The 170,964-nt window shown below is 67.0% G+C and carries 172 protein-coding genes, 1 tRNA gene and 1 riboswitch; of the genes, 74 read left to right on the top strand and 99 right to left on the bottom strand.

The genetic code is table 11. The features are described 5' to 3' along the window. Nucleotides 1-228 precede the first annotated feature (228 nt). Nucleotides 229-2,115, top strand: a complete 1,887-nt coding sequence (locus ABD866_RS00865) for an ATP-binding cassette domain-containing protein (protein ID WP_345060265.1) — start codon at nucleotides 229-231, stop codon at nucleotides 2,113-2,115. A gap of 237 nt (nucleotides 2,116-2,352) precedes the next feature. Here ABD866_RS00865 and ABD866_RS00860 read toward each other — a convergent pair whose 3' ends face one another. The 7 genes from ABD866_RS00860 to ABD866_RS00830 all read right to left on the bottom strand — a co-directional run bounded on the left by ABD866_RS00860 (nucleotide 2,353) and on the right by ABD866_RS00830 (nucleotide 8,777). Then, a complete protein-coding gene (locus ABD866_RS00860) occupies nucleotides 2,353-3,450 on the bottom strand; it encodes a protein-glutamate methylesterase/protein-glutamine glutaminase (protein ID WP_345060263.1) in 1,098 nt (365 codons plus the stop codon). An 18-nt stretch (nucleotides 3,451-3,468) separates the two neighbouring features. Further along, nucleotides 3,469-4,227: a chemoreceptor glutamine deamidase CheD gene (cheD, locus tag ABD866_RS00855; protein WP_345060260.1), complete on the bottom strand. Its 759-nt coding sequence runs from the start codon at nucleotides 4,225-4,227 to the stop codon at nucleotides 3,469-3,471. Nucleotides 4,228-4,251: 24 nt separating this feature from the next. After that, the gene (locus tag ABD866_RS00850; RefSeq protein WP_345060277.1) at nucleotides 4,252-5,109 is read right to left on the bottom strand and encodes a CheR family methyltransferase; all 858 of its coding nucleotides are present in this window, start codon (nucleotides 5,107-5,109) and stop codon (nucleotides 4,252-4,254) included. Between the two features lie 111 nt (nucleotides 5,110-5,220). Next, nucleotides 5,221-5,709 carry a chemotaxis protein CheW gene (locus tag ABD866_RS00845; RefSeq protein ID WP_345060258.1) on the bottom strand — a complete coding sequence of 163 codons (489 nt, stop codon included), beginning with the start codon at nucleotides 5,707-5,709 and terminating at the stop codon, nucleotides 5,221-5,223. A 68-nt stretch (nucleotides 5,710-5,777) separates the two neighbouring features. Further along, a complete protein-coding gene (locus ABD866_RS00840) occupies nucleotides 5,778-7,877 on the bottom strand; it encodes a chemotaxis protein CheW (protein WP_345060255.1) in 2,100 nt (699 codons plus the stop codon). Nucleotides 7,878-7,919: 42 nt separating this feature from the next. After that, nucleotides 7,920-8,282, bottom strand: a complete 363-nt coding sequence (locus tag ABD866_RS00835) for a response regulator (RefSeq protein WP_345060253.1) — start codon at nucleotides 8,280-8,282, stop codon at nucleotides 7,920-7,922. 48 nt (nucleotides 8,283-8,330) lie between these two features. Next, complete coding sequence (locus ABD866_RS00830) at nucleotides 8,331-8,777, bottom strand: hypothetical protein (protein ID WP_345060251.1); 447 nt, start codon at nucleotides 8,775-8,777, stop codon at nucleotides 8,331-8,333. A gap of 185 nt (nucleotides 8,778-8,962) precedes the next feature. Here ABD866_RS00830 and ABD866_RS00825 point away from each other — a divergent pair, with 185 nt between their 5' ends. Beyond that, on the top strand, nucleotides 8,963-10,069 hold the full coding sequence (locus ABD866_RS00825) for a hybrid sensor histidine kinase/response regulator (RefSeq protein ID WP_425549523.1): 1,107 nt from the start codon (nucleotides 8,963-8,965) through the stop codon (nucleotides 10,067-10,069). Continuing rightward, entirely contained in the window at nucleotides 10,069-10,698 is a 630-nt protein-coding gene (locus tag ABD866_RS00820) for a response regulator (protein WP_345060275.1), read from the top strand. Before ABD866_RS00825 ends, ABD866_RS00820 begins: the two co-directional genes overlap by 1 nt. Before the next feature lie 24 nt (nucleotides 10,699-10,722). Here ABD866_RS00820 and fliR read toward each other — a convergent pair whose 3' ends face one another. The 13 genes from fliR to fliF all read right to left on the bottom strand — a co-directional run bounded on the left by fliR (nucleotide 10,723) and on the right by fliF (nucleotide 22,053). Further along, nucleotides 10,723-11,493, bottom strand: a complete 771-nt coding sequence (gene fliR / locus ABD866_RS00815; protein ID WP_345060247.1) for a flagellar biosynthetic protein FliR — start codon at nucleotides 11,491-11,493, stop codon at nucleotides 10,723-10,725. Nucleotides 11,494-11,505: 12 nt separating this feature from the next. Next, nucleotides 11,506-11,775 (bottom strand): flagellar biosynthesis protein FliQ, encoded by a 270-nt coding sequence (gene fliQ / locus ABD866_RS00810; RefSeq protein ID WP_345060245.1) that lies wholly within the window; start codon nucleotides 11,773-11,775, stop codon nucleotides 11,506-11,508. A 10-nt stretch (nucleotides 11,776-11,785) separates the two neighbouring features. Further along, entirely contained in the window at nucleotides 11,786-12,505 is a 720-nt protein-coding gene (fliP, locus tag ABD866_RS00805; protein ID WP_345060273.1) for a flagellar type III secretion system pore protein FliP, read from the bottom strand. A gap of 58 nt (nucleotides 12,506-12,563) precedes the next feature. After that, nucleotides 12,564-12,947 carry a FliO/MopB family protein gene (locus ABD866_RS00800; RefSeq protein WP_345060243.1) on the bottom strand — a complete coding sequence of 128 codons (384 nt, stop codon included), beginning with the start codon at nucleotides 12,945-12,947 and terminating at the stop codon, nucleotides 12,564-12,566. Then, nucleotides 12,940-13,383 carry a flagellar motor switch protein FliN gene (gene fliN / locus ABD866_RS00795; protein WP_345060241.1) on the bottom strand — a complete coding sequence of 148 codons (444 nt, stop codon included), beginning with the start codon at nucleotides 13,381-13,383 and terminating at the stop codon, nucleotides 12,940-12,942. Before fliN ends, ABD866_RS00800 begins: the two co-directional genes overlap by 8 nt. Beyond that, nucleotides 13,373-14,377, bottom strand: a complete 1,005-nt coding sequence (gene fliM, locus ABD866_RS00790; RefSeq protein WP_345060239.1) for a flagellar motor switch protein FliM — start codon at nucleotides 14,375-14,377, stop codon at nucleotides 13,373-13,375. Before fliM ends, fliN begins: the two co-directional genes overlap by 11 nt. An 18-nt stretch (nucleotides 14,378-14,395) precedes the next feature. Beyond that, nucleotides 14,396-14,926, bottom strand: coding sequence for a flagellar basal body-associated FliL family protein (locus tag ABD866_RS00785; protein WP_345060237.1), 531 nt, complete (start codon nucleotides 14,924-14,926; stop codon nucleotides 14,396-14,398). 318 nt (nucleotides 14,927-15,244) lie between these two features. Continuing rightward, a complete protein-coding gene (locus ABD866_RS00780; protein ID WP_345060235.1) occupies nucleotides 15,245-16,606 on the bottom strand; it encodes a flagellar hook-length control protein FliK in 1,362 nt (453 codons plus the stop codon). A 2-nt stretch (nucleotides 16,607-16,608) separates the two neighbouring features. Further along, a complete protein-coding gene (locus tag ABD866_RS00775) occupies nucleotides 16,609-17,073 on the bottom strand; it encodes a flagellar export protein FliJ (RefSeq protein WP_345060233.1) in 465 nt (154 codons plus the stop codon). A gap of 19 nt (nucleotides 17,074-17,092) precedes the next feature. Next, the gene (gene fliI, locus ABD866_RS00770; RefSeq protein ID WP_345060231.1) at nucleotides 17,093-18,580 is read right to left on the bottom strand and encodes a flagellar protein export ATPase FliI; all 1,488 of its coding nucleotides are present in this window, start codon (nucleotides 18,578-18,580) and stop codon (nucleotides 17,093-17,095) included. Beyond that, nucleotides 18,570-19,298, bottom strand: a complete 729-nt coding sequence (locus ABD866_RS00765; RefSeq protein WP_345060229.1) for a FliH/SctL family protein — start codon at nucleotides 19,296-19,298, stop codon at nucleotides 18,570-18,572. Before ABD866_RS00765 ends, fliI begins: the two co-directional genes overlap by 11 nt. Further along, a complete protein-coding gene (fliG, locus tag ABD866_RS00760) occupies nucleotides 19,285-20,280 on the bottom strand; it encodes a flagellar motor switch protein FliG (protein WP_345060227.1) in 996 nt (331 codons plus the stop codon). Before fliG ends, ABD866_RS00765 begins: the two co-directional genes overlap by 14 nt. Before the next feature lie 36 nt (nucleotides 20,281-20,316). Further along, nucleotides 20,317-22,053: a flagellar basal-body MS-ring/collar protein FliF gene (gene fliF, locus ABD866_RS00755; protein WP_345060225.1), complete on the bottom strand. Its 1,737-nt coding sequence runs from the start codon at nucleotides 22,051-22,053 to the stop codon at nucleotides 20,317-20,319. Nucleotides 22,054-22,230: 177 nt separating this feature from the next. Between fliF and fliE the strand changes: the two genes are divergently transcribed. Further along, entirely contained in the window at nucleotides 22,231-22,548 is a 318-nt protein-coding gene (gene fliE / locus ABD866_RS00750; RefSeq protein ID WP_345060223.1) for a flagellar hook-basal body complex protein FliE, read from the top strand. Nucleotides 22,549-23,097: 549 nt separating this feature from the next. Here the strand turns inward: fliE and ABD866_RS00745 are convergent. From ABD866_RS00745 to ABD866_RS00730, 4 genes are all read right to left on the bottom strand, one after another. Continuing rightward, entirely contained in the window at nucleotides 23,098-23,397 is a 300-nt protein-coding gene (locus ABD866_RS00745; protein ID WP_345060221.1) for a flagellar protein FliT, read from the bottom strand. A 1-nt stretch (nucleotide 23,398) separates the two neighbouring features. Then, on the bottom strand, nucleotides 23,399-23,848 hold the full coding sequence (gene fliS, locus ABD866_RS00740) for a flagellar export chaperone FliS (protein WP_345060219.1): 450 nt from the start codon (nucleotides 23,846-23,848) through the stop codon (nucleotides 23,399-23,401). Nucleotides 23,849-23,933: 85 nt separating this feature from the next. Beyond that, a complete protein-coding gene (gene fliD / locus ABD866_RS00735; RefSeq protein ID WP_345060217.1) occupies nucleotides 23,934-25,358 on the bottom strand; it encodes a flagellar filament capping protein FliD in 1,425 nt (474 codons plus the stop codon). Nucleotides 25,359-25,561: 203 nt separating this feature from the next. Then, nucleotides 25,562-27,037: a flagellin N-terminal helical domain-containing protein gene (locus ABD866_RS00730; protein ID WP_345060215.1), complete on the bottom strand. Its 1,476-nt coding sequence runs from the start codon at nucleotides 27,035-27,037 to the stop codon at nucleotides 25,562-25,564. 332 nt (nucleotides 27,038-27,369) lie between these two features. Here ABD866_RS00730 and ABD866_RS00725 point away from each other — a divergent pair, with 332 nt between their 5' ends. Together ABD866_RS00725 and ABD866_RS00720 are read left to right on the top strand one after the other, a co-directional pair. Next, entirely contained in the window at nucleotides 27,370-28,848 is a 1,479-nt protein-coding gene (locus ABD866_RS00725; protein WP_345060213.1) for a flagellin N-terminal helical domain-containing protein, read from the top strand. A 93-nt stretch (nucleotides 28,849-28,941) separates the two neighbouring features. Continuing rightward, nucleotides 28,942-31,143 carry an O-linked N-acetylglucosamine transferase, SPINDLY family protein gene (locus ABD866_RS00720; protein ID WP_345060211.1) on the top strand — a complete coding sequence of 734 codons (2,202 nt, stop codon included), beginning with the start codon at nucleotides 28,942-28,944 and terminating at the stop codon, nucleotides 31,141-31,143. Between the two features lie 92 nt (nucleotides 31,144-31,235). On the opposite strand, the gene ABD866_RS00715 is transcribed toward ABD866_RS00720, so the two are convergent. Genes ABD866_RS00715 through rfbF form a run of 8 tightly spaced genes read right to left on the bottom strand, consistent with a single transcriptional unit; the run spans nucleotide 31,236 to nucleotide 37,728 of the window. Next, nucleotides 31,236-32,018 (bottom strand): cephalosporin hydroxylase family protein, encoded by a 783-nt coding sequence (locus ABD866_RS00715; RefSeq protein WP_345060209.1) that lies wholly within the window; start codon nucleotides 32,016-32,018, stop codon nucleotides 31,236-31,238. A 10-nt stretch (nucleotides 32,019-32,028) separates the two neighbouring features. Further along, the gene (locus tag ABD866_RS00710; protein WP_345060207.1) at nucleotides 32,029-32,775 is read right to left on the bottom strand and encodes a class I SAM-dependent methyltransferase; all 747 of its coding nucleotides are present in this window, start codon (nucleotides 32,773-32,775) and stop codon (nucleotides 32,029-32,031) included. Between the two features lie 5 nt (nucleotides 32,776-32,780). Continuing rightward, on the bottom strand, nucleotides 32,781-33,599 hold the full coding sequence (locus ABD866_RS00705) for an NAD-dependent epimerase/dehydratase family protein (protein ID WP_345060205.1): 819 nt from the start codon (nucleotides 33,597-33,599) through the stop codon (nucleotides 32,781-32,783). Next, nucleotides 33,599-34,087 carry an acyltransferase gene (locus tag ABD866_RS00700; protein WP_345060203.1) on the bottom strand — a complete coding sequence of 163 codons (489 nt, stop codon included), beginning with the start codon at nucleotides 34,085-34,087 and terminating at the stop codon, nucleotides 33,599-33,601. Before ABD866_RS00700 ends, ABD866_RS00705 begins: the two co-directional genes overlap by 1 nt. After that, on the bottom strand, nucleotides 34,084-35,313 hold the full coding sequence (locus ABD866_RS00695; RefSeq protein WP_345060271.1) for a methyltransferase domain-containing protein: 1,230 nt from the start codon (nucleotides 35,311-35,313) through the stop codon (nucleotides 34,084-34,086). Before ABD866_RS00695 ends, ABD866_RS00700 begins: the two co-directional genes overlap by 4 nt. Next, complete coding sequence (locus tag ABD866_RS00690; protein ID WP_345060201.1) at nucleotides 35,313-35,882, bottom strand: dTDP-4-dehydrorhamnose 3,5-epimerase family protein; 570 nt, start codon at nucleotides 35,880-35,882, stop codon at nucleotides 35,313-35,315. The genes ABD866_RS00695 and ABD866_RS00690 overlap by 1 nt, the downstream gene beginning before the upstream one ends. Further along, on the bottom strand, nucleotides 35,870-36,955 hold the full coding sequence (gene rfbG / locus ABD866_RS00685) for a CDP-glucose 4,6-dehydratase (protein ID WP_345060199.1): 1,086 nt from the start codon (nucleotides 36,953-36,955) through the stop codon (nucleotides 35,870-35,872). Before rfbG ends, ABD866_RS00690 begins: the two co-directional genes overlap by 13 nt. Nucleotides 36,956-36,957: 2 nt before the next feature. Further along, entirely contained in the window at nucleotides 36,958-37,728 is a 771-nt protein-coding gene (rfbF, locus tag ABD866_RS00680; protein ID WP_345060197.1) for a glucose-1-phosphate cytidylyltransferase, read from the bottom strand. Between the two features lie 337 nt (nucleotides 37,729-38,065). Here rfbF and motA point away from each other — a divergent pair, with 337 nt between their 5' ends. The 9 genes from motA (at nucleotide 38,066) to ABD866_RS00635 (ending at nucleotide 47,312) form a co-directional block, all read left to right on the top strand. Further along, nucleotides 38,066-38,926, top strand: a complete 861-nt coding sequence (gene motA / locus ABD866_RS00675) for a flagellar motor stator protein MotA (RefSeq protein WP_345060195.1) — start codon at nucleotides 38,066-38,068, stop codon at nucleotides 38,924-38,926. A 39-nt stretch (nucleotides 38,927-38,965) separates the two neighbouring features. Further along, entirely contained in the window at nucleotides 38,966-39,904 is a 939-nt protein-coding gene (gene motB, locus ABD866_RS00670; protein WP_345060193.1) for a flagellar motor protein MotB, read from the top strand. Nucleotides 39,905-39,969: 65 nt separating this feature from the next. Beyond that, nucleotides 39,970-40,356, top strand: a complete 387-nt coding sequence (gene cheY / locus ABD866_RS00665) for a chemotaxis response regulator CheY (RefSeq protein ID WP_092956865.1) — start codon at nucleotides 39,970-39,972, stop codon at nucleotides 40,354-40,356. Between the two features lie 4 nt (nucleotides 40,357-40,360). Beyond that, complete coding sequence (locus ABD866_RS00660) at nucleotides 40,361-40,981, top strand: protein phosphatase CheZ (protein ID WP_345060189.1); 621 nt, start codon at nucleotides 40,361-40,363, stop codon at nucleotides 40,979-40,981. Between the two features lie 106 nt (nucleotides 40,982-41,087). Then, nucleotides 41,088-42,242, top strand: a complete 1,155-nt coding sequence (locus tag ABD866_RS00655) for an EscU/YscU/HrcU family type III secretion system export apparatus switch protein (protein WP_345060187.1) — start codon at nucleotides 41,088-41,090, stop codon at nucleotides 42,240-42,242. A gap of 11 nt (nucleotides 42,243-42,253) precedes the next feature. Continuing rightward, nucleotides 42,254-44,323: a flagellar biosynthesis protein FlhA gene (flhA, locus tag ABD866_RS00650; RefSeq protein ID WP_425549524.1), complete on the top strand. Its 2,070-nt coding sequence runs from the start codon at nucleotides 42,254-42,256 to the stop codon at nucleotides 44,321-44,323. Beyond that, on the top strand, nucleotides 44,320-45,819 hold the full coding sequence (flhF, locus tag ABD866_RS00645; RefSeq protein ID WP_345060183.1) for a flagellar biosynthesis GTPase FlhF: 1,500 nt from the start codon (nucleotides 44,320-44,322) through the stop codon (nucleotides 45,817-45,819). Before flhA ends, flhF begins: the two co-directional genes overlap by 4 nt. Beyond that, nucleotides 45,812-46,594, top strand: a complete 783-nt coding sequence (locus tag ABD866_RS00640; protein WP_345060181.1) for a MinD/ParA family ATP-binding protein — start codon at nucleotides 45,812-45,814, stop codon at nucleotides 46,592-46,594. Before flhF ends, ABD866_RS00640 begins: the two co-directional genes overlap by 8 nt. 4 nt (nucleotides 46,595-46,598) lie before the next feature. Beyond that, nucleotides 46,599-47,312 carry an RNA polymerase sigma factor FliA gene (locus tag ABD866_RS00635; protein WP_345060179.1) on the top strand — a complete coding sequence of 238 codons (714 nt, stop codon included), beginning with the start codon at nucleotides 46,599-46,601 and terminating at the stop codon, nucleotides 47,310-47,312. A gap of 195 nt (nucleotides 47,313-47,507) precedes the next feature. On the opposite strand, the gene ABD866_RS00630 is transcribed toward ABD866_RS00635, so the two are convergent. The 3 genes from ABD866_RS00630 to flgA form a co-directional block, all read right to left on the bottom strand. After that, a complete protein-coding gene (locus ABD866_RS00630; RefSeq protein WP_345060177.1) occupies nucleotides 47,508-47,876 on the bottom strand; it encodes a hypothetical protein in 369 nt (122 codons plus the stop codon). 34 nt (nucleotides 47,877-47,910) lie between these two features. Then, on the bottom strand, nucleotides 47,911-48,237 hold the full coding sequence (gene flgM, locus ABD866_RS00625; RefSeq protein ID WP_345060174.1) for a flagellar biosynthesis anti-sigma factor FlgM: 327 nt from the start codon (nucleotides 48,235-48,237) through the stop codon (nucleotides 47,911-47,913). A 90-nt stretch (nucleotides 48,238-48,327) separates the two neighbouring features. Further along, nucleotides 48,328-49,173 (bottom strand): flagellar basal body P-ring formation chaperone FlgA, encoded by an 846-nt coding sequence (gene flgA, locus ABD866_RS00620; RefSeq protein WP_345060171.1) that lies wholly within the window; start codon nucleotides 49,171-49,173, stop codon nucleotides 48,328-48,330. Between the two features lie 230 nt (nucleotides 49,174-49,403). Here flgA and ABD866_RS00615 point away from each other — a divergent pair, with 230 nt between their 5' ends. From ABD866_RS00615 to ABD866_RS00560, 12 genes are all read left to right on the top strand, one after another. Continuing rightward, a complete protein-coding gene (locus ABD866_RS00615; protein ID WP_345060169.1) occupies nucleotides 49,404-49,925 on the top strand; it encodes a flagellar basal body rod protein FlgB in 522 nt (173 codons plus the stop codon). A 37-nt stretch (nucleotides 49,926-49,962) separates the two neighbouring features. Beyond that, nucleotides 49,963-50,367 carry a flagellar basal body rod protein FlgC gene (gene flgC / locus ABD866_RS00610; protein ID WP_345060167.1) on the top strand — a complete coding sequence of 135 codons (405 nt, stop codon included), beginning with the start codon at nucleotides 49,963-49,965 and terminating at the stop codon, nucleotides 50,365-50,367. A gap of 18 nt (nucleotides 50,368-50,385) precedes the next feature. After that, nucleotides 50,386-51,039, top strand: coding sequence for a flagellar hook assembly protein FlgD (locus ABD866_RS00605; protein ID WP_345060165.1), 654 nt, complete (start codon nucleotides 50,386-50,388; stop codon nucleotides 51,037-51,039). Nucleotides 51,040-51,070: 31 nt separating this feature from the next. Continuing rightward, nucleotides 51,071-52,348: a flagellar hook protein FlgE gene (gene flgE / locus ABD866_RS00600; RefSeq protein ID WP_345060163.1), complete on the top strand. Its 1,278-nt coding sequence runs from the start codon at nucleotides 51,071-51,073 to the stop codon at nucleotides 52,346-52,348. A 70-nt stretch (nucleotides 52,349-52,418) separates the two neighbouring features. Next, the gene (gene flgF, locus ABD866_RS00595; protein ID WP_345060160.1) at nucleotides 52,419-53,159 is read left to right on the top strand and encodes a flagellar basal-body rod protein FlgF; all 741 of its coding nucleotides are present in this window, start codon (nucleotides 52,419-52,421) and stop codon (nucleotides 53,157-53,159) included. A 31-nt stretch (nucleotides 53,160-53,190) separates the two neighbouring features. Beyond that, nucleotides 53,191-53,973 carry a flagellar basal-body rod protein FlgG gene (gene flgG / locus ABD866_RS00590; protein ID WP_345060159.1) on the top strand — a complete coding sequence of 261 codons (783 nt, stop codon included), beginning with the start codon at nucleotides 53,191-53,193 and terminating at the stop codon, nucleotides 53,971-53,973. 43 nt (nucleotides 53,974-54,016) lie between these two features. Next, a complete protein-coding gene (locus ABD866_RS00585; protein ID WP_345060158.1) occupies nucleotides 54,017-54,733 on the top strand; it encodes a flagellar basal body L-ring protein FlgH in 717 nt (238 codons plus the stop codon). Nucleotides 54,734-55,199: 466 nt separating this feature from the next. After that, complete coding sequence (locus ABD866_RS00580; RefSeq protein WP_345060155.1) at nucleotides 55,200-56,348, top strand: flagellar basal body P-ring protein FlgI; 1,149 nt, start codon at nucleotides 55,200-55,202, stop codon at nucleotides 56,346-56,348. A gap of 1 nt (nucleotide 56,349) precedes the next feature. Beyond that, nucleotides 56,350-57,264: a flagellar assembly peptidoglycan hydrolase FlgJ gene (gene flgJ / locus ABD866_RS00575; protein ID WP_345060152.1), complete on the top strand. Its 915-nt coding sequence runs from the start codon at nucleotides 56,350-56,352 to the stop codon at nucleotides 57,262-57,264. 144 nt (nucleotides 57,265-57,408) lie between these two features. Next, entirely contained in the window at nucleotides 57,409-59,340 is a 1,932-nt protein-coding gene (gene flgK / locus ABD866_RS00570) for a flagellar hook-associated protein FlgK (RefSeq protein WP_345060150.1), read from the top strand. 30 nt (nucleotides 59,341-59,370) lie between these two features. Beyond that, complete coding sequence (gene flgL / locus ABD866_RS00565) at nucleotides 59,371-60,621, top strand: flagellar hook-associated protein FlgL (protein ID WP_345060148.1); 1,251 nt, start codon at nucleotides 59,371-59,373, stop codon at nucleotides 60,619-60,621. Nucleotides 60,622-60,673: 52 nt separating this feature from the next. Further along, on the top strand, nucleotides 60,674-61,912 hold the full coding sequence (locus ABD866_RS00560) for an HDOD domain-containing protein (RefSeq protein ID WP_345060146.1): 1,239 nt from the start codon (nucleotides 60,674-60,676) through the stop codon (nucleotides 61,910-61,912). Nucleotides 61,913-61,930: 18 nt separating this feature from the next. Here ABD866_RS00560 and ABD866_RS00555 read toward each other — a convergent pair whose 3' ends face one another. Next, nucleotides 61,931-63,388, bottom strand: a complete 1,458-nt coding sequence (locus ABD866_RS00555) for an aminotransferase-like domain-containing protein (protein WP_345060144.1) — start codon at nucleotides 63,386-63,388, stop codon at nucleotides 61,931-61,933. 188 nt (nucleotides 63,389-63,576) lie between these two features. On the opposite strand from ABD866_RS00555, the gene ABD866_RS00550 reads away from it, so the two are divergent. The 9 genes from ABD866_RS00550 to ABD866_RS00510 all read left to right on the top strand — a co-directional run bounded on the left by ABD866_RS00550 (nucleotide 63,577) and on the right by ABD866_RS00510 (nucleotide 71,394). Beyond that, a complete protein-coding gene (locus ABD866_RS00550; protein WP_345060142.1) occupies nucleotides 63,577-64,191 on the top strand; it encodes a LysE family translocator in 615 nt (204 codons plus the stop codon). Next, a complete protein-coding gene (locus ABD866_RS00545) occupies nucleotides 64,188-65,102 on the top strand; it encodes a DMT family transporter (protein ID WP_345060140.1) in 915 nt (304 codons plus the stop codon). Before ABD866_RS00550 ends, ABD866_RS00545 begins: the two co-directional genes overlap by 4 nt. Before the next feature lie 43 nt (nucleotides 65,103-65,145). Further along, the gene (locus tag ABD866_RS00540; protein ID WP_345060138.1) at nucleotides 65,146-66,354 is read left to right on the top strand and encodes an aminotransferase-like domain-containing protein; all 1,209 of its coding nucleotides are present in this window, start codon (nucleotides 65,146-65,148) and stop codon (nucleotides 66,352-66,354) included. A gap of 3 nt (nucleotides 66,355-66,357) precedes the next feature. After that, on the top strand, nucleotides 66,358-66,978 hold the full coding sequence (locus ABD866_RS00535) for a glutathione S-transferase (protein WP_345060136.1): 621 nt from the start codon (nucleotides 66,358-66,360) through the stop codon (nucleotides 66,976-66,978). 32 nt (nucleotides 66,979-67,010) lie between these two features. Beyond that, on the top strand, nucleotides 67,011-67,874 hold the full coding sequence (locus ABD866_RS00530) for a PhzF family phenazine biosynthesis protein (protein ID WP_345060134.1): 864 nt from the start codon (nucleotides 67,011-67,013) through the stop codon (nucleotides 67,872-67,874). 159 nt (nucleotides 67,875-68,033) lie between these two features. Continuing rightward, on the top strand, nucleotides 68,034-68,909 hold the full coding sequence (locus tag ABD866_RS00525; RefSeq protein WP_345060132.1) for a PhzF family phenazine biosynthesis protein: 876 nt from the start codon (nucleotides 68,034-68,036) through the stop codon (nucleotides 68,907-68,909). After that, a complete protein-coding gene (locus ABD866_RS00520; RefSeq protein ID WP_345060130.1) occupies nucleotides 68,906-69,607 on the top strand; it encodes a VOC family protein in 702 nt (233 codons plus the stop codon). Before ABD866_RS00525 ends, ABD866_RS00520 begins: the two co-directional genes overlap by 4 nt. A 25-nt stretch (nucleotides 69,608-69,632) precedes the next feature. Then, nucleotides 69,633-70,619, top strand: a complete 987-nt coding sequence (locus ABD866_RS00515; RefSeq protein ID WP_345060128.1) for a threonine dehydratase — start codon at nucleotides 69,633-69,635, stop codon at nucleotides 70,617-70,619. A gap of 103 nt (nucleotides 70,620-70,722) precedes the next feature. Next, nucleotides 70,723-71,394, top strand: coding sequence for a histidine phosphatase family protein (locus ABD866_RS00510; RefSeq protein WP_345060126.1), 672 nt, complete (start codon nucleotides 70,723-70,725; stop codon nucleotides 71,392-71,394). Between the two features lie 27 nt (nucleotides 71,395-71,421). Here the strand turns inward: ABD866_RS00510 and ABD866_RS00505 are convergent, their stop codons facing one another. Further along, complete coding sequence (locus ABD866_RS00505; protein WP_345060124.1) at nucleotides 71,422-71,940, bottom strand: MarR family winged helix-turn-helix transcriptional regulator; 519 nt, start codon at nucleotides 71,938-71,940, stop codon at nucleotides 71,422-71,424. A 109-nt stretch (nucleotides 71,941-72,049) separates the two neighbouring features. Between ABD866_RS00505 and ABD866_RS00500 the strand changes: the two genes are divergently transcribed. Then, a complete protein-coding gene (locus ABD866_RS00500; RefSeq protein WP_345060122.1) occupies nucleotides 72,050-73,042 on the top strand; it encodes a tripartite tricarboxylate transporter substrate-binding protein in 993 nt (330 codons plus the stop codon). Between the two features lie 11 nt (nucleotides 73,043-73,053). Beyond that, a complete protein-coding gene (locus ABD866_RS00495; protein ID WP_345060120.1) occupies nucleotides 73,054-74,382 on the top strand; it encodes a sulfatase family protein in 1,329 nt (442 codons plus the stop codon). A 271-nt stretch (nucleotides 74,383-74,653) separates the two neighbouring features. Here ABD866_RS00495 and ABD866_RS00490 read toward each other — a convergent pair whose 3' ends face one another. The 3 genes from ABD866_RS00490 to ABD866_RS00480 are packed head-to-tail and all read right to left on the bottom strand — an operon-like array spanning nucleotide 74,654 to nucleotide 76,470. After that, entirely contained in the window at nucleotides 74,654-75,499 is an 846-nt protein-coding gene (locus ABD866_RS00490; RefSeq protein WP_345060118.1) for a creatininase family protein, read from the bottom strand. Between the two features lie 17 nt (nucleotides 75,500-75,516). Further along, entirely contained in the window at nucleotides 75,517-76,029 is a 513-nt protein-coding gene (locus ABD866_RS00485; RefSeq protein WP_345060116.1) for a DUF1569 domain-containing protein, read from the bottom strand. A 27-nt stretch (nucleotides 76,030-76,056) separates the two neighbouring features. After that, nucleotides 76,057-76,470: a hypothetical protein gene (locus tag ABD866_RS00480; protein ID WP_345060114.1), complete on the bottom strand. Its 414-nt coding sequence runs from the start codon at nucleotides 76,468-76,470 to the stop codon at nucleotides 76,057-76,059. 87 nt (nucleotides 76,471-76,557) lie between these two features. Here ABD866_RS00480 and ABD866_RS00475 point away from each other — a divergent pair, with 87 nt between their 5' ends. From ABD866_RS00475 to ABD866_RS00460, 4 genes are all read left to right on the top strand, one after another. After that, nucleotides 76,558-77,310: an alanyl-tRNA editing protein gene (locus tag ABD866_RS00475; protein ID WP_345060111.1), complete on the top strand. Its 753-nt coding sequence runs from the start codon at nucleotides 76,558-76,560 to the stop codon at nucleotides 77,308-77,310. Nucleotides 77,311-77,389: 79 nt separating this feature from the next. Then, a complete protein-coding gene (locus ABD866_RS00470; protein ID WP_345060109.1) occupies nucleotides 77,390-81,214 on the top strand; it encodes a DUF748 domain-containing protein in 3,825 nt (1,274 codons plus the stop codon). A gap of 60 nt (nucleotides 81,215-81,274) precedes the next feature. Next, the gene (locus ABD866_RS00465) at nucleotides 81,275-83,479 is read left to right on the top strand and encodes a protein-disulfide reductase DsbD family protein (protein WP_345060107.1); all 2,205 of its coding nucleotides are present in this window, start codon (nucleotides 81,275-81,277) and stop codon (nucleotides 83,477-83,479) included. 18 nt (nucleotides 83,480-83,497) lie between these two features. Beyond that, nucleotides 83,498-84,109 carry a thioredoxin family protein gene (locus ABD866_RS00460; protein ID WP_345060105.1) on the top strand — a complete coding sequence of 204 codons (612 nt, stop codon included), beginning with the start codon at nucleotides 83,498-83,500 and terminating at the stop codon, nucleotides 84,107-84,109. A 21-nt stretch (nucleotides 84,110-84,130) separates the two neighbouring features. On the opposite strand, the gene ABD866_RS00455 is transcribed toward ABD866_RS00460, so the two are convergent. Next, a complete protein-coding gene (locus ABD866_RS00455; protein WP_345060103.1) occupies nucleotides 84,131-84,952 on the bottom strand; it encodes an IclR family transcriptional regulator in 822 nt (273 codons plus the stop codon). 143 nt (nucleotides 84,953-85,095) lie between these two features. Between ABD866_RS00455 and ABD866_RS00450 the strand changes: the two genes are divergently transcribed. The 4 genes from ABD866_RS00450 to ABD866_RS00435 all read left to right on the top strand — a co-directional run bounded on the left by ABD866_RS00450 (nucleotide 85,096) and on the right by ABD866_RS00435 (nucleotide 89,106). Continuing rightward, complete coding sequence (locus ABD866_RS00450) at nucleotides 85,096-86,052, top strand: MBL fold metallo-hydrolase (RefSeq protein ID WP_345060101.1); 957 nt, start codon at nucleotides 85,096-85,098, stop codon at nucleotides 86,050-86,052. Between the two features lie 111 nt (nucleotides 86,053-86,163). Further along, entirely contained in the window at nucleotides 86,164-87,819 is a 1,656-nt protein-coding gene (locus tag ABD866_RS00445; RefSeq protein ID WP_345060099.1) for an FAD-dependent oxidoreductase, read from the top strand. Between the two features lie 19 nt (nucleotides 87,820-87,838). Next, nucleotides 87,839-88,105: a DUF2783 domain-containing protein gene (locus ABD866_RS00440; RefSeq protein WP_345060097.1), complete on the top strand. Its 267-nt coding sequence runs from the start codon at nucleotides 87,839-87,841 to the stop codon at nucleotides 88,103-88,105. Nucleotides 88,106-88,137: 32 nt separating this feature from the next. Beyond that, nucleotides 88,138-89,106, top strand: coding sequence for a Bug family tripartite tricarboxylate transporter substrate binding protein (locus tag ABD866_RS00435; RefSeq protein ID WP_345060095.1), 969 nt, complete (start codon nucleotides 88,138-88,140; stop codon nucleotides 89,104-89,106). Nucleotides 89,107-89,158: 52 nt separating this feature from the next. On the opposite strand, the gene ABD866_RS00430 is transcribed toward ABD866_RS00435, so the two are convergent. Genes ABD866_RS00430 through ABD866_RS00420 form a run of 3 tightly spaced genes read right to left on the bottom strand, consistent with a single transcriptional unit; the run spans nucleotide 89,159 to nucleotide 90,857 of the window. Next, nucleotides 89,159-89,704 carry a DUF2062 domain-containing protein gene (locus ABD866_RS00430; RefSeq protein WP_345060093.1) on the bottom strand — a complete coding sequence of 182 codons (546 nt, stop codon included), beginning with the start codon at nucleotides 89,702-89,704 and terminating at the stop codon, nucleotides 89,159-89,161. Nucleotides 89,705-89,720: 16 nt separating this feature from the next. Further along, entirely contained in the window at nucleotides 89,721-89,879 is a 159-nt protein-coding gene (locus tag ABD866_RS00425; RefSeq protein ID WP_345060091.1) for a hypothetical protein, read from the bottom strand. A 12-nt stretch (nucleotides 89,880-89,891) separates the two neighbouring features. Beyond that, nucleotides 89,892-90,857, bottom strand: coding sequence for a TerC family protein (locus tag ABD866_RS00420; protein WP_345060089.1), 966 nt, complete (start codon nucleotides 90,855-90,857; stop codon nucleotides 89,892-89,894). 262 nt (nucleotides 90,858-91,119) lie between these two features. Here ABD866_RS00420 and ABD866_RS00415 point away from each other — a divergent pair, with 262 nt between their 5' ends. Further along, a complete protein-coding gene (locus ABD866_RS00415) occupies nucleotides 91,120-92,034 on the top strand; it encodes a LysR substrate-binding domain-containing protein (RefSeq protein WP_345060087.1) in 915 nt (304 codons plus the stop codon). 104 nt (nucleotides 92,035-92,138) lie between these two features. On the opposite strand, the gene ABD866_RS00410 is transcribed toward ABD866_RS00415, so the two are convergent. Next, complete coding sequence (locus tag ABD866_RS00410) at nucleotides 92,139-92,429, bottom strand: DUF6916 family protein (protein WP_345060085.1); 291 nt, start codon at nucleotides 92,427-92,429, stop codon at nucleotides 92,139-92,141. A 114-nt stretch (nucleotides 92,430-92,543) separates the two neighbouring features. On the opposite strand from ABD866_RS00410, the gene hemE reads away from it, so the two are divergent. The 5 genes from hemE (at nucleotide 92,544) to ABD866_RS00385 (ending at nucleotide 99,112) form a co-directional block, all read left to right on the top strand. Then, nucleotides 92,544-93,665 (top strand): uroporphyrinogen decarboxylase, encoded by a 1,122-nt coding sequence (hemE, locus tag ABD866_RS00405; RefSeq protein WP_345060083.1) that lies wholly within the window; start codon nucleotides 92,544-92,546, stop codon nucleotides 93,663-93,665. Nucleotides 93,666-94,594: 929 nt separating this feature from the next. Then, nucleotides 94,595-96,220: a methyl-accepting chemotaxis protein gene (locus ABD866_RS00400; protein ID WP_345060081.1), complete on the top strand. Its 1,626-nt coding sequence runs from the start codon at nucleotides 94,595-94,597 to the stop codon at nucleotides 96,218-96,220. Nucleotides 96,221-96,314: 94 nt separating this feature from the next. Beyond that, nucleotides 96,315-98,435, top strand: coding sequence for a replication restart helicase PriA (gene priA, locus ABD866_RS00395; protein ID WP_345060079.1), 2,121 nt, complete (start codon nucleotides 96,315-96,317; stop codon nucleotides 98,433-98,435). A gap of 17 nt (nucleotides 98,436-98,452) precedes the next feature. After that, nucleotides 98,453-98,737: a VF530 family protein gene (locus ABD866_RS00390; RefSeq protein WP_345060076.1), complete on the top strand. Its 285-nt coding sequence runs from the start codon at nucleotides 98,453-98,455 to the stop codon at nucleotides 98,735-98,737. A gap of 81 nt (nucleotides 98,738-98,818) precedes the next feature. Continuing rightward, nucleotides 98,819-99,112, top strand: coding sequence for a cupin domain-containing protein (locus ABD866_RS00385; RefSeq protein WP_345060073.1), 294 nt, complete (start codon nucleotides 98,819-98,821; stop codon nucleotides 99,110-99,112). Between the two features lie 130 nt (nucleotides 99,113-99,242). Here ABD866_RS00385 and ABD866_RS00380 read toward each other — a convergent pair whose 3' ends face one another. Together ABD866_RS00380 and ABD866_RS00375 are read right to left on the bottom strand one after the other, a co-directional pair. After that, nucleotides 99,243-100,196, bottom strand: coding sequence for an AEC family transporter (locus tag ABD866_RS00380; RefSeq protein ID WP_345060070.1), 954 nt, complete (start codon nucleotides 100,194-100,196; stop codon nucleotides 99,243-99,245). Nucleotides 100,197-100,320: 124 nt separating this feature from the next. Continuing rightward, nucleotides 100,321-101,592 (bottom strand): ABC transporter substrate-binding protein, encoded by a 1,272-nt coding sequence (locus ABD866_RS00375; protein ID WP_345060067.1) that lies wholly within the window; start codon nucleotides 101,590-101,592, stop codon nucleotides 100,321-100,323. A gap of 292 nt (nucleotides 101,593-101,884) precedes the next feature. Here ABD866_RS00375 and ABD866_RS00370 point away from each other — a divergent pair, with 292 nt between their 5' ends. From ABD866_RS00370 to ABD866_RS00355, 4 genes are all read left to right on the top strand, one after another. Further along, a complete protein-coding gene (locus ABD866_RS00370; protein ID WP_345060062.1) occupies nucleotides 101,885-103,963 on the top strand; it encodes an ATP-dependent helicase in 2,079 nt (692 codons plus the stop codon). A gap of 85 nt (nucleotides 103,964-104,048) precedes the next feature. After that, nucleotides 104,049-104,642 (top strand): hypothetical protein, encoded by a 594-nt coding sequence (locus ABD866_RS00365; RefSeq protein ID WP_345060059.1) that lies wholly within the window; start codon nucleotides 104,049-104,051, stop codon nucleotides 104,640-104,642. Next, nucleotides 104,567-105,811, top strand: coding sequence for a phospholipase A (locus ABD866_RS00360; RefSeq protein ID WP_345060056.1), 1,245 nt, complete (start codon nucleotides 104,567-104,569; stop codon nucleotides 105,809-105,811). The genes ABD866_RS00365 and ABD866_RS00360 overlap by 76 nt, the downstream gene beginning before the upstream one ends. A gap of 228 nt (nucleotides 105,812-106,039) precedes the next feature. Further along, the gene (locus tag ABD866_RS00355) at nucleotides 106,040-106,426 is read left to right on the top strand and encodes a hypothetical protein (RefSeq protein ID WP_345060053.1); all 387 of its coding nucleotides are present in this window, start codon (nucleotides 106,040-106,042) and stop codon (nucleotides 106,424-106,426) included. 165 nt (nucleotides 106,427-106,591) lie between these two features. Here ABD866_RS00355 and ABD866_RS00350 read toward each other — a convergent pair whose 3' ends face one another. From ABD866_RS00350 to ABD866_RS00320, 7 genes are all read right to left on the bottom strand, one after another. Next, entirely contained in the window at nucleotides 106,592-107,068 is a 477-nt protein-coding gene (locus ABD866_RS00350) for a DM13 domain-containing protein (protein ID WP_345060051.1), read from the bottom strand. A gap of 130 nt (nucleotides 107,069-107,198) precedes the next feature. Further along, nucleotides 107,199-107,582: a hypothetical protein gene (locus ABD866_RS00345; protein WP_345060048.1), complete on the bottom strand. Its 384-nt coding sequence runs from the start codon at nucleotides 107,580-107,582 to the stop codon at nucleotides 107,199-107,201. Between the two features lie 313 nt (nucleotides 107,583-107,895). Further along, nucleotides 107,896-108,804, bottom strand: coding sequence for a hypothetical protein (locus ABD866_RS00340; protein ID WP_345060045.1), 909 nt, complete (start codon nucleotides 108,802-108,804; stop codon nucleotides 107,896-107,898). A 78-nt stretch (nucleotides 108,805-108,882) separates the two neighbouring features. After that, on the bottom strand, nucleotides 108,883-109,437 hold the full coding sequence (locus ABD866_RS00335) for a hypothetical protein (protein ID WP_345060042.1): 555 nt from the start codon (nucleotides 109,435-109,437) through the stop codon (nucleotides 108,883-108,885). A gap of 82 nt (nucleotides 109,438-109,519) precedes the next feature. Continuing rightward, nucleotides 109,520-110,044 (bottom strand): DUF6680 family protein, encoded by a 525-nt coding sequence (locus tag ABD866_RS00330; protein ID WP_345060039.1) that lies wholly within the window; start codon nucleotides 110,042-110,044, stop codon nucleotides 109,520-109,522. A gap of 461 nt (nucleotides 110,045-110,505) precedes the next feature. Next, nucleotides 110,506-112,860 carry a cytochrome P450/oxidoreductase gene (locus ABD866_RS00325; protein ID WP_345060036.1) on the bottom strand — a complete coding sequence of 785 codons (2,355 nt, stop codon included), beginning with the start codon at nucleotides 112,858-112,860 and terminating at the stop codon, nucleotides 110,506-110,508. A 203-nt stretch (nucleotides 112,861-113,063) separates the two neighbouring features. Further along, a complete protein-coding gene (locus ABD866_RS00320; RefSeq protein WP_345060033.1) occupies nucleotides 113,064-113,879 on the bottom strand; it encodes an IclR family transcriptional regulator in 816 nt (271 codons plus the stop codon). A 107-nt stretch (nucleotides 113,880-113,986) separates the two neighbouring features. Here ABD866_RS00320 and ABD866_RS00315 point away from each other — a divergent pair, with 107 nt between their 5' ends. Next, on the top strand, nucleotides 113,987-114,964 hold the full coding sequence (locus ABD866_RS00315; RefSeq protein ID WP_345060030.1) for a Bug family tripartite tricarboxylate transporter substrate binding protein: 978 nt from the start codon (nucleotides 113,987-113,989) through the stop codon (nucleotides 114,962-114,964). Nucleotides 114,965-115,067: 103 nt separating this feature from the next. Here ABD866_RS00315 and ABD866_RS00310 read toward each other — a convergent pair whose 3' ends face one another. Then, nucleotides 115,068-115,550 carry a universal stress protein gene (locus ABD866_RS00310; RefSeq protein ID WP_345060027.1) on the bottom strand — a complete coding sequence of 161 codons (483 nt, stop codon included), beginning with the start codon at nucleotides 115,548-115,550 and terminating at the stop codon, nucleotides 115,068-115,070. 155 nt (nucleotides 115,551-115,705) lie between these two features. Between ABD866_RS00310 and tgt the strand changes: the two genes are divergently transcribed. Together tgt and ABD866_RS00300 are read left to right on the top strand one after the other, a co-directional pair. Next, nucleotides 115,706-116,878 carry a tRNA guanosine(34) transglycosylase Tgt gene (gene tgt / locus ABD866_RS00305; protein WP_345060025.1) on the top strand — a complete coding sequence of 391 codons (1,173 nt, stop codon included), beginning with the start codon at nucleotides 115,706-115,708 and terminating at the stop codon, nucleotides 116,876-116,878. Next, nucleotides 116,871-117,419 (top strand): hypothetical protein, encoded by a 549-nt coding sequence (locus ABD866_RS00300; RefSeq protein WP_345060023.1) that lies wholly within the window; start codon nucleotides 116,871-116,873, stop codon nucleotides 117,417-117,419. Before tgt ends, ABD866_RS00300 begins: the two co-directional genes overlap by 8 nt. A gap of 61 nt (nucleotides 117,420-117,480) precedes the next feature. Here the strand turns inward: ABD866_RS00300 and ABD866_RS00295 are convergent, their stop codons facing one another. The 4 genes from ABD866_RS00295 to ABD866_RS00280 all read right to left on the bottom strand — a co-directional run bounded on the left by ABD866_RS00295 (nucleotide 117,481) and on the right by ABD866_RS00280 (nucleotide 120,973). Continuing rightward, entirely contained in the window at nucleotides 117,481-118,605 is a 1,125-nt protein-coding gene (locus tag ABD866_RS00295) for a serine endopeptidase (RefSeq protein WP_345060021.1), read from the bottom strand. 180 nt (nucleotides 118,606-118,785) lie between these two features. Beyond that, the gene (locus ABD866_RS00290; protein ID WP_345060269.1) at nucleotides 118,786-119,550 is read right to left on the bottom strand and encodes a DUF2145 domain-containing protein; all 765 of its coding nucleotides are present in this window, start codon (nucleotides 119,548-119,550) and stop codon (nucleotides 118,786-118,788) included. Between the two features lie 350 nt (nucleotides 119,551-119,900). Further along, nucleotides 119,901-120,377 (bottom strand): hypothetical protein, encoded by a 477-nt coding sequence (locus ABD866_RS00285; protein ID WP_345060017.1) that lies wholly within the window; start codon nucleotides 120,375-120,377, stop codon nucleotides 119,901-119,903. A 92-nt stretch (nucleotides 120,378-120,469) separates the two neighbouring features. Further along, nucleotides 120,470-120,973: a YiaA/YiaB family inner membrane protein gene (locus tag ABD866_RS00280; RefSeq protein WP_345060014.1), complete on the bottom strand. Its 504-nt coding sequence runs from the start codon at nucleotides 120,971-120,973 to the stop codon at nucleotides 120,470-120,472. A gap of 277 nt (nucleotides 120,974-121,250) precedes the next feature. Between ABD866_RS00280 and ABD866_RS00275 the strand changes: the two genes are divergently transcribed. Then, nucleotides 121,251-122,444: a saccharopine dehydrogenase family protein gene (locus ABD866_RS00275; RefSeq protein ID WP_345060011.1), complete on the top strand. Its 1,194-nt coding sequence runs from the start codon at nucleotides 121,251-121,253 to the stop codon at nucleotides 122,442-122,444. Between the two features lie 76 nt (nucleotides 122,445-122,520). Here ABD866_RS00275 and ABD866_RS00270 read toward each other — a convergent pair whose 3' ends face one another. Together ABD866_RS00270 and ABD866_RS00265 are read right to left on the bottom strand one after the other, a co-directional pair. After that, on the bottom strand, nucleotides 122,521-124,158 hold the full coding sequence (locus tag ABD866_RS00270; RefSeq protein WP_345060007.1) for a methyl-accepting chemotaxis protein: 1,638 nt from the start codon (nucleotides 124,156-124,158) through the stop codon (nucleotides 122,521-122,523). A 406-nt stretch (nucleotides 124,159-124,564) separates the two neighbouring features. Then, the gene (locus tag ABD866_RS00265; protein ID WP_345060004.1) at nucleotides 124,565-125,086 is read right to left on the bottom strand and encodes an Lrp/AsnC family transcriptional regulator; all 522 of its coding nucleotides are present in this window, start codon (nucleotides 125,084-125,086) and stop codon (nucleotides 124,565-124,567) included. A gap of 148 nt (nucleotides 125,087-125,234) precedes the next feature. On the opposite strand from ABD866_RS00265, the gene ABD866_RS00260 reads away from it, so the two are divergent. After that, nucleotides 125,235-126,251: a 1-aminocyclopropane-1-carboxylate deaminase gene (locus tag ABD866_RS00260; RefSeq protein WP_345060001.1), complete on the top strand. Its 1,017-nt coding sequence runs from the start codon at nucleotides 125,235-125,237 to the stop codon at nucleotides 126,249-126,251. 103 nt (nucleotides 126,252-126,354) lie between these two features. Here the strand turns inward: ABD866_RS00260 and ABD866_RS00255 are convergent, their stop codons facing one another. After that, entirely contained in the window at nucleotides 126,355-128,280 is a 1,926-nt protein-coding gene (locus ABD866_RS00255) for an MFS transporter (protein ID WP_345059998.1), read from the bottom strand. Nucleotides 128,281-128,306: 26 nt separating this feature from the next. After that, complete coding sequence (locus ABD866_RS00250; RefSeq protein WP_345059995.1) at nucleotides 128,307-129,272, bottom strand: hypothetical protein; 966 nt, start codon at nucleotides 129,270-129,272, stop codon at nucleotides 128,307-128,309. A 118-nt stretch (nucleotides 129,273-129,390) separates the two neighbouring features. Here ABD866_RS00250 and ABD866_RS00245 point away from each other — a divergent pair, with 118 nt between their 5' ends. From ABD866_RS00245 to ABD866_RS00215, 7 genes are all read left to right on the top strand, one after another. Next, nucleotides 129,391-130,122 carry a helix-turn-helix domain-containing protein gene (locus ABD866_RS00245; RefSeq protein WP_345059992.1) on the top strand — a complete coding sequence of 244 codons (732 nt, stop codon included), beginning with the start codon at nucleotides 129,391-129,393 and terminating at the stop codon, nucleotides 130,120-130,122. A gap of 333 nt (nucleotides 130,123-130,455) precedes the next feature. Then, on the top strand, nucleotides 130,456-131,382 hold the full coding sequence (locus tag ABD866_RS00240; protein WP_345059990.1) for a TetR/AcrR family transcriptional regulator: 927 nt from the start codon (nucleotides 130,456-130,458) through the stop codon (nucleotides 131,380-131,382). Further along, entirely contained in the window at nucleotides 131,379-131,951 is a 573-nt protein-coding gene (locus tag ABD866_RS00235) for a DUF2867 domain-containing protein (protein WP_345059988.1), read from the top strand. Before ABD866_RS00240 ends, ABD866_RS00235 begins: the two co-directional genes overlap by 4 nt. Continuing rightward, on the top strand, nucleotides 131,938-133,293 hold the full coding sequence (locus tag ABD866_RS00230; protein WP_345059986.1) for an ABC1 kinase family protein: 1,356 nt from the start codon (nucleotides 131,938-131,940) through the stop codon (nucleotides 133,291-133,293). Before ABD866_RS00235 ends, ABD866_RS00230 begins: the two co-directional genes overlap by 14 nt. Beyond that, complete coding sequence (locus tag ABD866_RS00225) at nucleotides 133,290-133,709, top strand: DUF6463 family protein (RefSeq protein ID WP_345059984.1); 420 nt, start codon at nucleotides 133,290-133,292, stop codon at nucleotides 133,707-133,709. The genes ABD866_RS00230 and ABD866_RS00225 overlap by 4 nt, the downstream gene beginning before the upstream one ends. Beyond that, nucleotides 133,706-134,086, top strand: a complete 381-nt coding sequence (locus ABD866_RS00220; RefSeq protein ID WP_345059982.1) for a hypothetical protein — start codon at nucleotides 133,706-133,708, stop codon at nucleotides 134,084-134,086. Before ABD866_RS00225 ends, ABD866_RS00220 begins: the two co-directional genes overlap by 4 nt. A gap of 180 nt (nucleotides 134,087-134,266) precedes the next feature. Then, a riboswitch (glycine riboswitch) is annotated at nucleotides 134,267-134,376 on the top strand. Between the two features lie 88 nt (nucleotides 134,377-134,464). Then, entirely contained in the window at nucleotides 134,465-135,796 is a 1,332-nt protein-coding gene (locus ABD866_RS00215; RefSeq protein ID WP_345059980.1) for a D-amino acid dehydrogenase, read from the top strand. Between the two features lie 649 nt (nucleotides 135,797-136,445). Here ABD866_RS00215 and ABD866_RS00210 read toward each other — a convergent pair. The 6 genes from ABD866_RS00210 to ABD866_RS00185 form a co-directional block, all read right to left on the bottom strand. Continuing rightward, nucleotides 136,446-137,738, bottom strand: coding sequence for an FIST signal transduction protein (locus tag ABD866_RS00210; protein ID WP_345059978.1), 1,293 nt, complete (start codon nucleotides 137,736-137,738; stop codon nucleotides 136,446-136,448). A gap of 31 nt (nucleotides 137,739-137,769) precedes the next feature. Next, a complete protein-coding gene (locus ABD866_RS00205) occupies nucleotides 137,770-138,591 on the bottom strand; it encodes a PhaM family polyhydroxyalkanoate granule multifunctional regulatory protein (protein ID WP_345059976.1) in 822 nt (273 codons plus the stop codon). A 158-nt stretch (nucleotides 138,592-138,749) separates the two neighbouring features. Further along, nucleotides 138,750-139,313, bottom strand: coding sequence for a copper chaperone PCu(A)C (locus ABD866_RS00200; protein WP_345059974.1), 564 nt, complete (start codon nucleotides 139,311-139,313; stop codon nucleotides 138,750-138,752). Nucleotides 139,314-139,448: 135 nt separating this feature from the next. Beyond that, nucleotides 139,449-140,009, bottom strand: coding sequence for a YcnI family copper-binding membrane protein (locus ABD866_RS00195; protein WP_345059971.1), 561 nt, complete (start codon nucleotides 140,007-140,009; stop codon nucleotides 139,449-139,451). Nucleotides 140,010-140,038: 29 nt separating this feature from the next. Further along, nucleotides 140,039-142,438 carry a TonB-dependent receptor gene (locus ABD866_RS00190; protein ID WP_345059969.1) on the bottom strand — a complete coding sequence of 800 codons (2,400 nt, stop codon included), beginning with the start codon at nucleotides 142,436-142,438 and terminating at the stop codon, nucleotides 140,039-140,041. A gap of 176 nt (nucleotides 142,439-142,614) precedes the next feature. Further along, the gene (locus ABD866_RS00185) at nucleotides 142,615-142,971 is read right to left on the bottom strand and encodes a DUF2946 family protein (protein WP_345059967.1); all 357 of its coding nucleotides are present in this window, start codon (nucleotides 142,969-142,971) and stop codon (nucleotides 142,615-142,617) included. Between the two features lie 145 nt (nucleotides 142,972-143,116). Between ABD866_RS00185 and ABD866_RS00180 the strand changes: the two genes are divergently transcribed. Next, a complete protein-coding gene (locus ABD866_RS00180) occupies nucleotides 143,117-143,773 on the top strand; it encodes a glutathione S-transferase family protein (protein ID WP_345059965.1) in 657 nt (218 codons plus the stop codon). A 34-nt stretch (nucleotides 143,774-143,807) separates the two neighbouring features. Here the strand turns inward: ABD866_RS00180 and ABD866_RS00175 are convergent, their stop codons facing one another. Further along, nucleotides 143,808-144,686 carry an enoyl-CoA hydratase/isomerase family protein gene (locus ABD866_RS00175; protein ID WP_345059962.1) on the bottom strand — a complete coding sequence of 293 codons (879 nt, stop codon included), beginning with the start codon at nucleotides 144,684-144,686 and terminating at the stop codon, nucleotides 143,808-143,810. 189 nt (nucleotides 144,687-144,875) lie between these two features. Here ABD866_RS00175 and ABD866_RS00170 point away from each other — a divergent pair, with 189 nt between their 5' ends. From ABD866_RS00170 to ABD866_RS00160, 3 genes are all read left to right on the top strand, one after another. After that, nucleotides 144,876-145,250: a TraR/DksA family transcriptional regulator gene (locus ABD866_RS00170; protein ID WP_345059960.1), complete on the top strand. Its 375-nt coding sequence runs from the start codon at nucleotides 144,876-144,878 to the stop codon at nucleotides 145,248-145,250. A 49-nt stretch (nucleotides 145,251-145,299) separates the two neighbouring features. Then, nucleotides 145,300-145,674: a hypothetical protein gene (locus ABD866_RS00165; RefSeq protein ID WP_345059957.1), complete on the top strand. Its 375-nt coding sequence runs from the start codon at nucleotides 145,300-145,302 to the stop codon at nucleotides 145,672-145,674. 80 nt (nucleotides 145,675-145,754) lie between these two features. Further along, a complete protein-coding gene (locus tag ABD866_RS00160) occupies nucleotides 145,755-146,168 on the top strand; it encodes a VOC family protein (RefSeq protein ID WP_345060267.1) in 414 nt (137 codons plus the stop codon). Nucleotides 146,169-146,211: 43 nt separating this feature from the next. On the opposite strand, the gene ABD866_RS00155 is transcribed toward ABD866_RS00160, so the two are convergent. The 29 genes from ABD866_RS00155 to ABD866_RS00015 form a co-directional block, all read right to left on the bottom strand. After that, nucleotides 146,212-146,724, bottom strand: a complete 513-nt coding sequence (locus tag ABD866_RS00155) for an Rrf2 family transcriptional regulator (protein WP_345059954.1) — start codon at nucleotides 146,722-146,724, stop codon at nucleotides 146,212-146,214. Nucleotides 146,725-146,977: 253 nt separating this feature from the next. Further along, a complete protein-coding gene (gene fahA, locus ABD866_RS00150) occupies nucleotides 146,978-148,309 on the bottom strand; it encodes a fumarylacetoacetase (RefSeq protein ID WP_345059951.1) in 1,332 nt (443 codons plus the stop codon). 9 nt (nucleotides 148,310-148,318) lie between these two features. Beyond that, nucleotides 148,319-148,855 carry a VOC family protein gene (locus ABD866_RS00145; RefSeq protein ID WP_345059947.1) on the bottom strand — a complete coding sequence of 179 codons (537 nt, stop codon included), beginning with the start codon at nucleotides 148,853-148,855 and terminating at the stop codon, nucleotides 148,319-148,321. Nucleotides 148,856-148,911: 56 nt separating this feature from the next. Beyond that, nucleotides 148,912-149,385 (bottom strand): MarR family winged helix-turn-helix transcriptional regulator, encoded by a 474-nt coding sequence (locus tag ABD866_RS00140; RefSeq protein ID WP_345059944.1) that lies wholly within the window; start codon nucleotides 149,383-149,385, stop codon nucleotides 148,912-148,914. Nucleotides 149,386-150,490: 1,105 nt separating this feature from the next. After that, a tRNA-Met gene (locus ABD866_RS00135) sits at nucleotides 150,491-150,567 on the bottom strand. An 18-nt stretch (nucleotides 150,568-150,585) separates the two neighbouring features. Further along, a complete protein-coding gene (rplQ, locus tag ABD866_RS00130) occupies nucleotides 150,586-150,987 on the bottom strand; it encodes a 50S ribosomal protein L17 (RefSeq protein ID WP_345059941.1) in 402 nt (133 codons plus the stop codon). An 86-nt stretch (nucleotides 150,988-151,073) separates the two neighbouring features. Next, nucleotides 151,074-152,066, bottom strand: coding sequence for a DNA-directed RNA polymerase subunit alpha (locus ABD866_RS00125; protein WP_345059938.1), 993 nt, complete (start codon nucleotides 152,064-152,066; stop codon nucleotides 151,074-151,076). Nucleotides 152,067-152,184: 118 nt separating this feature from the next. Beyond that, nucleotides 152,185-152,808 carry a 30S ribosomal protein S4 gene (rpsD, locus tag ABD866_RS00120; protein ID WP_345059935.1) on the bottom strand — a complete coding sequence of 208 codons (624 nt, stop codon included), beginning with the start codon at nucleotides 152,806-152,808 and terminating at the stop codon, nucleotides 152,185-152,187. Between the two features lie 91 nt (nucleotides 152,809-152,899). After that, a complete protein-coding gene (gene rpsK, locus ABD866_RS00115; RefSeq protein ID WP_011793799.1) occupies nucleotides 152,900-153,304 on the bottom strand; it encodes a 30S ribosomal protein S11 in 405 nt (134 codons plus the stop codon). Nucleotides 153,305-153,322: 18 nt separating this feature from the next. Further along, complete coding sequence (rpsM, locus tag ABD866_RS00110) at nucleotides 153,323-153,688, bottom strand: 30S ribosomal protein S13 (protein WP_187734971.1); 366 nt, start codon at nucleotides 153,686-153,688, stop codon at nucleotides 153,323-153,325. Between the two features lie 23 nt (nucleotides 153,689-153,711). Next, nucleotides 153,712-153,825, bottom strand: coding sequence for a 50S ribosomal protein L36 (gene rpmJ, locus ABD866_RS00105; RefSeq protein ID WP_005793651.1), 114 nt, complete (start codon nucleotides 153,823-153,825; stop codon nucleotides 153,712-153,714). 137 nt (nucleotides 153,826-153,962) lie between these two features. Next, nucleotides 153,963-155,282 carry a preprotein translocase subunit SecY gene (gene secY / locus ABD866_RS00100; RefSeq protein ID WP_345059925.1) on the bottom strand — a complete coding sequence of 440 codons (1,320 nt, stop codon included), beginning with the start codon at nucleotides 155,280-155,282 and terminating at the stop codon, nucleotides 153,963-153,965. A 23-nt stretch (nucleotides 155,283-155,305) separates the two neighbouring features. After that, on the bottom strand, nucleotides 155,306-155,737 hold the full coding sequence (gene rplO / locus ABD866_RS00095; RefSeq protein ID WP_345059922.1) for a 50S ribosomal protein L15: 432 nt from the start codon (nucleotides 155,735-155,737) through the stop codon (nucleotides 155,306-155,308). A gap of 10 nt (nucleotides 155,738-155,747) precedes the next feature. Beyond that, nucleotides 155,748-155,930, bottom strand: coding sequence for a 50S ribosomal protein L30 (rpmD, locus tag ABD866_RS00090; RefSeq protein ID WP_345059919.1), 183 nt, complete (start codon nucleotides 155,928-155,930; stop codon nucleotides 155,748-155,750). Between the two features lie 13 nt (nucleotides 155,931-155,943). After that, nucleotides 155,944-156,462, bottom strand: a complete 519-nt coding sequence (gene rpsE / locus ABD866_RS00085; protein WP_345059916.1) for a 30S ribosomal protein S5 — start codon at nucleotides 156,460-156,462, stop codon at nucleotides 155,944-155,946. A 16-nt stretch (nucleotides 156,463-156,478) separates the two neighbouring features. Further along, nucleotides 156,479-156,844: a 50S ribosomal protein L18 gene (rplR, locus tag ABD866_RS00080; protein ID WP_345059913.1), complete on the bottom strand. Its 366-nt coding sequence runs from the start codon at nucleotides 156,842-156,844 to the stop codon at nucleotides 156,479-156,481. Between the two features lie 11 nt (nucleotides 156,845-156,855). Further along, a complete protein-coding gene (rplF, locus tag ABD866_RS00075; RefSeq protein WP_345059910.1) occupies nucleotides 156,856-157,389 on the bottom strand; it encodes a 50S ribosomal protein L6 in 534 nt (177 codons plus the stop codon). A gap of 25 nt (nucleotides 157,390-157,414) precedes the next feature. Next, nucleotides 157,415-157,810, bottom strand: coding sequence for a 30S ribosomal protein S8 (rpsH, locus tag ABD866_RS00070; RefSeq protein ID WP_345059907.1), 396 nt, complete (start codon nucleotides 157,808-157,810; stop codon nucleotides 157,415-157,417). 20 nt (nucleotides 157,811-157,830) lie between these two features. Continuing rightward, on the bottom strand, nucleotides 157,831-158,136 hold the full coding sequence (rpsN, locus tag ABD866_RS00065; RefSeq protein ID WP_345059904.1) for a 30S ribosomal protein S14: 306 nt from the start codon (nucleotides 158,134-158,136) through the stop codon (nucleotides 157,831-157,833). A gap of 8 nt (nucleotides 158,137-158,144) precedes the next feature. Next, nucleotides 158,145-158,684, bottom strand: coding sequence for a 50S ribosomal protein L5 (rplE, locus tag ABD866_RS00060; protein ID WP_345059901.1), 540 nt, complete (start codon nucleotides 158,682-158,684; stop codon nucleotides 158,145-158,147). 9 nt (nucleotides 158,685-158,693) lie between these two features. Next, a complete protein-coding gene (gene rplX, locus ABD866_RS00055) occupies nucleotides 158,694-159,014 on the bottom strand; it encodes a 50S ribosomal protein L24 (protein WP_345059898.1) in 321 nt (106 codons plus the stop codon). Between the two features lie 9 nt (nucleotides 159,015-159,023). Then, nucleotides 159,024-159,392: a 50S ribosomal protein L14 gene (gene rplN / locus ABD866_RS00050; protein ID WP_345059894.1), complete on the bottom strand. Its 369-nt coding sequence runs from the start codon at nucleotides 159,390-159,392 to the stop codon at nucleotides 159,024-159,026. Nucleotides 159,393-159,718: 326 nt separating this feature from the next. Then, nucleotides 159,719-161,311, bottom strand: a complete 1,593-nt coding sequence (locus tag ABD866_RS00045; RefSeq protein WP_345059891.1) for a glycerol-3-phosphate dehydrogenase/oxidase — start codon at nucleotides 161,309-161,311, stop codon at nucleotides 159,719-159,721. 132 nt (nucleotides 161,312-161,443) lie between these two features. Further along, nucleotides 161,444-163,177, bottom strand: a complete 1,734-nt coding sequence (locus ABD866_RS00040; protein ID WP_345059888.1) for an ABC transporter substrate-binding protein — start codon at nucleotides 163,175-163,177, stop codon at nucleotides 161,444-161,446. Between the two features lie 186 nt (nucleotides 163,178-163,363). Beyond that, on the bottom strand, nucleotides 163,364-163,672 hold the full coding sequence (locus ABD866_RS00035) for a DUF2160 domain-containing protein (RefSeq protein WP_345059885.1): 309 nt from the start codon (nucleotides 163,670-163,672) through the stop codon (nucleotides 163,364-163,366). A 156-nt stretch (nucleotides 163,673-163,828) separates the two neighbouring features. Further along, nucleotides 163,829-164,641: a carbohydrate ABC transporter permease gene (locus ABD866_RS00030; protein WP_345059882.1), complete on the bottom strand. Its 813-nt coding sequence runs from the start codon at nucleotides 164,639-164,641 to the stop codon at nucleotides 163,829-163,831. Continuing rightward, entirely contained in the window at nucleotides 164,634-165,530 is an 897-nt protein-coding gene (locus ABD866_RS00025) for a carbohydrate ABC transporter permease (RefSeq protein ID WP_345059879.1), read from the bottom strand. Before ABD866_RS00025 ends, ABD866_RS00030 begins: the two co-directional genes overlap by 8 nt. Beyond that, nucleotides 165,527-166,618 carry an ABC transporter ATP-binding protein gene (locus tag ABD866_RS00020; RefSeq protein ID WP_345059876.1) on the bottom strand — a complete coding sequence of 364 codons (1,092 nt, stop codon included), beginning with the start codon at nucleotides 166,616-166,618 and terminating at the stop codon, nucleotides 165,527-165,529. Before ABD866_RS00020 ends, ABD866_RS00025 begins: the two co-directional genes overlap by 4 nt. A gap of 2 nt (nucleotides 166,619-166,620) precedes the next feature. After that, complete coding sequence (locus ABD866_RS00015; protein WP_345059873.1) at nucleotides 166,621-167,694, bottom strand: ABC transporter ATP-binding protein; 1,074 nt, start codon at nucleotides 167,692-167,694, stop codon at nucleotides 166,621-166,623. A gap of 271 nt (nucleotides 167,695-167,965) precedes the next feature. Here ABD866_RS00015 and ABD866_RS00010 point away from each other — a divergent pair, with 271 nt between their 5' ends. Both ABD866_RS00010 and glpK read left to right on the top strand, forming a co-directional pair. Next, on the top strand, nucleotides 167,966-168,730 hold the full coding sequence (locus ABD866_RS00010; RefSeq protein WP_345059870.1) for a DeoR/GlpR family DNA-binding transcription regulator: 765 nt from the start codon (nucleotides 167,966-167,968) through the stop codon (nucleotides 168,728-168,730). Nucleotides 168,731-168,892: 162 nt separating this feature from the next. Continuing rightward, a complete protein-coding gene (gene glpK, locus ABD866_RS00005) occupies nucleotides 168,893-170,386 on the top strand; it encodes a glycerol kinase GlpK (protein ID WP_345059867.1) in 1,494 nt (497 codons plus the stop codon). Nucleotides 170,387-170,964: the final 578 nt, after the last annotated feature.

Below are 170,964 nucleotides of genomic sequence, written 5' to 3'. Positions count from 1 at the left end.
CTCAACCCCACCCAAACCAACCTCCCCACCACCTCAACAGCCCAGCACCCCTTCGAACACCAGACCCCTGCAGCAGCGGGAGGCGAACTATAACACCGTTCGCGGAGGGAATACGAAAGATTTCTGTGTTCAGTGCGATCTCGAGAGCCCCCTCCACCAAGAGCCGCCGCCGTGAGCGGAGCACAGGATCAAGCGCACCCACCTAGGGAGGCCGCTTGATAATGGCGCATGTCGTTGATCAATTTGCAGCAAGGCTGCCTCGCTTTTGGACACTTGGCCTTGCTGGACAGGGCGAACTTCACATTGGAGGCCGGAGAGCGCGTCGGCCTGATCGGGCGTAACGGCACCGGCAAGTCGTCCCTGCTTCAAATACTGTACGGACGCATTCAGCCGGACGACGGATCTGTGCAGCGTACACGCGGACTGCGCGTGGGATGGGTGGCCCAGGAGCCTGTGCTCCCCTCTGATCAGAATATCTTCGACGCCGTCTCAGAGGGACTCGCTCCGGTCATCGCGTTGCGTCGTGAGTATGAGCAGACGCAGGAGACCGGGGCTCTGGATCGGCTGCAGACCGAGATCGAGGCACTGGGCGGTTGGAACTGGGAAGCCCGCGTACAAGAAGTGGTGTCCCGTCTTGAGCTGCCCAGGGACGCTATCACGCGTGATCTCTCTGGCGGCATGCGCAAGCGCCTAGCACTGGCGCAGGGGCTAGTGGCTCAGCCTGACGTACTCCTGCTGGACGAGCCCACAAACCACCTGGATATTGATTCGATCCAGTGGCTAGAACAGCTTTTGCTCGACTATCCAGGCAGCGTGGTCACGATCACCCATGACCGATCGTTCCTGAACCGGATCGCAACGCGCATCGTGGAGCTGGACCGGGGGCAGCTGCGCTCATATCCCGGCAACTATGAACGCTATCGCGAGTTGAAGGACGAGCAGCTTGCCCAAGAAAGCGTGCTTAACGCCAAGGCGGACAAGCTGTTGGCACAGGAGGAGCAGTGGATTCGTCGGGGCGTTGAAGCCCGAAGGACCAGGAGTCAGAGCCGGATCAATCGTCTAGAAGTGCTGCGCACACAGCGCGAGCAGCGCCGCAACGCGCTCGGGAATGTGAAGCTGGCCATCTCTGCCGGTGATCGCTCTGCATACCAGGGCAAGATCGTGGCGGAGTTGTCTGGCGTGTCCAAGCGATTCGGGGGAAAGGTCATCGCACAGGACGTCGGATTCACCATCCTGAAAGGCGACAAGGTCGGCATCGTTGGCTCCAACGGAGTGGGGAAAAGCACCCTCCTGAAGATGATTCTGGGAGAGGTGTCGCCGGACTCCGGGACGATTCAGACGGGCCAAAACCTTCAGGTCGCGTACTTTGACCAGTTGCGAGATGCGCTAGACCTCGATGCGACGCTGGAGGACTTCATCAGTCCGGGAAGCGAATGGATCGAGATCGGCAAGGAACGCAAGCACGTGCGCAGTTACCTGGGAGATTTCCTGTTCGATCCAGCCCGCGCGCGGTCCCCGGTGCGATCCCTCTCTGGCGGTGAGCGCAACCGGCTGTTGCTGGCGAGGCTGTTCGCACGCCCCGCCAACGTCCTGGTGCTGGATGAACCCACGAACGACCTGGACATCGAGACGCTGGAGCTGCTGGAGGAACTGCTGGCCCAGTATCAGGGGACACTGTTCCTGGTGAGCCACGACCGCGCATTCGTCGACCAGGTGGTGACGAGCGTGATCGCGCACGAGGGCCCAGGCCAGTGGACCGAATACGAGGGCGGCCTGACGGACTGGCTGACCCAGTCGGCACGGCGCACAGTGGCTGCATCGGCAGCACCGCGCAACCTGCCGGTTGCGCCGCCCACCAAGGAAATGGAGTCTGCACCCGCACCGCGGCGTAAACCCAGCTACAAGGAACAGCGAGAGTTGGAGGAACTGCCGGCGCGCATCGAAGCATTGGAGAACGAGCAGCGGAATATCCACGAGGCGTTGGCCGACGGCTCGCTTTTTGCCACGGACCACCTGCGCGCCAGCCAGTTGACCGAACGGCTACAGGCCATCGAGGAGGAGCTGCTCACCGCACTGGAGCGCTGGACTGCGCTGGAAGAGCTGACGCAGCGCTGAACGGCCCCACGTTTTTACGCCGCAGGCTGGGCTTGGCGGCGTTACCGTGCCTCAACGGTCAGAAGCGTGGAGGCACAGCCGACAATTGCTATTAAGTTCATAGCAACCCATTCAGCACACACAAGCACAAGCCGCCAAAATCATCCAAAGCCGTGCATCGCATCAAACCGTCGCCTGACTCGGGCGCCCGGGTTGTCTCGAACAAGGACCGCACCCCCTACCGCACGCAGGCACGCATCAAATACGGTGATGGAGACGGTCGGTGGCCCCGCGCAGCTTCGTCAGCAAGGCCGAGGCAATCTGGTGCAGGGGCAGCACCTCATCCGCCGCACCGTGTGCGATGGCTTCCCGGGGCATGCCAAAGACGATGCACGAGGCCTCGTCCTGCACGTAGTTGTAGCTGCCGGCGTCCTTCATCTCGCGCATGGCCGCAGCGCCATCGTTTCCCATGCCGGTCAGCATGATGCCGTACGCATTACGGCCCACCACGGCCGCGATCGATTTGAACAGCACTTCCACGGAAGGCTTGTGACGATTGACCGGCGGGCCATCATCGACCACTGCCACATAGTTGGCACCGCTGCGCGCCAGTGCGAACTGCTTACCCCCGGGGGCGATGTACGCATGGCCAGGCAGGATGCGCTCACCTTGCGTGGCCTCCTTGACCGTGATCTGGCACAGGCCATTCAGGCGCGCTGCAAAACTGGTCGTGAAGCCAGGTGGCATGTGCTGTGTGATGACGATCGCAGGCGAATCAGCAGGCATGTGCACCAGCACTTCCTTGATCGCCTCCGTACCCCCAGTCGAAGCACCGATGGCAATGATTTTCTCGGTCGACAGCCTACCGAGCAAGGCACTTGAACTGACGGGCGGCGCACTGGACACAGTGGCCGTGGCGGTCTCCTTGCCTGTGGTGTGCGCGCGATGCACCTTGGCCACCGCAGCTACGCGGATCTTGTCGACGATCTGGGAGGCGAGCTCGTTCAAACCGCTCGCCAGACCTACGCGTGGCTTGGCCACAAAATCGACCGCCCCCAGTTCCAGCGCGCGCATCGTCACTTCCGCACCGCGCTCGGTCAGGGTGGAGATCATCACCACGGGTGTCGGGCGCAGGCGCATCAGGCGCCCCAGGAAGTCGATACCGTCCATGCGCGGCATCTCGACGTCGAGTGTGATCACATCAGGATCCAGTTCCCGGATCATTTCACGCGCTACCAGGGGATCGTTGGCCGTACCCACACACTCCATATCGCGCTGACGATTGATGATTTCGGCCAACAGGCTTCGAACCAAGGCAGAGTCATCAACCACCACGACGCGAATTTTCTTGCTCATCAGAACCGCCAAACCTCTTCAAAACAGATCCACGGAACCACCTGCGTTGCTCTTGGCAACCGTGGCCGCATTGCCGCGCACTTCCTGATCCACCAGCGCCTCGGGATGGGCATGGGCCAGTCGCTTGACCATGGCTTTGCCTGTCACCGGAAAGAACACCACCTTGCGCGGGTAAATGTCCAGCACGTCTTCCGAGACGATGGGAATCCGCTCTGTGTGGAGGTAGTTCAACACGAAGTTGGTGTTGCGCTCGCCCACGTTCATCGTGGTGAAATTGTGCATGACTTGGGCCCCGCCAAAAATCTTGGCCTGCATGGTCTCGCGCCGCGCACCCAACTTCAGCATCTCGTTGATCAACAGTTCCATGGCGTAGGAGCCATAGCGACCTGACGCGTCGGCCAGGTCGCCATCTGGAAGCATGAAATGGTTCATGCCGCCCACGTGCGCACGACTGTCCCACAGGCACGCAGCAATGCACGAGCCCAGTACGGTCATGATGACCAGACTCTCATTGGCGACGAAATACTCGCCGGGCAGAACCTTGACGGAATTGTGCTGAAAGTGATGGTCGAAGTAGAAGAACGAGGCCTCACCCGGTTTGCGTGATTGGGCCTTGAGTTCTTCCAGGGACGACTGCCTCGTCACCACATTGCCGGTGTTGTAGATGTCGGCACTCAGAGGTGCGATGCGCGGCGCCCGCCTGCGCTCCGGCATTCCGCCGGGGGGCGCCGAGGACGGATTCGTGGCCGTGATGGAGCCAGGTCTGGAGATGGTCATGGGCGCAGAGGTAAATAAAAGGTATCAGCGACGCTCGTAGACGGTCTTGCCGCGCAACGTGAACAGATCGCGGGACTCGCTGAAATTCTCGGCGTGCCCCACAAACAACATGCCGCCCGGTTTGAGTACGCGGTGAATGCGCTCCAGCACCTTACGCTGGGTGGGGCCGTCGAAATAGATCATCACATTGCGGCAGAAAACCACGTCGAAGGGTTCCCGGAACGGCCAGTCATCGCGGATCAGGTTGACACTCATGAACTCGATCAAGCGACGCAATTCAGGTTTTGCTCGCACCATGCCGTCGTTGGCGCCTTTGCCGCGCAGAAAGAAGCGATGGAGCCGCTCCTGACTCAAGCCCTTAAGACTGTCGACGCGGTACACCCCGTTGGCAGCTGTCGCCAACACCTTCGAGTCGATATCACTGGCCACAAGCTTGAAGGAGGCCGAGGCGCCGAGCGCCTCCAGGGCTGTGATCACGATGGAGTACGGCTCTTCGCCGGTTGACGCAGCGTTGCACCAGACGCGCCATGGCGAGCCACTGGGCCGCGAACGCAGATGGGACGCGAAAATCTCGAAGTGGTGCTGCTCACGAAAAAAGGCCGTGAGATTGGTTGTCAGCGCGTTGACGAACTCCTGCCACTCTGGGCCGTCGTGCGTTTCCAGCCACCCCAGGTAATCCTTGAAGCTGCCGTGACCGGTTTCCCGAAGCCGCCGGGAAAGACGGCTGTACACCATGGCATGCTTTCCATCATGCAGGCTGATACCGGCACGCTGGTAGATGAGCGCCTGAACGCGCGCGAAGTCGGCGTTGGTCCAGACGAATTCGCGCCCTTGCGCCAATGGCCCCGAAGCACCCAGCCCACCGGCGGTCCCTGTTTCCATGCGTGCGGTGGTCATACGTCTTGCCTCAATGTCAATGCGCTTCAGCGCCCCAGGCCCTCGGTCGCAGAAGATGCAGACTCCCGCAATGCATGCGGACGAGCAGCGCCGCCACTATTCATGAACCGATACCAGCCCCATGTCGGCACTGGACATCAGCTTCTCGATATCCAGCAAGATCAGCATGCGGTCACCCACAGAACCCAAACCGAGAATGCACGAGTTATCGATCGCACTTTCAATGTCTGGCGCGATGCGGATGTTGTCCTGGGTCAGTTCCATCACATCGCTGACCGAGTCCACAACGATACCGACCACGCGGCTGCGGAGATTCAGGATGATGACGACAGTAAAGCTGTTGTAGTCGGCCTGCGCACAATTGAACTTCAGGCGCATGTCGACGATAGGGATGATGGTCCCGCGCAAATTGACCACGCCTTTGATGAACTCGGGGGCGTTCGCAATCCGCGTCGGGGGCTCGTAACCCCGAATCTCCTGCACCTTGAGAATGTCGATGCCGTACTCTTCCTGATCCAGGCGGAAGGTCAGGTACTCACGCGCGCCATTGGGCGCTCCATCGGTTGATTTAGACGTCACACTCATGGTGTGTTCTCCTTGTCATCTCATCACTAAGCGATACGCGACAGGCTGACCTGCAGACTATTCCCGGATCAATGGCGAGCACGGCGCACCAAGCCGCCGATGTCAAGAATCAAGGCCACTGTACCGTCGCCCAGAATCGTCGCTCCAGAGACGTTGGGCACCTTGCGGTAATTGGTTTCGAGGTTCTTGACCACCACCTGGTGCTGCCCGAGCAATTCGTCCACCAGAAGCGCCACACGGCTGCCTTCGGCCTCGACCACGACCATGATGTTGCTGGACTTGTTGAGATCGAAACGTGGTACCTGGAAGATCTTTTCGAGTGCGATGACGGGCATGTACTCGTCCCGCACCTTCACCAGTTGAGACCCCTGCGCCACGGTGCTCACGTCGTTGGGGTTGACCTGGAAGGATTCAACCACCGACGAAAGCGGCAGGATGTAAACCTCGTCACCCACGCCCACCGACATGCCATCCATGATGGCCAGTGTCAGCGGCAGACGCACAGACACTTTCATGCCGTAGCCTTCGGCCGAATCGATCTCCACGGTACCGTTGAGCGCCGCAATATTGCGCTTGACCACGTCCATGCCGACTCCGCGACCGGACACATCTGTCACCTCGTCCGCCGTCGAAAACCCCGGAGCAAAGATCAACTGCCACACATCGGCATCGCTCATCTGCTCGGACACCTCAAGGCCGCGCTCCTGTGCCTTGCGCAGAATCTTCTCGCGCGACAGGCCCCGGCCGTCATCCCTCACCTCAATCACGATGGACCCCCCCTGATGTGAGGCCGACAACGTGATGGTTCCGTGCTCAGGCTTGCCTTTGGCCAGACGCTCAGCGGGCAGCTCGATACCATGGTCACAGCTGTTGCGCACAAGGTGGGTGAGTGGGTCGGTGATCTTTTCGACCAGCCCTTTGTCGAGTTCGGTCGCCTCTCCAAGCGTGACAAGCTCCACCTTCTTACCCAGCTTGTTGGCCAGATCACGCAGCATCCGCGGGAAACGACTGAACACAATCGACATGGGGATCATGCGAATCGACATGACCGATTCCTGCAGATCCCGCGTGTTGCGATCCAGATCGGCCAAGCCAGCCAGCAATTGCTGATACGCCCCGGCGTCCAGTCCACGGCTGTTTTGGGCCAACATGGCCTGCGTAATCACCAGCTCGCCCACCAAGTTGATCAACTGATCGACCTTGTTGACCGCCACACGAATGGTGGTGGACTCCATCTGCGACTGCGCAGCGGCCTTGGACTCCGAAGTCGATGCTTTGACGGCTGCTCCGGATTTCGAGGCCGCGGCAGAAGCAGCGACAGGCGCAGGCGACGTAGAACTCCCTGGTGCGCCGGGGGCGTCGCTGAAGAATCCGTACGCAGCTTCGCTCGCATCGGCGCTGGAGGAGTTCGCGCCCACCTCTTGGAACACGACCTGCTCTTTCGCCACATGGAAGGCAAAGAGATCCAGCAAGTCCTCTTCGGTCGAAGCGGTTTCTACGGAGAAAACACGCACGCCAGGTGCAGTGGAGGGCAGATCCTGAATCGTGCCCAGACCGGCGATGTCTCGGAACAGGTCCTTGATCGGCTCGGCCAATTCTGGCTTATCGAGCGGGCCGATACGGATTTCAAGCCTGCGTGCCACACCTGCACTGCCACCGCTCGGTGCGCTCGCGGGAGCAGCTGGAGCCGGCTCAGGAGCCGCCACAGGCGCAGGCGCGGGTGCCGGACTGTCCGCAGGTACGACCCCAGCAGCCAGTTCGCTGATGCGCTTGACCAGACTTGCTGTCGATACCGCCTCGCCCTGACCACCAGCCTGGTGCCGCGCAAGGAGACTGCGCGAAGCATCTGCCGATTCGAGCAGAACGTCCACCATGGCAGGGATAGGCTGCAATTCATGGCGACGCAGGCGGTCGAGCAGCGATTCCATCTGATGCGTCAGCTCCGCGACGTCAGAGAAGCCGAAAGTCGCTGCCCCCCCTTTGATCGAGTGAGCGCAGCGGAAAATACCGTTCAGCTCCTCGTCGTTGGCCTGGCTCAGATCCAACTCCAGAAGCATCTGCTCCATCAGATCCAAGTTTTCGCCAGCTTCCTCAAAAAAGATTTGGTAGAACTGACTGAGGTCAAAGTCGCCGCCTGCGCCTGAACCTTCCTGATAACTTTCCGCCATGGTGAGCTCCTGTCTAACGGCCTGCCGCCGGGTCAGTCCGGGTCAGCGGATCACTTTCTGAATCACTTCAATCAGCCGATTGGGATCGAAGGGCTTCACCAGCCACCCAGTGGCACCGGCAGCACGACCCGCTTGCTTCATCTGATCGCTCGACTCGGTGGTGAGAATCAGTATGGGAATGGTCTTGAACTTCGGATGGTCACGCAGCTTGCGCGTCAGCCCGATACCGTCCAAGCGGGGCATGTTTTGGTCGGCCAGAACCAGATGGATGTCGTGCGCCTCAGCCTTTTCCAAGGCATCCTGCCCATCCACCGCCTCGACCACGTGGTAACCGGCACCTGTCAGGGTGAAGGCCACCATCTTCCGCATGGACGGCGAATCATCAACGGCAAGAATCGATTGCATGTACAGCTCCAACTGGCTTGAATATAGAGAGGATTCGAGAGATAGGGGTCAGAACAGATCAACGGAACCCGCGTCCATCTCGCTCTGCGTGACAGGATTGGGCCGATCAGGCGCCATTTCGGCAAACGGGGCGGCCTCCTCCCCTTCTTCGTGACCCATGGCTTCCGATGCGAGACGGAACGCACAGGACTGCAAAACCTTGGTGGTGTGCCAAATCAGCTGCGAGGCCATATCCTGAAACTGCAGCTCCGTCACAGCCCCTCGCAATGCGCTGCGGGCGGCTTCCAACTCGGCGGACGACCCAAGAACGGGGTTGGCAAGCGCAGCGTTGGCCTCGCCGAAGCGTTCCATCAGATTGTCCGCGGCATGATTCAGCAACCCCTCCAGGCGGTGCAGGTCGTGCATCACCACCAGCAAGGAGTCCTGGAGTTCCGCTGCCACCATGACAGGGACATGCACTGCCGGTCCATCCGTCGTAGTCAAGTTAGATTGCATCGTTTCTCCATCGCAGCAGATGCAGCGGCTAGGCAAGTCAGAACACCCGTCCACTGCGTTGGCTTGTGTGCCCACCCACTCATCTTGCCAGCAGTGTCCCAAAGATTTGACGCCAGCCCTACGATCTGTTGGCCCGGGACAAACACCCTTGTTTGTTCCAATTTGTATCCTATGATAGCGCTCCTATGCATGTTATGGCGCCACCTCGCGCTCTTCGCATACTCCATCTGGAAGATTCTCTGACGGATTACGAACTGGCAGCCCTGACACTCAGGCGCGCAGGCATCGTGCAAGCCCTGGTGCGGGTTGATACGCTGGAAGACTTTCGCGATCTGACATCGCAAGGAACGTTCGATCTCATCCTGGCAGACTATTGGCTGCGATCCTTTACGGCGCTCGACGCATGGGCAACGCTCCAGGAGTTGCCCCACCGCCCGCCTTTTGTATTGCTATCGGGTGCAATTGGCGAGACTGCCGCTGTGGACGCCGTCCGGCTCGGGATTGCAGACTACCTGCTGAAAGACGATCTCGTTCGACTCCCGATCGTGATCGCGCGGACTTTGGAGATGGAGGACGCCCGAAAGGCCAAAGAAAAGGCAGCGAGCGAACTTGCGCTGTCCCAACAACGACTCGCCGAGCTTACCGAACACCTGCAGACATCCATTGAAAAGGAAAGGGCGGCCATTGCACGCGAAATCCACGACGACATCGGTGGATCCCTGGCCGCCATTCGTTTCGATGTTTCGTGGATAGCGCGCAACACTCAAGACACCGAAACCGCAGCACATGCACGATCTGCGCTGGACATGCTGCAGCATGCGATAGGCGCAAGCCAGCGGATCCAGATGGACTTGCGCCCCCCCATCCTCGAACAAGGCCTTGTGGCCGCCGTCGAGTGGCTTGCACGCTCCTTTGAGCGCCGCACGGGTATTTCCACCCAGCTTCGAGGTGGCATGCAGCACCCGATGCTGGACGGAGACATCCGACTAGTCGCCTATCGAACGGCTCAGGAGGCTCTCACCAACGTCTCCAAATACGCACAGGCACAGCACGTCTATATCGATTTTTCAGACAGCGGAGGCCTGCTTACACTGGAGGTAACGGACGATGGGGTTGGCATGGATGCCGCGCAGCGCCACAAGCCCGGATCCTTCGGACTTCGGGGTTTGCAGGAGCGTGCACGCACTGTCGGGGGCTGGCTGGATGTCAGCAGCCGCCTGGGTGAGGGCACCAGCCTGACCCTGTGCGTCCCGCTGGATCTCCATCCGTCACTACCCAGCAAGGAAGAATGATGATTCGCGTGGTGCTGTGCGACGATCATGCCGTTCTGCGCCGCGGCATCCGGGATACGTTGAGTGAAGTCTCCGACATCATGGTCGTTGGCGAGGCGGGCGGGTACTCGGAGTTGCGGGATGTACTTCGGACGGCACTATGCGATGTCCTCCTACTGGACATCAACATGCCGGGACGCAACGGTCTGGAAGTGTTGGCCAGCCTGAAGGAAACCGGCTCGGCGGTCAAAGTGCTGATGGTATCGATGTACCCTGAAGACCAGTACGCCTTACGCTGTCTACGTGCCGGTGCATTTGGCTACGCCAACAAGGCCGGAGACCCGCTTGAACTTGTATCGGCCGTGCGCACCGTTGCTCAAGGACGCAAGTACCTGACTCCAGACGTGGCGCAGATGCTGGCAGACAGCATTGCAGAGCCCACTCCTGAACTGCCTCATTCGGCCCTGTCGGAGCGGGAATTGCAGACCTTGGTCAAAATTGCATCAGGCAAAAGGCTTTCAGACATCGCCGAGGAACTGATGCTCAGCCCTAAAACGGTAAGCGTCTACCGGTCGCGTGTTCTGGAAAAGCTCAAACTCACCAACAACGCCGAACTCACGGTGTATGCCATCCGAAACCAGCTGGTCTGATATCCACCCGGCGACTGGCAAGCATCAACGACTGGCCTGAAAGATATCGATGGCCTGCTGCATCAAAGCCACCACAGGTTGCTCCAGCATAGGCAATGTTGCGGCGATTCCGAGCAGTCCCACCGCAAGGGTCACAGGGAATCCCACGGCATAGATGTTCATCTGTGGTGCCACCCTGGAAATGATGCCCAGCACAAGATTGACGAACGTCAGCAAGGCAATCATGGGTAGCGCGATCCACAACGCGCTCGAAAACAGCGAGGCACCGAGTTCATGCAGACGCATCTGCCCGATCGCCTGTAGAAAGTTGCCAGATACCGGGAATCGATCAAAGCTGTGCACCACTGCCATAAGGACCATCAGGTGCCCGTTGATGACCACAAAAAGCAGCATTGCCATGTGCCCGAAGAATCGGGCTACCGCGCTAACCTGGGCATTACTGGCGGGATCGAAGAAACTTGCAAAGTTGAGCCCCATTTGCAGCCCCACAACCTCGCCGGCAAACTCGACTGCGGCGAATACCAGTCGAACGGCAAAGCCGATCGACAGTCCGATGACAACTTGCTGAGCGACAGCCCCCAGCGCCTCTCGGCTGTTGAGCCCGACCATCGGCTGCCCTGCCAGAGTCGCCTGTGCTGACACAGCCACCAGAAAGGCCAGGGCAATTTTTACGCGCATGGGAACTGCGCGCATGGAAAACAAGGGCGCCACCGAGAACACCGCAAGGACCCGCAGAAAGGGCCACAGGATCGGAGATATCCAAGCCATCAACTGCGCTTCCGAGATCGTGATCACGGTTGCAGCGCCTCAGCCGATGACCGACGGAATCGATTCCAGCGTACGGCGGATGAAATCCACCAAGGTTTCCAGCATCCAGGGCCCCGCAATCGCGAATACCACCACAGCGGCGACCAGTTTGGGCACGAACGCCAGTGTGGCTTCGTGGATTTGCGTAACAGCTTGAAAGATGCTGACCAGCAAACCAACGGCGAGCACCACCCCCAGCACGGGCATGGAGATCGTCAGCAGCAACGACAACGCGTCGCGCCCGATGGTGAGTACCAGTTGGGGAGTCACAACTGCACCCTCATGTGACAAAGCTGGCCGCCAGCGAGCCGATCAGAAGATTCCATCCATCGGCCAATACGAAGAGCATGAGCTTGAATGGCAATGCGACGAGCACCGGCGACAACATCATCATGCCAAGTGACATCAAAACGCTGGACACCACCATGTCAATGACCAGAAATGGGATGAATATCAGAAACCCGATCTGAAATGCCGACTTGAGCTCACTGGTTACAAACGCCGGCACCAACACCCGCAGCGGAGCAGATTCTGCCGTCACCGAACTGTCGAGCTTGGCGAGACGGGCAAACAATGCAAAGTCGGATTGCCGAGTCTGCTTGAGCATGAACTCTCGCATGGGCGCCTCAGCCCGGCTGACCGCCTGCTCAAACGTAATCGCATTGGTTGTGTAGGGAACGTAGGCCTCTGCATGCACGCGGTCAAGGGTCGGGCCCATGACAAACAGCGTGAGAAACAGCGATAAACCGATGATGACTTGGTTGGGCGGCGCGGACTGCGTCCCCAAGGCCTGGCGCAGCAATGACAATACGATGACGATGCGAGTAAAGCTCGTCATCATCAGCAACACGGCCGGCAAAAAGGACAGCGCCGTGAAAAACAGCAGGGTCTGGATCGGAACCGAGTAACTGGTTCCCGATGGTCCTGAACCCACCACCAACGGCAGCCCTCCGCCAGGGGATTGCGCCCACGCGGCGGCACCAACCGTCGCAAGTCCCACCCATCCGCAGCAGCGCAACGTACGCCGCAGCCAGGCACGGGTTCGAACACCACGGACTTCAATCACCGCTACGCCTTTCCGCATCGCCGGGCGAGGATGCCGCAGCCAAAGCCTGCGCGAACGCGGCCGGACCTTCCACACCGTCGTGGCGATACGCCCCCTGCCCGGGTTGCAGCGCCAGAACGTGCAAACAGGTGATCTGCTGGGCCGAGACCCCAAGGACGAGTTGCGTACGGGCGTTGGCGGGGCCCACTTCGACAGTGACCACCCGCTGTTGCGGGCCCACGGCCACAGCAGCCACCACGCGAGAAGCGTTTCCGCCGCCCTGCATCAACGGATTACGCTGTTGAAGCCTGCGAATAAGCCATGGCAGAGCTGCCATCGCTGCCACGAACAGGACAACCAGAAGCAGCGTCTGGGTGATGCTGCCCGTACTATCCACGGCTCACCCGGCGCAGACGCTCCGACGGTGTGACCACGTCGGTGAGGCGAATACCGAACTTGTCGTTGACCACCACGACCTCGCCTTGGGCGATCAGGTAACCGTTCACCAGCACGTCCATGGGTTCTCCGGCCAGCGCATCGAGTTCCACCACCGACCCCTGCGCCAGTTGCAGGATGTACTTGATGGGCACCTTGGTGCGTCCCAGTTCCACCGAAAGCTGGACCGGAATGTCCAGCACCATGTTGATATCGTTGAGCGTACCGTCGGCGCCAGGCCCTGCAGAGAATGGCCGAACTGGGTCGCCTGATAAAGGACCACCTTGCTCGGAGGCTCCTGCAGGCGCATCAGTACGCTTTTGTTCTTCGAGCGCCTCCGCCCAGCCGGCAAACGGGTCATCCGCTGCGCCGTCTTTCTTCTCTTCTTCAGTTGACATCTTTTTCCCCCAGCCAGCTCAAATCGGCTGTGCGCAGGCACTCCTCGATCCGGATGGCATATTTCGAATTGTGGGTGCCGTACTGGCATTCGAAGATCGGCACACCACCGATCGAAGCCCGAATGCGCGGCTCGCGGTCGAGTTCGATGAAATCCCCGGGTTTCATCGCCAGCAATTGCTCCACGGTCGCGTCGGCTTTGGCCAATTCGGCCACCAGCGTCACCTCGGCGGCCTGAATCTCGCGGGTCAACACACGCACCCAGCGGCGGTCCACCTCAATCGAGTCGCCCTGCGTCGACGAATACAGCACGTCACGGATCGGCTCCAGCGTCGCGTAGGGCATGCACATATGAATAGCGCCGGAGAGATCGCCGATCTCCAGCTGAAACGCCGTGGACACCACGATCTCGCTGGGCGTCGCAATATTGGCAAACTGCGGCTGCATCTCCGAGCGCTGGTATTCGAGCTCCAGTGGATAGATGCCATGCCACGCCTTCTTGTACTCAGCACAGATCACGTCCACCAGGCGGTTGATCACGCGCTGCTCGGTGGGCGAAAAATCGCGCCCCTCGATCCGGGTTTGGAACTTGCCCACCCCGCCATACAGGGTGTCGATAATGCCGAACACCAGTGAGGGCTCGCACACGATCAGCCCGCTGCCCCGCAGCGGGCGGATGGCCACGATGTTGAAATTGGTCGGCACCGCCAGTTCGCGAAGGAACGCGCTGTACCGCTGTACCGATACCGTACCCACCGAAATCTCGGGGCTGCGGCGGATGAAGTTGAACAGACCGATGCGGAAGTTCCGAGCAAAGCGTTCGTTGACGATCTCCATGGTCGGCATGCGACCCCGGACGATGCGCTCCTGGCTGGAAATGTCGTAATTACGGACCGCACCCGCCTCCGCCACCTCCTCGACGGATTTCTGGCTCTCCCCCGTCACGCCCTCCAAAAGGGCATCGACTTCTTCCTGCGAAAGAAACGAATCACTCATGGAATGACCCCATCGGTTTCACTGAATGATGAAGCTGGAGAACAGAATGCGATGCACAGGGTTCTGCGCAGCCTTGCGACGGGCAGCCCGGTCATCCTCCTCCGACTCTTCGTCATCGGCAGCCGGCTCCTTGCGCGTCTTCTTGGCGGGTACGGTGTAGCCCAGAGGCTTGGACACCTCCCGCAGGATGTCGTGCGCGAGCTTCTCCTTGCCCTCGCGTTGCAGCAGCTCGGCCGACGTCCGCTGAGACACCAACAACAACACCCCACTGCGAATGGATGGCATGTACTGCTTGACCTGGTCCGCCGTCTTGGCGTCGGCCACCTCCACGGTGATGCCGATCTGGGCAAATCGATCGCCCCCAGGGTCGGCCAGATTGACCACCATGTTTTCCATGGGCAGGAAGGTCGGCGCGACCTTGGGCGCCTCCTTGCGCGCCGGCGCGGCGCCTTCCTCGTCCTCCGCATTCTTCTTGCCCATGAGAAGGAACGCCGCCGCACCACCGCCCGCCAGCACCAGAACCAGCACTGCAATGATGATGATGAGCATCTTTTTGCTCTTGGCGGGAGCGGCAGCTGCAGCAGGCTGGTTGGCGGACACGGCGTGTTTCCTTCAAGGGTCGCGGGCCCGGCCAGATGGCGAACGCCATGTACGGGACGAGCCCATTATTGGGGCGTAGCGCGTCCAATAATAGCCAGAATAAAAGCCCAAAACCACGGCATACCTTGGGCTTGCGGGGATGCCTGCCCGCTCTGCTCCGCCGCATCAGTGAAACAGGGGTACCGGCAACGCCGACGGCGTTGGCTGGGGGTTGAGCGCAGGCGCGGCCCTGCCCGCAATCAGGGGGTGCGCCCCCGCCATCAACCCTCAGGCAAACACGTCCAGTGCTCGGGGGCTTTGAGTGCCTATGCCGCGTGCCATAGGCACCTGCTCCGCGGCGGCAGCCGGCGCCTGGATGCGGGCCAGCTGGCGGCGTCCATTCGATTCTTCAGACGAGCCACGCCGCCCGGAGCCCCCCTCAGACAGCGTCGAGCCCACCGTCACGCCTGCCAGTTGCAGGCCTTCTTGCTGCAGCAGCTCGCGCAACTGCGCCACCCGCTCATCCAGGGCTTGGCGGGTCTGCTCCTGGTCGGAGCGGAAACTCACATGGGCCTCATTGCCTTGCAGGGTGACGCGCACCTCCACCGGTAAACCGCTCTGATCCACCGTCATCTCGGCCGACTGCGAATGCTGGTTGACCCAGAAGGCCACCTGCTCCGACAGTTGCTCCTCCATCTGGGCCATGCGGGCCGCCAATCCGTCGGCCTGCGCGGCCGCCGCGGCATCGGCCTGCTGCGCTTGGGGTGACGACAGGGAAGCGGCATCGGCCACGCCACCGGTCTGGGCGGCAGATGCGCCGCGGTCGTACGCGGGAGCCTCGGCCCGCACGGGCAACGCAGCCGATGCCGAGGCGTTGGCGGCAGGGGCTCCGGCAGCATCGCTTGATGCTGCACTCTGCAGCGCCTCGGCCACCGCGCGCAAGGCCTCCGCACTCGCCGCCGCCACCGACTGTGCAGAGCGCTCGCCCGTGACGACTCCCGCCACAGCCGACAGCGTGTGGGGCAAACCCATGCCGGGCGGGTTAGGCGACTCACTGCCCGGGCGTGGCGCGCCGGTCACACTACTCGGCTGGCCTGCAGTCGCAGCGGAGCTGTCCGCCGTCGCCCCCAGCATCCGCGATGCGGCTGCCGCCACGGCAGACTTCAAGCCACCCGCGCCCCCGCGGCGGGCGCCCCCCGCAGAAGCCGAGGCATCGAACCGCTCCGCTGCGCGATCCATCTGCGCCGTCTGAGCCACCAGACCGTTCACCAGCCCGCCCGCGATGCCTGCCGTCAGCCCCGCCAGCAAAGCGCCCCCGGCGCCTGCAGAGGATGCGCCGGGCGGCAACCCGCTGGCATCGAGCGCCCCTTGCGCGAGCCACAGCGGCACTATCGAAGCATCCCCCGAGGCCCCCAGTGAAGCATCTCCCACACTGTCCGCGACGGACACAGCAGCGTCCACCGACGGCAATGCGAGTGCGTCTGCCTGCTGGTCGATGGCGGTCAGCAGTGCCATGAAGGCGTCGGCGGGCTGTGCATTGGCATCGCCCGCACCAGCGGCCACACCGGCAGCGCCGGACCGCCGTGGCCCCTGGGCTGCTGCGGTGGCAGTGGTCTGGGTTGGTGTCGCAGAGGGACGAAGGTTTTCCATGGTCAGCTCTCCTGGGCCGCGAGGCCCGGCGGGGACGATCGGTACTGGAGCGACGCGCGCTCATCGGTCTGTTTCTGGTCGCGCCGCATCTGGGCCAGCGCCAGTTCGTGCTGGCGGCGCTCCACCACCTTGCGCAGGCTGGTCAAACGCAGTTCGGCCTGCAGCAGGCGCTGCGCCAGTTGCGCAAGCCGCGTGTCCTGGTCGTGCACCACACCGGTCTGCAACCCGATGGCGTGGTCCAGCCGCCCCATGAAATGCCGGTGGTGGTACAGCACTTCGGGGCCGCGCAGGCTGTCTTCCGCCATGCCCCAGCGCTGATCCGTCTCGACCGCATAGCTTTGCAACTGGTGCAGCTGATCGGCGGCGGCATGTCGCGCGTTCTGGGCATCCTGCAGTGCCCGGCGTGCGTCGTCGCGCTGGCGGGTGGCCATCTCAACAGCGACATGAAGGGCAGACAAGGACGACATGGTGCCTACGCTTCAACGGCTACGACGAAAGCGCCAGTGCCATGGCATGCAGACTCTGGTCCATGGATGCGGCTTCGTGCATGTCCTGCTGCAGAAACTGTGCGAGCTGCGGCTGCAGGCGGATCGCCTCGTCCAGCGCCGGATCGGAGCCACTGAGGTAGGCGCCCACCTGCACCAGATCACGGCTCTTTTGGTAGCGGGACCAGGTTCCACGGAAGCGCCGGGCCATTTCGAGATGCTCGCGGCTGGCCACGTTGTGCATCACGCGCGAGGCCGACTGTTCGATGTCAATGGCCGGGAAGTGCCCGGTTTCGGCCAGCGCTCGCGACAGCACGATGTGCCCGTCCAGGATGGCGCGGGCCGCATCGGCGATGGGGTCCTGCTGGTCGTCGCCTTCGGACAGCACAGTGTAGAACGCCGTGATCGATCCGACGCCATGCAGGCCGTTGCCGCTGCGCTCGACCAGCTGAGGCAGTTTGGCGAAGCACGACGGGGGGTAGCCCTTGGTGGCCGGCGGCTCGCCGATGGCCAGTGCAATCTCACGCTGTGCCATGGCATAGCGGGTGAGCGAATCCATGAGCAGCAGCACATGGTGCCCCTTGTCGCGGAAATGCTCAGCGATGGCGGTGGCATAGGCCGCACCCTGCATGCGCAGCAGTGGAGGCGCATCGGCCGGAGCGGCCACCACCACCGAGCGCGCACGCCCCTCTTCGCCCAGGATGTCCTCGATGAACTCCTTGACCTCGCGGCCGCGCTCGCCAATCAAGCCGACCACGATCACGTCCGCCTGCGTGTAGCGGGCCATCATGCCCAGCAGCACGCTTTTGCCCACGCCCGAGCCCGCGAACAGGCCCAGACGCTGGCCGCGCCCCACCGTGAGCAACGCGTTGATGGCGCGCACGCCCGTGTCCATGGACTCGCGCACCGGATCGCGGTCCATCGCGTTGATCGGGCCGCGGCCCATGGGCTCGGCATCCACCCCCACCAGAGGGCCGCCGTGATCGAGCGGCAGCCCCTGGGAATCGACGACACGGCCCAGCAGGCCATCGCCCATGGGCAGGCGCAAAGCGCCCGCGCGCTGCGGAGGACGGGGAGGTTCCCCCAGGCGCGGAACCGGCACATACGCCGCCGCGGGCGTGACCCGCGCGCCACTTGACAAACCCTGCGTATCCCCCGCGGGCATGAGAAACGCCTTGTCGCCCGCAAAACCGACCACCTCGGCCAGCACCGGGGCCTGGCCGGGCATCTGCACCGTGCACTGAGAACCCACCGGCACCCGCAAACCTGCGGCCTCCAGCACCAGGCCCGCCAGGCGGGTGAGCGTGCCTCGGCTCTCCAGCGTCACGCCCTCCTCCACCCGCTCACGCGCTTGGGTGAGCAGTGCGCGCCAGTCGGCTGCCGTCAGCAAGGGTTGGGGCAGGCGGGCGGGCGCAGCAGGCGGCGCGGAGCCCTCGGGCACCACGTCGGCCAGCTCGGCCTGCGGCAAGAGTGCCTGCTCAGCGGACATCCGCCGACTCCTCTGCGTCCCAGGCGGACTGCAGTCCCAGTGCCGCCACAGCACGCTCCCAGCGCTTGGCCACGGTACCGTCGATCACGGTGCCAGCCGACTCGACCCAGCAGCCACCGGGCGGCACCTGCGGGTCGGCCACCCATTGCACCCCCGCGTCGCCGTAGCGCTCGCGCAGGGGGCCTTGCAGTCGCTCGGCATCTTCCGGATGCAGGCGCACGAGCGCGGGGCGCGCCTGGGCGAGCAGTCCGCCCACCGCTTCGCTCACCACGACCTCCAGCGCCTCGGGGCGCACCGTCAGTTCTTGCCGTACGACCTGGCGGGCGACTTCGCAGGCCAGCTCCAGCACCTGGCGCGCAAGCGTCTGCTGCAGCTCATTGAAGGTGGTATGCAACTCCTGCACCACGGCGGCCGCACGCTGCGCGGCCTCTTGCCCCTGGCCGGCAATGTAGTCGTCCATGCGCTGCTGCCATTCAAGCGAGGCCTCGGCACGTCCATGCTCATACCCCTGGGCAAATCCGTCCTGCCGCGCCTGCTCGCACAGGGCCGTGATCTCATCGGCCGTAGGCGGCGGGGGCAGTTCGGGCAGTGCGTCGGTTTCGGGCTCCGGCTCGGGTTCGGAGCCGTCGACGGAGCCGAACTTCCACTGCGTGACCGAGTTGACCTCTTCACTGGGAATGAAACGCGCGTAAAAGCGCGGGCTGTTAGACGAAGGCATCGTCGCCTCCACCGCCTAGCACGATCTGGCCCTCGTCCGAGAGGCGCCGCACCGTTTTGAGGATTTCCTTTTGCTGCGCCTCGACCTCGGACAGGCGCATGGGGCCGCGCGACTCCAGGTCTTCGCGCAGCGCATCCGCCGCACGCGAGGACATGTTCGACAGGAACTTGTCGCGCAGCTCGGGCACCGCGCCCTTGAGGGCCACGATGAGCGTCTCGGACGCCACTTCCTTGAGCACCGTCTGGATGGACTTGTCGTCGAGCTTGAGGATGTCCTCGAACACGAACATCTTGTCCATGATCTTCTGCGCAAGGTCCGGGTCGTGGCCGCGGATGGATTCGAGCACCACGGCGTCCATGTTGCCGCCCAGCAGGTTGATGATCTCGGCCGCAGCCTTGACGCCGCCGAGCGAGCTCTTGCGGATCTTGTCCCCCCCAGCCAGCACCTTGAACAGCACTTCGTTCAGATCCTTGAGCGCGGTGGGCTGGATACCTTCGAGCGTGGCCACGCGCAGCAGAATTTCGCTGCGCTGGCGGTCGGTCAGGTGCTGCAGGATGCCGGAGGCCTGGTCCGGGTCCAGGTGGACCAGGATGGCGGCCACGATCTGCGGGTGCTCATTGCGCAGGAGTTCGGCCACCGACAGCGGGTCCATCCACTTGAGCGACTCGATCCCCGAGACATCACCGCCCTGCAGAATGCGGTCGATCAGCAGCGCGGCCTTGTCGTCGCCCAGCGCGCGCTTGAGCACCGACCGCACGTAGTTGCCGGTGTCCGACACCAGCAGGCTCTGCGCGGCGGCCGCGCCGCTGAAGCGGTTGATGACCTCGTCCACCTTTTCCTTGGACACCGCGCGCATGCGGGCGATGGTTTCGCCGAGCTTCTGCACCTCCTTGGGCGAGAGATGCTTGAAGACCTCGGCCGCCTCCTCCTCGCCCAGGGACATCAGCAGGATGGCGGCGTCGTTGAGACCTTGTTCATCCATGGCGTGTGCTTCCGTACATCAGAGGTGTACAGCGTATCAGGGCGTCTCGCCATTGACCCATTGCTTGACGATATTGGCCACAGCGATGGGATTGTCCTTGGCCAGCTTGCGTGCTTCTTCCAGGCGCAGCTGCTCCGGCGTGACCACGTTGGCCTCGTCCTGCTTGGTCGGCGCAGGCAGCGCCGGGCGCTCGGGCGTGTCGGCTTCCAGGGCGTTGAGCTGCGTGCCAGCCAGGGCGGGCTGGCCCGGGGCGCGGCCAGCAGCGCTGGCCGCTGCTGGCGGCGCGGCCATGCCCTTGAGGGCGGGCCGCACCAGGCCAAACAGCACCAGCGCACCGAACAGCACCGCACCCAGCGGCCAGGCCAGGCTGCGGGCAATGTCGAGGACCTCCGGCTGACGCCACAGCGGCACCCCGGTGTCGGCTTCGGCCTGCATCTGGAACGGGGTGTTCATCAGGTTCACCGAATCGCCGCGGTCCCTGTTGAAGCCGATGGTCTCACGCACCAGGGCGGTCATCTGCTCGATCTGCTCGGGCGTCAGGGCCTTGGGCACGGGTTTGCCCTTTTCCTCGGCCATCTGGTAGTTGACGACCACCGCCGCGTTCACGCGCTTGATGGCGCCGGTGCCGCCGCGCGTCACGCGCACGGTGCGGTCCACCTCGTAGTTGGTGATCGATTCGCGCTTGCTCTGGGTGGCGGCCGACGCCTGCTGGCCGCCGGCGGCATTGGGAGCTGGATTGGCCCCGTTGATGGGTGCCTGGGCCTGGCCTGGCGGCTGATTGGCAACGGCCCCCGGAACACCCGTGGCGGTGTTGGTGCTGTCGGTGGTGCCGCTGCTTTCCACCACCTGCTGGCTGCGCACGGCGGCGGCCTCAGAACCCTGGTTGGGGCGGTGCTGCTCCGAAGTCTGTTCGGTCTGGGTGAAGTCCACCTCGGCCGTCACCTGGGCCTTGACGTTGTTGCGGCCGACCACAGGCTCCAGAATGTCGAGAATGCGGCGGGTGTACTGCTGCTCGATCTGCTGCACATAGGCCAGTTGCTGAGCGTCGATGGCCGCACCGGCGGCCGAGTCGGGCGACTGCGACAGCAGCTTGCCCGTGTCGTCGAGCACGCTCACGGCCGAAGGCGACAGCTCCGGCACGCTGGACGCCACCAGGTGCACGATGCCGGCGAGCTGGGCACGGTCGAGGATGCGGCCCGGGTGCAGGCTCACCAGCACCGAAGCCGAGGGCTTTTGTTGCTCGCGGAAAAACCCGTTCTGGTTGGGCAACGCCAGGTGCACCCGGGCGCTTTGCACCGACGACAGTGCCTGGATCGAGCGGGTCAGCTCGCCCTCCAGTCCGCGCTGGAAGTTCAGCCGCTCCTGGAACTGCGTGATGCCGAAGCGGTTGGTCTCCATCAGCTCAAAGCCCGTGACCGAACCCTTGGGCAGGCCCTGCGTGGCCAGGCGCAGGCGCACGTCGTGCACACGCTCGGCCGGAATCAGGATGGCCCCGCCGCCTTCGGCGTACTTGTAGGGCACGTTCATCTGCGAAAGCTGGGCCACGATGGCCCCGCCGTCCTTGTCGCTCAGGTTGGCAAACAGCACGCGGTAGTCGGGCTGGCGGCCGAACACGATGGCGGCGATGGCCACCGCGATCAGCAGCGCCACGCCCACGCCCAGGCGCAGGCGTTGTGCGCGGTCCAGCGTGTTCAACCGCTGCAGCCAGTTCGGCGCAGCCGCAGGCGCGGCCACGGCGGCGGGGGGGACAGGGATTTCAGCAACGGCAGACATCGGGCGCTTCCAGCAAGGGAGGGTCGGAGGGGTTTTCCAGCGATGGAGCCGATTATTCGGGCAGGCCGCAGCGGCGTTCGGCCAATAAGCCGCGCGTTTGTTCCGCTATTTGGCCGGATGGCCACCCTCGGCACCGATAGGATTCCCAGCATCCCTTCCTGCCCCTGAGACACTGCCATGGACCTCCGCATCAACAGCACGATCACCCCCCCAACGGGCGGCGTGGGCCTGCAGCGCCGAGCCGCCGCAGCGACCGCGGGCACCGAACCCGAAGTCGGCTTCTCCTCGGCCCTCAAGGGCGCACTGCAGTCGGTGAGCGCGGCGCAGAACCGCTCGGCCGACCTGCAGCGCGAAGTGCAGATGGAGAACCCGTCGGTCAGCCTGGAAGAGACCATGGTGGCCATCCAGAAGGCGCAGATCGGCTTTCAGGCCACGCTGCACGTGCGCAACCGCATGGTGCAGGCCTACACCGACATCATGAACATGCAGGTCTGAGCCGCCGGCCCGCCAGCCCTGCGGCGGTGCTTGCCCCCCGCGCGGCGCCCTATGGGCCGCTGTCGCCACCAATTGCTATTGATTTGATAGCTACTCGTGCTTGAATTAGCAGCACGAGAACCCGTTTTGACCATCCACCATACGCTGCGGCGGTGGCAGGCTGCCGGGTGGGCATGCTGGGTGGCCCCGCACGACCGCGGTGCCCGGCCACTGTACCGGACGCCCGCGGTGCGGTGCGGTGCTGCGTGGCGCGGTGAGGTGTGGTGGCACCCCGTGCGGAGCACCGTCCGGAACACTATGAATTTGATAGCTTCTCGTGCTTATCTGGCAAGCACAAGCTGCCATTTTCGTAAAGACTCCATCGGCAGGCACGGCACTGCCCCACTTCCGGATCGTGACGGCCCGCCCCCTACAGCCCGCCCCCTTGCCCCACGGCGACCGCCGCCCCCCCCCCGAAACCGGCGCACCATAAAAAAGAGCGCCCCACCAGAGGCGCTCTTGCAGCCCAGCGATTCGCCGCGCTGCCTCGCGGCGGGTGCACCGACCGGGTCAGTGCATCATCATCGGCTGGCCGTCGAACAGGTGTTCGAACTGGGAAATCCACGGCTCTGCGAGGCAACGGATCTGCGCGTCGTTGCGCAAGATGCGCTGCATGATGCGCGTCTTCTCGCGGCGGTGCTCGGGCAGCAGCTCGTGGTGCTGGGCCTTGTGGCGCAACTGCTCGATCAGCACCGCGCACGCCCCCTCGTAGCGCACCACGCCGTCCCAGTCCTTGAGCTTGGCCGCCTCCAGCATCTTGGCGCTGCTGTCTTCGATGGCTTTGTAGTAATCAATCAGCATGAGGGACATATCAGGCCTCCATCAGCACCGGCTGCCCGGAGGACGGGACCGGAGCGGTCGAGGCACCGTTCTTCTTGATTTCGTTCCAGCCCTGGGCCACGGGCTCGATCAGGCGCATGACTTCCTGCAGGATCGCGTCGTCGTTGCGGGCATTGGCCTCGATCAGGCGACGCACACAGTAGTCGTACAACGCGCCCAGGTTTTCCGCGATCTCGCCACCGTCCACGCGGTCCAGCGCAGTGGCCAGACCTTCTTCAAGGATGCGGATGGCTTTGGTGATGCTCTGGCATTTGCCCGGCACATCGCCACGGGCCAGCGCGCCACGGGCGAATGCGATGGAGCTCAACACTCCCTCGTACAGCAGCGACACCAGCTGGTGCTGGTCCATGGTGTGCATGCTGGTTTCAACGTTGATCCGCTGATAAGCGTTTGCGGCACGGGGGCTGTAGGCGCTGAACATGCTGGAAATCCTTGGGTGTGATGTCTTATTTATCGGTCACACGAGGCAAAACTGAAGGCCCGTTACCCGGTCTCGATGCTCCGACTCAGCCCGACGACTTGTTCCAAGCCGTCACCTGCTGCGAGATGTACGCGTTCAGGCCGTTGAGCTTGGTCAGCTGGCTGTCCAGTGCGTTGTAGCGGCGCAGCAGCTGCGCCTCGACATCGCCGGCGCGTTCGTTCACGCGGGTCTGCTCCTTGCTGTTGCGCTGCAGGGCCAGCTTGAGCGAGTCTTCCTTGGTCTTGAAGAAGCCCGCATTGCCCAGCAATTCGGTGGCGCGCGCCTTGACCTGCTCGGCCACGCCCTTCACGCCCCCTTCGGTGCGGAACAGTGCGCGTACCGCGTCCGGATTCTCCAGCGCCTTGGACAGCTTGCTGCTGTCGATCGCCAGATCGCCGCCCCGCTGGATCGAGATGCCGACATCGGCCAGGCGCTTGAAGGCCCCGCCGTCCTCGTTGACGGACTGCACGGCAGCGCGCAGCGAGTTCTGCAGCGCAATGGCGGTCGAATCGCCCTGCAGCAGCCCGGCAGACTTGGTCGCGCCGTCGTACTTGGTGGCTTCGTTGAGGATCTGGTTGATCTCGTTGTAGGCCTTGACGAACGCCTCGATATTCTTCTGCACCGTGGCCGTGTCGCGGGTCACCGTCACGGCCACCGGGGCCGTGGTGACCTGCTCGGCCTTGAAGGTCACGCCCGAGACCGTATTGGCAAAGGTGTTGGTGGCCGAACGTACCGCAATGCCGTTGACGGTGGCGCGCGCGTCGGCTGCGTCCTGGGTGCGCGTGGCCCCCGACACCAGTCGCGACAGGCCTGTGGCATCGGTGTTGCCGGCACTCGCCGGATCGGTATCGCCGGGCTCCAGCACGCTCAGCCGGAACCCCGACTCCTCGCCCGTGTTGCGGCCGTTGAGCAGCAGCCGCTCACCCGACGCGTCGGTCAGCACCGAGGCGGTGACACCCGCATTGGCCCCGTTGATCTTGCTGGCGATGTCGGCCAGCTTGTCGCCGGCCGCAATGGTGATCTCGACCGGCGTTCCCGACGACGGCGTGAACGATGCCGGCGCAACGCTCCACTTGCCCAGCTCCAATCGCAGCGTACCCGCACCCAGCGTGCCGCCCACCGGCAGCAGGGCCGCAGAGGCCTGCGCCTGCGCCTTGGCCAGGCTCTGCACTTCCACATTGAACGAGGTAGGCAAAGTACCGCCGATCGCGGTGGCCGTGACCGACTTGGTGTCGGAACTGGAGGCCGAGACGGCGTTCCAGCCGGTGACGCTGGCAAGCCTGCCAGCCGCATCAGACAAGGTGGACACGAGCGACTTGATCTGCCCGAAGGTCGAGATCTTGGTCTGGACCGTGGCCGCCTGGAGCTTGAGCGTGTCCAGCGGCTTCTTTTCGAGCGCCACCAGCTGCGAGACGATTTCCTTGACGTTGAGGCCGCTGGCGCCGATACCGGGCGAAGAAAGGGTAGCCATATCAACCTCCTGAACTGGTGCAGCGAAAATTATGTCGCTGTAGGGTTTTCGAGAACGTCCGTAAACCCACCAGGAAACCCCTCTATTCTGCGCGCCTGGTGCCGCACATAGCAAAGGCAAAAAGCGACGACAGGTAAACCTGCCGTCGCCGGGCCTTGCCTGGGGGCATGGGCGGCTCAGCGCCGCACCACGCCGTCTGCCGCTTACCGCAGCAGGGCCAGCACACCCTGGGGCAGCTGGTTGGCCTGGGCCACCATCGCCGTACCAGCCTGCTGCAGGATCTGCGAGCGCGACAGGTTGGCGGTTTCGGCTGCGAAGTCCGCGTCCAGAATGCGGCTGCGGGAGGCCGACAGGTTTTCCGACGTGACCTGCAGGTTCGAGATGGCGGTCTCGAAGCGCGACTGCAAGGCACCGAGCTTGGCGCGTTCACCGCTCACGAAGGCGAGCGCAGAGTCCACGATCTTGAGCGCGTCCGTCGCCTTGGCAAACGTGGTCACGTCCAGGTCCGACACCTTGCGCAGCTCGGAACCGCCGCTACCAACCGCCGTACTGGTCGAGGTCACAGCAAAGGACTTTTCAGAGTCCAGCACCAGGTAGCCGCTGGTCGTGCTGTTATCGGCCGTGGTGTTGGCCGTCAAGGTCACGGCACCGCCCACGGCAGCACCGTCGGCGTTGCGCTTGGTCACCGTCACATCGGCGGCGTTGGCAATCGCGGTGTCGCTCACCGTGATGTCATTGCCGGTGGCGTTCGTCAGCACCACGCCGCTGCCGTCGCTGTTCAGCGAGGCCGTCACGCCGGTCTTAGCAGACTGCTCGTTGATCGCCGACACGGCGGCAGACAGGCGGTCCGAACCGGTGGTGGAGGTAAGCGTGAACGACACCGACACGGCTGTCGTGTTGTCCGACGTCAGGTTCAGCGTGTACGAGCCGGTTGCAGAAAAACCACCCAGCTGTACATCCGTACGTGCGGTCGCGGTGACACCGGTGTCGGCCTTGATGGTGTTGATGTTGGCCGCAATTGCCTTGGCCGTGTCGTTGGCAGCCACTGCCACGCTCTTGGAACCCAGGTAGCCATTGACCGTCACGGCACCCGAACCCACACCGTTGGTGCCGGCGCCCGAAGAGGCTGTGGACACACCCGCGCCGTTGGCCACGGCGATCTGGTTGTTGCCATACACGCTGGTGCGCAGGTTGGCGGTGGCGGCCACGATGGTCTGGTTGGCGTTGGCGCCCACCTGGAACTGCTGCGTACCAAAGGTGCCGTCCAGCAGCTTCGAGCCGTTGAATTCCGTGGTTTGCGAGATACGGTCGAGTTCGCTGACCAGCTGACCCACTTCGCGCTGCAGGGCCTGACGGTCACCAGCGCTGTTCGAGGCGTTGGCCGACTGCACGGCCAGTTCGCGCACCCGCTGCAGGATGTCGCCCGACGCCTTGAGCGCGCCTTCAGCCGTTTGAGCGAGCGAAATACCGTCGTTGGCATTGCGCACCGCCTGGTTCAGGCCGCGGATCTGGCTCGTGAAGCGCTCCGAAATCGCCAGACCGGCAGCGTCGTCCTTGGCGCTGTTGATGCGCAGACCCGACGACAGGCGCTGGATGGAGGTGTTCAACGAGCTCTGGCTCGTGCCGAGGTTGCGCTGCGCGGTGAGCGAGGCGACGTTGGTATTGATGGTGGAAGCCATAGCAAATCTCCTGAAAGAACTGACTCAACGATGGCGTTGCCGCCAACCAGGTGCCAGGCTTTCCTGGCGCTTCGGTTCACAGCTCCGGCGTGGCCTTCTGTCGAACGGCGGGGGCTGGTCGTCCCCCGTTGCACCAGTTTTCGGTTACGTCCGGCAAAACTTTAGGCCCCGATGTGCAAAACCCCGGATTGCCCAGGTTTTGGACCTCTTATCGGCCCAATGACCAGGCGGAGCGGCTCCCACAATCCAGCCATCGTTCCCATCCTGTCTGCCGGACGCAAGGAACCCTGACCGGCACAGTCGTGTGATTTCCGCCTTGAAGGAGTACGTCCATGGCATCCACAATCAACACCAACGTCGCCTCGCTCACCGCGCAGCGCAACCTCAGCACGAGCCAGAGCTCGCTGAACACCTCCATCCAGCGTCTGTCGTCGGGCCTGCGCATCAACAGCGCCAAGGACGACGCCGCCGGTCTGGCGATTTCGGAGCGTTTCACGAGCCAGATCCGTGGCCTGAACCAGGCGGCGCGCAATGCCAACGACGGCATTTCGCTGGCGCAGGTGGCAGAAGGCGCGATGAAGTCCGCGGGCGACATCCTGCAGCGGGTGCGCGAACTGGCCGTGCAGTCGGCCAACGCCTCCAACAGCGCATCCGACCGTCAGGCGCTGCAGCGCGAAGTGGGTCAGTTGGTCAGTGAGCTGGACCGGATTGCCCAGACGACCGAATTCAACGGCTCCAAGCTGCTGGACGGCACCTTTGGTACGGCACAGTTCCAGGTCGGTGCCAACGCCAACCAGACCATCGTGGCCGCCACCGCCAACCTGCGCACCAGCGTGTACGGCAACAACCAGGTCGCGGTGACCAACGGCCAGGGCGTATCGACAGCGTCCTCGGGCGTGGGCACCAACGGCGTGGGTTCCGGAGCCGTGACCCTCAGCGGCTTCCTGGGCTCCAAGAGCGTGGCGGTGGCCGCCAACGACACGGCCAAGGAAATCGCAGACACCATCAACACCATCAAGGCCGACACCGGTGTGACTGCCAGTGCGCGCACCCAGGTGCAGCTCGGGGGCTTTTCTTCTACCGGCTCCTACACGCTGAATCTGACCTCCGACAACACGACCCCCGTGGCCGTGTCGTTCACCCTCACCTCCACCACGGGTTCAGACCGCCTGTCGGCGGCGGTGTCGGCGATCAATGAACAGGCGGCCAAGACGGGCGTGACGGCCTCGCTCACGGAAGACGGCAGCGGCGTCATCCTGACCAACGCCATCGGGAATGACATCACGGTGAGCGACACCACCATCGCCAACGCCGCCGATGTGACCGCAACCAAGCTGAATGCCGACGGTGCTGCCGTGGGCGGTGCCGTGACCCTGACGGCCAACACCACGGCCGACAACAGCACGACCAGCGGCTACCTGGTGCTGGACTCCGAAAAGTCGTTTGCCGTGACCTCCACCAGCACCGCCATCGCCAGCGGCGGCTCGGAATTGCGCCGCGTGGCCGATCTGGACGTGAGCACGTTCGAGAAATCGACCGAAGCGCTCAAGACGGTGGACTCCGCCCTGGCTTTCGTGAGTGGCGAGCGCTCCAAGCTCGGTGCGCTGCAGGCCCGCTTTGAGACCGCCATCGCCAGCCTGAACATCACGTCCGAAAACCTGTCGGCCTCGCGCAGCCGCATCCAGGACGCCGACTTCGCGGCCGAAACCGCCAACCTGTCGCGCGCCCAGATCCTGCAGCAGGCCGGAACCGCCATGGTGGCCCAGGCAAATCAGATTCCGCAGGGCGTGCTGTCGCTGCTGCGGCAGTAACATCGCCAGCGCACAGCGGCCGCCAGCGCCTCGGCGCTTGGCGGCTTTTGTCCGCATATGCGGCGGCTTCCCTCACAGCCCATTGCTTTTGCCATGCCTGCGCCCCAGCCCCACAAAGCCGCCGACCCATCCAACACCCGCATCCAGCAGGCCCTGCAGGCCCAGGACTGGCCGGCGCTCGTGCGCCACTGTCGCCAAGCCTTGCGGCGCGACCGACGCCATCTGCTCGCCCACCGCACGCTGGGGTTTGCACTCAACCAGCAGCGCCAGACCGAAGCGGCATTTCAGGCCTACCGACTGGCCCGTGCGCTGTGGCCCCGCGACGCAGAACTGCTGATCAACTACGCCAACACCCTGATCGAGCATGCGCGGCCACACGAGGCTCTGCCCATGCTGGAAACCGTGTGCGAACTGTCCCCCAACGAGGCCCTGAGCTGGATCAAGCTGGCGCAGTGCTGCTATGCGCTGCAGCTCAACGACCGGGGATTCGAGGCAGCCCGCCGCGCCGAGGCCCTGGCCGAAGACGTCAATGAGAAAGTCGCGGCGCTCACCCAGAAGGCCATTCACCGCCGAGAACTGGGTCAGGTGCGCGAGGCAGTACAGGATTGCGAAGCGGCCATTGCGCTCAATCCGTACGACACGGCCAACCACACCAACCGGCTGCTGTTCATGCTGGCCGATCCACTGGCGACCAGCGCGCAACTGACCAAAGCCGCCCGGGAGTACGGTGCCATCATGCACCCCACCCTGCCCGCGCCGGACTTTGCCCCCCTGCGCGCCGGCGGCCCCTGGAAGCGGCTCAGAGTGGGTTTTTTGTCGCCCGACTTCCGCGCGCATTCGGTCATGTATTTCACCGAAGGTCTGTTGGCACAGCTCGATCGGCGGCAATTTGAGGTGTTCGCCTACTACCTGTACCCGCGGGACGACTCCGTGACCGCACGGGTGGCCTGTCATGCCGACCATTTCGTGCGCCTGTCAGGCCTGAAGGCCGAGCAACAGGCGCAGCGCATCCGGGACGACGGTATCGACATCCTGATCGAGCTGGCGGGACACACCGGCCACAACGGACTGCCAGTGCTGGCCCAGCGCGCAGCACCCGTGCAGGTGTCATGGCTGGGATTCCCGGCCACCACGGGCTTGGCCCATGCCGACTACCGGATCACCGACGAAGTCACCGATCCGCCAGACGCCGACGCGCAGTACACCGAACGCCTGGTGCGCCTGCCCACCCTGTTCTGCTGCTACCGCCCCATGAGCCGCAACCCGCTGTGGCGCTACCAGCCGCGCTACCGGGTGAGCCCCCTACCTGCGCTGGAAAACGGCTACGTCACCTTCGGCTCATGCAACAACCTGGGCAAGCTCACGGACGAGGTGTTGGCGCTGTGGGGCCGCATCCTGCACGAAGTGCCCACCGCACGCCTGCTGATCGAGGGCAAGAACTTCGAGAAAACGGAGTTTGCCGACGACTACCGCGCCCGCTGCAGCCGGCTCGGTCTGCCCGTGGACCGGCTGGAGCTGGTGCCGCTGGACGCCGGCCAGCAATACCTGACCTACCACCGTATCGACATCGCGCTGGACCCGTTTCCACTGACCGGCGGCACCACCTCGTTCGACGTGCTCTGGATGGGGGTGCCGCTGGTGTCGATGCAGGGCGACAGTTTCAAGAGCCGCATGGGCGCGGGCATCCTGGCTTACCTGGGGCGTACCGAGTGGCTCGCGACGGCCGCTGACGAGTACGTGCGCATCGCGGCCAGCCTGGCAGCCGATGTTCCGAGCTTGAGCGGCTTGCGCCAGAGCCTTCGCACTGAAGTGGAGCAATCGCCCCTGATGCGTGAGGGCCAGTTCAACCAGTTGTTCGGGCTCGGCCTGCGCAGCATGTGGTGGGAGCACTTGGCCGTCAGACAAGCGCGTGGCGATGCGGAGGTCCAGGCACGGCTGACCGATGAGTGGGCACGGCAGGCACCACCTGAATGGGATCAGCCCGCCCCCCAGGGCGTGGGACTGCGGCCTGGTCTGCGTGTACCTTTGAGCGAAGCCCACCAGCGGCTGCAAGATCTGACAGAAAAAGCCAAATCGGACCTCTCTGCTTTGCACCGAACGCAAGAGCAGATCACACGCCGCCATTGGATTGCTGTGACCGAATTGGCGGAGGCCGTGCTGTGTGCATCACCTCACGACCCGGTGGCACTTGCATGTCTGGCCGAGGTCGAGCACGCGCACGGACATACCGACTTCGCGGTCACTTATCTCAAGTACGCCATGCAAGCCATGGGCGTCGACCCGGCAGATACCTGAGCAGCGGGCCAGTTTCCTCGCACCCACCCTGCACTGCTCCGCACACCCGCCGGGTGTGCGTCACGTGACAGCTTGCGGTAGCTCGGTGTGCTTCAGGCCTTGCGCCGCAAAAACCCGCTGGGGGCGACCGTCACCTGGAGCCGATGCTCCATCTCGGTGTCCACCTCAAACTCCGGGTGCGCTGCCAACCACTGGCGCACCGCCGTCTTGGGGTTGTTGCCCACGTCCCAGGGCCGGTCGGCAAAGAAATTCGGCGGCATATCCTCGACGAAGGTATCGAACACCACGCAGTAGCTACCTGGGGTGACAAGGGGCGCGTAGGCATTGAGTTCGCCAAGCACATGGTCGTGCGTGTGCATGGAATCCAGGCACACCAGCACGCGTTGGTAGCCCTGCGCAAAGTCCTGCACCTGCTGCACCACCTCAGGGGCTACGGCAGAGCCCTGGATCATGGCAATGCGGCTGGCCATGGGATGCGCCTCGATGGCGGCGCGGTTGTGTGCCCGGATGTCAATGTCCACGCCAAGCACCTTGCGGCGCGACATACGCGGATCCAGCGTAACGCCCGCCTCGATGGCATCGGCCATGTCCAGGAGCGCCAGCAACGAAGCGCTCAGCACCAGCGAGCCGCCATGCGCGATGCCGGTTTCGATGATCAGATCCGGCCGTACACGCCACACCAGTTCCTGCATGGCCACCATGTCCTGCGGGTACTGGATGATCGGCCGCCCCATCCAGTCGAAGTTGTAGACGTACTTGCGTTGCATGGACTGCTGCAGCCAGGCACGCGACAGCGCCTGGAAAGCCTCGTCCTGCGCGTACTCCGAGATGCGCAGTCGCCGCTCGTGCGCGAATTGCTCTTGCGTTTGGGACATAAGGCCTCCGTTACTTGATCACCAGCCCTTGACCTGTGGGCATCTCTAGTACGTGGTAACCGCGCTTGGCAAACCAGGGATCCTCGGCCAGCTTCTGTGCGCGATATCCGAGCCAGCCGTAGTCGTCCAGCACCAGAATCGCGCCAGGGACCATGCGATCAAACAACACCTCCAACGCGCCGATTTCAGCCTCTGCGTTGTTCATGTCCAGATGCATGAAAGCGATTTTTTGCGGGGCCACCTGCTCAAGCACGTCAGGCACGCGCCCCTGGGTGACCGTCACGTTCGGAAATCCGCTGAAACGCGCTTTCACCTGACCATAAAGCTCTTTGCTGTGCTCCGGCATGGCATGGTGGGGTTGGCTGGGATCGTGATCGAACAGGTCATACAGGTAGTAATGGCGGTCGCTGTGTGCCCCGAAGTCCACAGCGTCGCACACGACTCGCACCGTCGTGCCTTTGTAGCAAGCGCACTCGACGAAGTCTCCTTCCAGACGCAACCCGTTGCGAACCCCCCAGAGGATGGTGGACATGCGCCAGATGACGGCTTGCTCGATCGGGGTCTGTGCGTGCTCTCGGAATGCCGCCATGAAGGCCTCGTCCTCCAGGAATCCGAGATTGCGGTTGTAGGTAAACAGGTTGTCACCCGTGTAGATTCCCTGCTGCAAACCGATGCAATTGACGGCCTTCTGGATACCTTCAACGAAACCATTGGAATCGTTGAGGCCAAAGAACGCGGTGGTGAGATGGTTGGCCAAGTTTGCTACTCCTGAGGTTGAAAGGCACTGACCAGCAGCGGATCCCAGAGGGAATGCTGGATGGCTCCAGGCCATTCGTGCAGAAGCCTGGAAACGTTGATCGGGGGAAAGCTCTGGAGCGGTGCGTCCGGCGCCACGTGCACCGTGCACCCGGTTTGCCGGCCGAGCCAGCCGAGCCAGTCCGCATGCGACGTTTGGACACCGCTCGCCAGGTTGTAGACCGCGTGGCGTCCCTGCAGGGCAATCCGGACGAGTCCGTTCACGACGTCTTCAAGGTGGATGTAGTCCTTGGCTGATGCGGGGTCAGACCGCAATTCCACACGACCCGTCGAACGCGCCTGCTGGATCAAATCTGCCACCAGGTTGCCCGAGTCCACGTCCATGCCCGGCCCCACCACATTCGACAGGCGCGCCACACGCACGCCCGGGCGTCCACTGGCATGGCACAGCGACTCACCCGTGAGCTTGGAGAGGTTGTACAGATACGACGGGTCCCCCGGTACCACCGACAGCGCTGCGTCTTCGTGGGTGCTGGCAGCGCCCATGTAGACGCGGGTGGACGACAGGTACAGCAGCGAGTCGAACTGCGCACACTGCAACACCCGGGCCAGAAGCCCGACATGGGCCTCCACCGTATCGAAGGGGCGCGTGCGAAAGTCGCCCGTCAGACCAGCGCAATACAGCACATGGGCCAGCGGCTGCTCCAGCAGTGCCGCGTCACCGCGCGAGGGGGCCCATACCGTGTGGCCCAGCGCCTGCAAATGGCGCACCAGACGGCTGCCGATGTAGCCCGTAGCGCCGATCACGGTAAACCGCTCGGCCATCAGCGCCGCTCTCCGACTGCCTTGAGCGGCTGCCCGGCATACACCGTGTAGGGGTGCAGTTCACCACGCACGATGGAGCCCGCGCCCACCACGCAGCCCTGGCGCAGCACGGCACCATCGAGCAGCACGCAGTTGGCACCGATCCACACGTCGTCCTCGATGACGATGCCGCCCTTGCTGGGCAGAAATCCCTGCTCGCGGATCAGGCGACCGCGCTCGGCGTAGGCGTGGTTCACCGGGGCAAAGGTGCAGTTGGCGGCAATGGCTACATGGTTGCCGATGCGGATGCCGTTACCGGTGTAGAGCACGCAACCCGCGTTGATGACCACGTGCTCGCCCACCACCAGGTCGCCATGGCCGCCGGCGGGCTTGACCTTCACAAAGCTGTCGATGACCGAATGCGCCCCCACCGCAATGCGCGTGCCGCGCACCGAATCCTCGATGTCGGCCATGGCCGACACGCGGGCGCTGGGGTGGATCTCGATCATGCCCACACCTCCAGCCGGGGCACGGCCGTGGCAAACCGCCCTCCCCATGCCCGCACGTAGTCGAGCTGCGCAGTGACCTCGTCGCGCAGGTTCCACGGCAGGATCAAGACCACATCGGGGCGGTGCGCCCGCAGGTGGGACTCGTCGACGACCGGAATCCTGCTGCCCGGCAGGTGCTTGCCCTGCTTGGCCGGGTTGCGGTCCACCACATACGGCAGCAGGTCGGCGCGCACCCCGGCAAAGTTGAGCAGCGTATTGCCCTTGGCCGCAGCGCCGTAAGCGGCCACGCGCAGGCCCTGTTCCTGGGCCTGCAGCAAAAAGCGCAGCAACTCGCGCTTGATGCGCAGGCATTCGGGCTGCAGGCGCTGGTAGAACGCGTCACTTTCCATGCCCGCCGCCCGCTCACGCGCCAGCAGTGCGGCCACGGCAGGCTGTACCGCGTGCGCGGCCGCATCGCTGCGGCAGGCGTACACGCGCAGGCTGCCCCCATGGGTGGCAAGTTCTTCCACATCGAACACGGTGAGCCCCTGCGCAGCCAGAATGCGCTGCACCGCCAGCAGCGACAGGTACGAGAAATGCTCGTGATACAGCGTGTCGAACTGGCACTGCTGCACCAGTTGCAGCAAGTGTGGAAACTCGAACGTGGCCACACCATCGGGCTTGAGCAGCAGCGCAAAACCCGCCACGAAATCGTTGATATCGGGCACATGGGCCAGCACGTTGTTGGCGGCCATCAGGTCGGCGGCATGTCCGTCCGCGTGCAACTGCCTCGCCAGCGCGGTGCCGAAAAATGCCTCCACCACGGCAAGGCCCCGCGCACGCGCCGCGGCGGCCGTGCTGGCCGTGGGCTCCACGCCCAGGCAGGGAATGCCGCGCGCCGCCACGTACTGCAGCAGGTAGCCGTCGTTGGCGGCCACTTCCACCACCTGGCTGTGCGGTCCAAGGCCGAAGCGCCGGGCCATGTCGTCCACATAGCGCTCGGCGTGGCGCAGCCAGCTGCTCGAGTACGAACTGAAGTAGGCGTACTCGGCATCGAACAGCTCGTGCGCCTGGGCAAAGTCTTCGGTCTGGGCCAGCCAGCAGTGGGTGCACACCAGCACGCGCAGCGGATACCAGCGCTCGGGCGCCTGCAGGGCGGCGGTGCCCAGGTAGGCGTTGGACGGCGGCGCAGTGCCCAGGTCGGCCAGCGGCAGGTGCAGGGCAGCCCCGCAATGGCGGCAGTGCATCACGAAAAGTCTCCGAGAAGGGCCGGGCCGGTGGCTGGCAGCGGTGGGTGCGTCTGGTCGCGCGGCGACAGGTGCTGCACGGGCAGCGGCCAGGCGATGGCCAGGCGCGCATCCAGCGGGTGCAGCCCGCCCTCGTGGGCGGGCGCATGCGCAGCCGAATGCACATAGAGCATGTGCACATCGTCCTCCTGGGTCTGAAAGCCGTGGGCGCAGCCCGGCGGGATGAGCAAGGCGCAGCCGTTGTCGGCGCTCAGCAGCTCCGCATGCCATTGCAAGTGGGTCGGGGAGCCCGGCCGCAGGTCCACCACCACGTCCCACACGGCCCCTTGCAGGCAGTGCACGAGCTTGGCCTCGGCTGCGGGACTGCGCTGGAAGTGCAGGCCGCGCACGGTGCCGCGCGCACGCGTGACGGTGTGGTTGACCTGCGCCACCGGCCAGTGCCAGCCAGCGGCGGCCAAGGTGTCACGGCAGAACAGCCGGGCCAGCGCGCCGCGCGCATCGCCCACCGGGTGGCGCTGCACACGCAGCACGCCCGGCAGCGGGGTGGGGTCGGCGCTCAGGCGCTGCATACGTCCTCCGGGCACGCGGCTTCGAAGGCGTCCAGGTCGGCTACACACAGGGCGCGCGGGTCAGCCCCTGCGGCCCAGCCGCGGTACCAGGCCATGGTGCGCTGCACGGCAGTGGCCACAGGCCAGCGGGGCAGGAGGCCCAGGGCCGAACGCGCCTGTGCGGTCTCCAGGGCCAAAAAGCGGGCTTCGTGCGGTCCATCACTATTATTTTGATAGCAAACTTCTGATCCTGGATAAGCACGAGCTGCCATTTCAACCACATGCCGCACCGTGGCCGCCTCGTGGGACTGCGGGCCGAAGTTGTAGGCGGCTGCCACGCGGTCCGGGCGTTCGTGCAGCGCCTGGGCCAGCACCAGGTAGGCCTGCAGCGGCTCCAGCACATGCTGCCAGGGCCGGGTGGAGCCGGGCTGGCGGATTTGCAGCGCCGCGCCCGCCTGCCAAGCGCGCACGGCGTCGGGCAGCAGGCGGTCGCGCGCCCAGTCGCCCCCGCCGATCACGTTGCCCGCCCGCGCCGTGGCCAGCGCCACGCCGCGCGGGGCCAGGAACGCGTCGCGGTAGCTGGCGGCCACGATTTCGGTGGCGGCCTTGCTCGCGCTGTACGGATCATGCCCGCCCAGGGCGTCGTCTTCGCGGTAGGGGTAAGCCCATTCGCGGTTGCGGTACACCTTGTCGGTGGTGACCACCAGCACCGCACGCACGCCGGGCGCGGTGCGCAGCGCATCCAGCAGGTGCACCGTGCCCATCACGTTGGTGGCAAACGTGTCCACCGGAGCCTCGTAGCTTGGGCGCACCAGCGCCTGGGCAGCGAGGTGCAGGACTACCTCGGGCTTGGCGCGGTGCACGGCATCGCGCACGGCATCGGCGTGGCGCAGGTCCACCCGCAGATCGGCGGCCAAGCCGTCGGCCACCCGGGCCAGGGTGTAGAGCGCGGGTTCGGTGGGCGGATCGAGCGCAAGCCCGGTCACCTCGGCCCCCAGGCGCTGCAGCCACAGGGCCAGCCATGCGCCCTTGAAGCCGGTGTGCCCGGTCAGCAGCACGCGCCGGCCACGCCAGAAGGCGGCGTCCACCGACATGCTCACCACACCTTCCAGGGCGCGCGGCCCGACTGCCACAGCTCTTCGAGCAGGTTTTTCTCGCGCAGCGTGTCCATGGGCTGCCAGAAGCCTGCGTGTTCAAAGGCGCGCAGCTGCCCGTCGCGGGCCAGGCCCTGCATGGGCTCGATCTCCCAGCTGGTGGCGTCGCCGTTGATACGGTCGATGACCTCAGGCTGCAACACGAAAAAACCACCATTGATCCAGCCGCCATCGCCGCGCGGCTTTTCCTCGAAGCCGCCCACGGCATCGCCCTCGCGCACCAACGCGCCGTAGCGGCCAGGAGGTTGCACCGCCGCCACGGTAGCCAGCCGGCCGTGGGCGCGGTGGAAGGCAAATTCGGCGCTCAGGTCGATGTCGGCCACGCCATCGCCGTAAGTGAAGGCAAAGGGCTCGCCGGGCGTCAAATATTCGCGCACGCGGCGCAGACGGCCACCGGTCATGGTGCTTTCGCCCGTGTCCACCAGCGTCACGCGCCAGGGCTCGGCATGGCGGTGGTGCACCTCCATGCGGTTGGCCGCCATGTCGAAGGTCACGTCCGACATGTGCAGGAAGTAATTGGCGAAATATTCCTTGATCACGTAGCCGCGGTAGCCCAGGCAAATGATGAACTCGCTCACGCCGTGGGCGGCGTACATCTTCATGATGTGCCACAAGATCGGTCGCCCCCCGACCTCGATCATCGGTTTGGGCTTGAGGTGTGACTCCTCGGAGATGCGGGTGCCCAGGCCGCCGGCCAGCAGTACGGCTTTCATGCTGGCGAGCATAGGCCAGGCGGCCAGCGCCCAAGCGATGAAACAGACGCCCAAAAACCCGCATTTGTCGCGTTAAGGCCACGCCCGGGGACGGCGATCGAACGGAAGCGCACGGGTCGCGAAAGGGTTTGTCCGCAGCGAAAGCCACTCAAGCTGGGCCACCGTTGTGCCGAATGCATGTTCAGGGCTGGGCGTATGCGCAAGCACAAAACGCAAAAGCCCTGACACAGCAGGTTTGTCGCGTCTGCAATCCGATACATTTAGAGTAACCTTCCAGTCACCTCATTGCCAGCGCCCAGCGCCTCCGGCGTGACCGGGCACCAACCTCGCCACACGCATGTTTGTCGTCATCGGTTACATCATCTGCTTTGGATGCATCTTCGGGGTGTACATCATCCACGGCGGGAACATTCAGATCATTCTCAAAGCCCTGCCGTTTGAGACCATCACCATCCTGGGCGGTGCGCTGGGAGCCTTTGTGGTGAACAACCAGCCCAAGGTGCTCAAGGCCACGGCCGCAGCCCTCCCGATGGCGCTGAAGGGCTCCAAGTACACCAAGGCACGGTACATGGAGCTGATGGCCATGCTCTATGACATCCTGCAAAAGGCGCGCAAGGATGGCCTGATGGCGATCGAAAAGGATGTGGAAGCCCCGCACGAGTCGGAAATCTTCAAGAAGTACCCGACGGTCGGCAGCGACCACCATGTGATCGAGTTCACCACCGATTACCTGCGCATGATGGTCTCGGGCAACCTCAATTCGCACGAGATCGAGGCCCTGATGGACAGCGAAATCGACACCCACCACCAGGAAGCCCATGCCCCCATCGCGGCGCTGCAACGCCTGGCCGGGGCGCTGCCGGCGTTCGGCATCATCGCCGCCGTGCTGGGCGTGGTGAACACCATGGGGTCTGTGGGCCAACCGCCTGCGGTGCTGGGCGGTCTGATTGGTGCGGCCCTGGTGGGCACGTTCCTGGGCATTCTGCTGGCATACGGCGTGGTAGAGCCGCTGGGCGGCCTGGTCGAACAAAAAACCGAGGACGCTTCCAAAGAGCTGCTGTGCATCAAATCCACCTTGCTGGCCAGCATGCAGGGCTACAACCCGGCCACCGCCATCGAGTTTGGCCGCAAGGTGCTGTTCTCGGGCGACCGGCCGAGCTTTGCCGAGCTCGAAGCCCACGTGAAGGGTAAGAAGTAAGCGCAGCCACCTGGGGCAGGCCCTCCGCGCACGAACACCATGGCAGAAAAGAAGCTCCAGCCCATCATCATCAAGCGCATCAAGAAGGGGGGTCATGCCGCCCATGGCGGCGCCTGGAAGATTGCCTATGCCGACTTCGTGACGGCGATGATGGCGTTCTTCCTGCTGATGTGGCTGCTGGGCTCGACAGCCAAAGGCGAACTGCAAGGCATTGCCGCGTATTTCTCGTCGCCGCTGAAGGTGGCCATGGCCGGCGGTGATGGCGCGGGCAACAGCTCCAGCATCATCCCCGGTGGCGGCAACGACCTGAGCAAAGTCCACGGGCAAGTGCGCCGTTCTGACAACGAAGAGGACAAAGAGCGGCGCATGAGTGAAGACACCTCACGGGTCGAGCGCACTCGCCAGGACGCACGGCGCATCCAGGCCCTGCAGGCCAAAATCGACGCACTGATCACCGAGAACCCCCGGCTCAACGAGTTCCGCTCCCAAATCCGCCTGGATGTGACGCCCGACGGGCTGCAGATCCAGATTGTTGACGACCAGAACCGCCCCATGTTTGACAGCGGGAGCGCGCTGGTAAAGCCTTACATGCGCGAGATCCTCAAAGAGATCGGCGCTGCGCTCAACGGCGTCGAAAACCGTATCAGCCTCGCTGGGCATACCGATTCGGTGCCTTACGGCAACAGCGACCGCGGTTACAGCAACTGGGAACTATCGGCCGACCGAGCCAACGCCACGCGACGCGAACTGGTGGCGGCCGGCATGCCCGATGCCCAATTGGGTCGGGTGGTCGGTCTTGCGGCCAGCGATCCGCTGGACCCGGCCAACCCGCGGTCACCCAGCAACCGGCGCATCACGATCACGATCCTTACCCGGGAAGCCGAGGAACGGCTGATGGGCAAAACCATGCCCATGGTGACTTCGGCAGAATTGATGAATGAAAAGCGGGAGAATCCCTCATCCCCCGCCAAACCGTAACGACTTGTCACCGCACCTGCGAGCCGTGACAATACCCTCAGATATTTCGACCGAAAGGGTCCCAAGTGACCACTGCCCTGCGCTTTTTGATCGTTGACGACTTCTCCACCATGCGGCGCATCGTCCGCAATCTGCTCAAGGAAAGCGGCTTCACGGACGCCGACGAGGCAGAAGACGGCGTGGCAGCATTGAACAAGCTGCGCAACAGCAAGTTCGACTTTGTTGTGACCGACATCAACATGCCGAACATGAACGGTTTCCAGCTGTTGGCGGAAATCAAGAAAGACGACAAGCTCAAGCATCTTCCTGTGCTGATGGTCACGGCCGAAGCGCGCAAGGAAGACATCGTGGCGGCCGCCCAAGGCGGTGCCGCCGGCTACATCGTCAAACCCTTCACCAAGGCGACACTGGAAGAAAAGGTCACCTTGATCCTCAAGAAGATGGGGCTATGACGTCATGGACACGCCTGAGCACAACCAACCGGAAGCCGCCGAGGTTCACCAGAAAATCGGCGTGCTGACCCGCCAGCTGCACGATGCGCTGAACGAACTCGGTTTTGCGGACAAGCTCCGCGGCACCATGGGCGAACTGCCCGACGCCCAAAGCCGACTGTCCTACATCGCCCGACTGACGGGCGATGCGGCGGAGAAAGTGCTCTACCGCGTGGAGCAGGCGAAAGCCCAGCACGACTACATTGCCGCCGAAACGCGCCGAGTCGTGGCATCGCTGGTCAAAGACCCGGTGGCCGCCGTCGCCAAGGGCGAAATCATGAACTTCCTGTCGGACGTGGAGCGGGTGACGCAGGAAGCCGACACCCATCTGACCGAGATCATGATGGCCCAGGACTTCCACGACCTTACCGGCCAGGTGATCGCACGGGTAGTGGCACTCGCGGCCACCATTGAAGACCAATTGGTTCAGCTGCTGATCCAAACCGCGCCCCCCAACGCGCAGGTGCCCGCCGTGGAGCCGCCCAAGGTGCACTTGGCCGGGCCGGTGGTGAACCCCGAAAACAATCCGGACGTGGTAACCGACCAATCGCAGGTGGACGATCTGCTGGCCAGCCTCGGCTTTTGAGCGACCGCATCCAACCATCCGGGAAAAGGGGCCACTGGCCCCTTTTTTTCGCCCTTTAGAAATCGGCTCCCTCTCGACAATGGCATGACCTCCCCGTCATGCCGCCATGGAATCCAGTCAAGAGAAAAGCCTACCCGCATCCGAGCGCAAACTGCAAAAAGCGCGCGAGGACGGCCAGGGTGCCCGCTCGCGGGACTTGTCGCATCTGGCCATCCTGGGGGCTGGCGCTGCCTGTGTGCTGGCCTTCATGCCGACCTTGATGGACCACATGCAGCGCGCGATGAGCCAGCAGCTGGTGTTTGATGCGCGGACGGTCATGACACCCGCGGCCATGCTGGAGCGGCTGCAGGCCATGTTGGCTGTGGGTCTCATCGCCAGTGCCGCCTTTGCGGTGGTCACGGGCGCTGCGGCGCTGCTCAGCGGGATTGGCGCAGGCGGATGGATCATGAGCCTCAAGCCGATCAGCCCGCAATTCAATCGGCTCAATCCGATTTCCGGCTTTGCCAACCTGTTTTCCGGACAGCAGATGGCCAACGTGGCCAAGATGGTCCTGATGACGGTGCTGCTCAGCTACGTAGGCTGGAAGTACATGGGCACCAGCATCGAGAAAGTCGCCATGCTCGTGCTGCAGCCCTCGGCATCCGCCTTACGGGGGGCAGCGGAATGGCTGACGGGAGGGGTGACGCTGCTGCTGCTCATCGTGCTCCTGGCAGCGCTTGTCGATGTTCCGTTGCAGGCCTTCTTCTTCAAGTCGCGCCTGAAGATGACCCACGAGGAAGTCAAGCAGGAGCACAAGGAATCCGAAGGCAATCCGCACACCAAGAGCCGGATTCGCCAGCGCCAGCGTGAAGTGGCCGACCGTGCGAGCGTCGCTGCCGTGCCCAAGGCCGACTTTGTAGTGACCAACCCGACGCACTACTCCGTGGCACTGCGCTACGACGAGGCCACGATGAACGCTCCCCAGGTGATTGCTCGCGGAACCGACTTGGTGGCGCTCAAGATCCGTGAAGTGGCCGCTGCCCACGGCGTGCCAGTTTTGCAGTCTCCGATGCTGGCGCGCGCGTTGTACGCCCATGCCGAACTGGACCAGCCGATCCCCGCCACGCTCTACACCGCGGTGGCCCAGGTGCTGGCCTACGTCTACCGACTCAAGACCGCCCTGCGAGGCGAAGGCCGCATGCCAGAGGCCATGGCCGAACCCCAGGTGCCCCCTGAACTCGACCCGCATCACAAGATGCCCGCCGCACGAGGTGCCGCATGAACGCTCCTTCCATGAAATCGCTGCAGCAATGGGCTGGCAGCAACTCGGGGGCCCTGTCAGGGCTGGCCGCACCGATCCTGATCGTGGCCATCCTGGCGTTGATGGTGCTGCCCATTCCAGCGTGGCTGCTGGACACGTTCTTCACCTTGAACATCGCGGTCGCGCTGATGGTGATGATGGTGGCGGCCTACATGATCCGCCCGCTGGACTTCGCTGCGTTCCCGACGGTGCTGCTGCTCACCACGCTGATGCGGCTCTCGCTCAATGTGGCCTCGACACGCGTGGTGCTGCTCGAAGGCCATACCGGCCCCGGTGCAGCGGGCGCGGTCATCGAAGCGTTCGGCCACTTCCTGATCGGCGGCAACTTTGCAGTGGGTCTGATCGTGTTCGTGATCCTCGTGGTGATCAACTTCGTGGTGATCACCAAGGGTGCTGAGCGCATTGCAGAAGTTTCGGCCCGCTTCACCCTGGACGCCATGCCGGGCAAGCAGATGGCCGTGGATGCCGACCTCAACGCCGGGCTGATCGACGAGAAGGAAGCCAAGCGCCGACGCGCCGAAGTCGCGGAAGAAGCCAACTTCTTCGGCTCCATGGACGGTGCGTCAAAGTTTGTGCGCGGCGATGCGATCGCCGGCATCCTGATTCTGCTGATCAACATCGTCGGCGGCTTTGCCATCGGCATGTTGCAGCACAACCTCTCGGCCAGCCAGGCTGCCAACACCTACATCCTGCTGGCAGTGGGCGATGCGCTGGTGGCTCAGGTACCCGGTTTGCTGATCTCGGTGGCAGCGGCCATGGTGATCTCGCGTGTCGGCAAAGACCAGGACAGCGGCCGGCAGATCGTGGACCAGTTGCTCATGTCGCCCCGCGTACTGGGTGTGACGGCCGGCATCCTCGTGCTGCTGGGCCTGATTCCGGGCATGCCGCATCTGGTGTTCTTGACGATCGGCGGCGCCATCGGCTACGCAGCCAGGGTGCTGCATCAGCGCGCCCAGCAACCGCCGCCGGTGGAGGCGCCCCCCGCCCCCACACAAGATGGCGAGGCCTCGTGGGACGACCTGCAGCCCGTGGACCTGCTCGGCCTGGAGCTTGGGTACCGCCTGATCTCGCTGGTGGACAAGAACCGGCAGGGGGACCTGCTGACCCGCATCAAGGGTGTTCGGCGCAAATTTGCGCAGGAGGTTGGATTTCTGCCACCGGCCGTGCATGTGCGCGACAACCTGGAGCTCAAGCCCAGCGGCTACCGCATCACGCTGCGCGGCGTCGTGGTGGGCGAGGGCGAGGCATTCCCGGGCAACTACCTGGCCATCAACCCGGGCGGCATCAGCACCCCCCTGATCGGAACCCCTACCACCGACCCTGCCTTCGGACTGCCTGCGCACTGGATCGACGAGCGCCAGAAGGAAGCGGCACAAATGGCCGGTTTTACGGTCGTTGATTCCGAAACCGTGATGGCGACCCATTTGTCACACTTGATGCAAGTGCATGCAGCCAAGCTGCTCAGCCGCACCGAGACCCAGCAACTGGTCGAACACGTGGCAAAGCTGGCTCCGAAGCTCATCGAAGAAGTGGTTCCCAAAATGGTGTCCATCGCAACGTTCCAGAAAGTCTTGCAGCTGCTGCTGGAAGAGTCTGTGCACATCCGCGACATCCGCACCATCATCGAAACGCTGGCCGAGCACGCCGGCAGCATCCCGGACCCGGCAGAGCTGGCGCGGCGCGTGCGCATTGCCCTGTCGCCCGCCATCGTGCAGCAGATCTACTGCCCGACCCGCGAACTCAACGTGATTGCCATTGAACCGGGCCTGGAACGTCTTCTGGTCCAGGCCCTGGGCAACGCTTCGGCTCCCGCCCTGGACCCCGGCGTCGCCGACGTGCTCACCCAACGGGCGGCCGAGGTCGCGCTCAAGCAGGAGGAGATGGGGCTTCCCGCCTGCCTGCTGGTGCCAGACCCCATCCGCAGCGCCATCTCGCGTCTGGTGCGCCGTGTGGCGCCCCGACTACAGGTTCTGGCCCACAGTGAAATTCCCGAAACGCACACCATCCGCATCGGGCCCATCCTCAAAGGTGCATCAGCATGAACATCAAACGCTTTCACGCTCCCACATCTCGGGAAGCTCTGGCCAAAGCGCGCATGGCCTTTGGTGACGGTGCCCTGATCCTGTCCAACCGTGCCACGGCCAACGGGGTCGAGGTGATTGCAACGGCCGAGGAGAGCCTGTCCTCGCTCGAACAGCCGGGGCTGCAGGCGGCTGCTGCAAGCGAACCGGTGAGCCGTCCTGCATCGCGGGGGCTGTCCAGCTCGACGACAGCGTCGCACGCATCGCGCAACCCTGTCGAGGAAGACACCGAGCAGTTGGCCATGAGCACCTTGTCCTTCCAGGACTATGTGCGCGAACGCATGCTGCGCCGCCGGCACGAGGCCCTTCACGGCGCCGATGCGCCCGAAGCTGCGCCGCTGTCGCAGCGTGCACAGGAGCGTGCCGTGGAGGCCGAGCTGGAGCGCGAACCCGTACGCAAGGCGCCTGCCCCTGTGGTGCGCCACAACCCGCTGCGCAGCATCCCGGCCGACCGTCCGGCAGAACCGGCACCCCGGCGCCGCGCAGAGCCCCAGGTGGCCATGGCACAGCAGGCATCGCTCATGAGCGAGCTCCATGCGGTCAAGGAACTGATTGAGGAGCGCTTCAACACCCTGGCCTGGCTGGGTCAGGCCAAGCAGAACCCGATCCAGTCCAACCTCATGCTCAAAATGATCCGAGCGGGCTACTCCCCTGCCCTGGCCCGGGCCGTGCTGGAACGCATGCCCGAGGATCTGGGTGCCGCAGAGTCGGTGCGCTGGCTCATGGATGTGCTGGAGCGCAATCTCCGCACGGACGCCGATGCTCCGCCGCTGTACGAAGAAGGCGGCATCTACGCACTCGTCGGTTCCACCGGCGTGGGCAAAACCACCACCACGGCCAAGCTTGCAGCGCACTGCGCGCGCATTCATGGCCCGGGCAGTGTGGGCCTGATCACACTCGACACCTACCGTGTGGGCGCACACGAACAGTTGCGCACCTACGGCCGCATGCTGGGCATCGTGGCCCACCAGGCCCACGACCGTGCGGCACTGCAGGATCTTCTGGGGCTGCTGTCGGGCAAGAAAATGGTGCTGATCGACACCACGGGTGTCGCTCCGCGCGATCCGCGCAAGCGCGACATGCTCGACGTGCTCGACCTTCCGCATGTCCATCGCCTGCTGGTGCTCAACGCCGGCTGCCATGGCGACACGCTGGACGACGTGCTCACCGCGTTCAAGACATCGGGATCGCAGCAAGCCATCCTGTCCAAGGTGGACGAGGCGGTGAAGCTGGGACCCGCCCTGGATGCACTGATTCGCCACCAGATGGTGCTGCGCGGCGTGACCAATGGCCAGCGCGTGCCCGAAGACTGGGAGCAAGCCGACGCCCACCAGCTCATTGCGACGTCGATGCGGGCCCCGGCCAAGTCGGCCTACGACCCCAAGGCCAGCGACCTGAATTTCTTCTTCTCGAACGCCGTCGACTCGGTGGGCGAACGGGGGCTGGTGGATGCTTGACGCAAGCCTGCACCAGGGCGCCAGCCTCCTGAGCTTCATGCCGCAGGCGCAGCTGCGCCTGCTGGCAGTCGCCAGCCAGGACGACCGGCCGCGCAACCTCGAGGCGTTGTGGCAACTGTGTGCCCAGTGGCAACGCCAGGGCTATCCGGTGGTGGTGCTGGACGGCACCACCCTGGAATCAGACCGCTCCCCGGGTCTTGAGCACCTGCTGCGCCAGGCGCCCTGGAAGGAAGGGGTGAGCCTAGACCTCGGCGAGATTGCTTCCTCCCTGGCCGTGATCCCTGCCGCGCGGGGCCTGCACCGGCTTGGGCGCAAGGCGCGGCATGTGGTGCGCCCCCCCTTGGCCGACCTGTGTGAATACTTCCGCGCCTACGGCATGCTGGTGCTGCTGGCGCCGGCGTCGGTGCTGGCCCCGCTGCTGGCCGCCACGGCGGCCCAGCCCCTGGTGCTCACCACACCCGACAAAGCGGGCGTGATCGATGCCTACCGCAATCTGAAGCAGCTGGCGCTCGAAGCGGGCACCGTGGGCTCTGTGGTCGCCGTCGTACCCGACGACAGCGCACGGTCTCGCCACGCCGCCCACGCGACCCTCCAAAACTTGCAGCAGTGCACACAACGCCATCTGGGCGTGCCCGTGCGGACGGCCACCCTGAATCCGGACGCTATGCCGGATGTTCAGCGCCTGGCCTTGCAACTGCTGGAAAACGCAGGCACCATCGGCACGTCTGTGCAAGCCCCGCCCATTGCGGAGGTGCCGTTTGCCCGGAGTCATTGATCTGATGTACACCGCCAAAGGCCAGCTTGATCGGGACGCGATGATCCGCCAGCACGTGCCGCTGGTGCGTCGGATCGCGCACCACATAATCGCGAAGCTGCCGCCCAACGTCGAACTGGATGACCTGATCCAGGTGGGCATGATGGGTCTGGCCGATGCCCTGTCGCGCTATGAAGCCACGCAGGGTGTGCAGTTTGAGACGTTTGCCACCCAGCGCATCCGCGGTGCCATGCTCGACGAGTTGCGAGAGGGCGACTGGATGTCGCGCAGCTCCCGCAAGAGTCAAAAAGACATCGAGCAGGCCGTCCACCGGCTGGAGCAGCGTCTGGGCCGCAGTCCGCTGGAATCCGAGATCGCCGCCGAAATGGGCATGAGCCTGGCGGACTACCAGAGCCTCCTGGGCAAGGTGCGGGGCACGCAGCTGGTCTATCTGGAAGACATGACCCATGGCGATGAGGACGATGGCTTCCTCGACCGGCATGTGGCAGACAACGCCGCCGACCCTCTGGAGATGCTGCGCGACCAAAGGCTGCGCGACTCGCTGGTGGCGGCCATCAAGAGCCTGCCAGAGCGCGAGCAGCACATCATGGGCATGTACTACGAGCACGACATGAATCTCAAGGAGATCGCAGCGGTGCTCGGCGTCACCGAATCAAGGGTGTGCCAGCTGCACAGCCAGTCGATTGCGCGGCTGCGCGCCAAGATGCGCTCACACTAAGCGCACAGACCCGGTACGCCAGTTTCTCAACAGGCCTTACAGCGGGCCCACCCCGCGCTGCGCACGGATTCAGGTGCGCACCCAGGTGTATGCGCAACCGCCGCTACACGGCGAAGTACGCCGTCTGTTCAACGGGATATCCACCCCAGCGTATGCCGAGCAGGCCGTGGAACACCGCAGGATGTGCGGCCGCCCTCACCCGGCAGCACGGTAGAGACGGGCTGCTGCCGAAGGTGCTCGGCTGCCGATCGACTGGCCGTACGTCGGGTCGCGCCGGGCCTCTGGCACGAGCGCCGTCACTTGCCGGTCGGCCAGCACAGAGAGGCGGGCCAGGCCGTCGCGAACCGCTGCGAGGCGCAGACTCAAGGCCTGCCAGCGCTGGCGCAGCAACGCATCGGTTGCCAGCGCATCGTGCAAGGCGGCCAGATGGGGGGCGAGGTGTTGTGCAACGTCGCGCAGCGCGGTCGAGGCCGTTTCCAGCGCATGGACGTCCCCGGCTACCAGAGAATCGCCTGCTTTGGCCACATGCTGCTCGACGGTGGAGAGGATGTCGTGCAGTGTCATGGCAGCAGCCGGCCTTGGTCAGCCGGGACCGTGTTCAGCCGCGCGAGCGGGAGAAGATTTCTTGGGCGTTCGCCAGCAGTTTGTCGGCAATGGCTTCGGCGTCCACCGAAAATTCGCCCTTGTCGATCGCGTCCTTGACCGCTTTGACGCGGCCCGCGTCGAAGTCGCCCGAAGCACGGGACGAGGTGTCCAGCGCTTTCAGGGAACTGGACATGGTGACGGGCACACCGGCGGCCGCCACCTTGGCGGGTGCCGCCTTGGCCGCCTCGTCGGCAGCCGCCGCAGCGGGCTTGGCCGGTTGCTTGGCCTGGGCCGCTGGGCCTAGTGCGCCCGGGAGATCCGGGGTTTGACCTATCTTCATCGCTCTCTCCACCACCCCGGGAAGTCCGGAGCACCGTAGCAATGGTTTCGACCCATTCCGAGAAGACTTTAGCCATTTCTGCTGCCCCTGTCATGGAACACGGACGTCTACTGTCCCAGAATCACTCACAATACCAGAGACAACGCGACCATTGTCCATTCTGACGCGCACTGTCTGCCCGACACCGCCGTCGGACAGCGCCTGCCCTGCCCCTGCCACGACAAAGCCAGGCCCCTGGGCCATCACCCGAACCTGAGCCCCTGTGCGGAACACGCTGGGCGCGCGTACCATCGACTGGCGCAAGGGCTGCCCGGCCGCCAATGCGCGGGAGGCCACCTGCCCCACCCACTGCTCCGGTTGCGCCACCACCGGCGAGTTGTCGGCCGCCCAGTCGATTTCCATTTCCTGCGCGTCAGCGGCCGTCAGCACGGTGCCCGGCGGCACGTTGCGCGTGAGCACCCACGCCGGTCCGAAGGCCTTGACCGTCACGGGCAAAAAGACATTCCAAGGCGTGCCGCCCTCGGCACAGCGCAGACCCAGCCGGGTGCGTCCCCACAAGCGGGTGCCAGCGGGCAGGTAGGGCTCGACGCGGTTGCAAGGCGCCAGACGCAGCCGAGGATCCAGGTGGCCCACGCTCACCTCCATGCGCAACGGCAGCGCAGCGCCGCCGTCGCGCTGCTGGAGCGCGGCATCCAGCCAGCGCTGGGTCACCGCAGCCCAGTCGGCTCCGGCCTGGGAGGTTGCCGCAGGGGGTGAGACCGAGGTGGCCGGCGCAGCCGCCAGCAGTACGGGCGCGCCCGCAGACAGAGGCGTGGTCGCCGGGGCCGCGCCCGACTGAAACGCCTGCGCCTGTGCGGCAGTGGACAGCACGGCCAGTGCGGCCGCCGCCACTGCCGCAGGCCGGCTCCAGAGCGCGCAGAAGGTTGCAAGGGTCATGGTGAGGCTCCTCTCGGCAATCCCGCCAGGCCAGGCTGCGATGGCAGGCCGCCTGCGGGATTGGGGGACGCTTGCACTGTAGGCGCGCGGTGCGCACCGAAACCGCCGAAGTGCGGACCGAAACCCATGTTCTTCGCGCTTTAGGAAAACAGCCCCACTTTGACAATCAGCACACGCCGCAAAGCCTGCCCCGACAGGCGCCACGGCCCACGAGACCCGATGAGGTTCCTATGCTGGACAAGCTGACACAACGACTGGATTTCCACGGCAACGCGCTGGTGCTGCGTGCCGAGCGCCAGCGCGCGCTCGCCAGCAACATCGCCAATGCCGACACCCCGGGTTATGTGGCGCGGGACTTCAAATTTGCCGATGCATTGCGGGAAGCAACAGGCCAACAACCACTCATGCCGGAGAGTGCCAGCGCCCTCAAACCCGAGGCGCTCACCGCTCCCCGCAGCACGGCATCCGGCCTGGGCCTTAGCGGCGTGACGCGCGAGGCCCGCAACGGCCAGTACGGCAGCAGTCGGCACCTGTCGCTGTCGGCCACGCACCCGGACGCCATCACGCCACCCGAAGACGGTTTGCCCCGCCCCAAGTATTCGCTGCAGACGCAGCCAGCGCTCGACAACAACTCCGTCGATCTGGACCGCGAACGCGCTGCGTTCACCGACAACTCCGTGCGCTACGAGGCCACGCTGCGCTTCATCAACGGCAACGTGCGCACGATGCTCAGCGCCATTCAGGGCCAGTGACCGGCCCGGCTGACACCCACCGCACAGCGAGGTTCCCATGTCGATGTTTTCCATCTTCAATGTCTCCGGCAGCGCGATCAGCGCACAGTCTCAGCGCCTGAACGTAGTGGCCAGCAACCTGGCCAACGTGGACGCTGTGGCCGGGCCCGACGGTCAGCCGTACAAGGCCCGCCAGCTCGTATTCCGTGCACAGGCCATGGGCCCCGAGGGCGTGGCCGGCGTCAAGGTCACCGACATCAAAGAGAGCGATGCCCCCGGGCGGCGCGTGCACGACCCCAATCACCCGCTGGCCGATGCGCAGGGCTACATCACCCATTCGAACGTGAACGCCGTGGAGGAGATGGTCAACATGATCTCCGCCTCGCGCTCGTACCAGAACAACGTCGAGGTCATGAACACGGCCAAGACGCTGCTGCTCAAGACCCTGCAGATGGGCCAGTAAGCGCCACAAGGAGCTCCCATGTTTCTCAGCCCAATCAACAGTTCGTCGGTGACGGAATCGACCAGCAGCAAGGCCGACGCCGCCACCGATCCCGCAGCCGCGCAAGACCGCTTTCTGAAGCTGCTGGTCGCACAGCTCAACAACCAGGACCCGATGAACCCGCTGGACAACGCGCAGATGACCTCGCAGATGGCGCAGATCAACACGGTCACGGGCATCCAGCAGCTCAACCAGACCATGCAGGGCATGGCCGCGCAGTTCGGCGCCATGCAGGTGCTGCAAGGCGCGTCGATGGTGGGCCGTTCGGTGGTCACCGAAGGCAACCGTGTGCAGGTCACCGACAAGGTAGGCAAGGGCATGTTCGAACTGGCCGGATCGGCTGGCGATGTGAAGGTGGAAGTGCTTTCGCCCACCGGCCAGGTCGTGGGCACGGTGGACATGGGCAGCCGCAACGGTGGACGTCACGCATTCGAATGGGACGCCAGCCAGTACAAGGGCGACGCCTCGCAGCTGCGCTTCCGCGTCACAGCGCAGAACGGCTCGACGGCTGTGGCGTCCACCCCTCTGCAGGCCTCCCGCGTGGTGGCCGCGGGCGCCGACAACGGCAACCTGAGCCTGACCCTCGACACCGGCGCGACCGTGGGCTACGCCCAGGTCAAGGCCATTCTCTGATTCCAACCCCTGCCATTGCAAGGAGCGCACCATGGGCTTCCAACAAGGACTCTCGGGCCTGAACGCCGCCAGCAAGAACCTGGACGTGATCGGCCACAACATTGCCAACTCGAACACCGTGGGCTTCAAGTCCTCGCGGGCCGAGTTTGCCGAAATGGTGGCATCGGCCATCGGACAGTCCGGCGGCAGCAACGCGGGCATCGGGGTCGAGGTGTCCAACATCGCCCAGCAGTTCACGCAGGGCAACCTGACCATCACCGGCAACAGCCTGGACGTGGCCATCAACGGCAACGGCTTCTTCACGCTCACACTGCCCGACGGCACGCCCGCCTACACGCGCGCCGGTAACTTCAAGCTCGACAAGGTGGGCAACATGGTCACCAACGATGGCGCGAAGGTGATGGGCTACAGCGTCGACCCTGTGACGGGCCAGCGCACCAGCACCGAGCCCGTGCCCATGGTGTTCCCGACCGCTGAGCCCATTCCGGCCAAGCAGACGTCAAAAATCTTTGCCGCCTTCAACCTGGACGCCCGCGCACCCGACGCTGCGGGCGACCCGGCGGCCACGCCGCCCATTCCCGCCACGCCGCGCACCACCTACGGCACCTCGATCAACGTGTACGACAGCCAAGGCGTGGCCAAGCCGGTCAGCCTGTATTTCGAGAAGAACGGCAACAACACCTGGGACGTGTACGACCAGCTGGACGACCCGACGGCCACACCGCCTGTGGTGGCCACGCCGGTCGGGCAGATCACCTTCGACAACAGCGGCGCCATCGTCAACCCGGCCCCCACGCCGCCGGGCACCGAACACCTGCTCACGCTGTCGGTCACGCCCAGCCCCCCCAACCCCAACGGTCTGCCGGCCTTCAATGTCGATATCAACCTGGACAAGGTGACCCAGTTCGGCACCAAGTTTGCCGTGTCCAACCTCACGCAGGACGGCTACACCGCCGGCCAGCTCACCGGCATCAACATCGAGAACAACGGGATGATCATGACGCGCTACTCCAACGGCGTCACCCGTTCGGAAGGCCAGCTCGCGCTGTCGAGCTTCCGCAACACGCAGGGCCTGGCCGCCGTGGGCGGCAACAACTGGGTCGAAACCTTCGAATCGGGCCAGCCGGTGCGCGGCACGGCCACCGACGGCAACTTCGGCTCGCTGCGCTCCGGGGCGCTGGAAGACTCGAACGTGGACCTCACGGCCGAGCTGGTGAACATGATGACCGCGCAGCGCACCTACCAGGCCAATGCGCAGACCATCAAGACCCAGGACCAGGTCATGTCCACCCTCGTGAACCTGCGCTGAAACCCCGGCCCAGCGAGCATCTGCGCCACAGGCGCAGGCGCTTTAGGGCCCCTCACCGAAAGACCTTGCCATGGACCGCCTGATCTACACCGCGATGACCGGGGCCAACGCCGCCGCCCACCGGCAGGCGGTGCTGGCCAACAACCTGGCCAACGCTTCCACCAACGGCTTTCGCGCCGAGATGGCCTCGTTCCGCTCGGTGCCGATCCAGGGCGATGGCTCCAAGACGCGCGTGTTCGCGCTCGAAGCCACCTCTGGCTATCTCGACACACCCGGCCCTGTGCAGCGCACCGGCCGCAACCTGGATGCCATGGCCGCGGGCAATGCCTGGTTTGCCGTGCAGGGGCTTGACGGCGTGGAGGCCTACACGCGCATGGGCTCGTTCCAGGTCTCGCCTGCGGGGCAGCTGGTCACGAGCACCGGGCTCACGGTGCTATCAGACGGCGGTGCGCCCATCGACGTGCCGCCCAATGCCGAGATCACCATGGGCTCGGACGGCACGCTCACCGCCAAACAGCCGGGCCAGCCCCCGGCCGCGGTGGGCCGCCTGAAGCTGGCCACGCCCACACCGGAAGACCCGCTGCGGCGCGGCGACGACGGGCTGTTCCGCACCACCACCGGCGCCCCCATGCCGAACGACGCCAACGCCCGCATGCTGGCCGGGGCGCTGGAAGGCTCGAACGTGAACCCCGTGGCCAGCATGGTCGGAATGATCGCGGCATCGCGCCAGTTCGAGCAGCAGATGCGCCTGCTGCAGACGACCGAAACCAACGACAAGACGGCCTCGCGGCTGTTGAACATCAACGGCTGACGGCGCTGCCCGCTGCCCGAAAGGAACCGCCATGATCAACTCGCTCTGGATCGCCAAGACCGGCATGTCCGCCCAGCAGACGCAACTGGACGTGATCTCGCACAACCTGGCCAACGTCTCGACCACCGGCTACAAGCGCAACAACGCGGTGTTCGAAGACCTGATCTACCAGAACCTGCGCCAGGTGGGCGCCAACGCGACCGAGCAGAACCAGCTGCCCACCGGCCTGCACCTCGGCCTGGGCGTGCGCACCGTGGCCACCAGCCGCAACTTCGTGCAGGGCTCGCTGCAAGAGTCGAAGAACAGCCTGGACGTGGCCATCAACGGCAACGGCTTCTTCGAAGTGACCATGCCCGACGGCACCATCGGCTACACGCGCGACGGCTCGTTCCAGCTCGACGCCCAGGGGCGCATGGTCACCTCCAACGGCATGCCGGTGAACAACGGCATCACCGTGCCCAATGGCGCCACCAAGGTCATGATCGGCCCTGATGGCGCGGTCACCGCCATCGTGCCCCCGGCCACCGCGCCGCAGCCGCTGGGCAACCTGGCCATGGCCACGTTCGTGAACCCGGCCGGACTGGAGCCCATCGGGCAGAACCTGTTCCGCGAGTCGGCCGCCTCGGGCCAGCCGCAGCAGGGCACGCCGGGCACCAACGGCCTGGGCTTCATCAAACAGGGCTTTCTGGAGACATCCAACGTGAACGTGGTGGAAGAGCTGGTCACCATGATCCAGGCGCAGCGCGCCTACGAGATGAATTCCAAGGCCATCCAGACCTCCGACCAGATGCTGGCCAAGCTCAGCCAGCTCTGACCCCGGCACGTTCCCGTTCTTGCACCGTTTCGCGGAGTTCGCCATGCGCTTCCTCGTCGCCCCCACCCTGTTCTGGCTGCAGCGCCCGGCCCGCGCCGCAGCCGCACTGGCTGCTGCCGTGCTGGCTTCGGGCTGCGCCACCATGTCGCCCCCACCGCCGGTGGACATGCCCGCCACCACGCCCCCGCAGCTCACGGTGGTGCCACGCCCGGTGCCCACCAACAATGGCAGCCTGTTCCAGGCGGCCAGCTACCGCCCGAGCTTCGAGGACCGGCGCGCCCGCCTGATCGGCGACACCGTCACCGTGCAGATCGTCGAAAACATCACGGCCAGCCAGAAGTCTTCGTCGTCGGTGGACCGCACCTCGGAAGTGTCGGGCGGCATTTCGGCGCTGCCTTTCGTGGGGACGGCGTTCACCAACAAGACCAAGCTGGGCGCGAACTCCTCCAACACCTTCGAGGGCAAGGGCGGCACGGAGAGCGCCAACACCTTCCAGGGCACCATCACCACCACCGTGGTCGATGTGCTGCCCAACGGCCACCTGGTCATCACCGGCGAGAAGCAGATCGGCGTGAACCAGAACGTGGACGTGCTGCGCTTTGCGGGCACGGTGGACCCGCGCTCGCTGCAGCCGGGCAGCGTCGTCAACTCCACCCAGGTCGCCAACGTGCGCGTGATGTCCCGCGGCCGGGGGGCGCAGAACGAAGCCCAGGCCATGGGCTGGCTCGGACGGTTCTTCAACACCATCACGCCGTTCTAAAAAGCGCTGCACGCGCCTCTCAAGGATGCGCGTGTGCGCAACCGACGGGCCCACGAGGCGGTGGCTGCAGCCCACCAGCCTGCAGCGCGGCGATTGGCAAGAGAAGCAGCACGGTGAACCGCCCAAGGCCATGCCAGCGCAGACCGGGGGGCGTTGTGCAGCACCTTCCCACGGCTGCGCCCAGCCCGGGCGCGGCACGCGGGGCACGGCCCGCACGGCCCGCACTGCCAGCGGTGCGAGCGGCATCATTTCATTTGCTATTATTTTTATAGCTGCTTATGCTTGATTGATAAGCACGAGCAAGCATTTTGGCACTCGATTCTTGGGGCCCGATACGGCGGCCGAGCACCGCCGGTCATGCGGGGCACACGCCCCTCATGTCCACCCCGACGCCCCGCGCAAAAAGGGCCGGAAGCGCCGTCTTTTCGGGGTTTAGTTCCGGCCACGGGCTTTCACAATGCAAGGCATGGAAAACCCGCGCACCCCCTCTTGGGCGCCCGCCACCCGCCTGCTGTGGCGCACCTTCGCCCTGCTGATCGCCTCTCTTGCACTGGCGCTGCCTGCGCATGCACTGCGCATCAAGGAGGTGGCCGCCGTGCAGGGCGTGCGCAGCAACGCGCTCACCGGCTACGGGCTGGTCGTAGGCCTGGACGGCACGGGCGACCAAACCACGCAGATGCCCTACACCACGCAGGCCATGAACAACTACCTGCAGCAGATGGGCATCAGCCTGCCGCCCGGCGCGGCGGGGCAGTTGCAGCTCAAGAACGTGGCGGCCGTGCTGGTCACGGCGCAGTTGCCGGCCTTTGCACAGCCGGGGCAGCTCATCGACGTGAACGTGTCCTCGATTGGCAATGCCAAATCCCTCAAGGGCGGCACGCTGATCACCACGCCGCTGCGCGGGGCCGACGGCGAGATCTACGCGCTCGCCCAGGGCAACCTGGTGGTGGGAGGTGCGGGCGCGGCCGCAGGCGGCAGCAAGGTGCAGATCAACCACCTGAGCGCAGGCCGCGTGCCGCAGGGCGCGCAGGTGGAGCGCAGCGTGCCCACGCCGCTGCACGACGGCGACGTGATCACGCTGGGCCTCAACGCCTCGGACTTCCAGACGGCACGCCGCGTGGCCCAGGCCATCAACGGCAAGATGGGCAACGGCCTGGCCACGGCGCTGGACGGCCGCACCGTGCAGGTGCGCGCCCCCAGCGAGCCCGGCGCGCGCGTGGCCTTTCTGGCCGACATCGAGGAGTTGCCGCTCGAGTCGAGCGCGCCCGCCGCCAAGGTGGTCATCAACGCGCGCACCGGCTCCATCGTGCTCAACCAGGCGGTCACGCTCGGCCCCTGTGCGATTGCCCACGGCAACCTGTCAATCACCATCACCTCGCGCCCCGTCGTGAGCCAGCCCAACCCGCTGTCGCAGGGCCAGACGGTGGTGACCGAGCAGACCAGCATCCAGATCAACCAGGAACCTGGCAACGTGATCCAGATGCCGCCGTCGCCGCAGCTGTCGGACGTGGTGCGTGCGCTCAACACGCTGGGCGCCACACCGCAGGACCTGCTGGCCATCCTGCAGGCCATCAAGGCCGCCGGAGCCCTCAACGCCGAACTCGAGGTGATCTGACATGTCGCTCACCCTGCCTTCTTCTTCCAGCCTGCGTGCGCCCCAGGCGCTGGCCGCCGACGGCCGCTCGCTCAATGCGCTGAAGTTAGAGGCGGGCAGCAACAGCCCCGAGGCGGTGCGCGAGGCGGCCAAGCAGTTCGAGTCGCTGTTCATGCGCGAGCTGATCAAAAGCATGCGCGAGGCGACCATGAAGTCCGGCCTCATGGACGGTGGCCAGGCCGACCTGGGCACCGACCTGCTTGACCAGCAGCTCGCCGTGCAGATGTCGGGCGTGCCCGGCGGGCTGTCCGAGGCCATCACGCGCCAGCTCTCGCGCCAGATGGGCGGCGCAGACACGTCGCTGTCGGTGCCCTCTACGCTGAGCCTGCCGCAGGCGCAGCCGCGCAGCACGCCCGCCGCCCGCAGCAGCGACAGCCCGACCAGCAGCGTAGCCCCCAGGGGCCGCGACGCCTTTGTCCAGCACCACAGTGCCGCGGCCGAGCGTGTGTCGCGCGACAGCGGCATTCCGGCCACCTTCATGCTCGGCCAGGCGGGCCACGAAACCGGCTGGGGCAAGAGCGAGATCCGCAATGCAGACGGCTCCAACTCCTTCAACCTGTTCGGCATCAAGGCCGGCAAGGGCTGGACGGGCAAGGTGGCCGAAGTCACCACCACCGAATACATCAACGGCGTGCCGCGCAAGGTCGTGGCCAAGTTCCGCGCCTACGACTCGTACGAAGACTCGTTCCGCGACTACGCACGCCTGATCACCGACAGCCCCCGCTACGACAAGGTGCAGGCCACGGCACGCACCGGTTCGGTGGTGGCGTTTGCGTCCGAGCTGCAAAAGGCAGGCTACGCCACCGACCCCGAATACGCGAACAAGCTGAGCCGAGCCATCAACAGCGCACTGCGTGCACAGCGGGCACAGGCCTGACACCATGAAGCCCGTCCAACACCGCTCGACCCCTTGCCCGACTGCCGCCACGGCGGGGCGGCCCGTGTGCGGGGGCCCAAAACTTGGCCACAAGCGTGGCCACCGCTTTGCGCACGGCGGGCGCACGGCCATCGGAGATCGCCCATGAGCCTGCTCAACGTCGGCGCACGCGCCCTCATGGCCAACCAGGTCGCCTTGCAGACGGCCGGCCACAACATTGCCAACGTCAATACACCGGGCTATTCGCGCCAGACGGTGTCGCTGCAAACGGTGCAGGGCCTGTTCACGGGCGGCGGCTACATCGGCCAGGGCGTCGATGTGCAGACCATCGTGCGCAACCACAGCGAGTTGCTCACGCGCCAGGCGGCCACGGCAGGTTCGGTACAGGCCGGCGATGCGGCGCGCGCGGCGCGCCTGCGCCAGTTGCAGGAAGTCTTCAGCGGCGGCCCTACGGGCCTGGGTGCGTCCATCAACGACATGATGAACGCGTTCGCCGACGTGGTGGGCTCGCCCACGGACATCACGGCGCGCACCGTGGCGCTGACCCGCATGGACGAGACGGCCACCCGCATGCGCGACTCGGCCGAGCGCATTGGCGAGATCCAGTACAACCTGCGCCAGGAACTGGAAACAAGCATCACCGCAATCAACAGCCTGGCCACGCGCATTGCGGACATCAACGACCAGATTGCGCGCGTCAAGGGCAACGGCCAAAGCCCCAACGACCTGCTGGATCAGCGCGACCAGTTGATCCGGGAGATGAACCAGTACGTGCAGGTCACGCAGATCCCGGCCGACGACGGCACGGTGGGCCTGTTCGTAGCGGGCAGTCAACCGCTGGTGCTGGGTTCCACCGCCACGCAGCTGTCCATCGGGGATGCCGAGGCGTTTCCGGGCAGCGGGCAGCTCAAGCTGTTCTTCAACCGCCCGGGCGTGACACCCAGCGAGATCGACGAGAACATGCTCGGCGGCGGATCGGTATCGGGCCTGCTGCGCTTTCACAACCAGGACCTGGCCGAAGGCCGCAACCTGCTGGGCCGCCTGGCACTGGGCATCGGCATGACGATGAACGCCCAGCACCGCATGGGCCTCACGCTCGACGGACAGGCTGGCACCAATCTGTTTGCGCTGCCGGCCAGCATGCCGGGCTACACCGGCGGCGCGGCTGTGGGCAATGTGAACTTCGCCAACCCCACGCAGTTCGTCGCGTCGGACTACGAGGTGCGCTTTGGCACCAGCCCGGCCGGCCAGGTGATCCGCTTGTCCGACGGCAAGGCCACGGCCTTCACCGACCTGACCAACCTTGCCAGCCTGAACATCGACGGGTTGACCTTCAACCTCACCACAGCCGGTGCCTCGGGCGAGCGGGTGCTGTTCAAGCCTTTCAGCACGGCCGCCAACAACATCCAGGCCCTGGTGGCTGCGCCGCGCGATCTGGCCGTGGCCAACCCCATCAACGCGGCCATGGGCACGACCAACGCGGGTACGCTGCAACTGGCCAACCTCAAGGCTACCAGCACCGGCTATGTGGCGCCGCCGATTCCCGGGGGCGTGACGCTGACCTTCACCGCAGGCCCGCCGGCCACCTACGGCGTCACGGGCTCCACCACGCCGCCATCGGGCACGACCGGGCTGGCCTACACCGCAGGCACTCCAATCGTCATCGATGGCTGGGAGATCACACTGCAGGGCACGCCACGCACCGGCGACACCGTGCGCGTAGGCAACGCGCTCGACCCGCAGTACGGCGATGCCTACAAGCGCAACGCTGGCAACGCCAGCGCGCTGCAGGCGCTGCGCGATGTGAAGATGTTCGACGAATCCAGCCTGAGCGACGGCTTCGCAGGCGCGATTGCCCAGATCGGCACCCGCACCCAGAGCGCGCTGTTCTCGGCCAAGCTGTCCGACACCATCGCTGCCAACCTTGAACGCGACCGCACCGCGGTCTCGGGCGTGAACCTGGACGAAGAGGCCGCCAAGCTGCTTCAATACCAGCAGGCGTACCAGGCCTCGGCCAAGATGCTGCAGATCGCGCAGAGCATCTTCGACACGCTGATCCAGGGCCTGGGCCGCTGAGCCCGCCGCATGCGCTGACAGGAGTTCCCCATGAGCAACATCTACCGGCTCGGCACGGCCAACATGTACGACAACACGCTGCGCAACCTGGGTGCGCGGCAGACCGATCTGTCGAACCTGCAAGAGAACCTGACCTCGGGCAAACGCGTGGTGCGCGCCAGCGACGACCCGGTGTCGGCGGCCCAGGCGGAGCGCGCGCTCAATCGCATTGCCCGCATCCAGAACGAACAGCGCGCGCTGGAGACGCAGCGCAATGCCATCGCCCAGGCCGAGTCTTCGCTGGGCGATGCGGTGTCGCTGGTGCAGAACATCCGGGAGCTCATCGTGAACGCTGGCAGCGGCACGCTGAGCACCAAGGACCGCGCCACGATCGCCAGCCAGATCGAGGGTCTGCGCGACCAACTGACCTCCGTGGCCAACCGCAAGGACACCAATGGCATTCCGCTGTTGGCGGCCCTGGGCAGTGCGCTGCAGCCCTTCGTCGGCCCGCTCAGCGGCAACCCGGACTACCTCTTTTCAGGTCTGCCCGGGCAAACCGCCGCACAGGGCGTGGGGCTGCCCAACACGCTCGATGGCGATTCGGCCTTCATGTTCCATCCGCAGCGCGACGGCGCCTACACCGCGAGCGTGAGCCCGCTGGCCAACGACCGCCAGCTCACCACCACGGCCGTCAAGCCCACCAACCTGGCGCTGGTCACGGGCGACAACTACAGCATCACCTTCAGCGCCGTAGGGCCTGGTGCCACGCTGGGCACGCTTACGGCGACGTACACCATCACCAACACCACTACCGGGGCGGTGTCGGCGCCGGTCACCGTCCCCGACTTCCCGGCGAACAAGCCCGTGACCATCGGCGTGACGGGCGTGCCGGGTCTGAGCTTCGACATCACCGGCATCCCGGCCAACGGGGACACGATCACGCTGCAACCCAGCGCCAGCATTTTCAGCACCATCGACGCCGCAGTGGCCGGCCTGCGGGGCGCGGCCAACAGCAACGCCGCCACCCAGGCGGTGGGCCAGGCCCTGGCCAACATCGACACGGGGCTGGACCGCATCCACAACATGCGTGGCTTTGCAGGCGAGCTGCTCAACCGCGCAGACCGCATCACCGGCGATCAGGAAAAGCGGTCCATCCAGCTGGAGGCCGACCGTTCGCGCGTGGAAGATCTCGATATGATCAAAGGCATATCGGACTTCCAGAACCAGCAGACCGGCTACGAGGCAGCCCTCAAGTCGTATGCGCAGGTTCAGCGGCTGTCCTTGTTCAATTTCCTGGGCTAGTGCCGTGCGCCGGGCGGGGCCCTGCAGGCACTGGTCCAACGCCTGAGTACCCATGGTCCAGTCCGTTCTTGGCAGTCTGCTGCTCGGTTACCGCCCACTGTGGAGCCGCGCCCGCAGTCTGGCTGGCATCCAGCTGTATGTGCAAAACGCCGGTGTGGCCGAGGTGGACATCGGCCACCTGCTGCGCACGGTGCACGAGCTCTGGACGGCCAGTTCGCCCCCCTTGCTGCTGTCGCCACTGTCGCGCCAACTGTTGTGCGACATGCTCGAACATGCGCCGCGCGGCACCCCCTGGATCGAGGTGCGCAGCGACTGGCTGGGCGATTCGGCGGTGCACAGCCGTGTCAAGGCGGCATGGCAGCGGGGTCTCAAGCTCGTGTGGCGGGGCCCGCTGTCGCGCCTGCCGGAGCCCGACACCGCACGCTGCTTTGACAACAGCCTGCTGTCGCTGACGCCCGAAGAAGCCGTGGCAGCGCTCAAGGCTGGCGTGCCGGGCAGCCGCGCTGGAGCGGTCAGCCCGATCATCGACGGCCAGATGTACGAAGGCATCCCCAGCCGTGCCTTGATGCAACACTGCCTGGACCAGCACCGCGCACTGGCGCTGGCCGGCTGGCCGACTGACGACCTGTTGCACCAGATGCGCCACCAGCCCATGCAGCCCTCGCACCACGCGATTGCGGCGCTCATGAAGGCCATCGACCAGGAGCAGTCCATCGACAGCTTCGAAGACCTGCTGGCCGAAGACCCATTGCTGGCCTACCGCTTCCTGCTGTACACCAACTCGGCTGCGGTGGGACTGCGCACCGGCATCGACACGCTGCGCCGCGGTCTGGTGATGATGGGCTATGGCCAGTTGCAGCGCTGGCTGTCCGATCAGCGCCCCTTCGCAAGCACCGAGCCCGACCTGGAGCCCGTGCGCCAGGCCCTGGTCATCCGTGCGCGCCTGACCTCGCACCTGCTCAATGCGGGCATCGAGCACGAACTGCGCCGCGAGGTGTACCTGTGCGGCCTGTTCTCGCAACTGTACTTGCTGATGCGCGAGCCCATGGGCACCTGCCTGCACCGCATTCCGCTGTCGCAGCGCATCTACGACGCCATCGTGCTGCACAGCGGCCCGTATTCGCCCGCACTGGAGATGGCCTGCGCGCTGGAAACCGACGACGCGAGCGCCATCCGTTCGCTGTGCGAAACGCATGAGCTCGACCGCGAGGAAGTCAACCGTGCGCTGCTGCGCGTGCTCTCCGACCTGGAAGTGCGCCGGCCTGCACCATCGGCCGTGGCGGCACGCTGACACGGCGCGCGCTCGGATTCACCGCACCTGTGACCGCACGCGCTGGTAGACGCGCCAGAATCCTGCGTCCTGCGTGGTCGCAAAGTTGATGCGCATGAGCGTGCTGGGGCGGCGTTCGGCATGGAACAGCGCCCCGGGCGCGAGCAGATAGCCCTCGTCCAGCATGCGCTGGGCCAGCGCATCGGTGTCCACGCCCGTGTCCACCCAGCCGAACAGGCCCGCAGGCTCGGCCGCAAACTGACAGCCAGCGGCCAGCGCCAGCTTGATGCTGCGCGCCCGCGCAGCATCGAGGCGTGTGCGAATGCGCTCGGCATGGCGGCGCAGCTGGCCTTGCTCGATGCACAGCGCAAGCGCCTTTTCGAGCAGCGCCGGGGTCGTGAGCGTGGCCAGCAACTTGGTGTCCAGCAACTGCTCCACCAGCGCGGGCGGCGCCGCAAGGAAGCCGATGCGCCAGTTGGGCGCGAGGATCTTGGCAAAGCCGCTCACATACAGCGTACGCTGCAGTCCGTCGAGCGCCGTCATGCGTGTGGCATGTTCAGGCGCGATGTGGCTGTAGGTATCGTCCTCGACCACATGGAAGTCGTGGCGGTGGGCCAACTGCAGCACCCGGTGTGCACTGCCCGGGGTGAGGCAGTGGCCCGTGGGGTTGTGGAACACGCTGACGCTCACATAGAGCTTGGGGCGGTGCTCTTCGCAGTAGCGGGCCATCACGTCCAGATCGGGCCCATCGGCACGGCGCGGCACCGGCAGAATCCGCATGCCCAGGGCGGCCAGGCGCGCAAACTCCACAGCCCAGCCCGGCTCCTCCACCATCACCGGATCGCCCGGTCGCAGCAGGGTGCGGCTGATGATGTCCAGCGCATGCGTGGCCCCCACAGTGGTGATGATCTGCGTGGGCGCAGCCTGTACGTTGAGGCTGGCCAGTTTTTGCGACAGCACGCGGCGCAGGTGGCTGTCGCCCAGCGGCTCACCGTACTGCAGCGAACAGTCCTGCAGCACGCGCGTGGAGGTCACCTTGCGCACGGCCGCGGGCATGAAGCTCGATTCGAGCCATTCGGCTGGAAAAACGCCCATGCCCGGCTGGGGTTTGTCGCTGATGCGGTGAAACATCCCGCGGATCAGCGCCGTCGCATTCACAGGCGGCGCGCCGCGCGCCACCGTGCGTGCCGCCCACCAGTGCGCGGTGCTCCAGCCCTCAACAACGCCGCTCTCATCACGCGCCGGTACGGGTGCATCGGGCCGCCCGCCGGCCTCGCGCACGAAGAACCCGCGGTTCTTGCGGGCTTCGACCAGGCCCTGGGCCAGCAGCTGGTCGTAGGCGGCCACCACGGTAGAGGGGCTCACGCCATGCTGGCTGGCGCATTGCCGTACCGAGGGCAGCCGTGCCCCCGGCGCGAGCAGACGGGTGCGAATGCGTTCGGCGAAACGCGTGGACAGCTGCTCGGTGAGCGACTGGGTGGGGCTGCGCATGAGCATGGGGGTCCTTGGCAATCAGAATGGACGGTGGAACGCGGCGTGCAGCGCAAGGGGGCTGCACCTGTATTGCCTTGTCGGGCAATACAGATGCCGCACTGCGCTAGCAAACTGTATGGGTTGTGTATTGCTTGCGAGGGTACAGTGGCCTGGTCTTTTCACGCAAGCCCCTGCCCACCCCGGACTGGTCGATGAGCATTTCCGAGCTGACTGCCCTGCTGCTGTTCTGCACCGCGATGAGTTTCTCGCCCGGGCCGAACACCACGCTCTCGACCGCACTGGCGGCCAACCTGGGGCTGCAGCGGGCGCTGCGTTTCTGTCTGGCCGTGCCTACGGGCTGGACCCTGCTCATGCTGGCCAGTGGCCTGGGCCTGGGTGCATTGGTCACCGGCGTACCCGCGCTGCGCTGGGCAGTGACGGCCACGGGCGTGGGCTACATGCTCTGGTTGGCCTGGAAGCTCGCGCGCGCCGGCCAGCTCACGGCGGTGGACACGGCGCGCCTGAACGTGGGGTTCTGGCAAGGCGTGGGCCTGCAGTTCGTGAACATCAAAGCCTGGATGCTGGCACTCACGCTGACTGCGGGCTGGGTGGTCAATGCCGCGGGGCAGCCTGCGCCCAACCCGGGCGAGCGGCTGGCCATCATCTGCGCGGTGATGGTGTTCTTCGCGTTCAGCAGCAACCTCACCTACGCGCTCGTGGGCTCGCTGCTGCGGGGCTGGCTGGCCCAAGGCCAGCGGCTGCTGTGGTTCAACCGCGTACTGGCCGGCGTGCTCGTGGCCACCGCCCTCTGGATGCTCACCCTATGACCGCTCAGGAAAAACGGGGCCTGTGGCTGGGTTTGCTCGGCGTGACGATTTTTGCCCTCACGCTGCCCATGACCCGGCTGGCCGTGGGCACGCCCGAGGCGCCGCAGATGTCCGGCCTGTTCATCGCCAGCGGCCGTGCGGTGCTGGCGGCGGCGCTGTCGGCCCTGTTCCTCTGGGCCACGCGCGCGCCCTGGCCCGCACGGCGCGACTGGGGGCCGCTGGCCCTCACAGCGGGTGGTGTGGTGGTGGGCTTTCCGCTGCTCACCTCGCTGGCCATGCGCCACGTCGAGGCCGTGCACGCCAGCGTGATCGTGGGGGTGCTGCCCCTGGCCACGGCGGCCGTGGGCGCGCTGCTGCACCGCCAGCGGCCATCGGTGGGCTTTTGGGCCTGTGCGGCGCTGGGCAGCGCGCTGGTGGTGGGCTTTGCGCTGCTGCGCTCGGGCCAAAGCGGCCTCGCGCTGCACCCGGCCGACCTGCTGCTGCTGGGCGCCATGGCCTGCGCCGCCGTGGGCTACGGCGTGGGCGCACGGCTGTCGCAACGCCTGCGGGCCGAGCACGTGATCTGCTGGGCGCTGGTGATCGCACTGCCCCTGTCGCTGCCCGCTGCGTGGTGGAGCCGCCCACTGGCACCGGTATCAACCGCCGCCTGGGGCGCGTTTGGCTATGTGGCGGTGTTTTCGATGTGGCTGGGCTTTTTTGCCTGGTACCGCGGCCTGGCGCTCGGCGGCACGGTGCGCGTGAGCCAGGTGCAATTGATCCAGCCCTTCCTGGGCATGCTGTTTGCCGTGCCGCTGCTGGGCGAGCAACTGGATGCCGTGACACTGGGCTTTGCGCTCGCCGTGATTACCACCGTGTTCGCAGGCCGGCGCATGCCCGTGCATGCACGGCCTGCCGGAGCCGCCACACGCTGAACCTGCGATCGATTCCAACCGAGTATTTCAAGGAGACCTCTGTATGAACCTGAACGACCTGCCCACCTCCACGCCCTGGCGCATGGCGCGCCGCGCAGCGCGCATGAACCCCTCGGTGATCCGCGAGATCCTCAAGGTCACCGAGAAGCCCGGCATCATCAGCCTGGCTGGTGGCCTGCCCTCGCCCAAGACCTTCCCGGTGGCCGAGTTCGCAGCCGCGTCGGCCACAGTGCTCGCACAGGACGGCCCGGCCGCGCTGCAATACGCCGCCAGCGAAGGCTACGCGCCGCTGCGCCAGGCGATTGCCGACTTCCTGCCCTGGGACGTCAACCCCGATCAGGTGCTGATCACCACCGGCTCGCAGCAGGCGCTGGACCTGATCGCCAAGGTGCTGCTCGACGACAGCAGCCGCGTGCTGGTGGAGACGCCCACCTACCTGGGCGCGCTGCAGGCCTTCACCCCCATGGAGCCCACGGTGGTGGCCGTGGACAGCGACCACGAGGGCGTGCTGGTCGATGATCTGCGCGCCAAGGTGGGCACGGGCGACGACAAGGCCCGCTTTCTGTATGTGCTGCCCAACTTCCAGAACCCCACGGGCCGCACCATGAGCGAAGCCCGCCGCGCAGCGCTCGTGCAAGCCGCAGCAGAGCTGGGCCTGCCACTGGTCGAAGACAACCCCTACGGAGACCTGTGGTTCGACACCCCCCCGCCCGCCCCGCTCACGGCCCGCAACCCCGAGGGCTGCATTTACATGGGCTCGTTCTCCAAGGTGCTGGCACCGGGCCTGCGCCTGGGGTTCATCGTGGCCCCCCAGGCCGTGTACCCCAAGCTGCTGCAGGCCAAGCAGGCGGCCGACCTGCACACGCCCGGCTACAACCAGCGCCTGGTGGCCGAGGTGATGAAAGGCGGCTTCCTGGACCGCCATGTGCCCACGATCCGGACGCTCTACAAGGCGCAGTGCGAGGCGATGCTGACCGCGCTCACCCGCGAAATGGCGGGGCTGGATGTGCAATGGAACCGCCCGGACGGCGGCATGTTCCTGTGGGTGCGTCTGCCCGCGGGCATGAGCGCGATCGACCTGCTGCCCAAGGCCGTGGAGCGCAATGTGGCCTTTGTGCCGGGCGCGGCCTTCTACGCCAGCGACGCCGATCCGCGCACACTGCGCCTGTCGTTCGTCACCTCCACCCAGGAGCAGATCGCCGCGGGCATTGCCGCGCTCGCAGCCGCGATCCGCGATCTGCAGGGGAGCTGAGCCATGCTGCACCTGTGGGGACGGCTGTCGTCCATCAATGTGCGCAAAGTGGTCTGGACCCTCCAGGAACTGGGCCTGCCTGCACAACGCACCGACGCAGGCGGAGCCTTCGGCCTTGTGCAGGAGCCCGACTACCTTGCGCGCAACCCCAACGGCCTCGTGCCCCTCATCGAAGACGAGGGGCTTGTGCTGTGGGAGTCCAACAGCATCGTGCGGTACCTGTGCGCGCGCCACGCAACCGGCACGCTCTACCCCGAGGCCCTGCACCAGCGCTTTGTGGCCGAGCAGTGGATGGACTGGCAGCAGACCACGCTGAACCCCGCCGGGCGCGACGCCTTCATGCAGTGGATTCGCACGCCCGCAGCCGAGCGCGATGCCGCCCGCATCGCAGCGTCGGTGGCGCGCACCGAGCCCCTGCTCTCGCTGCTGGATGCCCACCTGTCGCGCCAGGCCTGGATGGCGGGCGACTACTTCACCATGGCCGACATCCCGATCGGCTGCGAAATCCACCGCTGGTGGGGCCTGCCGCAGCCGCGCCCCACGCTGGTGCATCTTGAGCGTTGGTACGGGCAGCTCCTGCAACGCCCTGCTGCGCGCGGCGTGCTCGATATGGCACTATCCTGAAGACCTGTGCCCCACCCTGCCGATTGATCGCCATGCACGCGCGCCCGTTCAAACAGATTGACGTGTTCACCGACCGTCCCGGCTACGGCAACCCCGTGGCCGTCGTGCTCGACGCACAAGGCCTGAGCGATGCCGACATGCGCCGCTTTGCCGCCTGGATGAACCTGTCGGAGACCACCTTTTTGCTGCCGCCCACCGCCGAAGGGCTGGCGGCCGGGGCCGACTACCGCCTGCGCATCTTCAGTCCCCGGGGCGAGCTGCCCTTCGCGGGCCACCCCACGCTGGGCACCTGCCACGCCTGGCTGCAGGCAGGCCATGTCCCGCGCAACCCGGCGGTGGTGGTGCAGGAAACAGCGCTTGGGCTCGTGCGGATTGCCCGCGAGGGCGAACGCCTGGCTTTTGCAGCGCCGCCCCTCAAGCGCTACAGCCCGAGTCCGGCCCTGGTGCCTCTGGTGGCCAGCGCGCTGGGCCTGCGGCCGCACCAGATTCTGGGTGCGCAGATGCTGGACAACGGCCCGGTCTGGCTCGGTCTGCTGGTGGACAGCGCGCAGACCGTGCTGGGCCTGCAGCCCGACCATGCGCGGCTCAAAGACCTGGGCCAGGACGTGGGTGTGGTGCATGTCGGCCCCCAGGCCGACCAGACGGGCGCCTCGGGGGTGGTGGTCCGGGCGTTTGCCGCGCCCATGGGCAACCCCGAAGACCCGGTGACCGGCAGCCTCAACGCCAGCCTGGCCGAATGGCTGATCGCCGAGGGGCTGGCCCCGCGCGGCTACCAGGTGGCGCAGGGCGAATGCCTGGGCCGCGCGGGGCGTGTGCACATCCGCCACGACGACACCGGGCAGGTGTGGGTCGGCGGCCACTGCGTGACCTGTATCGAGGGCACGGCCCTGCTGTGAACCCGGGGGCAGCACCAGCGCCCTCACACCGCAACCCTGGATTCCGGTGCACCGCACCGGCGGGAAAGCCGCGCCCGAACGCAGCGGACGGCCCGCCGGACCCGCTTGCCCTCAAAAGCCTTCCAAACCTCCCGTTTCACACCCCAGGAGATCTTTGCCATGACCTTGCGCCCCTTCCAACAGGTGGACGTATTCACCGAAACGCCCTACCGCGGCAACCCACTGGCCGTGGTGCTGGACGGTACCGGGCTTTCGACCGAAGACATGCAACAGTTCACGCGCTGGACCAACCTCTCCGAGGCCACCTTTGTGCTGCCGCCCACCCCCGAAGGCCGCGCGGCCGGGGCCGACTACCGCGTGCGCATCTTCTACCCGGCGGGCGAGTTGCCCTTTGCCGGCCACCCCACGCTGGGCACCTGCCACGCCTGGCTGCGCGCAGGCGGCCAGCCCCAGCGGCCCGGCCAGGTGGTGCAGGAATGCGGCGTGGGCCTGGTCGCCATCCGCCAGCAGGATGCGCAACTGGCCTTTGCCGCGCCGCCCCTGCGCCGCAGCGGCCCGCTGCCCGAAGCCGATGTGGCGCTGATCGCGCGGGGCCTGGGTGTGGCGCGCGCCGACATCGTGCAGCACGCCTGGTGCGACAACGGCCCGGGCTGGCGGGCCGTGCTGCTGCGCTCGGCCGAGCAGGTGCGCGCACTGCGGCCCGACGCGGCCGTGCTCGCGGGCCTGGACATCGGCGTGGTGGGCCCGCGCGGCAAGGTGGGCGTGGTGGGCGCAGCCGACGCCGAGGGCATCGCCTTCGAGGTGCGGGCCTTCTTTCCGGGCAACAACGGTCTGGCCGAAGACCCGGTGACCGGCAGCCTCAATGCGGGGCTGGCGCAATGGCTCATCGGCGCAGGCCTGGCCCCGCGCCAGTACGTGGCCGCGCAGGGCACCTGCCTGGGCCGCGCCGGGCGCGTGCATGTGCAGCAAGAGGGCGACACGATCTGGGTGGGCGGCCAGTCGGTTACCTGCATGCAGGGCGAGGTGCGGCTGTGAGCACCGCCTGCGTAGACCACCTGGTGGTGCTGGCCGCCGACCTGGCCAGCGGCGTGGACTGGTGCGAACGCACCCTGGGCGTGCGCCCTACGGCGGGCGGCGAACACCCGCTCATGGGCACGCACAACCGCATCCTCAATGTCTCCAGCCCCGCCCACCCCAGGGCTTATCTGGAGGTGATTGCTATCAACAATGAAGCAATAAAACAAGCACCGGCAAGCACAAGCCGATGGTTTGACATGGACGATCCGGCGCTGCAGGCGCAGGTCGCGGCGCAGGGACCGCAGCCCATCCACTGGGTGGCCAGCCTGCCCGATGTGGCCGCAGGCTGCACCGCGCTGGCCGCCTTGGGGCTGGACCGCGGCCCGCTGATCACGGCCAGCCGCCCCACGCCGCAGGGCCTGCTGCAGTGGCAGATCAGCGTGCGCCCCGACGGCCAGCGCCTGCTGGACGGCTGCCTGCCCACGCTGATCCAGTGGGGGGCTGTACACCCCTGCGACAGCCTGCCCCCCTGCGGCGTGGCGCTGGAGCGGCTGGCGCTGCAGCACCCGCAGGCCCCGCTGCTGCAGGCTGCCGTGTCGGCGCTGGGTCTGCACACCGCCGTGCCGGTGCAGACCGCGGCCGTGCCGCGCATCGAGGCCACGCTGCACACGCCGCGCGGGCCGCTCACGCTCCATTCCCTGCCCATGCCGGGCTGACACCTTGCCCCCGAAAGCCCTTGCCATGACCGCACGCCTGGACCCCACCGCCCTGCTGCCCACGTTGGCCGACATCGAAGCCGCCGCCGCCGTGGTGTACCGCGACTTTCCGCCCACGCCCCAGTACCGCTGGGGACTGCTCAGCGAGCGCCTGGGCACCGACTGCTGGCTCAAGCACGAGAACCACACGCCAGTGGGCGCCTTCAAGATTCGAGGCGGCCTCACCTACTTCGACCAGCTCGCGCAGCGCGGCGCACTCCCGCGCGAGGTGGTCAGCGCCACGCGCGGCAACCACGGCCAGAGCATGGGCTGGGCCGCACGCCGCCACGGCGTGGCCTGCACCATCGTCGTGCCGCACGGCAACTCGGTCGAAAAGAACGCCGCCATGCGCGCCCTGGGCGTGACGCTCATCGAGCACGGCGAAGATTTCCAGGAAGCCCGCGAGCACGCGATGCGCCTGGCCGCCGAGCGCGGCGCGCACATGGTGCCCAGCTTCCACCCCGACCTGCTGCGCGGCGTGGCCACCTACTGGTGGGAGTTTTTGCGCGCCGTGCCGCAGCTCGATGTGGTGTACGTGCCCATCGGCCAGGGCTCGGGCGCGTGCTCGGCCATTGCCGCCAAGCACGCGCTGCAGCACCCGGTACGCGTGGTGGGCGTGGTCAGCCGCCATGCCACGACCTATGCCGACTCGATCGCCGCGGGGCGCGTGGTCGAATCCCCGGTGAGCACCCAACTGGCCGACGGCATGGCCTGCCGCGTGGCCGACGCCGACGCCCTGGCCGTGCTGGCCCCGCACCTCGACCATGTGGTGCAGGTCAGCGACGATGAGGTGGCCGCCGCCATGCACGCCCTGTTCACCGACACGCACAACGTGGCCGAAGGCGCGGGGGCTGCGCCCCTGGCCGCCGCGCTGCAAGAGCGGGCGGCGCTGCGCGGGCAGCAGGTGGGCCTGGCGCTCACCGGCGGCAATGTCGACGCCGCGGTGTTTGCGCACACCCTGCGCGCAGGCTGAACCACCGCCGGCCCCCGGCGACTGGCGCGCGGGCGCCACGGCCGTGCCAGGCTCGTCGCACGGGCGACAAGAGGCGTGCAGGCGCTTTCTGAGAATCGTGCCCATGGGAACCCTGCACCTCGTGCGCCACGGCCAGGCCTCGTTTGGCGCCGACGACTACGACCAGCTGAGTGCGCGCGGCATGGAACAGGCCGTGCGCCTGGGCCAGTTCTGGCGTGACCGCGGCCTGCGCTTTGACGCCGTGCTCACCGGCACGCTGCGCCGCCATGCGCAAACGCTGCAGGGCATTGCCGAAGGCCTGGGCGGCGTGCCCGAAGCGCTGGCCCTGCCGGGCCTGAACGAATACGACAGCCACGCGCTGATCGAGGCCATCCACCCCGACCCCCTGCCCAAGCCCGACACGCCCGAGCTGTACCGCCACCACTTCCGCCTGCTGTGCGACGCGCTGGCCCAGTGGATGGGTGGCACCATCTCGCCGCGCGGCATGCCGAGCTGGGATGGCTTTTCCGACGGCGTGCGCAGCGCGCTCGAACATGTGCGCCGCCACCATGCGGGCCAGCAGGTGCTGCTGGTGAGCAGCGGCGGGCCGATCTCGACCGCCGTGGGCCAGGTGCTGGGCACCGCGCCCGAGGTGACGATTGCGCTGAACATGCGCATCCGCAACAGCGCCGTCACCGAGTTCAGCATCAGCCCCAAGCGGCTCATGCTGCAGACCTTCAACACCCTGCCCCACCTCAACGAGCTGGCGCACCAGGACTGGATCACCCACGCCTGAGCGGCCACGCAGCAGCGGCAGGGCGCCTTAGCCCGGCGCGCGCCCGCCCCGCAGGCGATAGGTGCGCGGCAGTTGCGCGCCTTGCGTGGCGCGCAATGCATCGGCATTGGCCTGCAGGCGCGCCAGGGCCGTGTCGAGCGCCGCGACGTCGGCGGCCGGCAGCCCGTCCAGCAAGGCCAGATTCAACGCCCGTACCTGCGGAAACAGTGCCTCGTACACGGCCCGGCCCTCGGCCGTGGGCGCCAGGCGTGCCTTGCGTTGGTCGCCGGGCTGGGGCTCGCGCGTGATCAGGCGCTTGGCGCACAACGAGGTGATGGCACGCGAGGTGCGCGCGCGGTCCAGCCCCAGGCGCTCGGCCAGCGCCGCGGGCGGCAGGCCCGGCTGCTGCACCAGCCACATGAGCAGCCCCCACTCGCGCCGCGTGATGCCGTAGCCGCCCTCGCACAGCCGGATGACCAGGCTGCCCGACACCGCCATGACCCGGTTGAGCCGGTACATGAGCAACTGCTGCGCCACCTGCGGGTCGCACAAGCTGGAGTCGGGCATCAGGGTTCTCCCGGTCGATGGTTGATTTGAACAACCGATTGTCACGCGCCTAGAGTGACCTGCTGCAGCGCCGCCCATCGGGGGCGGCCGCGTCTGGAGACCCTGCACCATGTGGACCTCGCCCCTGCGCCCCCTGCTGGCCGCGCTCAGCACCCTCACCGCCGCCCTGGCGCTGGCCACGCCCGCCGCGCAAGCCCAGCCCGCGGCAGCTGCCGCCGATGCGCCGCTGCGCCTGGTGGTGGGCTACCCGGCCGGCGGCTCGAGCGACCGCGTGGCCCGCATCGTGGCCGACAAGCTGCAGGCCCGGCTGGGCAGCCCGGTGATCGTCGAGAACAAGATCGGCGCGGGTGGGCGCGTGTCGGCCCAGTACGTGAAGGCCGCCCCGGCGCAGCAGCCCATGCTGCTGCTGGCCAACCCGGCCGTAATGGTGGTGGCCCCGCTGGTGTACCCCGACGCCGGCTACGACGCCGAGCGCGACTTCCAGGCCGTGAGCCATGTGAACAGCTACGAATTCGGCGTGGCCGTGGGCAGCGCCGTGCCCGTGCGCGAGCTGCCCCACCTGCTGGCCTGGCTGCGCGCCAACCCCGACAAGGCCAACTTCGGCGTGCCCGCCACCGGCAGCCTGCCGCACTTTTTTGGCCTGATGGTCGGTGACGCCGCGCAGGTGCGCGCCGAGATCGTGGGCTACCGCGGCTCGGCCCCGCTGCTCACCGACCTGATCGGTGGCCAGGTGCCCGTGGCCTTCGACACCTTCGACAGCCTGCTGCCCCAGCACGAGGCCGGCAAGGTCCGCCTCCTGGCCGTCTCGAGCGCCCAGCGCAGCCCGCTGGCCCCGCAAGTGCCCACCTTCAAGGAGTCGGGCCTGAACCTGGCCGCCACCGGCTGGAACACGTTCTTTGCCCCTGCCAGCATGCCGGCCGGGCAGGTGAACCGGCTGGCCACGCTGATCCACGAGGTGATGCGCGACCCCGACACACGCCGCAAGTTCGAGGCCGCCAAGATGGAGCCCGTGGCCGCCAGCCGCGCGCAGACCGAGGCCATGCTCAAGGCCTACAAGGCGCAGTGGGCCCCCGTGGTGCAACGGGCGGGCATCAAGCCCTGAAAGCGCCTGCCATGCCTGTGCGCCCTTCCATCGTTTTCATCGTCGCCGACGACCTCGGCTACGCCGATCTGGGCTGCTACGGCGGCCGCGACGCCGCCTTTGGCCCGGTCTCGCCCACGCTCGACGCGCTGGCCGCGCGGGGCCTTCGCCTCACGCAGGGCTATGCCAACTCGCCCGTGTGCTCGCCCACGCGCTTTGCGCTGATGACGGGCCGCTACCAGTACCGGCTGCGCGGCGCGGCCGAAGAGCCCATCAACAGCAAAAGCCGCGGCAGCACCACCCTGGGCCTGCCGCCCGAGCACCCCACGCTGCCCTCGCTGCTGCGCGGCGCGGGCTACCGCACGGCGCTCATGGGCAAGTGGCACCTGGGCTATCCGCCCGCGTTCGGGCCGCTGCGCTCGGGCTACGACGAGTTCTTCGGCCCCATGTCGGGCGGGGTGGACTACTTCACGCACTGCAGCTCCACCGGCCAGCACGACCTGTACCTGGGCGATGCCGAGCAGCAGGCCGATGGCTACCTGACCGACCTGATCACCGAGCACGCGCTCGGCTTCGTGCGCCGCAGCGCCGGGGCTGCGCGCAGCGGCACGCCGTTTTTTCTGAGCCTGCACTACACCGCCCCGCACTGGCCCTGGGAAACGCGCGACGACGCGCACCTGGCGCCCGAGGTGCGGCGCAACCTGTTCCACCTGCACGGCGGCAACATCGAAACCTACCGCCGCATGATCCACCACATGGACGAAGGCATCGGCCGCCTGATGGCGCTGCTGCGCGCCGAGGGGCTGGAGCGCGACACGCTGGTGGTGTTCACCAGCGACAACGGCGGCGAGCGCTTTTCCGACAACTGGCCGCTGGTGGGCGGCAAGATGGACCTGACCGAAGGCGGCATCCGCGTGCCCTGGATCGCCCACTGGCCCGCGGTGATCGCCCCGGGCGGCGTGAGCGCCCAGACCTGCATGACCATGGACTGGACGGCCACGCTGCTCGACGCCGCAGGCGTGCCCGCCGCCGCCAGCCACCCGCTCGACGGCCGCTCGCTGCTGCCGCTGCTGCACGACGCCACCTGGCGCGACGAGCAACCGCTGTTCTGGCGCATGAACCACCGCGGCCAGCGCGCCCTGCGCGACGGCCGCTGGAAGTACCTGCGCGTGGCCGGGGTGGACTACCTGTTCGACCTGGCCAGCGACGAACGCGAACGCGCCAACCACGCATCCGTGGCCCCAGAGCGCCTGGCGGCCATGCGCGCCGCCTGGGAGGCCTGGAACGCCAGCATGCCGCCCATTCCAGAGGACGCGACGGTGAGCCTGGGCTATTCGGTGCAGGACATGCCGCCGCGCTGAGGGCGTGCACGGCGCACCCCGCACGGCCGCGGCACGCAGCTGGCGCACTGCGAGCGCCAGAAACGCGAGCAGTTGAAAGACCCTCGCAGGCGATCGCACGGCGCCGCTGCGCCGTGGTGTGGCTGCGATTGAACGGAAGCAGGCGAACCGAACTTCAAGCCAAATCGCTTTCTCGTGCTTATAAATCAAGCACGAGCAGCTACCAAAACAATAGCAAAATGAACAGCAGGCCCCGCCCGGTGGTGCCCGGGGTTCACAGGCCTGCCCCGCTTCAGGCCTGTTCGCGCAGCGCGCTCTCCAGCGGCAGGTCCACCAGCTCGGTCAGCAGCGCGGCCAGCGCGCTGCCCGCGGCTTCGACCAGTGCGCGCCCGTGCTCGGCGGTGGCGGCCTGGGCTTCGCCCACCGCACCGCTGGCGTGGTAGTCCTGGATGGCCCAGCCCAGCTTGGCGCTCTTGCCGTTGCCCAGGATGGCATAGCGCTCGGCGCGGTCTTGCGAACGCGAGCGGAAGTGGCCAGCCTGCGCCATGCGCACCTGCGCTGGGGCCAGGTGCAGCATCATCGAGGTCTCGATGGCCCCGGCATGGATGCCGAAGCGGTGCTCTTCGGCGCTGAACAGGCCCTGCACCGCGGCGGGCAGCGGCAGGTTGAACCAGCTCGTGCTCACCGTCAGCAAGCCGTGGCGCTGGCGCAGTTCGCGCGCCACGATGTCCATCACGGCCACGTTGCCGCCGTGGCTGTTCAAGAGCAGCAGCTTCTTCACGCCCGCGCGGGCCACGCAGGCCCCGATCTCCGACCACAGCGCGATCACCGTGGCGGGCGACAGCGTGAGCGTGCCCGCAAAGGCGGTGTGCTCGGTCGAAAGGCCCACGTTCTGCGGCGGCAACACCAGCACCGGCAGCGCGGGCGCGAGCTGCGGCAGCGCCGCGTCGATCACGCCCTGCAGCAGCGTCGCATCCACGGCCAGCGGCAGGTGTGGGCCATGCTGCTCGATGGCCGCCACGGGCAGCACGGCCACGGTGCGCCCGGCCAGGCCCGAGGCCTGCGCCTCGGCGAAGTCGGTGGTGGCCAGGTGGGCCCACTGGCGGCTGGGCCAGGCGGCAAGGGGGGCGGCGGGCATCGGCAGTGCGGGGCGCGTCAACCGAGGACGATTTCGTCCTGGTGGTTGGCGATGTGGAAGCTGTGGGCCAGGCGGTAGTCGTCTTTGCCGAGCGCTCCGTATGCAAAGTGCGGGCGCAGCGGGCCGCTGTGGTGCTCAAAGCGCAGCAGCGAAGCCCGCAGTCGCAAGGCGGCATGCCGCCAGTCGGTGGTCTGGCTCAGCGCGGGCGCGCCCGGGATCGGCTCGTCCAGCGGGTGGCTCATCTTGCCGCGCCAACGGAAGTAGGCAAACGCCGCAGCCCCCGCGGTGTGCTGGAACCACGCGGGCTTGGGCTCGGGAAAGCCATCGAGACTCATCTCCACGCTCTGGGCGAGGTGTTCCAGCACGGCCACCAGCGGCCAGGCACCAGTGGCGCGGGCCTGCGGGGCTTTGTAGAGCTGTTCGGTCCAGCGCAAGGATTCGGCCATGCGGGCCACAGGATCGGCCCCGGCCCACGCGGCCCAGGGAACGGCGGCGGCCAGCGGGGCCCCCAGCAAGGTTCGGCGTTTCATAGACAGTGATGGTAGCGCGCACAGCGCTCAGTGCAGCACCCACACCAGCAGATGCCCGGCCGCCGCCAGCAACAGGCCGGTGCTGGCCCAGCCGGGCACGCGCTGCCAGGCGCGAGGCCCGGCGTGCGCAGCCGACCACCCCAGCAGCAAGGACAGCAACAGCACACCCAGCCACAAGCCGCACCAACCCGCCCACACAATGCCCCGCCCCATGCACCCAAAGCCTTCGCAGCGCAGCGTGAAGCCCACGTACGACAGCCATGCGAGCGCAGCCAGCCCCGCCACCAGCAGCGCCAGCCCCAGCGACCACAGCGCCCGCACCCACGCTGCGGCGGGCGTGGCGGACGTGGCGGCCGACGGCGCAACCGGCGGTGCCATCAGGGCATCGGCGGGGACTTCGGTGGGGGCATCGGCAAACGGCGGCATGTCGGGAACGGGCATCGCAGGCTCCAGGGCGCGAAACAGCCGGGCCAGCGTAACAGTCTGCAGCCACCGCCGAGCTGCCAGCCGTCCCGCTACCATCGCCGCATGACCGATGCCTTGTTCCGCGACGACGCCTACCTGCGCGAATGCAGCGCCCATGTCACCGCCGTGCTGCCCGACGGCGGCATCGTGCTCGACCGCACCGTGTTTTACCCGCTGGGCGGCGGGCAGGCGGGCGACAGCGGCACGCTGCGCCTGGCCGACGGCCGCACCCTGACCGTGGCCGACACCCGCAAGGGCAAAGACGCCGACGGCCGCGCCACGGCCGACATCGTGCACCTGCCCGCGCCCGGGCAAGAGGCGCTGCTCGCCACCCTGGCACCCGGGCAGGCGGTCACCGCCTGCATCGACTGGGAGCGCCGCCACCGCCTGATGCGCCTGCACACCACCACGCACCTGCTGTGCCACCTGGTGCCGCAACTGGTCAACGGCTGCTCCATCACCGACAGCGGCGCACGCCTGGATTTCGCCATGACCGATCCGCTGGACAAAGAGCAGCTCACCGCAGGCATTGCCGCGCTAGTGGCGGCCGCGCACCCGGTGACAGTGGCGTCCATCACCGACGCCGAGCTGGATGCCAACCCCGCGCTGGTCAAGAGCATGAGCGTGCAGCCCCCGCGCGGCAGCGGCCATGTGCGCACCATCCGCATTGGCGGCGACGCCGGTGTGCCGCTGGTGGACTTGCAACCCTGCGGCGGCACGCATGTGGCCAACACGCGCGAGATCGGCGCGGTGCTGGTCACCAAGATCGAGAAGAAAAGCGCCACCACGCGCCGCGTGGTGCTGGCCTTCGCCTGAGCGGCGGCCGCTCCTGGTTGTATTGCGGGGTTCGGGGCCGGTTGTGCGCGCCGCACCCCACCTTGGGTGAAGATCGATGTTGAGTTTTGTCTCCCGGTGGGATCGCCTCTGGCCCGCGCGCTGGCGTACCCCGCGCGGCCTGGCGGCACGCCGCTGGCTGCTGCGCACGGCCGCGTCCGTGCTCGCGCTGTGGGCGCTGCTGTGGCTACTGGCCCCGTTGGCGCGTGCGCCGCTGGAGCGCGTGGCATCCGGCGCACTCGGGCGCACGGTGCACATTGGCAGCCTGTCGCTGCGCCCCTGGTCGCTCACGCTGGTGCTGCAAGACGTGCGCGTGGCCCACGCCCAGGGCCAGGCCGAGACCGGCACACCGCAACTGGCCATAGACCGCGTGGCCGTGAATGCCGCCGCGCGCTCCCTGCTGCTGTGGGCCCCGGTGATCGACAGCCTCGACATCGACCACCCCGCCCTGGTGCTGCGCCACCGGGGCGAGGGGCATTACGACGTGGACGACCTGCTGGACCGCTGGCTGGCGCCCGCCACCCCGCCAAGCAGCGGCCCGGCGCGCTTTGCGCTCTACAACCTCGCGCTGCGCGGCGGCAGTGTGCGCTTTGCCGACGCGGCCGTGCAGCAGACGCACACGGTGGAAGACCTGACCGTGCAACTGCCCTTTGTGAGCACCCTGGGTGCCGCACGCGAGGTGCGCATTGCGCCCCGCCTGGCCTTCACGCTCGATGGCAGCCGCTTCGACACAGCCGCACAGGCCCAACCCTTTGCGCCGCAGCAGCGCACCGAGGCCCGCATCCGCTGGGACGGGGTGGACCTGGCCCCCTACCTGGCCTACTGGCCAGCCACCTTGCCCGTTCGGCCCCAGGCCGCGCGGCTGGACGCCGACCTCACCCTCACTTTTGAAGACCGCACGCCCCCGCTGCTGCAGTTGCAGGGCACGCTGCAAGTGCACGGCCTCGACCTGCGCACGCGCGACGGTGCGCCGCTGCTCTCGCACGAACGTCTGACCTTGGCCTTTGAAGACCTGCGCCCCCTGGAAGCCCAGGCCCGCATCGGCAGCCTGGAATGGACAGCCCCGGTGCTGCATCTGCACCGCAACGCGCAGGGCCAGTGGGTCGGCCTACCAGCGCCCGGCGGCCCCACAGCCGCCAACCCGCCCGCCGCCGCCACCACCGCGCGCAGCGCCTGGCAGGTGGCGGTGCGCGATGCGCGCATGGCCGGAGGCACGGTGCACTGGCGCGACGAGTCGGTAGACCCTGCGGCCAGCCTGTTGCTGCGCGATGTGGCGCTGCACCTGCGCGATGCCGACAGCCAGGGCCGCAGCCGCGCCACCCTGGAGGCCAGCGCCACCCTGCCGCAAGGCCGTGTGCAGCTCCAGGGCCAGGGCCAGCCGCAAGCGCTGGAACTGCAGGCCAGCTTGCAGGACGTAGGCCTTGCCCAAGCCCAGCCCTATCTGGCCCACTGGTTCGACGGCCGCTGGAGCGGGCGGATTGGCGGCACCGTGGGCCTGCAATGGCGCGATGCGGCCGCCACCGGCAGCGCTACGCCAGCGCCACCGGCGCCCGGAGCCAGCGCGCCCACCACAGCCCCTTCTGCGTCGAACGAGCCGGCTTCAGTGGGCTGGGTGCTCACGGCAGCGCCGCTGGTGGTGCAAGACCTGGCGTTCGAACATGCGGGCCGCACCGCTGTCGGCCTGGGGCGGCTGGACATCGAAGGCCTGCGCGCCGACGGTGCCGCGCGCACGCTGTCGGTAGAGCGCATCGCCTTGCAGGCCCCGCAACTGCAGGCCGAGCGCGATGCCCAGGGCCGATGGATGGCCGAACGGTGGTGGCGCCACAGCGGCACCGGCGCAAACGCCGTGCCCCCCACAGCCGCCGCGCCCGACGCACAGGGCGCCCCTGGGGCGGCGTCGGCCGCTTCGGCCCCTGTGAGCAGCGCTCAGACCGCGGCCACCGCCACCTCCCCTGCCTGGCAGTGGCGCGTGGCGCGGCTTGAAATGGCCAAAGGCCGCTTCGCCCTGCGCGACGCTGCGGCGGTGCGCCCCGTCGCGCTGCAACTGACCGACCTGCAACTGGCCGCGGGCGCACTGGATTCGCACAACCCCACCCCCGCCGCAGTGCGCCTGGTCACGCGCGTGGCCTACGGCGACGCCGCTGCCGGGCGTCTGAGCTACGACGGCACGCTGGCCCTGGTGCCGCACTGGGCCCTGGCCGGGCGCGTGGAGGCACGCCAATGGCCCCTGCAGGCCCTGGACGGCTACCTGGCCCAGCACCTGGCGCTGCAACTGGAGCGCGCCGAGGGCGGCTTTGCAGGGGATGTGGCCATGGCCCTGCGCCCGCAGGGGCTGGACGCCACGGTCAGCGGAGACCTGCTGATCGACAAGCTGCGCGCCCGCACCACGCAGGTGTTTTCCACCCGGACGGCCGAGGAAGTGGGCGACGACCTGCTGGCCTGGAACAGCCTGAACCTGCAGGGCCTGCGCTGGCAGCAGACGCCGGGCGCGGTGCCCCAGCTGTCGGTGCGGGCCACCACGCTCAGCAACTTCTACGCGCGGGTGGCCATCAACGAGCAAGGGCAGCTCAACCTTGCGCAGCTGCGCCAGGCACCGCGCGACGGGCCGCCAGCGCCCACCGACAGCGCAGCCACCCCGGGTGCGCCTCTGGCGGCCAGCGCGGCCTCTGTCCCGGCATCGGGCCCGGTGCCCGGAGCGGCCGCACCGCCACCGGCCGTAGCCCTGTCGTTCGGCCCCGTGAGCCTGGTGCAGGGGCATGTGCGCTTTTCCGACGACTACATACGCCCGGCGTACGCGGCCGAACTCACGGGCCTGACGGGGCGGCTGGGGGCGTTCGACAACACGGGCACACTGCCCCCGGCCGAGCTGGAACTGCGGGGCCGCGCCGAGGGCACTGCCTCGCTGGAAGTCACCGGCCAGCTGATGCCGCTGGCCGACCCGATGGTGCTGGACATCCGCGGCCGCATGCGCGACCTGGAGCTGCCGCCCCTCAGCCCGTACAGCGTGAAGTACGCGGGCCATGGCATCGAACGCGGCAAGCTGAGCCTGGACGTGGCCTACGAGGTGCTGCCCAGCGGTGAACTGCGCGCGCGCAACAAGCTGGTACTGCGCCAGCTGACGTTCGGCGAGCCCGTGGCCGGCGCACCGGCGAGCCTGCCGGTGCGGCTGGCGGCGGCGCTATTGGCAGACCGCAACGGCGTCATCGACATCGAGCTGCCGGTGAGCGGGTCGCTCAAGGACCCGGAATTCAGCATTGGCCCGGTGGTCGCACGGCTGCTGGGGAGCGTGCTGCGCAAGGCACTGACGGCGCCGTTCAGCCTGCTGATGGGCGGCGCGTCGGGTGGCGACACCAGCTCGGGCGTGGTGGTGTTTGCCCCTGGCAGCGCCCAACCCACCGATGCGGCACGCGAGCAGGTCCGCGGCATGGCCGAGGCCCTGGCGCAGCGGCCCCAGGTGCAGCTCACCGTGACGGGCGTTGCCCTGGCACAGGCCGAACGCGATGCCCTGCAGCATGCGCGGCTGGAGCGCCGCCTGCTGCAGGAAAAACGCCGCCAGAACCCGCAAGACGACAGCCCGGTGCAGGCGGCCGAACGCAGTGCGCTGCTGCGGGCGCTGTACCTGCGCAGCGACGTGCCCAAACCGCGCACCCTGCTGGGCCTGCCCAAGGAACTGCCGGACGCCGACATGGAAACCCTGCTGCGCACGCAAGACCGCGTGGACGATGCCGCACTGCGCGAGCTGGCCTCCCAGCGCGCCCAGGCCGTGCGCCAGCTGCTGGTCGAGCGCGGCCTGGCCGACGAGCGCATCTTTGTTGCAGCACCCCGGGCGGTGGACGGGGCATCTGAAGGCAGCCCGCGCGCCGAACTGTCGGTGGCGACACAATGACGGGCCCGGGGCGCTTGGAGGCGGAACCATCTGCCCGCGCCACGGCTCCACCACCGCACCATGTTCAAGCGCCTGCTGCAGCCCTGGCTGCTGTCCCTCCTGTGTCTTGCCGCCCTGCTGACCGCCCCGGGCGCTGGCGCCCAGCTGCTGCCCCGCAGCGGCCAGGGCACGCCTTCGGCCGTGGTCAGCACCCCGTATGTGCGGGCCGAGCTGGTGGCCCTTGCGCCGCAGGGCGTGGGGCCGGGCCAGCCGCTGTGGCTGGGCCTGCAGATCACGCACCAGCCGGAATGGCACACCTACTGGAAGAACCCGGGCGACTCGGGCCTGCCCATCGTGCTCGAATGGGCACTGCCCGCCGGGCTGGACGCGGGCGACATCGCCTGGCCCGTGCCCAAGCGGTTCCCGATCGGCTCTCTCATGAACTACGGCTACGAGGGCACGGTGCTGCTGCCGGTGCCGGTCACGGTGGCCAGCGGCTTCTCGCCCGGGCCGCTCGCGCGGGAACTGCCCATCCGCCTGCGCGCCTCGTGGCTGGTGTGCCGCAAGGAGTGCATCCCCGAGGAGGGGGAGTTCGCCCTGTCCTTGCCGGTGCAGGGATCGACGGCGCTGCACGCGGCCGCCTTTGAAGCCGCCTGGGCGGCTGCGCCCAAGGCACACAGCGCCGACGGGCTGGAAGCCCGCGTGGACAACGGCAGTACCCTCGCCCTGACGGTGCCGGGCCTTCCGGCAGCCTGGCGCGGCCAGACGCTGGAGCTGTTTGCCGAAACCGCCGGGGTGATCGAAACCGCGGCAACACCCACGCAGGGCTGGAAAGACGGGGTCTGGACCGCCACGCTGCCGCTGTCGGCCCAGCGCAGCGCGGCACCGGAGCCCCTGCCCGTGGTGCTGGCGCTTCAGGGCCAAGGCCTGCGCGCCGAACTGCCCGTGCAGGGCGGCTGGCCGCCGATGGCCGCGGCGGCCACGATTTCACCGGCACTGGAAGAAGCGCTGCGGGCCAACGCGGCCCAGGCCGCCATGGCCCAGACGGCGGCCAGCAGCGCCAGCCTGTGGGTGGCGCTGGCCGGGGCATTGCTCGGCGGCCTGATCCTCAACCTCATGCCCTGCGTGTTTCCGGTGCTGGCCATCAAGCTGGTGGGTTTTGCGCAGCATGCCCATGCCCCCCGAGCGCGGCGGCTGGGTGGACTGGCGTACACCGCCGGGGTGGTGGTGTCGTTCCTGGCGCTGGGCGCGCTGCTGCTGGCCCTGCGCGCAGCGGGCGAGGCCGTGGGCTGGGGCTTCCAGCTGCAGTCGCCCGCCGTGGTGGCGGCACTGGCCGTGCTGTTCACCGTGATCGGACTCAACCTCGCTGGCGTGTTCGAATTCGGCCACGTGCTGCCGTCGTCGGTGGCCAGCCTGCAGGCCCGGCACCCGGTGGCCGATTCCTTCCTCACCGGCGTGCTGGCCGTGGCCGTGGCCTCGCCCTGTACGGCACCGTTCATGGGGGCATCGCTGGGCCTGGCGGCCACGCTGCCCGCGGTGCAGGCGCTGGCCGTGTTCGGTGCGCTCGGGCTGGGTCTGGCCCTGCCCTACCTGCTGGCCAGTTGGGTACCCGCCGTGGCCAACGCCCTGCCCCGCCCCGGCGCGTGGATGGACGTGCTGCGCCGGGCTATGGCCTTTCCGATGTTTGCCACCGTGGTCTGGCTGGTGTGGGTGCTGGGGCAGCAAAGCGGCATCGACGGCGCGGGCGCGCTGCTGGCCCTGCTGGTGGCCGTGGCCATGCTGGTGTGGGCGCTGACGCTGGCCGGGCGCACCCGCTGGCTGATCGGATCGCTGGCGCTGCTCGCGCTTCTGGGCGTGCTGGCCGGTGGTCTCGGTGCTCAGATCGTGCGGCCTGCCGAGGCCACTGCCCCCACCCCGGCGGTGGCGGCCGAGGGCACGCTGCCCGCCGCCACCTGGACGCCCTGGACCCCCGGTCGACCGGAAGCGCTGCTGGCGGCCGGGCAGCCCGTGTTCATCGACTTCACTGCGGCCTGGTGCGTGACCTGCCAATACAACAAGAAGACCACGCTGGCCGACGAGCGGGTGATGGCCACCTTCCGCGAGGCCAACGTCGCGCTGCTGCGCGCCGACTGGACGCGCCGCGACCCCGCCATCACCGCTGCGCTGGCCGCGCTGGGGCGCAACGGCGTGCCCGTGTATGTGTTCCAGCGCCCCGGGCAAGCGCCCGTGGTGTTGTCCGAGGTGCTGGGCGTGGACGAAGTCCGCGCTGCAGTCACCGCCCGCTGACCCACCGGAGACCCTGCCATGCTTCGTCGCACCCTGATCGCCAGCGCCCTGGTGCTGGGCCCTATCGCTGCCTTCGCCGCTCCCACCGTGGGGCAAGCGGCTCCAGACTTCACGCTCACCGACACGAGCGGCCGCAGCGTGCGGCTGTCGGACTTCCGGGGCAAGCATGTGGTGCTGGAGTGGACCAACCCTGGTTGCCCTTTCGTGCGCAAGCACTACGACGGCGGCAACCTTCCGGCCACCCAGAAAGACGCCACTGCCAAAGGCGTGGTCTGGCTGGCCATCAACTCCACCGAGAAGGCCAGCAGCGACTACCTGCCGCCCGCGCGGCTGCAAGCCTGGATGCAGGAGCGCAAGGCCGGTGCGACAGCCGTGCTCATGGACGAGGAAGGCACCGTGGGCCGTGCCTATGGTGCGCGCACCACACCGCACCTGTACATCGTCAACCCCCAGGGCGTGCTGGCCTATGCAGGCGCGATCGACAGCATTCCATCGGCACGGCCGGCCGACATCGAGCGCGCCACCAACTACGTACGCACCGGACTCGAGCAGGCGCTGGCGGGGCAGCCGATCAGCCCGGCCAGCACCGCGCCCTACGGCTGCAGCATCAAATACAAGAACGCAGGCTGAGTCCGGTCGCAGAGCAGGTACTCAGCGCGACACCGGTGCACCCAGGCGCTCGGACAGGGTACGGCCGGCATCCACCAGCATGTGCGCCAGCGCACTGCGCGGGCCGGTCTGCAACGTGGCGCTCGGGCCGATGGCCGCCAGGCACAGCACAAGGCGGCCAAAGCCGTCGAACACCGGAGTGGCCAGTGCACTCACACCGGGCACGAGTTCGTCGCGCACCTCGCTGAGCTGGTGCAGGCGCACCGAGGCCAGTTCGGCCGCAAAGGCCGGCAGGTCGAGCGCACCGCCATGCCCTTCGGCGGCCAACGCGGCCTCGATCTGGGCACGCGGCCCGAAGGCCGCAAACACCTTGCCCGTGGCCGTGTGGCGGACCGATGCGGTACTGCCGTGTCGCATGGCCACGTAAACCGGTTGCGGCCCCTCTTCGATGCGGATGATCACCGGCGCCCCGTCGCCCCAGACGGCGGCTGAGACCGTATGGCCCAGGCGCTGGGCCAGACCGGGCAATTCGGCAATTGCCAGACGAACCGGGTCCACCTGCTGCAAGCTGATCAGACCCAGCTGCATGGCCAAAGGCCCAAGGCCGTAGTGACCACTCACTGCATCCTGCTCAACCAAGCCGAGCTTGCCGAAGCTCACCAGGTAGGGGTGGGCCTTGGCGGCCGTCATGCCAGCAGCGCCGGCCAGGTCCTTGAGCGCCATGCGCCGCCCCGTGCGGCCGAGCACGCGCAGCAATTGCCCCCCGACCTCCACGCTCTGGATGCCGCGCGGGCCGCGCGTGGGCAGCTCGTCGGCAGAGGAGTCATCGGGCTCGGAATGCGGATCGGGAGGAACAGACGCCATGCGGCGATTGTCGCGGTTGTCGGACAGCCCCCTGGCCGTCACCTCGGGTTTTTACTTAGACGAATGCGTTAGACATTAACAAATGCATTGCGTACCATCAAAGCATTGCACATTCGTTAATGCATTCAGCCATTACAAATTTCATGAACCCCAAGACCTTTGCCTCGGCCGCCGACCTCGAAGAAAAGCGCGTGAGCTTTGACCGCCTGTCCGAACACGCCTACGCGTATACCGCCGAGGGCGACCCGAACACCGGCATCATCATTGGCGACGATGCCGTGATGGTCATCGACACGCAGGCCACGCCCGTGATGGCGCAGGACGTGATCCGCCGCATCCGCGAAGTCACCGACAAGCCCATTCGCTACGTGCTGCTGTCGCACTACCACGCGGTGCGTGTGCTGGGCGCCAGTGCGTACGGGGCCGAGCACGTGATCGCCAGCGAGGACACGCGCGACCTGATCGTGGAGCGCGGGGAACAGGACAAGGCCAGCGAGATCGGCCGCTTCCCACGGCTGTTCCGCAATGTCGAAAGCGTGCCGGCTGGGCTCACGTGGCCGACCATGACCTTCCGCGGCAAGATGACCCTGTGGCTCGGATCGCTGGAGGTGCAGCTGTTGCAACTGGGCCGTGGCCACACCAAGGGCGACACCGTGGCCTGGCTCCCCCAGGAAAAAATCCTGTTCTCTGGCGACCTGGTGGAGTTCGACGCCACCCCCTATGCCGGAGATGCCTACTTCCAGGACTGGCCACAGACGCTGGACGCTATCGCAGCGCTGCAGCCCGAAAAGCTTGTGCCCGGCCGCGGGGCCGCGCTGCAGACGCCCGCACAGGTGCAGGCGGGGCTGGCCGGCACGCGCGCCTTCGTGCAAGACCTCTACGAGAGCGTCAAGGCCGGCGCGGCCCGCGGAGAAGACCTCCGCACGGTGTACGAGGCCACCTTTGCCCGCCTGCAACCGCGCTACGGCCACTGGGTCATCTTCAATCACTGCATGCCCTTTGACGTGACACGGGCCTACGACGAGGCCACCACGTTCCCCGACCCGCGCATCTGGACGGCCGAACGCGACCGCCAGATGTGGGAAGCCCTCGAAGGCTGATCCCCCGGCGCCCAGCCCCCACGCACTGGTATGCCTGCGCTGTTTCGCCGCGCAGGCAGGGCTGTGCGCGTCTTCACCGTACCCAGACCCTTGATCCCAGGAAGTAGCCCGATGACCCCCCATGACATCCCCCCCGATGCCCTGCGCGGCTCCGGCGCCGAGGTGCAGGCGCTGCAGTTCCCGTACCGCCGCTCGCCCGACCAGGACACCAGCCCCCCCGCACGCCACCCCATCGTGGTCGTGGGCGCAGGCCCGGTGGGTCTGTCGCTGGCCATCGACCTGGCCCAGCGCGGCCAACCCGTGGTGGTGCTCGACAACGACTGCCGCCTGTCCATCGGCTCGCGCGCCATCTGCTTTGCCAAACGCACGCTAGAGATCTGGGACCGCCTGGGCGTGGGCCAGCCGATGGTGGACAAGGGCGTGTCATGGAACCTGGGCAAGGTGTTCTTCGGCAACGAGCAGGTCTACCAGTTCGACCTGCTGCCCGAAGCGGGCCACGAGCGCCCGGCCTTCATCAACCTGCAGCAGTACTACGCCGAGGCCTACCTGGTCGAGCGCGCGCTGCAGTTGCCGCTGATCGACCTGCGGTGGCAGCATCAGGTGACGGCGGTGGCCCTGCGCAGTGACGGGGCCGAGCTGACGGTGCAAACGCCCGAGGGCGCCTACCGCCTGGATGCCGCTTGGCTGCTGGCCTGCGACGGCGCCCGCTCGCCGCTGCGCGGCATGCTGGGACTTGAAAGCAAGGGCCGGATCTTCCGCGACCGCTTCCTGATCGCCGACGTGAAGATGCAGGCCGATTTTCCGGCCGAGCGCTGGTTCTGGTTCGACCCTCCCTTCCATCCGGGCCAGAGCGTGCTGCTGCACATGCAGCCTGACAACGTCTGGCGCATCGATTTCCAGCTCGGCTGGGACGCCGACCCCGAAGAGGAAAAGAAGCCCGAGAACATCCTGCCGCGCGTGCGCGCACTGCTCGGGCGCGACGCGCAATTCGAGCTCGAATGGGCGAGCGTCTACACCTTCGCCTGCCTGCGCATGGACCGCTTCGTGCAGGGCCGCGTGGTGTTTGCGGGCGACGCTGCGCATGGCGTGTCGCCCTTCGGGGCCCGGGGCGCCAACAGCGGCGTGCAGGACGCCGAGAACCTGGCCTGGAAGCTCGATTGGGTGCTGCGCGGCCACGCCGACGAACGTCTGTTGGCCAGCTACGGCCCTGAGCGCGAATACGCAGCCGACGAGAACATTCGCAACTCCACGCGCGCGACCGACTTCATCACGCCCAAGAGCCCGATCAGCCGGCTGTTCCGCGACGCCGCACTCGACCTGGCGCGCGAGCACGCGTTTGCGCGGCACATCGTCAACAGCGGTCGGCTGTCGGTGCCTGCCACGCTGCACAACTCGCCGCTCAACACGCCGGACCGCGATGCATTTGCTGGCACCCAGGTGCCAGGGGCGGTGCTCACCGACGCCCCCGTCACGGCACAGGGCCAGAACGGATGGTTGCTGCGCCAGCTTGGCCCTGCGTTCACGCTGCTGGTATTTGGCGACGCACCCGCCGGTTGTGAAACCTTGCCACACCTGCAGGTACTGCGGGTGGGAATCGACCTGCAGGACGCAAGCGGTCTGCTGGCCCAGCGCCTCGATGCGCGCCCGGGTACGGCGTATCTGATCCGCCCAGACCAGCACGTGTGTGCGCGCTGGCGCCAGCCCACCGCCAGCGACGTACGCGCCGCGCTGTCCAGTGCCACAGCGGGCTCGGCCCTCTATCGATGACCCCGCCCGGAGACATCCCATGCCCCTGATCACCGCCCCCCACCTCGAAGCCTGCGACGACTTCTACGAAGCCCTGATCGCCACGCACCACGGCCTGTCGGCAGAACAGAGCCATGCGCTCAACGCGCGGCTGATCCTGCTGCTGGCCAACCACATTGGCGCTCAGGACGTGCTGCTGCAGGCGCTGCGCACCGCGCGCGGCGACGTGGCCCCGGCCGCGCTGGCCGATACCCCGCCCGAACGACAGGCCATCACGCCTGTGATGCCTTCGCATACAGACGCGTAAGCGCGCTTTACAACCACCAGGAGACAGCCACCATGCAACGCAAGCACTTCCTCGCCACCCTTGCCGGCCTTGTGCTGGCCACTGCCACGCCTTGGGCCTCGGCCCAGGACCCGCGCCCGCTCGAATGGGTGGTCGGCTACGCCGCCGGGGGCGGCTCGGACATCGTGGCCCGCACCATCGCCGAGTCCATGTCGGCCACGCTGGGCCGGCCGATTGTGGTGAACAACAAGCCGGGGGCAGGCACCAACATTGCCGCCGAGTACACAGCGCGCTCGCGGGACCTGGGGAACATCATGTTCTCAGCCGACTTTGCTACGCTCGCAGCCAACCCGTTCCTGTTCAGCAAGCTCACTTACAACGCCGAACGCGACTTCCAGCCTGTGGGCCTGCTGGTGCGGTTTCCGATGTTCCTGGTCGTCTCGAACAAGGTGCCAGCCAAAAACCTCCAGGAGTTCATCGCCTGGGCCAAAAGCCAGCCCGAGGGGGTGAACTGGGCCTCGGCGGGCCCGGGAAGCCCGCACCATCTCGTGGGCGAGCTGTTCCGCGAGCACAGCGGGCTCAAGCTCACGCATGTGCCCTACCGCGGCGCGGCCCCGGCGGTGCAGGACGTGATCGGCGGGCAGGTCGCGGCCATGTGGATCGACAGCGCGACCGCCTATCCGTTCATCAACAGCCAGAAGGTGCGTGCGATCGCCGTGGCCAGCGCCCAGCGCGTGCCCACCATGGCAGAGGTACCCACCGTGGCAGAGCAAGGCCTGAAGGGCTTTGAAGGCTATGCCTGGCAGGGCTTGGTGGTGCCTGCGGCCAGTTCGGCCGAGACGGTGAGCAGCTTCAGCCGCGCGCTGCAGACTGCCTTGGGCGACACGCGCACCAAGGCCCGTCTGCAGGCGCTGGGCGTGGAGCCCATGCCAGGCACACCGGCCGACATGGCGCGCTTTGCGAAATCAGAGCGCGAGAAATGGGGCCGCGTGATCACGGCCGTGGGCGTGAAGCTCGACTGACCTGACCCTGGCCGCATGCCACCCCCACAGGGGCGGCATCTGGCCGAAGGCGTCACTGGCTGCAGCGCATGCGCTGCCAGCGGCGGCCGCGCTGCACGGCGGGCAACAGCCACAGGGCGTGCACGGCCACGAAACCCACCACCGCAAGCAACAGGCCGAGCGTGGGTAGGCCCACCAGCAGCGGCCAGCCCAGGGCCTGCACCCAATCGGTCATCGCGGCCACGCCCTCACCCGCACCGTCCCACGCGGGCAGCACCTGGGGCCCGGGAATCACCAGAGCGCCCAACTGAAATGCCAGCGCGTACAGCGGCAAGGTGGTGATGGGATTGGTGTAGAAAGTGGCCACGCCCCCGGCCACCAGGTTGGCGCGGATGCAGGCGCACACCATCAGCGTGCTGGGCAGCTGCAACGGGCCCGGAATCAGCCCGCAGAACAGACCCACCGCCACGCCCTTGGCCAGCGGCTGGCGCTGAAAGCGAAAGAGCTGGCGGCTCTCCAGCCAGGGCTTGGCCCCGGCCAGCCACGACCGCTCCAAGTGTTCGTGCACACGCGGTTCCAGGCGGCGCAGCCAGCGCCGCAGGGCAGCCAGTCCGGTCATGGCGATCCTTGCTCGCTTACCAACCGAGAGCCGCCGCCGTGCCCGCGCCCCACAGCGCGGTGAGCACGGCCAGCAGGTTGACGTCGCGGCGCTCGTTTCCGGAGCGCCAGGCCACTGCGGTGGTGACCGCCAAGGTCACCAGCAGGCACAGCATCACAGCATCCAGCAAGTCCATAGCGTGTCTCCGTCAAGCGTCCGAGCTGCGCGCACGGCCGCTGGTGCTCCACAGCGAGGCCACGATCGAGCCGGCAATCAGCGTGGCCGTCACGAGCAGCGCGTAGCCGATCGGGATCTTGTAGAAGTCGATCATCAGCATCTTCGCGCCAATGAACACCAGCACGAGCGCCAGGCCGTAAGCCAGCAGGTGGAAGCGGCTGGCCAGGTCGGCCAGCAGGAAGTACAGCGCGCGCAGGCCCAGGATGGCGAACACGTTGGCTGTGAGCACGATGAAGGGGTCGCTGGTGATCGCGAAGATCGCCGGAATGCTGTCCACCGCGAAGATGATGTCGGTCGTACCGATCAGGATCAGCACCACGAACAGCGGGGTGTAGTGCTTCACGCCGTTGATGGTGGTGGTGAGCTTCTCGCCGTCAAAGCGGTCTGCAATGCGGATGCGCTTTTTCAGGAACTTGAGCACCGGGTTGGTGGCGATATCCGCCTCCTGGCCTGCGGCAAACCACATCTTGGCGCCGGTGATCACCAGGAACGCGCCAAAGACATACAGCAGCCAGTGGAAGGTGGCGAGCAGCCAGGCACCGATCAGGATCAGCACCGTGCGCAGCACGATGGCCCCGATGATGCCGATGATCAGGGCACGCTTCTGGAACTCTGCCGGCACGGCAAAGTATGTGAAGAGCATCAGGAACACGAAGATGTTGTCCACCGACAGGCTCTTTTCGACCAGATAGCCGGTGATGAACTGCATGGACACCGTGTTGGCGACCTCACGCCCCTGGCTACCGTCCAGATACCACCAAAGCCAGCCCACAAACACAAACGCCAGCGAGAACCACAACAGGCTCCAGTTCAGGGCCTCCTTCATGGTGACCTTGTGCGCGCCCTGACGCTCCATCACCAGCAGATCGACGGCAATCGCCACGACCACAAAGACGGCAAAACCCGCCCACATCCACCAGGTACCAATGGTTTCCATGGCTCAGACCCCCCCTAGATACGAAAAAGAAAAGCCGGTCGCACCGGCCACGTTGTTCACGACAACCCGATAGTGTCGCGTCGGTAACAAAGGCAAAAACATGAAGATCACTCGGGAAATAGGGAATTGCGCGACTGTAGTGAGGTGAGTTCCCGCAAAAAACGCACCTTCTTCGTATGATGGTTTCGGTTTTTCCGAACCATCGCCACTTCAACCCTTGTTTCGACCCTGCACGGCGGGGCGCAACCCGAGCGCACACCCCATGAGCCAGACCTTCAACTACCGGCATCTCTATTACTTCTGGGTGGTGGCCAAGGAGGGCGGCGTGGCCCGTGCAGCCGAGCGGCTGGACATGGCGGTGCAAACCATCAGCGCCCAGGTGCGCGACCTGGAAAAAGCCCTGGGCGTCACCCTGCTGCGCAGCGAGGGGCGCAACCTGGTGCTCACCGAAGCGGGCGTGGCCGCCATGCACGAGGCCGACCACATCTTTGCGCTGGGCGAGCAGTTGCCCCACCGCGTGCGCGAGGCGGCCAGCGGCCCGACGCTGCGGCTCAATCTGGGCATTTCGGACGGGATCGCCAAGCTGGCCGTGCACCGGCTGCTCACGCCCGTGCTGAACGAACCCCACCTGCGTCTGCTGTGCCACGAGGGCGAGTTTCAGCCGCTGCTGGGCGAACTGGCGCTGCACAAGCTCGACGCCGTGCTGGCCGATCGCCAGGCGGCACCCAATCCGGCCCTGCGCACCACCAGCCAGTTGCTGGCCAGCAGCCCCGTGACCTGGTTCGCGCCGGCCAGCTGGGCTGCGCAGGCAGCCCCACGCTTTCCGCAGACCCTGACCGAAGTGCCTGTCCTACTGCCCACGGCCCATGCCGCGCTGCGTGAGCGCATCGACCATTGGCTGGAGCGCGAGCGCATCCGTCCACGCATTGCCGGGGAGTTTGAAGACAGCGCACTGCTCAGCACCTTTGCCGCAGCGGGCATGGGCGTCATGCCCGCACCCAGTGCGCTCGGCACGCATTTGCAGCGCACCTATGGCCTGGCGCCGATCGGCCAGAGCCCCGACGTGCACGAGGAATTCCACCTGATCTACAGCGCCCGCAAGGTCATGCATCCGCTGCTGCAGCGCCTGCTGGCGGCAGACGGCCCGGGGCTGCTGATGGCCAGCCAGGACGCGTGAACTGCCCAAGACCTCAATCGCTACACAATTGATAGCAACCTATTGAGCCTGGAAAAGCACAAGCCCGCAATTTACTCACAAACATCGCTGCGACCGACAGGCGCTCAATTGAAGACAGCTTGGTAGATGAAGCCCTGCGCGTCACGGGCCACGGGCACCACGAACATGTCGAAGTTCCCCAGACGGGGATGGCGGAACGGGTACGTCTGCTGCGGAATCACCAGCACGGCCTGGTGGTGGAAGAACAGCGAAAACGGCGCCCGGTCGCCGATGGGCGCGGCGTAAGGATAGGTTTCGACGCGCTGGAGCACGAAGTCCAGGTCGCCATCGTTGAGCCGCACCGTGAACGTTTCGTTCACGTGGGGCGCAAAGTCCTCAAGGGTCAGCAGTTTCACAAATCAGGTCCACCAAGGATGGGCACGCGCGCCGGTCGCACCTGCTGCCCGAAATCATGCCATGCGCGGGCAGGCGCCCCAGGCTCCGGGGCGCCCCCTGCGACAATGGCGGGCATGCACACGACCTTCGCCCCCCTGCAGAACGACACCTTCTTGCGCGCCTGCCGCCGCCAGGCCACCGACTACACGCCGCTGTGGCTCATGCGCCAGGCGGGCCGCTACCTGCCGGAGTACAAGGCCACACGCGCCAAGGCAGGCAGCTTCATGGGGCTGGCCACCCATGTGGAATACGCCACCGAGGTCACGCTGCAGCCGCTCGAGCGCTTTCCGCTCGACGCGGCCATTCTGTTTTCTGACATCCTGACCGTGCCCGACGCCATGGGCCTGGGCCTGTCGTTTGCCGAAGGCGAAGGCCCGCGTTTTGCCCAGGTGGTGCGCGACGAAGCCGCCGTGGCGCGCCTGGCCGTGCCCGACATGGACACGCTGCGCTACGTGTTCGACGCGGTCACCAGCATCCGCCGCGCGCTGAACGGCCGCGTGCCCCTGATCGGCTTCTCGGGCAGCCCCTGGACGCTGGCCTGCTACATGGTCGAAGGCAAGGGCAGCGACGACTACCGCCTCGTCAAGAGCCTGATGTACGCGCGCCCCGACCTGATGCACCGCATCCTGGCCGTGAACGCCGACGCCGTGGCCGCCTACCTGAACGCCCAGATCGACGCGGGCGCGCAGGCCGTGATGGTGTTCGACAGCTGGGGCGGCGTGCTGGCCGACGGTTGCTTTCAGGACTTCAGCCTCGCCTACACGAAGCGCGTGCTCGCGCAGCTCAAGCGCACCGGGGTGGACGGCCAGGACGTGCCGCGCATCGTGTTCACCAAGGGCGGCGGCATCTGGCTTCCCGACATGAAAGACCTCGACTGCGAGGTGCTGGGCCTGGACTGGACGGCCCACCTCGGCAAGGCCCGCGCACTGGTGGGCGGCAAGCCCGGTGGCCCGGGCAAGGCGCTGCAGGGCAACATCGACCCCAACGTGCTGTTTGCCCCACCCGAGCAGGTGGCCGCGCAGGCGCGGGCCGTGCTCGACAGCTTTGGCACGCCCCACACCGACCGCAGCACCACCGGCCCCACCCACATCTTCAACCTGGGCCACGGCATCAGCCAGTTCACGCCGCCCGAGCATGTGGCGGCGCTGGTCGAAACCGTGCACCAATACTCGCGCCAGCAGCGCGCGCGCGGCTGACTTGTGCACATTTCGGGTGCAGCGCGCACAGGTTGCAGCGCAGCATCCGCGGTGTGACACAGGCTGTCACAATCGCGCTAAGTGCTTGATTTCATTAGCGTCTGCACCATTGCCAATTTCCTGAGCAACGCAAGGGAAACACGCAGCGACAAGGGTTTAGCGGCCCTCACCCCGGGATATCAACAAAGTTATCCACAGTTTTTTGGGATTACCCTGAAATTCCAAGGCAAATCAAGCACTTGCCGCGGAAAGCACAGGAAAGACTCCAAAAACCCGACCGAAATCGGGGGGTGCGCTCTTCGCACACCGCACTTGACGGATGCCCCCGCCTTCACTTATGCACACCATGCACGCAGCGGGCATTGCGCCACCGCAGCACGGGCACTAGCACAGATTGGGGATCATTTTTCGCAAAGCGGCTTGATTCATAACGCTTTTTCGCCCCTGCCCATTTCATGGGCATTCCAAGGCGGGCCGCATGGCGCTTGGCTCCGCAGGCCGTTGCGACAGGATTTCAACAAAGTTATCCACAACCTGGGTGGACATCGGATCGTCGCGCCCCCTGCGCTGCGCAGGCCCCGGCACGCCATCGCCGCCACGGACGGTGTCCGGTGCCGCCAGACGAAGGGCCAGAGACCCCGCAGGCACGGGGCCCGGACCGTGAACACAGCGGCCTTCGCGGTCACGGTCACGCCAGGGACGCTCTGCATCACCCTGGCGAGGATGCGCGGGTGCGGGTCGGGATGGACCGCAAGGCGTTTTTGGCAGCCATCGCCGCACGATGGGCCAGCAAAGACATCGCAGCGGACCGCCCGCTGCCGTGCCTGCGCAGACCGCGGGGCGTTATGCAGGGCTTCCCTAGGGTAAGCCCCGGGTTCGGGTGCAGCGGCAGGCTTCGAAAATTAATTACAGAAATTAATTTAAGTGCCATGATCCGATCCCCCTCCATTGCCACACTGCTGAACACCGCCCTGGCGGTGCTGGCCCTGCTGTTTTGCGCCAGCATGGCCGGTGCCCTGGGCGCGCTGGTGCGCAGCAACGCCTCGTTGACCACCGTGGGGGCTGAAATCGCCGTCCAGCAAGACCTGGCCGACGCCGTGCACCACACCCGGGCCTCGCGTGTGTGGCTGGTGCAGGCCTCGGTGTATGGCTCCTACGGCATGTTCAAAGAGTCGGCAGACGCGCTGCAGACCGCCCGCCAGCGGCTCGAAGACTCGCGCCAGGCCTTTGGCCGTTACTGGGCCGCACCGCGCCCCGCTGAAGAAGACGCACTGGCCCAGGCCCTGCAAGGCCACTACGAGCGCTTTGTGGCCGAGGGGCTGGAGCCACTGCTCCTGGCCCTGCAAAACGGCAACCCGCAGGCCTATATCAACACCCTGCGCCACAAGACGCCCGCACTGGACGCCGCACTGGCCCAGCAGGTGCAGACCGTGCTCGAAGCCCGCCGCACCCGCACCGCCGCGCTGGAGCAAGGCATTGCCGCCGCCTTTGAGCGCAATGCCGCCCTGCTGGGCCTGGCCGCGCTGGGCTTTGCCGCCGTGGCCGCGCTGCTGGCCTGGGGCGCGCGCCGCAGCCTGGTGCGGCCGCTGCAGGCCATGGCCGATGCGGTGGACGCCGTGGCCGACAACGACCTCGCACGCCCCGCCCCCCGCGCGCCCCGCTTCGAGCCGCGCGAGATGGCGCACATGCGCGCAGGCCTGGCCCGCATGCGCGAGCGGCTGGCCGACACCGTCGGCGCCATCCGCCACGCAGCCGACACGGTGCAACAAACCAGCCACCACCTGGCCCAGGGCCATGCCGATCTGGCCGAACGCACGCAGGAGCAGACCGGCCAGCTCCAGCAGGCCCTGGCGGCCATCACCGACATGACCCGCGCCCTGGCCGACACCACACAGGCCGCCGAGCGCGTGGCCCAGGCCTCGGGCAGCGCCGCCCAGGCGGCCCAGGCCGGCGGCCAGCGCATGACCGACGCGGGCGAAGCCATGGACGCCATCGACACCTCCAGCCGCCGCATCGGCGACATCACGGCCGTCATCGACGGGCTGGCGTTCCAGACCAACATCCTGGCGCTCAACGCCGCGGTCGAGGCGGCCCGCGCGGGCGAGCAAGGCCGCGGCTTTGCCGTGGTGGCCAGCGAAGTGCGGCACCTGGCCCAGCGCAGCGCCGAGGCCGCGCGCGAGATCCGCAGCCTGATCGACAGCGCCCGCAGCTGCGTGCAACGCGGCGTGACCGAGGTGCGCGACGCCGGCGGGGCCATGGAACAGCTGCTGGCCCAGGTGCACGCCGCCGCCCAGCAGGCGGCCGACATCCAGGCCTCGGTGCGCAGCCAGGCGCACGAGATTCAGGCCGCGCAGGCCCTGCTGGCCGGGGTGGACCGCAGCACGCTCGACAACGCCCGCCTGGTACACGCCGGGGCCGAGGCCGCGCACAGCCTCGACGCCCAGGCCGAGACTTTGGCGCGCAGCGTGTATTCGTTCCGCCTGCCCGAAGCAGCAGGCCGGGCCGCGCCCCGTGCGGCCCTGCCGGCCGCGGCGCGGCCGCTCGCCCTGGCCTGAGCGCACCACGGCGCTGCCCGCGGCGGCAGGGTGCGCTGCGCATGGCGTACCATGCGACGCCCTGCCCGCCCCAGCCGTGTCCGTGCCGCCTGCCGTGTCCGATCCCCTTGTGCTCTCTGTGGCCGTGCAGACCCCGGCCCACAGCGGGCTCGACGGTCTGCTGAGCTACACCCACGCCAGCCCCCTGCCCCCCGGCACGCTGGTGCGCGTGCCGCTGGGCCGCCGCGAGGTGCTGGGGGTGGTGTGGGACACCGCCGAAGCTGCCGACACAGCGCCCGACACCACCGCGCTGCGGCCCGTGGCCGGTGTGCTCGAAGGCCTGGCCCCGCTGGACGAGGGCTGGCGGCGGCTCGTGGGTTTTGCTGCGCGCTACTACCAGCGCGCCCTGGGCGAAGTGGCCCTGGCCGCGCTGCCGCCGCAATTGCGCGACCTGCGCCCCGAACAACTCGCGCGCCGCCTGCGCCGCAAGGCCGCGGCCGACGCCCAGGCCGACGCCGCCCCGCCCCTGGTGGCGCTGACCGCCGAACAAGAAGCCGTGCGCGCCCGCGTGGCGGCGGGTGCGGGGCCCTTCCTGCTGTTTGGCACCACCGGCAGCGGCAAGACCGAGGTGTACTTGCGCGCCGTGCAGGCCGTGCTCGAAGCCGACCCCTCGGCCCAGGCGCTGGTCATGGTGCCCGAGATCAACCTCACCCCGCAGCTCGAAGCCCGCTTTACCGCGCGCTTTGCGCCGCAGTTCGGCGCGCAGGCCGTGGTGTCGCTGCACAGCGGCATGACGCCCGCGCAGCGCCTCAAAAGCTGGCTGGCCGCGCACCAGGGCACGGCGCGCATCGTGCTCGGCACGCGCATGGCCGTGTTTGCCAGCCTGCCTGCGCTGCGCATCCTGGTGGTGGACGAAGAGCACGACCCCAGCTACAAGCAGCAAGAGGGCGCGCGCTACTCGGCCCGCGACCTGGCCGTGTGGCGCGGACGCGACCAGGGCGCCAAGGTGTTGCTGGGCTCTGCCACGCCCTCGCTGGAGAGCTGGCACGCCAGCCGCCCCGCCGCCGAAGGCGACCCGGGCAGCGGCCGCTACGAGCGCCTGCACATGCCCAGCCGCATCGGTGCCGGTGCGCTGCCGCGCGTGCGCCGCGTGGACATGAACCAGCAGCCGCGCGGCACGGTGTTTTCGGCCCCGTTGCTGGCCGCCATCACCGAACGCGTGCAGCGCGGCGAGCAAAGCATGGTGCTGCTCAACCGGCGCGGCTACGCGCCCGTGCTGTACTGCGTGGACTGCGGCTGGAAGAGCGACTGCCCCCATTGCAGCGCGCACCAGGTGTTCCACAAAACCGACCGCAGCCTGCGCTGCCACCACTGCGGCACGGCCAGCCGCGTGCCGCGCGCCTGCCCGGGCTGCGGCAGCCCCGACATCGTGCCCCTGGGCCGCGGCACCGAACAGCTCGAAGAACAGCTCGCGCAGCTGCTGGCCGGTGTGCAGCGCCCGGGCGGCGGGCCGGTGCGCATTGCCCGCATCGACGCCGACACCACGCGCGCCCAGGGCGCGCTCGAGCAGCAACTCGCCCAGGTGCATGCGGGCGAGGTGGACGTGCTGGTGGGCACGCAGATGATTGCCAAGGGGCACGACTTCCGGCGCATCACGCTGGTGGCCGCCGTGCAGCCCGACGGGGCCCTGTTCAGCAGCGACTTCCGCGCGCCCGAGCGCCTGTTTGCCCTGCTCATGCAGGCCGCAGGCCGCGCCGGGCGCGACGCCGACTACGTGGCGCGCGAGGGTGCGGCCGTGGAGATGTGGGTGCAGTCGCTGCACCCCAAGCACGCGGTGTTCGAGGCCCTGCGCACGCACGACTATGAGGCCTTTGCCGCCCAGCAACTGGCCGAGCGCGCCGACGCTGCGCTGCCCCCGTTCAGCTACCAGGCACTGGTGCGGGCCGACGCGCGCACCCAGGCCGTGGCCCAGGGCTTTCTGGCCGCCGCCAGCGCCGCCGCACAGGCCGCCACGCTGCCCGGCGTGGAGCACGTCACGCTCTACCCGCCCGTGCCGCTGACCGTGCAGCGCGTGGCCAACGTCGAGCGCGCGCAAATGCTGGTCGAAAGCCCGCACCGCGCCGCCCTGCAGCGCTTTCTGGCCGCCTGGCACCCGGTGCTGCACACCACGCGCGCCGACCCCGCGCACCGCGGCCTGATCCGCTGGCTGGTGGACGTGGACCCGCTGGTGATCTGACCGAACGCCCCTTTTGGATGCCCCTCGCCGTGACCGCACCTTTGCCCCCCACCCCACCCGCGCAGCCGCGCAACCCCTTGCATGGCCTGACGCTGGAGGCCATCGTCACCGCGCTGGTGGCGCACTACGGCTGGGCAGGGCTGGGCCAGCGCATCCCGGTGCGCTGCTTCACCCACGACCCCAGCGTGTCGTCGAGCCTGAAGTTCCTGCGCAAAACCCCCTGGGCACGCGAGAAGGTCGAGGGGCTGTACCTGTTCATGCTGCGCGAGCAGCGGCGCGGGGGTACGCGCCCTCGGGCATAGCGATGGCCATGGGGGCTTGTGGGCGGGCTGCGGCACGCCCGCCCCCGCCACGCGACAATGCGCGCACACCTCGGAGCCACCATGGACACCACCGCCCTCGCCCACGCCTTCACGCAAGCCTGCACCCGCGAGGGCTTCACCGAACTTGTGGAAGTGGAGCGCGAAGCCCACGGCCTGTGGGACACGCACACCCACCCGTTTGAGGCCAAGGCGCTGATCCTGGCGGGCGAGATCCGCATCCGCACCGAGGACGGCACCGATCGCACCTACCGCGCGGGCGAGGTGTTCCACCTGCAGCACGAAGAGCCCCACGCCGAGTGGTACGGCCCCGAGGGCGTGCGCTACCTGGTGGCGCGGCGCAGCCGCGCGGGCTGAGCGCCATGGGCGCAGCTCAGAGCAGCCCGGGATGGTTTCAAGCCATTTCGGCCTGAGGCCCAGCAAAATCAAGCACAAGCAGCTATTGAATTCATAGCAACCGGACGCCACGCGGCGGCCTGCGGGCGGCTCAGGTGAGCAACGCCACCGCGCCCGAAAAGCTCAGGAACGCGAGCGCCGTGGACACCAGGATGATGCGCGCCACCCGCCCGTTGTGCGCGCCAAAGCGCTCGGCCAGCAGCGACACATTGCTGGCACTGGGCAGCGCTGCCACCAGCACCAGCACCATGTGCGCAAAGGGCGACAGCGGCAGCCCCGCGCGAATGGCCGCATGGCCCGCCGCCCACACCAGCAGCGGGTGCACGAACAGCTTGACCAGCGCCACGGGCACATAGTCGGCCACACGCACCTGCTCGTGCGCATTCATCTGCGAGCGCGCCAGTACCGCGCCGATGGTGAACAACGCCACGGGCGAGGCCGCATCGGCCAGCAGCGCGATGGTCTTGTCCAGCGGGCCGGGCAGGTGCCACTGCAGCGCCGACGCCATGCCGCCCAGCGCGATGGCCCAGGGCAGCGGGTTGGTGAGCACGCCGCGCAGCGCGCTGCGCAGCGCCGCACCCATGCCCTGCGTGCCCGCGCCGTCCAGGCGCGACAGCGCTATGCACAGCGAGCTGGTGATCACCATGTCCACCAGGATGGTGACGATGACCGGGCCCGCGGCCTGCGCGCCCAGCAATGCGACGAGCAGCGGCACGCCCATGAACCCCGTGTTGGGAAACGCCGCCACGAGCGCGCCAAAGGCGGCGTCGTTCCAGCCGATGCGGCCGCGCCGCGTGGCCAGCACCGTGCCGCCCACCACCACCAGCGCGCAGGCCAGGTACACGCCCAGCACCACCGGGTCGAGCAGCTGTGCAATCGGCGTGCTGGCCCCAAAGCGGTACAGCATGCAGGGCAGCGCAAAAAACAGCACAAAGCTGTTGAGCCCCGGGATGGCGGCCAGCGGCAGCAGCCCGCGCCGCGTGGCCAGGTAGCCGCATAGCACGAGCGCAAAGAACGGGAAGGTGACGGACAGGACGGACAGCACCTGCGCATTGTCGGCGCTGGGCGCGCCGGGGCGTGGGCCGCGCGGGCGCGGGGGTCAGCGCAAAGTCAGGCGGCCGCCATCGCCACCGGCGGCGGGTGGCGGGCGGCGGTCGCCATGGGCGGGCTTACTGCTTGCGCTGCACGATCAGGTTGCGGCGCGCGTCCTCGGGGTAGGCAAAGGTCACCGCGCCGTTGCGCACCATGCCGATGTAGAGCATGTTGGCGGTGATGGCGTCCTTGTCCTGCAGGCTGAAGGGCTTGTCGTAGGTGGCCACCACGCCGTAGTAGGTTTTCATCTTGCCTTCGAGCGCTTCCTTGATGGCCTTGCCGGTGAGGTTGCCGTCACGGATGCCCAGGAAGGCGTACATCAGCAGGTAGGTGGCGTCGTACGCGTTGGCTGCGGCCATGGGCACAGCGGGCTTGCGCTGGTACTTGCGCGCGTAGTTGGCCAAAAAGGCCGCGCGCCGCTCGTTGCTGGGCTCGGCAATGAAGGTCTGCACCATCAGCGCGCCCTCGGCCGCGTCCTTGGCCCCGTCGAGGAAGAACGGGAACGACAGCGGCCACGCGCCCACCTGTGGCACCTTCCAGCCCAGCGCCTTCTTGCCGTTGGCCACCACGGCGTTTTCGGGGCCCACGGTGTAGCTGAAGATCACGTTGGCCCCGGCGTTGCGCGCGGCCGTGAGTTCGGCCGTCAGGTCCTTCACGCCCAGCGGAAAACGCGCCACGTGCACGGGCTTGACGTTCTTGGCCGCCAGCGCCGCCACCACGTCGTTGAAGCCGCCTTCGCCGTAGCCCGTGGTGTCGGCAAAGATGGCGACCTTGTCCCAGCCGCGCTTGAGGATGTCGTCCACCATGAAGGGCGCCTGGATCGCATCGCGCGCCTGCACACGGAAGATGTAGCTCTCGGGCCCCGGGTACTTGGCGGTGAGCGCCGTGCCCGTGGAGCACGGCACGATCAGCGGCATCTGCGCCTGCTGGAAGACTTCGAGCGACTGCATGGCCACGCCGGTGTTGCAAAAGCCCAGGGTGGCGCTCACTTTCTCGTCGACCAGTTCGCGCGAGAGCGCACGGCCGCGCGCCGGGTCGGCCATGTCGTCCTTGACCACCAGCTCCAGCGGCCGGCCCAGGTAGCCGCCCACGGCGTTGATCTCGTCCACCGCCATGCGGATGCCATTGAGCATGGGCACGCCAAAGTCGGCCGACGCGCCGGTGAACGGGCCGATCACCCCAATGCGCACGGGCGCGGTGCTGCCGATCTGCGCCTGGGCGGGCGGTACGAGCGTGGCCAGCCCCAGCAAGGCGCTGGCGGCCAGGGCCAGCAAGCCGCGGCGCGCGGCAGGTGCGGCAGCGGCAGAACGGATACGGGGGCGAATCAAGGCGAGGAGCGTGGGAGTCATCTGCGCGACAGAAGGCTGTGTTTTGACTGGCGAGTATCAAAGCGCCCCCACAGCACTGGTAAGCGGGGTTTCCCGCAGGCGCAGGCCGCACAGCGGCCCAGCCACGCGGCCTGCGGCCCGTTGCGTCAGGCTTTCGTCAGCCCCCTGCCCGGCCGCGGCCCGGGGCCATGCAAATGGCCCCACAGGGCCCGCAGGGGCCGCCGGTATCATTGCGCCCTCTTGCCGCTCGCCCCGCGGGCACCGGGCGGCCCGCCCGCGCGCACCGCCTCCCTGTTCTGCATCGCCCCGCCCCATGTCTGCCGGTCTCAACCTTGCCCAGCTCCAGGCTGTTCATTACATCCAGGGCCCCTGCCTGGTGCTGGCCGGTGCGGGCTCGGGCAAAACGCGGGTGATCACGCACAAGATTGCGCACCTGATCGAACAGGGCCTGGCCCCCAAGCGCATTGCGGCCATCACCTTCACCAACAAGGCCGCGGCCGAAATGCGCGAGCGCGCCCAGGGCCTGATCGGCCGCAGTGCGCGCGACGTGCTGGTGTGCACCTTCCACGCGCTGGGCGTGCGCATGGTGCGTGAAGACGGGCAGGTGCTGGGCCTCAAGCCGCAGTTTTCCATTCTGGATGCCGACGATGTGGCCAGCATCCTGAAAGACGCGGCCGGTGGCACCACCGACCTGGCCACCGCCCGCCAGTGGCAGTGGACCATCAGCAAGTGGAAGAACATGGGCCTCAATGCGCAGCAGGCGCTGGCCCAGGCACAAGACGACCACGAGCGCAGCATTGCCGTGGTGATGGCGCGCTACGAAGAGCGCCTGACCGCCTACCAGAGCGTGGACTTCGACGACCTGATCGGCATGCCGCTGCGCCTGCTGCGTGACCACCCCCAGGTTCGCGAGAAATGGCAGCAGCTGCTGGGCCATGTGCTGGTGGACGAATACCAGGACACCAACGCCACGCAGTACGAACTGCTCAAGCTGCTGGTGGGCGAGCGCGGGCGCTTCACCGCCGTGGGCGACGACGACCAGTCCATCTACGGCTGGCGCGGGGCCACGCTCGACAACCTCAAGAAGCTGCCGCAGGACTACCCGTCGCTGCGCGTGATCAAGCTCGAACAGAACTACCGCTCGACCAGCGCCATCCTGCGCGCGGCCAACAACGTCATCGGGCCCAACCCCAAGCTGTTTCCGAAAACGCTGTTTTCCGAGCTGGGCGAGGGCGAACCCGTGCGCGTGGTGGACGCCGACACCGAAGAGCACGAGGCCGAGCGCGCGGTGGCGCGCATCCAGAGCCTGCGCGCGGGCAGCAACCCGCCGCCCGACTGGAAGAGCTTTGCCATCCTGTACCGCGCCAACCACCAGGCCAAGCCGTTTGAAAAAGCGCTGCGCCGCGCGAACATTCCGTACAAGGTGTCAGGCGGCACCAGCTTTTTTGACCGCGCCGAAATCCGCGACCTGTGCGCCTGGTTCCGGCTGTGGATCAACAACGACGACGACCCGGCGTTTCTGCGCGCCATCACCAACCCCAAGCGCGGCATCGGCCACACCACGCTGGGCGCGCTGGGCGAGTTTGCGTCGCAGCACAAGCAAAGCATGTTCGGCGCGCTGTTCAACGCCATGCTGCCCGCGGCCGTGCCGCGCCGTGCGCTGGAAGGCCTGCACGAGTTTGGCCGCTACATCAACGACCTGGAATACCGCGCCCGCCACACGCTCGGGGCCGAAGCCTCGCGCACCTTTCTGGCCGACTGGCTGCGCGAGATCGAATACGAAAAGCACCTGTACGAAGGCGAAGACAACGAAAAGGCCGCCGCTGCGCGCTGGAGCAACGTGCTGGAGTTTTGCGACTGGATGGCCCAGCGCGCCGGGGGCCAGGTGCAGGACGCCACGGGCGCCGACGTGGTGACCGAATCCAAAAGCCTGCTGGAGGTGTCGCAGACCATCGCGCTGCTGTCCACCATCAGCGAGCGCGAGCAGGAGCAGGACATGGTCACGCTCTCGACCCTGCACGCCAGCAAGGGGCTGGAATGGCCGCACGTGATCCTGGTGGGCGTGACCGAGGGCATGCTGCCCTTCAAGCTCGACGACGACGAAGGCCGGCAGGAAAAGGTGTCGGACGACACCGCCCAGCGCCTGCAGGAAGAGCGCCGCCTGATGTACGTGGGCATCACCCGCGCCCAGCGCACGCTGGCCGTGAGCTGGACCAAAAAGCGCAAGAAGGGCCGCGAGATGGTGGCCGCGCAACCCAGCCGCTTCATTGCCGAAATGGCCCTGGACCAGAAAACCGCCCGCGAAGACCCGCGCGAAAAGCTCAAGGCCCTGCGCGCCGAATTTGCCGCCAAGGCACAGGCCGCCGCTGCCAGCGGCACACCCCAGGCCTGAGCGGCCCGCCCACCGCCAGCCTGCCCGGCCTGCACCACTGCCCGCCCGTGATGCCCCCCGCGATGCCCCAGTGACACACCCCGCCATGCCCGCACCCCGCACCGCCCTGCCCCGCCCACAGGCCACCCGCACCCTGGCCCGGGGCGTACGAATTGCTACATTTTTGATAGCTGGTTGTGCTTGGTTTTCAAGCACAAGCGCCCAAAATCGCCCTGAAACCACCGAGCCGCCCAGCCGCGCCGGAAGCGCCCCGAGCGCGGCCAGTGCTGCCAGTGCATCAGGTGCCCCCACGGCGCCCGCCGCGCCGCTCAGCTGCCCGGCCACGCCCGCCGACACCACGCACCGCCACCTGATCGGCGAGTGGACGGCGCAACTGGGCAGCGGGGCCGACGCTGCGGCCACCACACTCACGCTGGTGCAGCACCCCGAGCTGGCCCACAGCGTGCGCGGGCACCTGCAGCGCGGGCCGCTGCGCGTGCTGCTCAGCGGCGACGTGGAAGACGGCGACCTGACTCTGGAAGAATCGGAGAACGGCACCAACATCAGCGCGACCTGGATCGGCCGGGTCGTGGACGGCCGTTGCGGCCAGGAGATCCGCGGAACATGGACACATCCCAGCTCATCCCGAACGCTCGCCTTCGTGCTGCGCAAACGCCTGCCGGCCGCCGGCCAGTGGTAGCCCCCGCCCGCCACGCAGCGCTGGCCCTGGCCGCCGCTGCCGCCGCACTGGCCGCGCCCGCCGCATGGGCCCAGGCCCCCGCCGCCGGGGCAGCGGCCCCCAGCGGTGACGCCGCCTGGCGGCGCTGCAGCGCCATCACGCAAGACGCCAACGCCCGCCTGGCCTGCTTTGACCAGTGGGCCGCGCAGCAGGCCACGGGCGCACCGCCCGCCCTGGCCAGCGCCACGCCCGAAGCGGCCGCCGTGACCCCGCCCGTGGACGCCACACTGCCCGCCACCCGCATGATCGAAGTGGCGCGCACCGAAGGCTGCCGCGACAGCCAATACAGCGACCTCTCGCGCTTCTGGGAGCTGGAAACCGGCACCGACTGCGGCACCTTCAGCTTTCGCAGCTACCGCCCCATCACCGTGGCCGTGGCCGCTGGCAGCAGCGTGAACCGCCAGCCCACCTCCGCCAGCCCCGGCCATTCGGCCACCGAATCCACGCCCTACCGCAAGGTGGAAAACCGCATCCAGCTCTCCGTGCGCACCAAGCTCGCCCAGGGCCTGCTCACGCAGGGCAACCCCACGCTCAAGGATTCGCTGTGGTTTGGCTACACGCAGCAGTCGTACTGGCAACTGTTCACGCCCGAGCTGTCGCGCCCCTTCCGCGCCACCGACCACGAACCCGAGTTCATGTACGTGTACCCCACCACGGCGCAACTGCCGCTGGGCTGGAAGTGGCGCTACAGCGGCATCGGGCTGGTGCACCAGTCCAACGGGCAGAGCCTGCCGCTGTCGCGCAGCTGGAACCGCGTGTACCTGATGACCGGCATGGAGCTGGACAACCGCTGGCAGGTGAACGCGCGGCTGTGGAAGCGCATCCCCGAAAGCGCCGACAGCGACGACAACCCGGGCATCAGCGACTATGTGGGCCGCGGCGAACTGAACGTGCGCTGGAACATGGACGCCGACAACACCCTGTCGGCCACGCTGCGCCATTCGCTGGCCACCAGCTCGCGCGGGTCGGTGCGGCTGGAATGGCTGCAAAGCCTGGGCACCGGACTGTGGGGCAGCAAAAGCAACCTGCGCCTGCACACCCAGCTCTTCAGCGGCTATGGCGACAGCATGATCGACTACAACCGCAAGCGCACCGTGTTCAGCGTGGGCCTGAGCCTGACGGACTTCTGACCCCCGCCGCGCCCGCGGCCCCAAGCGCCCGGCGACCCACCAGCCGGGCTACACAATTCGTTACCTCGACAACGCCCCGCACCGCGCGTGCCGGGGCCTGTGCGCACCACAATCCGCAGCGGGCGCGGCGCCGCGCAGCCCGGGCCTGAAAAGCAGGGCAATGGCGGCGCTTATCAACCGTCTGGCCCCCGCCCCCCGCCGGACAATGCGCCCCAAGAGGAACACCCCATGGACATGCAATACCAGCTCAAATCCGGCAGCTACTATCTGTATGACATGCGCGAAGCCCCGAGCGCGATCACCGGCGAGCGCCGCTTCAAGCTCAAGACCGACCTCGTGGCCATCGCCTTTGACCGCCACACCGGCGAGCTGCACCAGCACGGCAGCCCCGCCCGCATCCAGTCATGGGCCAACAACACCCGCCGCCGCCTGCGCGCCGCCGGTGCGCAAGACGTGGCCAACGACATCGTCGTCGTCTCGGGCCCGCTGCCCGTGGACGAACTCAACAAATGCCTGTGGGTGCGCGGCTACGTGCGCCGCATGTTCTCGCGCCTGGCCACGCTGCCGCATGGCAAGTTTGAGCGCCCTGCGGAGCCGTTTCGCAAAGCGGCCTGAGGGCAGGGCTGCGCAAGGCCCAGGCGGCTGAAGAGGCCGCCGCTGCGCCACATGGCGGCCTTCTAACATTGGCGCTGGCCTGCATAGGCTGCACTGCACACATCGGGGTCAGCGCCAGCACGGCCCTCACCGCACCGCCCGCACCGCCCGCACCGCCCGCAAGCATTACCGGTACTTTGCGGCGGTAATGAACTCGTTGAACGTCTCGCACCACACGATCACGGCCGCGTACTGGGCCGGGTCCACCCCGCTGGGCAGCGGAACCACAAAGTTCTCAAACGTCTTCACATCGCCTACCCGCAACATGCGGCCCTTGAGCCGCTGAAAGTCGGCCTCGGTCTCGACAAACTCTGGCGACAGGTAGAGCTTGTAATCAGGCCCCGGCGCCACCCGGCCCAGCAACGAAACCGCCGTTGCCGTCACGGTGACGGCCCCCTCGCCCCAGTGCAAGGCATCGCTGTCCTTCAGATCGCGCCGAAACTCCCCCCGAAACAAGGCCTGCGCCGAAGCCACCCGCACCTGCTCGGCCGTGGGCGCATCGGGCGCAATGAGGATGGGCAAGGCATAAATGCCCGCCGCAAAGCCTGCAAGGGCCACAGCGCTGTGGGAGAGGGTGAGCCCAAGGGCCTTGCGTGTGTTCATGGGAGAGGGGTGTTTAGGTAGTCAGCCACAGGCGACGTATCAAAGCCTCGCGTGCCGTCTTCACCAGCGCAGAAGCCCAGCGGCGAGCGGAGGCAGCCCGAGCCACTGGTGAGACCTGCCTGTGTGCAGGCTACGGCAATTGCACTGAGCCAGTGCCTACGAGTTTGCCACCCTCGACGACCGTGAACTCGGGTTTGGCCCGTTCCACGCGGACCTCGGTGTCGCAAGTCAGCGAAGCGCTGGAGGACTGGCCGGGCTCCAGCGAGGGCGCTGCCGCAGGCAGTTGCACCGTACAGGTTGCTTCGAGCGAGCCCAGTGGGAACCGCACTTGGGGGCGGTAGTTGCTGGTAATCGGGCTGACTCGGCCGGACTGCCCATCGGCCTTGAGCAAGGTCAGGTTGACCGGAATGACCGCCTGGGCCTTGAAGGCCACGGGCTCGGCCGTGGCTTGCGGCTCCGCAGGCTTTTTCGAGCAACCGGAGGACAGGGCCGAGACGGCCACGACGGCGGCCAAGGGAAGCAGAGTGCGTTTCGAACAGAGCATGCGAAGCAGAGGGGTTGTATGGGATGCCTAAGCGGCCCGCGGAATGCGGGCCCGCTTGAGCGAAGCGCTAGACACTGCGCTACAGAAAGAAGAGCTAATTGTGCCCAGTGGACTAGCACAAGCGCCCAAAAAGCCTTGAAAGCCTAACAGCCCCAACAGGCGAAGCCCGCCACGGCGACCGCGCACCTGCGCACAGGCGCTTGAAAGGGTGGCGGCGGTTTGGAAAGGCATGGGCTGTGATGGCCGGGATTTGAACAGGCTAACGGCCAAGTTAGGCCTCGGCCTAGTTGCCATAAACAGTCACCAGCTCGGCTATGCATCTTTGTAACAGCACATCCCGGATCCTATTTGCCTCCGCCTCCTGTCTTTGCCGAAGGTCTGAGCCAGGCTCCGAGTAGCCAACGGGTAGCGTGGTCGTTTCAATGAACCCGAAGAAACCGAACAGCTCAATGAGCTCAATCAGCACTTTTGGTGGATGCATGGACCAGCCAGCGCCTGCCGCTTGAATGATGGGGCTGAGCGCCGCGGATTGGACGGCTTTCTCGATAGTGCGGCCGAGCTCGTAGAGGTACATAAGCTCTGAACGAACGAAGTCTGGCGGTGGATTGATGACTCGACCAGGAAGGATGATGAAGTGAGCGAAGCGCGGGACATCGACAGCCCGAATTACTGCTGCATGGTGTGCAACGGTATGCCTCAGTAGGGCGAGATCGCGCAGGTGCCAATACTCACCCGCTGGCACTGGGGCAACCCCCATCGCTTTCATGAAGCGCCCGTTGATTTCTTCGGGGTCCAGAACTCCAGCAGGATCTGTATCCAAGCGCTTGAACGCTTGATCTGCGGGGCGATTCACCGCTTGAGCACGAAGTTTTGGCAACTCAGGGAAGAACTGCGTCAAGCCCGGCAGATCAGCGAGCCGCGCTGCCAAGTCACGGACAAGATCTTCAAGAGCAACAACACCAAGGAACAACGAAAGCGCAGCCAGTGGCTTATGAAGTGACACGGCACTTCGCAGGGCCTCACGGCGCTGCTCCGCATCAAGGTCCCCGCCACCGTAGTCAGGGAGTTCAAGCAATGCGACGGCTTGAGTTTGACGATATGCGAAAAGTCCTGGCGCTGTTGTGGTGTCGATGGCGGTCCACTCGCCAACTTGCGCTTCCGGGAACTGAACTGTTGGAGTGGGGAGCGACATCGACAATGAGGCCTAACGAATTAGCTCAGCGGGCGGCGACGCCGTCCGCGGGAGCGACTAGTTAGGCCTGACTCGTCACTAGCCGGCAGCGTGAACTCTGCGAGACGATACGAAGCGCGTTGGTACCGCTTCTAGGATCGCAGCGAGGCAGCGGCTTGCTGCCCATAAGTTCTGAGTTTGGTCATTCAACATGTCGAGTGTTTTGATGCCGTGGAAGAGGTTGTTTCTGAGGCGGTAGACGATGATCATCTGCGCGAGCAGCTTCTCATGGGGTTCCGTAGCCGTCCCTTGAAGCACTGCCTCAACATGGTCGCGCCGGTCTCTTGACCGAAAATTCAAGCCTTCAAATCGATGCCCGAAACCTTCAGGTGTCTTGTATCGGAACCGCCAAAAGGCGAGGCATGACTCTAGCGTCCGCCTTGTCGCTTCAGGAACTCTGGGTGCGTCAAGCCTTTCAGCTATTTGCTCAAAAGCGGCAATGGAAGCGCTGTTATTACAGAGCGTGCTTTCGAAAAAATTCCACATCGCCGTGAACGCCGCGACTGCCTGTTGGGAGTCACTCGTCAACTGGGTCCCTCCGACCGTGTTGTTTGCGATCCACGCACTAGCATCAAACGCGGCAGGAGATTGCATGGCGGTTTCCGGTGAGGTCTAACGTTTGACATGAGGGGTGACCAGACGGCGCAGCCGGTTGGACATCCCCTCGATGGAATGGTTAGGCATGTTCCCCAGTCTTTTCTGGGACGTTCGTGATCCACATTGGGAGCGCCCTGTTGCCGCTGAGAATTTCAGTGAGATAACGCCGAATCGCCCCATTCTCGGTTTCAAGGTCGCCGTAGCCGTCGGGGTAGTAACACTGGGTGGTGATATGAGTCTTATCGAAGTCGTAGCCCAGGAAGACGGCCATCGAGTGAAGAAGTTCGACGAGAAGTTCCACCCTTCTCGCGCCCCAACTGTCCTTCGGATAGTTCCTGTCGCTCAAATGGTGGAGGTACTGCTTCCAGAGCCGCCGAATCTCCACCTCCCGCTTCGAGCCGGAGTGGAACACGACGTCTATTAAGTTCAAGCATTCCACGTGCCGCGGATCGAGGTTTGACGCTCTGGTGGACATCAGCGTCTTGAAGACGCGGAACTGCTCGTCTCGAACTTGTCGCCTCCTAGTGATCCACTCCGAGACCTGAAGAGCGATCAGGGGCGAAAGCAGAGTCGCGATGACGACCAGCCAATCATTTACTTGCACGGGTTCTCCTTAATTCGCTTCGAAGTTTCAATAAGTGGTTCAACAGGCCTAACTAGAAATAGACGATAACCATCTTACCGACCGCAGTCAGCCAACACCAAGCGAAACATGACCGCGCCAAGCCACCGGATCGCCAGCCAGTCCTTATAGGCAAATGTAAATTTTTCGGATGAATGCCATCCGCAAAACGCTGGGACGCGGGCGGCAATACCGCATACACCCCCAAGCAGCCCATACCAACCAACACGACGCGTTGGTACAGCCGCAGGCAAAAGCACCGTGCTGCAGCGCTTCTCTCGCCTGGCGGCTGCCCAGCGGCGGTCTCGCAGGCAGTAAAACTCCGTGGGGGGGGTTGGCCCGGCAACCCGCGCAGTGCAGGCAAAAACCGATGCTCGTGCTTATGAATCAAGCACGAGCAGCTATCAAATCAGTAGCAAATAGCGATTCGTCAATTCGCCAGATCACAGCGCCAGCACGATCTTCTGCCCCGCCGCCCGCGAGCAGCAGGCCAGCATGCGGCGCTGAGTAGCCCGTTCGGCCTGGGTGAGCACTTTGTCGCGGTGGTCGATGGCGCCGTCCAGCACGGCCACTTCGCAGGTGCCGCACAGGCCTTCGTTGCAGTCGCAGGGCACGTCCACCCCCGCGGCCTGCAGGGCTTGCAGCAGGGTGCGGTCGGCGGGCACCTGCACTTGCAGGTTCGAATCGCGCAGTTCGGCCACAAAGGCGTGTTCCTTGGCCGGGTCCAGCGCAGCGCCTTCGCCGCTGAAGTGTTCGTAGTGCAGCACGCCTTCGGGCCAGGCGGTGCCCAGTGCTTCCAGCTCGTCGATGAGGCGGCCCGGGCCGCAGGCGTACACGCGGTCTTGCGCGCCAATGTTTGCCAGCAGCGCGGGCAGGGCCATGCGCTGGCCTTCGGCCTTGACGTACAGGTGCACGTGCCCGGCGTGGTCGCGCGTGATACGCGGCAGCAGCGCCATTTGCCCGCGGCTGCGGCCCGCGTAGTGCAGGGTGTAGGGCTTGCCCAGAGCCTTGAGCCGGTCGGCCATGGCCAGCATGGGCGTGATGCCGATGCCTGCGGCAATGAGCACGTAGCGCGCCGCGCTTTCATCAAGGCGGAACAGGTTTTTGGGCCCGGCCAGTTGCAGGCGCTGGCCCACTTGCAGTGCGTCGCAAAAGTGGCGTGATCCGCCGCGGCCCTCGGCCTCGCGCTGTACCACCACCTGCAGGTGCTGGCGGTCTTCGGGGTGGCCGCACAGCGAGTATTTGCGGCGATAGCCGCCGTCCACCAAGTCGACATGCGCCCCGGCCGACCAGGCGGGCAGCGGGCTGCCGTCTGCGCTGGCAAACACCAGGCGCCACAGGCCCTCGCCTTCGGGCGCTTTGGCCTGCAGCACCACGCTGCGGGTGATGCCGTCTTTGGGCGGCGGGCCGATGGTGAAGGCCGCCAGCTGCGGCGCAGGCGCGTGGGCCAGGCGCTCGGGGTTGCGGGCCGGGTCCCATTCCACCCACAGCGCGGCGGGGCCGCGAAACGAGGTGTTGGAGAGGTATTCCATCGTCTGGCCGGGCGCCAGGCGCATGTGCGGCAGGCGGCGCACAAACTCTTCGATGAACACGCGCATCTGCATGCGGCCGATGTTCTTGCCCATGCACTGGTGCGCGCCGTAGCCAAAGGTGAGGTGCTCCACCGCGCTTTCGCGGTACACATCGACTTCGTCCGGGTTCTCGAAGTGGCGCGGGTCGAAGTTGGCCGAGGCCTGCACCAGCAGCAGCTTGCCGCCTTGGGGGATGGGCACACCGCCCACCACGGCGTCGGCCGTGGCCACGCGCCGCCACGCGATGATGGAGCCGGCCACGCGCAGGCATTCTTCCACCGCGTTGGGGATGAGCGCGGGGTTGGCGCACAGGGCCTCCCACGCGCTGCGGTGCGACAGTAATGTGTGGAAGGCGTTGGCCGTGGCGTTGGAGGTGGTCTCGTGCGCGGCGGCCAGAATGGCCATCATCATCGAGCGCAGGTACGACTCGGGCACCACGTCGGGGTGGGCCAGGTGCTGGCGGATGGTGTCGTACATCCAGCCTTCGCCGTCGGGCTGGGCGCGCATGGCATCCAGAATGCGCTGCGCCGTTTGCCAGAAGCGGCCCACGTTGTGCGCGATCTCGATCTGCTCTTCGGGCGTGGGGCGGCCCCAGGTGTTGAGGGTGTGCGCCACCGCAAACTGGCGCAGCTGCTCGGCGCCTTCGTCGGGCACGCCCAGAAACTTGAGCGCGATCGTGAGCGGGATCTCGTAGAACATGTCGGCCACCAGGTCGGCACGGCCCCGGTCCACAAAGCGGTCCATGGTCTGGCGCGCAAGCTGGCGCACCATGGGCTCGAAGCCGATGAGCCGCTCGGGCAGAAACGCGTCCATCAGCAGGCGGCGGCGCGCCATGTGGTCGGGCTCGTCTTCGTTGACCATGGTGCGGTTCATGGCAAAGCCGTAGCCCTGCAGCACCTGCAGCACCTCGGGCGATGCGGGGGTGATTTTTTCGAGCGCCACCGAGGGCGAGAACAGGATGTTGTCGCGGAACACGGCCTTCACGTCCTCGTACCGCGTAACCACCCAGTAGCCCAGCTGAGGGCTGTAGAACACCGGCTCCTCTTCGCGCGCCCAGCGCAGGTAGTCGGCCGGGGCCTGCATGTAGGCGCCCTCAAACGGGTTGAAGGCCGCAGCGCGCGCACTGACGGGGCAGCCGTTGGGGGCCAGCGCTGCGTGGTCAACGGGGCAGCGGCCCGTGGGGGCGGCCGTGGCGGCGGCAGGTGCAGAAGCGGAGGCAGTCGTCATGGGGCTGTGCTGGGCGGACTTGGCAAGGGGGCAGGCACGGGTGCCAGGCCTGCGAAGGTTAATTTGCGCAATGCTATTACGCAATGCGTAAAAATACCACCAACCTGTGCGCTGCGCTGAAGGGCGCAGGCGCGCGCAGCCCCGGCCCACGCCCTGCGCGGGCGGGCCTGTACCCGCATGTCGAAGAAGTACTGCCGCGCGCGTCAGCCTGCGGCGGGCGGCACGTAGCCCATGGCGGCGCTGATGAGGCCGGCCTCGTGCATGAGCGCCGGGCACACCTTGCCGCCCGGGCGCGTGTCAAAGCCATTGCTCGCGCCCAGCGCGGTGAGCACGGCCACCACATGGCCGCGTGCGTCGCGCACCGGCGCGGCAATGGCGCTGATGCCCGCCAGCAGCGTGTCGCGCACGATGGCGCAGCCCTGGGTGCGCACCTGCTGGCACAGCGTGCCCACGGGGTCGGGCCCGCCCATCACAGAGCGCTGCTCGGCCGTGGCCCCGGCGTATTCGGCCTCGGCCTGGGCGCGCAGTTCGGCATCGTCGGCAAAGGCCACAAAGGCCTGGCCGCTGGCCGACCACAGCAGCGGCAGCACCGAGCCCGGGCGGATGTTCACCGTGACCGGCAGCGAGGGTTCTTCCATGCGCATCACCGTGGGGCCGCGGTTGCCCAGCACGGCGATGAAGCAGGTCACCTGCAGCGATTCGCGCAGGCGCAGCAGGGCCGATTCGCCCATGCGCACCGGGTCGCACTGGCGCAGGGCCGCCAGGCCGATGCGCACCGCCTCGGGCCCCAGGTGGTAGTGCTGCGTGGCCGGGTGCTGCGCCACCAGCCCTTCAGACGCCAGGCTGCTCAGGTAGCGGTGCACCTTGGCGGCGCTTTCGTCGGCCTCGGCCGCAATGGCCGTGAGGCTGGCCGCCCCGCCCAGCCGCGCCAGGGCCTTGAGGATGGTCATGCCGGTTTCGGCCGACTGCACGCGCTGGCGCCGCTTGGCAGACGTGTCGGGGCTGGGGGTACGGGGCATGGGGTTTGCGCTGGTCAGGGTCTCTACGGACAAAAATCAATTACGCATTGCGTAATATCATGGCGCTCTCATTCTCTCAGACCCCGTTCCAAACACAAGGAGACTCCATGCTCAACCGACGCTATGCCACCGGCCTGCTGGCGGCCATTGCCCTGCTGGGCGGCCCGCTGGCCGCGCACGCCCAGGCCTACCCGGCCAAGGCCATCCGCTGGGTGGTGCCCTATCCGGCGGGCGGTGGCTCGGACTTCCTGGCCCGCACCATCGGCCAGCAGCTGTCCGCGCAAATCAACCAGCCGGTGCTGGTCGAGAACAAGCCCGGCGGCAACACCGCGATTGCGGCGTCGGACGTGGGCCGCTCGCCCGCCGACGGCTACACCATCCTGTCGGCCGACAACGGCACCATGGTGTTCAACACAGCGCTGTATTCCAAGCTCTCGTACAACCCCGAGAAGGACCTGACGCCCGTCACGCTGATGGGCCGGTTTCCGATGATTTTGGTGGTGGGCCCGGGCTCTGACGCCAAGGACGCCAAGGACTTCGTGGCCAAGGCCAAGGCCGCGCCGGGCAAGCTGAGCTACGGCTCGGCCGGTGCGGGCAGCCCGCACCACCTGGCCATGGAGCTGCTCAAGGTGAACAGCGGCCTGCACATGGTGCACATTCCGTACCGCGGCGCAGCCCCCGCGCTGACCGACCTGGCCGGCGGTCAGGTGGCGGCCATGATGGTGGACCTGGCCGCAGGCGCAGGCTTTATCAAGGGCGGCAAGATCCGCCCGCTGGCGGTGGCGCACCCCACGCGCCTGCCGCAGCTGCCCGACGTGCCCACGTTTGCTGAACTGGGCTTCAAGGGCGTGGAAGCCGCCGCCCAGGTGGGCGTGGTGGCCCCGGCCGGCACGCCGCCCGAGGTCGTCAACGCGCTGCAAAAGCAGGTGGCCACGGCCATCCAGACCCCGGCCATCCGCCAGAAGCTGGTGGACTTTGGCATCGAGCCCGTGGGCAGCACGCCGCAGCAGTACGCCGAGCTGATCCGCACCGAAGTGCAGCGCTGGCACAAGCTGATCCGCGAACAGAAGATTTCGCTGGACTGAGCGGCCCGCCGCGCATCACCCACACAAAGGCCGCCCCGGGGCGGCCTTTGTGCTTTGTTGTTGGGGCGCTGGGTGCTGGGCGCTGGCTCGCTGGCCCGCGGGCTCAGTCGTCGGCCGCCTCGGCCGCGGCTTCGTCCAGCGCCTCGTCGGCGGGCTCAGGATGCTTGACCAGCGTGACCGGCACGCGGCTGGCCCGGGCCACGGCCTGCGAGACCGAGCCCACCAGCACGCCTTCGAGCGCGCCATGCCCCTGCGCGCCCAGCACCACGGCCTGCACCTCCAGCGCCTCGGCCATGTCGGGCAGCACGGTGGCGGCGTCGCCCACGGCCACCTCGGTGCTGCACGGTATGTGCGCGGCCTCCAGCAGCGCGCGCGCCGGGGCCAACAGGTGCTCGCCAGCCTCCAGGCTGGCCGCGGCAATGCGCTCGGGGTCGCGCACCGTCACCAGTTCATACAGCGTGGCAGGCTCCTGCACATGGGCCAGCACCACCTGCAGGCGCAGCCCGTGGCGCGCCCAGTCGATCACATGGCGCACCGCATCGAGCGAGCGCTCCGATCCATCCACCGCCACCAGCACTTTCCACATGGCACACCTCCCGCAGTTGCGTTGACGACAAGGCCAGCCCACAGGGCTGACGGGCAGCACGGCCTGCGCCGCGGCAAGCCCAGTGTAGAACCGCGGCCGCGTGCCCGGAAGCCCTGCCCCCACCGCTGGCACGGGCCTGCGAAAATCGGCGCACCATGCTTCAGTTCGAACTCCTCACCACCGACCCGGGCAGCCATGCGCGCCGCGGCCGACTCACCCTGAACCACGGCGTGGTGCAGACGCCCATCTTCATGCCCGTGGGCACTTACGGCACCGTCAAAGGCGTGATGCCGCAGAGCCTGCACGACATGGGCGCGCAGATCATCCTGGGCAACACCTTCCACCTGTGGATGCGGCCGGGGCTGGATGTGATGCAGAGCTTTGGCGGGCTGCACGGCTTTGAGCAGTGGCACAAGCCCATCCTCACCGACTCGGGCGGCTTCCAGGTCTGGAGCCTGGGCGCCATGCGCAAGATCACCGAAGAAGGCGTGCACTTTGCGAGCCCGGTGAACGGCGACAAGCTGTTCATGTCGCCCGAGGTGAGCATGCAGATCCAGACGGTGCTGAACTCCGACATCGTGATGCAGCTCGACGAGTGCACGCCCTACGAGACCAACGGCCACCTGACCACCGAGCTTGAAGCGCGCAAGAGCATGGAGATGAGCCGCCGCTGGGCGCTGCGCTCCAAGGCCGAATTCGAGCGCCTCGCCAACCCCAATGCGCTGTTCGGCATCGTGCAGGGTGGCATGTACGAGCACTTGCGGCAGGAGTCGCTCGAAGCGCTGGTGGAGATGGACTTCCCCGGCTACGCGATTGGCGGCGTGAGCGTGGGCGAGCCCAAGGACGAGATGCTGCGCATCATGGCGCACACGCCGCACCGCCTGCCCGCGCACAAACCCCGCTACCTGATGGGCGTGGGCACGCCCGAAGACTTGGTGGAAGGCGTGGCCCAGGGCGTGGACATGTTCGACTGCGTGATGCCCACGCGCAATGCCCGCAACGGCACCATCTTCACGCGCTACGGCGACCTGAAGATCCGCAACGCGCGCCACAAGACCGACCACCAGCCGCTGGACCCAAGCTGCACCTGCCACGCCTGTGCGGGCAAGGACGGCGTTGCGTGGGACCAGGGCGGCCGCGGCGGCTTCAGCCGCGCCTACCTGCACCACCTGGACCGCTGTGGCGAGATGCTGGGCCCCATGCTCACCACCATCCACAACCTGCACTACTACCTGAACCTGATGCGCGAGGTGCGCGAGGCGCTGGACGCCGGCACATTTGCGCAGTTCCGCGCGCAGTTCAAGGCCGACCGCGCCCGCGGTGTCTGACACACCCCCACGCCCACCCGGCACCGGCTGGACCGCCCGGCTGCTGCGCGCACCGGGCCGCGCGCTGGCCCTGCTGCTGGCGCTGCTGGTGGCGTTCGAGGAATGGGGCTGGGAGCCACTGGCGCGCTGGCTGGCGCGCATCGGGCGCTGGCCCGGCCTGCGCTGGGTGGAGCGGCGCATCCGCCACCTGCCACCCTGGGGAGCCCTTGCGCTGTTTGCGCTGCCCAGCCTGGCGCTGCTGCCCGTCAAGCTGCTGGCCCTGGCGGCCATGGCGCATGGCCACATGCTGCTGGGGCTGGCGGTGGTGCTGGCCGCCAAGGTGGTGGGCACGGCCGTGGTGGCGCGGCTGTACATGCTGACGCAGCCTGCGCTGCTGCAAATCGCCGCGTTTGCCTGGCTGCACGCGCACTGGATGCGCGCCAAGACCCGGCTGCTGGCCCTGCTGCACGCTACGCGCGCCTGGCGCGTGGCGCGGGTGCTGCGCCGCCAGGCGGTGCGCCGCCTGCGCCGGTGGGTGCGGCAGATGCGCACCGCGCGCTAAAGCCGCAACCCGCGCCACACGCCCAGCGCCCGCCCCGCGCGGGCATGCAGCGGGTCGCTGCTCAGCCCGCAGCAGGAGCCTGCGGAGTGGGCTGCGCAGTCGCCGGGGCCGCGCTTGCGGGGGCGTGGTCCGGGGCGGCGTCTGCGCCGTCTCCGCGCGCCGCCGTGCCGCACGCATGGCAGAAGCGGGCAAACGCGCTCTTGCGGGTGCCGCAGGCTCCGCAGCGGTCGAACAGGCCAATGCCGCAGTGCGGGCAGAAGTCGATTTTTTCGTTCTTCAGGTCCACCGGGCGCTCGCAGCCCGGGCACACGCTTTTGGCCAGCCGGGCCAGGGCCACGTCGTAGCCCAGCTCCTTGCGGCGTTCGGTGTCGGGCTTGGCTTCGGCCTGCTTCTGCCGCTCCAGGTAGCGGTTGAGCGCCAGAATGCCGTAGCGCCCCACGAGCACGGTGATGAGAATGCCCACCGCATAGCGCACATAGCCGCCGTAGCTGGGCAAGTAGGGCACCAGTTCAAAGAAGAAGGTGAACAGCGCAAAGATGATGAAGCCCCACACAAACGGCCACCAGGTGCCCTTGCGGTGGCGCACGAACAGCCAGCCGGCCAGGGCCAGCAGCGGCAGCGTGAGGGCCAGGCGGTAGAGGAACACGCGCAGCTCCTGCGCGCGCCGGGCCGACGACATGCTGTCGTAGCCGCTGCGTTCCAGATCGGCCAGCGCGCGCTGCGCGGCCTGGGCCGTCTGGCGGGCGTCCAGTGCGGCCTGCTGCTGCGCCTCGACGCCCTGCTGGGTGCGGCGCTCGTCGGCGCGCAACTGCTCCAGCCGCCGGGTGCGGGCCAGCACCTCGGGGTCGTGCTCGGCACGCTGCGTGACGCTGCGCGTGGCCATCCACTGGGCAAATGCGTCCTGCTCAGACTGCACCTCGCTGCGCACCTTGCTGCGCTGCAGCTGCGCCTGCTCCAGCGCGGCCTGGGCGTCTTGTTCGGCCTCGCGGGCGGTACGCGACTGCTCGCGCAGGCGGCGGGCCTCGCGGGCGTCGATGAACTGGTCGAGCGACAGCGCCTGCTCGACCTTGGGCAGGTCGCCCACCAGCGTACCGCCCAGCCCGATGAGGAATCCGGCAAACACCACCGCCACCAGCCACAGGCCGCGGCGGAACCATTTTTCAGACAGACGCAAGGACTTGCTCATGGAACATCCCTCCAAGGGTGTGGGCCAACACGGGCCCCAGACAACGGTGGCAGCAGACCGCCTTTTTGCTATTGTTTTAGTAGCTGCTCGTGCTTGAATATAAAGCACGAGCAGCCAATTTGGCACCAAGGTTTTGCACCGCCCGGCGGCCCAGGCGCTCCGCTGGGCGGGTGGCCCGCTTCAGGGCAGCGTGACCGTGCGCGGCGCGCTGCCCAGTTGGGCGCGGGGCATCCAGGCCAGCACCGAATCCACTGTGACGGTTTCGATGCGGTCGGCAAAGCGCTTGTCGCCCGGGTGGTCGTCGAACGCCACATTGGCCGAGCCCACGCGCCCACCCAGGCGCGTGAGCGGCCCCAGGCGCAGCGTGGTCGGCTCGTAGCCCTTGAACTGCAGCCACGCCTGGGCCTGCTCGCGCGTGCGCACCGTGGCAGGCTCCATGGCCGCAGCCAGGGTTTCAATGGCCCACTGGTTGGACTGCTGGTAGCGCCGCCCCCACACGTAGCTGACCATGCTGTAAGGGGCGTGCTGCAGCAGGCGGGCGCGGGCGTTGTCCTGCAGCACGGGCCACAGCGCCTGCTGCACCGCGGGCGTGGGCAGCAGCCACACGGCCTCGTGCCGCCACAGGTCGTCCAGAAAGAACTCGCCCAGCCCCTGCCGGTACAGGTGGCCCACGGCCGTGCCGCAGTCGTTGAGCTTGTGCACCACGCGCCAGGCCCCGTCGGGCGTGCGGTAGGCCCAGCCCAGGTGCGAATAGCGCAGGCCGTAGCGGGAGAGGTCTTGCCCGGCACGCGCCAGCAACACCACCTGCGCACCGCTGGCGGCGTGCTCGGCGTTCAGCGCCGCGGCCGTGCGCTCGGCCAACAGCATGCCGCGCTCGATGGTCTGGGGCGTGGGCTTGCGGGCCTCGCACGACCGCCCTGCGTGGGCGGGTGTGGCGGCGAGCATCACGGCGGCGATGGCGACCGCGCAGCCCAACCACAGGGCTCGGCCCCGGCCAGAGATGCCAAGCAAGGGCCGCCCCGCCGCGAAGGCATCGTCCCCCTTCCCGGAGCGCGCAGCGCGCAGAGAGAAGGGGGAAGCCGCGCAGCGGCTCAGGGGGATGTGCTTTACCTCGAGCAAGGGCCGCCCCGCAGTGAGGGCATCGTCCCCCTTCCCGAAGCGCGCAGCGTGCAGAGAGAAGGGGCTGAGGGCCGCGGCTCCAAGCCTGCCTGCGTAGGTTTGGACGTGCCCGAAGAGCCGCCCGCTCTGGGGGCGGTGCGGGGCCGCATCGAGGCTCACGGGGATATTCATCATGGTCACAGCCGCTCGTTGTGCAACAGGGCACGGCCCAGTGCGTTGGGAATGAAGGCAATCGCCTCGCCTGCGGCCGACAGGATCACGCCCGTACCGATGACGCTGCACGCCACCACCGTGCCCACGCCGTAGGCCGAGGCCGCCACGCCGCGGCCCGCGATCTCGACGCTCACACGGGCGCCGTCGGAGGCGCGCTCCAGCACCAGCACGGTGCCGGTGGCCGACGCTTCTACGGCCCGCACGGTGAGCACCGCACCGCCCACCGACAGCGCGGCGGGCAGGGCCACCACGGCACCGGCGGCGGTGGAACCCACGGCCGCCGCGCCCACCACCGAGGCCACGGGCAGCATGGACAGCATCAGCGAGGCCTCGCTCTGCGCCCGGGCCGGCAGGGCCACCAGGGCCGCGCCCAGGGCCAGCACCGCAGCGGTGGCGCGCAGGGCACGGGGCCCGGGCAGTTGGGACAAAGACAATTTCATGGTCGGTTTCTCCGTGGGCAGGATCAGAAAGTGACAGCAGGTCTCAGGTAGCAGGTAGCAGGTAGCAGGTGGGGGAACGTCCGCAGGCTGCATCAACGCTCGGCACCCACCGGCGCAGCCGGCTGGCTGGCGCTGGAAGCGGCATCGCGGCGGCCTTGCAGGCGGGCTTCGAGCAGGTCGGCCTCGTGGCGGTCGCGCAGCATCTTGGCCAGCGTGAAGGCGGTGGTGATCAGGTACAGCCAGCTCACGCCGAGGAAGGCCTTGTAGGTGACGTTGATGTCCATGCCCAGCAGGCCCCAGCCGGTCAGGCCCATGGCCACGGCAAAACCGCCCCAGACCACCAGCTTCCACATCGGGGTGTCGCCTGCCCCGCGGCGGGTGTGCTGGTTGTCGCGCACAAACTTGGCCAACACAAAGGCCGCCGACAGACAGAACACGTAGCCCATGACCATGAAGGCACGCTCCAGCTCGGCCCCCGGCAGCCAGGCCAGGCCCACGGCACACAAAAACACGGCGATGCCGAACGAGGCCCACACCTGGAACTGCCAGGCCCGGGTATCACGCTGAATCACGATGGGAGCAGGAGCAGAGGACATGATCGTCGCTTCGGGCCACCAGGGCCGCAGGGGTTGAACACGGAGCGAATGGTGCCCTCGCGCCCCCCGAAAGGCTGCATTGAAGCTGCAAAGTGGCGATCCAACGCACGAAAAGTATCACCATACGGTACTTTTTCACACCCAGCGCTCAGCAGGCGCGGGCGGCGTGGCACCGCCCCGTCCGCAAAAACCCTGCGGCGGCACCTGTGCGACAGCCGCGCTTCTCCGCCCTGCGCAGAATGCGCGGCACATCCACTTTCAGCCCGCGGGGCCCCTCATGACCAAAGCTTTTGACCTTGTTGTCCACGGTGCCACCGGCTTCACCGGCCGCCTGGTGGTCGAATACCTGCTGCAACGCTACCCGGCCGGCAGCGGTCTGCGCTGGGCCATGGGCGGGCGCAATGCCGAGAAGCTCGCAGCCGTGCGCGACGAACTCGGCGCACCGGCCGACACCCCCCTGGTGGTGACCGACACCACCGACCCAGCCAGCCTGCAGGCGCTGATGGATGCCACGCGCCTGGTGCTGACCACCGTGGGCCCGTACCAGCTGTATGGCAACGAACTCGTGGCCGCCTGCGCGAAGAGCGGCGTGGACTACGTGGACTTGTGCGGCGAGCCCGCCTGGATGCGCCAGATGATCGACGCGCACGAAGCCGCGGCCAAGGCCAGCGGTGCGCGCATCGTGTTCTCGTGCGGGTTTGACTCGATTCCGTTCGACATGGGCGTGTTCCTGCTGCAAAAGGAGTTCCGCCAGCGCTTTGGCCACGCCGCCAACCGCGTGCGCGGCCGGGTGCGCAAGATGAAGGGCACCTTCTCGGGCGGCACGGCCGCCAGCCTGAAGGCCACCATGGCCGCAGCCGCTACGCAGCCCGGCGTGCTCGATCTGCTCAAGAACCCGTTCTCGCTCACGCCCGGCTTTGAGGGGCCGCGCCAGCCGTCGGGCGCCAAGCCCATGGTGGACGACGCCCTGGGCACCGTGGGCGGTGAAGGCGTGTGGGTGGCCCCGTTCGTGATGGCCGCGATCAACACGCGCAACGTGCACCGCTCCAACCTGCTGCTGGGCCACGCCTACGGCAGCGACTTCGTGTACGACGAAATGCTCATCACCGGCCCCGGTGCCAAGGGCGAAGCCTTGGCCACGGCCGTGGCGGGCGACAAGTCGCTGGGCTCGGACAAAGGCCCCAAGCCGGGCGAAGGCCCCTCGCGCGAGGAGCGCGAGAACGGCTTTTACGACGTGCTCTTCCTGGGCAGCGACGACGCGGGCCACCAGCTGCGCGTGGGTGTGCAAGGCGACCGCGACCCAGGCTACGGCTCGACCTCCAAGATGATTGCCGAGGCCGCGGTGTGCCTGCTGCAAGACGCCCCGCAAACGCCCGGCGGCATCTGGACCCCGGCCCCAGCCCTGGGCGACGCGCTCATCGCACGCCTGCAGGCCCACGCTGGCCTGCGCTTTGGCGTGGAAGCTGCCTGACCTGGCCCCTGGGGCCTGCACGCGGCCGAACAGGGCGCACAAGGCCGCGTGCCCGGCCCCGAGCGGAGCGCTCGGGTCAGCCCGGGGCGGCTTCTGACAGCAAGGCGGGCGCAGACCGTCCGGAAACGCCCGCCCTGGCAGCCTCCACCCAAGCCCCTGCAGCGCCATCGGGCCGCCCCGCAAGCCGGAACACCGCCACGGCGGACACCAGCTGCTGCGCCTGGCTCTTCATGCTGTGTGCCGCAGCGGCCATCTGCTCGACCAGGGCCGCGTTCTGCTGGGTGGTTTGGTCCATGTGGCTGACCGCCTCACTGACCTGCGAAAGGCCCTCACTTTGCTCGGCGCTGGCAGCGCTGATTTCCCGCACGATGTCGGTCACACGCCGGATGGCCTGCACCACTTCCTCCATGGTGTGACCGGCCTGATCCACCTGGCTGGAGCCCTGCTCCACCCGGTGCACGCTGGCGGCAATGAGCTGCTTGATTTCCTTGGCCGCCTGGGCGGAGCGACCCGCGAGCGCCCGCACCTCGCTGGCCACCACGGCAAAACCGCGGCCCTGCTCGCCGGCGCGGGCCGCTTCGACGGCCGCGTTGAGGGCCAGAATGTTGGTCTGAAACGCAATGCCGTCGATCACGCCAATGATGTCGGCAATGCGCTGCGAACTGTCGTTGATCCCCTTCATGGTCTCCACCACCTGGGCCACCACCTGGCCACCCTGCAGCGCCACCGCATTGGCACGGTCTGCGAGCTGGCGGGCCGCCTGGGAGCTGTCTGCGTTCTGCCGCACCGTGGAGTCCAGCTCTTCCATGGACGCAGCCGTTTCCTCCAGCGCGCTGGCCTGCCGCTCGGTGCGGGCTGACAGATCCTGATTGCCCTGCGAAATCTCGGCCGTGGCGTCGGCCACCGTCTCCGAGCTGGCCCGCACCGTCGCCACGATGTCGGCAAGCCGGTGCCGCATGGTGTCCAGGGCCTCCAGCAGCTCCCCCATCTCATCCCGGCGCCCGGAATGCACCGGCGTCACCAGATCGCCTTGCGCAATCGCATGCGTGGCGCGCACAGCCTGCATCAGAGGCTGCGTGACCGAACGTGTGGCCAGGAAACCCAGCAGCAGGCCGGCCAGCAGGGCGCAGGCCCCGCTGACGCCCATCCAGACCAAGCCCGCGTTGGCACGGCTGGAGACGGCCTGCAGGTTGTCGTCCACCTGGTGCTCGATGGAGTCCACCAACTGGCCCAGCACGGCGCTGTAGCGCTGGATCATGGGGGCCAGCTCCGTGTCGACCGCTGCCCCCACGTCCTGACCGGCCTGCTTGGCCTTGACCAATTCGGCCCGCTTGGCGCGGTAGGCGTCGCGGATCTGGGTGGCCTCGGCAAACAGCTCGCGGTTGCGATCAGAGTCCAGCAGGCCTCGGATCTGCTCCAGCCGCTTGCTGGCGGCCTCCGAGACCGCCGCAATCTCCCGGCTTTGCTTCTCCACAAAGGCTAGATCGTTGCTCTTGAGGATGGCCTCCGTGCGCAGCCAGTTCATCTGGATGTCGTTTTCCCAGTTCTGCGCCAGCTCCATGCGGCGCATGTCCACCTTGGCCACCTGCTCGTTGCTGGAGCGCAAAGACAGAATGTTGACGGCGCCAATGGCCGCAATGACCGCGGTGAGCAACAGCACCACAACGAAAGATGCGCCCAGCCGGACGCCCAGCCTCAAGTCCACGATTCGCATACGCCCCCCTTGTGAAGAATGAACCATGCGGTCGCGTGCAGGGTGCGCAGCAAGGCGCCCCCGGCCCACGGCCACCCTCCGCCAACGCTCTGCCCGGGCCAGGCGGCTGCAGCCAGCCCTGACTTGCCCGCGCACGAGCACCTTCCACAATCGGCACATCTCCAGCGCAGCGGATGTTTGCGGCCCCATCGCGGCCACACCGTTACCGCACGTGGGCCAAGGGACACGCGAACCTGCTGCGTGGGATGCGTTTCGCTGGATTCATTTAACCGCTTCACCCCCTGATGTCCAAGCGGTTTCTGTGCAGCCGTCATCGTGTGGCCGCGGACACCGTCCGTGAGCCTGTGCACCACGGGCATGCAGCGCCACCGCCGTGGCGGGCCGCGCGGCCCGGCGTGCCCGCGCTTCAGGCCATGGACAGCGGCAGCTCGGTGGTCGACAGCACGTTGCGCAGCACCATGAACGAGCGGATCTGCCGCACGCCTGGCAGGTACAGCAACTGCTCGGCGTGCAGGCGGTTGAAGCTCTCGCTGTCGCGCGTGCGGATCAGCATGAAGTAGTCGAATTCGCCCGTGACCACGTGGCACTCCATGCAACCCGAGACTTTGGCAGCGGCCTTTTCAAACGCCGCGAACGACTCGGGCGTGGAGCGGTCGAGCACCACCCCGATCATCACCAGCATGCCCGCGCCCACGGCCTGCGGGTTGAGCAGTGCCACCACGCCCTGGATCAGCCCCAGGCGCTTGAGCCGCTCCACCCGCCGCAGGCAGGCGGGCGCACTCAGGTGCACCTTGGCCGCCAGGGCCACGTTCGACAGCGAGGCGTCGCGCTGCAACTGGCGCAGGATGGCGCGGTCGGTGCGGTCCAGCGCCTCGGCGGGCGCGGGGGGCTGTGCATCATTCGTGCGACGAACATTTGTTGCGGGCATGGAGTACTTCACGAAACATTGGTAATCAAAAAGATTATCCAGCTCGCTTCAGCACCGATCCATGCCGCTGCTTCGCAACCCTGTTGCGCACGGTTTTTCCTACGATCACTGCACCCTGTTGAGTGCAACCGACCCCGGAGAAACCGCCATGAACCTGCAGAAATTTGAACGCCATCCGCTGACCTTCGGCCCCTCGCCCATCACCCCGCTGCCGCGCCTGTCGGCCCACCTGGGCGGCAAGGTGCACCTGTATGCCAAGCGGGAGGACTGCAACTCGGGCCTGGCCTTTGGCGGCAACAAGACGCGCAAGCTCGAGTACCTGATTCCGGAGGCCCTCAAGGGCGGCTACGACACGCTGGTGTCGATTGGCGGCATCCAGTCGAACCAGACACGCCAGGTGGCGGCCGTGGCCGCGCACCTGGGCATGAAGTGCGTGCTGGTGCAGGAAAACTGGGTCAACTACTCCGACGCGGTGTACGACCGCGTGGGCAACATCGAGATGAGCCGCATCCTGGGCGCCGATGTGCGGCTGGACGCGGCGGGCTTTGACATCGGCATCCGCCCCAGCTGGGAGCAGGCCATGGAAGATGTGCGCAAAGCCGGCGGCAAGCCCTTCCCGATTCCGGCGGGCTGCTCCGAGCACCCGTACGGCGGCCTGGGCTTTGTGGGCTTTGCCGAGGAAGTGCGCGCGCAAGAAAAAGAACTGGGCTTCCAGTTCGACTACATCGTCGTGTGCTCCGTCACGGGCAGCACGCAGGCCGGCATGGTGGTGGGTTTTGCCGCCGATGGCCGGGCGCGCCGGGTGATCGGCATTGACGCCTCGGCCAAGCCCGAGAAAACGCACGCGCAGATCCTGCGCATCGCCCAGCACACCGCACAGCTCGTGGAACTGGGCCAGGCCATCACAGCCGAGGATGTGGTGCTGGACACGCGCTACGGCGGCCCCGAATACGGCCTGCCCAACGAGGGTACGCTCGAAGCCATCCGCCTGTGCGCGCGCCAGGAGGGCATGCTGACCGACCCGGTGTACGAGGGCAAGTCCATGCACGGCATGATCGACAAGGTGCGCAAGGGCGAATTCCCCGAGGGCTCTCGCGTGCTGTATGCGCACCTGGGAGGGGTGCCGGCGCTCAACGCCTACAGCTTTCTTTTTCGCAACGGCTGATGCCGCTGCGCCAGCCGCACGCCAGGCCCACCTGGAGTACCTGGCGCGGCTGTCGCTGATCTGAACCACCGCCGGGGCCCACGCCCCGGCAGCGCAGCCCCTCTCAGGCCTGCAGCAGCTGCGCCACCTGGGCGCGCAGGCGCTCGGGCTGCACTTCGCGCGGGGCCACGGGCGCGCCCACGTTCAGGCCCACACGGCTGAACATGCCGCGGCGGAAGGGGCGCACCATGGCCGTGCCCCGCTCCACGCGGCTGAAGAACGAGCCCCACAAGTTGGTCAGCGCCATCGGGATCACTGGAGCCTCGATGCCTTCGTCGCGTGCGCGGTCGAGGATCTTCATGATCCCGCCCTTGAACTCCTGCAACTGCCCGTCCTGGGTGATGCCGCCTTCGGGGAAGATGGCCAGCAGGTCGCCTTCGCGCAGCACCTGTGTGGCGCGCTCGAAAGCGGCCTCGTAGGTGGCGGCGTCTTCCTTGTAGGGCGCAATCGGAATGGCCTTGGCCAGGCGGAACAGCCAGCCCAGCACCGGCACTCGGAAGATGCGGTGGTCCATCACGAAGTAGATGGGCCGCGGGCTGGCGGCCATGAGCAGCACGGCATCGACAAAGCTCACATGGTTGCAGGCCAGGATGGCCGCGCCTTGGGCGGGCAGGTATTCGTCGCCCTGCACCTTGAAGCGGTACACGAAGCGCGACAGCACCCAGGCCACGAAGCGCAGCAGATATTCGGGCACCAGCAGGAAGATGTAGGCCGCCACCACAGCGTTGGCCAGGCCGGTGAACAGGAAGATCTGCGGCACCGAGAAGCCCGCCCCCAGCAGCGCCCCCGCGATCAGCGAGCTGGCGATCATGAACAGCGCGTTGAGGATGTTGTTGGCTGCAATGATGCGTGCGCGGTGCGTGGGCTGGGCGCGCATCTGGATCAGCGCGTACATGGGCACGCTGTACAGGCCGGCAAACAGCGCGAGCAGGCCCAGGTCCAGCATCACGCGCCAGTGCGCGCCCTCGGCCAGAAACGCGCCAATGCCCATGATTTCGGACGGCGGCAGCGCGCGCGAGGCGAAGTACAGGTCCACCGCGAACACGCTCATGCCAATCGCACCCAGCGGCACCAGGCCGATTTCGACATGGCGGCGCGAGAGCACCTCGCACAGCAGCGAGCCGATGCCGATGCCCACCGAGAACACCACGAGCAGCAGCGAGGCCACCTGCTCGTTGCCGTGCAGCACCTCTTTGGCAAAGCTCGGAAACTGGCTCAGGAACACCGCGCCGAAGAACCACATCCAGCTGATGCCCAGCAACGAGCGGAACACCACGATGTTCTCGTGCGCGAGCTTGAGGTTGCGCCAGGTTTCGGTGAAGGGGTTCCAGTTGATGGTCAGACCTGGATCGGTGGGCGGCAGCGAGGGGATGTAGCCCGACACCACGCGCCCCGCAATCGCCAGGCCCACGCAGGCAAAGCCCACATGGTGCGCGCCGATCTCGGGCACGGCAATGATCAGCCCGCCCGCCACGTTGCCCAGCAAAATGGCCACGAAGGTGCCCATCTCGACCATGCCGTTGCCGCCCGTGAGCTCGCGCTCGGTCAGCACCTGGGGCATGTAAGCAAACTTCACGGGGCCAAACAAGGTGGAGTGCAGGCCCATCAAAAAGGTGCAGGCCAGCAGCACCGGCACGTTCTGCGAGAAGAAGCCCCAGGCGGCAATCGCCATGATGGCCATCTCCAGCCGCTTCACGAACACGATCAGCCGGCGCTTGTCGTATTTGTCGGCCAGCTGACCGCTGGTGGCTGAGAACAGCAGGAACGGCAGGATGAACAGCGCCCCGATGACCAGCCCGGCCAGGGCGGGCGGCAGCCAGGCCACCTGGATCTGGTAGGTGACCATCACGGTGAACGCGAACTTGAACAGGTTGTCGTTGGCCGCGCCCGAAAACTGCGTCCAGAAGAACGGCGCAAAGCGGCGCTGGCCCAGCAGGGCGAACTGGTTCGGGTCTTCATGCCCGGCGGGCAGGGTCGAGTGTTGCGTCATGGATTTCCTCCTCGCGGGTCCGTTCGTCACAGGGGGGCTGTGCGGCGCAGGGGTGCGCGTTTCTCGGCCCAGGGCCGGGTCGGACGGTGCGCGCCATTGTCCACGCCCGCTGTGGCAGCGCCATGGCGGCGTGTCGCGCCTGCAACGCACACGGGCACCGCGGCCAGCGCGGCCACCGCATGCTTGAGGCTGTGGCCCGACACCCACTGGCCTGTGGCCTCGAACACCGCATGGTCGGCCATCTCCAGCAGCTTGGCCACGGCGTAGCAGGCGATCACGGCCGCCAGCGACAGCGCGGGCAGCCCCGCACGCGCCGGGCGCAGCGCCAGGCCCAGAAGCAAGGCCAGCCCGCCAAACTGCAGCAGCGCCCAGGGCAGCACGTTGCCCGCGGCGGCGTCCAGCCACGCGGCCAGCAGGCCTGCGGGCAGGGTGAGCGCGGCCAGGGCCACGCCGCTGCGCGCACTCACGCGGTGGGCGGCGGCCAGGCCCAGCAGGCCGGCAAAGGCCAGCGCCATGCCCGCACGGTCCCACAGCAGGCCGGCGGCGTCGGGCTGCAGGTGGTACCAGGCCGATCCAGCGGCCGTGGCCACGAGCCCTGTAAAGAACAGCCGCGCCAGCGCTGCGGGCACGGCCACGCCCCAGCCGCCCGGGCCGCGGCGCAGGCTCCACAGGCCCCACAGCCCGACCAGCGCAAACGGCAGGTTGGTGAGCACGTCCATCGCATGCGGCAGGCCGACCAGCGTGCGGGCGTCGGCGTACGGAGCCAGCAGCGCGCCGGGCGGCTGCCAGGCGGGCAGCAGGGCCGCGGCGGCCACCAGCAGCAGCACGGCCGCGGCCAGCAGGCGTTCGGGCAGCGTCCAGGCGGTGGTTGCCGGGGCTGCGGCTGGGCGCGGGGGCAGCACGGCACGGTGCAGGCTGGCGGGCTGCGGGATGCGCGGGCCGGGGCCAGACGACCGGTGGAGGCGGGAACAGGGGCGGGATTCGGGTGGCACAGCGGTCTCCTTGTGTGAAACGGGTTGCGCCGCAGTGTCGGCAGCCGCCGCCGCGCAAGTGCCGCCAAAGTGCAACAGGCGCTACCCAACGCACTGCGGGTATCGATAATCGATACCCATGAGCACCACCGCCGACCTCGTTGCCGCCCTCAAGAAGGAACTCAAGGCCGCCCAGATGACCTACGCCGACCTGGCCGAGGCCCTGGGCATGGCCGAGTCGAGCGTCAAGCGCATGCTGGCCAAGGGCGACATGCCGCTGTCGCGCATCGACGCCATCTGCCGCGCGCTGGCGCTGGACTTTGCCGACCTGGCGCGCCGCGTGGCCGACAGCCAGCCCCTGCTGCAGGAGCTGAGCCTGGAGCAGGAAAAGGCGGTGGTGGCCGACAAGAAGCTGATGCTCATGGCGATCTGCGTGCTCAGCCAGTGGACGCTGGAGCAGATCGTGGCCGCCTACCGGCTCAGCGAGGCCGAGGGCATCAAGTACCTGGCGCAGCTCGACCGCATCGGCATCATCGAACTCAAGCCGCTGAACCGCTACCGGCTCAAGCTCGCCAAAACCTTCCGCTGGCGGCCCCACGGGCCGATGATGACGTTCTTTCGCGAGCATGCGCTGCTCGACTACTTTGCCGGCGGCTTTGGCGGCCCGGGCGAAGGCGTGATGCTGGTGCACGGCTCGGTCAGCCGGGCGCTGGCGCCCTCGTTCCTTGAGCGCATGCAGCGCGTGGCGCAGGACTTTGCCCAGCAGCACCTGGCCGACCAGAAGGTGCCCGCCAGCGAGCGCGAGGGATACACCCTGCTGCTGGCCATGCGCAGCTGGGAGTTCGAAGTCTTCGAACACATGCGGCGCTGAGCGCGCAGGCGGCGCGCCCCGCACGCGGTGCCCACAGCCGGTGCCGACAGCCGCTGCGCCCCCCGGCGATGGCAGGCTCGGCCCGGACGTGCGCGTGTTCGTGTGCTCAGTCGTGCGCGGAGCTCGGGAGTTGCCGCACACCCACGGCCTTTGCTATTTATTTAATAGCTGCTCGTGCCTGATTTTGCTGGATCAGCGGCCAAAAACACCCTCAAAACATCCGCTCCAGGGCCCCAGCGCGCACCCTCAGGCCCCTGCAACGGTTGGGTTGACGCGAAAAAACGAAACCACTATTCTTTAAAACGCAATTCAGCGATTTTTAAAGATAGTCAATTGAAAACCACCCGCCAACAGCAAGACGCCACGCGCCGCCAGATTCTGGCCAGCGCGGTCGCGCTCATGACGCGCCAGGGCTACGACGGCACGACGATGAAAGACATCGCGCGCGCGGCGGGCATTGGCGACGCGACCATCTACAAGTACTTCCCGACCAAAGACCGGCTGGTGCTCGGCTACCTGGACGAGGTGGCCCACCAGGCAATTGCCGACACGCTGGCCACGCCCTGCTTTGCCGACTATCAGCTGCACGAACAGCTGCAGCGCCTGACCGATGCGGTGCTGGAGCGCCTCGAGCCTGACAAAGCCTTCGTGGCCGTGATCCGCGAGGTGACGCGCGCCGCGCCGCTGGCGCTGCTGGCAGGCCCGCTGCCGGGCCGCAGCGCGCTGCAGACGACCGTCACCGGCTTCATCCGCGAGGCGCAGGCGCGCGGCGAGCTGCCCTACCCGGGCTTCGAGGTGCTGGCCGGGGCGCTGTACGTGGACTTTCTGGCCGCCGTCATCGCGTACTGGATGGCCGACACCAGCCCCGAGACCAGCGACACCGCCCAACTGGTGGACCTGGCCTTGCAGGTGGGCGTGCTGGTGCTGCGCAGCGGCCTGCCGCACCGGCTGCTGGAGCTGGGCGGCTTCATGCTGCGCAGCCAGATGGTGCGGCTGCTGCAGCCCGGCGGCCACCTGCTGGGCCTGCTGCAGGGCGCACGCCAGCACTTCGGCGGCATGGCGGCGGGCTTTGCAACGCCGCAGGCCGGGGCACCGGCCCCTGCACCGGCCCGCAACGCCACCGACGCGCCCGCACCGCCCAAGCGCCGTCGGGCAGTCACCCCCCCTTCCGCACCCGCCGCCCGATCCGCGTCTGCACCCGACGGCGCCCCCACCCCGCCGCCCACCCGCCGCCCCCGCAGCCGAAAGACCGCCCCATGACCGCCACGCTCCACCCCAGCGCCCTGCCCCCGGTGCAGGCCGTGCCCGTGCCGCCGGGCACCGTGATTTACCAGGCCACGGCTGGTGCCCAGTTTGCGGACGCTTACCTGGTGGCCGACCAGCACCCGGCGCGCACGCCGCTGCAGGCCTGGCTGGATGTGGCGCAGCGCACGCCCGCCTGGGTGCGCGGGCTCATGTGGGTGCGCAACAAGGCGGTGCGGCTGGTGGGCCTCAAAGACCTGGGCCAGCTGCAGGACGGCCACCCGCCCGCCAGCGGCCGCGCGCTGCACGACGCGCGCAGCTACCGCGTGGGCGACCGCGTGGGGATCTTCCGCATCCGGCACCTGAGCGACACCGAGGTGGTGATGGGCCAGGACGACCGGCACCTCGATGTGCAGGTCTCCATCAGCAAACACCACGCGCCCGACAGCCCGCCCACGGTGGTGCTCAGCACCGTGGTGCACATCCACAACGCGCTGGGCCATGCGTACATGGCGGTGGTCACGCCTTTTCACCGCGTGATTGCACGGGGCACGGCGCAGCGCGTGGCCGCCTATGGACGGCGCTGACGCACCGCGCACCGGCAAGCTTGCGCGCGGAGCCATCACGGGGCTTGCGGCAGCGCGCATCGGCCTGGCCACGCTGGGCCACCGCACGCGCACCGCCACACCGGCCGAGCAGGCGGCGCACGAGGCGGCGCTCGGCCGCATCCTGTTTGGCGCGCTCGGGCAACTGCGCGGCTCGGCGCTCAAGGTGTCGCAGCTGCTGGCCATGCACCCGCAACTGCTGCCCGAAGGCGTGCGCAACGAACTTGCGCGCGCGCACTACCAGGCACCGGCGCTTAGCCGCGCAGTGGTGGGCCGCGTGTTCCGCCAGGCCTTCGGGCAGGAGCCCCAAGCGCTGTTCACGCACTTCGAGCCCACGGCCTTTGCCGCAGCCAGCCTGGGCCAGGTGCATCGCGCCGAGCTGGCCGGCCATGGCACCGTGGCCGTGAAAGTGCAGTACCCGGGCATGGCCGGCACCATTGCCAGCGACATGCAGCTGCTGCGCACCGCGCTGCGCGCACTGGCCCACACCGATCTGCCCCTGCCCTCTGGCACCGTGCTCGATGGCGTGGTAGCCGAGATCGAATCCACGCTGCGCCGCGAGCTGGACTACCGGCACGAGGCCGAGCAGCAGCAGTGGTTTGCCACGCACGCAGCGCAGCCCGGCGTGGTCATCGCGCAGCCCATCCTGTCGCACACCCGTGCGCAGGTCCTCACGCAGCCGTTCTTGCCGGGCCAGCCGCTGGCCCAGTGGCTGGCCACCCAACCGGCCCAGGCCTTGCGCGACCAGGCGGGCCAGCACCTGTGGGACTGGACGCTGCACTGCATGTTCGGCCTGGGCAGCATCCATGCCGACCCGCATCCTGGCAACTTTCTGTTCGCGGCCGACGGCACGGTGGGCGTGCTCGACTTTGGCTGCACGCGCGCGCTGTCGGGCCCGTTCCGCGCGCAGGTGCGCTCGGCCTGGTCGGCCCTGCTGCGGCCCGCGGCCGCCCCCGACCGCGACGCCCAGGTGCTGGCGGCCTACCAGGCCTTGGGCCTGGTCTCGGCCGACCTGCCGCTGCCCACCTACCGCAGCGCATGCGCGCCGGTGCTGGCGCCCATGCAGGCCTGGCAGCTCGAACCCTTCACGCAGCCCGTGTTCGACTTCGCCACCAAAACCCCGCCGCCACTGACCGAGCCAGCCCACCAGCGCGTACTGGGCCGCTATCTGCAGCAGGTGCCGGGCGAGATGCCGGCCTTTGAGCGCACCTGGATGGGGCTCATGCACCTGCTCACGCTGCTGGGTGCGCGGGTGCGCACGCGCCACGCGCACTGGCTGCACACCGACGCCTCGTCCGTTCCCACCGTGGAGTCCTCCCCATGAATCCTGTTGTCCACCGCGCCCCCCCTGCGCTTCGCTTTCGCTGGAAAGGCCCATGGCTGATCGCCGTGGCCGCGCTGCACAGCGTTTATGCCGCCATCGTGTTCATGCCGCAATGGCGCGACATGGCCGCGCAGGGCGTCATCGCAAGCGTGGGAGCCGATCCGATGCTGGGCGCCGTGGCGTGGTTCGCCCTGTTCGGCGCGTTGCTGGCCCTGCTGGGATGGGTCGTGCTGTGGGCCGAGCGCCACGCGCCCGAAGCCAGCCTGCAACGCCCGCTGGGTTGGGGCTTGTTGGCTCTGACGGGGATGGGCATCGCACTGATGCCGGATTCCGGTCTGTGGCTGCTGCTGCCCCCGGCGCTGGCCCTGAGCCGCAGCGCGGACGCGCGCACTGCACCTACCCGGGAGCGGGCATGAACACGGCTTTGCTCTGGGCCGCAGTCGGCCTCGTCCTCGTCGGCATCGTGCACTCGGTGCTGGGTGAAGTGCTGATCTTCCGCGCGCTGCGCACGCGCGGCATCGTGCCCACCACGGCGCAGCCGCTGCTGCGCGAGCGACAGCTGCGCATTGTCTGGGCCACTTGGCATCTGGTATCGGTACTGGGCTGGCTGCTGGCAGCGCTGCTCTGGCGACTGGCTGCCGAACCACCGCAAGCCCCGCTGGTGGTCTGGACGGCGCACGCCACTGGCGCTGCCGTGGCTGCGTGCGGGCTGCTGGTGCTGTATGCCACCCGAGCGCGGCACCCGGCCTGGGCGGTGCTGCTGGGCATTGCAGGGCTGCTGTGGTGGCGCTGACGGGGCGGTCGCCCCGATGGCCTGCATCAGCTTTTATTGCGGTGCATTAGCACGCTGATGCACCCCGCAGCAGGGCGGCAGGGCCTAGACTGCGGCACTGCAGGAGAGCAGGTGCGGCCCGCCGCATCTCACCGAAGGCGCAAACTCCCATACACGCTCAGGTTCCGTACTGCACCCAACACATTGCCGTCTGGAGAGCCGCCACCGTGCGTGGCGCACCGAAGGAGCAAGCCGTGGCCCATGCGGGGCCTGCGGTGAATCTCTCAGGTACCAAGGACAGGGGGAGCGGCAGCTGGCTGGCACGCCCGCTGCACGCTATCGATTTGATAGCTGCTCGTGCTTGCCTGCCCAGCACGAGACCCCTGAAAGGCTCCCATCATGCGCATCGCCGTTCTCGGCGCCGGTCTGCTCGGCGTCACCTCTGCCCACTACCTGCAGCAACTCGGCCACGAGGTCACCGTCATCGACCGCCAGGCCACGCCCGGCGCGGAAACCAGCTTTGCCAACGGCGGGCAGATTTCGGTGAGCCACGCCGAACCCTGGGCCAACCCGAGCGCGCCGCTCAAGGTGCTGCAGTGGCTGGGCCAGGAAGATGCGCCGCTGCTGTTCCGCCTGCGGGCCGATCTGCGCCAATGGCTCTGGGGCCTGTCCTTCCTGCGCAACTGCACGCCGGGCCGCACGCGCCACAACATCGAGCAGATCGTGCGCCTGGGCACCTACAGCCGCGCGTCGCTGCAGCAATTGCGCGCTGCCACCGGCCTGCAGTACGACCAGCGCACGCAGGGCATCCTGCACTTCTATACCAACCAGAAGGAATTTGAAGGTGCGCTGGCCCCGGCCGAGCAGATGCGCGCGCTGGGCTGCGAGCGCCGCGTGATCTCGGCCGACGAGGCCGTGCAAATCGAGCCTGCGCTGGCCGCGATCCGCCCGCAGCTGGCCGGAGCGACCTTCACGGCCGAAGACGAATCGGGCGATGCCAACCAGTTCGTGCGCGGCCTGGCCGCGGTGTGCGAACAGGCGGGCGTGCGCTTCCGCCTGGGCCACCACATCACGGCGCTGCGCACCACAGGCACGGGGGCCGACCGCCGCATCGACCATGTGGAAGTGACCAACGCCGAGGGCCGCTTCGAGCGCATCCAGGCCGACGCCTATGTGCTCGCGCTGGGCTCGTTCAGCCCACTGCTGGCCGCGCCGCTGGGGCTGGGCCTGCCGATCTACCCGGCCAAGGGCTATTCGGTGACCATGCCGGTGATCGACCCCTCGCGCGCCTACGAAGTGAGCCTGACCGACGACGAGTTCAAGCTCGTGTTCTCGCGCTACACCAGCGAGCGCGGCGACCGCATGCGCATTGCAGGCACGGCCGAGCTCAACGGCTACGACCGCCACCTCAACACCGTACGCTGCGAGGCCATTGTGCGCCGCGTACAGCAGCTCTTTCCGGGCGCGGCGGACGCCTCGCAAGCGCAGTTCTGGACGGGCCTGCGCCCGGCCACGCCCAGCAACGTGCCGCTGATTGGCCAGAGCCGCGTGGGCAACCTGTACCTGAACACCGGCCACGGCACGCTGGGCTGGACGCACGCTTGCGGCTCGGGCCGCGCGCTGGCCGACATCATCAGCGGCCGCGTGCCCGAGGTGGACTTTGCGTTTCTGGGCGGCGTGCAGGGCCGTCCGGTGCACACGCTGGGCACGCCCGCGCGCGCGGCGGGCTGAGGCCTGGGCACGCTGCCATGTCGCAGCGTGTTGCGCCGTGAGCAAATGTAAAAGCCGCTGGCAACACGCAACACCCGTATGCACGCTACAAGGACCTCGGGCATAGTCCTTCCCGTCAGAGGGAAATGACGAGAAGCGCTCACGGGCCTGCGGCATGGACGTCTGCTGCGGTGTGCGTGCGTGGTGCCTGAGGGGCACCGGCGCGCACGCCTACAGCGTGTCCAGCCTGTGGCCCGCAAGGCGGCGCATTCGATCCTGCGCAGCGCAGTGGAGGCGGTCCGGTTCGTGGCAACGGGTCCAACGGTCGCGGCGAGCACGAGCAAAGACTTGGCCGGCGTGATGCAGGCCACGCGCGGCGCAGGATTCGGCGCGCACACCGGCCTGGCGCTTGCAGCATCGGCGACCTGCCCGGTTCACCGGCTGGCCTACGGCCCCGCCCGGCCCGTGGCGGCTCACCGCCCCGGCACCCACACTGGACCAAAGCCCCATCCGCAACCACTGCACAGTGCAGCGCGGTGGGTGCCAAGGCACAGCCGCAGCCACCGCGGGGGCTGTGGGCGTTGCGCACACGGCTTGGGGGCTGCCCCCAAGCTGCCTCAAACCCTGGGAGTGACTGCGTGGTGCGCCCCTGGACTGCGCGCAGGGGGGGTCAGACCTCGGCCGCAGCGTCGTCCACAAACACCGTGAGCACGCCGGTGTAGCCGTACAGGTGCTGGTGGGCGATCTCGCCGCCCGCAAAAAAGCCGACCAGGGGCACGTCGCCCAGCGCATGGCGCACGATTTGCAGCTCAGCACTCGGGCCGCCGAAGTGCGGGCCGCCACGGCCCGAACAGCTCACGTACACCGCGCCACAAATGCGTCGCCCCTGCGGAGACTGCTGCACCCCGGGCGGCGCGCCCACGTCGGCCGCGGGGACGGCCAGCAGTTCTTCGGGCTCCAGCTCTTCGCGGATTTCGGCGCAGATGCGCATCAGGTCGGCCCGCGCAGCGGCCACGTTGCGCTGGCAGAAGGTCAGGCGCATGCCTGGCTGCACATGGTCGGCCAGGGCCACGCCGCGGCGCGCGCCGTCCAGGCCAATGATGTGGCGCACGCGGGTGTCGGTGCCAAAGTGCCCGGTGCGGCGCGCGGGTGCGTCGGCCATGGCTGGCGCATCGGCCAGGCCTGCCAGCGTGGCGCGCACCTTGCGCAGCGCAGGCTGCGGGTCGCCGTCGAGCGAGACATCGAGCGTGCGCAGCAGCACGTCGAGTGCGGGATCGCCATCGAGTGCCAGCACCACGTTGTCGTGCGCGGCGGTGACGGTGTGCTCGGCCCCCACCGGCTGGCACCCCTGCGTGACGCGGGAGAGCAGCGCCACGTCGCGCGCAAAGGCCACGCCCGACAGGCCGCCCGCAAACACGCCGCTGGCCGCGCCCTGCCCACGCAGGTTGCCGTTACCCGCCACCGCAAACTGCACGCTTGCGCCGCGGCTGGCGGCCAGGCCGCCAAACAGGTAGCCGGTGTCGGTGCGCGCGGCCATCTCGTCAATCAGCTCGGCCAGATCGGGCGTGTGTCCGTCGGCATGCAGCAGTGCCGTGTGCGCGGCAAAGCCGCCCGCGTGGGCAGCAGGCAGCGGAGACACCCCCGAGAACACGCGGTACTGGTGCGCGGGCACATCCAGCAGCAGCACCGACAGCGCGGGCTCGTCAAAGTATTCGGCGTTGTTGGCGCACACGCCCACGCCCACGGTGCCACTCCAGTCGGTCACCTCGGGCAGCTCGGCCGACAGGCTGTCGAGCACCGCGGCCGCTTCGGCGGCGTAGTGGTCGGTGATGTAGAGCAGACCCAGGCTGGGAGCGCTCGCGTACTGCGGCAGCGCCATCTGGGCGCGCAGTTGCGCCACCACCAGGGCCAGCGCCATGCGCCACTGCGGATGGGTGGCGTGGGCGCTCGGAAACAGTTTCATGCGTCAGGACTCCTGGCCGGGCGCGCGGCGCTCAGCCGCTGGTGCGCCGCCGCGGGGCAGCGGCCTTGCGCGGGGTGCTGGAGGCGGCTTTCTTGCGCGGCGCTGCCGGGGCCTTGGCTGCGGGCTTGGCGCTGGCGGCGGCCTTGGGCGCTTTGGCCGCCTTGGCCACGGCCTTGCCCGCAAACTGGCTGGCCATACCGGTGGCGGTCTTGAGGGCTTCTTTGGCCAGACCGGTGGCCATGTTGCGCGTGGTGTCGATGGCGGTCTGCCGCGCCGCGTCCTTCATGGCGCTGGCGGCAATCTGCTGGAACTGGCTGGTGAGCGAACCCCACCACTGCATCGGGTCCACCACCTGCGCGGGCTCGGCCTTGGCGGCTGTGCGGGACTTTTTGGCGGGGGTCTTCTTGGCAGGGGCCGCCTCGGGTTCGGCCTCGGTCTGGCCCATGCCAGTCACACGCGATGCCACGCCAGCCACGGCCTCGGCGGCGCTGCTGACGGTGTCGGCCGCCTTGTGCACGCCGCCGATCACGGCGTCGGCCGTCTTGAGCTTGAAGGCGTTGGCCACGTCGCCCATGCTGAAGTTCATGCCCTTGAGCGTGGCCAGGGTCATCTTCTGGACTTCCAGCGCCTGGATGGTGGCGGCCAGCGCGCGGGAGTTCTGCTCCAGCCAGAACTGCACGGCCTTGAGTTCTTCGATGCGCTTTTCCAGCTCTTCGACGTTGATGGTGGGGGCCACCCAGTGCGAGAGGTTCGGCAGTTGCGGAATGTTCTGGCTTGCGCCCTTGGCCAGGTTCTGCAAGAAGTCGAATCCGGGCACGAATTTGCCGAAACCGAAGGAGGATGTATCGCTCATGGTCGCTCCGCGAGGGGGGTGGCTGGGACGGTTCGCCACAGCTTACCCCAAGGCCGCGGGGGCGCGAAGCGGGCCAACCCTGCGCGGCATGCCCCGTCGCACGGCGCACCGCCGCAGCCCACCAGGACGCTTGCGGCGGTGGCGCGGGGCGAAGGCGATCAGTGGCGGTGCTTGTCCATCTGCGAGCCCGCGCCCGAATGGCCGTGCCCGTGGCCATGTCCGGCAGCAGCGCCGCCCGGCGCGGCGGTGAGCACCGGCACCTGCAGGGCCAGCGTGCTCTCAGCGCCCTTGGCGTCGCGCAGGCGCAGCGTCAGGGGCACGGTGCTGTCCTTGGCCAGCGGAGCCTTCAGGTCGAGCAGCATCACGTGGTAGCCGCCGGGCTTGAGTTCCACCGGCTTGCCTGCGGGCAACTCCAGCGCGGGGATGGCACGCATCTTCATCACGTCGCCTTCCATCTTCATCTCGTGCACTTCGGTCACACCGGCCACGGGCGACTGCGCGCCCACGAGCTGCGCGCCCTGCGGGGCCGTAATCTTCATGAATGCGCCGGTGCCTTTCTGGCCCTGCACGGTGGCGCGCACCCAGGCGCCTTCGACCTGGGCCACGGGGGCAGCGGCCGGGGCGGCGGTCTGGGCGATGGCCACCGACAGGCTGGCACTGGCGGCCAGCGCCAGCGCGGCGCGGGCGAGGATGCGGCGGGTCGGACGGGAAAGAGGGTTCATGGCAACAGGCTCCTGATCAACAACACAAACATGGGGGTGGCGGCCACCGGCGGCACCGGGCATGGCCCGATGGACCGCTCACGGGCCGCAGGGTTCAACGGAGATGGACGGGCGGTCTGCGCGCGGGGCTGGCCCTCAGTGGGCATGCCCACCGGCCGCGCCCGCGGGCATCACCTCCAGCGCCGCGGCGGGGGACTTCAGGTCGTGCAGCTTCTGGCCTGCGCGCGGCACCTCGGTCCAGTCGTGGCGGCCACTTTCGCAGACCTGGCGCACCGGCCAGTACAGCATGCCCGGCTGCGCGGGCGTGGTGGCCACGAGCACAAACTCGTCGTAGTGGGCATGGGCCAGCATGTCCTCGGGCGTGCGGGCGGTCCAGGTCACGCGCACCACGTCTTCGCGCACTTCGCGGCCATGGCTGGTGTACGGCTGGGCCAGCGGCGCGCGGTCGATGCGCAGCGTCCAGCCCGGCTTGGGCATGGGGCGCGCACCGCGCATGCCCGCCGGAATGTCCACCGACACTTCACGCGTGGGCGAGCCGCTGCAGCCGTGGCCGACCTTGAAGGTGGCCTTGTAGCTGCTGGCCGCCGGGGCCACCTGGTATTCGAGCACCACGTGGGCATGGGCAGTACCAAAACCGGCCAGAGCCGAGCAAAGTAGAGCACAAGCAGCTACGTTTTTGATAGCAAAAGAAGGCATGGATAGGTCTTTCTCGAATCGTGTGGGCGTTACAGATCCACCTTCAGCTCGGCCATGTAGGTGCGTTGCGGGTAGGGGTGGAAGTTCCAGAACTGGTAGTTGTTCAGGTTGTCGATGCCCACGGCGGCACTGACCTGCCGTGTGATCTGGTAGCGCACGCGCACATCGGTGGTGAAGTAGCGGCTCGCGCCCTGGTAGGCAAAACCGTTCACGTCGGTGTTGTCGAGCGTGCTGTACTGCCGACCGCTGTAGCGTGCGCCCAGGGTGTACGACCATTTGTCGTCGGGCCGGTAGGTGGCCACGGCAGTGGCGCGCCACTCGGGGATGCGCGGCTGCCATTTGCCCACGCTGGCGGGGAACTTGTCGTTCTTCGTGATCTTGGAGTCCGTCCAGGTCAGGCTGCCCCCCAGCTCCAGGCCGCGCACAAAAACGTTGGCGGCCTGGTACGACAGCTCAATGCCCTTGGTGCGGATGGCGTCCACGTTCTGCACGTTGGTCACGTTGGGAGTGACGAGCACATTGGTCTGCGAGTACAGCGCATCTTGGGTGCGCTCGAAAAACGCCGTCAGGCGCAGCAAGCCATTGCCCAGGTCGCGCTCGGCGGTCAGCTCGGTGGTCCAGCTCTTTTCGGGCTTCAGGTTGGGGTCGTTGTTGATGAGCGTGCCGTTGGCGTTGATGCCGCCCTGGTACAGCTCGGACACCGTGGGCATGCGCACGGCACGGCCGGTGGAGGCCTTGAGCACCCACAGGTCGCTGGCCTGGTAGGCCACCGCCGCCTTGGGCGAGAGATACGTCTCGTTGCGCTCGCCGTGGTTCACCGTGGTGGTGGCGTTGGCCGTCTGGCCGTTGCTGGCGCTCCAGCGCTCGGCGCGGGCGCCCAGCACCGCCTTCCACTTCGGCGCGATCTTCCAGGTGTCTTGCGCCCACAGGCCCAGCAGTTGGGTATCGCCGCTGAAGGCCTGGTTGCGGGCACCGGCACCACCGCTGATCCAGTTCGTCGTGGCGTTCTCGATGGTGCGCAGCCGGTAGCTGTCGCGCTGCAGACCAAAGTCCACAATGTGCGCGCCCTGCAGGCCATCGGGGCGCCAGGTGCCCTTGACGGCCAGGGTGTTCCAGCCCGTGCCCTTGTTGTTGACGATGCGCCCGGCCCCACCATTGAGCGCCGCCGGCAGTGCCACGGTGGCGGCGCGCAGGGTGTCGGTCTGGTAGTCGTACAGGCTGGCGGCCACTTCCCAATCGAACACGCCCTTGGTATGGCTCTTGACCGACAGCCCGTGCATGAAGTGCGTGATGTCTTCATTGGAGACGTTGAAGTCGCTGGGCGCGAGCGTGAACGAGCGGCCGTTGATGTTCACGGTGCCGCTGTAAACGGCATTGCCATTCGCATCGCGCAGGTAGCTGGTGGGCCGCCCTTCGGATTGGTTGTGCCACCAGCCCAGGGTGTAGGCGGCCCGCACCGTGGGCGAGACGTCGTAGGCGATCTTGGCCTTGATGTGGTCTTGCTGCGTGCGGTACTGCGTGGCGGTGCCCAGCAAGTACCAAGGCTGGTTGCTGCGGTTGGGCTGCAGCACCGCTCCCGTGACCGGCGTGCCCGCGCTGCCCAGCGCACCCGCCGACACCAGGCGGGTCGGAAAGACCATCGGCTGGCCCTCGCTGTCGGTCTTCTGGAAGTTCAGGAACCACGACCAGTCCCCCGAACGGTTGCCCACCGAGGTGCTGATCTGGTGGCCGCCGTAGGTGGCCTGGGTGTTGTAGAGATCAAAGGGCTGGTGCTGCACGCTGACCTTGCCGTGCGCCTCGAACTGCGTGGGCATGCGCGTGACGTAGTCCACCACCGCGCCCACCGAATTGCCCGCATACGCGGCCGAGAACGGGCCGTAGAGCACGTCCACGCGCTCGATCTCTTCGGGCGTGACGAGCATCCAGCGCGGCGCATTGGTGGGGCCGTTGCCCAGGTAGTTGGAGAGCAGGATGCCGTCGGCAAACACCATGGACCGCGCCGGGTTGCCCGTGCCCGAGGCGCGGGTGGACAGCACGGCGTGGTTGTAGTCGCCGATGTAGCGCTTGCGCACCAGCAGGCTGGGCAGGTACTTGAGCGCGTCCTCGCTGTCGGTGGCGTTAATGGCGTGCGTGATCTGCTCGCGCGTCACACCCTCGATGGTGGTGGGGATCTGCGTGGGCAGCGAGGTGGGCCGCCCGCCGCTGACGGTGACCATGCCCAGTTCGCGCACCGGGGCGGTGGCGGCTTCAGGCGCAGAGGCCGGAGCGGTGTCGGCTGCGCCCGCGGCAGTGCCGGAGGGGGAGGTGACGGTGGCCGCGGCCGCCGGGGTAGCGGCCTGGGCGATCTCGGTCGCCAGGGTCTGGGCGGCGGCCGGAATGGCGGCCAGCGCTGCGCAGGCCGCAGCCAGGGAAAGGGGTTTCAGGTGCATGGGCACTCCTCAGGGTGCGGGTGCTGCGGCGTACGCCAGGCCCGGCCCGGTGCCTGCGGCGCTGCGCCACGGGCTTCGGCACGGCCTGCGCAGGGCGCAGCGTCGCGAAATCCACATCAAAACAGCCGCTCGTGCCGATATATCAAGCACGAGCAGCTATCAAATCAATAGCAGATTTAGAGGAACGATGGTGGCCCGCGCGGCGGCAGCGGCGCACCGATGCGCCCGGCAATGTGCGCTGCGGCAATCGTGCCCAGCGCATGGGCCAGGGGGTGGGGCGGCGGCACGGCCGCCACGGTGGCGGGCGGCGGTGCGCCCAGGTGCACGCACAGCGGGCAGTCCAGCGTGTGGCTACCCAGTTCCTGCGCGCCATCGTCGGTCTTGACGATGAGCTTGATCGCGCCCGAGCCCGAGCAGACCAGCTCCATGGCCTGCGGATGCACAAGCGGCGAGGCCACGGCCACGCCCAGCGACAGCGCAAACCAGGCCAGCACCAGGCGGGCAAGGAAGCGGATTCGGGCAAGCGGCGGCATGGGGCGCGATTGTAGGGGCACCCGCGCAACGGCCGGTGCAGTGCGCTGGATGCCCCCGCGCAACGGGGGCCGTCATGCAGGTGACGGCTCCGCCCGCCCGGGGCACCTAGCATGCGCACACCCCATCCAACGAAGGAGACCCACCATGCTGACGCTCTGCGGCTTTTCGGCCAGCAATTACTACAACAAGGTCAAGCTGGCCCTGCTCGAGAAAGGCGTGCCCTTCGAGGAGCGCCAGGTCTGGACGGACGAAACCGACCTGGCCGCCTCGCCCCTGGGCAAGGTGCCCTACCTCATCACGCCCGAGGGGCCGCTGTGCGAATCGGCTGTGATGCTTGAATACATCGAGCAGGCCTACCCGCAGGTGCCGCTGCTGCCGCCTGCGCCGTACGCCGCGGCCAAGGTGCGCGAGCTGCACCTGTTCCTCGACCTGCACCTGGAGCTGGTGGCGCGCAACCTCTACCCGCAGGCGTTTTTTGGCGGCACGGTGAGCGAAGGCGTGCGCCAGAAGGTGGGCGCGCAGCTCGAAAAGAACGTGGCCGCGTTTGCACGCCTGGCCCGCTGGGACACGCCCTTCATCGCGGGCGAACAGTTCACGCTGGCCGACTGCGCGGCCATCACGCACCTGCCGCTGGTGGCCTCGGCCTCGCGCATCGTGTGCGGGCGCGACGTGCTGGCCGATCTGCCCGCTGCCGACTACCTGGCCCGCATGGCCCAGCGGCCGCTGGTGCAACGCATCCAGGCCGACCGCAAGGCGAGCCTGGCGCTGATGATGGCGCGCTACGCGCCCAAGAAAGACTGATGTAGCGGCTGCACGGCGTCGGCCTCAGCGCGCCTCAAAGCACATCAAAGCGCGGCGGCCGCTTCTCGCGCAGCGCAGCCACGCCCTCGCGCGCCTCGGGGTCGGCAAAGCCCAGGAATTCGAGCGCCAGCGAGGCCTCGAATACCGGCGCGGCCTGCAGCCACCACTGGTTGAGCGCGAGCTTGGTCGCACGGATCGCACCCTGCGCGCCCTCGGCCAGCCGGTCGGCCACGGCGTAGGCGCGCGGTAGCAGTTCGGCTTCGTCCACCGCCAGCGACACCAGGCCGATGCGCTCGGCCTCCTCGCCGGTCAGCGGTTCGCACAGCAGCAGGTGGTACTTGGCCTTGGCCATGCCACACAGCAGCGGCCACACCAGGGCCGCATGGTCGCCCGCCGCCACCCCCAGGCGCGTGTGGCCGTCCACAATGCGCGCCTGCCGCGCCGCCACCGACACATCGGCCAGCATCCCGGCCACCAGGCCCGCACCCACCGCCGGGCCGTGGATCGCCGAAACGATGGGCACCTCGCAATGCAGGAGCTGGTAGACCAGGTCGCGCGCCTCGCGGCACACGCGGCGTCGCGCCTGGGCATCGCGCGTGAGGTCTTCCACCATGGCCAGGTCGCCCCCGCCGGAAAAGCCCTGCCCCTCGCCACGCAGCACCACGGCGCGCACGCCCGGGTCGTCGGCCACGTCCCGCCAGATGTGGCACAGCTCGCGGTGACCCACATGCCCGGCCGTGGGCAGCTTGCCGTTGAGCGCCCGCATCTGCACATCGAGCACCCGGCCCTGCGGGCCACGGCGGCTGATGCGCAGCGTGGTGTAGGCCGCATAGCGCGCGTCCAGGGCGGCCCGCACTGCGGCGTCATTGGCGACCGGGCTGGAAGGCGGGCTGGAAGGGGCATCGGCGTTCATGGACAGGCTCCGAAGGGGCGTACGGCGTATCGCGTACGGCCATTCTGCGCACGGCGTGTGGGCTAGGCCCGCTCCGTTGCGACTCTTGAGCTACGTCAACGCCCACCCGGGGCTGCAGGCGGATGATGAAGCCATGGACCCGACGCTTCGGGTCCGCCGGAATCCCGCCCGATTGCACTGGAGCCCCCCATGGACCGCACCACCGCCGCCCCCTACGAACAGCAATTGCGCACGCAGCAGGCTGCGCTGCTCACCCAGATCGCCGCACAGCGCGGTGGCACCATCGGCCGCGCCGAGGCCGCTGCCGAGCACTTTGCCGGAGCCCAGGAATCGCAGGCGCAAATGCTCACCGCGCGCGATCTGGAATTCGCCATCGACGAGCACGAAACCGCGCACCTCACGCAGATCGACGCCGCGCTGCAGCGGATTGCCGCAGGCACCTATGGCGAATGCGTGGACTGCGGGGCCGACATTGCCCCCGCGCGCTTGCAGGCCACGCCCGAGGCGGCCCGCTGCCTGGGCTGCCAGGAAGCCGCCGAGCGCCCACACCTGCAGCACGCCTGATCGCACCAGGCCCGCTCCAACCCTGTATCAACCCACGAAAGAGAACCGTATGAGCACTTTCCACGCCGTGGTCTGGATGGACCATTCCGACGCCCACGTTCTGATGTTCGACCGCGAGCACGTCGAGTCCCAGCGCGTGCATTCGCGCAGCCACCACAAGCACCAGGGCAAGTCGGGCGACCACGCCGCGTTTTTTGGTGATGTGGCCAAGGCGCTGGCCGGCACGCACGAGGTGCTGCTGACCGGCCCGGGCCTGGCCCGCAACCAGTTCCGCGACTGGTGCGCAAGCCACCAGCCCGCTGTGGCCAAGACGGTGGTGGACTCTCTGCCCGCCGACCACCCGACCGACGCGCAGCTCGTGGCCATGGCACGCCAGTTCTTCCGCAAGTTCGACAACATGGCGGCCGACCCGTCCATGGCCTGACGCGCGAGCGCCTGTGGCCCTCAGGCGCGGGGAATGCCCCCAGCGCGCCGGGCCACGGCACGGCTGCTATGCTGGCCCGCATGCGCAGCCTGTTCCACCTGGCGTTCCACGTCACAGACCTCGAATCCACCCGCCGCTTCTACCGCGACGTGCTGGGCTGCACCGAAGGGCGCAGCACCGACACCTGGGTGGATTTCGACTTTTTCGGCCACCAGATCTCCGCCCACCTGGGCACACCGTTCCCCACGGCCGCCACCGGCCTGGTGGGAAATCACCGCGTTCCCATGCCGCACTTCGGCGCCATTCTGGAACTGCCGCAATGGCAGGCCCTGGCGCAACGTCTGCAGCACGCAGGCGTGGCGTTCGAGATGCCGCCGCAGGTCCGCTTCGCCGGCCAACCCGGAGAGCAGTGGACCATGTTCTTCCACGACCCCAGCGGCAACCCGATCGAGATCAAGGGCTTCGCGTCCCTGGCCCAGGTGTACGAGCATTGAGCGGGGTGTGGCGTGCGCTGCACGCCACCGCCCAGGGCTCGCCTTATTTGCGGGCCAGCGCCATCGAACCCAACGCGAACACCGAGTTCGGCACGCCCGGACGCAGGCGAACAGCGCGCGGCGCTGCCGTGGCCTGGGCTGGCTCTGGCGCTTCGGCCTGGCGCGCGCGGTGCTGCATCACCAGATCGTGCAGCGTGACCGACTGCAGGTATTCGATAGCGCGGGCGTGGAAGGCCGTCCACAGCTCGCCCGTGGCCTCGCGCGCGGCTGCGCGCTCGGTGCCCAGTTCGTCGCCGTTCAGCGTTTCCACAGCCAGCACGATGTCGGCGGCCGAGATCTGCGCGAGCGGGCGGGCCAGCGTGTATCCGCCGCCCGGGCCGCGCGTGCTCTCGATCAGACCGGCTTTGCGCAGGGCGCTGAACAGCTGCTCCAGGTACGACAGCGAGATGCGCTGGCGCGCGCTGATGGCCGACAGCGCGACGGGGCGCAGTTGCTGGTGCAGCGCCAGGTCCGTCATCGCAGAGACGGCCAACTGTCCTCGGGTGGTGATGCGCATGGTGCTTCCTTTCGGCGGTTCTTCTTCACGGAATCCCAGGCTTTGCAAGCCACGCCTGGGGGCATGGGCTCGACTGTAGGGCCGATGACGCTTCTATTTATTCGATTTATCGTCATCAACAATTCCGTTTTTTCGAAGTCTCACCACCTCAGGCGCACACGGAGCGCGTTCGACCTGGGCCATGCAGTGCGGCCTAGGGGCGGCGGCCGGCCTGCCCCCCCTCCCAGCGGGGCAGGCCCGCCGGGCCGTTCGCTCAAATGCTGCGCGCGGGCAGCACCTCACCCGCGCAGGCGCCAAAGCCAATGCGCGCGGCCCCCGAGCGCTCGCACCAACCGCGCAGCGTGACGCGGTCACCGTCTTCCAGGAACACGCGCTGCTCGCCGTCCGGCAGCTGCAGCGGCTGCTTGCCGCCCAGGGTGAGCTCAATCAGCGCCCCGGCTTGGTCCAGCGTGGGGCCCGACAGGGTGCCAGTGCCCAGCAGGTCGCCCGGCTGCAGGTTGCAGCCGTTGACGGTGTGGTGCGTCACCATCTGCGCGAGCGTCCAGTAGGCATGGCGGTAGCTGGTGCGGCAGATGGTCGCATCGGCCGCCCCAGCGCTGCGCATGCGCGGCGTGGACAGGTCCACCTGCAGCTGGATGTCGAACGCACCTGCGGCCCGGTTGTGGGCCGACTCCAGGTAGGGCAGCGGCTGCGGATGGTCCTGCGGCCGGTCCCAGGCCGTGCGGTAGGGCGCAAGCGCCTCCATCGTCACCACCCAGGGGGATACGGTGGTGGCAAAGTTCTTCGACAGGAAGGGGCCGAGCGGCTGGTATTCCCAGCCCTGCAGGTCCCGCGCCGACCAGTCATTCAGCAGGCACAGGCCAAACACATGGTCCTCGGCGGCGTCCAGCGGCACGGGCTCGCCCAGCGCGTTGCCGGCGCCGATGAACACGCCCAGCTCCAGCTCGATGTCGAGCCGTCGGCTCGCTCCGAACTGCGGCTGCGCCGAGCCCGGCGGCATGGATTGCCCCACCGGCCGCCGAAAGCTCTGGCCCGACACCACCACGCTGGAGGCGCGGCCGTGGTAGCCGATCGGCACCCACTGGTAGTTGGGCAGCAGCGGCTGGTCGGGTCGGAACTGGCGGCCGATGTTGGTCGCGTGGTGGATGGATGTGTAGAAGTCGGTGTAGTCGCCAATCCGGGCGGGCACGTCGTATTCGGCGTCGGCCTGGGGCACGAGATCGGCCGGGGTGACGGCCTGCTGGGCTGCGCCTTCGCGCAGGGCGTCGAACAGCGCGCGGCGCAGGGCCGATGCCGCTTCGGAGCCGAGCGCCATCAGCGCGTTGAGGCGGCTGTCGGCTGCCGCGGCCTGGAGCGCCTGCGCGGCGTTGCCATGCCAGGGCGCGCGTGCAGCCACGGCGCGCAAGTCCACAATCTGGTCGCCAATCGCCACGCCCAGCCGCCAGCGGGCGGCGTCCTCTCCACGGCGGCGAAACACCGCATAGGGCAGGTTCTGGATCGGAAAGTCGGTGCCTTCGGCCTGTGCCGACGCCACCCAGCTGCGTGCAGACGGATCGTGGGTCGCGTTCAGAGCAATGGTGTGCATGCGCGCTCCTCAGTGGTCCGCGCTGCCGTCGTGCATCCAGGCCGCATGCGTGGGCGCGCGGCGCGTGGCCGCCCATTCGTTGAGCATGTCCCACTTCACTTCGTCCAGGCGCGCATACATCTCAGGGGTGCCGCAGTCGGCGGCCAGCTCCAGGCGGTGTCCGTTGGGGTCGAAGAAATAGATGCTCTTGAAGATCGTGTGGTTGGTCGGGCCCACCACTTCGATGCCACTGGCCTCCAGACGCGCCTTGACTTCCAGCAAGCGATCGACCGAATCGACCTTGAGCGCCAAATGCTGCACCCAGGCTGGGGTGTTGCGGTCACGGTCCATGGGCGGCTGGCTCGGCAGCTCAAAGAACGCGAGGATGTTGCCCTGGCCTGCGTCGAGGAACACATGCATGTACGGATCGGGGGCCTTGGTCGAAGGCACCTCGTTCTCGGCGATGGCGAGCACGAACTTCATGTCGAGGTGCTTTTGGTACCACTCGACGGTTTCTTTGGCATCGCGGCAGCGGTACGCCACGTGGTGGATCTGCTGGATCAGCATGGGAGTCTCCTTGGGGGGTGAAGGATGGGTGCGGGGAATGGGGAAAGTCGGACGGGTCAACCCGGGTCGGTGGGCTGCTCTGGCGCTGCGCCCTGCGCGTGCGCAATCAGCCGGTCGAACATCTGGCTGAGCAGGCGCTGTTCATCGGCCGCGAGGCAGCCGAAGATGTCGGCATTGCGCTGCGCGACCACGGCCATGGTCTGGTCAAACAGCGCTTGCCCCGCAGCGGTCAGCGTGAGCACGACGCCCCGGCCGTCGTCTGGGCTGTCGCTTTTGCGTACCCAGCCCTGATCCACCAGAAACTGCGCGGCGCGGCTGGCCTGGCCTTTGTTGAGGTTGCCCATCTGCGCCAGCCGGTTGATCGACAAGGGCTGGAAGCTGCCGATCGTCGTCAGGCATCGCGCATCGCTGAGGGTGAGCCCGGTGGCATCCAGGTAAGCGCGCTGGCTTTGCAGGTCGGTGAGCTTGTGCAGCTGGTGCAGCCGGTAGGTGAGCATGCGCTCCAGCGGCGGCCTGGTGTGGATGGACATCAGCGCCCCCCTCGGTGCAGCAGCGCTCTGCGCTCCAAGCGATGCGGAGCACACCTGCCGACGGAATTGGTTGAAACGCGGGTATGGCCCGCGAGTAGTCGTCCCCGCAGGCGGGCGACGCGGCCTTCCGTGGCTGCGCAAGGGCCCGTGCCCAGGGATGGCCCACCGCGCGTCAGGGCGACACAAGCCCGCCAACTCGCCCGCACACGGCATTGCGCCTCGCGAGTCCAGGGTGGCGGCGACGGTTGTGGCGTGAAGTGCGACAAGGGTCTGCAAGGCATGGGGCGCTTGGAAGGATCTGAGCAGGGAGGTACAGCGGCAAAGACCGTCCACCGGCAGGCAGTTGGCGCGATGCGGCACGGGACGTAGGCCAAATTCTGGCCCATTTAGTTGCTAGCGCAACCAATGGTATTCCCTAGTGGTTGCGAACGCAACCTTTGAGTTCCATGGCCAAGTTGTCAGCGGCCAGTGACAGCGGGTGATTCAAGGCGGAGACGGTGGGCCACTCGACTGCCCGAATGCCGCGGCGGCGCGGGCTACCGAGCCTTGGACCCGTGGCGAAGGCTGCGCTCGGAGTCCATGGCAGCTGGTGCTGTGGCGGGTGATGAAGGCCCGTTCTTCCACGCTACAAGCCGAATAGGGACGGCATGGCCAATTTGAGTGTTTGTGCTTATCAGCGCGTCACTTCTTGCTACAAATAGCATAGCAACGCCTACCAAGACCATCGACTCAAAGGCCAGAGGGTATGCCGCCGAAACGTTGTCGACTCCAGCGGAGCGCAATGCCCTTCGCCACACGGGCTGCGCTTACACGGGGGCCGCTGTCCGGGTCGCCGCCGGCACGCGGCTGTGAAAGTGCATCGCTCCATCGCGCGCAGATGAAATCTGCCACTCGACGAAACCGCCTGGAGCTCCCGTTGGGAGCGCGGCCCTTGCGAGCGGAACGCAGGCGATCCTGATTTGGCGCCTGCACACCGCCGCCCCCAGGGCGCATAAGCACCTCACCATGCACCCCATGCAAGGGGACACGGAGGCGGCTCAACCAGGGCGATAGCAACAAAAAAGCCCGCTATAAGCGGGCTTTTGGGTCAGCATATGCTGAAATTTGGTTGCGCGAGAAGGATTTGAACCTCCGACCTTTGGGTTATGAGCCCAACGAGCTACCAGACTGCTCCATCGCGCGGTAGACGGAAATTATAGCTTATTTCGCAGCTTCTGCGCCAGCTTCAGCAGAAGTTTCTGCGGCCGGACGATCCACCAGCTCGACGAGCGCCATGGGGGCGTTGTCGCCCACGCGGAAGCCCATCTTCAGGATGCGCGTGTAACCACCCGGGCGGGTTGCGAAACGCGGGCCCAGGTCGTTGAACAGCTTGGTCACGCTGTCGCGGTCGCGCAGGCGGTTGAAAGCCAGACGGCGATTGGCCACCGAATCCACCTTGGCCAGGGTGATCATGGGCTCGATCACGCGGCGCAGTTCCTTGGCCTTGGGAACGGTGGTCTTGATGACCTCGTGCTCGATGAGCGAGTTCATCATGTTCTGCAGCATCGCGAGGCGGTGCGAGCTGGTGCGGTTCAGTTTGCGAAGGCCGTGTCCGTGGCGCATGGTGCTATTCCTTGAATGTTGTTGGTACGCGCAGCCGTGTCAGGTACTGCGCGTTGCACGGGTTGGAAAACTCTCGATTGTACTGCTCAGCGCTTGTCGAGGCCGGCCGGTGGCCAGTTCTCAAGCTTCATGCCCAGGGTCAGGCCGCGCGAAGCAAGCACTTCCTTGATCTCGTTGAGCGACTTGCGGCCCAGGTTCGGGGTCTTGAGCAGCTCGTTTTCGGTGCGCTGGATCAGGTCACCGATGTAGTAGATGTTCTCGGCCTTGAGGCAGTTGGCCGAGCGCACGGTGAGTTCGAGCTCGTCGACCGGGCGCAGCAGGATCGGGTCGAACGTGGCCGCACCGCGGGAGCCGCTGGGAGCGTCGAAAGCCGCGAGTTCACCGCCTTCGAGCTGGGCGAATACAGCCAGTTGTTCTACCAGGATCTTGGCCGAAGCGCGCACAGCGTCTTCTGCGGTGATCGCACCGTTGGTCTCGATCTCGACCACCAGCTTGTCCAGGTCAGTGCGCTGCTCCACGCGAGCGCTTTCGACGGTGTAGCTCACGCGCTTGACCGGGGAGAACGATGCGTCGAGGACGATGCGGCCAATCGACTTGGTGCTCTCGTCCGCGTAGCGGCGCACGTTGCCGGGCACGTAGCCACGGCCCTTCTCGACCTTGATTTGCATGTCGAGCTTGCCGCCTTGCGACAGATGCGCGATGACGTGGTCCGGGTTGACGATCTCCACATCGTGGGGCGTTTGGATGTCACGTGCCGTGACGACACCTTCACCATCCTTGCGCAGGCTCAGCGTCACTTCGTCGCGGTTGTGGAGCTTGAACACCACACCCTTGAGGTTCAGCAGGATGTTGACTACGTCCTCCTGGACGCCGTCGATCGACGAATACTCGTGCAGCACGCCCGCAATCGTGACTTCGGTCGCTGCGTAACCCACCATCGACGACAGCAGGACACGGCGCAAAGCATTGCCCAGCGTGTGGCCATATCCGCGCTCGAAGGGCTCCAATGCGACCTTGGCACGGTTGTGGCCAAGCTGTTCGACATTGATCGCCTTGGGTTTCAGCAAATTGGTTTGCATTCAGACTTCCTCTCAATACCCCCGGCTCGTTACACCGGTAAGGCTGGTGAAGCGCCTAAACCGCGATGCAACGCGGTTTAGGGACATGGGACTGGGTTGCGCAGCGGGGCGCAGACGATTAACGCGAGTACAGTTCGACGATCAGCGATTCGTTGATGTCAGCACCGAATTCATCGCGGTCCGGCGTCTTCTTGAACACGCCTTCAGCCTTGTCGGCGTTCACTTCCACCCACGCCGGCATGCCAACTTGGGCCGCCAGTTGGAGGGCTTCGACGATACGGGCCTGCTTCTTCGACTTTTCGCGCACAGCCACGACGTCGCCGGCCTTGACCAGGAACGAAGGGATGTTGACCGATTGACCGTTCACCGTGATCGCCTTGTGCGACACAAGCTGACGCGCTTCTGCACGGGTCGAACCGAAGCCCATACGGTACACCACGTTGTCCAGACGCGATTCAAGCAACGTCAGCAGGTTGGCACCCGTGTTGCCCTTGCGGCGCTCGGCCTCTTCGAAGTAGCGGCGGAACTGCTTTTCCAGCACGCCGTACATGCGCTTGACCTTCTGCTTTTCACGCAGTTGCAGACCATAGTCAGAGGTGCGCGCACCCGAGGTGCGGCCGTGCTGACCAGGCTTGGAATCGAACTTCGACTTGTCAGCGATCGAGCGGCGAGCGCTCTTCAGAAACAGGTCGGTGCCTTCGCGGCGGGAGAGTTTGGCCTTGGGGCCGAGATAACGTGCCACTTGATTTCCTTTGTGTCATCTAACGCACCGAAATGCGCGAGCCACCGTGCGCTCGCAAACGAACACCGGTGGCGGTGGTCTTCAGAAAAAGTCAGATACGACGGCGCTTTTGCGGACGGCAGCCGTTGTGGGGAACCGGCGTCACATCGGAAATCGACGTGATGCGGATGCCCAGGGCGCCGAGAGCGCGCACCGACGACTCGCGACCAGGGCCCGGACCCTTGATTTCAACGTCGAGGTTCTTGATGCCCTGCTCAATCGCAGCGCGACCGGCCACTTCGGAAGCGACCTGTGCCGCGAACGGCGTGGACTTGCGCGAGCCCTTGAAACCCTGACCGCCCGACGAAGCCCAGGACAGAGCGTTGCCCTGGCGGTCGGTGATCGTGATGATCGTGTTATTGAACGAAGCGTGCACGTGGGCAATGCCGTCCGACACGTTCTTGCGGACCTTCTTGCGTACGCGCTGGGCTGCGTTATTGGCAGGAGACTTGGCCATGGTGATCTCTCAATCTCTTTACTTCTTCAATGCAGCAGCGCCCTTGCGCGGACCCTTGCGGGTGCGGGCATTGGTACGCGTGCGCTGACCGCGCATCGGCAGACCGCGGCGGTGGCGGAAGCCACGGTAGCAACCGATATCCATCAGTCGCTTGATGTTCATCGTCGTCTCGCGGCGCAGGTCACCTTCGATGGTGAACTGGGCGATCTGGTCGCGGATCTTTTCCAGATCGCCATCGGTCAGGTCCTTGACCTTCTTCGAGTAGGCGATGCCGCAGGCTTCGCAGATCTTGCGTGCGCGGGTGCGACCGATGCCATAAATGGCGGTCAGGCCGATCTCAGCGTGCTGATGCGGCGGAATGTTGATGCCAGCAATACGTGCCATATGCGTCCTCTAATACTTTCCGATCAACCTTGACGCTGCTTGTGGCGCAGGTCCGTGCAGATCACGCGCACCACACCCTTGCGGCGGATGATCTTGCAGTTGCGGCAGATTTTTTTGACCGAAGCCGAAACTCTCATTGCATTCTCCTAAAACTCTTGGCGCTGTCACGGCCTGTGGCGCGGACTGCCTTCACTGTCTGTCTGTGCCCTCGAAGCGTTCCAGGGCGCCTGGTTTGTCGTGAACGCTGGTCAAGCCAGCGTCCGGTCCTGTTGCTTCAAGCTCCCGGAGTGGCCTTGAAGTTGGCCTTCTTCAGCAACGACTCGTATTGCTGAGACATCAGGTAGTTTTGCACCTGCGCCATGAAGTCCATCGTCACCACCACGATGATCAGCAGCGAAGTCCCACCGAAGTAGAACGGGACGTTGTACTTCAGGATCAGGAACTCCGGCAGCAGGCACACGAACGTGATGTACACCGCACCCGCGAGCGTCAGGCGCACCAGGATCTTGTCGATATACCGCGCGGTCTGATCGCCCGGACGGATGCCCGGGATGAACGCTCCGCTCTTCTTCAGGTTGTCTGCAGTTTCCCTGCTGTTGAACACCAAGGCCGTGTAGAAGAAGCAGAAGAACACGATAGCAGCGGCATAGAACATCACATAGATCGGCTGACCAGGGGTCAGGGCCGATGCGATGTCCTTGAGCCAGCGCATCGACTCACCAGCGCTGAACCAATTCACCACCGTCGCGGGCAGCAGAATGATCGACGATGCGAAGATCGGCGGGATCACCCCGGCCATGTTGAGCTTCAGCGGCAGGTGGGACGACTGTCCACCATACACCTTGTTGCCCACCTGGCGCCGCGCATAGTTCACGAGGATCTTGCGCTGGCCACGCTCGACGAACACGACGAAGTAGGTCACCAGCACCACCAGCAGCACGATGAACAGGGACGCGAGAATGCTCATAGCACCCGTGCGCACCAGCTCCAGCAATCCACCGATGGAGCCCGGAAGACCCGCGGCAATGCCCGCGAAGATCAGAATCGAGATGCCGTTGCCCAGACCGCGCTCAGTGATCTGCTCACCCAGCCACATCAGGAACATCGTGCCAGCCGTCAAGCTGACCACCGCCGTGAGACGGAACCCGAAACCGGGGCTCAGCACCAGTCCGGCGGAGCTTTCCAGCGCAACAGCAATGCCAAGCGACTGGAAAATTGCCAAGCCCAACGTGCCATAGCGCGTGTACTGGGTGATCTTGCGACGCCCAGCCTCTCCTTCCTTCTTCAGCTGCTCAAACGTGGGAACCACGTACGTCATCAGCTGCATGATGATCGATGCCGAGATGTACGGCATGATCCCCAGAGCGAACACCGTGAAGCGGGACAGCGCGCCACCCGAGAACATGTTGAACAGGTTCAGGATGCCGCCCTGCTGGCTGTTGAACAGCTGCTGCAGTTGCACCGGATCAATGCCCGGCACCGGGATGTGAGCCCCGATGCGGTACACGACCAAGGCCAGCAGCAGGAACACCAGCCGGCGACGCAGGTCGCCGAATTTCCCGGTCTTCGCGATTTGAGCCGCGCTAGTAGCCACGGATGCCTTTCAGTACGTGCGTGTCAGGCCAGGCTGCCGCCAGCCGCTTCGATCGCAGCCTTGGCACCCGCGGTTGCACCGATGCCCGTGAGCTTCACGGCCTTGGTGATTTCACCGCTCTTGATGACCTTCACGACCTTGGCGAGCTCGCCCACCAGACCGGCCTGCTTGAGCGCCAGCAGATCCACCTCGGCCAGGCCGAGTTGATCGAGCGCCTTCAGGGACACTTCGGCGTTGAACTTGAGCAGGTGCGACTTGAAGCCACGCTTGGGCAAGCGACGCTGCAGCGGCATTTGGCCGCCTTCGAAGCCCACCTTGTGGTAGCCGCCCGAACGGGACTTCTGACCCTTGTGACCACGGCCAGCGGTCTTGCCCAGGCCGGAGCCAATGCCACGGCCTACGCGGCGCTTGGCATGCTTGGCGCCTTCTGCGGGCTTGATGCTATTGAGTTCCATGATCGTTCTCTCAGAGGACTTTGACCAGATAGCTGATCTTGTTAATCATGCCGCGCACTTCGGGGGTGTCCCGCAGTTCGCTCACGCTGTTGAGCTTGCGCAGGCCCAGGCCACGCACGGTGGCACGGTGCGACACCTTGGTGCCGATCGGGCTGCGAACCAGCTGCACCTTGATGGTTTGTTGCGTCGTCATTGGATGCATTCCTTCAAGCGAACAGGTCTTCGACCGACTTGCCGCGCTTGGCCGCCACTTCCGCAGGGGTGGTGGATTTGGCCAGAGCGTCGAACGTGGCGCGAACCATGTTGTAGGGGTTGGACGAGCCATGGCTCTTGGCCACAACGTCGGTCACACCCAGCACTTCAAACACAGCACGCATCGGGCCGCCGGCGATGATGCCGGTACCCTTGGGGGCCGGAGCCATCATCACGGTGGCAGCGCCATGGTGGCCCGTCACGTTATGGTGGATCGTGCCGTTCTTCAGCGACACTTTGATCATGTTGCGACGGGCTTCTTCCATCGCCTTTTGCACAGCCGCCGGCACTTCCTTGGACTTGCCCTTGCCCATGCCCACGCGGCCGTCACCGTCGCCAACCACCGTCAGTGCAGCGAAGCCCAGAATGCGGCCACCCTTCACAACTTTGGTCACGCGGTTGACCGCGATCATTTTTTCGCGCAGACCGTCGTCACGACCTTCGTCTTGCACCTTGGGTTGAAATTTCGCCATTTTCAATTCGCTCCGCTTAGAACTGCAGACCGGCTTCGCGGGCCGCTTCGGCCAGCGCCTTCACGCGGCCGTGGTAGGCAAAGCCAGCGCGGTCGAAGGCCACCTTCTCAATGCCGGCAGCCTTGGCTTTCTCGGCGATGCGCTTGCCAATGATCTGGGCTGCAGCGGCGTTGCCACCCTTGCCCGAACCACCGAGCGACTGGCGCACTTCGGCTTCGGCCGTGGACGCACTGGCCAGCACCTTGTTGCCGTCGCCGGAGATCACGGTGGCGTAGATGTGCAGGTTGGTACGATTGACCGTCAGACGGGCAATGCCTTGCTGGGCAATGCGAATGCGGGTCTGACGCGAACGACGGAGACGCTGCTCTTTCTTGTTCAGCATGTTGCAGCTCCTTATTTCTTCTTGGTCTCTTTGATCGTGATCGTCTCATCCGCATAACGGATGCCCTTGCCCTTGTAAGGCTCGGGAGGACGGATCGCACGGATCTCAGCAGCGACCTGGCCCACGCGCTGACGATCAGCACCCTTGATCACCACTTCCGTCGGCGTCGGAGTTGCCACGGTGATACCGGCAGGCATTTCGATGTTCACGGGGTGGGAGAAACCCACTGCCAGGTTCAGCTTAGAACCCGAAGCCTGGGCCTTGTAGCCCACACCGACCAGGTTCAGCTTCTTTTCGAAGCCCTTGCTGACGCCCAGCACCATGTTGTTGACCAGCTGGCGCAGCGTACCCGTCATGGCATTGGCTTCACGCGAGTCGTTGGCAGGCTGGAACGACAGCTTGCCTTCGGCGTTGCTCACCTTCACCAGGGCGTTTTGCGACAGGTTCAGGGTACCGCCGGCACCCTTGACACTGATCTGATCTTCCTTGATCGACACATCCACGCCAGCGGGGATGGTCACAGGCATTTTTCCTACTCGGGACATTTCAGACTCTCCTCAATGCCACGCGTCAGGCGACGTAGCAAAGCACTTCACCGCCCACACCGGAGGCGCGCGCCTTGCGGTCGGTCATCACGCCCTTGGGGGTCGTGACGATGGCCACGCCCAGACCGTTCATGACCTGGGGAATGGAATCACGGCCCTTGTAGACACGCAGGCCAGGCCGGCTCACGCGCTCAATGCGCTCGATCACGGGGCGACCGGCGTAGTACTTCAGGGTGATTTCGAGTTCGGACTTACCGTCTTCGGTCTTGACCTGGAAGCCGTCGATATAGCCCTCGTCCTTCAGGACCTGGGCGATTGCGACCTTGACCTTCGAGGAAGGCACCTGCACCGTGGCCTTCGAGACCATCTGCGCGTTGCGGATGCGGGTCAGCAGGTCGGCGATGGGATCACTCATGCTCATGTTGTATCTCTCCTGCCTGCTTACCAGCTGGCCTTGGTGACACCGGGGATGTCGCCGTTGAAAGCCATTTCACGCACCTTGGCGCGGGCCAGACCGAATTGGCGGAAGGTGCCACGGGGACGGCCCGTGATTTCGCAACGGTTGCGCTGGCGCGTGGGGTTCGCGTTGCGCGGCAGCTTCTGCAGACCGAGGCGAGCGGCTTCACGCTCTTCGTCGCTGCGCTTGGCATCGCCCGCGATGGCCTTCAGCTCAGCGTACTTAGCTGCGTACTTGGCGACCAGTTTTTCGCGCTTCAGTTCGCGCTGGATCAAAGCTACTTTAGCCATGTAGCACCTCAGTTCTTGAACGGGAAACGGAAACCAGCCAACAGGGCCTTGGCTTCTTCGTCGGTCTTAGCTGTCGTCGTGATGCTGATGTTCAGACCACGCAGCGCATCCACCTTGTCGTACTCGATTTCCGGGAAGATGATCTGTTCTTTGACGCCGATGTTGTAGTTGCCACGACCGTCGAAAGCGCGACCCGAGATACCACGGAAGTCACGCACGCGGGGCAGCGCCACGGTGACGAAACGGTCCAGGAATTCGTACATACGCACGCCGCGCAGCGTGACCATACAGCCGATGGCCTGGCCTTCACGGATCTTGAAGCCGGCGATAGCCTTCTTGGCCTTGGTCACCACGGGCTTCTGGCCGGCGATCTTCGTCAGATCGGCCACGGCGTTGTCCATGACCTTCTTGTCCGACACCGCCTCGCTCACGCCCATGTTCAGCGTGATCTTGGTCAGACGCGGAACCTCCATGGGGGAGGTGTAGCCGAACTTCTGGGTGAGTTCGGGAACGATCTTTTCGCGGTAGTGTTGTTGGAGTCGTGCCATGTTTGCTCCTTAGCCCGCCTTGATTTCAGCGCCGCTCGACTTGAACACGCGAACACGCGTACCGTCGGCCTGCACCTTGATGCCCACGCGATCGGCCTTGCCGGTGGCGGGGTTGAAGATCGCCACATTCGACTGGTGGATAGGCATGGCCTTTTCGACGATGCCGCCGGTCGTACCCTTCATCGGGTTCGGCTTGGTGTGCTTCTTGACGAGGTTGATACCCTCGATGACCACATGCGTGTCGTCCTTGCGCAGCGTGACGGTGCCACGCTTGCCCTTGTCACGGCCGGTCAGCACGATGACTTCGTCGCCCTTGCGAATCTTGTTCATGGCGCGTCCTCAGAGAACTTCAGGAGCCAGGGACACGATCTTCATGAACTTCTCGGTACGCAGTTCACGCGTCACGGGTCCAAAGATACGGGTGCCAATCGGCTCCAACTTTGCATTCAGCAACACGGCTGCGTTGCCATCGAATTTGACGAGGGAGCCGTCGCCGCGACGAATGCCCTTCGCCGTGCGCACCACCACCGCGTTATAAACCTCGCCCTTCTTGACGCGGCCGCGCGGAGCAGCTTCCTTGATGCTCACCTTGATGATGTCGCCCACGCTTGCATAGCGGCGCTTGGAACCACCCAGCACCTTGATGCAAAGGACGGACTTCGCGCCGGTGTTGTCGGCGACCTCTAACCGAGATTCTGTCTGGATCATTTCAATATTCCCAACTTGCACCAGCAGGATCTTCAGCCCCAGAGTCTTCTCAAGGGCCGCTGTCACAGCCAGTCAGTCTTGGGCCCGTCGTCCGCGCTGCAAACCATTTGCAACGCTTCCCGCTGGGCAGAAACCTCGCGCATGAAACGCGAAGCCGCCTAGTGTCTCACTAACAGACTGCGTTGTCAACTGCCTGGGTGCTTTGCCTTGACTTGGGAGGTCTCGCCGCATGGGCTGCCTGATGGGATGGGACGTACAGCGCGGAATGCCCGCACCAGCGCGAGCCACCCAGAGCACGCCCGCAGACCATGCAGAAGGCTGCCCCCTCAGGCCGGAAGGGTCTGGTAACTGCGCGCCAGCGCCTCGAAGGCCGCGAGCGCCGGGTCGCCGCCGGTTTCAGCCGCCACGATGGCGGCTACGGCGGGCGCAGCGGCGTGCGCGGCCAGGGCGTCGAGGAACAGCAGGCGTGAGCGCCGCGCCAGAACGTCTTCGACGGTGCGCGCGTATTCATGCCGCACGGCGAAGCGCACCATGGCTTCGCTCAGGCCCGGGGCCAACCAATGCTCGGCACCGGGCAGCGCTCGCACCTGCGGGGCTTCGCTTCCGTACGAATGCCAGCCCTGGGCGTCGGCCATGCTGTGCTGCACCGGGCCCTCCGGTGCGCCCACCAGTGGCAGGCGCACAGTCACGCCTTCGGGCTTGGCCGGCAGCAGGCCAGCGTCGAAGCATTTGCGCAGCACGTCTTCAGCCATGGCACGGTAGGTGGTCCACTTGCCGCCGGTGACGGTGACGAGGCCGCTGCGGCTGACGAGCACGGTATGCTCCCGGCTCAGGCCCTTGGTGTTCTCGCCGTCGTCGCCGGAGGGCTTGACCAGCGGCCGCAGGCCTACCCAGATGCTGCGCACATCTTCGCGACGCGGTGCGCGGCGCAGATAGCGGGCCGACTCTTCCAGAATGAAGCGCAACTCTTCGGCAAAAGGCTGCGGCTCGGCGACGATGTCCTGGCGCGGGCTATCGGTGGTGCCGAGGATGAGCTTGCCCAGCCAGGGCACGGCAAACAGCACGCGGCCATCGGCCGTCTTGGGCACCATGAGCGCATGGTCGCTGGGCAGGAAGTCGCGGTCCACCACGATGTGCACGCCTTGGCTGGGCGCAACGATGGGCTTGGCCGGACGCCCCAGGGCCGCGTTGTCCATCTGGCGGAAGGTGTCTACCCAGACCCCGGTGGCGTTGACCACCGAGCGGGCACGCACCCGGTATTGCTGTCCGGTTTCGGCGTCTTCGCAGACGAATCCGGCCACACGACCCTCTTCGTGCACCAGCTCGCGCACCGGGCAGTGGTTGACCACCAGTGCACCGTGGCGCGCGGCCGTGCGCGCCAGCGCCAAGGCGAGGCGGGCGTCGTCGAACTGCCCGTCCCAGTATTTGACCCCGCCCTTGAGACCTTCTTCGCGGGCCGTAGGCAGGTACTGGAGCGTGCGCGCACGCCCCAAGAATTCGGTGGAGCCCAGGCCGGCCTTGCCCGCCAGGGCGTCATAGGCCACCAGGCCGGCCCCATAGAACGGGGTTTCCCAGAAACGGTAGGACGGCATCACGAACGGCAGCGGCTGCGCCAGGTGCGGCGCGTTGCGCAGCAGCGTGGTGCGCTCGTGCAGGGCTTCGCGCACCAGCGCGATGTTGCCCTGGGCCAGGTAACGCACCCCGCCGTGCACGAGCTTGGTGGCGCGCGACGAGGTGCCCTTGGCAAAGTCCTGCGATTCGACCAGCACCACGCTGAAGCCGCGGGCGGCAGCGTCCAGCGCGACACCCAACCCTGTGGCACCGCCCCCAATGACCGCGAGGTCGTAGGTGTGGGGTTGCGACAGACGCGCCAGCAGTTCGGCGCGTGGTGTGGGCAAGGCGTGGGGCACGGTGGTCATAACAGTGAATTGTCCCTCGGAATGGCCAAGGGATAAGGGTTAACCCTGAATACCCGACCCCGGCACGGTGGGCGGGGCGGGCGGGTGGGGCCGGCCGCTCCGGTCAGGAGGCGGCCGGTCCGTGGGAGCCGGTCAGCGGACTTTGCCGTCCTTCCAGGCTTGCAGCAGCTTGGCGTACTCGATGGTTTCGCCCTTCGGCTTCTCGTTGGCCAGCTTCTTCCAGGGGGCCTGCTTGTCGCTCAGCCACTTGTTGGGGTCTTCCTTCTTGTTGAGCTTGGGCGCGCACTTGGCCATGCCGGCGCGCTCCAGGCGGGCCATCACCTGGTCCATCTCTTCGGCCAGGGTGTCCATGGCGCCCTGGGGCGTCTTTTCACCCGTGACGGCCTGGGCCACGTTCTTCCACCAGAGCTGGGCCAGCTTGGGGTAGTCGGGCACGTTGGTGCCGGTGGGCGACCAGGCCACGCGGGCCGGGCTGCGGTAGAACTCGACCAGGCCGCCGAGCTTGGGCGCAGCGTCGGTCATGGCCTTGCTCTGGATGTCGGATTCGCGGATCGGCGTCAGGCCCACCAGGGTCTTCTTGAGCGACGTGGTCTTGGCTGTCACGAACTGGGCGTAGAGCCAGGCGGCGGCCGTCTTGTTGGCGTCGTGGTCTTTGAAGAAGGTCCAGCTGCCCACGTCCTGGTAGCCGTTTTGCATGCCCTGCTTCCAGTACGGGCCGTTGGGGCCGGGGGCCATGCGCCACTTGGGCGTGCCGTCGGCGTTGACCACGGGCAGGCCGGGCTTGGTCATGTCGGCGGTGAAGGCGGTGTACCAGAAGATCTGCTGCGCGATCTGGCCTTGTGCGGGCACAGGGCCGGCTTCGCCGAAGGTCATGCCCATGGCTTCCTTGGGCGCGTACTTCTTCATCCAGTCCACGTACTTGGTCAGCGCATAGACGGCTGCAGGCGAGTTGGTGGCACCGCCGCGCGACACGCTGGCACCCACGGGTGTGCACTTGTCGTCGGCCACGCGGATGCCCCATTCGTCGATCGGCAGGCCATTGGGCGCGCCGATATCGGCCGTGCCGGCCATGGACAGCCAAGCGTCGGTGAAGCGCCAGCCCAGCGACGGATCCTTCTTGCCGTAGTCCATGTGCCCATAGATGGGCTTGCCGTCAATCTGCTTGACGTCGTTGCTGAAGAACTCGGCAATGTCTTCGTAGGCCGACCAGTTGAGCGGCACGCCCAGGTCGTAGCCGTACTTGGCCTTGAAGCGGTCTTTGATGTCCTTGCGCTCGAACAGGTCGGCGCGGAACCAGTACAGGTTGGCAAACTGCTGGTCGGGCAGCTGGTAGAGCTTGCCATCGGGCCCGGTGGTGAACTTGGTGCCGATGTAGTCCTTGAGGTCGATGCCGGGGTTGGTCCACTCCTTGCCCGCGCCGGCCATGTAGTCGGTCAGGTTCAGGATCTTGCCGTAGCGGTAGTGGGTGCCGATCAGGTCGGAGTCGGAGATCCAGCCGTCGTAGATGGACTTGCCCGACTGCATCGAGGTCTGCAGCTTCTCGACCACGTCGCCTTCCTGGATCAGGTCGTGCTTGACCTTGATGCCGGTGATTTCCTCGAAGGCCTTGGCCAGCGTCTTGGATTCGTACTCGTGCGTGGTGATGGTTTCAGACACCACCGAGATTTCCTTCACGCCCTTGGCCTGCAGCTTCTTGGCGGCGTCGATGAACCACTTCATCTCGGCCATCTGCTGCTCTTTGCTCAGCGTGGAGGGTTGAAATTCGCTGTCGATCCACTTCTTGGCTTCTGCCTCGCCGGCCCAGGCGGCGTGCCCCAAAGCCAGGGTTGCGGCGGCGAATGCGATCGCCTTGAACTGCACCTTCATTGCTGTCTCCTCAGATGGATGCCCCCTGTTCGAATGACGCCGGCCCGGGGGGACTCAGAACGGCGCTTGGAAACTATGAATTTGATAGCGGCTTGTGCTTGATTTCTCTTGGATTCAGATGCTTTTTGCTTTCAAGCGCAGCAAATCCAAGCACGAGCCGCTCACTTTTTTGAAGCACTCAGCGCGCTACCCCTTGCGCAGGATGAACACCAGCAGCGCCATGGACGCCACGAAGCTGAACCACACCGAAGGCTCGGCCGCCAGGCCCAGCCACTCGGCAATGCGCCCGGCCAAACCCACAAACATCAGGTTCACGTAGGCGGCCGACAGCAGGCCGATGAACAGGCGGTCGCCGCGCGTGGTGGCCATCGGCAAAAAGCCCTTGCGCAGCGTGGTGGGCGACTTGATCTCCCACACCGTCATGCCGATGAGCATGAGCACGATGCAAGTGAAGAACACGGCCACGGGCGTGGTCCAGGCCATCCAATCAAACATCTGACAGGTTCCTTTCTGGGGACATCGCGCAACCGGGTGCCCGGAGCGGTGAAAACGGACGCGGCCCAGGCGCGGGCCGCCGGGCAAGGGCCGCCCCGCAGCGAGGGCGTCGTCCCCCTGGAGGGGGAAGGCGCCGCAGGCGACTCAGGGGGTGCATCACACTCGCCCCATGGCGAAGCCCTTCGCGATGTAGTGGCGCACAAACCAGATCACGATGGCGCCGGGCACGATGGTCAGCACCCCGGCGGCGGCCAGCGTCGCCCAGTCCATGCCGCTGGCGCTCACGGTGCGCGTCATGGTGGCCACAATCGGCTTGGCGTTCACGCTGGTCAGCGTGCGGGCCAGCAACAGCTCGACCCAGCTGAACATGAAGCAGAAGAACGCCGCCACACCCACGCCGGCCTTGATGAGCGGCAAAAAGATGGTGAGGAAAAAGCGCGGGAAGCTGTAGCCGTCGATGTAGGCGGTCTCGTCGATTTCGCGCGGAACGCCGCTCATGAAGCCTTCGAGAATCCACACCGCCAGCGGCACGTTGAAGAGCAGGTGCGCCAGCGCCACCGCGACGTGCGTGTCCATCAGCCCCACAGTGGTGTAGAGCTGGAAGAACGGCAGCAAAAACACCGCAGGCGGCGTCATGCGGTTGGTCAGCAGCCAGAAGAACACATGCTTGTCGCCCAGGAACTGGTAGCGGCTGAACGCATAGGCCGCGGGCAACGCCACGGTGAGCGAGATCACCGTGTTGATGGCCACATAAATCAGGCTGTTGATGTAGCCCGAGTACCAGGACGCATCGGTGAAGATGGTCTTGTAGTTGTCCCAGGTGAAGTGCTGCGGCCAGAACGAGAAGCTCGACAGGATCTCCTCGTTGGTCTTGAAGCTCATGTTGACCATCCAGTAGATGGGCAGGATGGCAAAGACCAGGTAGGCGATGAGGAACAGCGTGCGCTTCTGGAAGCGGGGTTCAGTCATGGCCGCCCTCCTTGGTGTCGGCAGTGCCCATGCGCTGCATCCAGTTGTAGAGGATGAAGCACAGCAGCAGGATGATGAGGAAGTAGATCAGCGAGAACGCGGCCGCAGGCCCCAGGTCGAACTGGCCCACGGCTTTTTGCGTGAGGTACTGGCTGAGGAAGGTGGTGGCATTACCCGGGCCGCCACCGGTGAGCACGAAGGGCTCGGTGTAGATCATGAAGCTGTCCATGAAGCGCAGCAGCACGGCGATCATCAGCACGCCGCGCATCTTGGGCAGCTGGATGTAGCGGAACACTGCGAACTTGCTGGCCCCGTCGATGCGCGCAGCCTGGTAGTAGGCGTCGGGAATCGAGCGCAAGCCCGCGTAGGCCAGCAGCGCCACCAGCGGCGTCCAGTGCCACACGTCCATCAGCAGCACCGTGAGCCACGCCTGTGTGGCATTGCCGGTGTAGCTGTAGTCGATGCCCATCTCCTGCAGCATGCGGCCCATGAGCCCGATGTCGGTGCGGCCGTAGATCTGCCAGATCGTGCCCACCACGTTCCACGGGATCAGCAGCGACAGCGCCACCACCACCAGCACGGCCGAGGCCTTCCAGCCCTGTGCGGGCATGGACAGCGCCAGCAGAATGCCCAGCGGAATCTCCACCGCCAGCACCGCCAGCGAGAACGTGAGCTGGCGCCACAGCGCGGCGTGCAGTTCTTCGTCGCGCATCACCGCGGCAAACCACTCGGTGCCCACGAACACGCGGCGCTCGGGGCTGATGATGTCCTGCACCGAGTAGTTCACCACCGTCATCAGCGGCAGGATGGCCGAGAAGGCCACGCACAGGATCACCGGCAGGATCAGGAACCAGGCCTTCTGGTTCACCGGTTTGGTCGTGGTGCTCATGCGAGGAGCTCCTCATTGCGATAGAAGCAGGTGTGCGCACCCAGCGCCTGCAGCCACACGGTGGCCCCGACGGGCGGCAGTTCCACATCGGGTGCCACGCGGGCCTTGAGCGTGTGGCCGCCCACGGTGGCCGTGAGCATTTGCGAGGTGCCCAGGTCCTGCACCTGGGCCACGCTGCACTGCAGCGCCCCGGGCGCACCGGCAGCGGACAGGGCCAGGTATTCGGGCCGCACGCCCACGCGCAGCGCACCGGCGGGCAGGGCCCGTTCGGCCAGGGCCGGCGGCGGCACCAGGCGCTGGCCCGCCACCTGCAGCAGCGCGCCGCTGGCGTCGGCCTCGGCCGGCACGAAGTTCATGCCCGGCGAGCCGATGAAGTGCCCCACAAAGGTGTGCGCGGGCCGCTCGAACAGCGCGTCGGGCGTGCCCAATTGCATGACCTTGCCGCGGCTCATCACCACCACCTGGTCGGCAAAGGTGAGCGCCTCCACCTGGTCGTGCGTGACGTAGATCAGCGTGAGCTTGAGCTCGTGGTGGATCTGCTTGAGCTTGCGGCGCAGCTGCCACTTGAGGTGGGGGTCGATCACCGTCAGCGGCTCGTCGAACAGCACCGCCGCCACGTCGGAGCGCACCAGGCCACGGCCCAGCGAGATTTTCTGCTTCTGGTCGGCCGACAGGCCCGCCGCGCGCATGTCGAGCTGGTGGCTCATCTCCAGCATCTCGGCGATCTGGCCCACGCGCGCCTGGATCTGCGCTGCCGGCACCTTGCGGTTCTTGAGCGGGAACGCCAGGTTCTCGGCCACCGTCATGGTGTCGTAGATCACCGGAAACTGGAACACCTGCGCAATGTTGCGGTCTTGCGGCGTGGCACGCGTGACGTCGCGGCCGTCGAACAGCACCGTGCCGTGCGAGGGCACGAGCAGCCCCGACATGATGTTGAGCATGGTGGTCTTGCCGCAGCCCGAAGGGCCGAGCAGCGCGTACGCGCCACCGTCTTCAAAATCCATCTTCAGCGGCAGCAGTGCGTAGTCGCTGTCCTGCTGCGGATGGGGCCGGTACGAATGGGCCAGGTCGAGCTGGATGCGTGCCATGGTCAGCGCCCTCCCGCGCGCCGGGGCGCCAGCAGCAGCGCCTCGTCGGCACCAAACACATAGGCCTGCGCCGGGTTCAGATGCAGCGCGATGCGCGCCCCCAGGTCAAAGTAATGCACCCCTGTGAGCTGGGCTACCAGCTCGCCCCAGGGCGTGTCCACGTGCACGAAGGTGTCGGAGCCCGAGATTTCGGCCAGCTCCACCACCCCGTACACCGCCACGTCGCCCGGACGGGCCTGCTCGCGCAGCGCACTGGCGCGCAGGCCCACGGTGAGCGGGCCGCCGGCAGACGCGGGCAGCGCCAGCGGCAGCACCGTGCCATCGGGCAGGCGCACGCCGCCGTCCTGCCCCGTGGCGGCCACCAGGTTCATGGGCGGGTCGCTGAAGGCGCGGGCCACCCGCAGCGAGGCCGGGGCATGGAACACCTCGGCCGTGGGGCCGTACTGCAGCAGGCGGCCTTCGTCCATCACGGCGGTGTAGCCGCCCAGCAGCAAGGCCTCGCCCGGCTCGGTGGTGGCGTACACCACGGTGGACTGGCCGGCCGCGAACAGCTGCGTGAGCTCTTCGCGCAGTTCTTCGCGCAGCTTGTAGTCGAGGTTCACCAGCGGCTCGTCGAGCAGCATCAGCGGCGCCCCCTTGGCCAGCGCACGCGCCAGCGCCACGCGCTGCTGCTGCCCGCCCGACAGCTCGGACGGCAGGCGGTTCAAAAACATCTCGATGTGCAAGCGGCTGGCCAGCTCGCGCACCCGGGCGTCGATGTTGCTTTCGCCGCGCAGCCTGAGCGGCGAGGCGATGTTGTCGGCCACCGTCATCGACGGGTAGTTGATGAACTGCTGGTACACCATGGCCACGTTGCGCTCGCGCACGGGCACGCCGGTCACGTCCTGGCCATCGACCATCACGCGGCCGGCGGTGGGCACGTCCAGCCCGGCCATGATGCGCATGAGGCTGGTCTTGCCCGCCTGCGTGGCGCCCAGCAGCACCGTCACGGCGCTGCTGCGCAGCGACAGGCTCATGTCATAGAGCCAGGTCTGCGCGCCGACTTTCTTGCTGATGCTGTCCAAAGCCAGCTGCATGAAGCACTTCTCCCCGGCCCTGCGGCCGCCCCTCTGGCGCGGCGCTGAGTGCACCGCCCTCTCCTTCGGTTTTTTTCATTTTTGTTCGTTTTCGCGCGAATAAGCCTAAGGTTTACCCTTAGTGTTTTCGTTTTTGTTCGATTTACATTCATTCGCACTCTGCGCACCGCCCATGGCACAGCGCCCCCAGGGCTCCTGCATACCTGCAATTCGTTACGATTCGGTGACACCTTCTCCACTTCTGGCGACTTCGCTGCCGCCCTCCGACACCGTGAACACCAACCCCCGCCAACTCAAGCTGCTGGAAGAGGTGCGCACCCGCCAGTCGGCCACTGTGGAGCAGCTGGCCGACACGCTGGGCGTGACACTGCAGACCGTGCGGCGCGATGTGCAGCGCCTGGCCGAGGCCGGGCTGCTCACGCGCTTTCATGGCGGTGTGCGCGTGCCCAGCTCCACCGTGGAAAACCTGGCGCACACCCAGCGCGAGACGCTGAACGCCGAAGGCAAGGCGCGCATCGCGCGCGCCGTGGCGGCCGAGGTGCCGCACCACTGCTCGCTGATCCTGAACATCGGCACCACCACCGAAGCCATTGCCAAGGCGCTGCTGCACCACCGCGGCCTGCGCGTGATCACCAACAACCTCAACGTGGCCGCCATCCTGAGCCAGAACCCGGACTGCGAAGTCATCGTGGCGGGCGGCGTGGTGCGTGCGCGCGACCGCGGCATCGTGGGCGAGGCGGCGGTGGACTTCATCCGCCAGTTCCGCGTGGACATCGCACTCATCGGCATCTCAGGCATCGAGGCCGACGGCTCGCTGCGCGACTTCGACTACCGCGAGGTCAAGGTCGCACAGACCATCATCGAGCACGCCCGCGATGTGTGGCTCGCGGCCGACCACAGCAAGTTCAACCGCCCGGCGATGGTGCAGCTCGCGCGGCTCGACCAGATCGGGCGGCTGTTCACCGACGCACCGCCGCCCGAGCCATTTCCGGCGCTGCTGCAGGATGCCGGCGTTGTCTGTACCGTGGCGGCATGAAGGCTCCCCCCTGAGTCGCCTGCGGCGCCTTCCCCCCGGGGGGACGACGCCCTCGCTGCGGGGCGGCCCTTGCTTGGCGTCCACCAGCCTGGGCCGGGCACGAACAGACCGCAGCGGCCACACGCCACACAATGGAACCCACGATTACCGAGACCCGCCACCATGACCTACCTGCTCGCACTCGACCAAGGCACCTCCAGCTCGCGCAGCATCGTGTTTGACGAACGCGGCCACATCGTGGCCATGGCGCAGCAGGAGCTGCCGCAGATCTACCCCCAGCCTGGCTGGGTGGAGCACGACCCGCTGCAGATCTGGCGCACGCAGCTCGCCACGGCGCGCGAGGCGCTGGCAAAGGCCGGTATTGCCGCGCAGACCGTGCGCGCCGTGGGCATCACCAACCAGCGCGAAACCACGGTGCTCTGGAACCGCAAAACGGGCCAGCCCGTGCACCACGCCATCGTCTGGCAAGACCGCCGCGCCGAGCCCGCCTGCGCCGCGCTGCGCGCGCAAGGCCATGCCGCCACCATCCAGGCCAAGACCGGGCTGCTGGTGGATGCGTACTTCTCGGGCACCAAGCTGCAGTGGATGCTGGACCACGTGCCCGGCGCGCGGGAAGCCGCCGAGCGCGGCGAACTCGCCTTCGGCACGGTGGACAGCTGGCTCATCTGGCAGCTCACGCACGGCCAGCGCCACGTCACCGACGTGAGCAACGCCGCGCGCACCATGCTCTTCAATGTGCACACCAACCAGTGGGACGACGATCTGCTGGCGCTGTTGCGCATCCCCAAGGCGCTGATGCCCGAGGTGCTGCCCTCGGCCGCGCACTTTGGCGACGTGGCCGCCGACCTGCTGGGCCACGGCATCCGCATCGGCGGCGTGGCCGGTGACCAGCAAAGCGCGCTGTTCGGCCAGGCGTGCTTCACGGCCGGCATGGCCAAGAACACCTACGGCACGGGTTGCTTCATGCTCATGCACACGGGCGGCACCTTCCAGACCAGCCAGAACGGCCTGCTCACCACCAGCGCGGCACAAGCGACGACCCAACCCGAGTTCGCCATGGAAGGCAGCGTGTTCGTAGGCGGCGCGGTGGTGCAGTGGCTGCGCGACGGCCTGCGTGCCATCACCACCAGCAGCGAGGTCGAGGCCCTGGCCCACAGCGTGCCCGACTCGGGTGGCGTGATGATGGTGCCCGCCTTCACCGGCCTGGGCGCACCGTACTGGAAGCCCGAGGCCCGCGGCACCATCACGGGCCTCACGCGCGGCACCACGCTCGCGCACATTGCCCGCGCCTCGCTGGAAAGCATCGCCTACCAAAGCGCCGCCCTGCTGCTGGCCATGAGCCGCGACGCCGTGGCCGCTGGCGGCGCGCCCGTGAGCGAGCTGCGCGTGGACGGCGGCGCCTGCGTGAACGACCTGCTCATGCAGTTCCAGGCCGACCTGCTGGGCATTCCGGTGGTGCGCCCGGCGGTGATCGAAACCACCGCCCTCGGCGCGGCCTACCTGGCCGGGCTGTCGTCGGGCGTGTACGCCAGCACGCAAGAACTGTCGGCCCTGTGGCGCGCCGAGCGCCGCTTTTTGCCCACCCTCAGCAGCGCCCGCGCGCAGGAGCTGATGGCGAACTGGGAGCGGGCGGTGCGGCAGGCGACGGTGGAGTAGTGACAACCCCCTGAGGCGCTGCGCGCCTTCCCCCTTGTCTCGAACGGCTGCGCCGTTCGGGAAGGGGGACGCAGCCCTCGCTGCGGGGCGGCCCTTACTCGGCTGCCCTGGCCTTGGGCCGCGCCAGTGGTGGAGGGCGTGACGAAGCGGGCGCTGTGGGGTGCCTGGCTTCGCCGGCCCGGGCGGCGTAGCCGCCTGGGCAAAACAGCACCGCCGTCATCTACGTCAGAGCGATAGTGCGCCCACCGGGCCGAGCGCAGCGATGGCCCGCCCCCACCCCCTTCAGGATGCGCCGAGGAGCGCAGCGACTGGGGTGGCCTGCGTGCCGTAGGACACGCAGGCTTCGTCTTCTGACTCGCCGCATTTGTCCGAACGCAGCGCCACAGGCGCGAAGTGAGTTATGCGGCGCACCCCAGGCGCGAGCACCGCAGGTTGCCCCAGGCGCACGGCAGTGCGCGTGGGGACGCAGCCTGTAGGGCGCCTTTTCTTTGGTGACTTTCTTTTGGAGGGTGTAGAAGAAATCTATTGAAGCCGCCCCAACAGCATCCGAGCCTGCGCCAGCCAGACCCAAGCAGCGG

Origin of the sequence: Acidovorax lacteus, from assembly GCF_039540375.1 — a bacterium.
Lineage (GTDB): Bacteria > Pseudomonadota > Gammaproteobacteria > Burkholderiales > Burkholderiaceae_C > Acidovorax_G > Acidovorax_G lacteus.
Note: the sequence above shows the minus strand (reverse complement) of the source record. Positions and strands in the feature narration are given on the sequence as shown.

Excerpts from the sequence above, each read along its gene's own strand:
- fliN (WP_345060241.1), bottom strand. The coding sequence starts at position 13,383 with ATGTCAACTGAAGAAGAGAAGAAAGACGGCGCAGCGGATGACCCGTTT.
- ABD866_RS00295 (WP_345060021.1), bottom strand. The coding sequence starts at position 118,605 with ATGAGCAAGTCCTTGCGTCTGTCTGAAAAATGGTTCCGCCGCGGCCTG.
- flhF (WP_345060183.1), top strand. The coding sequence starts at position 44,320 with ATGAACATCAAACGCTTTCACGCTCCCACATCTCGGGAAGCTCTGGCC.
- ABD866_RS00430 (WP_345060093.1), bottom strand. The coding sequence starts at position 89,704 with ATGACCGGACTGGCTGCCCTGCGGCGCTGGCTGCGCCGCCTGGAACCG.
- ABD866_RS00615 (WP_345060169.1), top strand. The coding sequence starts at position 49,404 with ATGCTGGACAAGCTGACACAACGACTGGATTTCCACGGCAACGCGCTG.
- fliI (WP_345060231.1), bottom strand. The coding sequence starts at position 18,580 with ATGTCCGCTGAGCAGGCACTCTTGCCGCAGGCCGAGCTGGCCGACGTG.
- ABD866_RS00475 (WP_345060111.1), top strand. The coding sequence starts at position 76,558 with ATGACCGATGCCTTGTTCCGCGACGACGCCTACCTGCGCGAATGCAGC.
- rplF (WP_345059910.1), bottom strand. The coding sequence starts at position 157,389 with ATGTCCCGAGTAGGAAAAATGCCTGTGACCATCCCCGCTGGCGTGGAT.
- ABD866_RS00220 (WP_345059982.1), top strand. The coding sequence starts at position 133,706 with ATGAACACGGCTTTGCTCTGGGCCGCAGTCGGCCTCGTCCTCGTCGGC.
- ABD866_RS00125 (WP_345059938.1), bottom strand. The coding sequence starts at position 152,066 with ATGCAAACCAATTTGCTGAAACCCAAGGCGATCAATGTCGAACAGCTT.
- motB (WP_345060193.1), top strand. The coding sequence starts at position 38,966 with ATGGCAGAAAAGAAGCTCCAGCCCATCATCATCAAGCGCATCAAGAAG.
- ABD866_RS00370 (WP_345060062.1), top strand. The coding sequence starts at position 101,885 with ATGTCTGCCGGTCTCAACCTTGCCCAGCTCCAGGCTGTTCATTACATC.
- fliM (WP_345060239.1), bottom strand. The coding sequence starts at position 14,377 with ATGAGTGATTCGTTTCTTTCGCAGGAAGAAGTCGATGCCCTTTTGGAG.
- ABD866_RS00195 (WP_345059971.1), bottom strand. The coding sequence starts at position 140,009 with ATGCCTTCTTTTGCTATCAAAAACGTAGCTGCTTGTGCTCTACTTTGC.
- fliF (WP_345060225.1), bottom strand. The coding sequence starts at position 22,053 with ATGTCTGCCGTTGCTGAAATCCCTGTCCCCCCCGCCGCCGTGGCCGCG.
- rplE (WP_345059901.1), bottom strand. The coding sequence starts at position 158,684 with ATGGCACGACTCCAACAACACTACCGCGAAAAGATCGTTCCCGAACTC.
- rpsN (WP_345059904.1), bottom strand. The coding sequence starts at position 158,136 with ATGGCTAAAGTAGCTTTGATCCAGCGCGAACTGAAGCGCGAAAAACTG.
- ABD866_RS00315 (WP_345060030.1), top strand. The coding sequence starts at position 113,987 with ATGCTCAACCGACGCTATGCCACCGGCCTGCTGGCGGCCATTGCCCTG.
- hemE (WP_345060083.1), top strand. The coding sequence starts at position 92,544 with ATGCACACGACCTTCGCCCCCCTGCAGAACGACACCTTCTTGCGCGCC.
- fliS (WP_345060219.1), bottom strand. The coding sequence starts at position 23,848 with ATGTTCAGCGCCTACAGCCCCCGTGCCGCAAACGCTTATCAGCGGATC.
- ABD866_RS00280 (WP_345060014.1), bottom strand. The coding sequence starts at position 120,973 with ATGTCCTCTGCTCCTGCTCCCATCGTGATTCAGCGTGATACCCGGGCC.
- ABD866_RS00725 (WP_345060213.1), top strand. The coding sequence starts at position 27,370 with ATGGCATCCACAATCAACACCAACGTCGCCTCGCTCACCGCGCAGCGC.
- ABD866_RS00425 (WP_345060091.1), bottom strand. The coding sequence starts at position 89,879 with ATGGACTTGCTGGATGCTGTGATGCTGTGCCTGCTGGTGACCTTGGCG.
- ABD866_RS00655 (WP_345060187.1), top strand. The coding sequence starts at position 41,088 with ATGGAATCCAGTCAAGAGAAAAGCCTACCCGCATCCGAGCGCAAACTG.
- ABD866_RS00385 (WP_345060073.1), top strand. The coding sequence starts at position 98,819 with ATGGACACCACCGCCCTCGCCCACGCCTTCACGCAAGCCTGCACCCGC.
- rpsK (WP_011793799.1), bottom strand. The coding sequence starts at position 153,304 with ATGGCCAAGTCTCCTGCCAATAACGCAGCCCAGCGCGTACGCAAGAAG.
- ABD866_RS00450 (WP_345060101.1), top strand. The coding sequence starts at position 85,096 with ATGAACCCCAAGACCTTTGCCTCGGCCGCCGACCTCGAAGAAAAGCGC.
- ABD866_RS00205 (WP_345059976.1), bottom strand. The coding sequence starts at position 138,591 with ATGAGCGATACATCCTCCTTCGGTTTCGGCAAATTCGTGCCCGGATTC.
- ABD866_RS00530 (WP_345060134.1), top strand. The coding sequence starts at position 67,011 with ATGCACGCGCGCCCGTTCAAACAGATTGACGTGTTCACCGACCGTCCC.
- cheD (WP_345060260.1), bottom strand. The coding sequence starts at position 4,227 with ATGACCATCTCCAGACCTGGCTCCATCACGGCCACGAATCCGTCCTCG.
- ABD866_RS00375 (WP_345060067.1), bottom strand. The coding sequence starts at position 101,592 with ATGACTCCCACGCTCCTCGCCTTGATTCGCCCCCGTATCCGTTCTGCC.
- fliG (WP_345060227.1), bottom strand. The coding sequence starts at position 20,280 with ATGGATGAACAAGGTCTCAACGACGCCGCCATCCTGCTGATGTCCCTG.
- ABD866_RS00025 (WP_345059879.1), bottom strand. The coding sequence starts at position 165,530 with ATGAGCACCACGACCAAACCGGTGAACCAGAAGGCCTGGTTCCTGATC.
- ABD866_RS00030 (WP_345059882.1), bottom strand. The coding sequence starts at position 164,641 with ATGACTGAACCCCGCTTCCAGAAGCGCACGCTGTTCCTCATCGCCTAC.
- ABD866_RS00245 (WP_345059992.1), top strand. The coding sequence starts at position 129,391 with ATGAGCACCACCGCCGACCTCGTTGCCGCCCTCAAGAAGGAACTCAAG.
- ABD866_RS00545 (WP_345060140.1), top strand. The coding sequence starts at position 64,188 with ATGACCGCTCAGGAAAAACGGGGCCTGTGGCTGGGTTTGCTCGGCGTG.
- ABD866_RS00730 (WP_345060215.1), bottom strand. The coding sequence starts at position 27,037 with ATGGCTTCCACCATCAATACCAACGTCGCCTCGCTCACCGCGCAGCGC.
- ABD866_RS00455 (WP_345060103.1), bottom strand. The coding sequence starts at position 84,952 with ATGGCGTCTGTTCCTCCCGATCCGCATTCCGAGCCCGATGACTCCTCT.
- flgC (WP_345060167.1), top strand. The coding sequence starts at position 49,963 with ATGTCGATGTTTTCCATCTTCAATGTCTCCGGCAGCGCGATCAGCGCA.
- rfbF (WP_345060197.1), bottom strand. The coding sequence starts at position 37,728 with ATGAAAGCCGTACTGCTGGCCGGCGGCCTGGGCACCCGCATCTCCGAG.
- flgE (WP_345060163.1), top strand. The coding sequence starts at position 51,071 with ATGGGCTTCCAACAAGGACTCTCGGGCCTGAACGCCGCCAGCAAGAAC.
- ABD866_RS00340 (WP_345060045.1), bottom strand. The coding sequence starts at position 108,804 with ATGTCGCTCCCCACTCCAACAGTTCAGTTCCCGGAAGCGCAAGTTGGC.
- ABD866_RS00325 (WP_345060036.1), bottom strand. The coding sequence starts at position 112,860 with ATGACGACTGCCTCCGCTTCTGCACCTGCCGCCGCCACGGCCGCCCCC.
- ABD866_RS00840 (WP_345060255.1), bottom strand. The coding sequence starts at position 7,877 with ATGGCGGAAAGTTATCAGGAAGGTTCAGGCGCAGGCGGCGACTTTGAC.
- ABD866_RS00515 (WP_345060128.1), top strand. The coding sequence starts at position 69,633 with ATGACCGCACGCCTGGACCCCACCGCCCTGCTGCCCACGTTGGCCGAC.
- ABD866_RS00630 (WP_345060177.1), bottom strand. The coding sequence starts at position 47,876 with ATGACACTGCACGACATCCTCTCCACCGTCGAGCAGCATGTGGCCAAA.
- ABD866_RS00230 (WP_345059986.1), top strand. The coding sequence starts at position 131,938 with ATGGACGGCGCTGACGCACCGCGCACCGGCAAGCTTGCGCGCGGAGCC.
- ABD866_RS00320 (WP_345060033.1), bottom strand. The coding sequence starts at position 113,879 with ATGCCCCGTACCCCCAGCCCCGACACGTCTGCCAAGCGGCGCCAGCGC.
- ABD866_RS00445 (WP_345060099.1), top strand. The coding sequence starts at position 86,164 with ATGACCCCCCATGACATCCCCCCCGATGCCCTGCGCGGCTCCGGCGCC.
- motA (WP_345060195.1), top strand. The coding sequence starts at position 38,066 with ATGTTTGTCGTCATCGGTTACATCATCTGCTTTGGATGCATCTTCGGG.
- ABD866_RS00845 (WP_345060258.1), bottom strand. The coding sequence starts at position 5,709 with ATGAGTGTGACGTCTAAATCAACCGATGGAGCGCCCAATGGCGCGCGT.
- fliD (WP_345060217.1), bottom strand. The coding sequence starts at position 25,358 with ATGGCTACCCTTTCTTCGCCCGGTATCGGCGCCAGCGGCCTCAACGTC.
- ABD866_RS00415 (WP_345060087.1), top strand. The coding sequence starts at position 91,120 with ATGAGCCAGACCTTCAACTACCGGCATCTCTATTACTTCTGGGTGGTG.
- ABD866_RS00690 (WP_345060201.1), bottom strand. The coding sequence starts at position 35,882 with ATGCAGCGCCTGAGCGCCGACCCCACCCCGCTGCCGGGCGTGCTGCGT.
- ABD866_RS00155 (WP_345059954.1), bottom strand. The coding sequence starts at position 146,724 with ATGCGCATCACCACCCGAGGACAGTTGGCCGTCTCTGCGATGACGGAC.
- rpsH (WP_345059907.1), bottom strand. The coding sequence starts at position 157,810 with ATGAGCATGAGTGATCCCATCGCCGACCTGCTGACCCGCATCCGCAAC.
- ABD866_RS00865 (WP_345060265.1), top strand. The coding sequence starts at position 229 with ATGTCGTTGATCAATTTGCAGCAAGGCTGCCTCGCTTTTGGACACTTG.
- ABD866_RS00700 (WP_345060203.1), bottom strand. The coding sequence starts at position 34,087 with ATGATCGAGATCCACCCCAGCGCCCGCGTGTCGGCCATGGCCGACATC.
- glpK (WP_345059867.1), top strand. The coding sequence starts at position 168,893 with ATGACCTACCTGCTCGCACTCGACCAAGGCACCTCCAGCTCGCGCAGC.
- tgt (WP_345060025.1), top strand. The coding sequence starts at position 115,706 with ATGCTTCAGTTCGAACTCCTCACCACCGACCCGGGCAGCCATGCGCGC.
- ABD866_RS00145 (WP_345059947.1), bottom strand. The coding sequence starts at position 148,855 with ATGCTGATCCAGCAGATCCACCACGTGGCGTACCGCTGCCGCGATGCC.
- ABD866_RS00550 (WP_345060142.1), top strand. The coding sequence starts at position 63,577 with ATGAGCATTTCCGAGCTGACTGCCCTGCTGCTGTTCTGCACCGCGATG.
- ABD866_RS00285 (WP_345060017.1), bottom strand. The coding sequence starts at position 120,377 with ATGAAATTGTCTTTGTCCCAACTGCCCGGGCCCCGTGCCCTGCGCGCC.
- ABD866_RS00390 (WP_345060076.1), top strand. The coding sequence starts at position 98,453 with ATGCCCCTCGCCGTGACCGCACCTTTGCCCCCCACCCCACCCGCGCAG.
- ABD866_RS00355 (WP_345060053.1), top strand. The coding sequence starts at position 106,040 with ATGGACATGCAATACCAGCTCAAATCCGGCAGCTACTATCTGTATGAC.
- ABD866_RS00180 (WP_345059965.1), top strand. The coding sequence starts at position 143,117 with ATGCTGACGCTCTGCGGCTTTTCGGCCAGCAATTACTACAACAAGGTC.
- rplN (WP_345059894.1), bottom strand. The coding sequence starts at position 159,392 with ATGATCCAGACAGAATCTCGGTTAGAGGTCGCCGACAACACCGGCGCG.
- flhA (WP_425549524.1), top strand. The coding sequence starts at position 42,254 with ATGAAATCGCTGCAGCAATGGGCTGGCAGCAACTCGGGGGCCCTGTCA.
- ABD866_RS00525 (WP_345060132.1), top strand. The coding sequence starts at position 68,034 with ATGACCTTGCGCCCCTTCCAACAGGTGGACGTATTCACCGAAACGCCC.
- ABD866_RS00275 (WP_345060011.1), top strand. The coding sequence starts at position 121,251 with ATGACCAAAGCTTTTGACCTTGTTGTCCACGGTGCCACCGGCTTCACC.
- flgJ (WP_345060152.1), top strand. The coding sequence starts at position 56,350 with ATGTCGCTCACCCTGCCTTCTTCTTCCAGCCTGCGTGCGCCCCAGGCG.
- ABD866_RS00265 (WP_345060004.1), bottom strand. The coding sequence starts at position 125,086 with ATGCCCGCAACAAATGTTCGTCGCACGAATGATGCACAGCCCCCCGCG.
- ABD866_RS00210 (WP_345059978.1), bottom strand. The coding sequence starts at position 137,738 with ATGAAACTGTTTCCGAGCGCCCACGCCACCCATCCGCAGTGGCGCATG.
- flgA (WP_345060171.1), bottom strand. The coding sequence starts at position 49,173 with ATGACCCTTGCAACCTTCTGCGCGCTCTGGAGCCGGCCTGCGGCAGTG.
- ABD866_RS00535 (WP_345060136.1), top strand. The coding sequence starts at position 66,358 with ATGCTGCACCTGTGGGGACGGCTGTCGTCCATCAATGTGCGCAAAGTG.
- ABD866_RS00635 (WP_345060179.1), top strand. The coding sequence starts at position 46,599 with ATGTACACCGCCAAAGGCCAGCTTGATCGGGACGCGATGATCCGCCAG.
- ABD866_RS00605 (WP_345060165.1), top strand. The coding sequence starts at position 50,386 with ATGTTTCTCAGCCCAATCAACAGTTCGTCGGTGACGGAATCGACCAGC.
- rplX (WP_345059898.1), bottom strand. The coding sequence starts at position 159,014 with ATGAACAAGATTCGCAAGGGCGACGAAGTCATCGTGCTGACCGGCCGT.
- flgM (WP_345060174.1), bottom strand. The coding sequence starts at position 48,237 with ATGAAGATAGGTCAAACCCCGGATCTCCCGGGCGCACTAGGCCCAGCG.
- ABD866_RS00505 (WP_345060124.1), bottom strand. The coding sequence starts at position 71,940 with ATGCCCGACTCCAGCTTGTGCGACCCGCAGGTGGCGCAGCAGTTGCTC.
- ABD866_RS00780 (WP_345060235.1), bottom strand. The coding sequence starts at position 16,606 with ATGGAAAACCTTCGTCCCTCTGCGACACCAACCCAGACCACTGCCACC.
- ABD866_RS00510 (WP_345060126.1), top strand. The coding sequence starts at position 70,723 with ATGGGAACCCTGCACCTCGTGCGCCACGGCCAGGCCTCGTTTGGCGCC.
- ABD866_RS00400 (WP_345060081.1), top strand. The coding sequence starts at position 94,595 with ATGATCCGATCCCCCTCCATTGCCACACTGCTGAACACCGCCCTGGCG.
- ABD866_RS00695 (WP_345060271.1), bottom strand. The coding sequence starts at position 35,313 with ATGCACTGCCGCCATTGCGGGGCTGCCCTGCACCTGCCGCTGGCCGAC.
- ABD866_RS00465 (WP_345060107.1), top strand. The coding sequence starts at position 81,275 with ATGTTCAAGCGCCTGCTGCAGCCCTGGCTGCTGTCCCTCCTGTGTCTT.
- ABD866_RS00170 (WP_345059960.1), top strand. The coding sequence starts at position 144,876 with ATGGACCGCACCACCGCCGCCCCCTACGAACAGCAATTGCGCACGCAG.
- ABD866_RS00225 (WP_345059984.1), top strand. The coding sequence starts at position 133,290 with ATGAATCCTGTTGTCCACCGCGCCCCCCCTGCGCTTCGCTTTCGCTGG.
- ABD866_RS00175 (WP_345059962.1), bottom strand. The coding sequence starts at position 144,686 with ATGAACGCCGATGCCCCTTCCAGCCCGCCTTCCAGCCCGGTCGCCAAT.
- ABD866_RS00500 (WP_345060122.1), top strand. The coding sequence starts at position 72,050 with ATGTGGACCTCGCCCCTGCGCCCCCTGCTGGCCGCGCTCAGCACCCTC.
- rplR (WP_345059913.1), bottom strand. The coding sequence starts at position 156,844 with ATGCTGAACAAGAAAGAGCAGCGTCTCCGTCGTTCGCGTCAGACCCGC.
- ABD866_RS00215 (WP_345059980.1), top strand. The coding sequence starts at position 134,465 with ATGCGCATCGCCGTTCTCGGCGCCGGTCTGCTCGGCGTCACCTCTGCC.
- fliE (WP_345060223.1), top strand. The coding sequence starts at position 22,231 with ATGGACCTCCGCATCAACAGCACGATCACCCCCCCAACGGGCGGCGTG.
- flgG (WP_345060159.1), top strand. The coding sequence starts at position 53,191 with ATGATCAACTCGCTCTGGATCGCCAAGACCGGCATGTCCGCCCAGCAG.
- rpsM (WP_187734971.1), bottom strand. The coding sequence starts at position 153,688 with ATGGCACGTATTGCTGGCATCAACATTCCGCCGCATCAGCACGCTGAG.
- ABD866_RS00440 (WP_345060097.1), top strand. The coding sequence starts at position 87,839 with ATGCCCCTGATCACCGCCCCCCACCTCGAAGCCTGCGACGACTTCTAC.
- ABD866_RS00035 (WP_345059885.1), bottom strand. The coding sequence starts at position 163,672 with ATGTTTGATTGGATGGCCTGGACCACGCCCGTGGCCGTGTTCTTCACT.
- ABD866_RS00785 (WP_345060237.1), bottom strand. The coding sequence starts at position 14,926 with ATGCTCATCATCATCATTGCAGTGCTGGTTCTGGTGCTGGCGGGCGGT.
- ABD866_RS00720 (WP_345060211.1), top strand. The coding sequence starts at position 28,942 with ATGCCTGCGCCCCAGCCCCACAAAGCCGCCGACCCATCCAACACCCGC.
- ABD866_RS00660 (WP_345060189.1), top strand. The coding sequence starts at position 40,361 with ATGGACACGCCTGAGCACAACCAACCGGAAGCCGCCGAGGTTCACCAG.
- ABD866_RS00560 (WP_345060146.1), top strand. The coding sequence starts at position 60,674 with ATGGTCCAGTCCGTTCTTGGCAGTCTGCTGCTCGGTTACCGCCCACTG.
- ABD866_RS00495 (WP_345060120.1), top strand. The coding sequence starts at position 73,054 with ATGCCTGTGCGCCCTTCCATCGTTTTCATCGTCGCCGACGACCTCGGC.
- flgK (WP_345060150.1), top strand. The coding sequence starts at position 57,409 with ATGAGCCTGCTCAACGTCGGCGCACGCGCCCTCATGGCCAACCAGGTC.
- ABD866_RS00460 (WP_345060105.1), top strand. The coding sequence starts at position 83,498 with ATGCTTCGTCGCACCCTGATCGCCAGCGCCCTGGTGCTGGGCCCTATC.
- ABD866_RS00020 (WP_345059876.1), bottom strand. The coding sequence starts at position 166,618 with ATGGCACGCATCCAGCTCGACCTGGCCCATTCGTACCGGCCCCATCCG.
- ABD866_RS00820 (WP_345060275.1), top strand. The coding sequence starts at position 10,069 with ATGATTCGCGTGGTGCTGTGCGACGATCATGCCGTTCTGCGCCGCGGC.
- rfbG (WP_345060199.1), bottom strand. The coding sequence starts at position 36,955 with ATGTCGGTGGACGCCGCCTTCTGGCGTGGCCGGCGCGTGCTGCTGACC.
- flgF (WP_345060160.1), top strand. The coding sequence starts at position 52,419 with ATGGACCGCCTGATCTACACCGCGATGACCGGGGCCAACGCCGCCGCC.
- ABD866_RS00765 (WP_345060229.1), bottom strand. The coding sequence starts at position 19,298 with ATGCCTTCGTCTAACAGCCCGCGCTTTTACGCGCGTTTCATTCCCAGT.
- ABD866_RS00260 (WP_345060001.1), top strand. The coding sequence starts at position 125,235 with ATGAACCTGCAGAAATTTGAACGCCATCCGCTGACCTTCGGCCCCTCG.
- ABD866_RS00555 (WP_345060144.1), bottom strand. The coding sequence starts at position 63,388 with ATGCTCATGCGCAGCCCCACCCAGTCGCTCACCGAGCAGCTGTCCACG.
- fahA (WP_345059951.1), bottom strand. The coding sequence starts at position 148,309 with ATGCACACCATTGCTCTGAACGCGACCCACGATCCGTCTGCACGCAGC.
- ABD866_RS00775 (WP_345060233.1), bottom strand. The coding sequence starts at position 17,073 with ATGTCGTCCTTGTCTGCCCTTCATGTCGCTGTTGAGATGGCCACCCGC.
- ABD866_RS00480 (WP_345060114.1), bottom strand. The coding sequence starts at position 76,470 with ATGCCCGTTCCCGACATGCCGCCGTTTGCCGATGCCCCCACCGAAGTC.
- ABD866_RS00745 (WP_345060221.1), bottom strand. The coding sequence starts at position 23,397 with ATGTCCCTCATGCTGATTGATTACTACAAAGCCATCGAAGACAGCAGC.
- ABD866_RS00040 (WP_345059888.1), bottom strand. The coding sequence starts at position 163,177 with ATGAAGGTGCAGTTCAAGGCGATCGCATTCGCCGCCGCAACCCTGGCT.
- ABD866_RS00705 (WP_345060205.1), bottom strand. The coding sequence starts at position 33,599 with ATGGCCGAGCGGTTTACCGTGATCGGCGCTACGGGCTACATCGGCAGC.
- ABD866_RS00585 (WP_345060158.1), top strand. The coding sequence starts at position 54,017 with ATGCGCTTCCTCGTCGCCCCCACCCTGTTCTGGCTGCAGCGCCCGGCC.
- ABD866_RS00435 (WP_345060095.1), top strand. The coding sequence starts at position 88,138 with ATGCAACGCAAGCACTTCCTCGCCACCCTTGCCGGCCTTGTGCTGGCC.
- ABD866_RS00860 (WP_345060263.1), bottom strand. The coding sequence starts at position 3,450 with ATGAGCAAGAAAATTCGCGTCGTGGTGGTTGATGACTCTGCCTTGGTT.
- ABD866_RS00270 (WP_345060007.1), bottom strand. The coding sequence starts at position 124,158 with ATGCGAATCGTGGACTTGAGGCTGGGCGTCCGGCTGGGCGCATCTTTC.
- ABD866_RS00360 (WP_345060056.1), top strand. The coding sequence starts at position 104,567 with ATGGACACATCCCAGCTCATCCCGAACGCTCGCCTTCGTGCTGCGCAA.
- ABD866_RS00190 (WP_345059969.1), bottom strand. The coding sequence starts at position 142,438 with ATGCACCTGAAACCCCTTTCCCTGGCTGCGGCCTGCGCAGCGCTGGCC.
- ABD866_RS00335 (WP_345060042.1), bottom strand. The coding sequence starts at position 109,437 with ATGCAATCTCCTGCCGCGTTTGATGCTAGTGCGTGGATCGCAAACAAC.
- rpmJ (WP_005793651.1), bottom strand. The coding sequence starts at position 153,825 with ATGAGAGTTTCGGCTTCGGTCAAAAAAATCTGCCGCAACTGCAAGATC.
- ABD866_RS00185 (WP_345059967.1), bottom strand. The coding sequence starts at position 142,971 with ATGCCGCCGCTTGCCCGAATCCGCTTCCTTGCCCGCCTGGTGCTGGCC.
- ABD866_RS00850 (WP_345060277.1), bottom strand. The coding sequence starts at position 5,109 with ATGGAAACAGGGACCGCCGGTGGGCTGGGTGCTTCGGGGCCATTGGCG.
- rplO (WP_345059922.1), bottom strand. The coding sequence starts at position 155,737 with ATGGAACTCAATAGCATCAAGCCCGCAGAAGGCGCCAAGCATGCCAAG.
- ABD866_RS00290 (WP_345060269.1), bottom strand. The coding sequence starts at position 119,550 with ATGCTCGCCGCCACACCCGCCCACGCAGGGCGGTCGTGCGAGGCCCGC.
- ABD866_RS00835 (WP_345060253.1), bottom strand. The coding sequence starts at position 8,282 with ATGCAATCGATTCTTGCCGTTGATGATTCGCCGTCCATGCGGAAGATG.
- ABD866_RS00045 (WP_345059891.1), bottom strand. The coding sequence starts at position 161,311 with ATGACCACCGTGCCCCACGCCTTGCCCACACCACGCGCCGAACTGCTG.
- ABD866_RS00165 (WP_345059957.1), top strand. The coding sequence starts at position 145,300 with ATGAGCACTTTCCACGCCGTGGTCTGGATGGACCATTCCGACGCCCAC.
- ABD866_RS00420 (WP_345060089.1), bottom strand. The coding sequence starts at position 90,857 with ATGGAAACCATTGGTACCTGGTGGATGTGGGCGGGTTTTGCCGTCTTT.
- ABD866_RS00365 (WP_345060059.1), top strand. The coding sequence starts at position 104,049 with ATGCCCGCACCCCGCACCGCCCTGCCCCGCCCACAGGCCACCCGCACC.
- ABD866_RS00490 (WP_345060118.1), bottom strand. The coding sequence starts at position 75,499 with ATGCCCGCCGCCCCCCTTGCCGCCTGGCCCAGCCGCCAGTGGGCCCAC.
- ABD866_RS00350 (WP_345060051.1), bottom strand. The coding sequence starts at position 107,068 with ATGAACACACGCAAGGCCCTTGGGCTCACCCTCTCCCACAGCGCTGTG.
- flgL (WP_345060148.1), top strand. The coding sequence starts at position 59,371 with ATGAGCAACATCTACCGGCTCGGCACGGCCAACATGTACGACAACACG.
- ABD866_RS00485 (WP_345060116.1), bottom strand. The coding sequence starts at position 76,029 with ATGAAACGCCGAACCTTGCTGGGGGCCCCGCTGGCCGCCGCCGTTCCC.
- ABD866_RS00310 (WP_345060027.1), bottom strand. The coding sequence starts at position 115,550 with ATGTGGAAAGTGCTGGTGGCGGTGGATGGATCGGAGCGCTCGCTCGAT.
- ABD866_RS00715 (WP_345060209.1), bottom strand. The coding sequence starts at position 32,018 with ATGTCCCAAACGCAAGAGCAATTCGCGCACGAGCGGCGACTGCGCATC.
- ABD866_RS00140 (WP_345059944.1), bottom strand. The coding sequence starts at position 149,385 with ATGTCCATCCACACCAGGCCGCCGCTGGAGCGCATGCTCACCTACCGG.
- ABD866_RS00160 (WP_345060267.1), top strand. The coding sequence starts at position 145,755 with ATGCGCAGCCTGTTCCACCTGGCGTTCCACGTCACAGACCTCGAATCC.
- ABD866_RS00255 (WP_345059998.1), bottom strand. The coding sequence starts at position 128,280 with ATGACGCAACACTCGACCCTGCCCGCCGGGCATGAAGACCCGAACCAG.
- ABD866_RS00830 (WP_345060251.1), bottom strand. The coding sequence starts at position 8,777 with ATGCAATCTAACTTGACTACGACGGATGGACCGGCAGTGCATGTCCCT.
- ABD866_RS00540 (WP_345060138.1), top strand. The coding sequence starts at position 65,146 with ATGAACCTGAACGACCTGCCCACCTCCACGCCCTGGCGCATGGCGCGC.
- ABD866_RS00235 (WP_345059988.1), top strand. The coding sequence starts at position 131,379 with ATGACCGCCACGCTCCACCCCAGCGCCCTGCCCCCGGTGCAGGCCGTG.
- ABD866_RS00640 (WP_345060181.1), top strand. The coding sequence starts at position 45,812 with ATGCTTGACGCAAGCCTGCACCAGGGCGCCAGCCTCCTGAGCTTCATG.
- ABD866_RS00200 (WP_345059974.1), bottom strand. The coding sequence starts at position 139,313 with ATGAACCCTCTTTCCCGTCCGACCCGCCGCATCCTCGCCCGCGCCGCG.
- rpmD (WP_345059919.1), bottom strand. The coding sequence starts at position 155,930 with ATGACGACGCAACAAACCATCAAGGTGCAGCTGGTTCGCAGCCCGATC.
- ABD866_RS00015 (WP_345059873.1), bottom strand. The coding sequence starts at position 167,694 with ATGCAGCTGGCTTTGGACAGCATCAGCAAGAAAGTCGGCGCGCAGACC.
- rplQ (WP_345059941.1), bottom strand. The coding sequence starts at position 150,987 with ATGCGCCACGGACACGGCCTTCGCAAACTGAACCGCACCAGCTCGCAC.
- ABD866_RS00825 (WP_425549523.1), top strand. The coding sequence starts at position 8,963 with ATGCATGTTATGGCGCCACCTCGCGCTCTTCGCATACTCCATCTGGAA.
- rpsE (WP_345059916.1), bottom strand. The coding sequence starts at position 156,462 with ATGGCGAAATTTCAACCCAAGGTGCAAGACGAAGGTCGTGACGACGGT.
- ABD866_RS00580 (WP_345060155.1), top strand. The coding sequence starts at position 55,200 with ATGGAAAACCCGCGCACCCCCTCTTGGGCGCCCGCCACCCGCCTGCTG.